General features: G+C 48.2%; 198 protein-coding genes and 5 tRNA genes (2 of these 203 cut by a window edge). 115 read left to right on the top strand and 88 right to left on the bottom strand.

Annotated elements, in window-relative coordinates:
- The 4 genes in view from BP71_RS26800 to BP71_RS26785 are tightly spaced (at most 14 nt apart) and all read left to right on the top strand, a layout consistent with a single transcriptional unit that may run on beyond the window.
- Positions 1-449, top strand: partial view of an alpha-ketoacid dehydrogenase subunit alpha/beta gene (locus BP71_RS26800; RefSeq protein ID WP_496384642.1) — the 3' end only. 1,966 nt of this gene lie to the left of the window's left edge; the window shows 449 of its 2,415 coding nt (coding positions 1,967-2,415); its start codon lies beyond the left edge, outside the window; its stop codon occupies positions 447-449.
- A gap of 4 nt (positions 450-453) precedes the next feature.
- Positions 454-1,029, top strand: coding sequence for a sugar transferase (locus BP71_RS26795; RefSeq protein WP_496384641.1), 576 nt, complete (start codon positions 454-456; stop codon positions 1,027-1,029).
- Positions 1,023-1,613 carry an acetyltransferase gene (locus tag BP71_RS26790; protein ID WP_496384640.1) on the top strand — a complete coding sequence of 197 codons (591 nt, stop codon included), beginning with the start codon at positions 1,023-1,025 and terminating at the stop codon, positions 1,611-1,613. The genes BP71_RS26795 and BP71_RS26790 overlap by 7 nt, the downstream gene beginning before the upstream one ends.
- Before the next feature lie 14 nt (positions 1,614-1,627).
- Complete coding sequence (locus BP71_RS26785) at positions 1,628-2,761, top strand: aminotransferase class I/II-fold pyridoxal phosphate-dependent enzyme (protein ID WP_496384639.1); 1,134 nt, start codon at positions 1,628-1,630, stop codon at positions 2,759-2,761.
- Between the two features lie 94 nt (positions 2,762-2,855).
- Here the strand turns inward: BP71_RS26785 and BP71_RS26780 are convergent, their stop codons facing one another.
- From BP71_RS26780 to BP71_RS26765, 4 genes are all read right to left on the bottom strand, one after another.
- Positions 2,856-3,713, bottom strand: coding sequence for an FKBP-type peptidyl-prolyl cis-trans isomerase (locus BP71_RS26780; RefSeq protein WP_496384638.1), 858 nt, complete (start codon positions 3,711-3,713; stop codon positions 2,856-2,858).
- 67 nt (positions 3,714-3,780) lie between these two features.
- Complete coding sequence (gene nth / locus BP71_RS26775; protein WP_496384637.1) at positions 3,781-4,443, bottom strand: endonuclease III; 663 nt, start codon at positions 4,441-4,443, stop codon at positions 3,781-3,783.
- Between the two features lie 123 nt (positions 4,444-4,566).
- On the bottom strand, positions 4,567-4,815 hold the full coding sequence (locus BP71_RS26770) for a hypothetical protein (protein ID WP_496384636.1): 249 nt from the start codon (positions 4,813-4,815) through the stop codon (positions 4,567-4,569).
- Positions 4,790-5,389: an RNA polymerase sigma factor gene (locus BP71_RS26765; RefSeq protein ID WP_026632052.1), complete on the bottom strand. Its 600-nt coding sequence runs from the start codon at positions 5,387-5,389 to the stop codon at positions 4,790-4,792. The genes BP71_RS26770 and BP71_RS26765 overlap by 26 nt, the downstream gene beginning before the upstream one ends.
- Before the next feature lie 382 nt (positions 5,390-5,771).
- Between BP71_RS26765 and BP71_RS26760 the strand changes: the two genes are divergently transcribed.
- Positions 5,772-6,467, top strand: coding sequence for a YjjG family noncanonical pyrimidine nucleotidase (locus tag BP71_RS26760; protein ID WP_496384635.1), 696 nt, complete (start codon positions 5,772-5,774; stop codon positions 6,465-6,467).
- A gap of 20 nt (positions 6,468-6,487) precedes the next feature.
- Here the strand turns inward: BP71_RS26760 and BP71_RS26755 are convergent, their stop codons facing one another.
- From BP71_RS26755 to BP71_RS26740, 4 genes are read right to left on the bottom strand one after another with little or no spacing between them, the layout of a single operon-like run.
- The gene (locus BP71_RS26755) at positions 6,488-7,381 is read right to left on the bottom strand and encodes a trypsin-like peptidase domain-containing protein (RefSeq protein ID WP_496384634.1); all 894 of its coding nucleotides are present in this window, start codon (positions 7,379-7,381) and stop codon (positions 6,488-6,490) included.
- Between the two features lie 23 nt (positions 7,382-7,404).
- Complete coding sequence (locus tag BP71_RS26750) at positions 7,405-7,947, bottom strand: DUF2911 domain-containing protein (RefSeq protein ID WP_496384633.1); 543 nt, start codon at positions 7,945-7,947, stop codon at positions 7,405-7,407.
- A gap of 3 nt (positions 7,948-7,950) precedes the next feature.
- Positions 7,951-8,613, bottom strand: coding sequence for a type IX secretion system protein PorG (porG, locus tag BP71_RS26745; protein WP_496384632.1), 663 nt, complete (start codon positions 8,611-8,613; stop codon positions 7,951-7,953).
- Positions 8,614-8,661: 48 nt separating this feature from the next.
- Positions 8,662-9,672 (bottom strand): DUF6089 family protein, encoded by a 1,011-nt coding sequence (locus tag BP71_RS26740; RefSeq protein ID WP_496384631.1) that lies wholly within the window; start codon positions 9,670-9,672, stop codon positions 8,662-8,664.
- A gap of 230 nt (positions 9,673-9,902) precedes the next feature.
- Between BP71_RS26740 and BP71_RS26735 the strand changes: the two genes are divergently transcribed.
- From BP71_RS26735 to BP71_RS26725, 3 genes are read left to right on the top strand one after another with little or no spacing between them, the layout of a single operon-like run.
- Positions 9,903-10,529 carry an ABC transporter ATP-binding protein gene (locus BP71_RS26735; RefSeq protein ID WP_496384630.1) on the top strand — a complete coding sequence of 209 codons (627 nt, stop codon included), beginning with the start codon at positions 9,903-9,905 and terminating at the stop codon, positions 10,527-10,529.
- A 31-nt stretch (positions 10,530-10,560) separates the two neighbouring features.
- The gene (locus BP71_RS26730; protein WP_496384629.1) at positions 10,561-11,799 is read left to right on the top strand and encodes an ABC transporter permease; all 1,239 of its coding nucleotides are present in this window, start codon (positions 10,561-10,563) and stop codon (positions 11,797-11,799) included.
- Positions 11,800-11,853: 54 nt separating this feature from the next.
- Entirely contained in the window at positions 11,854-12,306 is a 453-nt protein-coding gene (locus tag BP71_RS26725; protein WP_496384628.1) for a DUF3299 domain-containing protein, read from the top strand.
- On the opposite strand, the gene BP71_RS26720 is transcribed toward BP71_RS26725, so the two are convergent.
- Positions 12,307-13,392 (bottom strand): complex I subunit 1/NuoH family protein, encoded by a 1,086-nt coding sequence (locus BP71_RS26720; protein WP_496384627.1) that lies wholly within the window; start codon positions 13,390-13,392, stop codon positions 12,307-12,309. It abuts the gene before it with no gap.
- A gap of 47 nt (positions 13,393-13,439) precedes the next feature.
- The gene (locus BP71_RS26715) at positions 13,440-14,450 is read right to left on the bottom strand and encodes a gliding motility protein GldB-related protein (RefSeq protein ID WP_496384626.1); all 1,011 of its coding nucleotides are present in this window, start codon (positions 14,448-14,450) and stop codon (positions 13,440-13,442) included.
- A gap of 160 nt (positions 14,451-14,610) precedes the next feature.
- Here BP71_RS26715 and BP71_RS26710 point away from each other — a divergent pair, with 160 nt between their 5' ends.
- Positions 14,611-15,342 carry a Rossmann-fold NAD(P)-binding domain-containing protein gene (locus tag BP71_RS26710; protein ID WP_496384625.1) on the top strand — a complete coding sequence of 244 codons (732 nt, stop codon included), beginning with the start codon at positions 14,611-14,613 and terminating at the stop codon, positions 15,340-15,342.
- Positions 15,343-15,407: 65 nt separating this feature from the next.
- On the opposite strand, the gene BP71_RS26705 is transcribed toward BP71_RS26710, so the two are convergent.
- The 3 genes from BP71_RS26705 to BP71_RS26695 all read right to left on the bottom strand — a co-directional run bounded on the left by BP71_RS26705 (position 15,408) and on the right by BP71_RS26695 (position 18,770).
- Positions 15,408-16,559, bottom strand: a complete 1,152-nt coding sequence (locus tag BP71_RS26705; RefSeq protein WP_496384624.1) for a TlpA family protein disulfide reductase — start codon at positions 16,557-16,559, stop codon at positions 15,408-15,410.
- Positions 16,560-16,589: 30 nt separating this feature from the next.
- Positions 16,590-18,080: an Asp-tRNA(Asn)/Glu-tRNA(Gln) amidotransferase subunit GatB gene (gene gatB / locus BP71_RS26700; protein ID WP_496384623.1), complete on the bottom strand. Its 1,491-nt coding sequence runs from the start codon at positions 18,078-18,080 to the stop codon at positions 16,590-16,592.
- Positions 18,081-18,230: 150 nt separating this feature from the next.
- Positions 18,231-18,770 carry a c-type cytochrome gene (locus BP71_RS26695; protein WP_496384622.1) on the bottom strand — a complete coding sequence of 180 codons (540 nt, stop codon included), beginning with the start codon at positions 18,768-18,770 and terminating at the stop codon, positions 18,231-18,233.
- 273 nt (positions 18,771-19,043) lie between these two features.
- On the opposite strand from BP71_RS26695, the gene rpmG reads away from it, so the two are divergent.
- From rpmG to BP71_RS26665, 6 genes are all read left to right on the top strand, one after another.
- On the top strand, positions 19,044-19,226 hold the full coding sequence (gene rpmG / locus BP71_RS26690; protein WP_019944752.1) for a 50S ribosomal protein L33: 183 nt from the start codon (positions 19,044-19,046) through the stop codon (positions 19,224-19,226).
- A 101-nt stretch (positions 19,227-19,327) separates the two neighbouring features.
- Positions 19,328-19,480 (top strand): DUF4295 domain-containing protein, encoded by a 153-nt coding sequence (locus BP71_RS26685; RefSeq protein WP_138482365.1) that lies wholly within the window; start codon positions 19,328-19,330, stop codon positions 19,478-19,480.
- Positions 19,481-19,638: 158 nt separating this feature from the next.
- The gene (ftsY, locus tag BP71_RS26680) at positions 19,639-20,601 is read left to right on the top strand and encodes a signal recognition particle-docking protein FtsY (RefSeq protein ID WP_496384621.1); all 963 of its coding nucleotides are present in this window, start codon (positions 19,639-19,641) and stop codon (positions 20,599-20,601) included.
- A gap of 100 nt (positions 20,602-20,701) precedes the next feature.
- The gene (locus tag BP71_RS26675) at positions 20,702-21,316 is read left to right on the top strand and encodes a hypothetical protein (protein WP_496384620.1); all 615 of its coding nucleotides are present in this window, start codon (positions 20,702-20,704) and stop codon (positions 21,314-21,316) included.
- Between the two features lie 130 nt (positions 21,317-21,446).
- A complete protein-coding gene (gene rimO / locus BP71_RS26670; RefSeq protein ID WP_496384619.1) occupies positions 21,447-22,757 on the top strand; it encodes a 30S ribosomal protein S12 methylthiotransferase RimO in 1,311 nt (436 codons plus the stop codon).
- Between the two features lie 68 nt (positions 22,758-22,825).
- Positions 22,826-23,302 (top strand): DUF4293 domain-containing protein, encoded by a 477-nt coding sequence (locus BP71_RS26665; protein WP_496384618.1) that lies wholly within the window; start codon positions 22,826-22,828, stop codon positions 23,300-23,302.
- A gap of 36 nt (positions 23,303-23,338) precedes the next feature.
- Here BP71_RS26665 and BP71_RS26660 read toward each other — a convergent pair whose 3' ends face one another.
- Positions 23,339-24,313 (bottom strand): KpsF/GutQ family sugar-phosphate isomerase, encoded by a 975-nt coding sequence (locus BP71_RS26660; protein ID WP_496384617.1) that lies wholly within the window; start codon positions 24,311-24,313, stop codon positions 23,339-23,341.
- 93 nt (positions 24,314-24,406) lie between these two features.
- On the opposite strand from BP71_RS26660, the gene recQ reads away from it, so the two are divergent.
- The 5 genes from recQ (at position 24,407) to lhgO (ending at position 31,831) form a co-directional block, all read left to right on the top strand.
- Complete coding sequence (recQ, locus tag BP71_RS26655) at positions 24,407-26,620, top strand: DNA helicase RecQ (protein ID WP_496384616.1); 2,214 nt, start codon at positions 24,407-24,409, stop codon at positions 26,618-26,620.
- A gap of 50 nt (positions 26,621-26,670) precedes the next feature.
- A complete protein-coding gene (gene purD / locus BP71_RS26650; protein WP_496384615.1) occupies positions 26,671-27,960 on the top strand; it encodes a phosphoribosylamine--glycine ligase in 1,290 nt (429 codons plus the stop codon).
- Positions 27,961-28,078: 118 nt separating this feature from the next.
- Positions 28,079-29,350, top strand: coding sequence for a PSP1 domain-containing protein (locus tag BP71_RS26645; RefSeq protein ID WP_496384614.1), 1,272 nt, complete (start codon positions 28,079-28,081; stop codon positions 29,348-29,350).
- Positions 29,351-29,419: 69 nt separating this feature from the next.
- Positions 29,420-30,613, top strand: coding sequence for an anhydro-N-acetylmuramic acid kinase (locus BP71_RS26640; RefSeq protein ID WP_496384613.1), 1,194 nt, complete (start codon positions 29,420-29,422; stop codon positions 30,611-30,613).
- Positions 30,614-30,631: 18 nt separating this feature from the next.
- Positions 30,632-31,831, top strand: coding sequence for an L-2-hydroxyglutarate oxidase (gene lhgO, locus BP71_RS26635; protein WP_496384612.1), 1,200 nt, complete (start codon positions 30,632-30,634; stop codon positions 31,829-31,831).
- Positions 31,832-32,043: 212 nt separating this feature from the next.
- Here the strand turns inward: lhgO and BP71_RS26630 are convergent, their stop codons facing one another.
- From BP71_RS26630 to BP71_RS26605, 6 genes are all read right to left on the bottom strand, one after another.
- Positions 32,044-33,693: an amino acid permease gene (locus tag BP71_RS26630; protein WP_496384611.1), complete on the bottom strand. Its 1,650-nt coding sequence runs from the start codon at positions 33,691-33,693 to the stop codon at positions 32,044-32,046.
- A gap of 122 nt (positions 33,694-33,815) precedes the next feature.
- On the bottom strand, positions 33,816-36,788 hold the full coding sequence (secDF, locus tag BP71_RS26625; RefSeq protein WP_496384610.1) for a protein translocase subunit SecDF: 2,973 nt from the start codon (positions 36,786-36,788) through the stop codon (positions 33,816-33,818).
- A gap of 143 nt (positions 36,789-36,931) precedes the next feature.
- Positions 36,932-37,315, bottom strand: coding sequence for a hypothetical protein (locus BP71_RS26620; protein WP_496384609.1), 384 nt, complete (start codon positions 37,313-37,315; stop codon positions 36,932-36,934).
- A gap of 200 nt (positions 37,316-37,515) precedes the next feature.
- On the bottom strand, positions 37,516-38,415 hold the full coding sequence (locus BP71_RS26615; protein ID WP_496384608.1) for a hypothetical protein: 900 nt from the start codon (positions 38,413-38,415) through the stop codon (positions 37,516-37,518).
- A gap of 11 nt (positions 38,416-38,426) precedes the next feature.
- Positions 38,427-40,214 carry a type VI secretion system baseplate subunit TssF gene (locus BP71_RS26610; RefSeq protein ID WP_496384607.1) on the bottom strand — a complete coding sequence of 596 codons (1,788 nt, stop codon included), beginning with the start codon at positions 40,212-40,214 and terminating at the stop codon, positions 38,427-38,429.
- Between the two features lies 1 nt (position 40,215).
- Positions 40,216-40,644 (bottom strand): GPW/gp25 family protein, encoded by a 429-nt coding sequence (locus tag BP71_RS26605; protein WP_496384606.1) that lies wholly within the window; start codon positions 40,642-40,644, stop codon positions 40,216-40,218.
- Between the two features lie 78 nt (positions 40,645-40,722).
- Between BP71_RS26605 and BP71_RS26600 the strand changes: the two genes are divergently transcribed.
- Positions 40,723-41,490 (top strand): TssN family type VI secretion system protein, encoded by a 768-nt coding sequence (locus tag BP71_RS26600; protein ID WP_496384605.1) that lies wholly within the window; start codon positions 40,723-40,725, stop codon positions 41,488-41,490.
- A 51-nt stretch (positions 41,491-41,541) separates the two neighbouring features.
- Here BP71_RS26600 and tssD (BP71_RS26595) read toward each other — a convergent pair whose 3' ends face one another.
- The 28 genes from tssD (BP71_RS26595) to BP71_RS26460 form a co-directional block, all read right to left on the bottom strand.
- A complete protein-coding gene (tssD, locus tag BP71_RS26595; protein WP_295925604.1) occupies positions 41,542-41,958 on the bottom strand; it encodes a type VI secretion system tube protein TssD in 417 nt (138 codons plus the stop codon).
- Between the two features lie 43 nt (positions 41,959-42,001).
- Positions 42,002-43,843, bottom strand: a complete 1,842-nt coding sequence (locus BP71_RS26590) for a type VI secretion system Vgr family protein (protein ID WP_496384604.1) — start codon at positions 43,841-43,843, stop codon at positions 42,002-42,004.
- Positions 43,844-44,344 carry a type VI secretion system tube protein TssD gene (tssD, locus tag BP71_RS26585; protein WP_496384603.1) on the bottom strand — a complete coding sequence of 167 codons (501 nt, stop codon included), beginning with the start codon at positions 44,342-44,344 and terminating at the stop codon, positions 43,844-43,846.
- 3 nt (positions 44,345-44,347) lie between these two features.
- Entirely contained in the window at positions 44,348-44,755 is a 408-nt protein-coding gene (gene tssD / locus BP71_RS26580) for a type VI secretion system tube protein TssD (RefSeq protein ID WP_496384602.1), read from the bottom strand.
- A gap of 120 nt (positions 44,756-44,875) precedes the next feature.
- Entirely contained in the window at positions 44,876-46,252 is a 1,377-nt protein-coding gene (locus BP71_RS26575) for a DUF5458 family protein (RefSeq protein WP_496384601.1), read from the bottom strand.
- Between the two features lie 122 nt (positions 46,253-46,374).
- Positions 46,375-46,824 carry a hypothetical protein gene (locus tag BP71_RS26570; protein ID WP_295925614.1) on the bottom strand — a complete coding sequence of 150 codons (450 nt, stop codon included), beginning with the start codon at positions 46,822-46,824 and terminating at the stop codon, positions 46,375-46,377.
- A gap of 34 nt (positions 46,825-46,858) precedes the next feature.
- Positions 46,859-47,158, bottom strand: a complete 300-nt coding sequence (locus BP71_RS26565) for a PAAR domain-containing protein (protein WP_496384600.1) — start codon at positions 47,156-47,158, stop codon at positions 46,859-46,861.
- Between the two features lie 66 nt (positions 47,159-47,224).
- Positions 47,225-48,223: a hypothetical protein gene (locus tag BP71_RS26560; protein WP_496384599.1), complete on the bottom strand. Its 999-nt coding sequence runs from the start codon at positions 48,221-48,223 to the stop codon at positions 47,225-47,227.
- Between the two features lie 16 nt (positions 48,224-48,239).
- Positions 48,240-49,550, bottom strand: coding sequence for an OmpA family protein (locus BP71_RS26555; protein WP_496384598.1), 1,311 nt, complete (start codon positions 49,548-49,550; stop codon positions 48,240-48,242).
- Positions 49,547-50,665: a hypothetical protein gene (locus tag BP71_RS26550; RefSeq protein WP_496384597.1), complete on the bottom strand. Its 1,119-nt coding sequence runs from the start codon at positions 50,663-50,665 to the stop codon at positions 49,547-49,549. The genes BP71_RS26555 and BP71_RS26550 overlap by 4 nt, the downstream gene beginning before the upstream one ends.
- 9 nt (positions 50,666-50,674) lie before the next feature.
- Entirely contained in the window at positions 50,675-51,505 is an 831-nt protein-coding gene (locus BP71_RS26545) for a fibronectin type III domain-containing protein (protein ID WP_496384596.1), read from the bottom strand.
- Positions 51,506-51,549: 44 nt separating this feature from the next.
- Positions 51,550-52,671, bottom strand: a complete 1,122-nt coding sequence (locus BP71_RS26540; RefSeq protein ID WP_496384595.1) for a hypothetical protein — start codon at positions 52,669-52,671, stop codon at positions 51,550-51,552.
- A 69-nt stretch (positions 52,672-52,740) separates the two neighbouring features.
- Positions 52,741-53,580 carry a hypothetical protein gene (locus BP71_RS26535; RefSeq protein WP_496384594.1) on the bottom strand — a complete coding sequence of 280 codons (840 nt, stop codon included), beginning with the start codon at positions 53,578-53,580 and terminating at the stop codon, positions 52,741-52,743.
- A 72-nt stretch (positions 53,581-53,652) separates the two neighbouring features.
- Positions 53,653-54,120, bottom strand: coding sequence for a hypothetical protein (locus BP71_RS26530; protein WP_496384593.1), 468 nt, complete (start codon positions 54,118-54,120; stop codon positions 53,653-53,655).
- A gap of 39 nt (positions 54,121-54,159) precedes the next feature.
- Positions 54,160-56,643, bottom strand: a complete 2,484-nt coding sequence (locus BP71_RS26525; protein WP_496384592.1) for an ATP-dependent Clp protease ATP-binding subunit — start codon at positions 56,641-56,643, stop codon at positions 54,160-54,162.
- A gap of 56 nt (positions 56,644-56,699) precedes the next feature.
- A complete protein-coding gene (locus BP71_RS26520) occupies positions 56,700-57,644 on the bottom strand; it encodes a hypothetical protein (RefSeq protein ID WP_496384591.1) in 945 nt (314 codons plus the stop codon).
- A gap of 45 nt (positions 57,645-57,689) precedes the next feature.
- Positions 57,690-58,853 (bottom strand): hypothetical protein, encoded by a 1,164-nt coding sequence (locus tag BP71_RS26515; protein ID WP_496384590.1) that lies wholly within the window; start codon positions 58,851-58,853, stop codon positions 57,690-57,692.
- A gap of 21 nt (positions 58,854-58,874) precedes the next feature.
- Complete coding sequence (locus BP71_RS26510) at positions 58,875-59,099, bottom strand: response regulator transcription factor (protein ID WP_496384805.1); 225 nt, start codon at positions 59,097-59,099, stop codon at positions 58,875-58,877.
- A 104-nt stretch (positions 59,100-59,203) separates the two neighbouring features.
- Entirely contained in the window at positions 59,204-59,854 is a 651-nt protein-coding gene (locus BP71_RS26505) for a response regulator transcription factor (protein ID WP_496384589.1), read from the bottom strand.
- Between the two features lie 236 nt (positions 59,855-60,090).
- Positions 60,091-61,212, bottom strand: a complete 1,122-nt coding sequence (locus tag BP71_RS26500) for a DmpA family aminopeptidase (protein WP_496384588.1) — start codon at positions 61,210-61,212, stop codon at positions 60,091-60,093.
- A gap of 91 nt (positions 61,213-61,303) precedes the next feature.
- Positions 61,304-62,233: a DUF4249 domain-containing protein gene (locus BP71_RS26495; RefSeq protein WP_496384587.1), complete on the bottom strand. Its 930-nt coding sequence runs from the start codon at positions 62,231-62,233 to the stop codon at positions 61,304-61,306.
- A 44-nt stretch (positions 62,234-62,277) separates the two neighbouring features.
- Positions 62,278-64,641: a TonB-dependent receptor gene (locus BP71_RS26490; protein WP_496384586.1), complete on the bottom strand. Its 2,364-nt coding sequence runs from the start codon at positions 64,639-64,641 to the stop codon at positions 62,278-62,280.
- Between the two features lie 274 nt (positions 64,642-64,915).
- Positions 64,916-65,422, bottom strand: a complete 507-nt coding sequence (gene folK, locus BP71_RS26485) for a 2-amino-4-hydroxy-6-hydroxymethyldihydropteridine diphosphokinase (protein WP_496384585.1) — start codon at positions 65,420-65,422, stop codon at positions 64,916-64,918.
- A 93-nt stretch (positions 65,423-65,515) separates the two neighbouring features.
- Positions 65,516-65,755: a 50S ribosomal protein L28 gene (gene rpmB, locus BP71_RS26480; protein WP_031528537.1), complete on the bottom strand. Its 240-nt coding sequence runs from the start codon at positions 65,753-65,755 to the stop codon at positions 65,516-65,518.
- 93 nt (positions 65,756-65,848) lie between these two features.
- Positions 65,849-66,535 carry a response regulator transcription factor gene (locus BP71_RS26475; protein WP_496384584.1) on the bottom strand — a complete coding sequence of 229 codons (687 nt, stop codon included), beginning with the start codon at positions 66,533-66,535 and terminating at the stop codon, positions 65,849-65,851.
- Positions 66,535-67,785 carry a sensor histidine kinase gene (locus BP71_RS26470; RefSeq protein ID WP_496384583.1) on the bottom strand — a complete coding sequence of 417 codons (1,251 nt, stop codon included), beginning with the start codon at positions 67,783-67,785 and terminating at the stop codon, positions 66,535-66,537. Before BP71_RS26470 ends, BP71_RS26475 begins: the two co-directional genes overlap by 1 nt.
- Positions 67,786-67,889: 104 nt before the next feature.
- Positions 67,890-68,759 (bottom strand): N-acetylglucosamine kinase, encoded by an 870-nt coding sequence (locus BP71_RS26465; protein ID WP_496384582.1) that lies wholly within the window; start codon positions 68,757-68,759, stop codon positions 67,890-67,892.
- 29 nt (positions 68,760-68,788) lie between these two features.
- Positions 68,789-69,034 (bottom strand): cytochrome b5 domain-containing protein, encoded by a 246-nt coding sequence (locus tag BP71_RS26460; RefSeq protein ID WP_496384581.1) that lies wholly within the window; start codon positions 69,032-69,034, stop codon positions 68,789-68,791.
- A 138-nt stretch (positions 69,035-69,172) separates the two neighbouring features.
- Between BP71_RS26460 and BP71_RS26455 the strand changes: the two genes are divergently transcribed.
- The 3 genes from BP71_RS26455 to BP71_RS26445 all read left to right on the top strand — a co-directional run bounded on the left by BP71_RS26455 (position 69,173) and on the right by BP71_RS26445 (position 71,726).
- Positions 69,173-69,628, top strand: a complete 456-nt coding sequence (locus BP71_RS26455; RefSeq protein ID WP_496384580.1) for a hypothetical protein — start codon at positions 69,173-69,175, stop codon at positions 69,626-69,628.
- A 79-nt stretch (positions 69,629-69,707) separates the two neighbouring features.
- Positions 69,708-70,727, top strand: coding sequence for a thiamine-phosphate kinase (thiL, locus tag BP71_RS26450; protein ID WP_496384579.1), 1,020 nt, complete (start codon positions 69,708-69,710; stop codon positions 70,725-70,727).
- Positions 70,728-70,868: 141 nt separating this feature from the next.
- Entirely contained in the window at positions 70,869-71,726 is an 858-nt protein-coding gene (locus tag BP71_RS26445; RefSeq protein ID WP_496384578.1) for a hypothetical protein, read from the top strand.
- Positions 71,727-71,787: 61 nt separating this feature from the next.
- Here BP71_RS26445 and BP71_RS26440 read toward each other — a convergent pair whose 3' ends face one another.
- Positions 71,788-72,618, bottom strand: coding sequence for an aminotransferase class IV (locus BP71_RS26440; protein WP_496384577.1), 831 nt, complete (start codon positions 72,616-72,618; stop codon positions 71,788-71,790).
- A 153-nt stretch (positions 72,619-72,771) separates the two neighbouring features.
- Here BP71_RS26440 and BP71_RS26435 point away from each other — a divergent pair, with 153 nt between their 5' ends.
- Positions 72,772-73,746: a polyprenyl synthetase family protein gene (locus tag BP71_RS26435; protein ID WP_496384576.1), complete on the top strand. Its 975-nt coding sequence runs from the start codon at positions 72,772-72,774 to the stop codon at positions 73,744-73,746.
- 25 nt (positions 73,747-73,771) lie between these two features.
- Positions 73,772-74,392: a rhomboid family intramembrane serine protease gene (locus BP71_RS26430; protein ID WP_496384575.1), complete on the top strand. Its 621-nt coding sequence runs from the start codon at positions 73,772-73,774 to the stop codon at positions 74,390-74,392.
- Here the strand turns inward: BP71_RS26430 and BP71_RS26425 are convergent.
- Both BP71_RS26425 and secA read right to left on the bottom strand, forming a co-directional pair.
- The gene (locus tag BP71_RS26425) at positions 74,384-75,043 is read right to left on the bottom strand and encodes a phosphatidylserine decarboxylase family protein (protein ID WP_496384574.1); all 660 of its coding nucleotides are present in this window, start codon (positions 75,041-75,043) and stop codon (positions 74,384-74,386) included. The genes BP71_RS26430 and BP71_RS26425 overlap by 9 nt on opposite strands.
- A 191-nt stretch (positions 75,044-75,234) precedes the next feature.
- Positions 75,235-78,567, bottom strand: coding sequence for a preprotein translocase subunit SecA (gene secA / locus BP71_RS26420; protein WP_496384573.1), 3,333 nt, complete (start codon positions 78,565-78,567; stop codon positions 75,235-75,237).
- Between the two features lie 364 nt (positions 78,568-78,931).
- Here secA and BP71_RS26415 point away from each other — a divergent pair, with 364 nt between their 5' ends.
- From BP71_RS26415 to bshC, 7 genes are all read left to right on the top strand, one after another.
- Positions 78,932-79,165, top strand: coding sequence for a PspC domain-containing protein (locus tag BP71_RS26415; RefSeq protein WP_496384572.1), 234 nt, complete (start codon positions 78,932-78,934; stop codon positions 79,163-79,165).
- 160 nt (positions 79,166-79,325) lie between these two features.
- Positions 79,326-80,504 (top strand): acetyl-CoA C-acyltransferase, encoded by a 1,179-nt coding sequence (locus BP71_RS26410; protein WP_496384571.1) that lies wholly within the window; start codon positions 79,326-79,328, stop codon positions 80,502-80,504.
- Between the two features lie 105 nt (positions 80,505-80,609).
- Positions 80,610-81,617, top strand: coding sequence for a glycosyltransferase family 2 protein (locus BP71_RS26405; protein WP_496384570.1), 1,008 nt, complete (start codon positions 80,610-80,612; stop codon positions 81,615-81,617).
- The gene (locus tag BP71_RS26400) at positions 81,614-82,729 is read left to right on the top strand and encodes a glycosyltransferase (RefSeq protein WP_496384569.1); all 1,116 of its coding nucleotides are present in this window, start codon (positions 81,614-81,616) and stop codon (positions 82,727-82,729) included. The genes BP71_RS26405 and BP71_RS26400 overlap by 4 nt, the downstream gene beginning before the upstream one ends.
- 1 nt (position 82,730) lies before the next feature.
- Complete coding sequence (locus BP71_RS26395) at positions 82,731-85,622, top strand: putative Ig domain-containing protein (RefSeq protein ID WP_496384568.1); 2,892 nt, start codon at positions 82,731-82,733, stop codon at positions 85,620-85,622.
- Positions 85,623-85,764: 142 nt separating this feature from the next.
- On the top strand, positions 85,765-87,579 hold the full coding sequence (locus BP71_RS26390) for an acyl-CoA dehydrogenase FadE (protein ID WP_496384567.1): 1,815 nt from the start codon (positions 85,765-85,767) through the stop codon (positions 87,577-87,579).
- Between the two features lie 250 nt (positions 87,580-87,829).
- Positions 87,830-89,380, top strand: a complete 1,551-nt coding sequence (gene bshC, locus BP71_RS26385) for a bacillithiol biosynthesis cysteine-adding enzyme BshC (protein ID WP_496384566.1) — start codon at positions 87,830-87,832, stop codon at positions 89,378-89,380.
- Positions 89,381-89,387: 7 nt separating this feature from the next.
- Here bshC and BP71_RS26380 read toward each other — a convergent pair whose 3' ends face one another.
- From BP71_RS26380 to BP71_RS26370, 3 genes are all read right to left on the bottom strand, one after another.
- On the bottom strand, positions 89,388-90,452 hold the full coding sequence (locus tag BP71_RS26380) for a hypothetical protein (protein WP_496384565.1): 1,065 nt from the start codon (positions 90,450-90,452) through the stop codon (positions 89,388-89,390).
- The gene (locus BP71_RS26375; RefSeq protein WP_496384564.1) at positions 90,412-91,020 is read right to left on the bottom strand and encodes a hypothetical protein; all 609 of its coding nucleotides are present in this window, start codon (positions 91,018-91,020) and stop codon (positions 90,412-90,414) included. Before BP71_RS26375 ends, BP71_RS26380 begins: the two co-directional genes overlap by 41 nt.
- A gap of 181 nt (positions 91,021-91,201) precedes the next feature.
- Complete coding sequence (locus BP71_RS26370) at positions 91,202-91,765, bottom strand: RNA polymerase sigma factor (protein ID WP_496384563.1); 564 nt, start codon at positions 91,763-91,765, stop codon at positions 91,202-91,204.
- 196 nt (positions 91,766-91,961) lie between these two features.
- Here BP71_RS26370 and BP71_RS26365 point away from each other — a divergent pair, with 196 nt between their 5' ends.
- Positions 91,962-93,185: a 4-hydroxy-3-methylbut-2-enyl diphosphate reductase gene (locus BP71_RS26365; protein WP_496384562.1), complete on the top strand. Its 1,224-nt coding sequence runs from the start codon at positions 91,962-91,964 to the stop codon at positions 93,183-93,185.
- A 139-nt stretch (positions 93,186-93,324) separates the two neighbouring features.
- Entirely contained in the window at positions 93,325-98,784 is a 5,460-nt protein-coding gene (locus BP71_RS26360) for an alpha-2-macroglobulin family protein (protein ID WP_496384561.1), read from the top strand.
- 4 nt (positions 98,785-98,788) lie between these two features.
- Here the strand turns inward: BP71_RS26360 and BP71_RS26355 are convergent, their stop codons facing one another.
- Positions 98,789-99,529: an MIP/aquaporin family protein gene (locus tag BP71_RS26355; RefSeq protein ID WP_496384560.1), complete on the bottom strand. Its 741-nt coding sequence runs from the start codon at positions 99,527-99,529 to the stop codon at positions 98,789-98,791.
- 153 nt (positions 99,530-99,682) lie between these two features.
- Between BP71_RS26355 and purB the strand changes: the two genes are divergently transcribed.
- Entirely contained in the window at positions 99,683-101,038 is a 1,356-nt protein-coding gene (gene purB / locus BP71_RS26350; RefSeq protein ID WP_496384559.1) for an adenylosuccinate lyase, read from the top strand.
- A gap of 4 nt (positions 101,039-101,042) precedes the next feature.
- Here purB and BP71_RS26345 read toward each other — a convergent pair whose 3' ends face one another.
- The 7 genes from BP71_RS26345 to BP71_RS26315 form a co-directional block, all read right to left on the bottom strand.
- On the bottom strand, positions 101,043-101,306 hold the full coding sequence (locus tag BP71_RS26345; protein ID WP_496384558.1) for a helix-turn-helix transcriptional regulator: 264 nt from the start codon (positions 101,304-101,306) through the stop codon (positions 101,043-101,045).
- 138 nt (positions 101,307-101,444) lie between these two features.
- Positions 101,445-103,997 (bottom strand): adenosylcobalamin-dependent ribonucleoside-diphosphate reductase, encoded by a 2,553-nt coding sequence (locus BP71_RS26340; protein WP_496384557.1) that lies wholly within the window; start codon positions 103,995-103,997, stop codon positions 101,445-101,447.
- Positions 103,998-104,266: 269 nt separating this feature from the next.
- Positions 104,267-105,322: a hemin-degrading factor gene (locus BP71_RS26335; protein WP_496384556.1), complete on the bottom strand. Its 1,056-nt coding sequence runs from the start codon at positions 105,320-105,322 to the stop codon at positions 104,267-104,269.
- Between the two features lie 21 nt (positions 105,323-105,343).
- A complete protein-coding gene (locus BP71_RS26330; RefSeq protein WP_496384555.1) occupies positions 105,344-106,147 on the bottom strand; it encodes a heme ABC transporter ATP-binding protein in 804 nt (267 codons plus the stop codon).
- Complete coding sequence (locus BP71_RS26325) at positions 106,144-107,250, bottom strand: FecCD family ABC transporter permease (protein ID WP_496384554.1); 1,107 nt, start codon at positions 107,248-107,250, stop codon at positions 106,144-106,146. Before BP71_RS26325 ends, BP71_RS26330 begins: the two co-directional genes overlap by 4 nt.
- Before the next feature lie 6 nt (positions 107,251-107,256).
- Complete coding sequence (locus tag BP71_RS26320) at positions 107,257-108,087, bottom strand: heme/hemin ABC transporter substrate-binding protein (RefSeq protein ID WP_496384553.1); 831 nt, start codon at positions 108,085-108,087, stop codon at positions 107,257-107,259.
- 7 nt (positions 108,088-108,094) lie between these two features.
- Positions 108,095-108,442, bottom strand: coding sequence for a DUF6686 family protein (locus BP71_RS26315; RefSeq protein WP_496384552.1), 348 nt, complete (start codon positions 108,440-108,442; stop codon positions 108,095-108,097).
- A 222-nt stretch (positions 108,443-108,664) separates the two neighbouring features.
- Between BP71_RS26315 and dctA the strand changes: the two genes are divergently transcribed.
- The 6 genes from dctA to BP71_RS26285 all read left to right on the top strand — a co-directional run bounded on the left by dctA (position 108,665) and on the right by BP71_RS26285 (position 116,187).
- Positions 108,665-109,936, top strand: coding sequence for a C4-dicarboxylate transporter DctA (dctA, locus tag BP71_RS26310; protein WP_496384551.1), 1,272 nt, complete (start codon positions 108,665-108,667; stop codon positions 109,934-109,936).
- A gap of 249 nt (positions 109,937-110,185) precedes the next feature.
- Positions 110,186-111,919: a M3 family oligoendopeptidase gene (locus BP71_RS26305; RefSeq protein ID WP_496384550.1), complete on the top strand. Its 1,734-nt coding sequence runs from the start codon at positions 110,186-110,188 to the stop codon at positions 111,917-111,919.
- A 77-nt stretch (positions 111,920-111,996) separates the two neighbouring features.
- Positions 111,997-112,251 (top strand): hypothetical protein, encoded by a 255-nt coding sequence (locus tag BP71_RS26300; RefSeq protein WP_496384549.1) that lies wholly within the window; start codon positions 111,997-111,999, stop codon positions 112,249-112,251.
- A 238-nt stretch (positions 112,252-112,489) separates the two neighbouring features.
- Positions 112,490-113,566 (top strand): NAD-dependent epimerase/dehydratase family protein, encoded by a 1,077-nt coding sequence (locus BP71_RS26295; RefSeq protein ID WP_496384548.1) that lies wholly within the window; start codon positions 112,490-112,492, stop codon positions 113,564-113,566.
- A 52-nt stretch (positions 113,567-113,618) separates the two neighbouring features.
- Entirely contained in the window at positions 113,619-114,566 is a 948-nt protein-coding gene (locus tag BP71_RS26290; protein WP_496384547.1) for a glycosyltransferase, read from the top strand.
- 7 nt (positions 114,567-114,573) lie between these two features.
- Entirely contained in the window at positions 114,574-116,187 is a 1,614-nt protein-coding gene (locus tag BP71_RS26285; RefSeq protein WP_496384546.1) for a hypothetical protein, read from the top strand.
- Here BP71_RS26285 and BP71_RS26280 read toward each other — a convergent pair.
- The 4 genes from BP71_RS26280 to BP71_RS26265 all read right to left on the bottom strand — a co-directional run bounded on the left by BP71_RS26280 (position 116,182) and on the right by BP71_RS26265 (position 121,073).
- A complete protein-coding gene (locus BP71_RS26280) occupies positions 116,182-116,625 on the bottom strand; it encodes an RrF2 family transcriptional regulator (RefSeq protein ID WP_496384545.1) in 444 nt (147 codons plus the stop codon). The two genes, BP71_RS26285 and BP71_RS26280, sit on opposite strands and share 6 nt — an antisense overlap.
- Positions 116,626-116,771: 146 nt before the next feature.
- Entirely contained in the window at positions 116,772-119,177 is a 2,406-nt protein-coding gene (locus tag BP71_RS26275; RefSeq protein ID WP_496384544.1) for a 3-hydroxyacyl-CoA dehydrogenase/enoyl-CoA hydratase family protein, read from the bottom strand.
- 38 nt (positions 119,178-119,215) lie between these two features.
- On the bottom strand, positions 119,216-119,683 hold the full coding sequence (locus BP71_RS26270; RefSeq protein WP_496384543.1) for a MarR family winged helix-turn-helix transcriptional regulator: 468 nt from the start codon (positions 119,681-119,683) through the stop codon (positions 119,216-119,218).
- Positions 119,684-119,813: 130 nt separating this feature from the next.
- The gene (locus tag BP71_RS26265) at positions 119,814-121,073 is read right to left on the bottom strand and encodes a TlpA disulfide reductase family protein (RefSeq protein ID WP_496384542.1); all 1,260 of its coding nucleotides are present in this window, start codon (positions 121,071-121,073) and stop codon (positions 119,814-119,816) included.
- A 140-nt stretch (positions 121,074-121,213) separates the two neighbouring features.
- On the opposite strand from BP71_RS26265, the gene rsmH reads away from it, so the two are divergent.
- From rsmH to mraY, 5 genes are all read left to right on the top strand, one after another.
- Complete coding sequence (rsmH, locus tag BP71_RS26260; protein WP_496384541.1) at positions 121,214-122,131, top strand: 16S rRNA (cytosine(1402)-N(4))-methyltransferase RsmH; 918 nt, start codon at positions 121,214-121,216, stop codon at positions 122,129-122,131.
- A 171-nt stretch (positions 122,132-122,302) separates the two neighbouring features.
- Positions 122,303-122,716 (top strand): FtsL-like putative cell division protein, encoded by a 414-nt coding sequence (locus BP71_RS26255; RefSeq protein ID WP_496384540.1) that lies wholly within the window; start codon positions 122,303-122,305, stop codon positions 122,714-122,716.
- 21 nt (positions 122,717-122,737) lie between these two features.
- Positions 122,738-124,882, top strand: coding sequence for a penicillin-binding protein (locus tag BP71_RS26250; RefSeq protein ID WP_496384539.1), 2,145 nt, complete (start codon positions 122,738-122,740; stop codon positions 124,880-124,882).
- 8 nt (positions 124,883-124,890) lie between these two features.
- Positions 124,891-126,372 carry a UDP-N-acetylmuramoyl-L-alanyl-D-glutamate--2,6-diaminopimelate ligase gene (locus BP71_RS26245; protein ID WP_496384538.1) on the top strand — a complete coding sequence of 494 codons (1,482 nt, stop codon included), beginning with the start codon at positions 124,891-124,893 and terminating at the stop codon, positions 126,370-126,372.
- A gap of 71 nt (positions 126,373-126,443) precedes the next feature.
- Positions 126,444-127,658, top strand: a complete 1,215-nt coding sequence (mraY, locus tag BP71_RS26240; protein ID WP_496384537.1) for a phospho-N-acetylmuramoyl-pentapeptide-transferase — start codon at positions 126,444-126,446, stop codon at positions 127,656-127,658.
- A gap of 113 nt (positions 127,659-127,771) precedes the next feature.
- Here mraY and BP71_RS26235 read toward each other — a convergent pair whose 3' ends face one another.
- Positions 127,772-128,056 carry a hypothetical protein gene (locus BP71_RS26235; RefSeq protein WP_496384536.1) on the bottom strand — a complete coding sequence of 95 codons (285 nt, stop codon included), beginning with the start codon at positions 128,054-128,056 and terminating at the stop codon, positions 127,772-127,774.
- A 100-nt stretch (positions 128,057-128,156) separates the two neighbouring features.
- Here BP71_RS26235 and BP71_RS26230 point away from each other — a divergent pair, with 100 nt between their 5' ends.
- Positions 128,157-130,094, top strand: coding sequence for an SGNH/GDSL hydrolase family protein (locus tag BP71_RS26230; protein ID WP_496384535.1), 1,938 nt, complete (start codon positions 128,157-128,159; stop codon positions 130,092-130,094).
- Between the two features lie 240 nt (positions 130,095-130,334).
- Here the strand turns inward: BP71_RS26230 and BP71_RS26225 are convergent, their stop codons facing one another.
- Together BP71_RS26225 and proC are read right to left on the bottom strand one after the other, a co-directional pair.
- The gene (locus BP71_RS26225) at positions 130,335-131,249 is read right to left on the bottom strand and encodes a DUF1338 domain-containing protein (RefSeq protein WP_496384534.1); all 915 of its coding nucleotides are present in this window, start codon (positions 131,247-131,249) and stop codon (positions 130,335-130,337) included.
- A gap of 66 nt (positions 131,250-131,315) precedes the next feature.
- Complete coding sequence (gene proC / locus BP71_RS26220) at positions 131,316-132,119, bottom strand: pyrroline-5-carboxylate reductase (protein ID WP_496384533.1); 804 nt, start codon at positions 132,117-132,119, stop codon at positions 131,316-131,318.
- Positions 132,120-132,435: 316 nt separating this feature from the next.
- Here proC and BP71_RS26215 point away from each other — a divergent pair, with 316 nt between their 5' ends.
- The 5 genes from BP71_RS26215 to BP71_RS26195 all read left to right on the top strand — a co-directional run bounded on the left by BP71_RS26215 (position 132,436) and on the right by BP71_RS26195 (position 141,070).
- Positions 132,436-135,858, top strand: coding sequence for a transglutaminase family protein (locus tag BP71_RS26215; protein ID WP_496384532.1), 3,423 nt, complete (start codon positions 132,436-132,438; stop codon positions 135,856-135,858).
- Positions 135,859-135,903: 45 nt separating this feature from the next.
- Positions 135,904-138,438, top strand: coding sequence for a circularly permuted type 2 ATP-grasp protein (locus tag BP71_RS26210; RefSeq protein WP_496384531.1), 2,535 nt, complete (start codon positions 135,904-135,906; stop codon positions 138,436-138,438).
- Positions 138,428-139,303: a transglutaminase family protein gene (locus BP71_RS26205; RefSeq protein WP_496384530.1), complete on the top strand. Its 876-nt coding sequence runs from the start codon at positions 138,428-138,430 to the stop codon at positions 139,301-139,303. The genes BP71_RS26210 and BP71_RS26205 overlap by 11 nt, the downstream gene beginning before the upstream one ends.
- A 208-nt stretch (positions 139,304-139,511) precedes the next feature.
- Positions 139,512-140,492 (top strand): pyruvate dehydrogenase complex E1 component subunit beta, encoded by a 981-nt coding sequence (locus BP71_RS26200; protein ID WP_496384529.1) that lies wholly within the window; start codon positions 139,512-139,514, stop codon positions 140,490-140,492.
- Positions 140,493-140,686: 194 nt separating this feature from the next.
- Positions 140,687-141,070: a TraR/DksA family transcriptional regulator gene (locus BP71_RS26195; RefSeq protein ID WP_295925818.1), complete on the top strand. Its 384-nt coding sequence runs from the start codon at positions 140,687-140,689 to the stop codon at positions 141,068-141,070.
- Between the two features lie 77 nt (positions 141,071-141,147).
- On the opposite strand, the gene BP71_RS26190 is transcribed toward BP71_RS26195, so the two are convergent.
- Positions 141,148-142,368, bottom strand: coding sequence for a metallophosphoesterase family protein (locus tag BP71_RS26190; RefSeq protein WP_496384528.1), 1,221 nt, complete (start codon positions 142,366-142,368; stop codon positions 141,148-141,150).
- Positions 142,369-142,412: 44 nt separating this feature from the next.
- On the opposite strand from BP71_RS26190, the gene BP71_RS26185 reads away from it, so the two are divergent.
- A complete protein-coding gene (locus BP71_RS26185) occupies positions 142,413-143,246 on the top strand; it encodes a polysaccharide deacetylase family protein (protein WP_496384527.1) in 834 nt (277 codons plus the stop codon).
- Here the strand turns inward: BP71_RS26185 and BP71_RS26180 are convergent, their stop codons facing one another.
- From BP71_RS26180 to BP71_RS26165, 4 genes are all read right to left on the bottom strand, one after another.
- The gene (locus BP71_RS26180) at positions 143,247-144,365 is read right to left on the bottom strand and encodes an acyltransferase family protein (protein ID WP_496384526.1); all 1,119 of its coding nucleotides are present in this window, start codon (positions 144,363-144,365) and stop codon (positions 143,247-143,249) included.
- Between the two features lie 11 nt (positions 144,366-144,376).
- A complete protein-coding gene (locus BP71_RS26175) occupies positions 144,377-144,898 on the bottom strand; it encodes a KdsC family phosphatase (RefSeq protein WP_496384525.1) in 522 nt (173 codons plus the stop codon).
- Positions 144,899-144,962: 64 nt separating this feature from the next.
- Positions 144,963-145,766 carry a Rossmann-like and DUF2520 domain-containing protein gene (locus BP71_RS26170; protein WP_496384524.1) on the bottom strand — a complete coding sequence of 268 codons (804 nt, stop codon included), beginning with the start codon at positions 145,764-145,766 and terminating at the stop codon, positions 144,963-144,965.
- Between the two features lie 54 nt (positions 145,767-145,820).
- On the bottom strand, positions 145,821-146,534 hold the full coding sequence (locus BP71_RS26165; protein ID WP_496384523.1) for a 3-keto-disaccharide hydrolase: 714 nt from the start codon (positions 146,532-146,534) through the stop codon (positions 145,821-145,823).
- 84 nt (positions 146,535-146,618) lie between these two features.
- Here BP71_RS26165 and BP71_RS26160 point away from each other — a divergent pair, with 84 nt between their 5' ends.
- The 15 genes from BP71_RS26160 to ftsZ all read left to right on the top strand — a co-directional run bounded on the left by BP71_RS26160 (position 146,619) and on the right by ftsZ (position 161,214).
- On the top strand, positions 146,619-147,320 hold the full coding sequence (locus BP71_RS26160) for a hypothetical protein (RefSeq protein WP_496384522.1): 702 nt from the start codon (positions 146,619-146,621) through the stop codon (positions 147,318-147,320).
- 124 nt (positions 147,321-147,444) lie between these two features.
- Positions 147,445-147,888 carry a 50S ribosomal protein L13 gene (rplM, locus tag BP71_RS26155; RefSeq protein WP_496384521.1) on the top strand — a complete coding sequence of 148 codons (444 nt, stop codon included), beginning with the start codon at positions 147,445-147,447 and terminating at the stop codon, positions 147,886-147,888.
- Between the two features lie 3 nt (positions 147,889-147,891).
- Positions 147,892-148,278: a 30S ribosomal protein S9 gene (gene rpsI, locus BP71_RS26150; RefSeq protein WP_204658745.1), complete on the top strand. Its 387-nt coding sequence runs from the start codon at positions 147,892-147,894 to the stop codon at positions 148,276-148,278.
- A 140-nt stretch (positions 148,279-148,418) separates the two neighbouring features.
- Positions 148,419-149,237, top strand: coding sequence for a 30S ribosomal protein S2 (gene rpsB / locus BP71_RS26145; protein ID WP_496384520.1), 819 nt, complete (start codon positions 148,419-148,421; stop codon positions 149,235-149,237).
- 182 nt (positions 149,238-149,419) lie between these two features.
- Positions 149,420-150,256, top strand: a complete 837-nt coding sequence (gene tsf / locus BP71_RS26140; protein WP_496384519.1) for a translation elongation factor Ts — start codon at positions 149,420-149,422, stop codon at positions 150,254-150,256.
- A 136-nt stretch (positions 150,257-150,392) separates the two neighbouring features.
- Positions 150,393-150,977, top strand: coding sequence for an RNA polymerase sigma factor (locus tag BP71_RS26135; RefSeq protein WP_496384518.1), 585 nt, complete (start codon positions 150,393-150,395; stop codon positions 150,975-150,977).
- A 109-nt stretch (positions 150,978-151,086) separates the two neighbouring features.
- Positions 151,087-152,019, top strand: coding sequence for a DUF3078 domain-containing protein (locus BP71_RS26130; protein WP_496384517.1), 933 nt, complete (start codon positions 151,087-151,089; stop codon positions 152,017-152,019).
- Positions 152,020-152,044: 25 nt separating this feature from the next.
- Complete coding sequence (mscL, locus tag BP71_RS26125; protein ID WP_496384516.1) at positions 152,045-152,374, top strand: large-conductance mechanosensitive channel protein MscL; 330 nt, start codon at positions 152,045-152,047, stop codon at positions 152,372-152,374.
- Positions 152,375-152,526: 152 nt separating this feature from the next.
- On the top strand, positions 152,527-153,870 hold the full coding sequence (gene murD / locus BP71_RS26120) for a UDP-N-acetylmuramoyl-L-alanine--D-glutamate ligase (RefSeq protein ID WP_496384515.1): 1,344 nt from the start codon (positions 152,527-152,529) through the stop codon (positions 153,868-153,870).
- A gap of 28 nt (positions 153,871-153,898) precedes the next feature.
- A complete protein-coding gene (locus BP71_RS26115; RefSeq protein ID WP_496384514.1) occupies positions 153,899-155,053 on the top strand; it encodes an FtsW/RodA/SpoVE family cell cycle protein in 1,155 nt (384 codons plus the stop codon).
- Positions 155,054-155,056: 3 nt separating this feature from the next.
- Positions 155,057-156,154 carry an undecaprenyldiphospho-muramoylpentapeptide beta-N-acetylglucosaminyltransferase gene (gene murG, locus BP71_RS26110; RefSeq protein WP_496384513.1) on the top strand — a complete coding sequence of 366 codons (1,098 nt, stop codon included), beginning with the start codon at positions 155,057-155,059 and terminating at the stop codon, positions 156,152-156,154.
- 17 nt (positions 156,155-156,171) lie between these two features.
- Positions 156,172-157,575, top strand: coding sequence for a UDP-N-acetylmuramate--L-alanine ligase (murC, locus tag BP71_RS26105; RefSeq protein ID WP_496384804.1), 1,404 nt, complete (start codon positions 156,172-156,174; stop codon positions 157,573-157,575).
- Positions 157,576-157,600: 25 nt separating this feature from the next.
- Positions 157,601-158,377: a cell division protein FtsQ/DivIB gene (locus BP71_RS26100; protein ID WP_496384512.1), complete on the top strand. Its 777-nt coding sequence runs from the start codon at positions 157,601-157,603 to the stop codon at positions 158,375-158,377.
- Between the two features lie 15 nt (positions 158,378-158,392).
- The gene (ftsA, locus tag BP71_RS26095; protein ID WP_496384511.1) at positions 158,393-159,739 is read left to right on the top strand and encodes a cell division protein FtsA; all 1,347 of its coding nucleotides are present in this window, start codon (positions 158,393-158,395) and stop codon (positions 159,737-159,739) included.
- Between the two features lie 35 nt (positions 159,740-159,774).
- Positions 159,775-161,214 (top strand): cell division protein FtsZ, encoded by a 1,440-nt coding sequence (gene ftsZ / locus BP71_RS26090; RefSeq protein ID WP_496384510.1) that lies wholly within the window; start codon positions 159,775-159,777, stop codon positions 161,212-161,214.
- Between the two features lie 42 nt (positions 161,215-161,256).
- On the opposite strand, the gene BP71_RS26085 is transcribed toward ftsZ, so the two are convergent.
- On the bottom strand, positions 161,257-161,799 hold the full coding sequence (locus tag BP71_RS26085) for an NADPH-dependent FMN reductase (RefSeq protein WP_496384509.1): 543 nt from the start codon (positions 161,797-161,799) through the stop codon (positions 161,257-161,259).
- 253 nt (positions 161,800-162,052) lie between these two features.
- On the opposite strand from BP71_RS26085, the gene accD reads away from it, so the two are divergent.
- Positions 162,053-162,895, top strand: a complete 843-nt coding sequence (gene accD / locus BP71_RS26080) for an acetyl-CoA carboxylase, carboxyltransferase subunit beta (protein ID WP_496384508.1) — start codon at positions 162,053-162,055, stop codon at positions 162,893-162,895.
- Between the two features lie 72 nt (positions 162,896-162,967).
- Here the strand turns inward: accD and BP71_RS26075 are convergent, their stop codons facing one another.
- Positions 162,968-163,432 (bottom strand): nuclear transport factor 2 family protein, encoded by a 465-nt coding sequence (locus tag BP71_RS26075; protein WP_496384507.1) that lies wholly within the window; start codon positions 163,430-163,432, stop codon positions 162,968-162,970.
- Between the two features lie 58 nt (positions 163,433-163,490).
- Between BP71_RS26075 and smpB the strand changes: the two genes are divergently transcribed.
- From smpB to BP71_RS25970, 21 genes are all read left to right on the top strand, one after another.
- Positions 163,491-163,949: an SsrA-binding protein SmpB gene (gene smpB, locus BP71_RS26070; protein WP_496384506.1), complete on the top strand. Its 459-nt coding sequence runs from the start codon at positions 163,491-163,493 to the stop codon at positions 163,947-163,949.
- A 148-nt stretch (positions 163,950-164,097) separates the two neighbouring features.
- Positions 164,098-164,607, top strand: a complete 510-nt coding sequence (locus BP71_RS26065) for an HNH endonuclease (protein ID WP_496384505.1) — start codon at positions 164,098-164,100, stop codon at positions 164,605-164,607.
- A 321-nt stretch (positions 164,608-164,928) separates the two neighbouring features.
- A complete protein-coding gene (rpsA, locus tag BP71_RS26060) occupies positions 164,929-166,734 on the top strand; it encodes a 30S ribosomal protein S1 (protein ID WP_496384504.1) in 1,806 nt (601 codons plus the stop codon).
- 84 nt (positions 166,735-166,818) lie between these two features.
- Positions 166,819-166,889 (top strand) — tRNA-Cys (locus BP71_RS26055).
- Positions 166,890-167,183: 294 nt separating this feature from the next.
- Complete coding sequence (locus tag BP71_RS26050; RefSeq protein WP_496384503.1) at positions 167,184-168,455, top strand: c-type cytochrome; 1,272 nt, start codon at positions 167,184-167,186, stop codon at positions 168,453-168,455.
- 46 nt (positions 168,456-168,501) lie between these two features.
- Entirely contained in the window at positions 168,502-171,597 is a 3,096-nt protein-coding gene (locus tag BP71_RS26045) for a TAT-variant-translocated molybdopterin oxidoreductase (protein WP_496384502.1), read from the top strand.
- A 51-nt stretch (positions 171,598-171,648) separates the two neighbouring features.
- Positions 171,649-173,082 (top strand): NrfD/PsrC family molybdoenzyme membrane anchor subunit, encoded by a 1,434-nt coding sequence (gene nrfD, locus BP71_RS26040; protein ID WP_496384501.1) that lies wholly within the window; start codon positions 171,649-171,651, stop codon positions 173,080-173,082.
- A gap of 47 nt (positions 173,083-173,129) precedes the next feature.
- A complete protein-coding gene (locus BP71_RS26035) occupies positions 173,130-173,660 on the top strand; it encodes a DUF3341 domain-containing protein (protein ID WP_496384500.1) in 531 nt (176 codons plus the stop codon).
- On the top strand, positions 173,660-174,283 hold the full coding sequence (locus tag BP71_RS26030) for a c-type cytochrome (protein WP_496384499.1): 624 nt from the start codon (positions 173,660-173,662) through the stop codon (positions 174,281-174,283). Before BP71_RS26035 ends, BP71_RS26030 begins: the two co-directional genes overlap by 1 nt.
- A gap of 34 nt (positions 174,284-174,317) precedes the next feature.
- A complete protein-coding gene (locus BP71_RS26025; protein ID WP_496384498.1) occupies positions 174,318-175,691 on the top strand; it encodes a quinol:cytochrome C oxidoreductase in 1,374 nt (457 codons plus the stop codon).
- A 21-nt stretch (positions 175,692-175,712) separates the two neighbouring features.
- Positions 175,713-176,819 (top strand): cytochrome c oxidase subunit II, encoded by a 1,107-nt coding sequence (locus BP71_RS26020; RefSeq protein WP_496384497.1) that lies wholly within the window; start codon positions 175,713-175,715, stop codon positions 176,817-176,819.
- A gap of 27 nt (positions 176,820-176,846) precedes the next feature.
- Positions 176,847-178,727, top strand: coding sequence for a cytochrome c oxidase subunit I (locus tag BP71_RS26015; protein WP_496384496.1), 1,881 nt, complete (start codon positions 176,847-176,849; stop codon positions 178,725-178,727).
- A complete protein-coding gene (locus BP71_RS26010; protein WP_496384495.1) occupies positions 178,702-179,724 on the top strand; it encodes a COX15/CtaA family protein in 1,023 nt (340 codons plus the stop codon). Before BP71_RS26015 ends, BP71_RS26010 begins: the two co-directional genes overlap by 26 nt.
- 25 nt (positions 179,725-179,749) lie before the next feature.
- Positions 179,750-180,643 carry a heme o synthase gene (gene cyoE, locus BP71_RS26005; protein ID WP_496384494.1) on the top strand — a complete coding sequence of 298 codons (894 nt, stop codon included), beginning with the start codon at positions 179,750-179,752 and terminating at the stop codon, positions 180,641-180,643.
- A 17-nt stretch (positions 180,644-180,660) separates the two neighbouring features.
- On the top strand, positions 180,661-181,248 hold the full coding sequence (locus tag BP71_RS26000) for a cytochrome c oxidase subunit 3 (RefSeq protein WP_496384493.1): 588 nt from the start codon (positions 180,661-180,663) through the stop codon (positions 181,246-181,248).
- Between the two features lie 14 nt (positions 181,249-181,262).
- On the top strand, positions 181,263-182,033 hold the full coding sequence (locus BP71_RS25995; RefSeq protein ID WP_496384492.1) for a cytochrome c oxidase subunit 3: 771 nt from the start codon (positions 181,263-181,265) through the stop codon (positions 182,031-182,033).
- Positions 182,034-182,063: 30 nt separating this feature from the next.
- Complete coding sequence (locus tag BP71_RS25990) at positions 182,064-182,399, top strand: cytochrome C oxidase subunit IV family protein (RefSeq protein ID WP_496384491.1); 336 nt, start codon at positions 182,064-182,066, stop codon at positions 182,397-182,399.
- Positions 182,400-182,408: 9 nt separating this feature from the next.
- Positions 182,409-182,987 (top strand): hypothetical protein, encoded by a 579-nt coding sequence (locus BP71_RS25985; protein ID WP_496384490.1) that lies wholly within the window; start codon positions 182,409-182,411, stop codon positions 182,985-182,987.
- Positions 182,988-182,992: 5 nt separating this feature from the next.
- Positions 182,993-183,532, top strand: coding sequence for a DUF420 domain-containing protein (locus BP71_RS25980; protein ID WP_496384489.1), 540 nt, complete (start codon positions 182,993-182,995; stop codon positions 183,530-183,532).
- The gene (locus tag BP71_RS25975) at positions 183,529-183,810 is read left to right on the top strand and encodes a hypothetical protein (protein ID WP_496384488.1); all 282 of its coding nucleotides are present in this window, start codon (positions 183,529-183,531) and stop codon (positions 183,808-183,810) included. The genes BP71_RS25980 and BP71_RS25975 overlap by 4 nt, the downstream gene beginning before the upstream one ends.
- A 123-nt stretch (positions 183,811-183,933) precedes the next feature.
- Complete coding sequence (locus BP71_RS25970; protein ID WP_496384487.1) at positions 183,934-186,447, top strand: glycosyl hydrolase; 2,514 nt, start codon at positions 183,934-183,936, stop codon at positions 186,445-186,447.
- Positions 186,448-186,451: 4 nt separating this feature from the next.
- Here BP71_RS25970 and murI read toward each other — a convergent pair whose 3' ends face one another.
- Positions 186,452-187,261, bottom strand: a complete 810-nt coding sequence (gene murI, locus BP71_RS25965; RefSeq protein WP_496384486.1) for a glutamate racemase — start codon at positions 187,259-187,261, stop codon at positions 186,452-186,454.
- A gap of 132 nt (positions 187,262-187,393) precedes the next feature.
- Here murI and BP71_RS25960 point away from each other — a divergent pair, with 132 nt between their 5' ends.
- The 22 genes from BP71_RS25960 to BP71_RS25855 all read left to right on the top strand — a co-directional run bounded on the left by BP71_RS25960 (position 187,394) and on the right by BP71_RS25855 (position 210,612).
- On the top strand, positions 187,394-187,984 hold the full coding sequence (locus BP71_RS25960) for an RNA polymerase sigma factor (protein ID WP_496384485.1): 591 nt from the start codon (positions 187,394-187,396) through the stop codon (positions 187,982-187,984).
- Positions 187,965-188,777 carry a hypothetical protein gene (locus tag BP71_RS25955; RefSeq protein ID WP_496384484.1) on the top strand — a complete coding sequence of 271 codons (813 nt, stop codon included), beginning with the start codon at positions 187,965-187,967 and terminating at the stop codon, positions 188,775-188,777. Before BP71_RS25960 ends, BP71_RS25955 begins: the two co-directional genes overlap by 20 nt.
- Positions 188,778-188,788: 11 nt before the next feature.
- Positions 188,789-189,898, top strand: a complete 1,110-nt coding sequence (locus BP71_RS25950; RefSeq protein WP_496384483.1) for a porin family protein — start codon at positions 188,789-188,791, stop codon at positions 189,896-189,898.
- Positions 189,899-190,063: 165 nt separating this feature from the next.
- Positions 190,064-190,146 (top strand) — tRNA-Tyr (locus BP71_RS25945).
- Positions 190,147-190,204: 58 nt separating this feature from the next.
- A tRNA-Gly gene (locus BP71_RS25940) sits at positions 190,205-190,280 on the top strand.
- A gap of 82 nt (positions 190,281-190,362) precedes the next feature.
- Positions 190,363-190,434: transfer RNA gene (locus tag BP71_RS25935), tRNA-Thr, on the top strand.
- Positions 190,435-190,612: 178 nt separating this feature from the next.
- Positions 190,613-191,800, top strand: coding sequence for an elongation factor Tu (gene tuf, locus BP71_RS25930; protein WP_295925938.1), 1,188 nt, complete (start codon positions 190,613-190,615; stop codon positions 191,798-191,800).
- Positions 191,801-191,901: 101 nt separating this feature from the next.
- A tRNA-Trp gene (locus BP71_RS25925) sits at positions 191,902-191,972 on the top strand.
- An 18-nt stretch (positions 191,973-191,990) separates the two neighbouring features.
- A complete protein-coding gene (gene secE / locus BP71_RS25920) occupies positions 191,991-192,182 on the top strand; it encodes a preprotein translocase subunit SecE (protein ID WP_496384482.1) in 192 nt (63 codons plus the stop codon).
- A gap of 36 nt (positions 192,183-192,218) precedes the next feature.
- Positions 192,219-192,773, top strand: coding sequence for a transcription termination/antitermination protein NusG (gene nusG / locus BP71_RS25915; RefSeq protein ID WP_015812908.1), 555 nt, complete (start codon positions 192,219-192,221; stop codon positions 192,771-192,773).
- 76 nt (positions 192,774-192,849) lie between these two features.
- Positions 192,850-193,299 (top strand): 50S ribosomal protein L11, encoded by a 450-nt coding sequence (gene rplK / locus BP71_RS25910; RefSeq protein WP_026631777.1) that lies wholly within the window; start codon positions 192,850-192,852, stop codon positions 193,297-193,299.
- A gap of 36 nt (positions 193,300-193,335) precedes the next feature.
- A complete protein-coding gene (rplA, locus tag BP71_RS25905; protein WP_295925953.1) occupies positions 193,336-194,034 on the top strand; it encodes a 50S ribosomal protein L1 in 699 nt (232 codons plus the stop codon).
- Position 194,035: 1 nt separating this feature from the next.
- The gene (gene rplJ, locus BP71_RS25900; protein ID WP_496384481.1) at positions 194,036-194,566 is read left to right on the top strand and encodes a 50S ribosomal protein L10; all 531 of its coding nucleotides are present in this window, start codon (positions 194,036-194,038) and stop codon (positions 194,564-194,566) included.
- Positions 194,567-194,655: 89 nt separating this feature from the next.
- On the top strand, positions 194,656-195,042 hold the full coding sequence (gene rplL, locus BP71_RS25895; protein ID WP_496384480.1) for a 50S ribosomal protein L7/L12: 387 nt from the start codon (positions 194,656-194,658) through the stop codon (positions 195,040-195,042).
- A 269-nt stretch (positions 195,043-195,311) separates the two neighbouring features.
- The gene (rpoB, locus tag BP71_RS25890; protein ID WP_496384479.1) at positions 195,312-199,178 is read left to right on the top strand and encodes a DNA-directed RNA polymerase subunit beta; all 3,867 of its coding nucleotides are present in this window, start codon (positions 195,312-195,314) and stop codon (positions 199,176-199,178) included.
- Between the two features lie 87 nt (positions 199,179-199,265).
- Entirely contained in the window at positions 199,266-203,588 is a 4,323-nt protein-coding gene (gene rpoC / locus BP71_RS25885) for a DNA-directed RNA polymerase subunit beta' (protein WP_496384478.1), read from the top strand.
- Between the two features lie 138 nt (positions 203,589-203,726).
- Complete coding sequence (locus BP71_RS25880) at positions 203,727-204,050, top strand: DUF3467 domain-containing protein (RefSeq protein WP_295925969.1); 324 nt, start codon at positions 203,727-203,729, stop codon at positions 204,048-204,050.
- Between the two features lie 187 nt (positions 204,051-204,237).
- A complete protein-coding gene (locus BP71_RS25875; RefSeq protein ID WP_295925971.1) occupies positions 204,238-204,699 on the top strand; it encodes a (2Fe-2S)-binding protein in 462 nt (153 codons plus the stop codon).
- A gap of 2 nt (positions 204,700-204,701) precedes the next feature.
- On the top strand, positions 204,702-206,846 hold the full coding sequence (locus BP71_RS25870; RefSeq protein WP_496384477.1) for a xanthine dehydrogenase family protein molybdopterin-binding subunit: 2,145 nt from the start codon (positions 204,702-204,704) through the stop codon (positions 206,844-206,846).
- Between the two features lie 133 nt (positions 206,847-206,979).
- Positions 206,980-207,951, top strand: a complete 972-nt coding sequence (locus tag BP71_RS25865; protein ID WP_496384476.1) for a hypothetical protein — start codon at positions 206,980-206,982, stop codon at positions 207,949-207,951.
- A 55-nt stretch (positions 207,952-208,006) separates the two neighbouring features.
- Positions 208,007-209,947, top strand: coding sequence for a KUP/HAK/KT family potassium transporter (locus BP71_RS25860; RefSeq protein WP_496384475.1), 1,941 nt, complete (start codon positions 208,007-208,009; stop codon positions 209,945-209,947).
- Positions 209,948-210,240: 293 nt separating this feature from the next.
- Entirely contained in the window at positions 210,241-210,612 is a 372-nt protein-coding gene (locus tag BP71_RS25855; protein ID WP_496384474.1) for a hypothetical protein, read from the top strand.
- Positions 210,613-210,720: 108 nt separating this feature from the next.
- On the opposite strand, the gene BP71_RS25850 is transcribed toward BP71_RS25855, so the two are convergent.
- The 8 genes from BP71_RS25850 to BP71_RS25815 all read right to left on the bottom strand — a co-directional run bounded on the left by BP71_RS25850 (position 210,721) and on the right by BP71_RS25815 (position 223,897).
- Entirely contained in the window at positions 210,721-210,972 is a 252-nt protein-coding gene (locus BP71_RS25850; RefSeq protein ID WP_496384473.1) for an immunoglobulin domain-containing protein, read from the bottom strand.
- Positions 210,973-211,454: 482 nt separating this feature from the next.
- Complete coding sequence (locus BP71_RS25845) at positions 211,455-217,343, bottom strand: DUF8693 domain-containing protein (protein WP_496384472.1); 5,889 nt, start codon at positions 217,341-217,343, stop codon at positions 211,455-211,457.
- A gap of 124 nt (positions 217,344-217,467) precedes the next feature.
- The gene (locus BP71_RS25840) at positions 217,468-217,737 is read right to left on the bottom strand and encodes a hypothetical protein (RefSeq protein ID WP_496384471.1); all 270 of its coding nucleotides are present in this window, start codon (positions 217,735-217,737) and stop codon (positions 217,468-217,470) included.
- Between the two features lie 36 nt (positions 217,738-217,773).
- Positions 217,774-218,916, bottom strand: coding sequence for an NAD(P)/FAD-dependent oxidoreductase (locus tag BP71_RS25835; RefSeq protein ID WP_496384470.1), 1,143 nt, complete (start codon positions 218,914-218,916; stop codon positions 217,774-217,776).
- 65 nt (positions 218,917-218,981) lie between these two features.
- Positions 218,982-219,647 (bottom strand): peroxiredoxin, encoded by a 666-nt coding sequence (locus tag BP71_RS25830; RefSeq protein ID WP_496384469.1) that lies wholly within the window; start codon positions 219,645-219,647, stop codon positions 218,982-218,984.
- A 38-nt stretch (positions 219,648-219,685) separates the two neighbouring features.
- Positions 219,686-219,928, bottom strand: a complete 243-nt coding sequence (locus tag BP71_RS25825; RefSeq protein WP_496384468.1) for a hypothetical protein — start codon at positions 219,926-219,928, stop codon at positions 219,686-219,688.
- A 90-nt stretch (positions 219,929-220,018) separates the two neighbouring features.
- Positions 220,019-220,759: a LytR/AlgR family response regulator transcription factor gene (locus BP71_RS25820; RefSeq protein ID WP_496384467.1), complete on the bottom strand. Its 741-nt coding sequence runs from the start codon at positions 220,757-220,759 to the stop codon at positions 220,019-220,021.
- Positions 220,760-220,765: 6 nt separating this feature from the next.
- Positions 220,766-223,897, bottom strand: a complete 3,132-nt coding sequence (locus BP71_RS25815; RefSeq protein ID WP_496384466.1) for a histidine kinase dimerization/phosphoacceptor domain -containing protein — start codon at positions 223,895-223,897, stop codon at positions 220,766-220,768.
- A 500-nt stretch (positions 223,898-224,397) separates the two neighbouring features.
- On the opposite strand from BP71_RS25815, the gene BP71_RS25810 reads away from it, so the two are divergent.
- A complete protein-coding gene (locus BP71_RS25810) occupies positions 224,398-226,962 on the top strand; it encodes a TonB-dependent receptor (RefSeq protein ID WP_496384465.1) in 2,565 nt (854 codons plus the stop codon).
- A 93-nt stretch (positions 226,963-227,055) separates the two neighbouring features.
- Here BP71_RS25810 and BP71_RS25805 read toward each other — a convergent pair whose 3' ends face one another.
- From BP71_RS25805 to BP71_RS25795, 3 genes are all read right to left on the bottom strand, one after another.
- The gene (locus tag BP71_RS25805) at positions 227,056-227,967 is read right to left on the bottom strand and encodes an alpha/beta fold hydrolase (RefSeq protein WP_496384464.1); all 912 of its coding nucleotides are present in this window, start codon (positions 227,965-227,967) and stop codon (positions 227,056-227,058) included.
- 127 nt (positions 227,968-228,094) lie between these two features.
- Positions 228,095-228,661 carry a hypothetical protein gene (locus BP71_RS25800; protein WP_496384463.1) on the bottom strand — a complete coding sequence of 189 codons (567 nt, stop codon included), beginning with the start codon at positions 228,659-228,661 and terminating at the stop codon, positions 228,095-228,097.
- 6 nt (positions 228,662-228,667) lie between these two features.
- A complete protein-coding gene (locus BP71_RS25795; RefSeq protein ID WP_496384462.1) occupies positions 228,668-230,008 on the bottom strand; it encodes a serine hydrolase domain-containing protein in 1,341 nt (446 codons plus the stop codon).
- A gap of 340 nt (positions 230,009-230,348) precedes the next feature.
- Here BP71_RS25795 and BP71_RS25790 point away from each other — a divergent pair, with 340 nt between their 5' ends.
- A protein-coding gene (locus BP71_RS25790; RefSeq protein ID WP_496384461.1) for a helix-turn-helix transcriptional regulator crosses the window boundary here: on the top strand, positions 230,349-230,686 show its 5' portion. Its footprint extends 502 nt past the window's final position; only the first 338 of its 840 coding nucleotides appear in the window; it begins with the start codon at positions 230,349-230,351; its stop codon lies beyond the right edge, outside the window.

Below are 230,686 nucleotides of genomic sequence, written 5' to 3'. Positions count from 1 at the left end.
CTTTGGGGCAACCTGAAATTATTAGAGAAGGAAGTGACCTTACAATCGTTACTTATGGCTCGATGTGTCGTATAGTAATGGAGGCCGCTTCTCAATTGCAGCATTCAGGAATTGACGTCGAAGTAATAGATGTGCAAACATTACTGCCTTTCGATGTCGGCAATAAGATAGTGGAGTCCATTAAAAAGACTAACCGGGTCATTTTTGCAGATGAGGATTTACCCGGGAGCGCGTCAGGTTACATGATGCAGCAGGTTTTGGAGAAACAACAGGCATACCGCTGGCTGGATTCGGCTCCGGTGACCATTTCTGCGAAAGACCATCGCCCGCCATATGGTTCAGACGGTGACTATTTCTCCAAGCCGAATATGGACGACATTTTTGAAACTGTTTACGGAATCATGCGAGAAGCAGCCCCAGATCAATATCCGGAGCTGTTTAACGTATGACTTTATGTATCGGACAAAAGGGAAGAGAATTCTGGACATTTCGATTGCGGCAATGGGGCTGATAGCCTTGTTGCCGTTTTTTGTTGTTTTACCTGTATTGTTATCCGTTCATTTCAAGGGAAATCCATTTTTTGCACAACGCAGGCCCGGATTGAACGGGCGACTTTTTACGATCCTGAAATTCAGGACTATGCGACGCGACAGCCACCCGCTATCGTGGTTTGGAAGTGTGATCCGCCAATCATCGCTTGATGAGCTACCGCAGCTCTGGAATGTACTACGGGGCGATATGAGTATCGTCGGACCGCGGCCGTTATTGGCGGAATATCTTTCGCTTTACACTGCGGAGCAAGGCAAACGGCATATGGTAAAGCCCGGGATGACAGGCCTCGCGCAAATTCATGGACGAAATAATCTGACCTGGGAGGAAAAGTTTATGTATGACCTGCAATATGTACATACGGTTTCTTTAACTCACGATGTATGGATCATTTGGCGGACAGTAACCGGAATGCTGCTTTTCCGTAATGTCGGTTCCGGGTTTGAAACTGCCCGCTTTAAAGGTAACCCGGTATGCTGATTTACGGAGCCGGTGGTCATGCCAAGGTGGTGCTGAGTATTCTTTCGGCATGCGGGGTACGTGTCGGCGGTATTTTTGACGACAATTGGCAAGGTGTAGACTTATCGGGCCATCGTATTCTGGGTGGCTATAACCCGAGACTGATGGCAGCGGAGGATTTGATTATCTCAGTGGGTGATAACTACGATCGTAAGCGACTGGTAGGATTGATAACCCATTCATTTGGCACTGCCATTCACCCGACAGCTATCATTGACCCGTCAGTTCACTTGGGAGTCGGGACGGTGATCGTCCATAACGTGGTAGTTCAGGCAAATTGCTGTATCGGAAACCACGTAATAATCAATACCGGCGCTATTATTGATCATGATTGCAGTCTTGAAGACTTTGTTCATGTAGGGCCGGGCGCTACATTGTGCGGGGGCGTGCGCATTGGTGAATGCACGCTTGTGGGGGCGGGAAGCGTGGTAGCACCGCGAGTGGGCATTGGGAAGGATTGCGTAATAGGAGCCGGAGCAGTGGTGATTCGTAATGTTCCAGATTATGCAAAGGTGGCTGGGAACCCCGCGCGAGTCATTTGTTAAAATCTAAACACACTATGTCGTACAGAATTTACTTATCGCCTCCACATATGAGCGGGCGTGAAATGAAATACATCCAGGATGCTTTTGATAGCAACTGGATAGCACCCGCCGGTCCGAATATCGATGCTTTTGAGGAAGAGTTGTGCCAGTATACAGGAAGCAAGTACGCGCTGGCGGTATCATCGGGGACTGCTGCGCTGCACCTTGCCCTGGTAGTGCTGGGCATTCGAAAAGGTGATATAGTGCTTTGTCAATCGTTAACATTCGTAGCCACTGCGAATCCGATTATGTATGTGGGTGCGACACCTGTGTTTATCGATAGCGAGCCGGTTACCTGGAACATGTGTCCGAATACTTTGGAAGACGCAATTCGTCATTATATACGCATTGGGCGAAAGCCGAGAGCGGTCATCGTAGTTCACTTGTACGGAATGCCGGCCATGCTGGACGAGATCCTGTATTTATGTAAGAAACACGATATACCAATGATCGAAGATGCTGCGGAAGCATTAGGGTCTGAATACCGCGGGCAGCAGGTGGGTACTTTCGGAGACATTGGCGTTATTTCTTTCAACGGAAATAAGATCATAACGACTTCGGGCGGCGGCGCGATTTTGTGCAGTAACGTCAGGTATTTGGATAAAGCTGCTTTCCTTGCCGCGCAAGCGAGAGAACGGGCCAGTTGTTATGAACATGTAGAAGTAGGTTACAACTATCGCATGAGTAATATAAATGCGGGGATCGGGAGAGGACAATTAAAGGTGATAAGGGACAGGATTGAAAGGCGCCGCTCCAATTTTCGGTTTTATCGCAACAAATTGGGCGCGCTGTCAGTTACAGCTTTTCAAATGGAGGTGGAGAAAGCCTTTTCGAATTATTGGCTTACAGCATTTATCCCCCAATCCTCGCCCGATGAAGGAGTAGCTAATCGGATTATTGCTTCTTTGTCAGCAATCGGGATCGAAGCAAGGCCTATATGGAAGCCGATGCATTGTCAACCCTTATATCGGACAGCGGCGCGATTCGGAGGAGTTGTTTCGGAGTATTTATTCACGAATGGCGTTTGCCTGCCGTCCGGATCAAGCCTGACGGAGGCGGATACGAGTGAAATATGTGGGGTGGTGCTGCGGTTGATACAGGAGTACTGATAGCCGGGAACACGCTTAGGAAAAAAGGGCCTTGTGAGCCATCCTGGAATGAATAAGAGGGATAACACGTCGGTCACCCCTCTTTACATTTTTATTATGGCTGGATTTCAACCTCAAATTGAAGAGGTGAATAGGGGAGAATAGAGCCGCTTCCGTTTTTACCATAGCCAAGTACTGACGGGAAAATAATAATCGCTTTTTCGCCGCGGCGCATTTTCCTGATCGCGCGATCAAAACCTTTGATAGCGTTGCTGTTACCAGTAACAAAATTGTAGGTTCCCTCGTCAAATTTGGTGTCGTCCAGCGTCTTGCCTACATATTTGACAGATACGGACTTACCCGGACCGATCGTGTCGCCAGCCACAGTGTTGGTTCTTACGGTAACGATGTTATCTGATGTACGATCCGAAACTGTAAAATTCTTCTTGGTGATGAATTCGTTTATCTGCTGAACTTCTGTACGGGTTTTGATAAATTCGACTTCCATTCTTATCGGTGAATACGCTGGGATATTAACCCGGTCAACATTGCCGGAGGCCAGATAGAAGGGGAGCAATAACGTTGCCTTTTCACCTGTTTTCATTAGAAATATCCCCCGCTCGATCCCCCCCCAGAATACATAACCTTCAACAGGAAATGTAAAATCTTGCTTGGTGTCGGTAACGGAAGAAATTACTTTCGTTCCGTTGAGAAGGTAGCCGGTGTATTTGATGGTGGCGGCATCTCCGGTTTTGGCCCGTTCGCCGTTCGGATTGGAAGTCCGGATCATATAATACAATCCGGAAGAATCCCGGACAGCCTTTGAGCCGAGGCTATCTGTTTTTAAGTAAGCTTGAATAGCAGTTTCATTCTCGGCAATTTTTTCTTCATCCTTATTGTCGGACTTCATGCATCCGGACAAGCCGATGATCATTGTCAGCAACACACACCAAACCAGATTAATACGCTTCATTTTTGAGTAAATTAATGGGACTTTGTGAATTTCAAGGTAGACTCTCCGGATTCCAGATTGGTTGCAATCAGGAATGAAAAACATCGATTTTTACATTTTTTTCAAAGTATTTGCAAAAGGGCGACAATGGGCATTGGAAACATTGCGGATTACGCGCAGTGCACACATAGCGCCCGTGAAGTATCAGCCAATGGTGTGCTTTATGAATCAAATCCCTGGGGATATATTTTACCAGTTCCCGTTCAACAGCCAGGGGCGTTTTGGCAGTGAGTGGTACCAGTCCTAATCGCCTGGACACTCTGAATACATGCGTATCAACTGCCATGGCTGGCATACTGAATATAACCGAAGCAATGACATTTGCTGTCTTGCGACCCACCCCGGGTAATTTCTGGAGCTCTTCGACGGAGGAGGGCACTTCGGAATTGAACTGTTCAACCAGCATCCGCCCCATACCGACGAGATGCTTCGCTTTATTGTTGGGATAGGAGATAGAACGGATATAATGGAACACTTCCTCGGAGTCGGAAGCGGCAAGTGATTCGGCATCCGGGAAGCGTTCAAATAATTTTGGCGTGACCATATTCACCCGCTTGTCAGTGCATTGTGCGGAAAGGATGACGGCTACAAGAAGTTCGTATGGATTGGAGTAGTGTAGTTCAGTTTCGGGTTCGGGGAAATTCTGGATAAAATAGTCCAGGAATTGTTTAAAGCGTTCTTTTTTTTGCATAATAGTCAAATTTCCCTGGGAAGGGAACTCATTCCCGACGCAGAAGATCATCAAAGTCTAAAATAACGTCAATTTCCAGCTACCGGACCGATAGCTGGAAATTAAAAAACCTGCCAACTCGTGTCAGAACAGGAGTGCAGCAGGTCGTCTGGAAGAAAACTGTTTTGAATAAGTAAAAACTTCTGAAATTACTTTCTCCGAAGGTACCCGGACTATCTTATCCATCTGATTCTGGATGTCAAGAGAATCAAGATAAAAGTTCATCAGGTTATCGTCAAGTGCCAGAGCCTCAACAATCTGTTCATTTTCATTCTCAGTTGTTTCGGCATATAAATACCTTACAACATCATCGTAGGTAAAAGTTTTTGTCATACTGTGGGGCACGTTGGTTAAATTGCTTACGCAGGTTTATCAACGCGTAACGCATTCTACCCAATGCCGTATTAATACTCACACCCGTAGCATCTGCAATCTCCTGAAAACTCATGTCCTCATAATGGCGCATGATCAGTACCTGCTTTTGCACATCCGGTAACCGCTGGATCATCTCCCGCAGTTGTTCATGTGTTTCCTGACGAATCTGGATTGACTCAACGGAATCCTCCGAAAAATCCAGCGTATTAAAAACACTGCTCCCATCTTCGAACACTACATTGGGGTAGCGTTTATCGCGTCTGAAATAATCAATGGCGAGGTTGTGTGCGATCCGTATGATCCATGGAAGGAACTTACCTTCGTCGTTATATCTGCCACCTTTAATTGTGTCAACTGCCTTAATAAATGTATCCTGTAATAAGTCTTCAGCTACATACTGGTCTTTGACAATCAAATAAATAGTGGTGTATATTCTCGACTTGTGGCGCTGAACAAGCTTCTCGAAAGCCTTCTCATTGCCCCGGATATACAATGTTACCAACTCACTGTCGCTAACTTGGACTTTCTCCATTTTCCTATTCGATTTAGTTAACGTAGAGCGGTTCGTCGATATTGTTTCTCCTTTCTGGTTTGGTGGAAAATTAGATGTGACTTTTCGGCATTTCGAATTATACGAATCAAAGAAATAGATTTGAACAATAATTTGCAAATGTTTGGGTTTCTTTTTACTGAAAAATTATTTCCCGTTAACAGATGTTAACAACTTGTCTGTGTTTTAAGTGCAAGCCGTTCGTTTTGTCTGTTGCGTAGGGATATTAAAATAAATAATAGAACTTATCGAATAACTTACGAATTGCTTGTCGACATCGATCGATTTCCGTGAGAATGTTTTCACTTTCTTGTCATCGAATCGTAATTTCACTTTTCTTATAAAAATAGAATTTTTTCAAGATATGAAGTACAAGCATATTTTCTTTGATCTGGACCACACACTATGGGATTTTGAAAAAAATTCCTCGGAGTCGTTAGAAGAAATTTTTCATCATCACCAGTTGTCTCGTTATGGCATTGCCTCATTGGAGTCGTTTATCGAGTCTTTTCTGAAAATAAATACGGCATTATGGGATGCTTTCGACCGCGGGCAACTACACCATAGCTATATACGTGAGAACAGATTTAAGATGGTTTTTGAAGAGTTGGGTGCAGAATGTCCCTCTGACCATGCTGAAATAGGAGAATTTTACCTGCGCTCGCTGCCGGACAAAAAGCATTTGCTGGCAGGCGCGCTCGAACTTCTGCATTACACCGCATCTGCGGGCTACGGGATGCATATTATCACCAATGGTTTCAATGAAGTTCAGGCAAAGAAGATTGCCAGCTCCGAGATCGGACACTTTTTTGACCATGTCGTCACTTTCGAAACAGCGAATGCGAAGAAACCGGACAGGAGGATTTTTGAATATGCGTTGGAAATGGCGCAGACCACTCCGGATCAGAGTTTGATGGTAGGTGATAACTGGATCGCCGACATCCTCGGGGCCAAGCAGGTTGGCATGGATACGGTATACCTCAACCCGGCCGGACTTGAATTCGACGAGCGGCCTACGTATGACATCAGACGGTTAGAGGAGCTGATGTTGATCATATAGAGTGAACTCTGTCAGTGGCCTCAAATTGGATCGGCTTCTTCGAACCGGATGCGTTTTTCTCTGAGAAACTGTTTGATCACATCCACATGCACGCATTGGCCAACATTTAGAAACGGATAATTCGAGACTTTTTTTCGATGGCCCTCCGTTATGACTTCCCTGTTGACCTGATCAAAACCCAGGTGAAGGTGCCGCGTGGAACTTTGCATTCCGTAAATGATGCTTTGCTGATCAAAAAGGGGCCCGCCGCTTTGTCCTCTGAGGCCAGGTGTACTCATTTCGATTCCTACGACTTCATTGTTATCGCCAATATGTCGGGTAATGATCCCATCGATCGGAAAGCTGGGCGTTTTGATTCTGCCTTCGGTTGTCCATTCTATGTCCCCGCTATCCTTGTTGTACCGATAATTCGTGAATTCCGGAAAAGGATAGCCGAGCCGGCATAAATATCTCCCCTGTTTGATTAACCGGGAATCTTTGAGAAAGCGGGCGTGCCCCTGATATTGCTTGGATTCGAAGTCCCGGAACTGGATAATGGCCAGATCCTGCGTGGGGTGCAGGTGAATCGTGAGGCCTTTGTGAGACGGGACGCATTGTATGAAATTGAAGAGAATTCGGATCGGACCGTCAGCTGTAATCTTGAATTTGGATTCCAGGAAGTGCTTTTGTGTTTCAAAGCCTGGGTCTTTTTCAAATCGGCGTAATTCGCTCCTGAACTTCAGATAGTTTTCATAAATGCTATTGGCATACAGGATTTGCCTCGCCACATGCCGGCAGGTGACAGCGAACCCGTCTTCATTTACAAAAAATAGTGTCGCGGTACCCGGAACAATGTCGCTTCCGCCATAGTATCGTATTACAAAATGAACCGGACGGGTAAACTGATCTATCTTCTCAATAGCATCAACAAACATAAGGAAATGCGGGCGTAGGTGTGCTAAGGATGGGTGAATGGGACTAACGCCTCTGTCTGATCCCAGCTCAGGACCATGTTGACGCCGTTCGGGATTTCCTCGAAGTAGATTCTAAAAAGTTCCTGTACGGACGGACGGATACGGATCGGAACTTCAACATTCATCAGGTTTCTGCCATCGTTGTATTCAGTACCCCATTGACCGGTTTCAGAATTCAGGATAATTTTCCAGGCGCTTTGGTCGGGTACGGAAAACAATGAATAGGTTCCGGCTTTTACCAGTTTTCCACCCATGAAGACATCCTCACCGATTTCGATCAATGTAGCTTCATTGGCTCCGGTACGCCATACCTTGCCGTAGGGTAGTAATGCTTTGTCCTGCTCCCTGCCAAATATCAACCTGCCCTTTTTGCCGGGCTGACCATACATGACTTTTACTTTGATACCATTCTGACTGGTCTCGGCAACTGCCTCCGGACTGAACGATTTAGTATATTTTCTTACTCCCCAAAAACCTATGAATGCGGCAACTGTCAAGCTAAAAACTATAAGGAGAATTCGTTTCATAGATCAGGGGCAAAAGATTTTATAGAAAGTGTAGCTGACCGAAAGACGAACATAAAAGTAGGTATCTTTTACAGACGGATCGCCTTGCTGGAACTTGTCGGTCGACGTAGGCTCTCCCCCGAGATTATCCAGGTAGTCAGTAAACGTTTTTCTTGTTCCGTATTCCAACCCGATATTCCAGGGGCGACGGATCTGATATTTAATCCCAACCCCATACGGCAACACAATGCCAGAAGTTTTGTAAGCGCTGGTCTGAATGTCAGGATTGAATTTCGAGTATCCCAGTCCTCCAAATACGTATGGACTCCAGTTGACGGCGAAGCGGCGATCCTGGAAATTCAGAAAATTGTATTCAGCGACAGCACTGCCTTCGAAAATAGTAGTTCGGAACGACATGTTCCTGGCTTGCTGAAAAGGATCCTTGCTATGTTGGTCATCGGCCCCGATAACGCCACCTGCCACTTCTGCGCGCAATGACAGGGCCTGGTTTGGGTTGAAACGAAAAAAGAGACTTCCAGCTGGCTTAAAAAAGCGAAACCTGAAAGTCGGAGAAATGTCTCCCCGATAGTTAAATCCGCCGATCCCTGCACCGAGTTCTATTCTTTGCGCACGAAGAGGCGCATTCAGGTTAAAGAGAAAAATACCTGCCCATGTGAAATGAATCAAGTATTTAATGTTCAAATTTTTGCCGGCAGATTTCAACGGGAAGGACGACTATTTAAGTGGCGGACATTTAATCTGCGAAGGCAGCATGTAGTGAATGTGGATCATACCAAACAAATAATTGTCTGTATATGTGGGGCTGTTACCTCTGGCTGTTCCTGGCGCTCCAAATCCGGTGGTGGGCAATGCCGCAAAAGGATCGTTTGTTTCAACGCCATAGTTGGTCTGTAAAAATTTCTTAAGCGATTCGGTGCGGTCAGCTCCTTTTCTTACTGCAATCGGATTGGTTGTTCGGTTCGACATTGCAAGTGCTACGGGATCATCTGCAAATACTGCAGGGTCAGCATAGTTACCATGCGTATCATCCAGGTAATCGGTAAAGGTTTTCCTGAAGCCCAGTTCAGCTGAAATATCGAAGCGTGAATTGATTTTATACCGGATACCTACGCCAACCGGAATCGCAAACTGAACCAGCGAATAGGGTTTTTCATAGCCTTCGTTGCCCTGACCTTCGGTACCCAGTGGCTGCAACTTGATCCAGTCGCCTTTCAAAGAGTCCAGGGCCTTTGGGTTATGGGCTGTAAGGGCAACGCCTGCAAATAGATATGCGCCCAATTGCGGACGACGGTCATAGCTGCGATTGTCGGGAGTGAGTTTGAAAATTCCTTGAATAGAGAATTCTTTCAGGTCGTTCCTGAAATGTAGGTTTCTCGCATAGAAAATACTGGTCTCATGTTTGGAATCCCTGTTCATGATATAGTCATCTCCGGCGATCCTGGCGTAGATAAAGCTGGCGCGGGCGGCAAGTCTGGGCGTAAAGTGGCGTGTATAATTCCCGCCGATACTCCAGCGCATCATTTTGAAGGTGGATGCAAGAGGTCTTCTGTACGGCGCGAAATCACCGTAGTAGTTAGAACTTCCAATCCCAAAACCTGCGGTAGAATAGGGGACAAAGAAACCCCTGCTTTGTGCCTTTACATCCTTAGAATTTAGTAAAAGCGCTAAAATCAAGGTCAGTGCCAATGCCCCGGATATTCTTTTTAAGTCGAAATTTCTACGCATTTTCAGATCGATTTTTTTGCAAAAATAGAATAGTTGTTGGTTTTCTTCAGGATGCAACATCATTTGAACGATTTTACCTATGATTTATTTGTACCGGCCGGACTTTTTAAAACATCGCGCCGCGACACTGCCGCTATCCCCGGTAATGGCCTGTAACCGCGGATTAACAAACGTTTTGACTGGAAAGCCACCAAAACTTCACTATCATTGTGTACCAAAAGCACCAACCCATGATTTCGAGTAAAGGACTTCGGTTTGCCTATTCCCCCCAGAAAAAATTCAACTTTCCCGACTTGCATTGTAATGATAAGGAGACATTGCTTATCCTCGGACAATCAGGAAGAGGGAAAACAACTCTACTTCACCTGCTCGCTTTGCTGCTTAAACCTGAGGCCGGGGAAATTCTGATCGGAGGTAAACCGGTAGCAAATCTACCCCAGACAGATATAACCGCCGCAAGGGCAAAAAATATTGGGATCATCTTTCAGCGCCCGCACTTTGTCAGCTCGCTGTCGGTGATGGAAAATATTCTCCTTTCCAACTATCTGGCCAATCAACAACAGGATAAGCAAAAAGCACGTCAATTGGCAGAGCGACTCGGTTTTGCCGAACATCTTCATAAGAAAACTTCTCAGTTGAGCCAGGGAGAGCAGCAGCGGGTAAGTATAGCGAGGTCGTTGATGAATAACCCGAATGTGATTCTTGCTGACGAGCCGACGTCAAATCTGGATGATGACAATTGTGAGCGTGTAATAACACTTCTGAAAGGCCAGTCGGCATCGATAGGGGCCAGCCTGGTGGTTGTAACCCACGATCAGCGCCTCAAGGATGCTTTCTCCAACCAGGTTTTTCTTTAATCAACCCGGCATTGCTTTAAATACTGACTGAATGAATCTCTTCCATATCAGCTTAGCCAATCTCAAAGAAAAAAAGCTCAATAGCTTTTTGAGTGCCCTGCTCCTGACGCTCGGAATAGGAATGATCTCATTATTGTTCCTGCTGAACAAGCAGCTTGACGAGCAGTTTAAACGGAATTTGAAAGGCATCGATATGGTCGTCGGAGCCAAAGGTAGTCCGTTACAGGTAATCCTCTCGAGTATTTATCAGATCGATGCACCCACGGGCAACATCCCATTGGCGGAAGTGAATGCGTTGAGAAAGAATCCGTTTGTGAAGACCGTTATACCATTATCCATGGGTGATAATTTCCAGGGATTCCGGATTGTAGGCACGACGCCCAAGTATACGGAGCATTTTCAGGCAAAACTGGCGCAGGGACATCTGCATAATGCTTCCATGGAAGTTACGATCGGAAGCAAAGTAGCAAAAGCAACCAATTTGAAAATAGGAGACCTTTTTGCGGGCTCGCATGGCCTGGATTCGAACGGCGAAAAGCATGGTGAAAAGCAATATAAGGTTACCGGAATTTTTGAGCCGAGCGGCACGGTTGTCGATCAACTGATCGTTACCAGGCTTTCAAGCGTGTGGGATATCCATGAACATGGCGACGAAAAGCAGGTACCGGTTATCGAAGAAGTGGAGCATACCGCGAGCCATGTTGATCCTGAACCGGACGAGGAAGGTAAGGATGTCACAAGTGCTTTGATTCAGTTTCGCAACCCAATGGGGCTGATGACAATTCCGCGCCAAATTAATGAAAATACTTCCATGCAGGCGGCATTACCCAGCATTGAGATCAATCGCTTGTTTTCTCTCCTTGGCGTGGGGATCGATACCCTTCGAACACTGGCATTGATCATTATTTCTATTGCAGGTGTCAGCGTTTTCATCTCTCTATATAATTCACTGAAAGAGCGAAAATATGAAATGGCGCTGATGCTTTCCATGGGAGCGACACGCACCCGGCTGTTTTTAATGCTACTGATCGAAGGCTTGTCGCTGGCAGTGATTGGTTTTTTTGCGGGAATTATCGCAAGCAGGATTGGGCTCTGGTTGTTTTCAAAGGCTGCGGAAGAGGACTTTCATTATTCTCTTAAGAAATTTGCACTGCTGAATGAAGAAATTTATCTGTTTGCGGGAGCCCTGGTCATCGGCGCGGTAGCAGCTGCCTTACCTTCTTTGGGTATTTACAGACTCAATATCTCCCGCACATTGGCAGAGGAATGATAATGTGTGTAAATTTGTTGACCCGGTTAAAGCCTTTTTATAAACTGAATCCTCATGAAGTCCTTAAAGATCAGCATATTGCTTTTTTGCGTAGTGTCACTGTTTGCATTTAGGCCGGCAGCGGAACCGGTCAAGCTTACCTGGGAAACCTTGCGGGATGTGACATTTAAGAAGAAATGGTACGCGGAGGAATCCATTTATATGCTCCATCCTACCTTTGGGCCGAGTGTCCAGAAACTCAAAAATCAGCAGGTTTCCATTACGGGTTACATTCTCCCGGTGGATCTCGAAGCAAACCTGTATGTATTGTCGGCATTTCCCTTCAGCGCCTGCTTTTTCTGTGGCGGAGCGGGGCCTGAAACGGTGATGACATTGAATTTCAAGAAAAAAGACGGACGTCAGTTTAAAACCGATGAACGTCTGACTTTTACAGGAACATTGAAATTGAATGCGGATGATATCTACCAGATGAATTACATTCTGGACGGCGCCGAAATAGATAAGTGATCAGACGCCGATCAGCCGCCAGACTCCGGAAATAAAGAAAAGCACCAGGCCAACGGGTGTCAGGACTTTCCAGCCCAAATACATGAGCTGATCTACGCGAAGACGCGGTAGTGTCCAACGAGCCCACATTTGGATCAATATTCCAAAAATGGCTTTTCCCAAAAGCCAGAAAATACCTGTAACGTATCCATACCAGGTGCCGGGTTCACCGGAAGTCCAGTCGGCAAGTTTCAACGGGCCCAAATTCGGAAGAGGGGTATTCCAGCTACCCAGGAACAGAATGGCACCTAGCAGCGACACCAAAAGCATCATTCCATATTCTGAAAGCATGAACAGCGCCCAGCGCATTCCTGAATATTCTGTGTGAAAACCGGCTACGAGCTCAGATTCACCCTCAGGCAAATCGAATGGCGCACGGTTGCATTCGGCCAGAGAAGAGATAAAGAATACGACATAGGCGAGCAGCAGAAATGGATTCCGAACAATATTCCACGAAAGAAAACCTCCCATCGCTGTAACATCGATACCAAAACTTTTCATACCAAACAGATAGATCGTTTCATGGGCATAGATACCCTGCTGGTAGCTGATGAGTTGAAGATCCAGTGTTTGCGTAAGCATTACCACGCAAAGGATAGATAAACCGAGCGGAATCTCATAGGAAACGATCTGAGCCACAGCGCGCATCGCTCCGAACAACGCAAATTTGTTGTTGGAGCCCCATCCGGCCATTAAGAGGCCAATCACGTCCACGGAAACAATCGTGAGCAAAAAGAAAACACCGACCGCTGCTCCGGATCCGGCTAGTTCCGGCGCCAGTGGCACCACTGCGAACCCGGCAAATACCGAAATGAAAATTACGAATGGGGCTATAAGAAACAGACGTCGGTCCGCCGCCTTGGGTACAATATCTTCCTTTTGCAGCAGTTTGAGGAGATCGGCAAAGAGTTGGAGCAACCCCCATTTACCTACTTCCATTGGGCCAAGCCGATCCTGTATAAAAGCAGAAACCTTACGTTCGAGGTATACACCTATCACAACGAAGCCGGGAACCAGGAGCAGGAAAATGATAAGTGTAAAAGGCATTTAAATGCTATCTCAACAATGGTTTCGCGCAAAAGTAGTTAAAAAACTTACTCATCTTCGTCTGCCTGCCCCTTATATCCCGAATCCTGCAAAATTCGACCCGCATTGTCGATGTCCATGAGTTGTACCAACGTGACATCCGAATTCTCTGCCATAAACTTGCTGACGATCCGCCAGCCCAGCCAGCGGGCAATAGCTCCCGGTACCTTTTCGCCGATCTCGGTCGTAAATGGACGTTCTTCTACAAATTTGCGCTTTTTCAGGTCGCTTTTCTCGTAAAGCAGCTTGCTGGCTATGAAGTAGCTCCAGATAGCCTGCTGGCTGTTGTATGTTTTACGCAGATCTTCTCCGGAATAACCGGTAATCAGACTGTCCGGCGTATGAGGCATGATCATTTTTACAAATTCATACCCTTTCCCATAACCGATCATGTCGGAAAGAAGTGTCTGATCGCGCGGGTTGGTCTTGTTGAAACGGTTTGACTCGAAGAAAACAATCGACGGGACGATATAATCCTTTTGATAACGTCGCAGCTGATAATCATATACATTAGGTCGGTAGCGCGCTTCCGGTCCTCCGAAATAGTCGAGCCCGATGATAATGAGCGAATCCGAAATATATAAGTCATCCCCGGTAAAGCCGGTGATCATAAATTGAACTTCAGGTACAACAAAACCCGGATAGTGCTGCTTGATTTGCCTGAATGCATCTGAAAGCGGATTTATGATGCTGGACTTCCGGTCGCCGATGAGCGAATCCAGTTGTCCCCGGAATGCCTGGAGTGCCGGACTTTGTAAAATTCCAAACAATTGTCCGGCAAGTCCGGCGGAGTCTACCGGTGCGTTGGCAAAGTAAACTTTTGAGAGGTAGGGATGCCGGGTCAGAAAATTCCTGACTTCCTCAACTGATTTACATTGAAACAGTTCCTTGTCGAGATCCTTTGCAGTAATTTGCAGCGGCTCATGACTCGTTACAGCTTCCCGCCGATGGTCGGTTTTGCAGGAAAAGAACAGGATCGTGAGGAAAGAAAATGAAAGCAGAGGTCTTAGGTAGATCATTCGATTGAGAAAAAACGGTATGTCAGAGGAAGTTTCAAAATTAGAAAAAAAACGAATAAGCATTCTAGGATGCGGTTGGCTTGGTTTTCCACTAGCTCAACGTTTACAAAGCAGCCCTATTATACGATCGGTAAAAGGTAGTACCACTTCCGGATCGAAGTTGGAAGTATTCGCTCAGGCAGGCATCGAAGGTGCCCTCATCGACCTGCAGTCCGACCCCGATCCTGTGGTCATGGATTCCTTCCTGGACAGCGATGTAGTTGTTGTTGCCATTCCTCCAAGGTTAGGTAAGACAGAACCCGGTTTTTACCTTCAGCAGATCAGGAAAGCTGCGGATGCCCTGGAGCGGTCAGGTGCCTCGGAGGTTATTTTTGTGAGCTCAACGAGTATTTATCCGGATCTCGGCCGCGTAGTAAAAGAAGAGGATATTATAAGGCCTGAGCATTCAGCGTCCCCGGACATGGTGTCCGCGGAAAACATTATTCAGGAGTTGATACCACGGAAGCGAGTGAGTGTTCTGCGACTGAGCGGATTGTTGGGCTACAACCGGATTCCCGGCAAATATGTCAAGGGGCAGAAAAATATGACGACGGGAGCAATTCCGGTCAATTACATTCATCGTGATGATGCGGTAGGAACGCTTGTGGCTATTCTCGAACAAGGAGTAGTGAATGAGACTTTCAATATCGTTGCTCCGTTTCATCCAACTCGCCGGGAGGTTTATGAGGTATCCTGCGCTCAGTTTGGATGGGAGCCTCCTACATTTGCAGACTCAGAGAACCCGGTGAATTTTAAAGTGATCTCAGGCGAGAAATTTAGTCAGACCTATCACTATGACTTTCTCTTTCCCGACCCGCTCCGATTCTATTATCAGCTGGAAGAAAACGCTTAATTCCAAAACAAAAAATCCGCAGGATCAACTCTGCGGATTTTATTATTTATAAACCAAAAAGTGTATTATTGAGCTCCCAGCAGTTCGGTCAGCTTGCTTTCCAGCGCAGCTCCCCGAAGATTTTTTGCAATGATTTTTCCTTCCTTATCCAATAGGAACGTGGCTGGAATCGCATTCACGCCATACGTCTGAGCCACACCCGAGTTCCATTTCTTCAATTCAGAGCCGTGTAGCCATTTGAGTTTGTCTCTTTCAATAGCGGTTTTCCAGGCCTTTTCGTTGTCGTCCAATGAAACACCGTAAATGTCGAAGCCCTTATCTTTAAATTTGTCGTACATCCTTACCACGTTCGGATTTTCCATCCGGCAGGGGCCGCACCACGATGCCCAGAAATCGATGAGGATGTATTTGCCGCGAAGCGACGAAAGGGCAACCGGTTTGCCTTCGGGGCTGTTCAATGTGAAATCCGGAGCTTGCTCACCTACTGCCACTCCGGCAAATCTTTTTACCGAACCTATAAATCCTTTGGCAAGCGTTGGCGTTGGCTCAATTTTGGAATAGTCGTCCGCCAGTTTTTTCAGGACATCGATGTCGTTTTCAGGGCTGAGAAAGTTGTTTGCAGCAAACAGAGCTATGAGAGAGGTGCCCATTTGCGGTATCAGCTCGCGTATGGAACCTACCCGTTCCTGTTCTGCCTTGGCGTAAGCCTGCTGGATCTCCTGTATTTTTTTTGCGTCCTTTTTCTCCTCGGCCACCGCGTATTCCTCGTTCCATTTAGTCACTTTTGCCGCGAATGCCTGCATCAGCTGGTCGACCCTGGCATAGTATTCCATGTTTTTAGAACCGGTAATGGTCACTTTCCCACCATTTCCTTTATCGTCCCGGGTTGTTCCGTCGGCTGTTATATCGAAAGTTTCGCCGCCTTCAACCAGCAATGCGAATTTCTGTCTGTCGGCGATGTTGAGGGTAAAAAAGCTGCCGCGGTCTTTTTCAAGACTTTTGAGTTTAAAGCTGCCGTCTGCGGCCATCTGCGTAGAATCGATTTTGACAGAAGATCCAGTGGCCGTGGATTGCGACAAGATCACCTTTTCCCCTTTGGATCCATTTTTGACCTTCCCGGTCACGATGAATTCCTTCGGTTCAAGCTGGGCCATGACCTGAAAGCTCAATAATGCGATGCTGAAAACCAATGCACTCCGTTTGATAAACTCTTTCATGATCTCCTGTTCTATTTTTCGATGCGTGGATTACAATTTCTGTGCGAGCAATTGGTTGACAAGCTTGGGATCGGCAGCTCCGTTGGATTTTTTCATCACTTCCCCGACAAACAATCCCATGAGTCCTTTTTTACCTTTCCTATATGCTTCAACCTTGTCAGGCATTGCCCTGATTACCTCATCTACAAACGTTTCCAGCTCGCTTGTATTGCTGTTTTGCAGCCAGTTATTTGACGATGCGATGTCCATTGGCTTACGCTCCGGTTCCGCCAGCATAACCGGAAAGATCTTCTGTGCGGCAACCGAATGGCTCACGGATCCTGATTCGTTCAGGTCAATGAGGTCGGCCAGCGCTTGTGCTCCGATCGGAAATCGGAGGATGTCTCCTTCGTGATCATTCAAAAAGGATTTGACGGGGCCCATGAGCCAGTTGGATGCGGCCTTGTAAGCACTGGTCTTAGCGCAAACTTCCTCAAAGTAATGTGCAAGTTCAGGGGTGTCGGTCAGCACGGCAGCGTCGTATGCAGGAATTTCGTATTGGCTTACAAACTTCTCGCGCAATTCGTGCGGCAATGCGGGCATGCTGGCTTTGATGCCCGCCAGCCATTCCTCAGAAACCACCACAGGACTCAGGTCCGGATCAGGAAAATAACGATAATCGTTCATGGTTTCCTTTACACGCATGCCGTAAGTCTGGCCGGCTTCCACATCGAACATCCTGGTTTCCTGCTGAACCTCGTAGCCGCTTTCCAATAATGCAACCTGGCGTTTTTCTTCAAAGCTAATGGCGCGCATCATATTCCGGATCGAATTCATATTCTTGATTTCGACCTTTGTACCATATTCGGCCGCTCCATTTTTGCGGACCGAGACGTTGACATCACATCGCAGCGAACCTTCTTCCATATTGCCGTCACTGATCCCCAGGTATCTGACAAGCCGGCGGATCTCGGTAACGAATGCACCGGTTTCTTCGGCCGACCTGAGATCGGGTTCCGAAACCATTTCCACCAATGGTGTACCGGCCCGGTTATAGTCCAGTAAGGTCGCGGTACTGCTTCCATCGTGCACCGACTTTCCGGCATCTTCTTCCAGGTGGATGTGATGGAAACGGATTACTTTCTCGGTGAACTTGCCTTCGTGCCTGAAGGAAATGGTAACCCCGCCTTGCTCGCAGATCGGTTTTTTGTCCTGGGAGATCTGATAGCCTTTCGGGAGATCGGGATAGAAGTAATTTTTACGGTCAAAAATAGTTTTGCGGCTGATAGAGCACCCGCAGGCAAGGCCCAGGCGGATTGCATACTCTACTGCTTTTTTATTGACTTTCGGTAATGTACCAGGTAATGCAATGGTAAGCGGACCGATATTGGTATTGGGCTCCGTTCCAAAAATATTGAAGTCACGTGTAAAAAGCTTGGATTCGGTCAAAAGCTGACAATGTACTTCCAAGCCGATTACCGTTTCATATTGGGCCAGAAGTTCGTCGGTAATGTCAGAGGGGCGCAATGCGTTTTCAGTCATGTTTATTTACAAATGCTTTCGCAAAGATACAATAACTGACCTAATTGGCACTTTCTTCTGAATTTTCCAGCTTTTTGCCATATAGTCCTGAATCAAAAAACGCCCGGCCGTTTGGCAGCCAGGCGTTTTTTTGAGCTCATTAAAAGTATCTTACAGTGAATTGATCCAGTTGGCGATCACGATAATATCCGCTTTGGGAACGTGGGCAAGCGGTGCCATCGGAGGGTAGCCTGGCCAATGCTCCGGTTTGGGATTATGTACCAGCTCCACGATCTGGTCCGCGGTATATTTTTTCTTAGCTACTTCGGAATACGCAGGCCCGATTACCTTGTCATAAGCCTGATGGCATGCAAAGCAGGCATGTTTGTTTAGCAATGCGGAAACGTCGGCAGGAACCGGTTTGCGCTTCGGTGCTGCCGCAGGGGTAGCTTCGGTCGCCACCGCCGCAGCCGTGGTATCACCGGGTTTCGCAGCAGGTGCAGCAGGAGTTGCCGCTTTTTCCGCCGCCGCTTGTTCCGCCACAACTTTTCTATCGTTCTGAAGCTTCACTAGGGAAGCTTCTTCTCTTGCTTTGCTTCCTGAACCATAATAATGGTCATACTTGTCGCGATCTTCCTTAGACGAGCAACCGATGAAGAAAGAAACTGCCAGGGCCATCAGAGCCAAAGAAGCGCTTTTTTTAAGTGTCATTGTTTTAATTTTTAAGAATTTCCGCCAGATTAAGGTTGCGATGTAAATCGACCACGAAGAAAGCAAGTTTGCGTTAGATTTCCGTCATGCCGGAGCCAGAAATTAGGCTGAATCTGTAAAATCACGAATTTTACTGGCTTGTCCGACAACGGGTTATCGCATAGTGACTTTCATTAAAATACGGAAATTTTCTTGTTTATTTGTCTGTGATTGTTGTGATTAATGCAAAATGTCTTTACTTTTGCACTCCTATTTGTAAAACGATGTAAAGCAATGGCTAAGAAAGGTAATAGAGTACAGGTCATATTGGAATGCACAGAACAGAAAGAAAGCGGTGTTCCAGGCATGTCACGTTATGTGACTACAAAAAATCGGAAGAATACGCCAGGCCGCATGGAATTGAAGAAATTCAATTCTTTCCTGAGACGCTATACAGTCCACAAAGAAATTAAGTAAGTTGGTTTGTTACCCGTTAACTGTCACGTGATCTGAACAATAATGGGTAAGCGCGCAACAGTTAATCATTAACAATATAAACTTCTAACTGATATACAGACATGGCAAAGAAAGTAGTTGCTACCCTGAAAAAAGAAGGCGGTAAATCATTTGCCAAAGTGATTAAGGCCGTGAAGTCTCCTAAAACAGGAGCTTATACCTTCAAAGAAGAAATCGTTCCCCTGGACGGCGTTCAGGGTGCATTGAAAAACTAAGACCGTCTTTGACGGCCCAGTTCGCTCAGACTGACATTTAAACATCGCATTTGTCATCTTGAGCGCAGTCGAAGAGTCCGAGGTTTTGATATTGAGTTATTAAAAGTCCCTTTGTGGGACTTTTTTGTTTTATTTTTGGGCCATAAATGATCAGCACTATGGGTTTATTTGGCTTTTTTTCAAAGGAGAAAAAAGAAACGTTAGACAAGGGCCTCGAAAAGAGTAAGGAAAGCCTGTTTGGCAAGCTTTCACGCGCGATCGTGGGTAAAACAACGATCGACGAGGATGTCCTGGATGAACTGGAAGATATACTGGTAAGCTCCGATGTAGGTGTGGAAACGACCGTCAAGGTCATCAAACGCATCGAAGAGCGAGTTGCCAGAGACAAATATGCGTCGACAGCTGAATTGGATAATATCCTGAGAGAGGAAATTGCCGCGCTGTTAACCGAGAATAAATCGGTTGACATCAGAGACAGCTTCGAAACCGAGCATTTGCCCAAGCCGTACGTGATTATGGTCGTAGGAGTGAACGGGGTTGGAAAAACAACGACTATCGGCAAGCTGGCGCACCAGTTCCACCAGCGGGGTCACAAAGTGGTGCTCGGTGCTGCGGACACCTTTCGTGCTGCGGCCGTTGATCAGCTGAAACTTTGGGGGCAGCGTGTGAATGTACCGGTCATCGACCACGGTATGAACACGGATCCTTCCGCTGTGGCATTCGATGCATTGAAGAAAGGTACAGAAACGGGCGCAGACGTGATTATCATCGACACGGCAGGTCGTTTACATACGAAAGTCAACCTGATGAACGAGCTTTCGAAGATCAAGCGCGTCATGCAAAAGATCATTCCCGATGCGCCACATGAAGTACTGCTCGTGCTGGACGGTAGTACAGGACAGAATGCCGTGATCCAGGCCCGTGAGTTTACGAAGGTGACTGAGATCACTGCATTGGCCATCACCAAACTGGACGGTACCGCAAAAGGCGGCGTTGTGATCGGCATTTCCGACGAATTTAAGATCCCCGTGAAATACATTGGGGTAGGCGAAAAAATGGACGACCTGCAGGTCTTCGACCGCACGGAGTTTGTGGATTCGCTTTTCAAGAAAATAGGATAATGGCCGCCGATCGGCGGATGTAACCATCCGGAGTGTTATTGTTTCGGAGAATATATAAAAGGGTATCTTAGGACAAGATTGTTCTAGGATACCTCTTTTTATGGAAACACTGATTATCTTTTTGGGCGTTTTTCTGCCGGTAGGCTGGGGGATTTGGCGGCTCGTGCGGGTTACCAGAGATACGATAGGTACGAACTCGCCGGTTAAGGTGAAACGGATTTATCAAGCCGGCACATGGGACTTTTTCGTGAACTTTGATACTGTAATATTGGGATTGTTCGGAATTACGGCCCCTTTTTTCCTGAGGAGTGCATTCACCATCCAAGTATCTCCGGAAGATTTTCATCCTTGGGTAGGCAGGCTCATGTTGTTTGCTTTGGGCTGTCTGTTAATAGGGATGAATTTGTTTATCATCTCGATTACCCTTAATCATTGGAAATATGCCGATGGGGTAGTTATAGAAACATTTCCGGATAAGCACGAGCTGGAAATTACTTTTGGCGACAGCAAGCGCAGGTTGAAAGAAGGCGATATTTCACGTGTGCTGGTGACAAGCAACGAAGCCAAAATGCGGATCACCTTCATGACCTATTACCTCACAAATGGCGACCATTTCATTCTTCCCGAGAAAATGCCGGGCGCCTGGGTCATTCAGGAGTATTTTAAAAAAGTACCTACCGAATTCAAACGCAAGCGTTTTCCTTTCATTCAATAGTACACCCTATTCTTTTTTTCACGAACTTTGCACCCCATTTCGCCGTTCATTATCAGTCACTTTGACGGAAACGGTAGTATAAACAATGTAAAGCCGATAGCTGGCAGCCGAATGCCGACAGCTCACTACGATGAAAACCAAAGGAATAGTCAAGAATAAAGTCAATATAGTGACGCTCGGTTGCTCCAAGAATCTTGTGGATTCGGAGGTGCTTTATACGCAGCTCAAAGGCAATGGGTTCGCGGTAGACCACGAATCGAAAAAGGATGATTCACAGATTGTCGTGATCAATACCTGCGGATTTATAGACAATGCGAAGGAGGAGTCAATCAACACCATTCTGCGCTATGCCGACGCCAAGGCGGCTGGTATGGTGGACAAAGTGTATGTAACAGGGTGTCTGTCGCACCGTTACAAGGATGAACTGGCGGTTGAAATACCGACAGTCGACGCCTGGTTTGGTACCAACGAGCTGCCGCGCCTCCTAAAAACGCTCAAAGCAGATTACAAACACGAACTGGTAGGCGAGCGCTTGCTCACAACACCCACGCATTACGCATACCTGAAAATCGCGGAAGGTTGCGATCGTCCGTGCAGCTTCTGCGCGATCCCGCTCATGCGCGGAGGCCATATTTCCCGGCCGGTTGATGAGTTGGTAAAGGAGGCGAAATCACTGGCGAAAAGAGGGACCAAAGAACTGATTCTTATCGCCCAGGACCTGACTTACTACGGACTGGATATTTACAAAAAAAGAAACCTTTCGGATTTGATGCGCCAGCTTTCCGACGTGGAAGGAATCGAATGGATCCGCTTGCAGTATGCGTATCCGGCAGGCTTTCCAATGGATGTTCTGGACGTGATGAATGAGCGCAGCAATATTTGCAAATACCTCGATATGCCATTGCAATCGGGCGCTACGGAAATGCTGAAAAGCATGCGGCGGGGTATTACCCGTGAAAAAACCGAAGCGTTGATCCACTCGATCCGCGACAAAGTGCCCGATATCGCTTTGCGCACGACGCTGATCGTCGGCCACCCCGGGGAAACCGAAGCGCTTTTCGACGAAACTTACGAATTCGTTGAAAAGATGCGGTTTGACCGCCTGGGCGCATTCCAGTACTCGCACGAGGACAATACGCATTCCTTCACCATGGAAGACGACATTCCCGCGGAAGTAAAGCAGGAACGAGCCGATACTATTATGGAATTGCAACAGGGTATTTCTCAAGAACTGAACCAGCATAAGGTCGGAAACACCTACAAGGTTCTCTTCGATCGGAAGGAGGGCGGATATTTCATCGGTCGTACGGAGTACGATTCTCCCGAGGTGGATAACGAAGTACTGGTTCCGGCCAGCCAGTATGTGCGGCTCGGCGATTATGCGCAGGTCAAGATCAACTCGGCGGAGGAGTTCGACCTGTATGGCGAAGTGATTTCCTGATCCGTTTCCGGCGAATGGTTGCATTGCATAAATTTGCCCTTCATTTGAAAAAGAACAATTTAAAAAGCATGTTACAACGTATTCAAACCATCTTCCTGGCAATTTCGATCATCGGAATGGGACTTTTTCTCGCTTTTCCGATATGGAGTAAAGTGGCTGCTGCCGGAGTGCAAAGCGCGGACCTGACGGCGGTCAGGCTGCATCATCAGATCAATGAAGTACAATCCAATGTACAACCGGTATACTACCTTATCGTTCTTGCCTTGCTCGTTGCAGGCGTATCTGCCTACACGATATTCCAGTTCAAAAACCGGGTCCTTCAATCGGCACTTTGTGCAGTGAATTCCATTCTGATGACGGTAATAATGGGCCTTGTGATCTATTTCACCTTCTATCAAACTGCGAAGCTTTTCGATCCGGGTGTACCTGGAAAGTATGATATTGGCTTTTACGGCCTGGTGGGTGCGATGCTGGCCAACGTATTTGCTAACCGCTTTATCCGCAAGGACGAGCGTGAGGTTCAAAAATCCAAGCGTTTCAGATAGCATTTGAGGGGTAGGGCAGGAATCATATTTTCGGCCCTACACCAATCCTTCCCGGAGCAGGTCGTGCAGGTGAACAAAGCCCAGTGCCCGGCCTTCCTCGACCACTACAACCTGGGTAATGCTCTTCGACTGCATAATTTCGAGCGCATTCACCGCATATTCCTCAGGAGAAACCGTAATAGGTGCTTTGGTCATGATATCGCAGGCTTTGAGGTCCAAAAGCCCTGCTGCACCGTAAGTTTTTAGCATTCTCCGTAGGTCACCATCCGTAATGATGCCGGCCATAAGCCCCTGGCTATTGATAACAGCCGTTGCACCAAGCCTTTTAGAAGTCATTTCCAGAATTACTTCCTGCAATGTAGCATTCTCGTCCACCGTCGGCAGCGCATTGTTCGGGTGGATGTCGCAAACTTTCAGATAAAGTCGTTTCCCCAATGAGCCACCCGGATGGTTACGGGCAAAATCGTCGTGTGTGAACCCACGGGCTTCCAGCAGGCAGATGGCTAATGCATCGCCCAGCGCCATCGTTACCGATGTGCTCGTCGTTGGGGCAAGATTCAGCGGATCAGCCTCGGCAGGAGCGTGAGCATGCAATGTCAGAATGCAATTTTTGGCCAGATAAGAGTCCCGGTTGCTGACCATAGCGATCATGGTTACCCCGATCCGTTTTAGAAGGGGAACGAGTACTTTGATCTCAGGCGTATCTCCGCTCCGGGAGATCACCACCACCACGTCGTTGTCCTGAATCATGCCCAAATCGCCATGGATCGCGTCTGCGGCGTGCATAAAAAGCGCAGGTGTACCGGTGGAATTCAGGGTAGCTACGATCTTTTGTCCGACGATGGCGCTCTTACCAACACCGGAGATTACAACCCGTCCTCCGGATTGTAGAATGGTATATACGCATTTTTCAAATTCGTCGTCAATCAATTCAATCAGATTATGCAGCGCCTCTGCTTCTTGACGTAATACTTCTTTTGCTATTGACTGAATATTTTTTATTAATTTCAAATCTGAAACACAGTTTAGAGAGACAAAAAAGTCATTATTTATTTCAAAGCGCAAAGATAGGGAAGTTTGGAATAACCATTTTGTGAACAGAGTATGGTACAGCAGGTTGATAAAGTCGTAGTAGATACGTTGAAAGAAAGGCTCAAAGAAATATTTGGATATAGTCAGTTCCGGGGTGATCAGGAAATTATCATACAAAACATCCTTTTAGGTAAAAATACATTTGTGATCATGCCCACGGGCGCAGGTAAGTCACTCTGCTACCAGCTTCCTGCCCTCGTCAGCGACGGACTGACGATCGTTATTTCTCCGCTGATCGCTCTGATGAAGAACCAGGTTGACCAGCTGACTGCGTTTGGAATCAACGCACAGTTTCTCAATTCTACGCTTACCAAGGCTGAAATGACGCGTGTGAAGAGCGACGCGCTCGATGGCAGCCTTAAACTGCTTTATATCGCGCCCGAATCGCTCACTAAGGAAGATAACCTGGATTTTCTGAAAAAGGTAAAAATCTCCTTTGTCGCGATCGACGAAGCGCACTGTATTTCCGAATGGGGCCATGATTTCAGGCCGGAGTACCGAAGGATTTATGGAATCATAGAAAATATCGGCAGGCTTCCCATTATCGCGCTCACTGCCACAGCTACGCCGAAAGTCCAGCAGGATATCCGCAAAAACCTGCAAATGGAGGAGGCTGAAACTTTTAAATCGTCCTTCAACAGAAAGAACCTTTACTACGAAATCCGGCCGAAAAAGGATGTTAAAAAGCAATTGATCCGGTACATCCGTAATAATAAAGGCAAATCGGGGATCGTGTACTGCCTCAGCAGAAAGACGGTCGAAGAGGTTGCCGAGCTTTTAAATGTCAACGACGTACGTGCATTACCGTACCACGCGGGACTGGACGCAAACACGCGCATGGCCAATCAGGACGCGTTCCTGAATGAAGAGTGCGATGTGATTGTGGCTACGATTGCATTTGGAATGGGTATCGACAAGCCGGACGTACGTTTTGTGATCCACTATGATGTGCCGAAATCACTGGAAGGGTATTATCAGGAAACCGGACGTGCCGGCCGCGATGGTTTGGAAGGCAACTGTCTGATGTTTTACAGCTACGACGATATTCAGAAGCTTGAAAAATTCAACAAAGACAAAACCGTAACCGAACGCGATAATGCACGCCATTTGCTGAACGAAATGGTGGCTTATTCGACATTGGGCGTTTGCCGTCGGCGGCAGCTGCTAAGCTATTTCGGAGAATACCTGGAAAAAGACTGCGGTTTCTGCGACAACTGTAATAAGCCAACGGAGAAGATCAAGGTGCAGGATGATGTTATGCTGATCCTGAAATCGGTCATGCTTACGGAGCAGCGCTTCGACGCGGAACATATTGCTGATTTACTTACCGGAACTGATAATCAGTATGTTAAAAGCTATGAGCATGATCAGTTGGACGTGTCCGGCAAAGGTCTCGAATTGAACGAGTCGCGGGACTACTGGGTCTCGGCGATCCGTCAGCTGGTAATACTCAATTATCTCGAAAAGGACGTCGAAAACTACGGAGTGGTGAGGTTGAGCGAGAAAGGGGCCAACTATCTGAACGATCCTTACCCCGTAACCCTTCAGAAGGACCATAATTTTGATGAGGAAGAAGTAAAAACGGAAGATGAGGATAAGGAGGCCGTGAACGGCAGCGGAGGGGCGCACGCCTATGACGAAGCCCTGCTCGGGATGCTCAAGGCGTTACGCAAGAAGGTAGCGAAAGAGAAGAATCTGCCGCCCTATGTAATTTTCCAGGATCCTTCTCTGGAGGAAATGGCGACTACCTACCCGACAACGCAGCAGGAAATGGCCCAGATCAATGGGGTGGGTATGGGTAAGGTGCAAAAGTTCGGGCGGCAGTTTATCGAGCTTATTTCCCGCTACGTGGAAGAGAACGAGATCGAAACTGCCAAAGACGTCGTCATCAAATCCACGGTCAACAAATCGAAGATCAAGATCTTCATTATCCAGCAGGTCGATCGGAAGGTGAGCCTCGATGAGATCGCCGAAGTAAAAGACCTGCCACTTGCGGATGTGATCGAGGAGGTGGAGCATATCTGTTATTCCGGTACGAAGCTGAATCTGGATTATTACATCAATCAGGTGATCGACCGGGAAAGACAGCAAGATATTTATGATTATTTTATGACATCCGAAACGGACAACATTGCTGCGGCATTGCATGAGTTTGCCGGCGAAGAAGTCAGTGAGGAAGAATTGCGGCTGATGCGTATCAAATTCCTGTCGGAATTGGCCAACTAGGATTTTGCATCGCTTGTCAATGAGTATTTTTTGAATTTTTAAAACCTGTTATGAACATACTTATATTGGGATCGGGCGGAAGAGAACACGCTTTCGCCTGGAAAATAGCCCAAAGCCCTCTTTGCGATACCTTGTTTGTAGCCCCGGGAAATGCGGGAACTGCGGGAGTAGCAACGAACCTATCTATTTCTTACAACGATTTTGACGCCATTGCCAACGCGGTAATCGAAAATAATATCGAACTCGTGATCGTAGGGCCCGAGGAGCCATTGGTGAATGGTGTTGTTGATTATTTCAATGGCCGGGAAGACCTGGCGAAAGTGCGGATCATCGGGCCTGACAAAGCAGGCGCCCAGCTGGAAGGCAGCAAGGATTTCTCGAAGCAATTCATGCAAAAATATGGTATTCCAACCGCCGCTTCGAAGACCTTTACCGCCGATGACCTTGAAATTGGATTGGAATATCTCGAAAACCATTCACTCCCGATTGTCCTTAAAGCTGACGGTCTCGCAGCTGGAAAAGGGGTGATTATCGCGGAGAAGCATGCCGATGCCGAACAGGCGTTCAAGGAAATGCTCCTGGATGGCAAGTTTGGAAAAGCAGGTAACAAAGTCGTGATAGAGCAATTCCTGAAAGGGATAGAATTATCGGTTTTCGTACTTACTGATGGAGAGCACTACAAAATTTTGCCGGAAGCCAAGGACTATAAGCGTATCGGCGAAAATGATACGGGTCTCAATACAGGCGGAATGGGTGCGGTGTCGCCTGTAGTGTTCGCAGATGCCAATTTTATCCGAAAGGTTGAAGAGAAGGTTGTTAAACCGACATTGCATGGCCTTCAGAGCGAAGGCATCAAATATGTGGGCTTTATATTCATCGGCCTGATGAACATCAAAGGAGAGCCTTATGTAATCGAATACAATGTCCGGATGGGCGATCCTGAAACAGAAGTTGTAGTTCCGAGGATTCAGTCCGACTTTGCGATGCTGATGGCAGCAACCGCAAAGGGTACCCTGCAGGACTTTGATCTGCAGATCTCTCCGCAAGTAGCGGTAACGACGGTGGTCGTGTCGGGGGGATACCCGGAGGACTTTGAAAAGGGAAAAGTGATTTCGGGAAGTGAAAAGGTGGAAGACGTGCATGTGTACCATGCCGGCACTACTTTTAATGGAAACGCCGAAGTCGTGACGAACGGAGGTCGGGTGATGGCTTTGACCGGCCTGGCCAACTCTCTCGAAAACGCTGTACATAAATCACAGCGGGCTGCGCAGGTAGTGCAGTATGAAGGGAAATATTTTCGGCACGATATTGGTGTGGATTTGATTCGTTATAACGATTGATGAAGGGGGAGTAACTATGGGATGTGGATCATGTTCATCCGGCGGTTGCGGTACTAATGGTACTGCCGTAGCAGGATGTGGAAGTAAAGGAAACTGCGCGACAGGCGGATGCAATAAAATGAATGTCTTCGATTGGCTGAGTCACATGGACGTGCCGACTGGGCAGCGTTTTGATGTGGTGGAAGTCAAGTTCAAAGGAGGCAGAAAGGAATATTTCCGGAATATCAATCAGCTGGAATTCGTCACCGGCGATTATGTCGTTTGTGAAATGGCTTCCGGCCAGCATATTGGTACTGTATCGTTGCAAGGAGAACTGGTCCGGCTTCAGATGAAGCGGAAGAATGTCCTGATAAACGACGATCTGCACGTGATCTACCGGATTGCCTCAGAAAAGGATCTGGACAAGTTTACCCAGGCAATGGCCCGCGAGATGCCTACGCTTTATCGAACGCGTGAGATTATCCGGGAAATGAAGCTTAACATGAAGCTCTCGGATGTGGAATATCAGTCGGACAATACCAAAACGACATTCTACTATTCATCCGAAGAACGGGTCGATTTCCGGGAGCTGATTAAAATGCTGGCGTCGGAATTCAAGGTCAGGATCGAAATGCGCCAGATCAGCCTGCGTCAGGAGGCGAGCCGTCTCGGCGGATTAGGTTCCTGCGGCCGTGAGCTCTGCTGTTCTACCTGGCTGACCGATTTTAAGAACATTTCGACAGCCGCAGCGCGTTACCAGAACCTCTCATTGAACCCGGCCAAACTTTCGGGGCAATGCGGGCGATTGAAATGCTGCCTGAACTACGAGCTCGAAACATATATCGACGCATTGCGGGATATACCGACGGTAGATGCACCCCTGAAAACCAAGAAAGGGATCGCGACGCTGCAGAAGACGGACATCTTCAAGAAAATCATGTGGTTCGGGTTTGACAAGGACACAAACTGGTATCCTGTGGCTATTGATAAGGTGTTGGAGATCATTGAGTTGAACAAGAAGGATATTATCCCCGAGTCGCTTGAAATCCTGACTCCTGAACCCGAGAAAGGTCTGGATAAGGTGCCCGGCAAGCTTAACAGCGATCTGGAAAACCTGGATAAGAAGTACAGCGACGAACAGAAGAAAAAGAAAAAGAAGAAGAGCCGTTCGGGTAAAAACCGGGGGAATGGTGGCGGAGCTGAAAATAGCAATGCTGAAAACCAGGGTAATAGTAATCCTGGCAGTAATGTCAACGAAGAGCCTAAGAATAAAGGCAACAATTCCAACGAGGGCCCCAGGAACAAGGGAAACAACAGTAACAACGAAGGAAACAGGAATAAGAACAATAATGGCAACAGACGGCCCCAGAAGCCTCCTGGCGGGCCAAAGCCGGAACAGAACAAAGGGTAATATTACTTTCATTGAATACATTCTGGCCAGCTCATCCAAAGGCTGGCCTTTTTTTTAGCAATACGACTTGTGAAAGAACATGTTGAAAAGCTTTACACGCTAAGCCGGAAGCCGTCGCGCAGGATTATCGGTCTTATGTCGGGGACTTCACTCGACGGGCTGGATGTGGCGCTTTGCAATGCAGCAGGCAGCGGACCGGAGACGGTATTGCAAGTAGAACATTTCAAAACTGTTCCTTATCCGGATGGTTTCAGGAATGCGGTGCGCGAGATTTTCGCGAAGAGGCAGATCGATTTTCAACAGCTTTGTTTGCTCAATCCGTTTATTGGGCTCCAGCACGGGCAAATGATTCTCGATTGCCTTACAGTATGGGGTGTTAGCGCGAACGAAATAGACCTGATCGCGAGCCATGGTCAAACCGTTTTTCACGCACCGCAAAAACAGCATGGGCTCCCTGGTTTCCCGAATGCGACCTTACAAATAGGCGACGGAGATCATATTGCGGTGAAAACCGGCATTATTACCCTCAGTGATTTCAGGCAAAAACATATTGCAGCCGGTGGCGAAGGTGCTCCGCTGGCAGTTTACGGCGATTATTTTCTTTTCTCTCAAAAAGGCGAAAACAGGATCTTGCTGAACATGGGCGGCATCGCCAATTTTACATTTTTACCAGGTAACCTGGATGCTGCCGCGGTTTTTACCACAGATACCGGCCCCGGTAACACATTGATCGACGCATTTACACGTCAGTTATTCGAAAAGCCCTTTGATGAAAACGGTGGCTTTGCCGCAAGCGGTGCGGTTGATAGAATGTTACTGAGCGCGTTGAAAGACGCTCCGTTTTTTGCACAATCCTTTCCAAAAACCACCGGCCCTGAGGTATTCAGCGTCGCCTATGTGGAGAATGCGAAGCAAATTGCGGACCGGAATGTAATCGCCCCGGCAGACCTGATCGCCACATTGACGCAGTTCAGTGCGGAAACAATTTCGGAAGCCATCCGCAACGCGATGTCGACCGAAGATTTGTTTGAGGTTTACGCAAGCGGGGGTGGGGCACATAATCCCGTGCTGATGAATGCGATCCGACAACAACTGGGGAGAAATATCCGGGTGATCGATGAGCTGGGCGTGTCGGGCGATGCGAAGGAAGCCGTGTTGTTCGCGGTTTTGGCCAATGAGGCGGTGGCCGGGGAAGGGATATATTTTGGGGAAAAGAAAGGTGTACCCGGTGTATCGATGGGGAAAGTTTCGTTCCCGGGTTAAGTAAAAAGTATTCGATATATGTACGACATTACCATCATAGGCGGCGGCATTGTAGGCCTCGCGACAGCTCTGCGTATCAAGGAGCAAAAGCCTTCGTTAAAAGTTCTTTTGCTTGAAAAAGAGAATGAAGTGGCCAAACACCAGACCGGCCATAACAGCGGCGTGATCCATTCGGGGCTATACTACAAACCGGGCAGCCTGAAAGCGACTAATTGTATCCGTGGCTATCAGATGCTCATCGATTTCTGTGAGAAGGAAGGTGTGGCTTATGATCTGTGCGGAAAAATAGTGGTAGCGACCACCGAAGAGCAGCGTCCCCTGCTGCGTAATCTGTTCGAGCGGGGTAATCAGAATGGTCTGATAAAGAACCGTATGATCACCGAAGGGGAAATCAGGGAGATCGAGCCGCATGTAAAAGGGCTTGAAGGTATCTGGGTCCCTTATACCGGCATTATCGACTACAAAACAGTTTGTGAGAAATATGCGGAATGTCTCCGGAAGCTCGATGGTGAAATCCGTTTTGGCGAAAAGGTAACCGATGTCAGGAACCGCAATACGCATTCGGAAGTGATAATTGCAACCGGAAAGGTATTGGAAACCAGGCTGGTCGTAAACTGTGCCGGCCTATATTCCGACAAGGTTGCGCAACTCACCCAGCCTGAAAACATCAATGTACGCATTATCCCTTTCCGTGGCGAGTACTACAAGATTCGGCCGGAAAAGCATTACCTCGTAAAAAACCTCATTTACCCTGTTCCCGATCCTAATTTCCCTTTCCTGGGCGTGCATTTCACGCGTATGATCGAAGGCGGCATCGAAGCGGGACCCAATGCGGTTTTTGCATTCAAACGGGAAGGTTACAACAAACTGGATATCAATGTGCCGGAATTAATGGAATCGCTGGCCTGGCCTGGCTTCCGTAAAGTGGCTATGAAATACTGGCGTACCGGTATGGGCGAATACTACCGTTCATTCTCCAAGACCGCATTCACCAAAGCATTACAGGGGCTTATTCCGGAAATACAGAGCGACGACCTGATCCCGGGTGGCTCGGGAGTACGCGCGCAGGCGTGTGACCATGACGGAGGGTTGCTCGACGATTTCTCGATCATTGAAAACAATGCGGCAATCAATGTGTGCAATGCACCGTCTCCCGCGGCGACATCGTCGTTATCTATCGGGCAGACCGTTTCGGAGAAAGTGCTTGCCCGGTTTTAACACTGCCTGTCTTTACTGAACGCGTCTTACGAACCGGCCTGTCAAATCCTATATCTTGCAGGAGTCATTATCGCGTTTTTCTGGCTTTCGGAAACTTTGAGAATACGCCACTGAAAATGACACCTGACACCAGCGAAATATCCGGACTTGATACCAATGAAAAAAGCCGCCTCACATGGTATGAGACGGCCTTTTCGTATTTATGATTCCGGTTAGGCCTTTTTGGTCTGTGCCACACCGAAGGTAATCAGGTGGATCGCCGCGAAAATCAGCGAGAAATAATAGATGCCTGTATCCGCTCCGTCGGTTTGCAGATGGTGGAAATAAGCGATAACAGCCAGTAACACAGCCAGAACGAGGCCCACGAGCGCTACCGTTTTGCTGCCCTTGGCAATCGCAGCCGGCAATTTGTTCGAGAGGAAGCTGTTTTTAATTCCATAGAACAAATACACGTCAAATCCGATAATCATCCATACAAATAGACGGATCCAGGTATCCAATGGCAGAAATGCCATCATAAAGAAGCATGTAAAGACCCCGAGGATCGGTACCAGCGGAACCAATGGTGTTTTGAATGCGCGTGGCGCATCCGGCATTTGCTTACGCATAACGATGATGCCAATGCAAACGAGGATAAACGCAAACAGGGTACCGATACTGGTCATTTCACCCACAACACGTGCAGGTACAAACGCAGCAAAAAGACTTACGAAAACCAGGAACATGGTATTGTTTTTAACGGGCGTCTGGAATTTCGGGTGTACTGCCGAGAAAACGCGTGGCAACAATCCGTCCTTGCTCATACTGAAAAACACCCTGCTTTGCCCCAAAAGCATTACCAGGATTACCGAAGCGTAGCCTGCGAGGATCGCTACAATAATTGCACGGTTCAGCCACGGATAGTCGGGGTGAATGGCGCCGCTGGCGTCAGTTGTTCCCATGGATTCTATCGCTACCGCAACCGGCGCGATACCGTCCTGGCCTTTGAAAGCGGAGTAATTCGTAACACCCGTCATTACGTGTGCAAAAAGGATATAAAGGACCGTACAGATCACCAGTGAACCGAGGATCCCGATAGGCATGTCTTTCTTGGGATTTTTGGCTTCCTGTGCAGCAGTACTCACGGCATCAAAACCAATATAGGCAAAGAACACGATCGCGGCGGCACGTATGATCCCGCTGAAACCGTACTCACCGAATTTACCGGTATTTTCGGGGATATAAGGAACGTAGTTGGACTCGTTGATGTACTTCCAGCCCAAAGTAATGAAGATTAATACCACTGCGACTTTCAATCCGACGATCACACCATTCACTGTTGCGCTTTCCTCGGTCCCCTTCATCAATAGCAAGCTCATCAGGACAACGATGAAAATGGCAGGCAGGTTAATAATTCCGCCGTCCCACGGACCGACAGTCAGGGCCGTGGGTAAGTGCACGTCGAAACCCTCGCAAAACTTGACCAGATAGCGACTCCAGCTGATACTTACAGTTGCCGCACCTACTGCATATTCCAATACAAGGTCCCAGCCGATGATCCAGGCGATAAACTCGCCCATAGTGGCATAGGAGTAGGTATAGGCACTACCCGCAACGGGAATCATGGATGCAAATTCAGCATAGCAAAGACCGGCGAATGCACAGCCCAGTGCTGCTACGATAAAGGAGATGGTAATTGCGGGGCCTGCCTGATTGGCGGCGGCTCCCCCTGTAATGGAAAAAAGGCCCGCGCCGATAATGGCACCAATACCCAGCGCCACCAGGCTTCCCGGCCCAAGTGTTCGTTTGAGCTGGTTCCCCTCACCGGTGGATTCCTGCATTAGTTTATCAAGTGGTTTCTTAATCCAGAGTTGACTTGCCATATATTAGGTTCGTTGTTGTAGAATGATGGTCTGATAAAGCTAAAAGAAAATTTGTTAATTATGTATCGATACAAAACAAAAAGAGGGTAAGTGCAAAACTTACCCTCTTTTATTCTTTTATGTTAAGCCTTAACTTTCTTGGTTGCCACCGGTGCTGCAGCATCCGCTACCGCTGGCGTGGGGTCATTCTTCTTTTGACGCTGCAGTAAGTCAACCACGATCGGGGCTGCCACAAACAGAGATGAATAAGTACCGACGATTACACCAAGTAACATACAGAATGTAAATCCGCGGATCACAGCACCGCCAAAGATCATCAGAACGATCAACACGAGAATTACCGAGATACCTGTTACCGCGGTGCGGCTCAATGTACTGTTCAATGCATTGTTGATAACAGTCGAAAGACTTTGGCCACGCGCTTTGTCGTCTGCCAGGTAGTCACGGATACGGTCATAGATTACGACGGTATCGTTCATGGAATAACCGATCATGGTCAGGATCGCACCGATGAACGCCTGGTCGATGTCCAGTGACCAAGGCAACCAGCCATTGAACAGCGAGAAAATCGCCAGGATGATCACCACGTCGTGCGCAAGCGACATGACCGCGCCGTAGGAGAATGCTACCCGTTTGAAACGGATCAGGATATACACGAAGTTGGCAGCCAATGCAAGCAATACCGCGTAAACAGCCGACCACAATGTGTCTTTTGCCATCGTTGGTCCTACCTTGTTGGAACTCACGATTTTACCGGGATTACCACTGATCTTCTTGATACCCTCCATTACTTTTGCTTCCGCACGTTGATCCGCATCAGGAGTCGTTTCTTCGATCAGGTAAGGAGTTGTGATTTTCACCTGATCCTGGCCACCGAAAGTTTTCACTTCCGTGGTAGAGCCGAGTACTTCGTCCATTTTGCCACGGAGATCGTCTGCATCTACATTGTTTTCAAAACGTACTACATAAGAGCGGCCTCCTTTGAAGTCGATACCCAGACCAAACCCTTTGAAGATGAATGAGCCAACCCCGATAGCGATGATGATCGAGGAAATGATGTAGAAACGACGGCGTTGTGACACAAAATCGAAATGGTTGTCCTGGAACCAGTTTTTGGTCAGGGTAGTCGAGAATGCGAATGTCTTACCGTTTTTGATCTTGTTTTCCAGCAAAAGCCTGGTGATGAAAATCGCGCTGAAAAGGGAAGTCAAAAGACCCAATACCAGGGTTGTTGCAAAACCAAGTACCAGACCTGTACCGAATGTATACAGAATAATACCAGTCAGCAGGGTGGTCACGTTGGAGTCGATGATCGCCGTAAGGGAATGCTTGAAACCATCACGGATGGATTGCCCGAACGCTTTACCTGTGGCGAGTTCGGTTTTAATACCCTCGTAGATCAGTACGTTTGCATCCACCGCCATACCAATGGACAGAACGATACCCGCGATACCTGAAAGCGTAAGAACCGCGCCGAGTGACGCCATCACACCGAGCAGGAAGAACAGGTTAATCAATAATGCAATGTCTGCAATCCATCCGGCCTGGTTGTAATAGGCAATCATAAATACCAAGACGATAAGCAGACCTACTGCAGATGACAACAAACCATCCTGAATAGCCTCTGCACCCAGTGAAGAACCCACAACAGCTTCTTCCACGATGTGTGTCGGAGCTGGCAGTTTACCGGCTTTCAATACGTTGGACATATCTTTGGTTTCTTCCACTGTGAAGCTACCGGTGATGCTTGAGTTACCGTTAGGAATTTCCCCCTGTACGGTTGGAGCGGTGTAAACGAGGTTGTCGATGATGATCGCAACCGGGCGGCCCACACTGCGGGCAGTGAGTGAACGCCATTTGCGGGCTCCTTCACCATTCATGCGCATTGTTACTTCAGGGCGTCCACGCTCGTCGTAATCGTGTGTTGCATCCACGATCACATCACCTTCCATTGCAGCTTCACCATTGCTTTTCTTGATGAAGTATAAAGGAAGTATCAATTGGTTGCCACCAGCTTCGGTACCTTTACGGTCCCACATGAAAACGAGGTCAGCCGGGAACAGGGAGCGTACTTCGGGACGGCGCAGGATTTCGCTCGCACGTGCAGTGTCTTTCAGATACACGCCCAGGCCTTGCGGCATTGGAACAAAAAGGCTGGTTAATGCAGCGCTTTGTGCAGCCAAGGCAGCGGAGTCAGATTTCGTAGAGTCAGATTTTTGTTCAAGCTGTGCAGCCAGTCCGCCATCGGTTTTCTTGGTGGTATCCGCAGGAGCTGCAGTCGCATTGGCAGGTTTAGCAGCCGATTTTTCGATTTCAGCCTGTTTGGTCAGATATTTGCCCAGGCCGTCCAATCCGGCAGCCAGTTCGTTGGTCAGGTATACTTCCGCGAATTCGAGTTTTGCAGCTCCGGAAAGCAGACGACGCACACGCTCCGGGTTATCCACACCGGGAAGTTCCACCAAAACGCGGTTCTGGCCTGGAAGACGCTGAATGTTCGGGTTGGTCACGCCGAATTTATCGATACGGGCCTGCGTGATCTGGAAAGCGCGGTCGATAGAGCCGTCGATCTCCGTGTTCAGCATTTTGATTACTTCGGCATCCGAAGAATTGCTGTTGATCTTACCACGGTTTGCGCTGGTAGCGAACACCGAAGCTAGGCTGGTGTTGGGAGCCGCTTCCTTGTACGCCTTCACAAAGCGGTTGATAAAGGAGCTGTTGCTGGCTGACTTATCTTCGCCTGCTTTTTTCAACGCATTCTGGAATGAAGCACTGCGCGCATTGCCACCTGCCATTCCTTTCAGGATGTCGGCAGGAGCTACTTCGAGTACGACGTGCATACCACCCTGAAGGTCAAGACCGAGATTCAGCTCGCGTTCCATTACTTCCTGCAAAGTATGTCCCAGGTATACATCTTCACGCCACAGTGAATCGATGTAATGTTGTTTTTTGGTCATATCCACCTCTCCCTTCGCATCGGTCGCATAGGCCACAGCCTTGCTCTTGATGTTTCTCGACACGAAAGTGAATGAGAGATAGTAGACGCTAATAAGGGCAATCACGATGGTTAACCCTATTATTCCATTCTTATTGCTCATTTTCTTTGAATAAAAAATAATTGAAATTCTTGACTCAGAATAATTAAATACCTGTGAATCAGGTAACAGATGTTGCTTGGCTTTCAGTAAGCTTACTTATGAAATTGCCAGGAGAAGGACACGCTGCGCCCTTCCGGCGCGTACTAAGGAGCGTTGGTGACTATAAACCTGCCAAAAATCCGGTGGAAATAGGAGAACAGGAAAAAGGATTCCCTGAATGCCGTACGCACAACCAGTTCATCGGCGATAAATTGCCAGGTGGGTTGTGGTAAAAAGTAGAAGTAATGGGAGAAATCGAATGAAATCGCGGGTGTAATCACTGCATCCAGTGATAGTGCAGCTACTTTGGGCTGTTGTGCGTCGTCAGACTGGGCCGAACCCTTGGAAAGTTCGTTGCTAACCGCCTTGCCGGTGAATGAACTGTCCGTATTCTTGTGATCAGACCACGACCTGGCCCCTGCTACCATCAATAGCATGACGGCTAGCATTAAGCTGATGGCCTGGTTAATCACTCGTACAGTCTTCACTATCAGATTCGGGATTTCAATTAAACCGCAAATTTTGTTTTAAAAAATTACAAACGCAAACTATTTTCTTGCGGGGTTTCATCATTATTTTGATAATGAATTGTATTTCGTGGTTTTTTCTCTGTAAATCACGTTTTTGCCTGCGACATGTAAGAGAATGATAATCAATAAAACTAAACGGCAACAGCCGTCTGAGGTGACTAAGCTGTCTGGAGCGTGGCATAACCCAGCCTGGCATGAATAGCGTCATCCGCAGCCAGCCAGAGCCCGGAAGAGCCTTGTGGAAGGGTCAGGCATATGTTGAAATCGTATTCCACAGGTAAAAACCAGCCGAGTAGCCAGTTTACCAGAATATCGAAGTCGGTATTGTTGATAAACATATCGAGGGATGCGGGGTCCGGAACCTCTATCTCGATCCGGATATCCGGTAAATAGCTGTCCAGCAACCCGCCCAGTAAAGTGCCTGAGCCAAGCAGTGAGTCTCCGGGCGTCACCATCGAGTCCAGCCGATGTTTAGGCCCGGAGGCAGTATGGATAACGACTGGCAGCCGCAATGCCGCAGAAATGACCTCCGCCGCTGCACTGAGGTCGCCGCGGTGTTCAGAAACCCGCGGCAGGATTGGGAGGAGCTGTACGAATGTGTCGGCATCCATTGTATCGGGTGCCTGCCAGAATTCCCGTAATTCCTGTAGTAGTCCCGAATCCTGGGCGAGTTCCCATGCATTATGTTCCAGCCGGGTCAGCGCGATGAGATTGAAAAAGAATTCCTGTTCCAATGGGAGGAAAAACAGCCTTGATCGTTGTTCTTTTTCCCGTTGGAGGCGGATCTCCTCTATTCTTTTTTTGGTCGTGTTGATATTGTTCGATGAAGGAAGATGGAAAAGTTGCTCCGGCAAATGGTCGTAGATGCCGCTCCGGTTCGATTCTATTACACGTCCGTTGAAATTCCCGATTTCAAGATCATGGGTTCCTGCTATGTCCTGATGGCTGCGACGCTTGAAATCGCCGAGCGGGCGCAGCAGGATTCTGTCGGCAGACAAACCGCTGTCAAGCCAGGAATTGGCGATGAATTCTGCCCTGAGATCGGCTTTTGGTTCCATCTTTTTGATTTTCAGTTCAATGTGACGACTTGTACCGGATACATGCCGGTGGATAGCTTGCTGATTTTCAATTGTAATATTTCGCATTCGCGCGTCCAGTCGGCATTCCTGGCAATTGCACCGGCGGGTGTAAGTCCGATCTGAATGCAACGGACAAATCCCTGTCCGGCCGCTTTGCCGGGCATGAAATGTGGTTTCACCTGGATTTTGCGCAGGCGGTCGCCGAGTTCGGCGCTGCAAAAGGCCCGGATGTCTTCCAGGGTGACAAGCCGGTTTCGCGTAACGACGTTTTTCCTAAGCTCGCGGACATATTCCATTTCGTCGGGTTTTGCTTTTCCGCCGGTGGAGCGCGTGAGTGTCGTGATGTCGGAACCGCTGATGCCCGAGGCCGAGTAGGACTGGAGCTTCGACCCGGCGGGAAGCCCGTTGGCCTGTTCGGCCAGCGTGCTCCAATAGGAAATAAACAGTATATCGGGATTTTTGTCGGCCCTGATGACAAGAAAAGGCTGAGCCGTGGTTTCACCTGCTTTTTTGACACCGAGTTTTTGCTCCACCCGGGCCATGTTCTGGGCAATTTCACGTAGGATGGATGCCAGGAAGTCCTCGCCGATGGCGGTGAAAGCGGTTACTTCATCCCGAAGCAATTCCATGAGCTGGTAGAGGATGGCGCGGGCATCCCGTTTATCAAACCGGCCAATGCCCTGCTGACGGAGCGTGTAAATACGCGGCGTTTCATCGTCTTCCGTATAAAGATTCTTTTCGGACGCGGTGTAAGCCTGATTTTTCTGGTTTACGACCGTATGAACGCCCATGAATGCATCCGCAGTGGGTAACGCAATGCCGTTGAGGCCTGGTTGCAGGCGGTAGGTAATTTTGTTAAGCTGTTTATTTTGAACCGGAAATGCATTCAGTGTCACATGCATCTGCTCAAAGCCTGCCTGAGGGTATGTTGCGGGCCATGTGACCTTTATCCAGACCAGCGGCTTTTTAAGCATTTGCAACGTGCGTGTGTCGAACAAGCCTTCAAATTCGGAAGGATAGGCTTGCATGTTGAGAGTACCTTTATCCCACGGATCGTCACTGGTGATCCTGATGAAGCTGCTATCATATGGCAGTTCCGCGTCGTCGGTTTTTTCGTTTCCCAGGCCAGCTTGCGACGGGATGACGTCGTCGTTTCGGTACCACGAAGTTGCTGGCAGGAATTCCCTGTATTGATATTCCATCGGATCGGCCATCCAGTCGAAATAGAAGCGGAAGCCATTCCAGGATGTAATGCCGGGGTCGGTTTCCAGTCCGATCCACAGGCATTGGTCGGCCCCGGGAACCGGGTTAGCTTTGGCAGTAAATGTCCTTGCGCCTTTTTCAATGGTGTACAGTCCGGAGGGCGACGCATAGTGCACAATGGCCGCGTTGACCAGCGGATAGCGTGCGATGGCAGAAAAATAAACCTCGCTTGTCTCGCCCTTTCGAGGATTCAGGCGCTTGCCTACCAGTTGGTTCTCCGGGTCGATCCATCCGATGGGCTCAACAGGGCGTGCCTGGACGATTGCTGTTGCCGGCTGCGGGCTGTTGTGGCTTTCCGGGGAAAGGATTCCGGCGAGACGTGTCATGAGCCGGAGTTCCGTCTGCTGGATCTCCTGACCTACCTTTTCAAATTCTACCGAACAGGCCTCTGCAAGCAACTTCACCAATGGGTCGAAATGGTCGGTTTGTGATTCATCGATACCCCAGAGTTCGGCGCAGCGCTTGATCAGTCTGCGCGAGATATTTTCTTTGGTATAATTCAATGTTTCCGGCATGTCATTCTATGGATAGCGGTGATATGAAAATGCGTTCAAAAAAGAGGAAAGGTTCATTGGTACGTTTGATGATAGCCTTGATCTCGATGCCCACGCGCTTGCGTACATAGTTGTTGGTTTTGGTTAAAACCTCGAATTCTTCCATTTCGACCCGGATTTTAGGATTGGATAACCTTCGCTCATACAAGCTGACAGCCTCTTCCAGCGATTCCCGGATCAGGTCTTTCCATTTGATCTGGGATAAAACCGCAAAATCATGATCCCACAGCGCACAGCCGTAGCGGTTATCAAAACGGTTCTCGTCGAAATGGGTGACCATCAGGAGATATAAATGCTGATGTATAGCCTCCCTGTCGGCGCATTTGGGATGCATTTGCCCGGCTACGATCCGGTCCAGGGACAGGGGCAGAGAATAGTTTTGATCTTCCATCCGGCGTTTAATAAATTGTGGTTGTATTAATGAAAGTCTGGCTTATTTTTGTCTGATCACCAACTTCCAAGCGTTCCGATGAAGCTTCCTCTTTTTAAAACTGTCACGCAGCGGCTTCAGTTATTATATGCAGTGGTCCTGATCGCCTTGTTGACTTTGGTAGGAAGCCTGGCATTCTGGATTGTCGATTACCGCGACGCTTACCCGATGGCAATGGCCTGTTTCCTGGTGTTGGGGATTCTTCACGTTTACCTGCTTTCCCAGTGGTTTGATTCGCTTTTCGACAACCGGTCGGCCAGGGCGATCGGTTTTACCCTGCTGATTACTTTGGGATCGGCCCTGATTGTTATCTTTCTCTATCATAAGTTATCTCAGGAGCTGACCAAAGGGTTGGGGATGGCTACGGCGCTGGTAGGATTTCTGTTCCCGGTTTTTGTGGCCAGGGTTTACCAGAATTACCTCGAGATCCCGCTGAAAGAATATAAAAAATGGTATTATCCCGTGGGTCAGCCACTGCCTGATATGGACCTGCTCGATCTTTCAAGAGTGCTTGTCATTCAATTTGAGTTTACCAAAACGGCCAGCGAGCCGGCTTTTACTAATTTCAGGGCCAAGGCACCCCATGCAATGCTATTTGGTGAGCTATTCTTTATTTTTCTGAATGACTACAACGACCGTAATCCGGGAAGCCCTGTTGAATACCTAGCGCCCGACGGCACACCTTATGGATGGCTTTTCTATAAAAAACTGCCGTGGTACAGACGTCGCGTTTATATGGACCCGGATCTGACATTTCAAGCTAATCACGTTGTTGATAACGAAACGATTGTAGCCGTCAGGGCTTAGCTTGTTGCTTTTGGCAGTAAAAGGGCGGGGCTTATCCCGCCCTTTTTTACATTACCACCGGTTGGCGTGCGGGGTGCCAAACAGCTTGATTTCCCTGGCCGACAACGTCAGGCCGGTGGTCATTGGCATAGACCCTGTCTCGATGAAGCTCTCCGTGTATTGTACACAGTACACGTCCGTGAGTTCGAGCTCCTTCTGCGTTTGCTCTTCATCTACATTTTTGAAGGTGATCTTGGCTGATGATTTCTTGCCATCCGGATCTACCATCCACTCCCAAAGCCCCTGGCTGTCGCTGGCACTTGAGGAATCGACCTGGATATATACGGTGCCTCCATACACTTTGGAAGAAACACGGCCCTTATCGTCTATAGATTGTGACAAAGCGTAGCTGCACGAGATAACGGCGATTCCGTCGCCCGAAGGGCCGCCGTCCCAGGTAAAGTAAGCGTCAAAACTTGAAGCTGGCATAGTTGTAAGTGTTTAAAAGTGAGATAATTGATTATGGATACATTTAGTTAAGCATAATAGGGGTGCCCTTGATGATCGTGCTGCCGCTGCTTCTGAGTTCGGCGACGCCATCGCCTTCCAGAGTAAGTTGAGCACCTTTGATATTTGCGCTGGCCGTACCTTCTGCCTCCAGTTCGGCTCCGGCTTTGATTTTAGTGTTGACACCGCTTTCAACTTCGATGTTCTGGTCGGCTTTAATCTTGATTTCACTGGCATGCAGGTCAAATTTCCCGCCTGTGCTCACTGTAATGTCCTGGCTGGCTTCAATGGTTAGTTCTTTGGATTTGACTTCGATCAGCCCGTTTTCGACGTGCAGCCTGATCTGACCATCATCTTTGAACGAAAATTCCATGAAAGTGTCCGTCTTGTTCCGATTGCTGATCTGGATTTTGGCATCACCGTCTTTGTCAATGAAGATGAGCATGTTGCCCGACCGGGTGGCTATTACTTTGATATCGTTGTTTTCGGATGTGTACCGGATATCCTCTTCAGGTTTGGGATAAAGGCTGGTCATGACAAAAGGGTTTTCTGCCAGGTTACCCTCATAGCCAATCATCACCATGGCACCTACCTCCGGTACGAAATTGACGCCCCGCCCGGTGGAATTGTGAAGCGTACCCACGCGCATCCATATCGATTCCTGATCCTGCTGCCGGGCCTGACCCCAGAGAAATTTGACCCGCACCCGCCCCAGTTCTTCTTCGTCGTCATTGGCAATAACCTCGGCCTGTTCCGTTTCGCCCAGCGGATTCCGGACGTTGGGGTTATTGGGTGGATGCTGGGCCGATTCCGGCACCGCATTGAAAGAGTTCTGATAACTTCCGGCGGTATTGATTTCATGCCGGATGTGTACGACCCGATACTTACCGAAATTCTCCTCATAAGCCTCTCCACGGTCATTAAGCCTTTGCCCCTTGACGGACAGGACTGTTCCCACGCTGATCGTCGGGGTTTCGCCGGCACCTTTGAAATCGACCATGGAAGTTACCCTGGCTGAGCGCTCCATTTTTGTCAGTTCATCCATTTCGCTCTGCCCGCCCACGATTTCCGGCGCGGGTAGCAAAGAGGTTTGGGCGAACAGCGAGTCCGATTGTTGCAACGTGAATTCGCTGAGAGAGGTCAGGCCATCCACATTCTGTTGGCCAGATTGCCCGGTGAATGCTTCCGGGAGGGTGTAGTTATATCCTTCAAAGCTGAATGCAGCAGGTTGCAGCTTCAGTGCTACATCGAAGTTTTGTAGTCCGTCGACCAGGAAATCTACTTCCTGCGTGTTGCCGCCATTGCCGAGCACGAGTTCGCGTCCGTTGTAGTAAAACCATTCGCAGCAGCGGTCGGCTACCCGGCAAAGAAATTTATAATTACTCTCATTATACTGGGTGAAGGGAACTTGCCTGCCGCCGTTTTCAGGGTTCAGTTGTTTGCGGAGCAGGTTTTGAGGATAAGGCTGCAGAACTGTATTGAAAATGTCCTGTAGGGTCCCGCGCAGGAAGGATCGCCGCTGGACAGAATCTTCGAGCACGAGGGTAGGGCTATATCCTTTTAGTGCAAAGGCACTGCTCATATCACTCAGGCTACGGAGGCGAATTTCGGTCACAATCCCCTGAAAAACGAAGTCGAACGAATCGTCTCCCAAACGGGGGCTGAAAGAAAAGGTGATTTTTTTACCCATTACGGCGCGGTGCGACCGGTTGAAGAAGTGTTCGCCCCGATCTTCCAGTTGATCGAACGGCACCAGCAGTTCGAACCAGTGATGGTTAAAAAGGTCCTGCTCGATCACCAGACCGAGATGCCGGGTGATCTGAGTGCCACCTTCGATTTCAATAGTAGTATTAACCTGCCGTGCCATTCAACTGTTGATTTCAACCTGACCGATCTTGACTTTTTTGGGCAAAAGCACTAATTCATACACCAATGCGAGACTGCTGTCACGCAGGAAATAATCCTTTCCCCGGTGTTGTGGCAAATAACCTTTGGTATCCGGCACATGTGCCAGCCGGTTTCCCCGGATTGTCGATTGCCTGGCCCTGAACGATTCCCGGAACCCAACGCAATACGCATCTTCAAACTCCATTTTGCGCAGCAGCTGCGAGTCGTCGTCGTACTTGAATTCCACTTGTCCGCTGAGCTGCCGGTCATTTTTAAAAGCCCAGTCATACAGTAATGCGAAATCATCGTTCTGTGTGGGACTGACCGTCAGGCGGATGAGCCGTGCTTTGGGGGAGTCCGTAGGGCTCCCGCGTTCGTCCGCGTTGCGGTTGCATCCATATGTCATTTTTTTGACGATGAATTCTTTTCCATCGATCGTCAGATGAGCCTCAACCCCGATCGTCGCGTCCTGGTCTGCCATGTCCTAAAAGTTTTCCAGTTTAGCTTCGTTGATTTCCACGCTGGCGGCCGTTACCGTAATGCAGGTGATAAAGTTCTGAAGGCGGTTCGTGAGCGCCTTGTCCAGATCGTCGGTACCGTCGTCGAACATTTCCACGAACTCGATACACACGGCATCCTTGAAACTCAATGTTTTGAAAGAGCCGTTTTCTCCAAACTGTTCCGCCGTCAGGTCATATTTCTGCGAAGGCTTGTTTGCCCATTCGATCAGAAAGTCATCGAGCACCATTTCCAGCTCCAGGTACAAGTGAGCCCATTGGATCGGGGACGTGATAGACATCGCATCGTCCACCGTCTGATGCAGCTCAAACTGCATGAACAAGACGTTGTATTCATGTTCCCCGTCGATTTTTAGCGTGGTGCTGAATGGCATCTGTTTAATGGCTGAATGATTGAATGACCGATGATTGAATAGCTATTTGATTACGAGTAAGAAATAAGTGGCGTGTCGTTGCATCCCGCTTAATCAATCATGCAGTCATCCAACATTAATTTACTGTTGTGCATACTCCGCGGCCCAGGCGGCAGCGTCGAGGTCGTCGCCTTTCTGGCCGGTGAGGGCGATCATGAAGTTTTTGGCAGGAAAATAAGGCACCATGTGGATATCGAGGTAAACCTTATCCTTCTGGTTTTTGTCCTGTTCAAAACGCATGACGCTGAACTTCTCGATGAGTTTTCCCGGGCCGGTTACGCTGTCCAGGAACTTAATGATCTGTTTTTTCAGATCATTTTTGGTATTATAATCGAAGTTTTCGAATGCCCGCCGGTTGAGGAAATCAATCAGTACTTTCGTGATGTAGTCGAAAACCCGGACAACCGAATAGGTCTGCAAACCCACATTATCGCCATTGAACAGCGTTTTAGCGGAGAATGCCATTACTTTGCTGTATTCATTGACCATCGGGATCAGCCCCATTTTTTCCAGGTCAGCGATTTCCGACTTTTTCAACGGAAAACGCACTCCGTCTACCTCGCTGAGTGTTCCGTGTTTTTTACCAGCGGCTACCTGTGACATCAAAGTTTTATAGACATTACCAGCCAATGCGGTCGATGGCGGAATGTAGAGGTCTTCTTCTTCACCGAGGTCGTCATGTCTGGCCCTGCCTACCAGCCAGTTGCAGGTCATCATCACATTGGATAAATGTGCCGCGCCTCCCGTGAGATTAGCGGATTCGAAAAGCTCCATTACATCCTCAGGAGCGTCGAGGTGCATGAAGTCAGTAACGAGCATTACCTTGTTTTTGTACGCCATCTTTGCCCATTTGTCGACGACCTTGCCGGAGCCGAGGTAACCTGGCACATTGAGAATGGAGTAGTTTTCCCGAAGGTCAAGACGGTCGTATTTGGCGGCCAGCTCTTCTCCTACGGCGTCGATGAAGGTAGTTACGTCCAGGTCCTGCAACTGGTCGGGCGCTGCATTCAGGAAGGAGACGTTCTTGACCTTGTCCTGCTCCGTGTTTTTGAAGAACATCGCTACCGACCGGTAGGATTGTTCCAAAGGCCTGATCTGTTCGACCGCCTTGCCCAGGTTTTCTTTCAGCAGCGCAAATGCGGAATCGGCTTGCTTTTGCCCCATTTCGATCATGTCCGGTACAGTTTCAGCGCTGCCAAGCAGTTCCGACCATAGTTCCAGCCTTTTTTTGAGTTGCTGGCGTTCCTTCTTTTTATCAGCCTCGGTCAGGAATATCTTTTTCCTTGCCTTTTTTTCCGGGTTAATGTTCGCAGCTCCTTCGATGATGGTTTCCACCAGATCGTAACTGCCGTATTTGGCGAGAAGCGGAAGACCGGTTTCGAGTGGTACCGCGACGCGTTCTTTCAGTGCTTCCCGGGCCGGGGTGGCTTCTTCGGTTGTTTTTGTATCGTTAGCCATGATGCAATTTTGAATGATTGAATAAGTGAATGAATAAGTGGCCGAATAGGTGTTCGTTTTTTTGAATGACCTGCCACACTCCAACCGGAGGTATTCAGTCATTTAATCATTAACTCTGAGCGCTACCCAGCTTCCTCTAATTCATTGATCAGCGTTTGAAACACGCCTAGTAATGCGGCCTTGGCTTCGGGTTTTTCCAATGCTGCTTTCAGGATCTTATTCACTTTGAGGTGCCTTACCACCTGTTGATAGGCTTCATTGCGGGCGTCGAGGTCCTGCAGGAATGCACTTTGTGCGATAATTCCCTTCTTTCCGAAGTCCCCGAGATTTTTGAACCGCAGATTTTCATTGATAAAACTGCCATCCGATGTGATGAATTCGACCTCTGCTTCGGGTTGGTAATGGGCGAATACTTCTTCCGTGGTTTTGAGGTCATAAACGATCTCCGGCCGGGGCGACGGATCGCCCGTCAGTTGCGTAGCAAAAAGGGTCCGGTTTTGGGGAATATCAGCAATCCCTTCACTGGATTGATCAATCTTGCGTTCATTACCGCCTATTCCGTAGTTGAACATAGTTGTATATGATTAAGAGTAAATACTGTTGTTACTAACCGATCAAAACTGTGGGGCAACCTGCCACGATGCTACCGCCATGAACGGTACTGTCGCCCATGCGGGCTGCCGGTTTACCGCCAATGAGCACCGTGGTGGAGCCCATTGCAATCGCGTCGGGCGGGCCGGTACACACGCACATATCTCCGGCGCAGGCGGCCGGCTGCCCACCTATGAGTACAGTGGGGGTACCCGGGGGCAGCACGGGACCGCCCACATGCGGTACAGGCGGGGTTCCCGGCGTTACCATCGGGCATACGTGCATATCACCTACTCTTGCTGCTGGCTGGGACATGGTTGCTAGGCTTTCGGCTGTCGGCATTCGGCTTTCAGCGGGGTTGTATTTGATTACTTTGAATTGCTACTTCGCTTTTTTGAAGTCGAAAATCGAGGTGAGTGACACGCCCAGACCTACGGCCATGGCGCCCACCGAAACGTAAATGCCCGGTTTGGCGTAGCTGGTCAAACCTTCGGGATTGTCGATGCGCTTCTTATAGTCCTTGTAATCCTTATTAAGCATGCTGTATGTCACTGCTCCGAACGCGAGCGCTGCCACGCCGGCGCCGAGTTTAATTGCGCCCCATTTGCGGGCATTCTGTATGGCCGCCTGGTTGGGCTTGTTCAGCTCTTTGAATACCCGCTCCCCTTCCTTGGTGTCTTCGGGGGAGGCGACGGGCTTGCGGTCAGAGGCTTTGCTTACGACCGGCTCTTTTTTGCGCTGAAGCGAGTCATAGGTCGCCGACGGTTTCGGACTGACGGGGACCGATTTCGCAATATCCGATGAGTTGAATGCTATGCGGGTGAGATACACGATCCAGTCGTTGCCCGACTTATCCGCTCTCAGTTCCGCGACACGGGTGATGGGTTGATAGGGCGTGTTGTCCTTATTGCTTTTTCCTTTGAATTGCTGTGTGTAGAACACTTTTACAAAGGGATATTTATCCACTTTTACATCAGACACCACGAGGTTCGTGAATTCAATGGTATTGGTTTCTGATTTGGTGTAAAACAGGTCAAAATTGCTGAGGTACTTTTCAATAGGGGTGTCCAGGCCCGGTGCACTGGTTTTGTGCTTCGGATCTATGTCGTCTTCCACGATCACACCGTCGTTGATGAAAATCTGATCATTGCTGGGCATGTAACTGTTCATCATCAGGTAGCGACGCTCGTAGTTGCTCAGGTCTTCATTGGCGATCGCATTGAGCAGATCATTGAGCCCTTTAACCCGCTCGCGCGCCAGCACCCGGATCTCGTCCGCATCCCTGCGGGTGAGTACCTGCGCTTGTGCATGGTGTGTAGTAAACCAAATACCTGCTGCCAACAAGGCCAGCCACAATTTGAAACTTGTAAACTTTTTCATTCCCGTTATCATGTTTTCAATTGCTCTTTTGCTCTAAATCAATGATCTGGACTTCCACGCGCCGGTTCATACGCCGGTTTTCCTCGCTATCGTTGGGACGGACGGGGAACTTGCTTCCGACACCTTCCGCTGCAATCAGCCTTTCCGGAACACCTTTTCCGATCAGGTACCTCGAAATCACCCGGACACGGTATTCGGATAATGTGAGGTTGAGATCGGGATTCCCCACATTGTCGGTATGGCCGGTTATACGCAGGCCTTTGCTTTTGTTTTCAAGGATGTAAGCGGCCACGGAGTCCAGGTAGGTTCTGGATTGCGCGGGCAGTTTGTAGTCGCTCCTCGGAAAATAGAGCGTTTTGTCGGTGACCGTAAACCCTCTCATCACGGGAATGGCGGCTGGTATTGCTGCCGCTGGTGGCCGGTCGGGAATGCGAAGTGTTTTGAAAGTGATTCCTTCTTTCAGCGAAGCCATCGCGGTCACGAATTCCGGTTGGTCGGGTGCGGGAACAATGCCAAATTTGTAGCTTCTGCCCGGGATGAGTTCTGCAAAATAATGCCCCTCATTGACCTTGTTCACCTCTATTTCTGTCTGGCCGTCGGCCCATAGCCTGCATAATGCCCCTGGCCTGGCGTTAAGAATATTAAGGGACAGAATGGTTCGCTGGCGGTTGAGCTTGATCAGGTAAGTTCTGGGTTCCTGGTCTGTCTTGTCCAGAATCAGGTTGCCATTGTAGGACTGGTAACCAGCAGATTTCACTTCGACGGCCACGATGTCTTTTTCCGTGAAGACAATTTCAGCGGTTGGTCGCGATGAAGTCAGTCCGAAACAATCCTTTTTCTGCTTTTGGGTATAGTAAAGACAAATCTCAGCCGAAAGGGGCTGATTCGACATGGCATCCTTTACCTCGATCCGTCTGATAATGGAAGTAACAGCTTTCAGCGAGTCTTTCAACTCAAAGTGCTTTTGTTCTGATTGGGCATAGGGTTCGTCGCTCGTCTGTTTGCCTAACGGCATCATGGTTATCGAAATAAAGAATGTGCCTTCTGTCTTTCCGTCGGTATTGACCGGGATATGCTGCGTCTGGAACTGCGGGGATTCAATCGTCAGTTCAAGTGCATTACATGGCATTTCGACGTTGAAGAGCCCGAGGCTATCCGATTTGCCAAGCCGCTGCTTACCTTGCTCAGTTTTGGCCGAGAGGCTAGCCGCCAGGGGCGACGATCCTGCGATGTCGGTGATCCTGCCGGCCAGAAAACCGCATTGCCCGTAGAGTGAAGTAATTGTTACCTCAAACAGCAGCAGGATGATGTAAAACCGGTTTTTCATTGTCCCTCGTTGGTTTCAATCCCTATATTGCCTAGTAATACCTCCCAGTTAACCGTATCCTTGCCATCGATGGTTTTCTGATACGATTCGAGTTTCACGCGAATGTTCTTTTTCGTAATGTCCCCGTAAGCCACTTTCCCATTGGCAGCATAGCCTTCAAAAACCTGCTGCCCCGCGATGATCCCATAGTAATTTCCGTCGGCTTCCTGTTTAAGCTCGCTCACGTATTTGACTTCATTCCAGGTAATATTGATCTTGGCATAAGGCAGCAATTTCAACCGGTTGAGATATTCCTTCACCGGATATTTCTTGACACCTTTGGCGGAGCTTACCGCCACCGTTGCCTGAGGTTCAAACAGGCTCAGTGCCTGCTGGACTGCTTTGTTTTTCTCTTCCGATTTCTGGGTTTTATCGCCGATTATGCGCAGGTAAGATGTGAATTCATCGACCCGTCGGATTCCTTTTGCACTGTATTCCTTGTACTCGATGTCCGTCAGGAATGGTTTGGTTTGTTCTTTTGGAGCGGGCGGAGGATCCTTTTTTATAGTGGTCTGGTTCTGAGGATTATCCTGCTCTTTTCTTACGATTTCCCTTTCCCTCTTTTCGATTTCTTTGTGTGCTAATGCCAGCAAAGGGGCCACATCCACCACATCCCGAAGAATTTCATGACGACCGTCGCGGTAAATAACTGTCGCGACCTCTTCTTTGTTGATGGATGCAGCATTCCCTTCGGCTGTCAGGTAATTGATCACGTCGTCACTTTCATAGGAAATGTTACCGGTAATTACAGTCAGGGGAACGCTCTTGATGATCAGGTCCTGGCTGACGTTCCTCGGCGGCGCTTTGTAAAACGCCTCGATCTGGGACTGGGCTTTATTAGCGCTTTCGTTGAGTTCGGAAATAACCATAAACTGCCCGCTTGAGGAGAAAACGACCAGAAAGCGCTTCCTGTGATAGATCCTCGGAATGCCGTCGGAAGCGATCCATTCGAGTTTACTATCCATGGCCCGGCTGAGTTTCGCCTGAACAGGATTGCCGTTGTCCAGCCAGATCCGGTCCTGGGCGATTGCCTCGACTGCTAAGAGTACCAGCAGAAATGTATAAAGCTTCATCATAATACACCTTTAGTTATCATAAGCGATCAGGCTCATTGTCATCTCATTACCGGAAATCGTTTCTATCCGCCATTTGCCATATCTGCCTTCGCCGGTTTTGAATGCGATTACCGTATTAGCGGATGCGGCGTTGACCAGGTAAGAAATAGGGGTAGTGCTGTAATCCCCTATGCGCACCAGGTCGAGGTAAGTGAGTTTGCTGTAGTCGGCCACACCCAGGTTTTTGAACTGAATATTGCCGACCGGAGCAATCTCGATCACTGTGCCTCGTCCGGAAATCGAAAACCAGCTCACAGACACGTCTGCTTTTGAATCGCCTGCCGTCACCACGCGCCCTGCATCCAGGTCGTACGGGATTGATCCGTTCGTAGTGGGTATCTTCTCCGAATTGCGTGTGGCTGCAATGGTGGGCAATACAGTCGTTTTGATGTTCAGGATTTCACTGTACGCGATCCCGCCTCCCTCGTTCCGTGCATATAGCGCAATGTAGTATTGCGTGTCCGTCTGGAGTCCGCCCAATTTCTGGTTTTGAATGGAAACAGGAGTCTGATTTGGCTTGTCACCCAGTTTTACGACGTTATTTTTTTCGATGTCCAATGCCGCAGTAGTTCCATAAATCAGGCCATATTCGAGGATCACGCCGCTTTTTTTCTGCTGACGGTCGTTTTTACTGTCGGGATCCTTAATAGTACCGCTCACCGTAACCTCGTTCCGCTTTACATCCACAACTTCCAGTTTTGAGAAGGCAGGCGGGAGCGGATCTACCGGAGTAAACATATTGCATGTCTGCAGATTCACAGCCAGCAACAATACCGAGCTTTTGAACAGCCAATTTTTCATGGGGTTTTCCCTTAGTCGTTTTACCTTACGCACGTATGTATACGTTACTGTTTGTCATAAGTTAGAATGGTTACTTCCATGTCACCGCCATTGGCCGAACCAACCGGACGATCTTCCCCGTGGGCGTCGATGATCATCTTGCCATACCGGCCCTGATTGGTGACGAAAGCGATCACAGTACCATTTGCCAGTTGATTAGCCTTGGTATCCGTGTAGCTGCCGTTAATGAAATTCGTGGACAGGTTAGCGCGGGTAAGGTCGGTATATCTGACCTGGTCAAAGTTCACCTTGCCCAATACTGCAAACCTTGCACCATTCTTGGGATAGATACCGGGTCTATCGTTGTAGGGGTACCACCACATATCGTCGGACCCGTTTTGAGATATCAATTCTCCCAGATCCAGGTCATAAGGGTTGGAGTAGGACATCGTAAAGGATTTTTTGGGGGTAAAGACGGACGGTTCTCCCAAATTGAAGGCTGTCACCGCATCGCTGTAAATGATGCCGCCCAATGTAATGGCAAATGCCCGGGCATAGTAGGTCGTCCCGGCTGCGAGTCCGCTTAGGTTGGCGGTGAAGCTACCTTTTACCGCTTTCTGGCCTATTTCCGACCGGCTGTCCTTCGTGGTAGGTGTGGTATTAGTGGATGAATAGCACACGCCGAAAGAAGTAATGGATGCATTACCCAGCGATAAGATGTTGACCACGACGTCAGCGGACACTTTCGATGTAGTGGTTACTTTTCCAAGCGCCAGTTCACCGAAAACATAATCATCCGTTTTGAATGTAGCGACCGGTCCGTATCCGACACCTCCGCCTTGGTTTCTGGCATAAACACAAACGTAATAGGTCGTCAGTACCGTGAGCCGGGTGATATCCCTTTCAAACTCAAACGGGGTGACAGGATTGTCCTCACCCACCTTGATGACGGTTCCTCCTTCAAGGGTCGGCTGGTTCTGTGTGGCATACACAAAACCATATTCCAGGATTTTGCCGCTTTTTTTCTCTTGTCGGCTATTTTTAGGATCGAGATTGTCGATTTTTCCCCTCACTACTGCACCCGATGTCCAAACTTGCACTACGCTCACCTCGGAGACTGCGGGCGTCAGCGGATCTACCGGAGCGAACATATTGCATGCGCCCAGTAGCAGGGTAAGACCCGTCATGAGAAAAAAACTGATTAACCTTTGCATTGCTTGAATGGCTAGATTCGGCGATTTACATTTTTAATAGGCTCAGGAAGCGGCCGACGTAGCCGGCTGCCAGTCATTGTCCCAGTATTCGATCAGCTGCGGGGTTGCTACCCGTCCGCGGAAAGTGACGGTACTGTCGTAATGCGTCTGTGGGATCAGGTGTGTACGCAGGCGTGTGATCCAGGGCTGTGCGTGCCGGCCTGTCAGCAAACCGCCCATTCCCATCTGATTTTCGCGCTCGTCGAGCGTAACACCGTAATGGGTGTCGCTGTTGCCCGCTCCCCTGACGTGGTCGAGACCCAGGGTATGACCAAATTCGTGGTTGATAGTGGTTTGCAGGAAATCGACGCTATGCATGGCGGCGCCCACCCGGGTTTGACGGTTGTTCCAATGCGATTCGAGATCCAGATGGGTGAAAAGCCCCGACCGGTTTTGCTCTTCTACATAAGAACGGAATGTAGTTTCCCGCGGATGGATGATCCGGAATGTCTGATGGGCCTGGGCCGCGCTTTCAACCAGCTGGATGGATAGGCCGCATTGAATGGTCGCATTATTCGGAGCGGCTGTTCTGCGCGGCACATACCAGGCTTTATTGGGGTCGAGGATAAATCTGTCGCTCCAGTGCCGTTGCACAACCTCCACAAACCTTCTTTTATATGCTTCCCATTCCTGATCCGGCCAGGGTTCCAGATGGAATGTGCCGTACAGATCGTGAAGCGTGCCGTTTCCGGTTGCATAAGTGTCTGGCCGGAAAAACCGGGTGGTTGGCTCCACACGAACCAGGTGGACCTTGAATTGCAACAGCATTCCGAAGGTCGTGTCGTCGATAGGGATGAGGCAGGAGTCCCAGCGCCTTGCGTTTCTGAACAGGTGGATGTGCATAATGTTTCTTTTTGAGGTACGAACCGTTTAAACGGAATACCGGGATGGATAACTGTTTGCCATATGTATGGGTCAGGTGGTCTGTCTGGGCTGAGGCCGGTAATACCACATTTGCCCCGAAACCGTTACGCCTCCGCCTGAAATTGCGCCCGTTTGCAGGTAGAGACGGTTCCTTTGTACATTTCTGCTGCCATTGACATTGCATTCAAAAACATCTACTACGCCGGCACTGACGACCGCCGCTACTATGGCTGTGTGATGCGGACGCGATTCCTCGTTCCAGGATCCGTCGGACCGGTTGAAGCGATAGGTATAGTTCCGGAACTGTATGATGTCGCCGACTTCGAGGCTGCCCATCGCAACGGCATCGCCCCACACATAATTAGCATCGGCGCCGATGCGGCCCATGATCTCCGTGGATGTTCTGGCGCCCGCGTTCTGCAGTGCGCGCTCGGCCAGTGTCCAGCATTCACCGTTACCTACCTGGCTGCCCATGTTTGTTTCGGCAAATTGCGCCACTGTGTTTCCTAATGCACTCATTTTAATATTGGAAGGTGTGGATAGTAAGTTGGAATTACGCTATTCAAGTACTTCTTCTGCCTGGTGTACATCCCAGCAGACTTCCCCGTCGGAACCGGTACTCAGTCCGATCACCGAGTTTTTCGCGACCTCCCCTGAGATGATCATCCTGCTGATGGGGCGCCTTAGTAAGTTTCGGATCACTCCTTTCAATGGCCTGACACCATACCTCGGTGTGAAACCCTGCATCGCGATGCTTTTTCGGGCTTCGGGCGTTATGTTTAAGGTAATGCCCTGTTTTTGAAGCAGATCAGTCAGGCTGCGCAAATGAATGTCGAAGATTTTGACAACATTATCCTCCGAAATAGGCGCAAAAGGGACGATCTCTGTAAGACGCGCCAGGAATTCAGGACGGAAATATTTAGCCATGATCTCCATCAGATCGGATGATTGCGGTGAACCGCCTTTATTGAACTCTTGTACAATGTGTTCCTGGCCGATGTTGGAAGTAAAGAGGATTACTGCATTGGAAAAATCACCTTCCTTGCCCAGCCGGTCATGCAACTTGCCTTCATCCAGGATTTGTAAAAAGAGATCGAAAACCGATGGATGTGCTTTTTCTATTTCGTCAAACAATACAACTGAGTAGGGTTTCTGGCGGATCTTGTTGACCAATAGCCCGCCTTCCTCGTAACCTACATATCCGGGAGGGGCACCGTAAAGCAATGCGGCTGAGTGCTCTTCCTTGAATTCGGACATATCAAAACGGATCAGGAAGGACTCATCGTTGAACAGGAAGTCGGCTAGCGCCTTAGCTATCTCCGTCTTCCCGGTTCCCGTAGGTCCGAGCAGAAAGAAGGAACCGATAGGCTGTCCGGCCTTTATGAGCCCCGAACGGGATTCCAGGATAGCTTCACTCAATGCTTTCACCGCCTGATCCTGTCCTACTACTCTTTTCTTGAGTACTTCGTCGATCCCCAGCAGTTTATCCCTTTCGGAGCTTTGCAGCTTGCCCAGCGGGATACCTGTTTTATGGGAGATGATCGCAGCTATCTCATTTTTACCAATCGAATCCGAACGTTGGGTTGCCAATTGCCGGAGCGCGTCCAGCTTGGCATTGAGTTGTTCGTGAATGCCCTCCGGTGTTTCGAGTTCGGAGTCGCCATTTTTGTCCAGTCTTCCGGTAAGCAGGGGACTGAGGCGGTTGGGGAGTTGCTTCGCAAACCACCGGAGCTCATGGATTCGCTCGCTTTCATCTACGGCCATCAACGCATCGAGATCGGTTTGTAATGTGACGAGTTCGTTTTCGGAAACCTCGTCCATTAGGCGCATTGCCGCCATGGTACGGTCCAGGAGATCGAGTGCTACGTCTGGCAACCGGCGTTCTTTGATGTACCGTTTTGCGAGTTTTACGGCTTCGGCTGTGGCACCCTGGGCTACTTTCAGGCCATGATGTGCTTCGTAAGCGGGGAGCATGTGTTCGATCATGCGGGTGGCTGTTGCCTCGTCGGGTTCTTCTACATGCAGGATTTCGAACCTGCGTGAAAAAGCTTCGTCTTTTTCAATGTATTTCCGGTATTCTTCAGGAGTGGTAGCGCCGATTAACGTGAGTTCGCCCCGTGCCAGTTCCGGTTTGAGTAACTGGGCTACCCCTGCGCCTATCGAACCTTTCGGATCGAGAAGCATGTGAATTTCATCAATGAACAGGATGGCTTTGTCAAACCCTTTTATTTCATTCAAAATGCCTTTCAGGCGTTCTTCTATTTCACCTTTGTAGGACGCTCCGGCAACCAGGGCACCGGTGTCCAGTTCCAGAAGACGCGCGTTATGCAGTAGCTGTGGGACTTTCTTTTCGGCAATGAGTTTGGAAAACCCTTCTACCAATGCCGATTTGCCGACACCGGGCTCTCCGGTCAGAATCATATTAGGCTTACTACGCCTGCCCAGAATTTCCGCCATCTGACGGATTTCCCGGTCACGGCCAATAATGGCGTCGATTTTACCCTCGATAGCTCTTTGGGTCTTATCAGAAGTATATTTTTCAAGGTAGCTGTTGCCGGTTGTGGTTGCTCCTGGTTTGAGAGCAGGTTTGGAGGTGGTAGTGTCGGCATCCCCATTCGACATAGCTGCGGGCTGGGTTTGCATGGCCAATGCCTCCTTCTGGGTGATAGGCAACGATTTCAGCTGGTCAGTTGAGAACCCAACGCCTGGCTTCAGAATGGCCGCCAGTGCGGTCAGCGGATTGGCGTCAACGTTGAGTTGTAATGCAATAAGGTCGGCAAGTTCCAAAACGGCTGTGGCCGGGTTATCGGGGGAAGGTATCTCAGGTACCCGCACCGATTTGGGGCTTTCTTCCAGGCGGACCTCAGCCCAGTCGCGGAGATAAGGCAGATCCTTGCCGGCCATCAGAAGCTCCGACGCGAGCCCCACGTCATTGTGCAGTAAGCCCATCAGCAAATGGGCCGGTCCATACCGTTCCTGACGGTATTCGCGCGCCAGCGACTGTGCGATCGTAATCGCGTATCTGAGAGCTTCGGTTTGCATGGGATGGATAAATAGGGATGGAATATTTCAGTCAGCTGGTGGGAATGGGATGGTTTCTATGGCTGATTTTTCTGTAAAGCAAGCAGCCTTTCCATTGTTTTGGCCTTCATTTCCTTATTGGCGGTAGATACCTGCAATCCGTCGAATATTTGCTTGGCCTGATCATAGTAGACTTTCCGGTCATTTTTTCTGAGATTACCCTGCGTCAACAGCTGGTAGTAACCTTCCGCTTCTGAATACCTGAGCCACTCCCGATAGGTAACAGCGGTGCCGCTTCTGGCTGCGAGGCATTCATCCAGCTGCCGCTGAATCGCTGCCACATCGCTGCTACCGGATTTGGATGTCCGGCAGTTGTCCAGGTCACGCTGGAGGGTAGCGAGTTTTGCCTGTAGTTCTTTGTCGGCACCTCCGCCCCCGCCACCCCCCCCACCCCCGCCGCCACTCGCGGCGGCGGCGAGAAGCTGCCGTTCCATGCCTTTAATTTCCAGATCTTTCATATTGATCTGATTCCTTAAGTCATTCACCACCTGCATATCGATGCCCTTACTATCCAGTGTGCGCCGGAGCTCACCGATCGTCTGGCGGTAGGTGACCAGTGCCTCTGTGAGTTTGGCGATACCGGTCGACAATCTCTTGTTCTGCTCATGGACCGCGCTGGCGGCCAGGTTATTGAAATGGCTCATAATACTATTGATCCGGCTTTCGATATCAACCAATTGCGTTCGGGCGGTTGCCTTAGCCATTTCGTCGGTTGCACTGCTGTACTGCCCGTCCAATTGAATCAGTTTCCGGGAAATCTGGCTGAGCGTATCGGTGTCGACCAACATGGGTTTTTGCTCTTCCACGATCTCCCTGTACCGTTTCGCCTCCGAAGCCGCCACGGAGCCGGGCACACGCATCAGTAGGAACACGCCTGCGATCGGGAACGTGAGAGAGAGCACATACATGCCTACGAACCTTCCGATCGCTGATTTCCGCTGATTTTTATTGACTGGTTCCATTGCTTTTGCTGGTATGCTCGTGGGCTCTGGGCTTCAAGCCCAGGGTTAAAGGGGACTCCATCGGGATTTTGCTTTTTCGGGCTGAACGGGCGGTTCGTGAACCGGACTTTCTATGATGAATACCTGTTGTCCTTTGCGTTTGCCTATGAATTCGAGTTGACTTAATTTCAGGAACAGCGTCGTCCACATGTTGTAAAAGCCATCGATCGTTCGCAGACAGGGCAGTGCTTCGTTGTGATCGTAGGTTACCTGGATAACCGATAACAGCTGCTTTTCGATACTACCCGGCGAATCGTCAGCCCATTCGCCCAAATACCCCAGCAATTCTTCCTTTTCCCGGTCTGTCAGACACTCCATTGCAACACGGATACTTTGGGCAACCTGAATCATGGTCACGACCATGTTGATCGGTGGTTCAAAGAGAATAAGTCTTTGAAACCCGATATTCACCATTGTCAACACGCTGACCAACCTTTCCACCAGCATCTGCACACTGTCGGACAAGGTGTTCTTCTGGCTTTTTGTTTTGATTTTTTGCAAGATCCTGAAGGAATATAACTCGATGTCGTTCAGACAGCTGATCCATTTTCCATGCCATTCCCGCAATCCTTTGTGACTCCTCACGGAGCGGCAGGCAGGAATGAAGTCATGCATTACCCGTAATTCAGAATTACTATATCCGAGTTTGCCGATCACCAACCCCGGCCCGTTCCACTGAGCCGTGTTAAACACTTCCGAAGGTACCAGGTTGATCCGGTACGAAGGGAGGGTGTAAGGATGCCGGATCGGGACCTCTGATTCGGAAGGAGTTCCTACCTGCAGCCTCTCGAACAATCCCACACTGATAACGATATATATTTCGATATTTTGTATCATTGGCAGCCGGTACTGTTCCAGAATGCCTGCCAGGGATGTGTCCAGTCTCAATGCATCTGCTGCTTCTACTTCTATCAAACTTCCGTCAGGTGCAATACCGTGGCAGCAATCCACCTGAATCCGGATCTGATGCCCTGCATCTCCCAGGACCTGCATTACCAGCGAATCGGCGGAATCCCCGGGGAGCAGCAGCCCGTAGCTCAGCGGCGTCAGTAGCGCGGCCTGTGCCCGACGCAGCTGGTCGGTATGATAATGGTCTGTCTCGATAAAGTGCTGCCGTGAGATCTTCATCCCATCCACCCAGTTCACAGCCATGCGGCGGATATCAGTCATACCAATCAGGAATTACGAGTGTTACATTTTCATGGCTGCTTTTACCAGCCCTATCACCGAGCGTACACCAAATTTTCTGAACAAACTTCTGCGGTAAGCCTCGACCGTCGAAAGACTCACCTGGAGCCTTTCGGCGATCTCTTTGGAGCTCATTTCGTCCATGATCAATTCCAGGATTTCCTTTTCGCGCTTTGTCAGTTCCATAATTAAAACACTTAGACAAAGGTGTTCCGGTGGACGCGCTATTTCAATCGGCAGATACCCTGAATTTTATGGATTTTTACCCTGATTTTACTAGTGGTTTTGAGGGGATGTTCTAAGGGTTTCCCACGATGCAAAACGTGGAAAAGCTACACTACGCCCATTCGGACGGCTATTTTCGTGAGACCTACCGAGTTTTTCACCCCCAGTTTCTGAAACAGGTTGCGGCGATGTGTTTCGACGGTTTTGTCGCTGATGCAAAGCTCGCTGGCAATGCGGTTGGTTGAATATTCACTGGCAACGAGCCTCAGGATTTCTACTTCTCTTTTACTCAGAAAATCCCTGGTGGAGGGAATCGGCTCCTGCATGTATTTTTCCATCGACGATTCGGCCAGTTTTATCATAACCTCCTGGCCGTAATATACTTTTCCTTCCGAAACGGAGCGGATAGCACGTTCCCATTCATCGAGTTCGGCCTCAAAAACAATGTAGCCGCTTACGCCGGAACGTACCACTTCCCTGACCGAGTCGGCCGATGGGCTTGGTGCGAGGAGCAGAAATTTTAGTTTTGGGTAAAGCTTACGGATTTTCAGAATTTGATCGGCCGTTTTTTCGGCGTGATGTGCAAATACAACTACGATATCTATTTCTCTCAGGTATGGTAACTGGGTGATTTGCTCAAGACTATTGCATTTACCAACCAGCTCAATGTAAGACCTTCTTCTCAGCCATTCTGCAACCGCCTCGCATTCCAGGGGGTGGGGGTGAACGAGACACGCGTGTGTAGTAGAATGTTCCATACTTGTCGGGGTTGAGTACTTGAATTTACGCTCCAAAATTAATCTACCTTGGTAGGTCCCGTCAATACGGTAAAGTACAGGAAAAGCCAGGTAAGATTACCTGGTTTCATAATATGTTGAAAATTAGCCATTTCTGGTAAAAAACCTAACTAATTGTTTGCATTACTTCAAATATAAGGGAAGCCCGTAGGGGTTTACACTGACCTTTTACCGTATACGTCGAACTATTTCTTTCGTCATTCTTTGACGCGGCCGTATTTGCGCATGATTTCCATCACTTTGTCTTTGGGAAGCTCCTCCACGCGGTGTCCCTGGGTACCCTCGGAAGTCCGGGCCATAAAAAGTGAATTGATGATCGCTTCTTCCGTTGCTTCTATTGCAGCCATGAAGAGGGGTGAGACATAATCGTTATGCAGGAAGCCGGAGCTGAAAACCGGCTCTGCCGTTTCGTGCAGTACTTTGTTGGCGGTGGAAAATGCAATGACATAGTCGCCGCTACCGTTGGCCGCGATGCCGCCCGTTTGCGCCATACCCAGCATGGCGCGCTTCGCGAGTCTTTTCAGGTTCCTGGCATCCAAGGGGGCGTCGGTTGCGAGTACCATCATGCAGGAACCGTCCGAGGACTTGTCCAGTGATTCCTTAAATGCATATTTGCCCAACTCCTGGCCGACCGGTACTCCGTCTACTTTCAGAACACCGCCAAAGTTGGTTTGTACCAGGACGCCGATCGTATATCCTCCTAATTTTTCAGGCAATTTGCGGGAGGCTGTGCCGATACCGCCTTTCCATCCAAAGCAGACCGTACCCGTGCCTGCGCCGACGTTCCCTTCCGTTACAGGGCCGCCCTCTGCCTGGGCCAGCGCATTGAGTACATGTTCTTTCCGCACATGTCTTCCCCGGATATCGTTGAGATAACCATCGTTCGTTTCCCCTGCCACCGGGTTCACCGATCTCACATTTTCGTTGCCTTTCAGCGCCAAAGTCCAGTCGATGATCGCGTCGGCGGCGGTAGGAACGCTCAATGTATTGGTCAAAACGATCGGAGATTCGATGGTACCGAGCTCTTCTACCTGTGAATAGCCGGTCATTTTTCCAAAACCATTACCGATGTACATGGCTGCCTGCACTTTTTGCTGAAAAAGATTGCCTTCGTGCGGGAGGATGGCGGTTACGCCCGTGCGCACATCAGCACCTTCCGTAAGCGTTATCTGCCCTACCCTAACACCTGCCACATCGGTAATGGCATTTAATGTACCTGTTGGCAGTACGCCGATCCTGATACCCATTTCGCAGGGGCGTTTCTGGGCGGCAAGCGACAGTGGCACGAGCAGCAATAAGGAGAGTACTTCTTTCTTCATGATCCGGCCTGATTCAGGATGAAATATAACAAAAAATCCACTGGGAACCGTGGTTCACCAGTGGATGCGTCTGTAGTTGAAGTGTAATCTTTTAATCGTTGTCCGGACGGGCTTTCTCCGGATCGATGATCGTTTCTTTCCGGCTAACCGCAGAGGCGCTGAAGAAACCGAGGGCTTTGGGACCTTTGGGATCGGAATTGATGACGTTGGATCTTACATTGGCAATCGGTGTGGCGAATAGCCCTCCATTTGCGCCTTGCTCGCTAACCTGTTTCAGGAACTCGAAGGCTTCGTAGGTGACACTATGCAATTCGACGCCTATTTCGGCTCCCGCCGAATACAGGGAATCTGTGGTAATTGATTCGCGTAGCGGCAAGATGAATATCAGTCCGTCGGAGGGTGCGCCGGCTCCAAATGCAGCGTCGTAGGCAATGGAAATGTTAACGGCCTTGTCGACTACCGCTTTGCCGCGAATAACGGGTTTGATCCAGTAAGTATCGCCGACACCCTCGATATCACGTGCATAAAATGACGCCACAAAGCCTTCCCGGGGGCCTTTATCCGGCTCGAAAGGCCATTTTTCGTGTCTGTAAACGACAGAATCCACGGTTGGAACGCGTTTTAGTTCGGATTTGGCGGTGAACGTGTCGGTACCATTTACGACTTTCAGCGAATAAGTACGGCCTACGTGGCCCAGTGTATCGGCTGTAGTTTTGCCCCAGGTATATTTGCCGTCGCCGTCCGGGTCTTCGAATTTGTATATTTTCCCTTTATCGTCAGTTACAGTCACTTCCGCCCCTAACACCGGTTTGGGTGCGGTGTTGTTGAAGTAAGCTTGCGACCACGATAATGTAATGGCTTGCTCGCCTGGCTGGTTGGTGAGCCAACCGTCCACCACGAGTTGGGAAGGGCCATTGGCGGTGTCGAGGTTGATCACGTCCTCGCAGCTTGTGAGCGACATCAACGCAACCGCGAACAGTACAGGGGATTTTAGATATTTTAATGTATTAAGCTTTTTCATCATTGCTGTTTTTCAGGCTCTGTATTGATTTCCGTTGGTTGATGTCAGAATTTGAAGTTGTAGGTGACGGAAGGAATGAAGTTTCCGATCACTGAATAACGTACAGCTTCTGCTTTAAGCGGGTTGTCCTCGTTGATGCGCGTGTATACCGAGAACGGATTGCGACGGTTGTACACATTGTAAACCGAGAATACCCATTCGCCTTCACCCACTCGGAACAGCTTTTTCTTCGCTTTCAATGTTGCCGCCAAATCCAGACGGTGGTAGGCCGGAATGCGGCTGTTGTTGCGCAGTCCATTGTAATTGTTCCCGATTGTAATACCGCCAACAGTGTAGCGGTTAGTAGGGAATGTCGCCGGCGTGCCGCTCTGGATCGTAAAGTTTGAAGAAAGCGATAGCCGCTTGGTCAATTCGTAAATGGCTACCGCGGTAATGTTGTGCGGCTTGTCGAAGCGGGCAGGGAACCAGTCGTCATTATTTATAGATTCTACCAAACGTTCTGTTCTTGACAGCGTGTAACTTACCCAGCCCGTAAGCCGGCCCTTATTTTTCTTTACATAAAACTCTGCTCCATAAGCCCGACCTTTGCCAAACAGCAGGTCACCAGCGAAATATTCATTCAGCAACAGATCCGAAGCGGGCACATAGTCGATCTGGTTATACATTTTTTTGTAATACAACTCCACCGAAGCCTCGTAAGTGTTATCACTGAAGTTCTGGAACCAGCCTAATGCAACCTGGTCCGCCTTTTCAGGCTTGATATTGATCCCACTCAATGTCCATACGTCCAAAGGCGAGCTTGCAGCCGTGTTGGATAGCAAATGCAGGTATTGCGACGTGCGGTTGTAGCTGGCTTTGATGGACGCATTGCTGGTGATACCGATATTCAATGCAGCTCGCGGTTCAAGGTTGCCATAGCTTTTGATCACATCACCTCTTTTGTATTCCGTGCCCGGGAAGACCGGCTCTTTGCGCGCGCCTTTCTCCGTTCCGGCATATTCATATTCTGTTGCTGGACCCAAGCTACGGAAGTAGGAGTATCTCACACCATATTGCAATGAAATGCGGTCGCCAAATTTTAGTTCATTGCCAGCATATATTGCCGATTCGTCGGCATAGCGCGGTTCGAGGCTGATGTCTGTCATCTCACCTTCCGAAATTGCGGTCGCTTTACCGGGCCGTGTATCATAATATATGTACTGGCCTCCGAACGTCAACTGATTGTTTGGATTGATATAATAGGTAAAATCGGGCTTAATGCTGGTGCTGATGATCTTGGATTTCCAGTCGAATTTATCTTTGGCGTCGGGCTTGTTCTGGTTCTGGCCCAGATTATAATCGTAATTGCTGTAATAGCCCGTCAGGTTCATGAACAGCTTGTTCGAGAAAATGTGGTTCCAGCGGGCGGTTGCTGTTTTATTTCCCCAGCCGAAGCCAAAATCACCGCCGCCGAATACATCCTTTCCAAAGTAACCCGATGCGTAGAATGTATCTTTGTTGCCCAGTTGATAGTTGACTTTCGCGGTCAGGTCATAGAAATAGAATTTCGAATCTTTCAGATCAGAATTCAGGAAAGGCTTGGCGAGGATATCGATGTAAGACCGGCGGCCCGCCACAATGAATGATCCTTTTCCTTTGGCAAATGGCTGCTCGTAGGTAAGCCGGGAGAAAATAGAGCCGATACCTCCGTTGATCTCGCGTTTCTTGGCATTACCTTCCTTCATTCTTACGTCCAGAATGGATGAGATCCTTCCACCGTATTGCGAAGGAATACCACCTTTGATCAGTTTCACATCCTTCACGGCATCAGGGTTGAAAACAGAGAAGAAGCCGAAAAGGTGGGATGAGTTGTAAACCGGGGCTTCGTCGAGGAGAACAAGATTTTGGGAAACGTCGCCGCCCCTTACGTTGAAGCCCGACGCACCTTCTCCGACCGTTGTAACCCCGGGAAGCAATTGAATACTGCGGATCAGATCGACTTCCCCCAGCAATGCGGGCATTTTCCGGATGGTTTTCATTTCCACCTTGTTCACCGACATTTCAATGCTGCGGACGTTCTCGTCCTCTTTTTTCGTCGAAATGGTCACCTCCGCAAGCTGGCTGCTTTCATCCGACATCTCGATGCTGATTGTCTTGTCCGCGTCGAGCACCAGCTCTCTTGTTACTTTCTGGTAACCGATATAGGTAAATACCAGCGTGTAGTTGCCATCGGGGAGGGTCAGTGAATAGAATCCGTAGGGGTTTGTAACGACCCCGGTTTCGGCCTCACGTACATACACGGAAACGCCGATCAGTCCCTCCCCGTTCGATTGGTCTTTTACGTAACCGCTTACGGTGTGCCGGTTCTGGGCGAGTGCCGGCAGGCTTATCAAGGCTAATAGAAGGCAATTGAGTATTTTGTTTTTCATGGGCTTTATTTGCATTTACTATAAACTGGTTTATCCTGTTGCGGTCGGTCGGAAAACAGACTGTCTGATCAGGCAGACGATCAAATTGAATTTTTCCTTTCTTACCTGACAACTCAATTTGGTTTTACCCCCTTGCATTTCGTAAAAAATATTTCGACAGCGGTTTGATCACCCGGTAAAACAAGTGTTATTCAATGTGATTTGACAGGAAAAAGTGATGAACTAATGAAAAAGCGTAATAAATGGCCGGGTACAGAAAGTGAACCTATGAAAATCAAATAGTACTATTCTGTGAAATTTTTGATACTTCGCTATTGTCCGTGCATTGGACCAGGAGTTGTTCTGAAGTTTTCTGCAAAAGTGGGTGGATGAAATCGGGCGCTATCTCGGTGAGGGGGGTGAGTACAAAACGACGGTCTTGAATACGGGGGTGGGGTAATGTGAGCCGGGCACTGTCGATAATCATATCGCCAAAATAAAGGATATCGATATCGATGATCCGCGCACCCCAGCGCTCATAGCGAATGCGTCCGAGCTCGTGTTCAATATTAAGCACGACCCTCAGAAGTTCTTCGGGCAGCAGCTGCGTTTTGATTTGCAGCACCTGGTTCAGAAATGCGGGTTGATCCGTCAAACCCCATGGAGCGGTTTCGTAGACGGCCGATTGGGAAACGATCGTACCTGCTTGCGCTGCAATGTACCGGCGGGCGGCTGCCAGCACCTGGAACCGGTCTCCCAGATTGGAGCCCAGCAAGAGATAAACGTGATCGGCTGTTTCCATGGACGTCTTGTTAACCTGTGGTAAGCCTACGAAAAAAAGGACTTCCCGATCGGAGGAAAGTCCTTTTCCAATAAATTCGTAAAATTCCTTTTATTAGAACGTAAGTGTTCCTTTGTCGTATGCTTTCTGTATAGTTGCTTCGATACCGTTTTTGTTGATGGTACGAAGAGCAGATGTTGCTACTTTCAACGTAACCCACTCTCCTGATGAAGGAAGGAAGAAACGTTTCTTCTGCAAATTCGGGAAGAATTTACGTTTTGTTTTATTGTTAGCGTGGGAAACGTTATTTCCAACGCGAGTTCTTTTACCTGTAATTTGACAAACCTTAGCCATGACCTTACAATTTTTCCAAATGAGGGTGCAAAGATGCGTAATTAATTTTTTTTGAGCAAGTAACGGCAAAAGAAATTTTCAAAAAGCTGCATTTTACCATCGCATCCGGAAACCGACACCGTGGACATTATCGATGCGGATATCGGGATCTCCCGACAGATATTTCCTTAATCTCGAAATAAAGACATCGAGGCTCCGGCCCATAAAATAGTCGTCATCACCCCATATTGCTTTCAGAAGCTCGTCCCTGCGTATGACCTGATCCGTACGGTCCGCCATGTATTTCAATACTTCCGCTTCACGAAATGTAAGGCTTTGGGAAGTCCCATTCAGCGTTAATGTAAGTTTTTGAAAATCAAATGTATACTTGCCGATTTGTACATTTCCGGGTTTGGGCGCAAGCGGCAGGTCGGATTTGCTGCGGCGGAGGAACACGTCGATTCTTAGTTTCAGCTCTTCGATACTGAAAGGTTTGGTAACATAATCGTCGGCGCCCAGGCGCAGTCCTTTGATTTTATCCTCCTGCAGTGAGCGGGCGGTGAGGAAAAGGATCGGTACCTGGCTGTCGGCACTCCGGATCTTTTCGGCCAGTGTAAAGCCATCCATGCGGGGAAGCATGATATCGAGCACGCAAATGTCGAAATGCTCCTTGCCAAAAAAATCGAGTGCTTCGGCACCATCCGTGGCGTGTACTACTTCAAAATCATATTCTTCCAGGTTATCCTTGGTTGCAAATGCGAGATTGGGGTCGTCTTCTACATACAGGATTCTCTTTTTCATCAAGCGTGTTTCTGCGGGATAGTGATTTTAAATGTACTGCCTTTGCCCAGTTGACTTTCCAGCTGAAGGTGCCAGCGATGGGCGCGCACGATTTGTTTTACGTAGCTGAGCCCGATCCCGAATCCTTTCACATTATGAACGTCGCCATAGGGAATGCGGAAAAATTGGTTAAATATTTTTTTCTGATATTCCGGCGCAATCCCAATGCCCTGGTCGCGGACAGCTATAACGAGGTTTTTGCCTTTATTATATGTTTCAATCACAACATCCGGGACGTCGTCAGAGTATTTCAGAGCATTGTCGATGAGATTGCTAATCATACACCGGAGGTGAAATGGATCTGCGTCGATCCCATTTTGTGTTGAATTACAACGGAACTGTATTTTGTCTTCGTACGGTAGCAGAATGGACTGGATCATCTCCCGGGCGTCCAGTTGTTCCTTTTGGAGGCTCAATGCATCCCGCTCCGCTTTGGCCATCGAAAGCACCATCTCTACCTGTCCCTGCAACCGAAGGATTTCATCCTGCACGATTTGCACGTAACGTTTGTGGCGCTTGGGCTGGGTAACGATGTTGTCGGAATTGAGTACGTCGGCGGCAATCCGGATGGTGGAAATGGGCGTTTGCAACTCGTGTGTCATGTTGTTGACAAAATCGCGCTGTACTTCCGAAAGCTGTTTTTGCCGCAATATGACGAACAATGCGTAAGCAAAAAAAGAAACTGCGACCAGCACCAGCACCGACGACCATATCGCTCCATTAATGCTTCCTGCGAAATAGGTCTCCTGTTCGGGAAAGCGGACGCCGAAGTAGTAGGGGTACTTGTCTGTTTTAATCCAGTTTGAAGTCTTCGTAGGGATTTTGGCATTGTTCTTGGTACTCAGCGACATACCATAGCGGATGCGGTTGGTCGTACAGTCATAGATCCCGATCTCGAAATCGGCAATGAGATTGTGCTTCTGGAAACTATCCTTGATAAAGTGTTCCAGCATTTCCGGTTGGGTAGTTGCATTGGTATTGACCAGGAAATATTCGGGGGACAGTTGCTCAACGGGATTACTCGTTTGCATCACCCCGCAAACGGTGGCCAGTTTCCCGGCTACATCCTGCAATGCGATATGCGCATTCTGGTTGAACTGGCGGTGCCTGAGCTCCAGAGCCTGTTTAACCCAGAAAATCTGTGTGATCACCACACCGATAATGAGGAGTGCAGAAAAAACGGTCAGGGATTGAATGGTGCGTCTTGACATAACAAACTCGATATGACCATTAAATATAAGGTCATTCGTTCAATTAAACAGGCTAATGAGATTTAACATAGCGGGTTGAGGCCTGTTTAACATTTTATTAACTTTTATATTTCGAAGTCAGCCAGATGGTACCGGATAAGGCCCTCGAGTGGCGATTTCAGAATCTGGCCCTGTTGTAATCCGTTTGCCTCCAATACTATGTGGAGTATATCCTGGTAGTAATAGGCGATGGAGCCTGTAAAATGGACAGGATACCGGCCGGCGTTTTCATGCTTTAATATATATTTCTTTACAAATAAGCCGAATGCATTGATCAGCAGTTCTCTGATAAAGATATGCGATTTGTTTTCCGCAATAAATTTTGAAAAAGATGCGAAATACCGGTTAGGGTAAGGCTTTTTATAAGCATGATCCAGGACAATCAACCGGTTAATCTCTGGATATTGGTTCGCAAAACTTTCGTGCAGGTCTTGCGGCAGCTCATTCTGAAGGTAATGCACAACCAAGGTTTTGCCCAGATAGGAGCCGCTTCCCTCGTCGCCCAGCCAGAAACCCAGCGAGCCTATGGAGCGTGTAATGCGACGGCCGTCAAAAAATGCATTGTTGGCGCCGGTACCCAGAATGCACGCAAGGCCTGGCTCATGGCCGCATAATCCGCGGGCAGCGCCGAGCATATCGGATGCTACTTCTTCCACGGTTGCAGAAGGAAAGCATTGTTTGAGGGCATTGGTTACCGGAAGACTGGATTTTTCGTCCGCACAACCCGCACCGTAGAAGAAAATTTTATCGACAGGACCGCTAAGTCCCGAAACCAGCTGACTTTGTAAGACAGGGACGATTTCCTCGGTAGTCTGGTAAAAAGGGTTAATGCCTGCTGATTGCAGCAGTTGGCGCTCACCTGATTGTGTTTCGATGAACGCCCAGTCAGTTTTGGTGGAACCGCTGTCGGCGATCAGAAAATGTGGGGAAGGCATGTAAGAATTTTTCGATCCTGAAATTATTTTTACTTGGATTGCTCGGGCAACAGGAGCTTTCCGACGATGCTGAAGCGTTCGAACACCCGTTCGGTGTGCGGGGCGTCGCCGAGCTCCTTGGTGAGATCCTGGCCAGCCCAGTGCTCATAGTGATGTCCGTTGCGCCAAAGCCGTGAAGTGCTCACATCGTAGATTTTTCCTTTGTAGGCGCACCATATTTCTTCACGGTCCTGTCCGTTGCGAAGAGCCAGTTGTGCCCTGGTATATTCTTTCATTGCATTGTTTTAGCGCGCAAGTTAACGATAAGGGTGTTCCGTTAGAAAATTAAAAAATGATCTGTCATGAATATTTTGATTATAAGACTAAAAAGTAAGAACTTGGCGTTTTGAAAAGACATTCACGAAAAATAAAATATGAAAAAAAGTTACGCTCTTCTTTGGTGCTCATTCATGATTTTAGGATTGATAGCATTTAGCTGCAAGAAGGATCCGAAGCCAGTTTCTGAAAGAATTGCAAAAGCGTGGACCGTGGAATCGGTAAAACACAACGGTGTCGTTGTGTACACCAGAGGAGGATCCAACAACCAGGCTGCCGGCTATTCCGGCTTCAGGCTTACTTTGACGAATGCAGGCGGTGCGAAAACTTCCTCTCTGACTGAGTTGGATGGCAGGACATTTGCCGGAAATTGGGATGTGGAAGGAGACACCAAACTGATGCTGACAGCGCTTAATCCTGCACCCACCGGAACCGGGGGAACTATCGGATACACGATCAACCTGCTGGAAGATTCCAAGCTGATCATTACACTTCTGGAAGGAAGCAAGAAGACCGGCGGTACGATTAACGAATATACACTGACAAATCCCTAAGCGGGAGTTCAACAGGATATCCAGAGCGAAGCCATTTCCAATCCGGGAATGGCTTCGCTTTTTTGTCTAATTTTGCAGGATGGAAACAAGAACTGAAATCAGCAGCCTGGGGGAATTCGGGCTGATCCAAAGAATAAATAAAGGAATCAGAACCACGTTGCCTGATACTGTAAGAGGTATCGGTGACGACGCGGCTGTTATAGATATGGGAGAGGAGTTTGGGCTGCTTTCCTCCGATATGTTGCTGGAAGGTGTCCATTTCGATCTGACATTCTTTCCGCTGAAACACCTCGGATACAAATTGATTGCCGTCAATGTCTCCGATATCGCAGCCATGAACGGTATTCCACGTCAGGTGACGGTGAACATCGCATTGAGTAACCGCTTCTCTGTGGAAGCGGTGGATGAGCTCTATGAAGGAATGAAAACGGCCTGCAAGGACTTTAATGTAGATCTGGTAGGTGGCGACACCACTTCCTCACGATCGGGCCTCATTATTTCAGTAAGCGTTTTCGGGAAGGTGAAGAAGGAAAAGGTGGTGTACCGGAACACTGCCAAGCCGAATGACCTGCTTTGTGTGACCGGAGATCTCGGTGGTGCTTATATGGGCCTGCAATTGCTGGAAAGGGAAAAGCAGGTCTTCCTCGCTAATCCTAATATGCAGCCGGAGCTGGACGGGAAAGACTACGTCATTCAGCGGCAACTTCGCCCGGAGGCGAGAATGGATGTAATTTACGAGCTTGACGAGGCTGGGGTTGTACCCACTTCCATGATCGACGTCTCGGATGGTCTCGCGTCGGACCTGCTACATATATGCGCCCAATCGGGCGTGGGAGCGGTTGTTTTCGAGGAGCGGTTGCCTATCGACGAGCAGACTTATCTGGCGGCATCCGAGCTGAATATCGGGGCGGCCACGGCCGCGCTAAACGGAGGCGAAGATTACGAGCTGCTTTTCACTGTTTCGCAATCGGCCTACGAGCTGATCAAAAATAACCCAAAGATTACCTTTATCGGGTATATAACCGACAAAAAAGGGGAAGTGGAATTACATACCAAGGGGGATTCCCGCATTCCGCTAACTGCCCAGGGATGGAGTTAGAAAGTTGTTTTTACTAATCATATCAAAGCGTAACCTGACGGGTTATGCTTTTTTGTTTTCAGGGAACCACGCAACCATCGGAAAGTTTTGGTCGTAATCGAGACAAATCAATTCATCTCTAAACAATCATAATTAAATCCGATGAAAATCTTTTCAACTTCCCGAATGCTGGTTGTGCTGGGATTGCTAATGGCTGTCAGCCTGTCCTGTTCAGACGACGATGACGATCCGACCCCCATACCGGTTTCCAACGATGTTCAATTGAAAGACAATGCGACGCTGGGTAAGATCCTGACTGACAAGGACGGCAAAACACTTTACTTTTTTTCCAAGGATGCAGCGGGGACATCGGCTTGCTCAGGCGGATGTGTAACGAACTGGCCAATCTACTCTGCGGGTGACCTTGCTGCCATTAAGCTGGATACAGGCCTCGATAAGGCCGACTTCGGCACTATTACCCGGGCAGACGGCACAACTCAGACGACTTACAAGGGCTGGCCGCTTTATAAATATAAAGACGATGCTGTTGCCGGGGATGTGAAAGGGGAGAACGTAGGCACAATCTGGTTCGTTGCGAAAACCGATTATTCCATTATGGTTGCCAGCGCCCAGCTTGTGGGCAATGACGGGAAGTCCTATAAGTCGGATTATACAGAAGGGACAGGCGAAACGCAATTCTTCGTGGATGGTATGGGAAGGACCTTGTATGCCTTTGCGAACGACAAAAACAATAAGAACAACTTCACAAAAGCCGACTTTTCAAATGACAATGTCTGGCCGATCTACACCGCGGACCTGAAATCACTGCCTTCGACCGTCGATAAGACGTTGTTCAGCACTATTGATGTTTTTGGGAAAAAACAGGTGACCTATAAAGGTTGGCCGCTGTACTATTTCGGGCTGGATGGTGCGACTAGGGGAGCTACCAAAGGGGTGAGCGTGCCGAAACCTGGCATCTGGCCTATCGTGAATAAGAATTCACCAAATGCGCCTAACTAAATAAGTGCTTATTACAAGGTAGTTGAAAGTGGCTTTCCCCCCGGGAAAGCCACTTTTTGTTTTATCTGGCCCAGTTTGCAACAACCTCTTCAAAAAGCTGTTGCAGCAGCAGCGTACGTTTTCCTGCAACGCCGTTTCCGACCGGTTGCTCGCCGATCTGTACAACAGGCATGACCCATTTAGTGGTGCTGGTCGTAAACACTTCGTCTGCGGTGATCACCTCTTTGTAGGTAACGGGCCGGACTTCTACGTCGAAATGACCTTTGGCGAGCTCGATCACCACCCGGCGGGTAACACCGTTCAGGATGTTCCGGTCGGAAGTAATGAGTTTGTCGCCCTGAAAAATGAATATATTACTGCGGGTGAGTTCGCTTACTTCGCCATTGTAATGGAAGAGCAGGTCGGCCGCCTGCTGGCGTTTCAGCTCATCGGCCATCAGCACCATATGGACGTAATTTGTTGTTTTGACCTCAGGCAAGTCCCGTACATATTCATATGGAAGCACCTTAATGCCCTGGAGACGACCGGCCGGATTATCCTGCGGAAGCGGCTCGGTGCGGATCAGTAAATTGGGCTGTACCACATGCACGCTGTCGGGCGCATAACCGCCGGTGAGTACGAACCGGAATGCAACCTCCTTTTCTCCCGACATGGAATGCAAATCGGCGAGTACCTTTTCTATCTCGCTTTGTGATACGGGCAACGGCAGTTTGAGCAGCCTGGCTGAATTTTCGAACCGCTGCCAGTAATCGTCCCATCGAAACGGGACGCCATTGTAGGTCCTGAAATAATCGAACAAACCAAAACCACGAAGTAATGCCAGATCATTGGTTCGGAAAACCGGATCGTCGATCCCGATGATGTCACCGTTAAAATATTGGTAAAAAGGCATGAAGAACAGTTTTTATTAATCGCGATAAAGATATTGATAAACACCAGGCAAATACTGCTTTTGTAAATGTAAATGCCAATTTTTAGGCTTTATCTTTGCGGTTCTTACATCACCGTCAGGCCTGAAACCGTGCCTGCGAACATGACGCTTCGAATGATTGAACCCACTGCATTACTTGATAAGCTCCAGATTGAATTTGACCGGCATTCTTACGGAGATGCTCCCGCAGAGCTCTATGAACCCATCACTTACATTATGTCCCTGGGAGGCAAACGTTTCCGCCCGTTACTGACTTTGCTTGCCGCTTCGATTTTTGATGAAAACCTGGAAAAGGCAATGAAACCGGCGATGGCGGTTGAAGTTTTCCACAATTTCACACTGATGCACGACGACATTATGGACCGGGCACCGTTGCGCAGGGGTAAGCCTACTGTGCACGAGCAGTGGAATGCGAATACTGCTATTCTTTCGGGCGATGTGATGCTGATCAGGGCCTACGACTTGCTGCTGGACGTGCCGAAAGAAAAATTGAGGAAAGTGCTGAGCCGGTTTAACCAGACCGCGGCGGAAGTTTGCGAAGGACAGCAGCTCGATATGAATTTCGAGACCCGCTGGGATGTCGCGGAGGAAGAGTACATCGGGATGATCCGGCTGAAAACTTCAGTGTTGCTGGGTTTTGCCCTCGAACTGGGCGGGATCATTGCGGGTGCGGATGAGGAGACAGTTGGTCTGTTATACGCGGCGGGTGAAAATATGGGTATTGGTTTTCAGCTCAAAGACGATTTGCTGGATGTGTATGGCGATCCTGCGAAGTTTGGTAAGCAGGTCGGAGGAGATATTATTGCAAACAAAAAAACCTTTTTGTTGATAGAAGCTTTGACAAAAGCCGACGGAGCATTGAAAGCGGAACTCGACCATTGGATCGGGCTCGAAACTTTCGACCATACGGAAAAAGTAAATGCTGTGCGGAATATCTATGATGATCTGGATATCCGGTCTTTTACCGAACATAAAATAAATGAATATTTTTCGCGGGGAATAGCTAGTTTACAGCAACTGCGGACGGATAGTGTTCAGAAGAAAGTGCTTTTGCAGTTTGTGGAGCAGCTGGTGGCGCGGGAAAAATAATATCTTTTAACAAACAACCAATTTTATGTCGATTACCCTCATTCTGGTCATCATCACTTCGGGGATCAGCTACTATGCTTTGAACAATTACAGTTTAATGGATAAGCTGATCCTCAATCCTTATCGCGTAACGCAGCGTAATGAATACTACCGGTTTGTGACCTCCGGATTTGTACATGCCGATTTTGGCCACCTGATCTTCAATATGCTTAGTTTATGGTTTGTGGGAGAGGGTATCGAGCGTTTGTTCGCAATGCTTTTCGGTTCGAGCGGCACTTTCTATTACTTGCTCCTTTACATTATCGGCATCATTGTTTCGGATATCCCAACCTTCCTGAAACACAGGAAGAATTCGAAATACAATTCTTTGGGAGCTTCGGGGGGTGTTTCCGCTGTACTCTTTGCCGCAATCCTGTATGCACCGCTGATGCAGATATGTCTTTATTTTTTCATATGCATGCCGGGATTCATTTTCGGACTGCTTTTCCTGGGTTATTCGTTTTATGAAGCAAAAAGGGGCACCAGTTATGTGAACCACAGCGCCCACATGTATGGTGCGATCTTTGGAATGGTGTTTATGGCGGTTGTATACCCAGGCTCGGTTCCTTTGTTTTTCGAGCAGATCCTGAGCTGGCGGTTATTTTAACGTAGCTAGAACGGTTACACTGCCCACTGTTTTGTCTTGAAGATTTACCTTAATTTCGGCGTCCAGGGGGATGAAAATATCTACTCTGGACCCGAATTTGATGAAGCCCATTTCGGTGCTTTGTTCCACCCTATCACCTTCTTTCACATACCAGCGTATACGTCGGGCTGCTGCACCCGCTATCTGGCGGAATAGGATGTCGATACCCGCAATGGTGCGGATCACGACCGTAGTACGCTCGTTTTCCGTACTGGATTTGGGATGCCATGCTACGAGGTAGAGGCCGGGATGATATTTGAAGTACTGAACCACACCACTAATCGGATTCCAGTTGACGTGTACGTTCAAAGGGGACATGAAAATGCTGATCTGGCGCCGGGGACCTTTGAAATATTCGTTCTCGACAACTTCCTCGATCACTACCACCTTTCCGTCACAGGGCGCGACGATTTCGCGGTCGCTTTTGTGTACAATGCGTTTGGGGACACGAAAAAACTGAACGACCAACAGAAAAACAATAATGCTGCCGATCAGCACGATCCGGGGAATCCAATAGCCGTCGGGAAGGAGATAATTGATACCTAAATTGATAACGATCAGTATAATGGCCGTCACAGCCATGATGGTATACCCCTCTCTGTGCAGTTTCATGCAGGTTTATTTTTGTTAATGATGGTCTTTGAAATGCAAATATCGCATAAATCCTGATTCGCCGGTCATGAAAAACCCTGCCAGTTGGGGCAGGGCTGTATTTTTTGTCGACGGTCGTGGAGATTAATTATTTCTCACTACACTTATGATAATCCCCGACTAATTAGGGTCAGGACTGACTCGTCACGCTGTTATTCAATTACCACGCAGTCGCCGTTTTTAACTTCGTGCTCTACCTTTTTGAACTTCACATCCCGCAGAATGCGCCCATCGCGGTATTGCACCGAAACTTTCTGATTGCGGTCCGCAATTTTAATCGTGCGTACCGGTTGGGACTTAGGGCCTGATTCTTCTCCCACAAAACTATCACCTTCCACGTCGAAATCTTCTTCGCGGTTGGTATGGAGTTCAGGAGTAGGGGCCGGACGGCGAACCTGCTGCTGAACGGCTGTCGCGGGAGCAGCCTCTTCCTGTGGGATATCCGCTTTCATGAGGAAAGAGATCATGTCAAAGTTAACTTTGCTCAGGAAGCGCTTAAATAGCTCCACAGACTCGAATTTATAAATCAGCAATGGATCTTTTTGCTCGAATACCGCATTCTGAACCGACTGTTTCAGGTCATCCATCTCACGCAAATGCTCTTTCCATTCCTGGTCGATCAAAGAAAGTACGATGGCTTTTTCCATTTCACGGGTGATTTCTTTGCCCTCGCTTTCAATGGCTTTCTGCAAACCTACCACAACACCGGTCTGACGGAGCCCGTCGCTGAACGGGATCATGATTTCGGAGATCATCGCACCGCGTTCCGCATGGATGGAACGCAATACCGGCAATGCCTTTCCGGAGATGCCATTGTTTTTATCCTGATATTGTTGCTCAGCTGCTTCGTAAAGTTTCTGAGTCCGTTCCGTAGGTTTCAGTGAAGCATATTCAATTTCACTGTAAGGAACTTCCATTCCCAGGGTTGTGATTGTAGCGAGTTCAAGCTCGGCATATGTTCCAGCGGTATTGACGATTTCATCACACACATCAAACAATGTATTAGCGATATCTACCGCAAGACGGTCTCCGAACAATGCATTGCGACGTCGTGTATAAATTGCATCGCGTTGATAGTTCATCACGTCGTCATACTCCAGAAGGCGTTTACGCATGCCGAAGTTGTTTTCCTCTACTTTCTTCTGAGCTCTTTCGATCGACTTGGTGATCATGCTGCTCTGAATCACTTCGCCTTCTTCGAGGCCCATACGGTCCATTACCTTCGCCATTCTGTCGGAACCGAAAAGGCGCATCAGACTATCTTCCAATGACACGAAAAACTGAGAAGAACCCGGGTCACCCTGACGTCCCGAACGACCGCGGAGCTGGCGGTCGACGCGGCGGCTTTCGTGCCTTTCCGTACCGATGATCGCCAGACCGCCCGCTTGTTTAGATTCGGGGGTGAGCTTAATATCCGTACCACGACCTGCCATGTTGGTGGCGATGGTTACTGTGCCTGGCTTACCTGCTTCCGCAACGACTTCCGCTTCGCGCTGGTGTTGTTTTGCATTCAACACCTGGTGCTGGATTTTGCGGAGGGTCAGCATGCGGCTGATGATCTCAGAGTTTTCAACCGAAGTGGTACCCACGAGTACCGGCCTTCCTGCTTCAACCAATTCGACGATCTCGTCCGTTACAGCGTTGTATTTCTCCCGAACGGAGCGATAGACTTTATCTTCCTGGTCTTTACGGACGATCCCTCTGTTGGTCGGGATCGTAACAACGTCCAGTTTATAAATTTCCCAGAATTCACCTGCTTCCGTCTCAGCTGTACCGGTCATACCGGCCAGCTTGTGGTACATCCGGAAGTAGTTTTGGAGGGTAACAGTCGCGTAAGTCTGTGTCGCATCTTCAACCCGGACGTTTTCCTTTGCCTCGATCGCCTGATGCAAGCCATCGGAATAGCGGCGACCTTCCATGATACGACCGGTCTGCTCATCCACGATTTTGACTTTACCGTCCATGATCACGTATTCGACATCTTTTTCAAACAGCGTGAATGCTTTTAATAGCTGGTTGACTGTGTGGATACGCGCCGTTTTAACGGAATAGTCACGGATCAGTGCTTCTTTCTGGATTACCCGGTCATGCTCAGTAAGTGAAGCGTCTTTTTCGATTGCGTCGAGATCTACCGCAATGTCGGGGAGGATAAAGAAATTGGTCTCTTCGGATTCTCCTGTAAGGAAATCGATCCCTTTTTCAGTGAGTTCGATACTGTTGTGGCGCTCGTCGATGGTAAAATAGAGCGGCGCATCCGCCATAGGCATCAACTTTTGATTTTCAGCGAGGTAAATCGACTCTGATTCCTGCATCATCGCCTTGATACCGGGTTCGCTGAGATATTTGATGAGTGGCTTGTATTTGGGCATACCACGATGTGCGCGGAATAGTGCCAGGCCACCCTCTTTTTTATCTCCGGCGGTAATTTTCTTTTTTGCATCGTTCAGAAAGTCCATTGCCAGGCGCTTCTGGGCTTCAACGATCCGGGAAACGCGAGGTTTCAGTTCCAAAAATTCCTGTTCGTCGCCACGGGGTACGGGGCCACTGATGATCAATGGCGTTCGCGCGTCGTCGATCAAAACGGAATCGACCTCATCGACCATTGCAAAGTGGTGTTTACGCTGAACCAGCTCTTCCGGAGTGCGTGACATATTGTCACGCAGGTAGTCAAAGCCGAATTCGTTGTTGGTTCCGTAAGTAAGATCCGCCTTGTATGCGTTCCGGCGTGCGATTGTGTTAGGTTGGTGACGGTCGATACAGTCAACACTCATTCCATGGAATTCAAAAAGAGGTGCGTTCCATTCGGCATCACGTTTGGCCAGGTAGTCGTTTACGGTTACGATGTGAACACCCTGACCTGCCAATGCATTGAGAAAGGAGGGAAGGGTTGCGACCAGCGTTTTACCCTCACCAGTTGCCATTTCGGATATCTTACCCTGGTGCAGTACCACACCGCCGATCAGCTGCACATCGTAGTGGATCATGTTCCATTTGATAGGCTGGCCGATCACGTCCCAGGTTGTATTCCAATATGCTTTATCGCCACTAATGGTCACATTCGACTTTCTGGTGGAAACTTCGCGGTCAAAATCGTTGGCGGTTACTTCCAGTTTATCGTTTTCAGTGAAACGGCGGGCGGTATCCTTGACGATCGCGAATGCTTTCGGAAGAATATCGAGCAGTACCTTTTCAAGTTCTTTATTTCGGTCCAGTTCCAGCGCGTCAATTTTCTTGAATATCGCTTCCTTGCTGTCCACATTAGGCTCGTCGGCAGCCTGCTGTCTCAATGCTCCGATTTGATCGTCGATGGATTGAAGTTGATCAGCAATATGTTGTTTCAGACTCGCGGACTGTGCCCGGAGTTCGTCGTTCGACAGCGAGGCAAGTAACGCATATTCGGCACTGACTTTATCAACGTACGGGGTCAGTTCCTTCAAATCCCGTTCTGATTTTGTGCCAAATAGCTTGGAAAATATTTTAAACATGATTGTGATGTATGTTTTTAAACCGGTTTTTTCTTTAAAAAATATTGAGCCTGCCACAAACCGGATGCCAGATTGTCAGCAAAACTGTTTGTTATAGTCCCAAAGGTAATTCATTGCCAATAGTATTACGCAACATCTACCATAATCCTAATGCATATCTAATCTTTTTCCTGCACTTGTTTCGCTTTCACGCGGACCGTCGGTAACGCTGAATTATAGTGATCTAAATCTGGCTGACCCGACGTTGCCAATCATTGAAAATAACCCATGCTAACACGCTAAGACCGTTTGTACACAAATGAATTCACTACTTGGCAATGCATAGTACCTTTGAAACATCAAAACGAAATAAACAGATATAGCCATGAACCACAATAGATTATTCCGCAATACCAGCAACAAGATGATCGGCGGTGTAGCCTCCGGACTTGCAGATTACTTCGAGATCGACGTGACGATTATCCGGGTCCTTTTGGTACTCGCCGTTTTTATACCTGTCACTTTCCCTGTAATCCTGTTTTATATCATCCTTTGGATCGTCATGCCCGATGCCGCAAAGCGACCCAAACAGCTGGAAGGAGGGCATATTCCTTCCTAGAAATTAATTCTCCATCAGCAAAGACTTGGTAATTGCAAACCGTCGGAAAACAAACTCCGGCGGTTTGTTGTTTTATGATTAATTTCTATTTTTACAATGGTATGCAGGCATACTATTCTCTGGCCTGCTTTCATCCACTGATTTCAAACACTACTCAAATATGAATGCATACATTGTGGCGGGTTATCGAAGTGCGGTAGGGAAGGCGCCGAGAGGTGGTTTCCGGTTCACGCGTCCCGATGATCTCGGTGCGACGGTGATCAAACACCTGTTGGAACAGTTGCCCGCTTTGGATCCGGCGAGAGTCGACGACGTGATTGTAGGGAATGCGGTGCCTGAGGCGGAGCAAGGTATGCAGATGGGACGGTATGTTGCTTTGCTTTCATTGCCGAAGAATGTTTCGGGTATTACTATTAACCGGTATTGTGGCTCGGGTGTGGAGGCGATTGCGATGGCATCGGCCAAAATTCACGCAGGCATGGCTGAATGTATTATCGCCGGAGGAACCGAATCTATGTCGCTGGTGCCGACAATGGGCTGGAAAACAGCATTGAACTATGAGATAGCCCATACCAACCCTGATTACTATTTAAGTATGGGCCTGACGGCCGAACAGGTTGCCACGGATTTTCATATCAGCAGGGAAAAGCAGGATGAATTTTCTTTTCAGTCGCACCAAAAAGCGCTGAGAGCACAGAAGGAAGGCTGGTTTGCAGATGGCATTGTGCCTGTTACCGTGAAAGAAACTTATTTCGACGCAGCTTCGGGAAAGAAAAAGACAAAAGAAACCGTCATCAGTAAAGATGAGGGCCCCCGAGCCGACACCACGGTTGAGGCGTTGAATAAACTGAAACCGGTTTTCGCGGCGGGTGGATCTGTAACGGCAGGGAACTCCTCCCAAACTTCGGACGGTGCAGCATTTGTAATGGTGATGTCCGAAAGGATGGTGAATGAGTTGGGATTGAAACCGATTGCCCGGATGATGTCGTACGCGACCGCAGGTGTAGATCCGCGTATTATGGGTATAGGGCCGGTGGCTGCTGTTCCGCTCGCATTGAAACAGGCTGGTTTGAAATTGGCTGACATAGAGCAGATAGAGTTAAATGAAGCTTTTGCAGCCCAATCTCTGGCTGTCATCCAGGAACTGGGCATCGACCCGGAAATTGTCAACCCCAATGGCGGTGCGATAGCATTGGGCCATGCATTGGGTTCTACTGGTGCCAGACTTTCGGTCCAACTCTTCAATGAAATGAAGCGCCGGAGCCAGAAATATGGTATGGTAACTGCATGCGTGGGCGGCGGGCAGGGGGTCGCGGGTATTTACGAACGGCTTTATTAGGCCGTAGGCTAACAATCGATGCTAATTTGAGTGTCTCCCCGGAAGTGTTAACCATCTTCCGGGGAGATTCTTTATTTTTGCCCGTCTAACATGCACGTTTTTTTCATGGATGTATCCATTGTTATCATTAATTACAGGACCCCTCAACTAATCATTAATTGCTTAAATTCTATCTATCGATACACGTCCGGAGTTACTTTTGAGGTCATTGTAGTAGATAATGATCCGGAGAATGGTGGCGGGGCGTCGGTTAGGGAAGTGTATCCCGAAGTACGTTGGATTGACATGGAGTACAATGCGGGTTTCGGAATTGCTAATAACCGGGGAATGGAAATAGCGCAGGGAAAGTATTTTCTGTTGCTGAATGCAGACACGCTGGTTACAGATAATGTGATCCGACGGTGCTTTGACCGGATGAACGAGCGTCAGGACATCGTGGCATGCGGTGCATTGCAATACTATCCGGACGGCACGCCAATGCCATTCTATAGAAGTTTCAATGAGTTCAGGAGGACTTTTTTTATTCTTCCGCCCAGCGGCCTAATAGACAAGCTGATCCATCAACTTTATCCGGAACCGGCTTATGACGATCCCGACCAGTATGATTGGCTGGTGGGCGCATTTATGTTTGTCAGAAAGGAGGGTTTTGTGAAAACCGGTGGTTTCAGTAAAGACTTCTTTATGTACGGAGAAGATGTAGAATGGTCGGGGCGCCTTGGGCGGTTGGGCAAGCTATGTTATTTTCAGGATTGCACATTTGTACATCTGGAAAATAATAATCCGTTTCGCAGGACGAATATTTCCTGGATCAACCGGTTTAGTACGCAAATGCAGATATCCAATTTTCTATGGGTGCGGAAGCAATACGGGGTTGCTCAATATCTGCTGCTGATTTTGCATTACCTTTTCATGGTACCTGTGGTGTATGTATGGAAAATGCTTCTCAATCTAATAAAAAGCGGGAACCCCTTTTCCGAACTTCGTACACAGCATATATATGTTAGAAAGACCCGCGTTTTATTAAAATATTTCTGGAAAACGCTGTTCCTGAAAAAGGGTTTGTATAAAATCAAACCACAGGAGAACATCGATCTCTTAACTGCCTCTGCATGAACAGTAACAAAAAAAGAATCCTCTTTTTTACACCCTATGCCACACGAACAGGATCGGAGATGATGCTGTTGTACATTCTGAAAAAAATAGATCGCTCACGTTTCGACGTTGGAATCGTAAGTTTTGCAAACGGGGAACTGCTGGCTGAATTTCCGGAGGATATCCCGGTTCATATTGCTCCTCGAAAATTCAACACGATTCAAAAAATTTCCTTTCATCTGGGTGTGAACCCCACGCTCCGGCACCTGCGCAAGCTTGCCCGTGATTTTAAAGCGGATTTCTGGTATGTGAATACAACAATGATACCTGAGACCATCGTGGTGGCGAAGGAATTCTCGATCAAAGTGATCACGCACTTTCACGAAATGCCGCTGACCTATGCTTACCTGAGCGCACCGGATTTCAAAAGTATCGTAGATTACTCACACCTGCTGATCGGATGCTCGCAAACTACCTGTGACTCATTGAAACATGCAGGGGGAAAAAATGTAGGATTGCTTTACTCCTTTATCGATCCGTCACTGGTAAAAAAGGATGATAACCGTGCAGCGGAGATCCGGCAAAAACTGGGAATTCCGCCGGATGCGTTTGTTTGGGTGCTTTCGGGCATGACCTCTGAACGAAAAGGTTTCGATATGCTGCCCGACATCGCTGAGGAATTGAATGATCCCAACGTTCATCTGGTGTGGGTAGGTGCAGCAATCGACGATGGACTGGTGTATTATACCGAACAGCGTTGTGCCGACAATACATCTGCTACGAAAATTCATTTGACGGGTAAGCAAAAAGAAGATTATTATAATTACCTTAATATGGGAAATGGTTTTCTGCTAACCTCCCGGCAAGACCCTTTTCCATTGGTGATGATCGAATCCGCGTTGCTGGGTAAGCCCATCGTTTCTTTTCCTTCCGGAGGTGTTTCAGAGTTTGTCCAGGATGGAATGGGCGTCGTTACGGACGATCTGAGTGTCAAACAGATGGTGCGTGCAATGCGGTCGATTATGAGCGGAGAAATAATAACCGACAGTGCGAAAAGCATTACGGTCGCAAGCCGGTTCAATGTGGAAAATGGATATAATGAATGGATCGAATTAATTGACAGAAATCAATAATATGCTCAATTCTACGTACGAGTTCAGATGGTTGGCCCGGGTATTTTTTTCGCTGACCTGCCTGACGGTGGTTTGGAACCCGGTTTCGGGGCAAAGTCAACAGCGGACATTGGAATTAGACACCCAGCGCTACATGGCGCTGATGCTCCTGAATCTTACTAATCCCGATGATATTGGTCCTGAACCGGACCTGATCCGGTCGGCTAAGCAGTTTGGACTCAACGCCGTCTACATAACTATTCCCTGGGATAAGGTCTATTTCAATTCTCCCACCGAAAAGCCGCAATGGGCTAAGTACGACGATCAGATCAAGATTGCGACAGATCTCGGAATGAAGGTGGCATTACGCGTCCACCTCGGCAGGCACAGCACGCGCATTAAAGGCTTTTGGGAAGTTTCCGATAGCCAGTTTAGCCATTCCAACAAGCCCTTGCTCAGCGGTTACCAGGACACGTCCTTCGGTTTTGACAACCAACCCATTGTCGACAAGGGTGTTGCCTTTGTTAAAGAAGTGGTGACGCGGTACAAACATTTACAGACTGAAAAAAAGCTGTTGTATGTATCAGTGACCAATACGGGAACCCAGGAGGGCGAGTATCCGGGAGGGCTTATCGTCGACGGGAAGGAAGATGCCGCAGTTTATGATTATTCGCCGTCGATGGTGAAAGGATTTAAAGAGTTTGTAAAGCAGCATTATAAAAAGATCGAGCGGATCAACTTTTTATGGGGTATGACCTTCAAGTCGTTCGACGAAGCCAACCCACCTGCTACATCCTGGGAGCCTAACCTTTCCTTTCGGCAGCGATATGGCAAGGATTGGTACATTTACAGACATCTCGTATTCAAGAAGTATGTGGAGCAAATGGTCACCGCAATCAAGTCGGTCGACCCGAACATTAAATACGTCTCCGATTACGGTTCTGTGTTCGATTCACAATCTGCTACACGGGGTACACTGGGTTTTCTGGACCTGAATGAAAAGACCGACGGGATCAAAGTCAATGACAATCTGGCTACACACGATCACCGCTGGTCGGTAGATATTTTGAAAAGTGATGCCCCTCCGGGATTTGTGATCTGTAATGAGCTCTTTGTCAGCTCTTACCTCGATAACAATGCACACATGAAGCAGATCAATGAGAACTTCGAGCATGGCGCCAATGTGGTTGCGGTGGTTGTGTCGCAGAAAGAGCAGATGGCCCGTGCAGAAGGGTTCCTCAGGCAAGGAGCAGCCACCTGGCTCACCCAGCCGATGAAGCCGATTGTCTATGCGGATTCAGTGAGTTACCGACTCTCGGCGGCCACCGAAAAGGGGGGGGCGCAGGGCGTGATTTACGATGAATGGGCCAGGCGCGCTTATGCGGATCCTGCACGCCCGAGGCCGGTGCGCATTCACCTGGTGGAAGATTTGCTGTCTCCGAGCTATTGGGATGATGCGTCTAACTATGCGCCGTATGTATTCAGACCGGTGCCGATGCAGATCATTCCTGTGAATAAGGATTTTAACTATAAACTTCCCATCGACACATTTTCGGATGTAGACGGCACCGTGGTAAGAGTCGAAGTAGGCGCATTGCCTTCGTGGCTGCGCTATGAAGGAGGCTTCCTGCGAGGCAGGCCAACGGCACTAGGTGATTTCCGGATTCAGGTGAAGGGAATTGATGATGAAGGTGGTTCCGCGGAAGCATTCTTTACGATTCGGGTCGATACGAGAGAGAATGCCAACAAGCCGCCTACCGTAGACAGTAATTTCTCGAATCAGATGGTGGCAATCGATAAGGCTTTTACATTCGCTATCCCTAAAACTGCCTTTACGGATCCGGATGGAGATATTACGAAGGTCGAGGCCAGCGAGCTTCCGTCGTGGCTTAAATTCTCGAACGGAGTTTTGAGTGGTACGCCTAACAAATTAGGCGACTACCGCATTATCCTTAAAGCCTACGACGATCTGAATGCATTTGTGGAGACCTATTTTACGATCAAGGTCGTAGAGCCTCAGTTTCTCAATGCACCGCCTTTTGCGACCAGTACGCTGCCGGTCAAATACGCACAGATCAACATGCCTTTCAACTACATTTTGCCGACAAATATCTTTGGAGACCCTGATGGATACATTTCTTCGATCTCGGTGCAAAATCGTCCTTCCTGGCTCAATTTTGCATTGAACGTCTTTTCAGGAACGCCAACCGAGGAGGGGGAGTACCGGCTCATTATCCGGGCGTATGACAATGCAGGAGCTTATGTAGAGATTCCGCTCGTTCTGTTGGTTCAGATTCCCGAAATACGTTTTGAGCTCGTACAGGCAGGTAGCAAGGTTGACCAACGGGTTATCCGGAAACTATCCGGCGACGACGTTATTCCGTATGACTCCTTGCCGCCGTTGCTGAACATGTACGCCTATGGCAACTTTGAATATGACAAGGTTTCGTTCGATTTGAATGGTCCCTATCGTAAAAAGTCCACAACATCGATCTTTCCCTATGCATTGTATGGAGATGCGTCCGGTTTTGCTCCGTACGTTGGGCGCTACACCCTCACGGTCACGGCATTCAAAGAGGATTCAGCTGTGGTGACGAACTCGATCGAATTTGGGATTTCAGATGGTGATAAAGCCAATATTGCCAAGAATATGGACGATTGGGCATTTTATCCTAACCCTGCCGAGAGCATTGTCAATATCAAGCTGCCTGAGTACGAGCCCGGAGACAGTTTGAGTTATGAAATTATTTCTGTTAGCGGCAAGCGGATGCCGATTCCCAATAGCGTGGTGAAGGTTTCGGATGGCCTTGCCAATTTTGATCTGGACGCCATAGGGCTCTCATCAGGGATCTATTTTATCCGTGTTGAAAATAACGGCGCCTTTCTGAAGCAATTCAAGATACTTAAAAAGTAGGCTGGTCGCGTGTTGTCACGCACCAGCCTACTTTTTTAATAATAGTATGCTTGCATAATAATTCCTATAAATTATATTTGCATAGCTTGTGATAGTATGCTTGCATACTTTACAATCGTTCCTGATTAACCCGCATTCAGATATGTCCGTTGCAGCAATAAACCAAACGTCCATCAAAGGGGGCGAATTTCTTATTAAAGAAACCCTCGCCAGCCAGATTTTTATTCCGGAAGAGTTTAATGAAGAGCAGCGTATGATCGCTGATACCTGCCGCGACTTCCTCGCCAAAGAGGTATGGCCTCACCTGGATGAGATCGATCAGGCTAAAAGTCCCGCAATGATCGCCGGGCTTATGGATAAGGCGGGTGAGCTTGGATTATTGGGAACTGTTGTGCCGGAGGAATATGGAGGTTTTGGAATGAATTTCAATACTTCCATGCTGGTGGCGGAGGCTACCGGGGCCGGAAACTCATTTTCGGTCGCGCTTTCCGCACACACAGGTATCGGGACCTTGCCCATTCTGTATTACGGCAACGAATCTCAAAAAGGTACATATTTACCCAAGCTGGCTTCCGGTGAATGGAAAGCAGCATATTGTCTGACGGAACCGGATTCCGGGTCTGACGCTAACTCCGGCAAAACGAAGGCGAAGCTGTCGGAGGATGGTCGGCATTATGTGATCAACGGGCAAAAAATGTGGATTACCAATGGTGGTTTCGCAGATGTCTTCATTGTTTTTGCCAAAGTGGAGGAGAATGGGCAGACGGACAAGAACCTGACTGCTTTTATCATCGAGAAGTCTTTTGGCGGGATCACGATGAATGAGCCCGAGCATAAAATGGGTATCAAAGGCTCTGACACGCGTCAATTGTTTTTCAACGATTGTCTCGTACCGGTTGAAAACATGCTTTCGGAAAGAGGCAATGGATTTAAAATTGCCGTTAATATTCTCAACATCGGAAGAATTAAACTCGCCGCTGCGGCTCTCGGTGGTGCGAAGCGCGTGGCTGTCCAGGCGATTCAATACGCTAACGAGCGGAAGCAGTTCGGTACAGCGATTGCCGGTTTCGGGGCGATTAAGCACAAACTGGCCGAAATGGCAGTCGGAATGTTTGCTACGGAGTCGGCGGCCTATCGCGTGGGCCAAAATATCGATGATCTGATCCTGGCATTTAAGGAACAGGGGTTACCTGATTCGGATGCTAAACTGAAAGCATTGGAAGAATTCGCCATCGAATGCGCGATCATGAAGGTGCATGGCTCCGAGGTCCTCGATTTTGTGGTTGACGAAGGAGTTCAGATTTATGGCGGAATGGGGTTCTCTGCCGACGCGCCGATGGATCGGGCTTATCGTGACAGCCGTATCAACCGGATTTTTGAAGGGACCAACGAGATTAACCGGCTTCTGGTTGTAGATATGCTCCTCAAACGTACCATGAAAGGTCAGCTTGACCTGATGGGGCCGGCTACGGCGGTCGGCAAGGAAATCCTGTCGATTCCGGATTTTAGCGCGGACGAGGAGGAAGTATTTTTCGCAGCCGAAAAGAAGGTGATCAAAAATCTCAAAAAAGCCGCGTTGATGGTTGCAGGTGCTGCGGTTCAAAAGTTTATGATGAAACTTTCCGACGAGCAGGAAATCATCATGAATGTGGCGGATATGATAATCGAAATATATGTAGCCGAGTCGGTATTACTGAGAGTCGAGAAAAGTGTAGGCCTGGAAAGTGCAGGTGTTCATGCTTTGAAGAAAGATATGGCATTGGTATACCTGAACCGTGCGGTGGAACGTGTGAGCCAGGCAGGGCGGGCCGCTATTACCAGCTTTGCCGAAGGCGACGACTTGAATGTGATGCTGATGGGGCTGAAACGGTTTACGAAGACCGCTCCCACGAACCTCAAAGAAGCGCGCCGTAGGATCGCCGACGAGCTGATCGCGAAAAATGATTATGTCTTTTAGAAATTATAAAATATCTCAGGTAACTTACCTGCACAACTGAAAACCAAAATGTATCCATTGAAAGCCGTATCTGACTCAGGTGCGGCTTTTTTGTAACTTGGCAAAAGGTTTTTTATTCTATCTCAAATTGCGCAATTTTGGGAAACCAAAATCGGCCCCTTTCTCGTTAAGTCTAAGGTTTCTTTTTTGATTCAAAATCGCAAAAATACTTACGTTGGATTCTCTACTAGCTACTGAAAAGCCACCTTTCATGATATTGCATTCCGTGGATCTGCGTACCACTGGCCAGTTTCCTGCATTATTACTTGACTATCTGGATCAGAAACCGACGCTGGAATCTTTCTATGGTACTTTTCCAACGCTGGAAAATGCCGAGAAAGTAATTTTGAATAAAAAGGGCTTTGATCAGGAGAAAAGAAGTACGCTTGTCGGGGTGCTGGAAAAGCAGTACCGCGGTTTGCCTTCCCTACCTGATTTTTCAGTATTACTGCACGAGAACACATTCACAGTAACAACCGGTCATCAGCTGAATATTTTTACCGGTCCGCTGTACATTATTTATAAGATCGTTACGATCATCAAACTTGCGGAAGCGTTAAAAGCAAAATACCCGGATTGCAATTTCGTGCCCATTTACTGGATGGCAACGGAAGATCATGATTTTGAGGAAATTGCATCGTTTCATCTGTTCGGGCAGACGCACAAATGGACTGGCGAGCACAAAGGCGCAGTGGGAAGACTCAATCCAAAGGAGCTGTCCGGTATTCTGAAACAATTGCCTGACAAGCCGTTGCTGTTTACGAAAGCCTATCTGGAAAACAATACACTGGCCGACGCGGTGCGATGTTACATGCACGAATTGTTCGGGCACTGCGGCCTGATTAGTCTGGACGCTGATCATGCGGATCTTAAACGCGAATTTCTTCCCGTTATCAGGGAGGAACTGCAAACCTCCATTTCGGAGAAGCTTGTTACCGACACTACTTCCCGACTGAATGCGCTGGGCTATCACACGCCCCTGCATGCGCGCGAAATCAATTTTTTCTATCTGGATGATAACCTGCGTGAGCGGATCACGCGCGAAGGGGATACTTTCAGGGTATTGAATACAGATTTCTCGTTTACTGAGGAAGAAATTCTGGTACTGGCGGAGCAACATCCCGAACGTTTCAGTCCCAATGTGATCCTGCGGCCATTGTATGAAGAGGTTATTTTACCGAATATTGCGTATATAGGAGGACCGTCAGAGGTGCCGTACTGGATGCAGTTGAAGGCTGTATTTGATCATTTTGGTGTTCCCTATCCTATGCTGATGCCGCGCAATTTTGCGCTCTACATAAACGGTCATCAATATAAGAAGGCCCAAAAGTTAAAGATTAACTATAAGGATCTGTTCCTGGACGAGATTGCTTTACGTAAGACGTTTATCGAACGCAATACGGAGCATGTCCTCAATCTGACCGATCAAAAGGATGCATTCAATGTGATTTTCGATGAGATTCTGGCTAAGGCAACAGAAGTGGATCAAACCATGCATGGGGCTGTAAAGGCGGAACAGACGCGGCTGCTCAATTCATTGAAACACCTTGAAAAAAGGATTATCCGTGCGGAAGAGCGGAATCACGAGTCGGAAATTGAGCAATTACTGACCCTTAAAAACAAACTGTTCCCGAACGGAATCGCCCAGGAACGGTATGATAATTTATTGAATTTCTACATCAACGACCCTCAGTTCATTCAGAAGCTGTACAATGCCTTTGATCCGCTGGATTTCAGGTATAATGTGCTGTTGGAAGAATAAAGAATCTTTAATCTTTCAGTTTGACGTCGCCAAAACGGGAGTTGATTGTGATCTTTGTTCCTGATCCGGTTCCAATTTTACCCTGGTATTGTCGCATCTTATCGTGCCGACCGTCTTTTTCCGGCTGCATTGAAAAATTTACATTAGTTGCGGGGTAACTGAAATTACCGTACGTTACCGTCACATTGAACTGGTTAGCCTCCGCAGGCAATATAACTGAAGAGTAGGCAGCCTGTATATCGACATTCTGCGCAGAATTGGTCAGTTCGTCAATTTTGAAATTGCCGGAGTAGTTCAGCTTGATTTTCCCAGTACCTCGGATAGTGCCGATTTTTGCACCGGAATAGTCGATATCAGCGTCCAGGTTAATAACATCGCCGATGTTGAGGTCTCCGAACTTGTTGTTCAACCATATTTTTTTTGCCTGATCGAGTTTGAGGTTTGAGTATTGAAATTCCAGTTTTCCTCCATCCATTTTCCCGATTTTGGCGCTTCCATATCGAACGTCGATCACATTATCCGCGTTGTCAAGGACATTAGCCATGAAGCTCCCGTATTTCGAATCCACGATCAGCGGTGCATGGAAAGCGGGAATGTCGGTATTGCCAAACTTGTTGCGAACGGTAAGCGCATTTTCCTTAGGCATATAGATCGTATAATCGATCTGGATGAAATTTTTGTCGCCTTTCCGGTTATTCCAGCTATTGTTGCCAAACTGGCTCCGGTCAATCCGTGTAGTGAGGCTGATCGCATTTTTGACGCGCCTTTCATCGATATTAACAGCGCTGAGGTATTCCGAAGCACGTGAGTCAGAGGGAGCATTGGCCGTAATCACAATTTCAATTTTGATCTCTTCCTTAGCCCATAGATTCACTTTTACGAGGCCAAACTGGTTGTCAACTTCAAGTGCATCACTCTTTTTGACGTCAAAAATCTTTACAATATTCCTTCTTTTTTCTACCAACCCGTTTTGTTCGGACTCGTCGGGATGGAGGGCTGCGCTGGCTACCTGTGGCAGTATCAAAACCGCACTAAATAACAGGAGCGTCGCTATTTTCTTTATCGTTGTCATTTTTCACTTTGTTAATACGTTGCAAAATTTCCAGTTGTTGATTCAGGAGATCAACTTGCCATTGTAGGTTCTGGACCATAGCTTCCAGCAAAGCTTCCTGGTTAGGGGCGTTCGATAAGTTGGAACGCAAGTTTTTGTAACTCGTTTCCAGACTTTCCAAATCAGCAGAGAAATCCTTGTACAGCTCGGGGTTGTTCCGGGCAAGTTTGATGATCTCGTCCCTTTTTTGGTCTATTGCAACATTGTATTGATTGAATTCGCGGGCGTAGGCGGGGACTTTCAGGGCCACATTAGGGTCACGGGTAATGCCATACTCGTTATTGAGGTAAACCAAAAATCCGATTCCCAGCGCCAGGAAAACCCCAGCGGCAATTCGCCAATCGAAATACGGATTATTCAGCCGCCTTATTTTTTTTTTCGATTTTTCGGATACTATCGGAATCTCATTATGTAGTTGGCTCTCAATTTGACTCCACAAAGAATCCTGCGGTAAGAAAGTATCAAATCCATCCCTGTTATCTCGCACAAACCGCTCCAATCGATCCTTTTTATCAGAAGAATTTTTCATAGATTAATTAACTTGTCAAGTGTAAATAATAGTCTCAAATCCGTAATAGTTTAAGGGTTCAATATCTTATACTCGCTTTGCAAATTCTGTCATCGTTGGTCAGAGATTGTCAAGAGTTGTCAATTTGATGTTTCTCTCCATGACCATACCTGACCATTTCCTGATGCTTCTGACCGTTCTGTTAACGTACCAGCATCTCAGTCAATTTACGCTTTGCCCGCATATATTGAGTTCGGGACGTGGTTTCGCTGATCCCCAGCACCTCTCCGATTTCTTCGTGGTCGTAGCCTTCGAAAAGATAAAGGCTGAGCACCACCCGGTAACCGTCCGGCAATTTTTGTACCGCATTCCGTACCCTTTCTATTTCAAGCGTGGTGTCGCTCTCATCCAGTCCGAAAGAATCCTCATTACGGTCACTCTGTTCCAGTGTTTCCTGGAATTCGTTAATTTCTACCCACTTCACCTTCCTGCTCCGCATATGGTTGATCGCCTTGTTGACCACAATTTGCTTCAACCATGCCCCAAAGGTTGACTGCTGCCGGAACTGATGCAGATTCGTGAATGCATCCACAAATGCCTCCTGTAACGCATCCTCAGCCTCTCCAATATGGTTTAATATCCGCATGCAGATGTTGAACATGGCTTTGGAGTAATGTTTGTAAAGTTCGTATTGCGCTTTGCGCTCTCCGAGTTTACAACGCTCCACCAGTTCGACGTGCCGGTCGGGGTAGATTTGTGTTTTCAAGCAGAAGGTTTATATTTTGAACGTTCTGAATCAAAGACAACGCTTTCAACTACATGTTGCATTCATTAAAAAAATATTTTCAAAATGAGATGGCCGAACAATGTCGAAACCGGCGTTGTTGTAAAGTGAGGCCGCGTATCTTTGTAACTGGAAACGTTTTGGCCTGTTGCTACGGGCAATCTACCGATTTTAGTAAATGAAAACATTCAATATCCCCGATTTTTACCGGAGCCGTATTATCACGCCGATCAAGGAGTTCCGTCGTAAGAATGACAAGTTGAAAAGGGATTATTCGCCTACCGTGCTTGATTTCGGACCTGTGCAATTTCTGATTGCGCGGCACTTCGGCTTCTGTTACGGAGTCGAGAATGCGATTGATATTGCATATAAAGCCATTGCCGAAAATCCGGGCAAACGCATTTTTCTGCTGAGCGAGATGATCCATAATCCGGATGTAAACCGGGATTTAATGGAACGCGGCGTCCAATTTATCATGGATACGAAAGGAAATCAGCTGATCGGCTGGGACCACTTAACCAAAGAGGACATTGTCATTGTTCCCGCCTTCGGGACGACCATAGAAAACCAAAAAAAACTGTCCGAGCTGGGGGTGAATGCATATGTATATGATACAACTTGTCCCTTTGTAGAGAAGGTATGGAATCGGGCAGCGCAGATCGGAGAGAAGAACTATACGATTATCGTCCATGGAAAACCTAATCACGAAGAAACAAGGGCAACTTTTTCGCACAGCAAGGAGAATGCTCCGACCATCGTGGTGGAGGATATGAAGCAGGCGCAATTGCTGGCGTCGTACATGACCGGTGAGAAGCCGGCTTTACAGTTTTTTGAGGATTTCAAAAATCAGTATTCGACAGGATTCGATCCGGAGCGGGATTTGCAGCGAATAGGGGTAGTCAATCAGACGACCATGCTGGCTTCGGACACCCAGGGCATAGCCGATTACCTCAAAAATGTGATGATCCGGCATTATGAGCTTCGCCCCGAGCAGGTAGAAGATCGTTTTGCCAACACACGCGATACATTATGCTATGCCACTAACGACAACCAGGACGCCACTTATGCATTGCTGACCCATGAAGCTGATCTGGTAATCGTGGCGGGAGGTTACAACAGTTCCAATACTTCCCATTTGGTCGAGCTATGCGAGCAGAAATTTCCTACTTACTTTATTGAATCAGTCAATAAGATCCTGGACCGGCATTTGATCCGTCATTTCGATCTGCATAAAAAAGGAGAAATCGTGACGGAAAACTATTTGCCCGAAAAATCTCCCGTACGCATTATGCTTACATGCGGCGCCTCCTGCCCGGACGCGGTGGTGGAGGGAATTCTGGTCAGGGTGCTGTCATTTTTTGAAGGTGCGAAGCCTATTGAAGAAATAATGCAGACGTTTTGAGGAAGCAGTTACCGTAAAATCTCAAAGAAGCACCGTTGAATCATTTGAAAGTGGTTATTTAAAGCGAATTAACTTATATAAGCTAATTTAGACGTATGATTTTGATCCTAAAATCATACGTTTTTATATCTTCTTTCCTATGAAAAAGACTTCCATCCTTTGTTCTTTTTGCCTCCTTCTGTTCGTCTGGTTTTTTAATAGCTGCTCTTCATTCAATGAAATCCGCATCGCGGGGACCAACTTTACCGAGGAGGTTGGGCAGTCGCAGAATCTGGTTTTTACATTTAACAAAGACTTAGTTTCGGCAGATGCGCTCAACAGTTGGGATTCGACGCAATACGTACAGTTTGAACCGGCAGTTCGTGGGAAATTTAAATGGACTGCGCCCAACGAACTCGTGTTTTCACCGGTAGCGGGTTTTGGCGCCGCTACATCTTACAGAGCGCAACTTACCGACCTGGTCACTGCAAGGGCAGGGAGCGATAAGAAATTAAAAGTTTCCAAAGACCCCATTGGTTTTCACACGCCGTACCTGCAATTGGTTGAGTCGGAAAGCTGGTGGACGTTATCCCAGGAAACAGGACGTCAGGAAGCAAGGTTACGATTGGTTTTTAATTACCCGGTCAATAGCCAGAACGTGGCTGAGAAACTGAAAATCATGTCAGGGACGCAGTCGCTGGATTACAGGATACTGCCTTCCCAGAACGAGACATCTGTCGTGGTTGCTTTTTCAAATGCGGGTAAGGCAGATAACAATGAAACGCCGGTCAATGTGACACTTGACAAGGGTGTGAAAGTCCAGAACACCTCGTATAGCAGCCAGGAGGCTTTGGCCAGGATGGTCAGCATCCCTTCTCCTTTGCATCTGGAAGTAGTCGATATCAAAACAGGGTTTGAAAATAACACTGGCTACGCGCGGATCATTACGACCCAGGAGCTCGATAAGGAAAGCATTGCGAACAGCTTTTCCGTTAACCCGGAGGCGTCGGTAGAAACGGAGCCGACCGAGAATGGATTTATTCTTCGGGGCGCATTCAATGAGACGGATACATATGTATTGCAATTGAACAAAACCCTGAAAGGCATCCTCGGGCAGGCTTTGGAGGAAGAAGCTTCAAGGGACCTGTTTTTTGGCAAGATGCCTGCGGCTATCTCGTTTGCAAACAAAAAGGGACTTTATTTATCGAGCAAAAGTTCAAGAAATATTGGTGTTCAGATCGTCAATGTCCCCAAAGTACAGGTCCGCATTTCCAAGCTGTATGCTAACAATATCCTGCATTACATACATAACAACCGTTGGAATGACTACGCATACATAGGTGACGACTGGCAACCGACCGGCAATTTCAATTACAGTGACGACCGTGAAAGTCATTTAAGCGATGTGATTGTAAATAAGGTTGTAGAGACCCAAAACCTCTCAAAAAGCAAGGGTGTATCGGCGCTCAACATCGCATTGCCCGACGATAATAAGCGTCAGGGCGTATATCTGGTAGCGGTAAATTCGGAGGAAGAAGCTTATCTCGGAGCCACCAAGCTGGTATCTATTTCAGATATCGGGCTGATCGCCAAACAAGGAAAAGACGAGATCTGGGTTTTTGCCAATTCCATCAAAACCAATGAACCCATTAGCGACCTGGAGTTAACGCTCGTGAGCTCGAACAACCAAAACGTTTTTACATTCAAAACCGATGGTGACGGCATTGCCCACGTCGACAATCTGAGTGAAAAAGCGCCCGGATTTAAGATTGCGATGATTACGGCCAGTTCGGAAGAAGATTTCAACTACCTGTTGCTGGAAGACACGCAGGTGCTGACGTCGAGATTCGATGTGGAAGGACTGCGGGATAATGCTTCGGGTTACCAGGTTTTTATTTACGGTCAGCGGGATATTTACCGTCCTGGCGAAACCATGCATTTCAACACTGTACTACGGACTCAGGATTGGAAAACCGCGGGCAAGGTTCCGCTGAAATTGCGGCTGCTGACGCCGAACGGCCGGGAGTTCAGGACCTGGCGCAAGATAACCAACGAACAAGGGGCCATTGAAACGGAAATTCCACTGGATGCGGGTGTGTTGACAGGAACCTATATCCTGGAAGTTTACAATGGCAATGAAGTTCTGCTCGGATCGCAGGCAGTTAGCGTGGAAGAGTTCATGCCCGACAGAATCAAAGTTGATCTCAGTGGAGCAGTAAAGGATTATGTATCAGGACAAAAGGTGTCATTGATTGCCACTGCAACGAACCTGTTCGGCCCGCCTGCCAGTAACCGGAACTATGAAATGGACTTCCAACTTCAGAGAAAAGGGTTTTCAGCAAAGGCTTTCCCGGAATACACGTTTAATATACCAGCCGAAACTACTTTTGAACGTGATAGTCGGCAAGGGACTACCAATGAGCAGGGACAAGCCTCCGAGCATTTTACATTGTTATCAGGTTTGCAGGACATCGGCGTGCTGGAAGGGAAAATTTACGTCACGGTTTTTGATGAAAACGGCCGGCCCGTTAACCGGCTGCAACGTTTCGATGTGTACACGCAACCGGTGTTTTACGGCATACGGCTGCCCGACTCTTATGTGGGAACCAATGCGCCGGTTCCGGTAGAAATCGTGGGAGTTAATAAAAATGGAGCATTGCAGGGTGGGGCATCAGCGAGTATTGAAGTAGTTCGTCTGGAATATCAGACGGTGGTCGAAAAAAAATACGACCGGCTCCAGTATACGTCCAGGAAAAATGAAAAGCTGGTTTATTCCAATAAACTCAATCTGTCGGGTGGAAAAGGCACATTCCGCTATGTTCCGACCGTTTCAGGCGAATACGAAGTGCGGGTAAAGCGACCGGGTGCAGCGCACTATACACTCGCCAATTTTTACGCATATGGATATGGCTATACCCAGTACTCGTCATTCGAAGTAAGCAATGAAGGACGGGTGCTGATGGAAACCGACAAGGAACGGTACAAAACAGGTGAATCGGCAAAGGTGCTATTTAAAACACCTTTTGACGGCCGCTTGCTGGTGACGGTAGAGCGCAACAACGTACTCGAACAGCATATTCTGAACACAGAAAAGAAAGCGGCGGAACTTACATTCAAGATCAGCGAAGCACATTTGCCCAATGTGTTTGTGACTGCAACGCTGATCAGGCCGCTGGATGCTTCGGATATGCCTTTGACGGTAGCCCACGGGTTTACCCCGATTGTTGTAGAAGATCCCGATAGGAAACTACCGGTCAGCATCGTAGTGGTCGAGAAGTCGAGGTCCAAGATGAAACAGCAGATCAGGATCAAAACGGAACCGAATGCGGAGATCACATTAGCGGTGGTAGATGAAGGGATATTACAAATTAAAAACTCTCAAACTCCTGATATTCACGGGCATTTTTATCAAAGACGGGCATTGGAAGTTACCAGCCATGACTTGTACGCTCAGCTTTTCCCGGAATTGACCATTTCCGGTACTTCAACTTCAGGTGGTGACGGTTATGATCTGGAAAGAAGGATCAACCCGCTCAGCAACGGACGAACCGAGCTCGTATCCTTCTGGAGCGGGCATTTGAAAGCGAATGGAAGCGGTGACGTTACTTTCGATGTAAATATTCCGCAATTCAGCGGGGATCTGCGGATTATGGCTGTGGCTTACAAAGACAATGCCTTTGGCTCTGCGACGAAAAATATGAAAGTGGCTGATCCTATCGTGATCAGTGCCGGTTTACCGCGTTTCCTGAGCCCGGGCGATGAGCTGGTTTTGCCTGTCAACATCAGTAATACGGAGAATAAGGCAACCACAGCATCGGTGTCTGTACAATTGGCAGGTCCGCTCGCTGCCGGGGCGGCGCCTTTGGTTCAAAATATAACTATCCCGGCTGGTAAGGAAACAAGGGCTGTTTTTGCGGTGAAAGCATTGACGGCAATAGGAGTAGGCAAGGTGACGGTGAAAGTGAATGCATTTAAAGAAACATTCATGAATCAAACTGAAATCTCAGTCCGCCCCGCGTCTCCGTTGCTCAAAACCAGCACTTCCGGGCTGATAGCGGGTGAAAAGCAGGGAGTGATCGACCTCGGTTCGTCGTTTATTCCTGCGACTAGCAGCAGTCAGATGATATTGAGCCGTTCTCCGCTGGTGCAGGGAGGAGGAAAAGCGCTATCTACATTGTTGGGTTATCCTTATGGCTGTTTGGAACAAACGATATCGAAAGCGTTCCCGCAGATCTATTTTGCCGACCTGACCAAGGCCATGGCCGCACCGGTTTACACTGTGAAGAGTACGGAAAGTGATTTCAATCCAATGACTAATGTGCAGCAGGCGATCAGGAAGGTAGAATCCCAGCAACTTTTCAACGGAGGAATGGGCATGTGGCCCGGGGCACAACTGGAAGATTGGTGGGCGACCGCTTATGCCGTCCATTTTCTTGAAGAGGCGCGCAGGGCAGGCTTTGAAGTAGATGCCAAAACGTTGAGCCGCGCGGTAGAATACCTCACCTCAGAAACAGGCAGAACTGCAAATCGTGAAGTAGTTACCGCGAGCACAAGCAATGGACTCGCCTACGAAGGCCAGCCGACCGGAACGCAGACGCGGAAAACCGTTGCGCGCAGGGAAGCAATTTATTCATTGTACGTACTGGCGTTGAATGGACATCCGAATCGCGCTTCCATGAATTATTATAAGCAGAATCCACATTTGCTGACACTCGATTCTCAGTATCTGCTTGCAGGCGCATTTCAACTGGCGGGAGATTCGAGGAGTTTTAATGCATTGCTTCCCAAGAAATACATAGTTGAGAGTACAGGGCAATATTTTGACCATAGCTATTCATCTCCGCTTCGGAATATGTCTTTGGTTTTAAATACACTGCTGGAATCGGAGCCCTCGAACCTCCAAATTCCTGTAATGGCGCGCCAGCTTTCCAAGGCCATTCAATCCGCTTCCTACCTGAATACCCAGGAAGCCGCTTTTGCGGTTCTTGCATTGGGTAAGCTGGCCAAAAAGACATCCGGCTCTATTGTAACCGCTTCGGTATCCGCCAACGGCAAATCACTTGGGCAGTTCTCAGGTAAGGAGCTCAAAATTGCAAAAGGCATTGTGAATCAGAAAGTGTTGGTGAAAACCCAAGGCAAGGGAGATTTATATTGGTTTGCCCAAACCGAAGGAATGTCTGCCACCGGGACCTACACCGAAGAAGATCAGGGCATCAGTATTCGCAGAGAGTTTTTAACGCGCAATGGCAGCCCGGTTCAGACTTTCCACCAGAATGATCTCGTAGTAGTGAAGCTTACGCTCACCAGCACCAATGGACTGCCGGTCGACGACATTGTAATCACGGACTTGTTGCCCGCGGGCTTCGAAATCGAAAATCCTCGTATCACAGAGCCGCGTGACATGCCGTGGATCACGAATGCGGCTGTTCCCCGTTACTACGATGTCCGGGATGACCGCATTCATTTCTTCACAGTTGCGGAAGGGCGCCCGAGCACATTTTACTACCAGGCCCGAATTGTGGCAAAAGGGACCTTTACCGTAGGACCTGCCGCCGCAGACGCCATGTATCAAGGCGAATACCGGAGTTATTCAGGCGGACGTAAGATTACCGTCGAATAACTTGTCAGAAAGAAAAACCACGCAGAATCAATCCGCCGATGATGGCTCCCGCAATGGGGGCCGCCACGGGGATCCAGCCATAACCCCAGTCGGAGCTTCCCTTGTTGGGAATAGGCAGAATAGCATGCGCCAGCCTGGGGCCGAGATCACGCACAGGGTTGATGGCATAGCCGGTAGTGCCGCCCAGCGATAAACCGATGCTCCACACTAGCATACCCACGAGGTAAGGTGCAACACCGGAAGGAATACCGCCTTTTTCGGGATCGGAAGTCCCGGCATAGCCAATAGCTACGATGCCGACAATAAGAATGATGGTGGCAATGAACTCACTCACAAAATTAGCCCCGGTGTTTTGGATAGCTGGACCGGTGGCGAAGCAGGCCAGTTTGGAGTTCCCATCTTCGGTTGCTTTCCAATGCGGCAGGTATTGAAGCCACACGAGCACAGCGCCCAGAAAAGCGCCTATCAGTTGCGCCGGAATGTAGCTTGCCAGTAGATGGTAGTCATCCTGGAGTACAGCGAAACCCACGGTTACCGCGGGATTGAGATGTGCCGCAGCACTTCCGAACGCGTTCGCGGTAAAAACCCCGAACATCACTGCAAATCCCCATCCGGCTGTGATTACGATCCAGCCAGCGCCTTCGCCTTTAGTTTTTTTCAATACGACATTGGCGACCACGCCGTTGCCTAACAAAATTAGGACCATGGTTCCGACGAGTTCTCCGATAAATGGGGAAGGCTGCATGAGGTTTTATAATCAAGGTGAATGGACGAATATGCGAATAGTTTTATAATTTCTATTTCCAATGCTAAAAAGAATTTTTCGTTCCTGTTTTACCATTTTAGGACGATGAATTCTGCTAACTTTGCCTGATAATCAATTTTTGTATTGAAAATCATGTCATTAAATCAGCTTACGGCCATCTCTCCGGTTGATGGTCGTTATTACAAACAAGTATCTGAACTTTCGGCCTATTTCTCGGAATACGCCCTGATTTATTACCGGGTGTATGTGGAAATAGAATATTTTATAGCACTCTGCGAAATTCCCCTTCCCCAGTTATCCGAATTTGACAAGAAAAAGTACGCATCGCTGCGTAAGATCTATGAAGATTTCAGCGAGGCGGATGCATTGCATATAAAAGACATCGAAAAGGTGACCAACCACGATGTCAAGGCCGTAGAATACTTTATCAAAGAGCAGTTCGAGAAACTCGAAATTGAGTCTTATCAGGAATTCATCCACTTCGGCCTTACTTCCCAGGATATTAACAACACGGCCATTCCGCTATCGCTGAAAGATGCGATGGAGCGCCAGGTTAAACCGTTGTTCCGCCAGGTTCTTTTCGTATTGAAAAGGATGTCGATCGAATGGAAAAATGTGCCGATGCTGGCTTTCACGCACGGGCAGCCCGCGTCGCCCACACGTGTGGGTAAGGAGTTCCTGGTTTTTGTGGAGCGGCTGGAGCGTCAGTTGGAAATGCTCGACAAGATCCCGCATTCTGCGAAATTCGGAGGTGCTACGGGTAATTTTAATGCACACCACGTCGCATATCCGAAGCAGGACTGGATGGCGTTCGGCCATCATTTTGTAGAAGGGTTAGGCCTGAAAAGAAGCCGCCATACGACGCAGATCGAGCACTATGACAACCTTGCCGCGACTTTCGACTGTCTGAAACGACTCAACACGATCCTGACCGACCTTAACCGGGATATGTGGACGTACATTTCAATGGGTTATTTCAAACAAAAGATCAAGGCGGGAGAAGTGGGCTCGTCGGCGATGCCGCATAAGGTGAACCCGATCGATTTTGAAAATTCAGAGGGCAACCTGGGCCTTGCATCCGCATTATTCGAGCATTTTGCCTCCAAACTCCCCGTTTCCCGTTTGCAACGCGACCTCACTGATTCGACCGTCCTTCGCAATATCGGGGTACCGATCGCGCATTTGGCTATCGCCTTAAACTCGCTCCTGAAAGGGCTGGGTAAAGTCGAATTAAACGGCGAGGTGCTAAAAGCAGAATTGGAAGAAAACTGGGCCGTTGTTTCGGAAGCGATCCAGACCATTCTTCGCCGTGAAAGCTATCCAAAACCATACGAGGCTTTGAAAGAGCTGACCCGCACCAATGAAAAAATAACACACGATTCGATCTCGCGCTTTATCGAAACACTCGACGTGCCGGAAAAGATACGTGAAGAGCTCCGCGCATTGACTCCTTTTAACTACCTGGGAGTCGTGGAAGAGACATTTTAATCGATCAGGTACTTTCCAGGTCTTCGGGCCTGGAAAGACCGGTCCCTAATTCCTCCCTGATTTTTTCCTGCCATTCTCCTGGCAAAATGTCAATCAAACGCATGTTGCAAACTATTGCTATCCGGCAATAGTGGGTCAGTTGCACATTTCGGCCACTCTCCCATTTGTGGTAAGCAACCTGTGATACGCCCAGCAATGCGGACATCTGTCGTTGTGTAAGTGAATTTTCCGTTCGATAACGGATCAGAATTTCTGAAATAAGCATCATGTCGGTTTAAAGCAGTCTTGGGTGGATCTTTGCTTTGAACCGGGAGGAGTAGCGAAGGAGGTTGAGTGGGAAGATTAATGAGTGAATGATTGAATAGGACGTTTATTCGATCATTCACTCATTCAAAATTGAATTACGTTACCCGCATTTCGAGGAGCCGCAATCTTTGCAGGTAAGGCAGCCTTCCTGATATAGCAGATTGGTGGAACCGCAGTTCTGGCATTTCTGCTTGGCGGCCTCGGTTCCGTCCGGAATGTAGCGTTTCAGGGCCCGGGCAACACCGGCTTTCCAGGTATTAATAGCTTCGTCGAGTTGCAGGCTGCTGATGAGGTCTACCACTTTTTCAATCGGCATTCCATGACGTAAAGTGCTGGAAATCAATTTGGCGTAATTCCAGTATTCCGGGTTGAACTTATAGGACAATCCTTCGATGGTCGTCTTATAGCCACGGGTGTTCTTGTATTGAAAATCGTAACGGGAGCTGCCGTCGGCTTCACGGTTTTTGATAATGAAACCTTCATTTACCCATCTTGGCAGCAAAATACCGTCTTCATCATCCGCAAAGCCGGTAAAAATCTCGTATGGCTGGCCGTCGATGATACCGATGAATGCAATCCATTTATCTTTTTTATTCTGAAAGCGTACCACGTCGGCTTCCAGCGTATGAGGCCGTTCGGTTGGGAAAGGAGTGGGTGCGCCCGGAGCGGACGCTTCTTCTTTCTCTGTATTGGCGATCAAGACCCCTGAGCGCGAGCCGTCGCGGTAAACCGTCACTCCCTTGCAACCTGCTTTCCAGGCTTCCATGTAGCATTCACCGACGAGCTCTTCGGTCACGTCGTTGGGCATATTGATGGTCACGCTGATCGAGTGATCGACCCATTGCTGGATCGCTCCCTGCATTTTTACCTTTTTAAGATAATCCACATCATTGGAAGTGGACTTATAATAAGGGGATTTTTTAACCAGCTCATCCAGATCCTTTTGTGAATAATTTTTGCTGGTGTCCATTCCATTCACCTCCATCCATTCCTTGAACCGGTGGTGGAAAACCACGTATTCTTCCCACGAATCCCCTACTTCGTCCACAAAGTCCACGCGAACGTCCTTGTCGTTCGGGTTCACTTTTCTTCTTCTTTTGTAAACAGGCAGGAAAACAGGCTCGATCCCGGAAGTCGTTTGCGACATCAGGCTGGTAGTGCCCGTAGGTGCAATGGTTAACAATGCAATGTTCCGGCGGCCGTATTCCAGCATTTCGTAGTAGAGCTGGGCGTCGGCGTCTTTCAACCGGAGAATGAAGGGGTTGTTTTGCTCTCTCTCAGAATCGAAGATCGTGAACGGACCTCTTTCCTTGGCAGTATGCACCGATCCGCGGTAAGCTTCCAGCGCGACGGTTTTATGGATTTCCACTGCGAACTCATTGCCCTCGTCACTGCCATACCGGAGTCCTAATGCTGCCAGCATATCGCCTTCTGCGGTGATGCCGATACCCGTTCTGCGGCCTTCTTTGGCCTTTGTCTGGATATTGAGCCACAAATTGCGTTCGACCGCCTTTACTTCGTCTTCTTCCGGATCTTCGTCGATTTTTTGCAGGATAGCATCCACTTTTTCCAGTTCAAGATCGATGATATCATCCATCATGCGCTGAGCCGCCGCAATATGTTTTTTGAAAAGCTCCCAATTAAATTTAGCCTGCGGTGTGAATGGGTTCTCGACGTAGGAGAAAAGATTAATCGCAAGCAACCGGCATGAATCATATGCGCAGAGGGGAATTTCACCGCACGGATTCGTTGAAATGGTTTGATAACCCAGGTCGGCATAGCAGTCGGGCACCGATTCCCGGATGATAGTATCCCAAAACAAAATCCCGGGCTCAGCCGATCTCCACGCATTATGCACGATTTTTTTCCAGAGTGCAGTGGCATCAATGTCCTTGATGTGCGTCGGGGCGGTACTCTTAATCGGATACTGTTGACGATAGCTACTGCCAGAGCTGACGGCTTTCATGAATTCATCATCGATACGTACCGATACATTGGCGCCGGTTACTTTGCCTTGTTCCATCTTGGCATCGATAAAATCCTCGGAATCGGGATGTTTGATCGCCACGGAAAGCATCAATGCACCCCGTCGCCCATCCTGTGCCACCTCACGGGTGGAGTTGGAGAAGCGTTCCATGAAAGGGACAATTCCGGTTGAGGTCAGCGCCGAGTTCTTTACGGGGGAGCCTTTGGGGCGGATGTGAGATAGGTCGTGACCTACGCCTCCCCGGCGTTTCATGAGCTGTACCTGCTCCTGGTCGATTTTCATGATGCCTCCGTAAGAGTCCGACTCCCCTTTGTTCCCGATTACAAAGCAGTTGGAGAGCGATGCGATCTGGTACGGGTTACCGATGCCCGTCATAGGGCTTCCCTGCGGGATGATGTATCTGAAGTCCTTGATCAGGTCAAAGATTTCATCCTCGCTCATCGGATTAGGGTAGCGTTGCTCGATGCGGGCGATTTCGTAGGCGATACGCCTGTGCATATCGTCAGGCGTGGCTTCGTAAATAGCTCCGAAAGAATCTTTCAATGCATATTTATTGACCCAGACACGTGCGGCAAGGTCGTCGCCTTTGAAATATTCCAATGAGGCTTGAAAAGCTTCGTCAGTAGTATAGGTACGTTCTGATTGTGAAGATTTTATAGATTCCATTAGCTGGCGTCAGTGAAGTTTTGTTCGTTTTGTATAATCAAATGTAAATATTTTGGAGGGTTTTTTGAAATTAAAATTTGTAAAAGTTTACCAAACAATATTGTAAAATACTTGTATATTAATGTGTTATAATTAAATGAAATAAAAAATGTTAGCAAATTTATTTTGAATTGTTTTTTTACTTACAGATAATTGTTAACAAAAAAAAACCGGCTCATGATGAAGCCGGCAATTTTTAATTACTATGGCGAAATTTTATCTTTTCAGGACTACTCCTCGTTGATTTTAATGACGTGCTGATCAATTAAAGCGGGCCACGCAGCGAGCTCGGGAATTCCTGGTTTGCGTTTTCCGAAAAACTGGTTGAACATGACTCCATCTTTGTCGATCAGTTCGATGCCCGTAACGATCCCGTCATCGGTCGGCTTTCTGACAACCCAGGCTTCGTCGATGGCGTCCTCTCGCAAATGCAGATTAAATTCCGGGTCCATGATGTTCAGCCAGGGTCCCATTACAAATATCTTTTTAATCGGGCCGGTATGGATCTGAATGCAGTTTGGGTTGGAGACGAATACCATAATCGGCAGTTCAGTGTCCGACACTGCGTCAAAAACCAGTTTCATGCTTTCCGGCTTAATGCGGTACGCATAGCCTTCGGGAGCATGGTGTAATGCCTGTTTCCGGGATAGTTTGTACTTGCGGAGCAATGTAAAAAAGTCGTGTGTGTCTTTCAGGGCAAGCCACTCCGCCTGAAATGCCGCCTTGTCGATGTCCAGGGGTCCGTCGGATTCGCCGGCTTTTACCACTTTTTCGCTGACAAACAGATTAACATCCTGTTCCACGGACAGGTATTTGGTTACCAATGTGTCATAAGCCTGCTTATTGCTCTTTTCGGTCAGATATATTTTGTGGGCCGCTTCTCCGAAACTATTGAAGAACTGCAGACTGAAACGGTCATTTTCCGACACTGCGAAACCAAATTTCCAGTCGCCCAGGAACAGCCGGAGATCGATATCCTCGCCGAGTACCAGCCCGACGTGGTTGTTAAAGGATATTTTTTCGTAAACGCCCTTGCGTTCGTGCACGACGTGATCATTGCGCGTAAGTGCCATCACATGGCCCAGAGAGCCCATTTCCTTGATAAGCTCTCTGAAATCGCCGCTCAGCAGCTGTACATTCTCTCCCAATCCTGTGGCCAGTAGTTCTGCTTCCGAGGTGTTGAGAGCTTTCGCCGCGTCACGAATGCGTGTTTTCGGGTTGGCCAGGTTAAACTCTGCCCAGCGTTCTTTCAATTCAGTTCTGTCCGGTGAAAGGGTTGACTTCATGTCTTGCTATTATTTAATAGTTTATAAATCAGGAGTATTGTATGAAACAGGAGCCATGTTCGGCACAATGACCGGATACGGCATGGGGCCGGACTGGATAATCTGCACCGGCAAGCCAAAAGCTTCATGGATAGATCGTTCGGTCAGTACCGCCTCGGGTGAGCCGGTTGCCCGCATTTGACCGTCTTTCAGCATCAGTACTGAATCGGCATATTGAAGAGCCTGGTTCAGGTCGTGGATGACGGCAACGACTGCGAAGCCTCTGCCACTGAGTTCCCTCGCCAGTTGGAACGTCTCATATTGATGCAGCAAATCCATTCCGGTAGTAGGCTCGTCGAGCAGCAGGAGGCCGTTTTCGATTTCCCACACCTGCGCCAATGCGCGGGCCAGTTGGACGCGTTGCTGCTCACCACCGGATAGCGTTGGGTATGAACGTTTTTTCAAATGCCCTATACCGACTTTTCTCAGGCAAAGATCCACAATGGCCAGGTCGCGCTGGGTGGGGTCGGTGTCGTAAAACGGATAGCGGCCCATGAGAACGATCTCCTGAACTGTGAATGAAAGGGAGATGGCGTTCTGTTGGGAGAGGACGGCCCGTTTTTTTGCCAATTCTTTGAGTTTATATTTTCTTAATTCTCTCCCATGGAAGCATACCGAACCCGAAGTCGCCGCCAGTTCTGCTGAAAGGAGTTTGATCAGCGTCGATTTTCCAGCGCCATTTGCGCCGACGATCGCCCAGAACTCTCCTGGATGGACTGAGAAGCTCACCTGGTCGAGTAACTTACGTCCCCGTACCTCAAATCCGGCATTTTGCACCTGTATCATAGTCGCTTCCGTTTTTGTTCCCAGAGAATGTAAATGAAGAACGGCGTGCCCAGTAATGCTGTAAGAATGCCGATCGGCAGCTCGGAAGGAGCAACGATGGTTCTGGAAATGGTATCGGCAAGAGTGAGTACGATGGCCCCGCCCAGTGCAGAGCCGATCAGTAATGTCCGGTGATTGGGCCCGAATATTGTGCGTATAATGTGAGGAACCACCAGTCCCACGAAACCGATCGTTCCAGCAACTGCCACAGACGCGCCCACGCCCATAGTGGCAAGGATAATGACTTTTTGTTTCAGTGCCTTCATATTTACACCGAGTCCGGCGGCCTGGCTCTCGCCCAGCACCAGGAGATTCAATGCTTTTGAAAGATAAGGCATGAAGAGTACAGAGATCGCCACAAATGGGGCAACAGCCATGACAGATGTCCAGTTGGCCCCTCCGAGGCTGCCCAGGTTCCAGAATGTAATGCTGCGAAGCTGGGCATCGTCGGCGAGGTAGGTCATAAGGCCGGTCATGGCCCCTACGAACGCATTGATAGCGATTCCGCAAAGGAGCAATGTGGTAACGCCGCCTTCTCCGGTAACTTTGGAAAGCTGATAAACCAGGAACGTGGTAGCCGCGGCGCCCAGGAAGGCCACAAAAGAAATGCTGTACGTGCCGGCAAGCTCGTGCAGCATTCCGAAATATTTAACGTTGAGCATCATGACAAAGACTGCAAACAGCGAGGCGCCGGATGTGACCCCGATCAATGTGGAATCGGCGATTGGGTTGCGGAAAAGCCCCTGCAGCGATGCGCCCGCAATGCCCAGGCCAGCGCCGATCAGTACGGCCAGGCATACCCGGGGCAGGCGGATGATCCAGAAAACGATCGATTTTTGTTCATCCACATTAATTTCAGCGATCAGCCCCAGCTTGTAGGCGATAATATTGGACAGTTCTCCAAGAGAAATGGGCAAAGCTCCTGTGCAGGCAGAAAATATAACGGAGGCCAGAAGAGCTGCTCCCAGTATTCCCGCCATTTTACCTGTTGAAGATGGCAAAATGTGATGTTGGGCAGACCTTTCGTTTCTGATTTCCTGCTTGTTGACCGTTTCTGCCAGCATTGTTCTTTATTTTACTTTTTGAGAAAGTTCAAGAGCGGCCTTGCCTAGCCTGGGGCCAAAGCCGGTCAACAGCTGACCGTCCATCGACACGACCTTTTTATTCCTTCCTGCATTAGTATTCCCAATGCCCGGGACCCGGAGCAAACCCTCCATTCCTTCCAGGCTTTCGAGTCCGCTGGAAAACAGAACCAGTACGTCCGGGTTCGCGATAACGAGAGATTCGGCGGTCAGTGGTTTGAAATCATTGAAGCCGCTGACAGCGTTTTTGTGTCCGGCCAAAGCAAAGATTTTGTCCAGCGACGTTCCCATGCCCGAGACCATGAGCGTTCCCGTTCCGCGCGCATATATGAAGAGTAATTTCTTGGAGATCGCCGGTGAGGGAATTTTCGCAAGATCGGCCTGTAACGACCTGACCATTTTTTCGGCCTGAGGCTTGGCGTTGAAATAGGCACCTACGTCCCGGATGAGTCTGATAGCTCCTTCCTCCGAATATTCATGTTTGAATGCGACCACCTTTTTTCCACTGCTGTTCAGTTGCTTCACCACAGCTGGCGAAAGCATGCTTTGGTCGGTGTAAACGATCACGTCGGGATTCAGGGTGAGAATACCTTCGGCTGCAATGCTTCGGTTGTGACCGATTTTCGGGAGCTTTTCCAGCGAGGTGGGGAAAGTACTGGTGACATCCACACCGACTATCTGTTTTTCGAGACCGAGTCCTACTAAAATTTCGCTCAGCGTTCCGTTTGCGGATACGATCCGTAGCGCCTGGGTGGCACAGGCAATCCCGCCGCCCGAAAGGAAGAGAAAAAAGAAAAGGGCAAATCTTGTTAACTGCATTGAATACTTATTTTTTGTCCGCGAATATCTTGTCCACTTCCAGTACCAAAAGTGCTTCCTGAAACAACCCTCTGATTTCTTCCAGCTCTTCATTGTCAAATGAAAGCATGAAATTCGGAATGGGTGATGGTAGCAGATGGGTTTTGCCATGGGGTAATTCCTCCCCCAGGCTATGGATATGGTATGGATCGTGAAGCACCGATTGAAACCCCCTCAGGCCATCTTCCGTAAATACAAAGAGTACATTACCATAGGCAAAATTAAAGTGGGTGCAGCAGTTGCATTGCCCGATATAGCCTTTCAGGGTGTGGCTCAAAATCCGTAATGAGTTGTATGAATGCGAATCGTTCTGCATAGCCTGCTAATGATCAAGTAAAAAATACCTTCCTGAATTTCGCCGTTCTCCATTTGTAAGGGGCAAATATAATTTATTAATTTAGACCAAGTATAAATAGTTGATAAAAAATTACGCTATTCATTCAGAAAACCTCTCTCAGACTTTTTATTATTGTATATTGAAAGCTTACCCAACTATCTCTGGGAGAACTCCTATACTAACTACCTCTTTCCTATACCATTGAAAAAGCTTCTTACCAATCTGACCTTCTGGGTCCTTACCGCCATCACCTGTGGAGCATTGCTAGGTCATTACTTCCCTGATGAGGCGGTGAAGATGAAATGGCTGGGCGACGGGTTCATTTCAGTCGTCAAAGTGTTCATCAATCCGATCATCTTTCTGACCATCACGCTGGGCATTGTGGGCATGGGCGACCTGAAAAAGGTCGGTAAGGTAGGGGCCAAGGCGCTGCTGTATTTCGAGGTTGTAACGACACTTGCATTGGTGGTCGGGATCATTGTGGCGAATATCATCCGTCCGGGAGTTGGTGTGGTGACGGATTCGCTCGAAAAGGGCGATATATCCAAATTTGCCGGCAAAAGCCATGATTTTAGCTGGATGCAGTTTTTTCTGGATAATGTCACACTGCAGGTTTTGCTATTCTCACTTGTGCTGGGATCTGTCCTGAGTAAGTACGGCGGAAAGCAGCGCATTATTGACGGACTTAATTTTTGTTCCAAGTACGTTTTCCGTGCATTGCACCTGGTCATGATTTTTGCGCCGATCGGTGCATTCGGGGGAATGGCGTTCACGATCGGGAAGTATGGTATTGATACCTTGCTGCCACTCGCGAAACTAATGGGAACGGTGTATGCGACGATGGCTGTTTTTATCTTCGGGATACTCGGATTGATTTTGCGGACTTACAAGATCAGTCTGTGGCGTTACCTGAAATACATCCGGGAGGAGTTGCTGATCGTGCTGGGAACGTCGTCTTCCGAAGCAGGTTTGCCTTCGCTCATGGCCAAGCTGGAGCGAATGGGTTGTTCCAAACCGGTGGTGGGGTTGGTGGTGCCGGCAGGCTACTCATTCAACCTGGACGGGACAACGATCTATCTCTCAATGGCTACCATCTTTCTGGCACAGGTGTTCAATGTACATCTGAATATCGGTCAGATATTCTCGCTGATCGGGATATTGATGGTTACTTCCAAAGGTGCGGCAGGAGTCACCGGAAGCGGGTTTGTAGTACTGGCCTCTACACTGACGGCCATTAAGGTGATCCCTGTCGAGGGGCTCGCATTGCTGTTGGGCGTAGACCGTTTTATGTCCGAAGCGCGTGCTATCACGAATTTCATCGGTAATGGCGTGGCGACTATATGGCTTGCCAACAACGAAAAGGAGTTTGATCGCAGTAAAATGGAATATGCATTCAATAACATTCAGGAAACGGAAAACGTGGTCACCGATAACCTGACGGATGTCACGCAGCCGGAGCGGACAAAGTTGTAGCGATTGAATTTTTAATAGTTTTCGGAAGTTATCTTTCAGTGACTTGAACTATGAAGTATCAGGATTTCACAACACCCTACCCCGGTTAATGCCTCGGAAGCCTGTGGTGAGGGACGCCCGGCTGACGGCAGAGCTCAGCCTTCGCAAGCTGGGTGAATAAATCCGTTCCAGGTCTTTTCTTTGATGATGGCCATTATTTTAGAGTATTTCCCGCTTAAATTTGAATTTCAACATTGCAGTTTTGTTTATATGACCAATCAGGAAACACTTCATATACCTAGCCGGTCCCGGAGACCATTTATCGGAGAGGAATTTGATCTGAAGAAATGGGACGATGTGCAGCCATTCTTCGAAAATCTTAAAAACAGGGAAATTAAATCCGTCGAGGATCTTCGTCAATGGTTTTCGGACCGCAGCGAAATAGAATCCTATCTGTCTGAAAATTTTGCCTGGCGTTACATCCGTCAGACTTGCGACACAGCCAATACAGGCCTTATCAATGCATTGCAGTTCTTTATCACTGAAATCCAGCCTAAGCTGGCGGAGTATGGTAACGCGCTGGACAAAAAAGTGGTCGATAACCCGTTTCTGACCGCGCTGACCGAACCTGGTTTTGCGATTACATTGCGCGGAATGAAAAAAGCAATCGAGATTTTCAGGGAGGAGAATATTCCGGTGATTACGGAAATGCAGACCGAAGAGCGCAAATACGGTGCTATCGCCGGGGCAATGACCGTGACGCTCGACGGGGAGGAAATGACGTTGCAGCGTGCTGCCGATCGTCTGCAGTCGATCGACCGGAGTGTACGTGAAGAGGCATGGAGGGCCATCAGCGGTAGGCGTTATGAGGATTACGGAAAACTGGATGATCTTTTGAACCAGCTGGTCAGGCTTCGCGACACGGTAGGACGCAATGCAGGTTTTGCGAATTACCGCGATTACATGTTTGCAGCCATGGGCCGGTTCGACTACACACCCGAGGACTGCTTCAATTTTCATGGCTCAGTGAAGAAGGCCGTCGTACCTATTCTGAACGAAATGGCAGCGGAACGGAAAGCGGCACTGCAAGTGGAGCAGCTGCGTCCGTGGGACACCAAGGTGGATCCGAAAGGTTTGCCGCCATTGAAACCTTTTGAAACCGGTGAAGAGTTGCTGGATAAAACGATCCGCTGTTTTTCGCGCCTCGATCCGTTCCTGGGAGACTGTCTGCGTATCATGAAAACCATGAAACACCTGGATCTGGAATCAAGGAAAGGTAAAGCTCCGGGCGGTTATAACTATCCGCTGGATGAGATCGGGGTTCCGTTCATCTTCATGAATGCGACTTCAAACCTCCGGGATATGGTCACACTCCTACACGAAGGCGGGCACGCCGTGCATTCGCTCGTTACGCGGAACCTTGCATTGAACTCGTTCAAGCATACACCATCGGAGGTAGCCGAATTGGCGTCCATGTCCATGGAGTTGATCACGATGGATTTCTGGGACGAATTCTTTGAAAATGAGGAGGATCTGAAACGCGCGAAGATCACACACCTCGAGTCGATCATCGAAACGCTTCCCTGGGTCGCTACGGTAGACAAATTCCAGCATTGGATGTATGAAAATCCGCAGCATACGCCGGAGCAGCGCACAGAGGCCTGGACCCGCATTTATGAAGAGTTTACGGACACGGTCATGGATTGGTCGGGATTGGAAAATTTCAAAAAGTACCTGTGGCAACGTCAGTTGCATATCTACGAAGTCCCGTTCTATTACATCGAATACGGTATCGCGCAGCTGGGTGCGATCGGAGTGTGGAAAAATTACCGTCAGAACCCGGCAAGCGGACTGAAAGGATACCTGGATGCGTTGAAATTGGGCTATACCGCTACCATTGGAGAAATTTATCAGGCAGCCCACATTCCATTTGATTTTTCAGAGCAGCATATCGCCGAATTGATGCAGTTTGTTCGGGACGAACTGACGGAATTAAAAAAATGATATTTCAGTAACCCACAATTTGGTGGTTATGAAATTGGCGGTTATTTTTGCGCACAATACTATGAACGATCAAAGAAATGAAATTCAATAAAATAGTTGCTTTTGTTGCGTGTCTGGCTCTTCTTTCTTCCTGTGAATACCAAAAGTTTAATCAGAAGGATCAGAAAGACTTGAATGTTGGTAACGAGTGGGTTTACGGAGTAAGTCCTGATTCCCTTCCGCGCCAGATGTCATTCAAATATGACGCAAAACCTGAGCTGGATGCTCGTGTGAACGATATCCGTGCCAAGTTGTACGGTGGTAAGATTCCAAGCTCACTGGTTAAAGAATAGTAGCCATTCATTGAGAAAATATATGAGATATCCCCACAAAATGGGGATATCTTTTTTTTGACGCTGATTTTTCCGATTGAACAATTTCAATACAGCCTAATGCGTATTATCCCTTTGGCTTGCTTCCATTGAGTAACTGAAGTTGTGACAATTGAACATTTTTAATTTACTTTACGTATTCGAGGCAGGTTGAATCCAAATTTTTAGAAAAGAACAAGCAATTAAAAGTATTCTAAACATGAACATAGCTTTGGTAACCGGCTCTGCCGGACTGATTGGAAGTGAATCGGTTGCTTTTTTGGCTGACAAGTTTGATCTGGTCATTGGTGTTGATAATAACCTTCGGCAATATTTCTTCGGAGCCGATGGAAATACGGAATGGAACCGTAACAGGATCGAGGACGCTTATGGCAACTACAAGCATTATTCTGCAGATATACGGGAAGTAAGCCAGCTTGAACCTATTTTCAAGGAATACGGAACGGACATAAAGATGATCGTCCACGCAGCCGCGCAGCCAAGCCATGACTGGGCCGCCCGTGAGCCATTCACCGATTTCAGCGTAAATGCTACAGGAACATTGAATATGCTGGAAATGACCCGTCTGCATGCGCCTGAGGCCGTATTCATTTTTACATCGACTAATAAAGTCTACGGGGATAATCCAAACTACCTTCCATTGGTGGAACTCGAGACACGCTGGGAAATCGACGAGAACCACCCTTATTTTGTGAATGGAATCGACGAAAACCACAGTATCGATCATACGAAACACTCGATTTTTGGCGCTTCAAAGGTAGCCGCTGATATCATGGTGCAGGAGTATGGCCGGTATTTCGGCATGAAGACGGCTGTTTTCCGCGGAGGGTGCCTTACAGGGCCTAATCACTCCGGTGCGCAGCTCCACGGCTTCCTGGCTTATCTTATGAAATGTGCAATTACCGGAACACACTACACTATTTTCGGTTATAAGGGCAAACAAGTCCGCGACAACATTCACAGCCATGACCTGGTAAACATGTTCTGGCACTTTTACCAAAACCCACGCCCGGGTGAGGTGTACAACGCCGGTGGAGGCCGTTTTGCGAACTGTTCTATGCTGGAAGCCATTGCATTGTGTGAGCAGATCACCGGAAACAAACTTTCTTATTCTTACTCAGAAACCAACCGGATCGGAGACCATATCTGGTATGTGAGCGACCTCTCTAAATTCAAGTCGCACTATCCGGACTGGAATTGGGAATATGGACTGGTTGAGACACTGACCCAGATCCATGACGGAATTTCTTCCCGACTGGGAGTAAAAACGGTTTAAGTCATTCAGAGCCTCCGGAAAAACCCTTCCGGAGGCATCTTAACTCTCTCCCATGCCTGAAAATTTCGTCATTATTATTCCCCAATTCAATGACTGGGAGGCACTGAATCTGCTGATACAGAAGATAAATGCGGATTTAAATACTCCGATCCTTCAAAATACCACATTGCTCATTGTTGACGACTGCTCGTCCCGGGCGAGGACTCAGCCATTTGCTTCTTTCGGGGGGAAAGAACTGAAAGTAGTACGGTTGTACCGCAACCTCGGTCACCAGAAGGCCATTGCCATTGGTCTTTCGTATGCAGCGGAGCATATGAAAGCCGATAAGGTGATCGTAATGGATGCCGATGGCGAAGACGCGCCCGGGGATATCAACAAACTGGCCGCCCGATCCATTGAGGAGCCGGATAAGATTATTTTCGCTGAAAGGAACAAACGAACCGAAGGCTTGCTGTTCAAGTCATTCTACATTATTTATAAATATGTATTCAAGCTGCTGACCGGTAAAGTAATTACGTTCGGTAATTTTAGCCTGGTTCCGCAAAGCCGCTTGCAAAATCTCGTACGCGTTTCCGAGATCTGGAACAATTATCCCGGTGGCGTTATTAAATCACGGATACCGTACGATTCAGTGCTCACGAACCGTGCCAAAAGACTGGCAGGTGAAAGCAAGATGAATTTCGTGTCGCTTGTCTTGCACGGTTTGAGTGCTATTTCGGTCATGGTGGACACTACCGCCGTGCGTATCCTGATTTTCTCATTATTCATGTCGGGAGTTGCGATCGCATTCATTTTCTTTATTCTCTTCCTGAAACTGATCGGGAATGCGACACCGGGCTGGGCTTCTACATTGGGCAGCACGCTGATGATCCTGATGCTGCAGTCGTTTCTGATTTCGTTGTTTCTGGTGTTCATGGTGCTGCAGTACCGGTCTCAGCAGCATTTTATCCCGGCCGTTCATTACCGCGACTTTGTCGAAAAGGTAGAGTCGTTTAGCTAATCTGAGCATGATCAGTTTTGACAATTCACCGACCGTCTATTGGTTGATAGGCTATACATTAGCCTGTTTTGTCATTTTTGCCGCCTATTGCAAACCATTTTCATCCAGAGTTTATCTGATCGCTGGATCGCTGCTATTAGTCGCGATGCGTTTACCGGTGATAGTATTCAACCGGGAGCTCAACGTGGACGAGAGCCAGATGCTTAGCCATGCCATTACGCTCCTGCAAGACCCTGTATACTGGCGTTCTGTCGACGGGACGACGATTGGTCCGCTGGACAATTACCTGTTGACTGTTCCCGGGCTCCTAGGTTTTCAAATTGATTATATAGCCGGTCGCGCGATGGGCCTGCTGTGTGTGGCTGGTGCGTGGCTTTTGTTGTTTTCGGCTATCAAAAACTGGTTCGGAGAAACCACGGCACGCTGGGTTTCGGTCTTGCCGCTTTTTTTTCTGGCATTCACACAGGAAGTCGACTTCGTCCATTATTCGAGCGAGCAACTTCCCGTTTTTCTATTGGCGTTGTGCCTGTGGCTGCTTTCGCGGCTCGATCCTCAGATTACCTCGTCGAAGGCTGAGTTATATTTTCTCGGTTTTGTGGCGGGCGCCGTTCCCTTTGCGAAACTTCAGGCAGTACCGTTAGCAATCGTATTGGTTTTAGATGCGGCCTGGATTTGCTACCAGCAGTTCCGGCAGAGCAGGGACCCGCGTGGTGCATTGGCATTGGTTCTGGGGGGGCTTTCAGTACCAGTCCTTTTTTTAGTATTTACGATCAGCTTTCACGTTTTCAAAGATTTGATCGACTTTTATATTCTGGGTAATGCGATATATGCCGGGGGGAGTGGTTTTCTGAACATTCCATCTCAGTTTTCCAGGATTTTCCTCCTCACTCCCGATTTTCAACTTTTTACGTTGGTATTGATCGTCCCGATGCTAAATGGGCTGGTCCGGATCTTACGCTTCGCCGTGCCCGGGAAGAAAGACATGGGGCTTCCGCTTAGCATTCTCGCGTTGGTTATGGTAAGTGTTTTTGCTGTCACAAAGTCGGGGAACGATTTTATACATTACCTAAACTTCTGCATTATTCCGTGGACGTTGCTAGCCGCATATGGATTGTCCGGCCTGGGGAAGTGGTCGCTGGCATTTCCCGTAGCGTTGCTGGCGTGGTTCCTGGGGAACGATGCATTGCATTTTGTGAAGGAGCGGCAGTTAAATAGTTTTAACTCGGTAGAAGCTACGAAACTCCGGCAAAGCCCGGTGGTCAGGGAAATCCGGAAAAGGAGCCGTAAGGGTGACTATATGGTCGTCTGGGGATGGCAGTGCGGTTACTATGTCGAGGCACAATTGGCGGAGGGAACTGCCGAGAACCATTCCGAGCGCTCTATTTTTGAACATCCCATGCGCGAGATCTACCGGAACCGTTACATGTCGGATCTGGAAAGAACCAAGCCTGCATTTATACTGGATGCGGTGGGAAAAAATAGCGTCTGGGTGCAGGACAAAAAAACTCAGGGTATCGAAAGTTACCCTGAGTTAAATCAATATATCCGTAATCATTATGTCTTAGCCGGTGACTTCGACGATGTTCGTCTGTTCATCCGCAGAGAGCGCGCAGGTTTATGACAGGATATCTGGCGATGCGGCATTTTCAGCCTGTAATAAATCGTTCAGAGTTGTCTTGTCAAGTACTGCCAGGTTAGCGTCGCGCCATCTTTCGAGCACGGTGCGCAGACTGCATGTTTCTTCGTCCTTGCAGTCATCGCATTTGCCGTAGAAAAACATGGAAACGCAGAGCGCAGGTGCAATAGGCCCATCGATGATCCTTAGTACTTTGGAAAAATTGACTTCTCCCGGCGGTACCCGCAACAGGTAGCCACCGCCTTTTCCTTTTTGGCTCTGCAATACGCCGTTGTTCCGGAGATCAAGCAGGATTGCTTCCAGGAATTTCTTCGGAATTTTCTCTTTTTCAGCAATATAAGAGATCAATACCGGGCCTTTTCCGTATTGTTCCGCCAAAACTTTCAGGGCTTTCAGCGCGTATTTAGCTTTTTTTGAAATCATTGTTGATCAAATGGACTTTTGGGGTCAGCAAGCGTAAAGATGTACCGGTTTTGGGGAATATTTGCGTTGAAAAGTTCTAAATTTCGAATTTTCCAACAAATATCCTATCCAACAGAACATAAATTGGGTAAACAATAATTCCCTTATCAGTTTCGCGGTGGTTTTCCGCCGTTGAGCAGCCCCTGCATTCTTTCCAATGTCTTCTTCTCTCCGCAAAGGGACAAGAATGCTTCGCGTTCCAGGTCGATCAGATATTGCTCTGTCACCTGCTGCGGGTAGCTGAGGTCCCCTCCGTTGATCACATACGCAAGTTTACCGGCGATTTTCGCGTCGTGGTCGGTAATGTAATTAGCCAGGCGCATTTGTGTAATACCCGCCATAAAAAGCGCAATACCGGTTTTACCCTGTACTTTAATATCGTTCCGGTGCTTAGGTTGGGTATAGCCGTTTTCCGCGAGGTCAATGGCCGCCTGTTTGGCCTCGGCAATGAGTCTTGAACGGTTGAGCACAATCTGGTCCTTTTCCTGGAGATAGTTCATTTCTCTGGCTTCCTGGGCGGAAGTCGATACTTTGGCTTGTGCGATGTTCATGAATGCATTCTGGAGAATATTCAACTCGGGGTCACCGGTCTGGTAAAGATCCGAGCAACGGAGCGCCATTTCCTTGGTTCCACCACCTGCCGGTATCAGCCCCACGCCAAATTCTACTAACCCTATATAAGTCTCGGCATGTGCCACGACCTTGTCGGCGTGCAGGGTAAGTTCACAGCCGCCCCCGAGTGCGAGCGTATGCGGGGCCACTACGACCGGGATGGACGAGTAACGCGCGCGCATCATCGTTTGCTGGAATTGCGCGATGACCATATTGATCTCGTCGAATTCCTGTTCGATCGCAAACATAAAAAGCATCGCCAGGTTTGCTCCGGCTGAAAATGCTTCATTGGCTTCATTTCCGATCACCAGCCCGCGGAAATCTTTTTCTGCCATGCTGATGCTTTTCTGAATGCCTTCGATGACCTCTGCACCCATGGTATTCATTTTAGACTTGAATTCCAGGTTCAGGATACCGTCGCCGATGTCGTACAGATTCGCCCCTGCATTTTTCCAGACGATATTGTCCGAAAGATTACTCAGCAGGATAAAGCTGTCCTGACCCGGGACCTTTTGATAGGATTTAGAAGGGATGTCATAATAGAACCGCTTGCCTTTTTCCACTTTGTAGAAAGACTCGTTACCGGTGGAAAGCATCTCATAGACCCACGTTGCCGGTTTGAGATCAAGCGATTCCATGATTGCCAGCATATCCCTCACGCCGATAGCATCCCAGGTTTCAAAAAGTCCGTATTGCCAGCCAAAGCCTGCGGAAATGGCCTGATCTATGCGAAATATCTCATCTGAGATTTCTGGAATGCGAAAAGTGGCGTACCGGAAAATGTCTGCGAATGTCTTTCTGTAAAATTCACCTGCCTTGTCTTTCCCGGCAAGGAGAACAGCAAAGCGTTTGGAAACCTCACCAATGGCCTTAGTGCCTTCCAGCGTCTCGAACTTTACTTTGCCCGAAGGGACGTATTCAAGTGATTTGAAGTCGAGTGCCAGGATGACGGACTTACCTTTTTCGTCTTTAACTTTTTTATAAAAACCTTGCCCGGTTTTGTCGCCCAGCCACCTGTTTTCAAAAAGCTTTTGCATAATTCCGGGAAGAACAAATGCGTCGCGCGATTCGTCCTTTCCTTCGCCGGACGCATAGAGGTTGTTTGCGACATGAACGGTCGTGTCGAGACCGACCACATCCGACAGACGGTATGTTCCTGATTTAGGTCTGCCGGCCACAGGACCGGTCAGCTTATCTACTTCATCGACGGAGAGTCCCATTTCTTCGGCTACGCGTATGGTCTGGATCAAGGCGTAAATACCAAGCCGATTGGCAATGAATCCGGGCGTATCCTTGCACAACACGGTTGTTTTGCCCAGGAACAGCTCTCCATAATGCATGAGGAAGTCGATAACGCTTTGATCCGTTTTGGCGGTAGGGATGATTTCCAGCAGGCGGAGGTAGCGTGGCGGATTGAAGAAGTGCGTGCCGCAAAAGTTTTTCCTGAAATCGTCGCTCCGACCTTCTGCCATCAGGTGAATGGGAATGCCTGAGGTGTTGGAGGTAATCAGAGATCCCGGCTTGCGGAGCGCATCTACTTTTTCATAAAGACTTCTTTTAATATCAAGTCGCTCCACCACCACCTCGATGACCCAGTCGTAATGCTTGATGTCGGGCAGGTTATCCTCAAAATTGCCGAGTTTGATCCGGGAGGCAAATGCGGCGCTGTAGAGTGACGCCGGTGTTGCTTTGAGCGTTTGCTGAAAAGATTCGGTGACGATCCGGTTGCGGAATGCCGGGTGGTCGGTCGTCACGCCTTTTGCCTTTTCCGCATCCGAAAGGTCTTTCGGGACGATGTCCAGCATCAGGACTTCCACACCTATATTGGCAAAGTGGCACGCAATACGCGAGCCCATAATGCCGGAACCAAGAACGGCTACTTTACGAATGGAACGATTCATGTTACTCAGGTTGGTTTTCAGGATTTGGGTTGATGAGATTATGCCAGATCGTCTGCGACTTCTCCTGCCTTTAGTTTCTGATTTTCCTCTTCAACCAGCTTGTTTATGTCTTTGATCACGTCGAAAAATACGACCAGTTTGTCCAATGGTATTTTATCCCTGATCATGGTATTGAAAGAAATCACGCCTTCGCGGGCCAGTTCCCGCTTTTCTTTTCCGAGCTCGGTGAGTACGATCCGGACAAAGCGTTTATCGTTTTTGCTGACTTCCCGACGAATTAATCCTTTTTCTTCCAGGGTTTTGAGCATTCGCACCAGGCTGCGCGGCTCCATTCCCAGGAGAGGTGCTATCTTGGTGGCTGGTGTGCCGTTTTCGATATCGATGTTTAGCAGAACATAGCCCATAGCCATGGTTGTATCAAAACGGGCGGCATAGGCATTGTACATTCTGGATATGGAATGCCAGGCCCATTTGATCTGGAAATCAATTGTTTTTTCCTTACGCATCGTTTCAAAAAGCTATTGGTATCAGTTGTGCCCTCTTCACAAATGTAAGCAAAGTGATCATTATTATGCAAGCATACTAATTTGACACCAATAAAAAACACACCGCCTAACCGCCAGCGGCGTGTTCCTACTATTTTTCGCTGATGAGCTTGTCCATTAAGCTATTGAAATCGGCCACGAATTCATCATAGTACTTGCCTGTGCCGGGGCCGGAGAAACCCGTATGGATTTCCCGGACCTTCCCATGCTTGTCTATGAAAATGGTGGTAGGGTAAGACATTACCTTGTTGAGCATTGGCAAAGCCTTGGCAGTTGCGGCGTCGTTATTGGTTCCCGCCAGAACGATAGGGTATTCGATCCCCAGGCGTGTTATCATCCGGGCGATCTTGGGGTTTGAAATTTCAGGTTTGTCGGAACGTTCGAAAGCAAGGCCAATCACCTCTACACCACGATTTTTGTTCTTTTTGTACCACGGAGCCAGGTAGTTGGTTTCATCCATACAATTAGGGCACCACGAGCCCAGGATCTGGATGATGACCGGTTTGCCGGCAAAACGCGGGTCTTTCAACGACCAGGTTTTGCCTTTGGCGTCGGGAAACTCGAAATCCACGCTTTCGAAGCCCGGTTTCAGAAATGTGAGCTTGGTGGCGTCCGGCAATTTAGCCTGAGGATCGGGTTTGGCCGTCCAGGTTTTATACACCTTTACGCCCGACCACATACCGCCGTTCAAAGAGCCGTCCTGCTGAATGGCCGCTTTGAAAAGCATGGCATTGGAGCCATCGAATGTGGATAAAAAGAGGCTGTCTCCATTGACGCTTCCCGTCAGAAAGCGGTAATCGCCCGTAGGCGTCAGAAAAGAGCCCTCCACGTCGGTTCCGTGTTGTGTGAAGCTGCCGACTGAGACGGTCACATCGCCGGTAGTCTGGTTTTTAAAGGTCGTTGCCCATTTGCCGGTCACATTCCTGGAACTTCTGGCTTCGCCTTTTTCGAAAAACTTATAGTTCTCGCCCTGTTCGGCTTCGAACGGAAGCGAGCCCGCCACAACGCCATTGGCCAGGCGATAATAGGTTCCCTTCAGTTTATCGCCTTCGGGTTTGGCGACTATTCGGGAGTCAAAAAGCTGCATGGGGATCACCAGCGAATCATTCTGGAAATAGGTGCTGTCCATTCTCAGCTTTTCGGCCCCGTTAATGATATGGACCGTGTAGGTTTTGCCATCAGGATTTTGGGCAATATCCAGGATCAAAGGCAGTTTATGGGCCTCACGGCTCAAAGTGGCACGCCATATGCCGGTCTTGACAGGAGGTTCGTCTGGATTTGCTGAGATGGCTGGAAAGCCGGCTATTGTATATAAAAATGAAAATATGACAATCGAAAACAGGAGTTTCATACACAGTGGATTAGTGCTCTAAAAGGAGTGTGGTGCCAAAATTAATTCCCTTCCAGTGCGCAATTCCTACGCCTGAAAATCGCTAAGTTTGTAACTGCCTGTCGGCGGAAAATAGTTCCTCAGTACATTGCTTTTAACAAATGGATTCAGAAAGTACCTATCACGTTCCGGTCATGTTACACGAATGCCTAGAAGGCCTTCAAATTCAACCTGATGGCGTGTACGTGGATGTCACTTTTGGTGGAGGAGGCCACTCACGGGCCATCCTGGAAAGGCTCACAACGGGCAGGTTGCTGGTGTTCGACCAGGACCCGGATGCAGTCGCCAACGCGGCCGAATGGAAAGACGATAGCCGTTTTACATTCATCGCTGCCAATTTCAGGCATTTGAAACGATATCTCAAATTACACAAAGCCGAGAAGGTACATGGTATCCTGGCGGATCTGGGAGTATCTTCTCATCAGATCAACACACCGGAGCGTGGTTTTTCGACCCGGTTCGACGCGGACCTGGACATGCGGATGAACCCGGGCATCGAAAAGACGGCCGGCGAAGTGTTGAAAACGCGCTCGGCCGGGGAACTGCAGAGGATTCTCGGCATGTACGGCGAAGTGACCAATGCCCGTACCGCAGCGGAAGCGATTATTACCGCCCGATACAATTCATCCATCGAAACCGTTAATGATCTGAAAAGTATCCTCATGCGCTATGCGCCCAAGCACCGTGAGAATAAGTATTTCGCACAGGTGTTCCAGGCGTTGCGGATCGAGGTCAATGATGAGTTAAGTGTTTTGGAGGAGTTCCTTGCACAAACGCCCGAGGTGCTCGCACCTGGAGGCAGGCTGGTGGTGATGTCGTATCACTCGCTGGAAGACCGTTTGGTGAAAAATTACATTCAGAAAGGGAAGTTTTACGGAGAAGTTGAAAAAGACTTTTATGGGAACGAGATCAAGCCGCTGAAAAGCGTGACGCGTAAACCCATTGAAGCTAGCGTGGAAGAAGTTGCCGTGAATCCCAGGGCCAGAAGTGCCAAGTTGCGGATCGCGGAAAAGGTGTAATAGTACCGACTTTCTGTGAATGGTCAGGTATTGTCACTTATAGCCATTGATAGTGGGAGAGAATATCTACAACAAATGGCTCCTCCTGACTGTCAATCAAATGACTTCCGGCAATAAATGACTCCACCTGACCAAGCGCAACCGACCAAATACATAATGTACCGTTGAAACATGGCCGAGAACAAGAAAAGACCAAAACCGATACCCTCAAAACCACCCAAAAGGAAGCGGGAATACCACCTGTTTAACTGGTTGAACCGGTTTCTGCCGTTGGACAAGGTCTTTGGAGAGAAATTGCCTGGTCAGGAAGAGCGCCTGCCGGTCAAATACTTTTATTATTTCGGTTGGGTTATCATCCTGCTGGTCGCCTACGAGAGGATTGGTTTTCAATCGGAGGACTATGTGCGGAAAAGCATTAAGTTAAAAAAAGAGGTTGATGACCTGAAAGCAGAATATACTTCCATTCACGCTGAATACGAGCGGGCTGGTAAGCAGTCGGTGGTCGTGGAAAAAGTACAGGCTGAGGGTTTGGTCGAAAACCTGATCCCTCCGAAGAAGATCATTTTAAAAGAAGACGAAGAATAGGCCAGTTTGTCTCAACGCCCCATGAAAAACGAAATCGAAAGCGGTCAGAATAATAAGAAAGCGCTGATCAACCGGGCCCGCACCGTAGGCTGGTTGCTGTTTCTGCTGGCGATTATGGTTTTCATCAAGCTGATCCGGGTGCAGTATTATGATACTTTCAAGGGTAAAACCTGGGCAGAATACTCTGAAAAAAACGACCTAAAGCTGGATACCATTCCGGCCATGCGCGGGAATATCTATGCCAGTGATAACAGCCTGCTGGCGACTTCGCTGCCTTACTATTTTGTGGGATTTGATACCAAAGTCCCTGATTCAGCCTACTTCTATAATCACATCGATGAACTGGCAGGCTTGCTGGCCAAGAATTTCGGTGAGAATACGGCAGAGGGTTACAAAAGTAAGATCATGCGCTATCGGGTCAGTAAAAGCAAACGGTACCTGCGCCTCAAAGTCAAGGAAATCACCCATTTGGAACGTGAACGGATCAAGCAATGGCCGTTTTTTGCCAAAGACCGAAAAGGTGGCGGGGGGAAATTTGAGACGATCTACAAACGTTACAAACCGTTCAGCCCGATGGCCGACCGGACTATCGGAGGTACCGATCCCAAAAGCGGACGCGGGTACATTGGGCTGGAAGCCAGTTTTGACAAACAACTGGAAGGGAAGCCCGGCATTGGCTGGATAGAGAAAGTCGAAGGAGGGTTGAAAATTCCGGTAGGTGACGCGTTCAATGTACAGCCGGAAGCGGGGCGCGACATATACACCACCCTGGATATGAACTACCAGGAAAGAACCGAGATCGCATTGCGCAGGAAGCTGATGGAAATGGACGCAGACTTCGGTTCTGTTGTGATCATGGAAGTGGCAACGGGCGAGATCAAAGCAATGGCTAACCTCACCAAACGGGGGCCCGGCAAGTATGAAGAGGTATTTAACTATGCACTGGCGGGGAGCAACGATCCCGGTTCGACTTTCAAGCTCGCAACCATGATGGCGTTGCTGGAAGAGACGAACATGAACCCGGACCAGGTAACGGTGAATACCGGCACAGGAGCCATGAAATTCCGTAACCACACGATCCGTGACGCACATCGCGGAGGATTCGGAACGATTACGGCATCGCAGGTATTGGAAAAGTCATCCAACATCGGTATTGTCCTGTTAATGCAGCGATATTTTGCCTCCAAACCTGATAAGTACCTGCAATATCTCAAACAATTTCATCTGACACAGCCGACCGGTATCCATATGAAGGGTGAAAAACCTCCTTTGATACGCGACCGGAAATCGAAGCATTGGAGTAACTATTCCTTGTATTTTATGGCGCATGGCTACGAAATGCAGATGACACCATTGCAGACACTGGCTTTTTATAATGCAGTCGCCAACAATGGCTATTGGGTAAGGCCCATGATCGTCAGGGAAATCCGGAATGCTGAGGAAATTGAAGACAAAATTCCTCCTTACGTAGAGGAAAAGCCTATATGCTCGCCCGAAACGATCCGTAAACTGAAAAAGATGCTGGAAGGAGTTGTAAACAGCGGTCTGGCGAAGCACATCAAGAGCGATCTGTACGAGATTGCGGGAAAAACGGGCACCGCCCGCAAGCTGATCGATGGCGTTTACACCGAAGGAAAGAACTATACCTCGTTTGCAGGTTATTTCCCTGCCGACAAGCCTAAATATAGCTGCATCGTCATTATCGACAACCCTAAGAGCAGCGGCGCGGATTATACCCGATATGCCGGCAGCGTAGCAGCACCGGTTTTCAAGGAAGTAGCCGACAGGATTTACGCCTATGACGTCGCCATTCAGAAACCGGTGAAAGACTCGCTGCCTGAAAAATCGGAAGATGTGAAATGGGCGGGCTCTGTGGAAGACCTCAGCGTCATTAGCAAAACTCTGAATATGACACCCGTTACGGGCGAAGGACCGTATGCAGCGGCCTCTCTTTACAAAAAGGGTAAAACCAAATGGGCCTCACGGGAAATAGATTCACGTGACATACCGAACCTGCAGGGCATGTCTATGCGGGATGCCCTTTACATTATGGAAAATAAAGGTTTTCGGGTGACTTTCAAGGGGGCCGGAAAAGTGGTGGAGCAATCGCTGCCGCCGGGCATCAATAAAAGTGGGGCAAAAACAATCCTATTAACGTTACAGTAGTTCCTTTCATGGAAAACAATCAGGAAAAAAGCCTGGGCAGCTTGCTCGGGGAAGTAAAAGGAGCCGTGCTGCACGGTAACGCGGATGTAATTATCAAAAACATCATCCTGGATTCAAGAAAAGTTTTACCCGGAAGTCTCTTCGTAGCGCTGCGCGGAACACAGACAGACGGGCACCAGTTTATCAATACAGCCACCGGGCTTGGAGCAAGTGCAATCCTGTGCGAAACCTTGCCGGAGCAGGTAGAAGAGGGTGTTACCTACATTCAGGTGGAGGACTCCGCCGTGGCAATGGGTTTGGTGGCAGCGGCATTTTACGGTCAGCCTTCGCGGAAGGTCAAGCTGGTTGGCGTGACAGGTACCAATGGGAAAACATCGGTAGCAACCTTCCTTTTTCAACTTTTCAGGGCGCTGGGCTATCGTTGCGGATTGCTGTCGACAGTTCAGAACCAGATTGAAGATGCAATTATTCCTTCCACACACACCACACCCGACGCGGTAGCGCTGAATGCCCTGCTTGCCCAAATGGCTGCGAGTAATTGCAGCCATGTTTTTATGGAGGTCAGCTCCCATTCGGTAGCCCAGCATCGCATTACAGGCCTGCATTTCGCGGGCGGGATTTTCACCAACATCACGCACGACCATCTCGACTTTCACAAGACATTTGACAACTATATCAAGGCCAAAAAAGGCTTTTTTGACGCCTTGCCCAAGACCGCGTTCGCACTGGTGAACGTGGACGACCGCCGAGGAGCGGTGATGGTACAAAACACCAAGGCGCGTATCGAAACTTACTCTTTGCAGACTTTGGCCACATTCAAAGGCAAGATTATCTCGGATACGCTCGCAGGTATGCACATGGAAATCAACCAGCAGGAGGTTTGGTTCCGGGTCATAGGGAGATTTAATGCATATAACCTGCTGTCGGTATACGGGGCAGCCGTGCTTTTGGGCGAGCAGGAGGAAGCGGTATTGACCGAACTTTCTAATCTCAAAAGCCCTCCGGGAAGATTTGAACAATTCCATTCAGCGGATCAAATCGTGGGGATCGTGGATTACGCGCATACACCCGACGCATTGGAAAATGTGCTCGAAACCATTACCCATTTGCGGAACGGGAATGAGCAGGTCATCACTATTGTAGGTTGTGGCGGCAACCGGGACGCTGAAAAACGGCCCAAAATGGCCGCGATCGCCTGCCAGTACAGCAACCGGGTAATTCTGACATCGGATAACCCTCGCTATGAGGAACCGATGGATATTCTCGATCAAATGCAGAAGGGCATCCCGCCACTGGATTTTAAAAAGACGACGGTCATAGCAGACCGGCGTGAAGCGATTTTCAAGGCCGGGGAGGAAGCACAGGCGGGAGACATCATCCTGATCGCGGGTAAAGGGCATGAAAATTACCAGGAGATAAAGGGCGTCAAACATCATTTTGACGATAAGGAGGTGTTGTTGGAAGTGTTTGCAAACAGGGCAGCTAATTAAAAGTGACCTTGCTTTTGGCGTAGTCTATTAAAAAAACCAATTTTGCAGCCGTCATCCCAATAAGCTTCTTCATGCTCTATTATCTCTTCGATTATTTAGACAAACACTTCAACATTCCCGGGGCCGGGGTATTTCAGTACATTTCGTTCCGGGCACTCGGCGCGACGGTGCTATCCCTGTTTATCGCTGCGACCTACGGAAAGTCTATCATTAATCTGCTCAGGAGAAAGCAAATGGGGGAGTCGATCCGGGATCTCGGGCTGGCTGGGCAACTTGAAAAAGCCGGGACTCCTACCATGGGAGGCTTCATTATTCTGGCGTCGCTGCTGATCCCGGTGTTGCTGTTTGCGAAACTGAGCAATGTATATATCGTATTGCTCATCATCACGGCATTATGGACAGGCGGGATCGGGTTTCTGGATGATTATCTTAAAAAATTCAGGAACAATAAGGACGGTTTGCACGGCCGCTTCAAGATCGTGGGGCAGGTAGGTTTGGGATTGATCGTAGGAATCACCCTTTCTTTCAATAATAATGTTAAAATACGCGTTTACGACCAGCCGCTGCTGAGCTCTAATCTCGGTGAGGTCCAGCGGTATCGCGATATTATCCACCCGACTGTCACGACGATCCCTTTCATCAAAAACAATGAATTCGATTACAGGACATTGCTCTTCGGGTGGTTACCTGAGGAATATACCTGGGTCATTTACACTATCGTGGCAATCATTATTATTACTGCCATTTCAAACGGAGCCAACATTACCGACGGTATCGACGGACTGGCGGCTGGTGTTTCGGGGATTATTGCGCTCACACTCGGCGTACTGGCGTATTTATCGGGTAACACCAAGTTCTCGCAATACCTGAACATCATGTACATTCCCAATTCGGGAGAGCTGGTGATATTCTGCGCGGCCTTCATTGGGGCCTGCGTCGGGTTTTTATGGTATAATGCGTACCCCGCCCAGGTTTTTATGGGCGATACGGGTAGTTTAATGCTCGGCGGCGTTATCGCCGTAGTAGCGCTGGCAATCCGGAAAGAATGGCTTATCCCGATCATGTGCGGGATTTTCATAGCTGAGAACGCGTCGGTGATCATGCAGGTCAGCTATTTTAAATATACCAAAAGAAAATATGGGGAAGGGCGAAGGATATTCCTCATGTCGCCCCTGCATCATCATTACCAGAAAAAAGGCATTCATGAGGCCAAGATCGTGACCCGTTTCTGGATCGTTGGAATTATATTGGCCATTTTGACGCTGGCTACTTTGAAACTTCGGTAGAAGGGAGGGCCGGGAGAAGGGAAGAAAAGGAGAAGACATATATCAGATTCAATCAAAAGCCCCGGGCGTTGCGGCCTGGGGCTTTTGATTGATTTTTAGTCTGTTGATGGTATTTAACTATTCAGCTCAAGTAACATTTCTTCGGTGATCTTATTCTTTTCCTTGAAGTCGGCGAGGGTTTCCGTGAAAGTGGACTGAAGGTTTTCCACGTTCTGGAGATTTTTATAGACACCATCGTAAATCTCGTTCAGCGATTTGTCGAGATTCTGGACATTGACATTCATATTTTCCGTTTCGATCTGTCCAATCTTCTTGATCACGGCAGTTTCGCTATTCTTCAAATCCTCGATCTCGCGGAGAATTTTCTCCATCGTCTTAAACTTTTCGATCTTATCCATAAGTCTTTACAAGATTGTTTTCAAAGCACTTAGTTAAAATATCATACCAAAGCAGGAAGCGCCTGCGGTAAAACCAGTCGTTTTATTCCTTTTGATCCCTATGAAAACGAAAAGCTTCGCATGGCACTGGCTGGTGCTCTTCCTGTTGTCAGCCACTTGTATTTCAGCTCAAACGGCCGAAAAAACGAGTTACTGGAAAGGATTTGAAAAAGTGGAATTTACTTTTCAGGGCCGCAATGCCTGGTATGTAAAACCCCAAAAAGCAATAGATGGTAATCCCTGGGTGTGGCGTGCACATTTCCCCACCTGGCACACCGACATGGACAGTATCCTGCTCTCGCGCGGGTTTCATATCGCTTATGTAAACACCAACGACATGTTTGCGCATCCCAAGGCCATGCAGGTGTGGGACGGATTTTACGATTACCTTGTTCAGGAAAAGCATTTCGCATCGAAAGTGGCGCTGGAAGGGGTGAGTCGCGGCGGCTTGTATGTATACGGATGGGCGAAACGGAATCCCAACAAGGTGAGCTGCATTTATGCCGAAGCGCCGGTATGTGATCCCAAAAGCTGGCCTGGTGGCAAGGGTAAGGGCAAAGGCTCGCCCAAGGATTGGGAGGCCTGGCTGAAAATCTTTGACATGACCGAAGAGCAAGCCGCCAGTTTCACTGACATTCCATTGAACGACCTTGCCGGACTGGCTTCGTTCAAGGTGCCGATTATTCATGTCGTCGGATTGAAAGACGAGCATGCGCCTGTCGCTGAAAATACTGATCTGCTGGTTAAGAATTACCTCGCATTGGGCGGACCTGTGAGCGTGTACCCGATGACGGGCGGCGAGCAGACGCTCGAAGGCCATCACTTCCCGATCGAACACCCGGAGTTTTTTGCCAATTTCATCGAGCAGAATAGTGTGCCTGTCCAAAAACCGTTGCCGCACAAGTCTTACATTACCTTAAACAGAGGATTAGGTAATGCATTTGAAAAATTCAATACGACAAGAACGGGCGTTGTAGCATTCCTGGGGGGCTCCATTACCCATAACCCCGGCTGGCGTGACAAAACATCGCAATATCTGCGTGAACATTTCCCTGACACTGAATTCACATTCATCGCCGCGGGCATTCCCTCCCTGGGGAGCACGCCGCATTCGATGCGTTTCAGCAGCGATGTACTTGCCAAAGGCGTGCCTGACCTGCTTTTCGTGGAAGCAGCGGTGAACGACCGGGGCAATGGTTTTAATGAAAAAGCGCAGATCAGGGCTTTGGATGGCATTTTGCAACAAATGTACGCGGCTAATCCCAAAGCAAACGTGGTGATGATGGCTTTCGCGGAGCCGAAAAAGAATGATGATTATGAGCAGGGTAAGGAACCCGTAGAAGTAGGTGTCCACGAACGAGTAGCAAAACATTATGGCGCTGTTTACATTAACCTTGCAAAAGAAGTTTACGACCGAATCAAGGCCGGGGAATTTACCTGGAAATATGACTTCAAGGACCTGCACCCGTCGCCTTACGGCCAGGAAGTATATGCTCAGACCATCAAGGAAATGCTGAAAATGGAATTCCCCGCGACTGGCGACATCAAGCTGCCTATGCCCATGGACCGTTTCACCTACGATAAAGGCAGCTACCACAAGCTCGAAGAAGCCAAAAACCTGAAAGGCTTCGTCATAGATCCTGACTGGAAACCCAAAGTAAAATTCCAGACGCGACCTGGCTTCGTAAACGTTCCGATGCTGATTGGCGAAGCCGGCGGATCTTCGCTGGATTTTGAATTCAAAGGTCGTGGCGTTGGCGTTGCCATCATTTCGGGACCGGACGCAGGTAAGATCACTTATACCATAGACGGAAAGAAACCCCAGACGCTCGATACCTACACACCTTGGAGCAACCAGCTGCATTTACCCTGGTATCTGATGCTGGGTGATGAACTCCCATCGGGAAAACATAAGTTGCACTTGACTATTTCTAGCGAGAAAAATGAGAAGAGTGACGGGAATGCACTGAGGATTGTGCATTTTCTGGTTAATGAGTAGCGACTTTCTGCCAGTGGGATTTTTAATAACTTGGTGAAAATAACACACTGATGACTAAAGGAGATTTAAAAACTAGCCTGCATGCTGTAATAGACGGGATCGATGATCCGTCGGTGTTAGAAGTACATCTTTTTCTATTATCACAAGAGCTTAAATCTCAGGAAGACTTCCGGGACACTCTTGATAACCAAACCAAAGCCGCAATCGAGGAAGGCATAGCAGATGCTGATGCTTTATTAATTAACCCCGCGACGTCTGCGCTGTATAAGTACTCTCAAAAATCTTATCCGCATTCCCTGCTTCAAAACCATCGCGGCGGTGCTTTCTTTGGATTTCATTCGCCGGAATATTCAGAAATTCAGGTAGTACTTTCCGCTCTGCAAACTCCACGTACGAGCCGGAAATGCGCAGTTTTTCACCATTGGCAAACTCCGCATCCAGCATTTCGGCCACGGTAGCACTTTGGAGCAAGCCCTTGTCGGGACTTATCTTTATTTTCCCGCCTGAGGTATTGAGTTTAATACCATGTTTTTCAAGAAACTCATTGAACCGGGCGACAGTATTGTAGCCGTCGGGCAGGTTGTGGACACTGATGGTAAAATGGTTGAGGTAATAGCGGTTGTAAATCACCCATGCGGCGTATTCGCTTTCTTTGAGCAATGACTGATAGTCGGCTACTGTGGGAGTTCGCCACAATGGCTGGTGTAGAAACGCATCCACGGCTTCGCCATTGTCAAGATCGAGGGAGTCGACCGGGTCGGCAGTGACTTCGTCGGTGTAGCTGTGGATAATGCGCCGGCTGTCTTCGGAGAGGTCGTTTACGCGGAGCTCGCTCACGAAAATGCGTGGGTCTGATTCCCTTGACGGGCTGTACCACCAGGCATCGAGCTTTTTACCTTCGAAAAAATAATGGTCGCGCTTCTCGTAGCCATAATGCAGGAATATCTTCTCGAACGACTGCACGCCCAATTGCGGAACGCCCATCGTCCGGAACGCAATATGGTCGTTTTCGATGTCGCCGGTGTCTTTGACGATGCCTTCACGCACCATCGCGTCGAGGATAATGCCCACGTCCGGCACGCGTTCCTTGTACCGGCGCATGAGGCCGTTCAGGACAATGTCGAGTGTAGCTAATCTGCTGGCTGACGTTCCCATAATCGCAAAGTTTGATAATGTGAAGTGTTGTTCCGCGCAGAACATGATCGCCTGCGCGGGAGATTTTTATCCTTTCGACAATTCCGTCGAGCGCACCTGCGCCGCGAAAATGCCTTTTTCAAGCGTTTTATCAAGTTCACCGGCTTCGAACTGGCGCAATGCAGCCTCCGTAGTTCCTCCTTTGGAAGCTACGGCTTTGATCAGGTCGTCGAGCGATTTATCGGCGGTGTTGATCAGGTGATAAGAGCCCAGCATGGTTTGCTTCACGAGCAATGCCGCTACCGATTCTTCAAAGCCCATTTGTTTACCTGCCTCGATCATCGCTTTGACCACATAAAAAAAGTAAGCAGGCCCGCTGCCGCTCAATGCCGTCACCGCATTCAGCTGATCTTCGTCTTCGAGAAACACTGAACGACCGGTCGCATTGATGAGGTTTTCTATTTTACGCAATTGATGAATATCCACTTCTGGCGACGCAGAGTATGCCGTAATGCCCATTCCGAGCATTGCGGGGGTATTAGGCATCGCGCGGATGACAGCCTTATGGTCCAGTGCATTCTGAATGCCTTCAATGGTCACACCGGCCATGATCGATAACACGACCTGGTTGGGCTTGATGACCTCTTTGAGTGCTCCCGCGACAGAAAGGAAGTCCTGCGGCTTCACGGAAAGGATGATGAGGTCGTACTCGCCGATCTGCGGGCCGATAACGCCTGTGATGACGCCGGGCTGGAAGCTGGTCAGGCTGTCCATGCGGTCGGTGCTCTTTTCAACCAGTAAAAAGTCCTGGTTTTTGACGAGGTCAAATTTCAGGAAGGCGCGGGCGAAGGCCATTCCCATGTTCCCGCAGCCGATTATAGCAATTTTCATTTTTGGACTAAACTAATGGTATCGTAAGGATTTTAGCGAATTACGTAACTTTTAAGGAATTATCAGTCCTGGGGCGGGAGCTGAATAATTAAATGATGAATGAAAGTTCGTTCAGGCATGTTCTTTCCGGGATGTGTTTACTTTCACGCAGGAATCTGTCGGATAGGGATGATGTGACTTTTTTCTTGGAAAATAAAATTCCGTTTTGACCATTTGTCGGAATGATATATTTTGAAAAATAAGCTTAATGCATTTGTTTAGACTATCATATTTTCCTGATTGCCAAATTATCTAATTATATTGTAATACTCCTATTATGGCTATAAAAGTTGCTATTTCGCACAAAACAAGATATAAGTTCGACCGGAGTGTTTCATTATCTCCCCATATTTTCAGGTTGCGTCCCGCCCCGCATTCCCGCACGCCAATAGAAGGTTATTCCCTAAAAATTGCCCCGGAGAATCATTTTATAAACTGGCAGCAGGATCCATTCGGAAACTATCAGGCGCGGGTCGTTTTCCCGGAAAAGGCTACCGAACTGAGCATTGAAGTGGAAGTGATCGCTAAAATGCAGGTAATCAATCCGTTTGATTTTTTTGTGGAGGATTATGCGGATAAATACCCGTTCGCGTACGAGCATACCCTCGAAAAAGAGCTGGGCCCATACCTCGAACCACGGGAAGCGGGTCCGAAACTCATGGATTTTATCGGGGGATTGAAGATCGACCGTGATATTAAAACCGTCGACTTCCTGGTTTATCTCAATCAGGAGCTTTACAAGGCTATCCAATATAATATCAGGATGGAAGCCGGGGTTCAGACTTGTGAGCAAACGCTCACGATCCAGAGCGGTTCCTGTCGTGACTCGGCATGGCTGTTGGTGCAGGTACTGCGGCATCTGGGCATTGCCGCCCGGTTTGTATCGGGTTATCTGGTGCAGCTTACTTCGGATATCAAGTCGCTCGACGGCCCGTCCGGGCCTGAGGAGGACTTTACCGATCTGCACGCGTGGACAGAAGCCTATGTGCCCGGCGCAGGTTGGATCGGGTTGGACCCGACATCCGGGCTGTTTGCCAGTGAAGGGCATATTCCACTCTGTTGCACACCCGACTACGCAAGCGCTGCACCGGTTACAGGTGCTACCGACATCGCCGAAGTTACTTTCGAATTTGACAACAAGGTTTTTCGCATCCATGAAGACCCGCGCGTAACCAAACCCTATTCAGAAGAACAATGGGCATCGGTGATGCAGGTAGGTTATGATGTGGAAAAAGATTTGCAGGAAGGTGATGTCCGGCTCACGATGGGCGGAGAACCGACCTTTATATCAATCGACGATTTTGAATCGGCCGAATGGAACACGGCCGCAGATGGCGCATTGAAACGGCAACTGGCATACGATCTTTCGCTAAGGTTGAAAAACCGGTTTGCACACGGTGGCCTGCTGCATTTCGGACAGGGTAAATGGTATCCGGGAGAGCTTTTCCCACGCTGGCAGTATGCATTGTACTGGCGGAACGACGGCATTCCGATGTGGAAGAACGATAACCTCATTGCCAAGGAAGGACAGACGGACTTTACTTTCCGCGACGCCGAACTTTTTGCCACAGAGCTCACCAGATACCTCGGAATCGATACCAACAATATTACCCCAGCTTATGAAGACCCCATTTACTGGGCGATGGAAGAAGGGAAGCTGCCTGTGAATGTCGACCCGTTAAAAGTGAACCTGAAAGATTCGATCGAGCGCAGGACTTTAGCGAGGCTGCTCGAAAAAGGGTTGAACAATCCGGCTGGCTTTGTGTTGCCGCTGACGTGGGAAGAACGTGGAAAGCACTGGGCGAGCACCGCCTGGCAATTCAGGCGGAACAACTGTTTCCTGGTTCCGGGGAATTCGGCATTGGGTTACCGTCTCCCGCTGACTTCATTGCCGGAAGTGGCGAAAGAGCGGCGGGCGCAACCTGTCGAGCGCAGTCCGTTCGAAGACCTACCTGCTTTGGCCGACTATCAGCCCATCGTTCAGGCACGGTACGGATCGGTGGCGCCGACTTACGAATTGCCGCATAACCAGCAACCTGTGGAAGATGAGGAGAAAGAGAAAATGCAGGAAGATGAAGTTCAGAACAACTTGCTGTTTGATGTACCGGTGATCAAAACGGCGCTTTGCGTGGAGGAGCGGGATGGCATCATTTACATTTTCCTGCCGCCAACGGATTATCTTGAGCATTATCTGGACCTGATGGCGTCCATTGAAGCAACAGCGGAAAAGCTGAAAATGCCCGTCAGGATAGAAGGCTATCCAACGCCTTCGGATTACCGTGTCCAAAAATTGATCGTGACCCCCGATCCGGGCGTGATCGAAGTCAATATACATCCGGCCAAAAACTGGCAGGAACTGGTGGACAATGTCAGCGCATTGTACGAGGAGGCATTCTTCTCACGGCTGGGGACCGATAAATTCATGGTGGACGGCCGCCATACCGGCACCGGCGGAGGTAACCACGTTACCATTGGTGGTGCCAAGCCCGCCGACAGTCCGATTTTGCGCCGCCCCGATCTGTTGCGGAGCCTGCTCACTTACTGGCAGCATCATCCGGCATTGAGCTACCTGTTTGCAGGGCCGTTTATCGGGCCCACCAGCCAGGCACCACGAATCGATGAAGGGCGCGACGAACGACTTTATGAAGTAGAGATCGCATTCGACCAGATTCCGGAGCACGGCGAAGTCCCGTTCTGGATGGTGGACCGCATTTTCCGTAACCTGCTGGTTGACATTACCGGCAATACGCACAGGTCGGAGTTTTGTATGGATAAGCTTTATTCCCCTGACTCTTCGACCGGGCGGTTGGGAATTCTGGAATTCCGGGCATTCGATATGCCACCTCATAAGCATATGAACCTCGTCCAGACGTTACTGGTGCGGGCGCTCATTGCGAAATTCTGGAAGGAACCCTATAAGCACAAGTTGATCCGCTGGGGCACCGAACTACACGATCGCTTCCTGTTGCCGCATTTTGCATACCTGGATATGGTAGATGTGGTGAACGACCTGAAAGCCGCGGGGTATAACTTCGATATTTCATGGTTCGACCCGTTCTTTGAATTCCGTTTCCCGCATTATGGCGGCATTACCGTCGACAATATCCAGCTGGAACTCCGCCTGGGTATTGAGCCTTGGCATGTTTTGGGAGAGGAATTGTCCAATGCAGGAACCGCACGTTTTGTCGATTCTTCGCTGGAAAGATTGCAGGTCAAAGTGAGTGGTTTTGTAGAAGGGCGACATATTCTGGTCTGCAACGGCTGCCGTGTGCCGCTCCGTAGTGCCGGTATCAAAGGAGAATATGTCTCGGGAATTCGCTATAAAGCGTGGAACCCGCCGTCGGCATTGCACCCTACGATCGGCGCGGACGCCCCGCTGGTCTTTGATATTGTCGATACCTGGAATAACCGTATATTGGGCGGTTGCACCTATTTCGTTTCACATCCCGGTGGGCGCAGTTTCGACACCTATCCAGTCAATAGTTTTGAGGCCGAATCACGCAAGATAAGTCTGTTCCAGGGATTCGGGCACACTCCTTCGGCTACCCGCGAAGTGCCGATCATGGAAAAAACCACATCGGGTGTTTCCCGGTTTGTAGCCGAAACGAAAAAGGAAATGAAGGGCGACACACCCATTGAACTGATCAATCCGGAGTATCCCAATACACTGGATTTACGTAAATACTGGAAATCGAAATAGATTTGCAGCATAACCCTGTTTTGAAATATGCTTACCGAGGCTTCCGTGAATCTGCTACAATCTTATCAACACAGCCTGACTTCCTACGATGAGGTGCTGGATACAAACGGAAAATTGAAGCCGCACTGGCAGGCACTTTTCAATACGCTGGAAAAATTGGGTATCGGAGAACTTAATAATCGTAACCAGGAGATTATAAGCAAGTTGCGCGAGAATGGGGTTACTTATAATGTATACGGAAGCCCCGATGGCATGAACCGTCCCTGGCAGCTCGACCCTATTCCTTTCTTGATCGAGCAGAAGGAATGGAATGGCATCGCCAAGGGATTGCAGCAAAGGGCAGTGCTACTCGATCTGATCTTAAAAGATCTTTATGGGCCGCGTAACCTGGTCAGAGACGCGGTGATTCCCGCTGAGCTGGTATTTGAAAATTCCGGCTTCTTCCGTCCCTGTATCGATGTGAAGCTCCCCGGCCCGACGCAACTGACATTGTTCGCGGCGGATATGGCCCGTGGGCCCGACGGGCAGATGTGGGTCGTGGACAACCGGACGCAGGCGCCTTCGGGATCGGGATATACGCTCGAAAACAGGATCGTGATGAGCAAGCTGCTGCCCGAGCTTGCCGATGGGATGTACGTGAGCAAGCTCTCTCCGTTTTTCAACAGCATTCAAAACACCGTACTAAGGCTTTCCGATAAAAACAGGGATGCTCCTAACATTGTTTACCTTACCCCCGGACCAGGCAATGAGGCCTATTTTGAACATGCTTACCTCGCTTCCTATCTCGGTTATACGCTCGCGCAGGGTGATGACCTGCTGGTCCGTAACGGTAGTGTGTGGCTGAAATCCATTGACGGACTGCAAAAGGTGGACGTGATTATCCGCCGGATAGACGACGATTGGTGCGACCCCCTGGAATTGAGGGAAGATTCGCGGCTTGGCGTACCAGGCTTATTGCAGGCCATCCGTCTGGGTAATGTGCAGGTATTGAATCCGCCGGGTTCAAGTGTGGTGGAAAGTCACGCATTCCTGGCATTTATGGAGAATATATGTCAGTATTTCCTGGGCGAGAAGCTCATTATGCCCAATGTAGCCACTTGGTGGTGCGGGCATCAGAAAGAACTGACTTACGTGCTCGATAATATTGATGAACTCATCATCAAAAAAGCGAACCGCAAGTCGAAATTCAGCTCGATTTACGGACGTCTGCAAACGGAGGCACAGAAAGCGGAACTGAAAAGAATGATTTCTCAACGGCCGCATGAGTTTATTGCGCAGCAGGAGGTAAGTCTTTCGACTACGCCGTCGCTTATCAATGGTGCCATTGAACCGAGGTATGCTGCATTGCGGGCATTTATGGTGGCCGACGAAAATGGCTACCATGTTATGCAGGGTGGGCTTACAAGGAGCTCGGCTGTGAAGGACCGGTTTGTGATTTCCAACCAGCAGGGAGGTTTTTCGAAGGACACCTGGATTGTTTCGGACAAATCGGAGGAGCCACAGGAACGGATCGTGCTCAATACACCGGCGGCGGTGAACAAACATGTTTCTTTGCCGAGCCGGAGTGCCGAAAACCTGTTTTGGGTGGGGCGCTATTGCGAACGTGCTATGGCGGTGATCAAATTCATGAATATCACGATTAATGTCCTGAATCTCGACCGCAACTTCGGTGGGTCAGCCAAACAGGAACATATCAAGGTCCTTTTACAATCACTTACGCATGTTTCGGCCACTTATCCGGGTTTTCTGGACGGGGACGAAAAGCTGAATGATCCATATAAAGAAATAGCCATATTGATTTCAGATCCGTACCGTCCGGGTTCGGTGGCTTCCAATATCGGATTGTTCCTGAATGCGGTAGGAGCAGTGCGGAATCAGTGGGAGCTTGAAATCTGGCGTATTGTGGACCTGATCGATAATGGTTATCATGAATTACGGAATGTGTCGCATATGAACAATGCCAACATCCAGCGTACATTGGATGGCCTGTTCAACAATATGTTTACATTTCTCGGCGTGATCGCCGAAAGCATGCCGCGCGACAATAGCTTTCTGTTGCTGGAAACCGGCAAACTGATCGAACGGATTCTTTCGCGGATCAGCGTAATCCAATCCAATTTTGGAGTAAGCCGTGCGCCTGCAGTGGAAAACGAGTTGATCGAAGCCACGCTGATTAATCAGCATATGCTGGTCAATTATCGGCAGATCTACAAGTCACATTTAAGTGTGGAGACTATGCTGGATATGATTTTGCTGGAAGCAAGGCTGCCTTATTCACTGACTTACATGCTCGACGAGCTTCGGAAGAATCTGAGCGAATTGCCAGCCACTACCCGAGGGGAGCGGTTGAATGAGGCCGAAAAACTTGCATTGAGGGCTACGACTCTCATCAAACTCTCCAATATCCAGGAGTTGAGCAAATGCAATGCGGATAACGAACGGGAAGAGCTTTTCGGCCTGCTCGCAGAAGTAGCCCAACTGTTGAGTTCGGTATCCACCTACCTGACCAACCAGTATTTCAGCCATGCCTTGATACACCACTCTTTTGAACCCATGGACTACGATACGGATGAAGTATAAGCTGATCCATAAAACCGTGTACAAGTATGCAGAGGCCGTGAATAACTATCATAGCCTTGTATGTCTCACTCCGCGTACCATGCCAGACCAGCTCTGTCTGGGTTTTAACATAAAGATCACTCCTGAACCGGCTCAAATCAGCGAAAGGGTCGATTTTTATGGGAATACCATACACTATTTTTCCCTGCACTCCCCGCATAAGACTTTGACCGTGCTCACGACGGGTATCGTGGAGCGGCTGACCGAAAGTACGGGATCGTTGTTCATTCCGTCGTCAGTAAGCTGTGCAGAGGCCAGGCAACGGCTGACAGGGGACAGGTCTTTGAAAATTGCATTGCTGGAATACATATTGCCCAGTCCGCTTGTCAAATGGGATGCGGATGTCAGGGCTTTCGCGGGTGACTGTTTTCGTGACGACCTGCCTTTGTATGACTGCATTACAAGGCTTTGCCGGAAAATTTACAACGAGTTTGACTTTGTACCTGATTTCACAACGGTTAATACGCCGATCAGGGAGGTGTTGGCTACAAAAAAAGGGGTCTGTCAGGACTTCTCTCATTTGGCGATTGCCTGTATCCGCAGTTTCGGATTTGCGGCGCGGTATGTCAGCGGTTATCTGGAAACGCTTCCACCGCCTGGTAAACCTAAGTTACAGGGTTCGGATGCCTCACATGCATGGATATCGGTTTTCATTCCGGATTACGGCTGGTGCGATTTTGATCCGACCAACAATATTGTTCCTGGTGAGCGCCATATTGTGACTGCCTGGGGACGTGATTATAGCGATGTGCCGCCGCTGAAAGGGATTATATTCAGTTACGGGAAACACACACTTTCGGTCGAAGTAGATGTCATTCCTATGTAACGCCGGATCAGGCCGCATTTGCGATGTTTTTTAACAGAATGGTTCTCTGAAAGAATTTGAGAATTGGCCGTGTTTCTCTAATTTTACCAGATCAATTTGAAATAAGTATACAAAACCTCTTTTAATGTAACCGCGCAGGTCGGGTCTGTTTCAGATGAAAGGATTTTGCGATGGTTTCTTCTAAGAATTAATAATTATCAGAATACGAATGAAAGAATTAGCATTCAGAGATGCCATTCGCGACGCTATGTCGGAAGAGATGCGCCTTGACAAGAGTATTTTTTTGATGGGGGAAGAGGTTGCGGAATACAACGGTGCTTATAAAGCGAGTCAGGGAATGTTGGACGAGTTCGGTCCCGACCGCGTCATCGATACACCTATCGCAGAACTTGGCTTTGCCGGGATTGCAGTAGGCGCAGCAGGAAATGGCCTCCGCCCGATCGTCGAGTTCATGACGTTCAATTTTTCGCTGGTAGCGATCGATCAGATCATCAACAGTGCAGCCAAAATTCTTTCGATGTCCGGTGGTCAGTACGGCTGCCCTATCGTATTCCGCGGACCCACCGGAAACGCGGGACAGCTGGGAGCACAGCACTCACAGAACTTTGAGAACTGGTTTGCCAATACGCCCGGTTTGAAAGTTGTCATTCCTTCTAATCCCTACGATGCAAAAGGTCTTCTGAAATCATCGATCCGCGACAATAACCCTGTGATTTTCATGGAGTCGGAAGTGATGTACGGGGACAAGATGCAAGTGCCGGAGGAAGAATACCTGATCCCTCTGGGTAAGGCCGATATCAAGCGCAAGGGTAAGGACGTTACGATTGTTTCTTTCGGTAAAATGATTCCGCGGGTGGTGATGCCGGCTGCATTGCAGCTTGAAAAAGAAGGTATCGATGTGGAGGTGATTGATTTGAGAACCGTGCGCCCGATCGACTATCCGGCCGTAATCGAATCTGTGAAAAAGACAAACCGTTGTGTGGTGGTAGAAGAAGCATGGCCACTGGCTTCTATTTCTTCGGAGATCGCTTATCACATTCAGCGCAATGCGTTTGACTACATGGATGCGCCGGTGATTCGCGTGACTTCCCGCGATGTGCCTCTGCCATACGCGCCGACACTGATCGAAGAGATCCTGCCGAGCGTCAAGCGAACTGTAGACGCCGTCAAATCGGTGCTTTATAAATAAGACTCAGAGATTTTTCAACAAAGCCATTACCGCCTCAGGTTTTGGCTTTGTTCCGTTATACTCCCTGGTATCAGTGTTAGTAAGTTTCTCATTTGAAAGTGGTTATTAATTAAATACTATTCCGAAATAGGCAGAATACTAGTACTTTTGTGCTCGAAACGCTCCTTGATGTAGACTAACAAATCAATTCAGATATGCAAGAAGAACGAACAAGATATTCAGAGGAAGAACTTAGGGAGTTTGAAGAGCTGATTCGCGGCAAACTGGAAGCGACCCGGAGTGAGCTGGATTACATCAAAACAGGGTTGAGTAAAAAAAATGACAGCGGCACGGATATCACATCCGGTGCGGCCAAGTTGGTGGAAGATGGGGCGGATGCCAGTGAGCGGGAAAACTTGAGCCAATTGGCAGCGCGTCTCCAGAAATATTCGGTGCAGCTTGAAAATGCATTGATCCGCATTAAGAATGGTACTTACGGCGTCTGTATCGATACAGGCAAACTGATCCCGAAAGAGCGCCTGCGCATTGTTCCGCATACACAACAGACGATCGAGGCGAAGCTTAGAAGAGCGAGCTGACATTCCAAAAGCAAATAAAGCGCAGGACAGGCTATTCCATAAGGGGTAGCCTGTTTTGTTTACGCGCCCGCTGCCCGCTACTCCCCTTCCTGGCCCAAAACTTCGCGAAAAATTTCCATCAGTCCTTCGGACGGTTCCTGGCCTTTGTTTTTGGATTTGAAATACTCCTGAAACAACTTCTCTATGCTAAGCGAAAGGTTCACTTCGGATGAAGTATCGGCAACTTCGCTCTTTTTAATCTGCGGGATGATCTGGATTATACCAGAATGCGCCTCCATTAGCCGCTTTTTATCCGAGGCTTCGAGGTAGTTATCGGAAATAATGGTGAGTTCAATCAAATCTTCCTGATGTTCTGCAAGCCATTCGATCGCCTCGTCGATGCTATGGAATGGCTTACGACGGAGTTTTTTGCCTTTCAAGAGCTCGATTGGCTTGTAACCAACGAGTTTACCGGCTTCGGCTTCGATCAGAACAACATATTTCGTTTGGTTGGCTTCCGAAAAGCTGTAAGCCAACGGACTGCTGGAATACACGGATGGCGCCGGAAGCTTATCCACCTGATGGAAACGGTGTAAATGGCCTAATGCAATGTAATGGACCTGCTGCGGGAAGTTTTCAGTGTAAATAGCTTGCGCACCGCCAATATGGAGGATCGGGCGTTCATCGTCCGGCTCTTCCGGCATGGGACCGCCTTTTTGCATGACAAATAAATGCGTTGCGAGCAGATTGAAGCCACGGTCGTCGAGGTATTGGTCAGCGAGTTGCTGCCAATGCTGTTGCAAATGAATGCGTAATGCCTCCTCCGACTCTTCCACGCCCAGGAATGTCTTCAGGCGTTGTTCGTTCGCGTAAGGCGTGTGGAGGACGCGCAGGGGAAAATTGCAGTTCGGTAAATTGATTTCCAGGAATCCGGGAGCGGTGCGTATGACATCGACCTTTCCCTGCGTGCAGAACGGTTTTACTTCAGTATTCGGGAAACCGACGAAGAGAATGCCGCAAACTTTAGCTAATGCATCCGGTACCTGAATTCGCTCCGGAGAGTCGTGGTTGCCGGCAATAGCGATCACCGCGCGTGTGCCATTGGCGGAAAGGCGGTGTAATGTGCTGTACAGGAGTTCGGTCGCCTCAGAAGATGGGTTGAAGTTATCAAACAGATCCCCGGCAATGACGATAGCGTCCACGTGCTCCCGCTCCGCGATTTCGCAGATCTCTTCCAGTACAAGGCGTTGTTCGTCGAGGCGGGAGAAGTTATCGAGCTTTTTGCCAATATGCCAGTCGGCGGTGTGCAGTATTTTCATCGGTGTGGTTAATTTAGCGAAAATAACATATCATCTCCGAAGTTTTGAAATACCTCGCGACCCGTTTGAGATTCCAATCCGGCATTTTTGTAATGCTCCTGGCCGTGATCGCCACAGGTCTGCCGGGCTGCGGGCCGCAATCCGGCAAACCGGGAGCAGGCGGCATTGCGCTTTCGTTTGATGATCATTTTATCAAAGAATGGTACGAGCTCAGGCCCCTATTTCAGAAATACAATGCGAAAGCGACATTCTTCATCACTTGTCCGGATAGTTTGAATGCAGAAGAGGTTGCGATGCTGAAACAGTTGGAAAAGGAAGGGCACGAGATCGGCTTTCATGGAACTGTTCATGCTAAATCCACTGAATTAATGGCTGCCGGCGGACCGAAAGGATACATTGAAACCGAACTTGAACCGGGAATGCGGCATATGGCAGCGGCGGGATTTAAACCTACTTCCTATGCGCACCCGGGAGGAAATCACAACGACCGCGTCGATTCCGTGTTGCTGGCGAAAGGGTTTACGATTTTGCGCGATGTGGCTATCGCGAGAAGGAAATTCAAGAATGTTCAGCTATATGCCTTGCCGCCGCGATGGATGAGCTGGATTTATTATCCATTCCAAAGGGAGCAAAAAGTGGATGCATTGATGATCGATTACGACGAGGTGACGGAGGAGGAGATTGCTGAGGCTATTCGGGAAGCTCGTGAAAGTGGCACTGCGCTGATGGTTTTTGGGCATGCGCCCCTTTACCAAAAAGATGCAATTAGAAAAGGAGAATACGGGTTTGACGTGGCATTCCTGGCGAGTATCTTAGCCGAGGCCCGCAGGCAGAAATTAAAATTCTACCGGATGTCCGAACTGCCTAAGGTAAAATAGCTAGCGGCCGAACTTCCGGTCCTTATATGCAAGCAGTGGTTTTTCAATATAGTTGTAAGAAAAAGTAGCCACTGCCATCGAGCCTATAAAACTCAGCACATAAAGAACAACCTGATAAACAGGTCCTTCCCAATTTGGAGCATACATGGCCAGAAGATTGACAATCACTACAATCACCGCCACATGGTACAGGTAAAGCCCGTAGGAAATCTTGCCCAGATGGTCCATTACCGGATTGCCCAGTTTAACAATTGTATCGGGATTGCAAGAGACATTCAGTACAAAGAATGCGAAGAACAATGCATATACCTCCAGAAACCCAAAGAAATGCACACCTGAAAAGAACAATGCGATCAGGATCGTGTAGGCGATAATTTGAATGTCTTTCCTGAAAACGAAGTTCAGGATCTGTGTTTTGTCCTTGTAAACCAGCCACGCGCAAAAACCTCCTAATGCCATCGTCTGAATACGGAACTGCCCCAGGAAAGTGGTAATCATCGATTCGCGCGTTTCTACCGACGGATCAACCATTTCAAGTCCCAGGTAGAGGAGCCCCGCCGTTAGTAAAAGGAAGAATATCACGATCGGAATGCGTTTTTTGGGATATTTGATCAGCCAGGGCCAGAGGTAGTAAAACTGCTCTTCTACGCCGATAGACCACGTTTGTGCACACCAATACGGCAGGTCATAGAGGACAAATGCGTAGTTGGGCAAGATCAACAGCAGCAATGTAAGCCGTTCTGGGAGGTCAACCGTCAGTTTTTCTTCAATCCCCGGATAATCGAAAACAGGGATATGTGGGAAAACGAAGAAGGATAATCCGATGATCAGAAAGTAGATCGGCCAAATGCGGAACACACGCCGCAGGTAGAACTTTTTGGCATCGACATCGCCGAACCGGCCTCGTTCTTCAAGCAGCAAATAGGTGATGAGAAACCCGCTCAATACAAAAAACAGCCCCACGCCAAGCCTGCCTGCGTGCTGGATAATGGGCATATCATACACATTGGCGATGCCCAGGGCATGCTTGGCCTGTTCGAGGTGATGAAATACCACCAGCGATGCTGCAATGGCACGGATACCGTTCAGATTTGGGAAATAGCGCTTTTTCTTGTCCACCACCAAGTTTTTTATTCAAACCAGGCCATCCATTTCCCTTGCACTTTCATCACCTGCTCGATCAGGTCGCGAACGGCGCCACGGCCTCCGTTTTTTGGGGAGATGTAGTCGGCTATGGCCAGAATTTCGTCGGCGGAGTCGGCAGGGCAGGCACCCATGATATTCGTACGCATGACCTCGTAATCGGGAAGGTCGTCACCCATGAATACGATTTCTTCTTCGGAAAGGCCGGTTTCGGCCAGGTACTTTTTGAAAACAGGCAACTTGCCATCTGGCGAGGTTCCTATGAAGATATCAGTGACTCCGAGGTATTCGAGTCGTTTCCTTACGCCCACCTGGCTTTGCGCAGAGATAATGGCGACGCGGTAGCCCATTTTGATCGCACGGTTGATGCCATAGCCATCCCGTACATTGAATATGCGGGGTTGCTCGCCTGTTTCGAGGGCGATGACGCTGCCGTCGGTCATAACGCCGTCGATGTCAAAAATAAAGGTGGTAATGCGGTTGAAACGTTCCGTTAGAGTCGAATTCATGAATAGCCGAATTGTGAATCCTGCAAATATAGCCTAACTTTTTTCGGGACGGTACGGCTTCTTATTATTTTGAAATATAGAGATTGCGGATCTTGTCGGTCAGCAGGCGATATATTTCGGTATAGTCCTCGTTCGTTTCCTGAAGGTATTCCAGGTGGCGTGCGGTGGTTTTCCAATCGCCGCGCCGTGCCGGGCCGGTCTGCCCGATCGACGGATCATCGGAAAGCATGGCTTTGTAAATAGTCGTTTGAATGAGCGGCTTCAGGAGATCGAAGTTGAGTTGTTCGCGTTCCACCAGATCGTGGGCGATGGTGAGCATGTAATTGGTAAAATTGCTCGCGAAAACGGCGGCTACATGGAGGATAAAACGTTCATCGGAATCCATCCGCGTCACATTGTCACTGATGCTGGAAGCCAGTTGCATGAGTTTTGCCTCGATCAGCTCGTTCCTCGACTCGATACAGAATGGAAGCTCTTTATAGTCCATTTCAACATCTTTCGTGAATGTCTGCAAGGGATAAAACACGCCCGTGTGAACATATACGTCGCTGTAAATTTCGACAAGCTTCTGAAATTCAGCGAGCGAGCGGGTACCTGATGTGTGTACCAGTATGACACCCTCAGGGAGTACGACTCTCTCGATTATGCTTTCGATAGCATCGTCGGTGACGGCGATAACGATTACTTCGGCCTCGCTTTCGGCAAAATTGAGGTCAGGCTGGATATTGGTGTCATAGAGGGAGGAAGCCAGCTGACGTGCTTTTTGTGTGTCACGGCTGTATACTTCGCAAATCCAGTGACCGGCGTCTTCAAACGCCTGTGCAAGATGCCAGGCCACATTTCCAGAGCCAATGAAAGAGATTTTCATGCCGAACAGATTGAAATCATTACCAAGATATTGGTAGAAAGGCAACTTCCCAAATCAATGCACTATTGGCGCTACCTGCTCCGGCGTGGTGATACCAGAGGGCAGCTCCATAATGCGCATGTTCCGGAAATGAATTTCAGCACCCTCGGCTTCGAGACAGATGTATCCTTTCTTTCGTTCCGAGGCCCGCAACCCATTGACGAACTTACCGTTCACGGACAGTTTTACAGTGCCGTCGACTGCGACAACCACATACTTGTTCCATTCGCCTTTTCCTTTGCAGCGCTTTTCGAGCGATTTGCTGCGAATGCCGCGCGGATTATCGGGAATGGCCGTCATACCCATGGTCGGGAAGAGTTCGCCGTGGACGTAGTCATCTGTTGCGTTGTGTTGCGGGGCATAGTCCAGTTCGAGCATTTGCACTTCTATTGCTTTGGTTAAAGGATCATGTTCCTGCGGAGTTCCCTCGCTCCAAATAAACACGCCTGAGTTGCCGCCAGCCTCCATGTGTTTCCATTCGACTTCGAGGACAAAGTTCTCATACTGCCGGTCGGAGCGCATCACGCCAATCGGCTTTCCAGAGCAGATGAGTGTGCCGTTTTTAACCTTCCAGGTTTCTTTGGAAGTGTTCACGTCCACCCAGCCGTCGAGATTTTTACCATTGAACAATGGAACGAAGGATAAATGATCGGTGCCTTGAGCTAATGCCTGGCCGCTGGTGAGGATGATCAGGAACAATATTACACGTTCCGGAAGTTGCTTGGACAATTTCTTGAGGGGATCAGCTATTATTGTAAAAAATAGAAGGTTCATAGAACTGTTAAATAAATCCATGGTCCAAATGATTCAGTCATGAGAATTTTAAAAGTACTGGTTGTCATTTTATTACTGAAAACCACTTTTGCACACGCACAGCAAATTTCCCCGATCAGCGCCGGCTTTGATGTCGGATCCGGTTTCGGGAGGAGCTCCTGGGCTCCCTCTATTGCCTACCATGAAGAGGTAGGTTCGCAGCAATTTCCATGGCTGAGGCTCGGATTGGGTTTTCGCGCGTGGGGGTATTATGCTGGGAGGAAAAACCTTGAAAGCAAACGTGTTGCGGGCGTTAAGGATATACTGGAATACAGGAACATATCCGTCAACGGTCTGAGTTTTATGGCAGGTTTGAATCTGACATTCTGGAAATTTGACATTGGAGTCAATACAGACCTGATCGGCCTGACCTACGGAACCAAACGCCATGGTTTCTACGAAAAAAACACGCAGACACCGGGAACCGGAGCGCCGCATTACAACCAGTGGCTGTCCACCAAGCCTACGGTATTTAATGCACTGCCGCTCGCGTTTCACAAGAATACCGGACAATCGGAAGCTTATGTCCGCTTTCGGGCTTCGAGGGAGCTGGGTGTCAAGGTGGGGTACCTCTACGGAAGAACTACTTACACAACCCGCAGTGTGGACGGTTTGAATGTTTACCTCGATAACAACCAGCGACATGTGACTACTGTTTACGGATTGCCGTACGTTGCATTGGCCTTCGCAATCGGGGAATGACAATGAATTTCATAAACATACTTGTAATTCAATTTGTTAAACTCTATATTTGCACTCCCATTTTGCGATGGACTGTCTTGTTACAGTGTAAATTATTGAAAATCAATTTAATTTTTTGTTAATCGTGGATACGTTAAGCTACAAAACCATCTCGGCGAACAAAAACACAGTAAACAAGGAGTGGGTTGTTGTGGATGCTGAAAATGCAATTCTTGGTCGTCTGGCCAGTGAGGTTGCAAAGATTATCAGAGGCAAACACAAGGCAAGCTACACTCCTCATGTGGATTGTGGAGATAACGTAATTGTTATCAACGCCGATAAGATCAAGTTGACAGGTAAGAAGATGTCGGACAAGGTTTATGTTCGTCACACAGGTTACCCGGGAGGTCAACGTTTTCAAACTCCTCGTGAGTTGCTCGAAAAACACCCTGAGCGTGTGATCGAGAAAGCCGTAAAAGGTATGCTTCCAAAAAACCGTTTGGGACGTCGTTTATTTACAAATCTGTTTGTTTACGCTGCTGCCGAACATCCGCACAGCGCTCAGCAACCAAAGCAAATCCAGTTGTAATTCATGGAAGTGATCAACACAATAGGTAGAAGAAAAACAGCCGTGGCCCGTATTTATATGGTTCCCGGTAAAGGAGATATCAAAGTAAACGGCCGCGATTACAAAGAGTATTTTCCATTTGAAGTACACCAGATCGTTCTTCAGCAGCCTTTCGCTACGATCAGCGGAGGAAATGGTTATGACATCAAAGTAAACGTAAGAGGCGGTGGAATTTCAGGTCAGGCGGAAGCAATCCGTATGGCTGTTTCACGTGCACTGGTTGAATACAATGCTGAGTTCCGCGGACCATTGAAGAAAGAAGGATTCCTTACCCGCGACCCACGTATGGTTGAGCGTAAGAAATACGGACGTGCTAAGGCTCGCAGAAGATTCCAGTTCTCGAAACGTTAACAGTTCAAAGTTCATGAGTCAGGAGTTAGTCTACTTTTTACTCATAAACTTTAGACTCCCAAAGTCCAGACGTCGCTTATCGTGCCCGATGCTTCGTGCTGCGTAACAAGTCTAAAAAATATTTTTAATCAAATTTGGCAATGGCACAAATAGAATATAAAGAACTATTGGATGCAGGTGTCCACTTTGGTCACCTTACCCGCAAGTGGGATCCACGGATGGCTCCATATATCTTCATGGAGAAGAACGGGATCCACATCATTGACCTGAACAAAACTTTGAGCTGCATCAACGAAGCGGAAGCTGCGCTGAAACAGATCGTTCGTTCAGGACGTAAGATCATGTTTGTTGCTACTAAAAAACAAGCTCAGGAAATCGTAACAGAAGAGGCAAAACGCCTTAAAATGCCTTACGTTACTGACCGCTGGTTGGGTGGTATGCTGACAAACTTTGGCACAATTCGCAAGTCTTTGAAGAAAATGCAGACTCTGGAGAAGATGCTGAAAGACGAAGCCACGGTTAACAATATCGCGAAGAGAGAACGCCTGATGCTTACCCGTGAAAAGGATAAACTGGAAAGAGTACTAGGTGGTGTAGCAGACCTTACTCGCCTTCCGGCAGCCCTTTTCATCGTTGATGTAAAACGCGAGCACATTGCGGTTGCAGAAGCAAAAAGATTGAACATCCCTATTTTTGCGATCTGCGATACCAACTCTAACCCTGAATTGGTTGACTTCCCTATCCCAAGTAATGACGATGCTTACAAAGCGATTTCGTTGATTACCCTGGCAATCGGAAAGGCTATCGAGGAAGGTTTGATGGAACGCAAACAAGATAAAGACGATCAGCGCCTGGTGGAAGAGGAAGAAGCGAAACGTTTGGCTGACAAAGGTGAAGAGGCAGCTCCTCGCGCCGAAGTAGCCGCGGAAGCGGAGGTTGCTGAAAGTGACGAAGAGTAATAAGGGCAATATGGTTTAGTTTCGCAACTTGCCATAGCTGAATAATAGAGTAGCCCATAGCCTCTTGCTATGGGCTACATTTTTTTAAAATTCATTGAGATTGCATTCTTTAACCATTTCATAATCCCCGGTTAAAGGATCATTCGGCGCAAAACATTAATACATAATATTTTATCAAGATCATGGCAATTACCGCACAAGATGTAAACAAACTCCGCCAGATGACCGGCGCGGGCATGATGGATTGTAAAAAAGCCCTGCAGGAAGCGGATGGCGATTTCGACAAAGCCGTTGATATTCTCCGTAAACAAGGACAAAAAGTAGCTGCTAAGCGTGCTGACAATGCTGTATCAGAAGGAACTGTTCTGATCAATATCAGCGCAGACGGTACTAACGGTAAATTGGTAGCGCTTGCTTGCGAAACCGAGCCTGTTTCCAATGTAGAAGACTTCAAAAACCTTGCGCAGGCTATCCTTGACAAAGCGGTAGCGGATAACATCGCGGACAAAGACGCCCTTTTGGCTGCAACTTTGGCAGATGGCCGTCCGGTAAGCGAGAATATCGTTGACCTGGTTGGTAAACTGGGTGAAAAACTTGAAATCGTTTCTTACGAGAATATTACAGCGGATCAGGTTGTACCTTACATCCACTCAAACGGTAAATTGGGTGTGTTGGTAGCGTTCGCAGGCGTAAACGGTTCGGATGTTACTGAACTGGGCAAAGACGTAGCGATGCAGATCGCTGCGATGAAGCCGATAGCACTCGATAAGGACGGAGTGGATTCAGCAACTGTTGAGCGTGAGATCGAAGTTGGAAAAGAGCAGGCAAGAGCGGAAGGCAAACCAGAAGCGATGCTTGAGAAAATTGCGCAGGGCAAGCTTCAGAAGTTCTACAAAGACAGTACTTTGCTGAACCAGGAATTCGTGAAGGATTCTTCATTGACTATCCGTCAGCTGCTTGAAAAAACTGCGAAAGGATTGACTGTATCGTCATTCAAACGTGTATCGATCGGCGGATAAGCCCGTTCATTCACAAAATATATTGACAACGCCTGGTATCTAATTTGTATACCAGGCGTTGTTTTTTCATATTTACAGAACTTTAAATGCAATTTAATTTCAGACACACGCTATCGGCGGCATTTCATCAGGCAGAATGGTTGAAATACGAACCAACAATTGCTCAGAACAGTATTCGACAGACGAAGAACTAGTTCGGCTTTTTATCGAATCAAAGGACAATCGTCACTTTCAGAAGCTTTATGAAAGGTATGCCCTGAAGGTGTATCAAAAATGTCTTTCCCTCACCAGGGACGCTACCCGTGCAGAAGACATCACCCATGATGTTTTTCTGAAACTCATCTCCAAGATGAACACGTTTAAAAAGGGTGCCAAATTCTCCACCTGGCTATTTTCCATCACGCACAATCATTGCATGGATCTCGTGCGTATCAGCAAGAGAAAGATTGTAATCGTTTACGAGGGAGGTGTCGATCTGAAAGACGAAATGAATCTTCATGCCGCTCTGGATGAAGAAATTGACCTCAAAAACTTTAAGGCTGCATTAGATAAATTAACCGTCGAAGAGAAGGCTATGATTTATCTGAAATATCTCGATGATCGCAGTATTCGTGACATTGCTCGCTTGTTCCAAACAACTGAAAGTTCCGTGAAAATGCGCTTGATGAGATCTCGTCAAAAGTTGCGTAAAAAATATCTTGAAGCTTTCCGAAATGGTTAAAAATTTTTTAAAAGGTTTGGAAATTGTTTTACTTTAACCGCTATCTCCTCAATCTAAGATCTTATCATGATGGAAACTTAAATAATCTGATCCACTAAATACATTGAAAATGAGCGTAAAACTTCACAACGTATCCTTAATTGCTTTTACTTTACTCGCACTACTGACCATCCCGGCTTATTCTCAAAACAAAGTCGACCTTTCCAATTCAATTAACGCCGCACGCCTCAAATCGGCTAACGACACTGCCTGGCATAAAATTGAATTTGGGGCTAATCTTAACCAGGGATCTTTCAGTTCGAACTGGACAGGCGGAGGTGTTAACTCCGTCGCATTGGGAGTTTTCCTGAATGCTTTGAGCGAGAAAAAGGTTGGAAAAAACTCCTGGCGCAATGACTTTCAGGGGCAGTATGGTATCGTAAGGAACAAAGGTCAGCAGAGCCGCAAAAATGTGGATCGGATCTTCTTCGATACAAAGTATAACCGGGAGCTTAGTCCCAAATGGAGCCTCTTTGCAAATCTTAACTTCCTTTCGCAGTTCGGATCGGGCTATGAGTATTCTTCGAACCCGGATTCTATGAATGTCAAGAAAAAAGTTTCAGGTATTTTGTCGCCGGCTTACGTTACAGAGGCGATTGGTATCGAATACCGTCCTGTTCCTTACTTTTTCATTGACCTGGCGCCTGGGGCATTGCGGCAAACCATTGTTGTCGACAAAGATCTGTATGTGAACACACCCGACCAGAAAAACTATGGCGTGCCTATTGGTAAACGGGTGCGTACGGAAGCAGCGCTGATTCAGCTGGTGGCCAATTTCGATAAGGACATTGCGAAAGACGTGAACCTGAAATTCAGATATCTGATGTTTTCGAGCTTCAAACACCCCTTGAATATAGATAACCGCCTGGACGCCCAGCTGACAGCAAAAATCAATAAGTATGTCAACGTCAACCTGGGAGCCATTGTGGTTTATGACGAAGACCAGAGCAACAAGATTCAGTTTGCCCAGGCCCTCAGTATAGGATTTTTATTTGCTTTTTAATCCGTTCAACTAACCTCAACTTGTTATGCTCAAGGAATTCAAAACGTTTATTGCGCAGGGGAACGTACTGGACCTCGCTGTCGGTGTGGTCATTGGTGCTGCATTTGGAAAAATTACGACCTCGCTGGTGGAAGATATTATTAACCCGATTCTAGGCTTGCTCATTGGTGGAGTGGACTTTACACAACTTAAGATAGTGCTTAAAGAAGCTGTCGGCGAAACGCCGGAAGTAGCTATCAAGTATGGCAATTTCATTCAGACATTGATCCAGTTCCTGCTGATCGCATGGGTGATCTTCCTGATCGTTAAAGTGGCAAACCGGTTGAGGCTGTCGGAGTCGATTAAGAAAGAGTAGAACTAGTTCCCCGATATTGAAATAGCAAAAAGAGGCATTTTTCCCGTGCCTCTTTTTTTATACATGTATTGGGAGAGCATTAAAAAAAGTTTTCATCAAAAGATTTACCTTCGTGGTCATTGCGGGCTGTTCAACGTTTAAATCTATTTCTTGTGCAAAAAAAGGTAACTATTCTGGGTGGCGGAGAAAGCGGTGTGGGAGCCGCCATTCTCGCAAAATCCAAGGGGTTTCAAGTTTTCTTATCGGATAAGGGCCTATTGCATCAGAAGTACAGCGACATTCTGAACAATGAAGGTATTCCCTTCGAACAGGGGCAACATTCGGAAGAGAAGATCCTGGAAAGTCACCTGGTCGTGAAAAGCCCCGGAATCCCGGACAAAACTCCTCTGATCGTCGCATTAAAAGAAAAAGGAGTGCCGGTCATTTCGGAAATCGAGTTCGCTTCGCGGTATACCAACGCAAAACTGATTGCAATCACGGGAAGCAACGGCAAAACGACTACGACGCTTCTTACGTATCATCTGCTTAAAAATGCCGGGCTGAACGTAGGTTTGGCGGGTAATATCGGTGACAGCTTTGCATGGCAGGTTGCCAAAAAGCAGTTCGATTACTATGTGCTGGAGATAAGCAGTTTTCAGCTAGACAATATTGTTGATTTCCATCCCTATATTTCACTTCTGCTCAACATTACGCCGGACCATCTGGACCGCTATGGATACGATTTTCAGAACTATGTTGATTCCAAATTCAATATCATCCGGAACCAGCAAGCCGGCGACTATCTGATTTACTACAAAGAAAGTGAAGTGATCAGCAGAGAACTCGGCAAGAGAACCCCGGGCGTTACACGGGTGGAAGTTTCGCTTGAAAACGAGCTAACGTTCGGATCCTATCTGGAAAACGGCAAACTGGTCTCGCACATCAATGGAAGGGATTTTGAAGAGGACTTTGGCGGATTACCGATCAAAGGGCCGCATAATGCGATCAATGCCATGGCTGCGATCTCCGTGGCCCAGCTGTTGGGCATCAGCGCAGAAAAGATCAGCGAAGGCCTCAGGTCTTTCAGCAATGCCCCGCACAGGCTTGAACAGGTAGAGGTGATTGAAGGCGTTACCTATGTCAACGATTCAAAAGCAACCAATGTAGATTCCGTCTTCTACGCGCTGGGCAGTTTCGATCAGCCCGTGATACTGATCGCCGGCGGTGTCGATAAAGGCAACGACTATTCCCAAATAGAAGACCTGGTACGGAAGAAAGTGAAGGGGCTGATCGTTCTTGGAAAAAGCTACGAGAAACTTCAGGACTATTTTTCCGGCAAGGTTCCGCAGATTTATACTACCCAGGACGTTCAGGATGCCGTCAACAAGGGACGGGAATGGGGCGTGCCGGGAGATGTCGTTTTGTTATCACCCGCATGTGCGAGTTTTGATCTTTTTCAGAACTACGAAGACCGGGGAGATCAATTTAAAGCTGCTGTCAGAAATCTCATCCAATAAGTAATCCAATCATTAGCCGGTAAACGATATGGATTTCCTCCAAAAGACAAGGGAAGATACCCAGGCATGGTTCAGCAAAAACCTGAAAGGCGATCCCTGGATATGGGGCATATGCATCATCATGCTATTATGGAGTATAGTAGTGGTGTATAGTGCCAGCGTGAAGGACGCCTACAGCCAGATGGACGGGAACACGGAGTACTATCTTTACAAACATGCATTGTTGTGTATACTGTCGTTGATGGTCATGTATTTTGTCCATCGTGTTCCGTATATCAAGTTTGTATACGTAACGAGACTGGCCGTGTGGAGTTCTATCCTGCTGTTGATTTTTACCATGTTTTTCGGAACATCTGTGAACGATGCGGCCCGCTGGATCGAAATTCCTGTGATCGGGCAGCGCTTCCAGCCCTCGGAATGGGCGAAGGTCGCACTGGTTGCCCACTTGTCGCTGATCCTGGCAAGGCATATCAAAGGCGGCTGGAACACCCGCGAGTTGTTTATGGAGCCACTGGCATTGGTGGGAGTGGTTTGCGGGTTAATTTTTGTCAGCAATGTCTCCACGGCGGTAATGCTCGCGGGAATATGCTTTTTATTAATGTTCGTAGGTAAAGTTCCATTACACTATCTGGCATTTACAGCATTAGGACTTGTTTTCTTCGCAACCATCGCCATTTTACTTAATTCGACGCAACGATCGGGAACTGCGCAAAGCAGGATTTCCACCTTCTTTGATAAGGATGTGGTTGTTTACCAGTCGCAGCAATCGTACATGGCCATGGCGCGTGGCGGGCTTTATGGAGAAGGTGTTTCCAAAAGCCGGCAACGACGTTTTTTGCCGGAGCCGCAGAAAGACTTCATTTTCGCCGTGGCAGTGGAAGAATATGGTACGTTGGGTGGAACCGCGCTGATCGTTCTCTATCTTATACTTTTGTACCGGGGTCTGAAAGCCATTGAGGCGACCAAGAGACCTTTTGGCGGATTGCTTTCGGCGGGGCTTACTTTCATAGTGGTAAGCCAGGCGTTTTCGGCTATGGCGGTTACCGTGGGCTTGGTTCCTGTGACCGGGCAGACGCTGCCATTTTTCAGTCAGGGAGGAACATCCCTGCTATTTACCGGGATCGCAATGGGGATGATTCTCAGCGTCAGCCGGGGTGAAATTGTGGAGGAAAAGCGTATCTAAATCATGGCAAAACGAATTATCATCAGCGGCGGCGGCACCGGCGGCCATATTTATCCGGCGATTGCCATTGCCAACGCGTTACAGCATCGCGAGCCAGATATCCAAATCCTTTTTGTGGGGGCGTTGGGCAAAATGGAGATGGAGAAGGTGCCCAGGGCAGGCTACGAAATCGTGGGACTGCCTATCGCGGGAATCAAGAGGAGTCTTTCCATTGAAAATCTTGCACTTCCTTTCAAGATGTTAAAAAGCCTTTTAAAGGCCAGGAAGGTCATCAACGACTTCAAACCCGATGTAGCTGTGGGTGTGGGAGGTTTTGCCAGCGGGCCGCTGCTTATGATGGCGTCAATGGCGGGCATCCCGACGTTGATCCAGGAGCAAAACTCCTATGCAGGCATTACCAACAAGTTTCTTGCCAAAAGGGCAACCAGAATATGTGTGGCCTACCCCGGTATGGAGGTTTTTTTCCCAAAAGAAAAGATAACACTGCTGGGGAACCCAGTACGAAGCGATATTACTTATGTGCATCTGAAACGAAGCGCTGCTCTTGAGCATTTCGGACTAAGCGATGCGCCAAAGACTTTGTTTGTGATGGGAGGTAGCCTGGGAGCGAGGTCTATCAATGAAAGCATTGGCGCAGGCCTCAACAAATTGGTCGAGGCAGGATATCAGGTGCTTTGGCAAACCGGGAAAAACGATATCGATAAGGCAACCGCGCTGATCGATGAGCTTGGTACGGACAAAGTGAGAGCATTTGATTTTATCTACACGATGGATCTTGCGTACGCAGTCGCGGATGTGGTGGTATCACGCGCTGGCGCGTTGTCTGTTTCCGAGCTTTGCCTTGCCGGGAAGCCGGCTATTCTCGTCCCGTTTCCTTATGCTTCGGAGGACCATCAGACCAAAAACGCCATGAACCTGGTCGAAAGCAATGCAGCGATTATTGTGAAAGATTCGGAAGCACGTGAGAAACTGGTGGATTGTGCACTGGATTTGCTTGAAATGGCGCCAAGACAAAAAGAATTGCAAACCAATATCCATAAGCTGGCCCGGCCCACAGCCGCAGATGATATTGCCGCGGAAGTTTTGAAATTGATTAAATAACCTGAGAATTGAATATGATGTCATCGTCTGTGACAAACTGGAAATATATCTACTTTGTAGGAATCGGCGGAATCGGAATGAGCGCACTGGCCCGGTGGTTCAAAGCCAATGGCTTTGAGGTGGCCGGATATGACAAGACTATGACCACACTTGTCGAAAAACTTATAGAAGAAGGTATTCCTGTAACCCTTGAAGATGAAGTTGCGTCCATCCCTGCGCCCTTTATTGCGGACCCTCAGCAGACACTCGTAATTTATACACCTGCGGTTCCGGTGCAGCATAAGCAGATGAATTATTTCCGGGATCAAAATTTTCTGATCCTGAAACGTTCGCAGGTGCTGGGCATTCTGACCAAAAACCTGAGGACGATCGGAGTGGCCGGAACGCATGGAAAAACCACAACATCTTCGCTTGTTGCACACATTCTCCGTCATGCGCATGTGAACAGTACTGCGTTCCTGGGGGGGATTACACAGAACTATGGTACCAACCTGTTGCTGAATGAACCTACCGACAAGCTGGAAGAAGTATTTTGCGTAGTGGAGGCCGATGAGTTTGACCGGTCTTTTCTGACGCTGTTCCCTGAAATTGCCATTGTTACCTCAACGGACGCTGATCACCTGGACATTTACGGCAAGCACGAAGCCGTGCTCGAATCATTCAGGGATTATGTAAGTCAAATCGATGAAAATGGAGCGTTGTTTATGAGAGAAGGGCTCGAATTGGCTTCCAGTACCAAGGCGAAGGTCTTTACTTACGGTTTGAATGACGGGCTTTACCATTCGGCCAATATCCGCATTGAAAATGCACGCTTTGTTTTTGACCTGATCTACCCGGGTGGAATGATCGAGGGCATTGCTATGAAGATCCCCGGCTACCACAACATCGAAAATTCAATTGCAGCCAGTGCAGTCGCATTGTATATCGGTGTCGCTCCGGGGGAAATCAAAGAGGCTTTGGAAAGCTACGGTGGTGTGAAACGGCGTTTCGAATACCAGGTGGAGGAGGAAGGGAATGTGTATATCGACGACTACGCGCACCATCCTGCCGAAATTGAGGCTTTCCTGTCGTCGGTCAGAGGACTTTACCCCGGCAGGCACATTACAGCGATTTTCCAGCCTCACCTTTTTACACGTACACGTGATTTTGCAGATGGTTTTGCTGAAAGTTTGTCGCTCGCCGACCGGCTATTATTACTGGATATTTATCCTGCGAGGGAACTCCCGATCGAAGGTGTTACCTCCTCGATGGTATTGAAAAATGTATCCGCCGCAGATAAACAACTTGTTGCAAAAGAAGAAGTTTTGCAGGTTTTGAAAGAATTAAATACGGATATTGTGGTTACAATCGGGGCGGGAGATATCGATACTTTGGTGGCTCCTATCCGTAATTTGCTGCAAAATCCAGTTGCGAATAATTAGTCGAAGCATTTTTAATATTACTAAGATGTTACGTAAATTTGACTATTCATGGCTTTTGTTGAAACGTAGTTTGTGGCTGATTTTGCCCGTTGCAGGTATTGCTATGGCGGAAAGCAAACTGGGTCAACAGCGTTGTACAAATCTCGTAATATCGATTCAGGGCGATTCAGGGACACGTTTTCTGAATCAAATGGACGTACAAATGCTGCTGACGGAGAATGGCGGCGATCCGCTGATCGGGAGCAGGCTGAAAGATGTGCCCCTAAACGATCTGGAAAATCGGGTCAGACGGAATAAACTTATCAAGAAATGTCAGGTTTTTCGTGACCTTAGAGGTAATATAGTAGTAGAAGTGGAGCAGGAAAAGCCGTTGGCGCGCTGGATCAATACTTCGGATAATGGGGAAATGCGGAATACATCGGGATACTATATCAACCATGAGGGCGTTTTTTTTCCTCTATCAGAAAGTTATTCAGCAAGAACGTTACTGGTTTCCGGGCCGTATTTCAACGAACCCAAAAAGCTGAGGTCCGAAAAGGGCGCTCAGGTTTTGGAGTTACTACGGTTTTTGAACACGGATCCGTTCTGGAAAGCACAAGTAACGCAACTGAATGCGGACAAGGACGGGGAAATATATCTGATGACATTACTGGGCGACCAGCGGATCGAATTGGGGAGGGCAGAGGATTTTCAGGCCAAGTTCAAGAAGCTGCATACCTTTTACAGCAAGGTATTGAGCAATGACTGGGGCAGATATAAAAGAATTAGTGTTAAGTTTCAAGATCAAATAGTTTGTGAATAATAATTCACCATCAGCATGGCACACGATAAGATTGTAGTTGGGGTAGATATTGGCAGTACAAAAATTGCGGTGATCGCTGCGCAAGGTGCAGGGAACCGTAAGAACAATATCGAGATTTTGGGCTTCAGTGAAGTCCCTGTGCCGGCAGGAGCAGTAGTGAATGGCTCGGTGGAAAATATAAAGCAGGTAGGCAGCGCTATTAAGGAAGCACTTGCCGAAGCGTCGTCACGCTCTGATCTCGATATTGGAGTTGTCAATGTAAGCTTTGGCGGAACGCATGTAAAAGTCAGCGCACAGAGCGACGGGGTGATCAGACCCTCGGCATCATCGGGAGAAGAAGTAACCCAGCGGGATGTAGACCAGCTGGTGGATGATATGTACCGTGCCAAGATCGAGCCGAATTTCGATGTGCTGCACGTGCTGCCCATGGATTTCATAGTGGATAATTCAACAGGCGTGCGGGAACCCGTGGGCCGGACAGGGATTAAGCTGGGAGGGAATTTTCTGGTGATATCGGCTAATAACCAATCGATCCTTCGTACCAAGAAAAGCCTTGCGGATGCGGATCAGGCCCTTAAATGCGATAAGCTCGTTTTAGGTTCACTGGCGACAAGCCTTGCCGTGCTTACCGACAATGAAATAAAGGCTGGAATCGCGATGGTAGATATCGGGGACCATACAACCGACCTGATCATCTATCATGATCGCATCATACGTCATATTGCATCGTTCCCGATAGGTGGGCGGCACATCACGGGTGATTTGGCTATCGGATGTGGAATTCAGTTCGAAAATGCCGAACAGCTCAAAAAAGAACATGGTGTAGCCGTGTCGGCGGATATTCCGCTGAATGTCGAAATCCTGATTAACTTCCTCGCAGGCAGAGCGCCAAAACAAGTGCTTAAGAAGAATGTTGCCTTGATTATCGAAGAACGTTTGAAGGAAATCGCTGCAATGGTGTGCGCGGAGATTATGAAGTCAGGCTATCTCGATAAACTGATCGGTGGAATTGTACTCACAGGTGGGTCTGCGAATATTGATGAAATCGAAGTGCTTTTTGAAAAGGTTACCGGCATGTCGGTACGTGTGGGCTATCCCGAGAATCTGGAACGGACCGCGAAAGCCGACGCAGTAAGCAATTCATCGTTCAGCACAGCGATAGGTTTGGCGTGGGTAGGATTAAAATCGATTGATCCGCGCGTGAAGTCTGTCTGCAAGCCGGCAACAGCATTTAACACGGGCAATGTCGCCCAGAAAGAACCGGTTAAAGAGACAAAGGAGCAACCGAAGCGAAATGGAACGTTTTGGGATAATATTAACAGCATTATTGGTAAAAAGGACGATAGTCTCGGAGACTATTAACCCGAAATCACACGAACTCAACCCCGGAGAAAATTATGAACAATAGCTTGTTGCACGCATTAGACCAGGACTATATAGTGAACGAAATCATCAAAGACCAGCCAAACGGAGAAGGCAACGGTGAGCCGGCTATCATCAAGGTGATCGGTGTCGGCGGTGGCGGCAGCAATGCTGTTAACTATATGTTTGAGAAAAAGATCAAAGATGTAGAGTTTGCGGTTTGTAATACAGATAGACAAGCGCTTGCCAATAGTCCTGTCCCGGTCAAAATACAGCTCGGCGCCACGTTGACCCAGGGGCTGGGGGCTGGTACCGATGCAACGAAAGGAAAGGAAGCGGCACTCGAGACGATCGAGGAAATCAAAGGCCTTCTGGGAGGCTCGACGCAAATGGTGTTCATCACCGCCGGTATGGGTGGTGGAACAGGAACCGGGGCTGCACCGGTAATTGCCCAGCTTGCCAAAGAAATGGGTAAGCTGACGGTCGCAGTTGTAACTGCGCCTTACACCTGGGAAGGGCTTGATAAAAAGGAACAGGCACTTGAAGGGATAGAGCAATTGAAAGAATACAGCGATACAGTTCTTGTGGTTTTAAACGATAAGCTGGAAGAATTGTATGAGGACATGACCCTAACGCAGGCATTTGCGGAAGCTGACGGTATCTTGCTGAATGCGGTGAAGAGTATTTCCGAGATCATTACCACCAACGGCAATATCAACACCGACTTCAAGGATGTGGAGAAAGTGTTGAAAAGTGCGGGACAATCGGTTATGGGAACTTCGGAATCGACCGGAGCTGACCGTGCACAGAACGCCATCAAGGAAGCATTGGATTCTCCTCTTTTGAATGACCGTGATATCCGCGGCGCGAAGCGGATTCTGGTGACGCTGGCTACCAGTAAGAAGAAAGAGGCAACGATGAAGGAGCAGCGTGAGATTTGGCAATACGTGCTTTCTCAGGTTGGAGGCGAAGCACGGATGTTCAAACTGGGTACCATTACAGACGATTCATTGGGAGATAAACTGCGTGTAACGATTGTTGCTGCGGGTTTTGACAGTATTGAATCTCCAATTCCGGGAATCCAGCTCAAAACGAACCAGAAGGGTAGCGCAGAGATTGTCGTTGAGGACAAAAAAATAGAAGAGGTGATCGCACCTGTGGAAATCGAAGAGGAAGAACTGGTGCTGACGGGCGAAGTTCAGGACAATACTCCTACCGCTTCGATAGATCTTGTTATGGAAAGCAATGTGTCGGATGGTTTTGAACCTATCAACATTTCCCTGACAGAGATTGAACCGCACGACGACTGGACCGACGAGGACGCTTTGAAAATGGAAATGATGATCAAGTCGTTCCGCGACGGATTAGTTAAATATGCGGATCTGGAAGGACCGGCTTTCCGGAGAAGCCGTGTCGAGCTATGGAAGCGGCCGGCGATCCCGGCGAGTGAAATGGAACAACATTGGTTGAAATAAGAAAAGGGAGCGGATAGCTCCCTTTTTCGTTGTGGCGGGGGACTAAAAGTGGATGATCTGCCCTGCCTGAATTTCCAGCAACTCCTTATACAATGCATTGGATATGACATTGTCGCTATAGTGCGAGCGGATTTGTCCCAGCTTTACCCGAAGCGCCAATGTATTCATCCCCAGGTAGCTGAATACATCGTTCAGGTGGCTCAATGCAATGGCAGCACCTTGCATATTGGAAGAAAGCCCCACCAATGCGGCTTTCTTGTTTGAAAAACTGTTAGGATAAGGAAGACCGTCGATAAATGCTTTCAAAACACCTGGATAGGAGCCATTGTATTCAGGGACGATAAAAACGAATTTGTCGGTCTTCTCAAGTAGTGATTTCAGATTGTTGAATGCCTCGTTTTTTCCGGCATTTTCATACAAAGCAGACACTGTGAAGTCATGAGGAAGATTGACAAGATCCAGAATGATGCTTGGCGCATGCAGTTGTTGTAGGATGGACTGGTAATATTCGGCGATTTTTCTGGACATTGAATTGGGACGATTGGTCCCAACGATAATCACTATGGGTGATGCAGATGTATTCATTTGAAAACCATGAGTGAGCAGCTAATGAAGCTGATCCGGTTGTTGTTAGTTGTCATAGGTAACAAATAATGGATAAAATTGTTCGGATGAACCCATTACGGTTTACAAAACTAACAGGCAATCGCCCATGATGCCAGGCCGGTTTTCATGATACACAACAATTATTGTTATATTTGAGCCCGTTATTCATCGTGAAATTTCATTAATAGCCTTATCGTCAGGTTATTATATGTAAATCAACCCACATAAAAATATGTCCTGGTTTATTCGGAAAGAAAAAGGTATCAATACACCGACAGAAATGAAGCGCGAGGCGCCGGACGGTTTATGGTATCAATGCCCTAATTGCAAAAAAATTACACCGACCAGGGAACATAAGCAAAATGCTTTCACCTGTCCGCATTGTAACTATCACGAAAAAGTCGGCTCGGACGTATATTTCAACCTGCTTTTTGACGATAATGAATTCATAGAGCTTGATGCCAACCTGATTTCAGGCGACCCATTGCAATTCGTGGACACGAAGGCTTATCCGGATAGGATCAAGTCGACTATGAAGAAAACGGGATTGAAAGATGCGGTACGCACGGGTCACGGTAAAATGAATGACTTGGATATCGTCATTGCCTGTATGGATTTCAGCTTTATCGGTGGTTCAATGGGATCTGTTGTGGGGGAGAAAATCGCCCGTGCGATCTCGTACTCGCTTGAAAAAAAGATTCCGTTCCTCATGATTTCGAAATCGGGAGGCGCACGGATGATGGAGGCAGGCTTTTCACTGATGCAAATGGCTAAGACTTCGGCCCGCCTGGCGCAGCTGTCGGAGGCTAAGGTGCCGTATATTTCGCTGCTAACCGATCCTACGACGGGTGGTGTAACTGCATCTTATGCAATGCTGGGGGATTTCAATATTTCAGAACCCGAAGCATTGATCGGATTTGCAGGGCCGCGGGTTATTCGTGAAACGATTGGCAAGGACCTGCCAAAAGGTTTTCAAAGTGCAGAATTTGTTTTGGAACACGGCTTCCTGGACTTTATCGTCGACCGTAAAGATTTGAAAGATAAATTGACCAGTCTGCTTACAATGCTGAAATAGGTAACCATATTTAGCAAAGCGGCCCGTCAGGTTATCTGGCGGGCCGCTTTGCTATTATATCGGGATTGTCTGTCAGGGGCATGCGTCTTTTCTCCGTGTGTCGGTAATATCATTGATCTTCCAGCCCGAGCCTGTTTTGATGAGATTGAAAACATTGACACCACAATGAGAGAACTTGTCGCCGAGATAAAACTTGTATGGTGCCCACATAACGGCCATTGGTCCGTCAATGGAAACTTTGACGTCGTAAATACGCTCGTCCCATTTGTCGTTATGCGGCGTACCCACGGCTTTCACGAAGCCGTCAACGCTGCCTTTGTGGGTAACTATGGAGTCGGCCGCGTTTTTTGAAATAGAGGTCAATGTACTTGCTTTCATAAATACGCTTCTGACGGCCGTCGAATCGCCATTGCGCATACCGTCGAAGAGCCGGTCGACGACCTGCCGGGCGGCATTATTCTCGGATTGTGCGTGTACCGCATTCAGTGACGAATTGATGAGCAGGAGAAGTAGCAGGAAATGGCTAATACGTTTCATTGGTATAGTTTTAACAAAACCTTAATTTTGAACCCCTTTGCAAATTCGGGGAATCGATATGTCGGAAAAAATAGTTAAAAAAGTAGATATAAAGAACAGACGGGCCTCGTTCGAGTACTTCTTTCTGGAAGAGTTCACGACCGGTATGGTACTTACAGGCACCGAAATCAAGTCGATCAGGCAGGGAAAGGTCAATTTTCAGGATGCCTACTGCCTTTTTATGGATGGTGAACTATTTATTCGCAGCCTGCACATTTCCCCTTATACTGAGGGGACCCATTATAATCACGATCCAATGCGTGATCGTAAATTATTGATAACCAAGCGGGAGCGTAGAAAGCTGACTGAGGGGTTGAAGGACCAGGGACTTACGATTATACCTGTCCGGTTATTTACAAGCGACAGAGGACTGGCCAAGCTGCATATTGCTTTGGCGAAAGGTAAGAAGCTTTATGACAAACGCGACAGCATCAAGGAACGAGATGTCAAACGGGAAACCGACCGCGCAGGTTACTGACGTTGAACATCGCCAAATTATGTAAAAAGTGCTAATGCGGTGATACTCGGGGTGTTTGGCGGAAGTTTTTTAACAATTTTAGAAAATACCGGATCATTTTTTCTGGTGAAATATTCTTATATTGTGGGAATTAACTACCGCAGGGCTCATGGGTAAAGTACTGGTTCTGAATCAAGATTATAGCGCATTAAGTGTTTGTACAGTTCCGAAGGCGTTTTTGCTGGTTTATATGAACAAAGCTGAAATGTTGGCTGAATCCCCAAAGCAGCATCTCAGAACGGTCAACGACAGGTTTCCCATGCCTGTTGTCATTCGTCTTCACCGCTACATTCATATACCGTACAGAGGAGTAGTCATGACAAGGCAGAATCTCTTTAAGCGGGACGGGAACCGATGTCAATATTGCGGGACACACGATAATCTGACATTGGACCATGTAATCCCGAAATCAAGGGGAGGGAAAACTACATGGGATAATCTGGCCACCGCCTGTAAAAGATGCAATTCCCGCAAAGGAGACCATACGCCGGAAGAGGTTGACATGCCGTTAAAGCAGCGCCCTTTCCGGCCTTCTTTTTTAATGTTCATCCGTGATTTTTCAGGATTGGCGGATGACGAATGGCTCCCCTACCTGGGCTCGAAGGAGCGGGCCCGCTAACTGGCGATTTTAATGCCAGGTATTGTGAGAACTGCCGGGTATTGTCAGTTTCAGTCGGAATTCGATGCCCTCAGCCCAGATCTTCTCCATATAGCTCATCGGACTATCTTTGACAATTCTTGACACACCTGACTAATCCTGACCATTTTGCGGCCAAACGTGCCTTAAACTCCCATTGTTATAATTAAATCGCCCAACCGTTCGGAAATTGTTTTCGAATCGCGTAATTTTGCGTCCTAATTTTCTAAAAAATACTTGTTAAACTAATTTTCAGCTATTTAGCTCGGCAGCTGATGTACCAAAGAGCGATTATTCCTATTTATGTCTAAGGAAAAACAAATTCAAACACTTCCCGATTTTGATTGGGATAAAGCATCAGACAAAGGTTTCGGAACAGGTTATTCATCTGCTGACCGTGACCGTCTGGAACAAATGTATGAAACTACCATTTCTCCTGTTCAGGAAAAAGAAGTAGTAAAAGGTGTTGTAGTAGGTATTACTGACCGCGAGGTGATCCTTAACATCGGTTTCAAATCTGATGGTATCGTTTCATCCAATGAATTCCGCGACCTGCCAGGTTTGAAAATCGGCGATGAAGTGGAAGTGTACGTGGAGAACCAGGAGGACGCACAAGGTCAGCTTGTTCTTTCGCGCAAAAAAGCAAAAGTAATTACTGCATGGGATAACATCCAGAAATCATTCGACGAGGATGTTGTGATCGATGCAAATGTGAAGAGAAGAACCAAAGGAGGGCTTATCGTTGATATTTTTGGTATTGAAGCGTTCTTGCCAGGTTCACAAATCGATGTGAAGCCTATCCGTGATTTCGATGTTTTCGTCGGAAAGCGTATGGAGGTGAAAGTGGTGAAGATCAACTATGCAAATGATAACGTAGTTGTATCGCACAAAATCCTGATCGAAAAAGACCTTGAAGCACAACGTCAGCAAATTCTGAATAACCTTGAGAAAGGTCAGGTACTGGAAGGTGTGATCAAAAACATGACCAACTTCGGTGTGTTCATCGACTTGGGTGGTGTTGACGGTCTGCTGCACATTACTGATATTTCATGGGGTCGTATCAACCACCCGTCTGACCTGCTTTCGTTGGATCAGAAGCTTAACGTAGTTGTTCTCGATTTCGATGAAGAGAAAAAACGTATCTCTCTTGGCTTGAAACAACTGCAGTCTCACCCATGGGATTCTCTGGCAGATGAAATTCAGGTTGGATCGAAAGTGACCGGTCGCATTGTAAATGTGGCTGATTACGGTGCTTTCCTTGAAATCAAACCAGGTGTAGAAGGTCTTATCCACGTTTCTGAAATGTCATGGTCACAACACCTGCGTAATCCTCAGGAGTTTATGAACGTAAATGACGAGATCAGCGCGGTAGTATTGACTTTGGATCGTCAGGAGCGCAAAATGTCTCTTGGCATCAAACAATTGACCGAAGATCCCTGGACTCAAGGTTCATTGAAAGAGAAATATGCGATCGGTACCCGTCATAAAGGTGTAGTTCGTAACCTGACCAACTTCGGCCTCTTCATCGAGCTGGAAGAAGGTATCGACGGTCTGGTACACGTATCGGATCTTTCCTGGACGAAGAAAATCAAACATCCTTCAGACTTCGTGAAAGTTAACGACGAGCTGGAAGTAGTGGTTCTGGAACTGGATGCAGACAATCGCCGCCTGGCCCTGGGTCATAAGCAGCTTGAAGAAAACCCATGGGATACTTTCGAGACCATCTTCGAGGTAGGATCGGTACACAAAAGTACTATCGTAGCAAAAGGTGATAAATTCGCTACGCTCGAACTTCCCTACGGAATCGAAGGTGTTGCTTCTATCAAAAACCTTGCTAAAGAAGACGGAACGTTTGCTGAGGTAGGTGAGAGCCTTGACTTCACTGTTCTTGAATTCCTGAAAGACGAGAAGAAAATCGTTCTGACGCACTCTAAAGTGAAAGCGGTACCTGCTGAGGAAAGAAAGGAAGAAAAACCTAAGGCTTCAAAAAGCGCACCTGCTACTGAAACAGTGAATAAAGAAGTTGAGAAATCTACTTTCGGAGATCTTAGCGTTCTGTCAGCCTTGAAAGAGCAGTTTGAAGAAAGCGAAAAGAAAGGAAAAAAGTAAAATAAAGTGCGGAGTAGAAGTTTTTTTTAATACTTTTGCACCCGGATTAGCTGTCAACCTCGTGTAGGCAGCTAATTCAAAATTGGTTCCGTGGCCGAGTGGCTAGGCAGAGGTCTGCAAAACCTCGTACAGCGGTTCGAATCCGCTCGGAACCTCCCCTGAAATTGTAGCGTTTTTACCTGGGTTAAGCGCACAATAAAATGCCTGAAAAATACCATTTGGAATAAGCTTTTTAGACAAGCTCCAAATGGTATTTTTTTTGCTAGTCACTTGAAAATCAAGCATTAGTATTTTTGTAACCTATGTTAAATTAATCAAACAAATTAGACAAATTATAAATAACAGGGTGGGGTAAAATATCCCTTAAATACTTTTGTGGATAAAAAATCGTGAGCTAGTTTTGTCTGTTGAAGAATAATGAATAGTTGATTATGAATATACCATTCCGAATGGACGCTAAGTTTTGTTCCTTCTTTAATTACTCAAAAACCTTTCTGGCCATCGCAATAGCGATCTTACTCAGTGTCCCGACTTTAGTGTCTGCTCAGGATAGCACCGCTACTGCCGCTGCACCGGCCGGTGGCGGAGATGCCGCAAAAGGTGAAACGATCTTCAAAAATAACTGTGCACAGTGTCACGCAGTTACTGACGAACGTGTAGTTGGTCCGGGTTTGAAGGGTGCAAGTTCCCGTCATGATTTTGCATGGCTTTCCAAGTGGGTCCGGAATTCACAGGCTGTAATTGCTTCCGGTGATCCGTACGCTGTCAAAATTTACAATGAGTACTCAAAAGCTCAGATGACAAGCTTCCCTAATTTGTCAGACGATGACATTAAGGGGATCTTCGCATATATAGACAAGGCGGCTACTGCTGCACCTGCTGCTACTGCCGCCGCCGGGGGCGCTACCGCCGCGGCTTCGGGAGATGCGAAGGGCAGCGGTCCTTCCGATTTGTTTGTAATTGTTCTGGTGGCACTGGTTATTGTAATGGTACTGGTGTTAGGGGTGTTGCTGGTGATCGTCTCACTTCTTTCGAAGGCGGTTAAAGGTGAAACTGCAGACGTTGATCATGCTGATTCTGGTAAGGGATTTGGGGATCTGTTTAAAAGGCTCACCGTTGATCCGGCAATCAGGTCGGCAACACTGTGGATCTTTGTATTGCTCGTTCTTAAGGCTACAATTGATGGTGCGTTCCATGTTGGTGTTCAGCAAGGATATGCTCCTAAGCAACCTATATCATTCTCCCACAAACTGCATGCAGGCGAATATAAAATCGACTGTAACTACTGTCACACCGGTGTGAATCGTGGAAAATCGGCACACATACCTTCTGCAAATATCTGTATGAACTGCCACGGTGTGATTAAGAAGGAATCTCCTGAAATTCAAAAGATTTATACTTCCATTGAGAACAATCAGCCTATTGAATGGGTGCGTGTTCACAACCTGCCAGACCTGGCTTACTTCAATCACGCACAACACGTGAACGTAGGTGGGCTGGAATGTCAGAATTGCCACGGAGAAGTGGAGAAAATGGAAGTAATACAGCAACGTTCCTCATTGACGATGGGATGGTGTATCGATTGTCACCGTAAGACGGATGTAAATACGAAAGACAATCAGTACTACGATAAGCTGGTACAGTTGCACGCTTCTGAAAGCAAAGAGGCTTTGAAAGTAGCGGATATTGGTGGTTTGGAATGTTCTAAATGCCACTATTAATCAAAGAAATTAATACCGGATACAACTCATTGTATTGAATAGTTTTATGGAAAATTCTAATAAAAGATACTGGCGGGGACTTGAAGAGCTGAGGAATGATGAGAAGTTTGTAAAGGATGCAAGTTCAGAGTTCCCTACTGCACCGACTGAAAGTCAGTATGAAAGTCTGGTAGATGGCGTCGGTAGCCATCGCCGCGATTTCCTTAAAGTTTTGGGCTTCGGAATGGCAGCGGTATCCCTGGCTGCTTGCGAAACTCCGGTAAAAAAGGCAATCCCATACGTTAACAAGCCCGAAGGCGAATTTCCTACAATATCTAACTGGTACGCGTCCACTTATGCAGAAGGTGGAGACTACGCGAGCATTTTGGTCAAAACCCGAGAAGGGCGGCCTATTAAAATAGAAAGCAATTCCCTTTCAAAAGTATCTTATGGTGTAAGTTCACGCGCTCATGCTTCCCTTCTTGGGTTGTATGATAACGAAAAATTGAAAGGGCCTAAAAAAGGAGAAGATACAAAAATAAGCTGGGAGTCTGTCGATAAGGAAATCGCAGATCAGCTTGGGCAGATCGCTGCTAAGGGCGGAGCAATTCGCATCCTCACTTCGACAATATTAAGCCCGTCGACCAAGGCGGTTATTGCAGATTTTACAGCTAAGTACCCAACGACAACTCATGTTGTTTACGATGCCAATTCATCATACGCGCTTGTAAAAGCTAATGAGCTGTCATTCGGAAAGGCTGTTATCCCTTCGTACGATTTCAGCAAAGCGAAAGTGGTCGTTGGCATTGACGGCGATTTTCTCGGAACATGGCTTGCCCCTGATACATTCTCGAAACAGTTTGCCGACACCCGTCGTGTAAGCAGCGATAAAGAGGGTAAAAAAGAAATGTCCCGTCTGTATCAGTTCGAGTCTACCCTTTCACTGACGGGCTCCAATGCTGATTACCGGACTGCGGTGAAACCTTCACAGATTGGTCTGGTGGCAGCTGCACTATATAATAAGGTAGCAGCGAAACTGGGCGGTACGCCTGTTGCAACAGCGACAATCAGCGTTCCTAATCTGGACAAGGCAGCAGCGGATCTCGTTGCGGCGAAGGGACAGGCGTTGGTTGTGTCCGCGATAAATGACCCTTCGGTACAGGTAGTAGTGAATGCATTGAACAGTTTGCTCGGAAGCTACGGCTCGACAATCAATCTGGACAAGCCTGCATATTACCGCCAAGGTAATGATATTGCTGCCAACCAGTTGATCGACGAAATCAAAGGGGGCAAAGTTTCAGCATTGATTTTATGGGGTGCTAACCCGGTTTATGATCACCCCCGTGGTGCCGAACTGGTGGCTGCATTGCCGCAGGTTTCATTGAGTGTATCTTTCAATGACCGCGCTGATGAAACGTCCTCACTTTTCAAATACATTCTTCCTGCATCGCATTACCTCGAATCATGGGGAGATGCCGAACCGGTTGCAGGGTCATATAGCTTGATGCAGCCTGCAATCAGCTTGATTTTCAGTACTCGTCAGGCACAGTCGAGCCTTTTGAAATGGGCAGGATTGTCGACTGATTTTCACGAGTATGTAAAGGCATATTGGAGAAAGAATATCTATCCGCAAGCTGGTGGTGGAGACTTCGAGAAGTTTTGGATCAAGTCGTTGCACGATGGTGTTTTGGAAGTAGCTTCTGCGGCAACTGGCGCAGGTGCTGCCTTCTCCGGAAATCTGGCTGCTGCTGCTGCCGGTATCGCCAAAAGATACAAAGCATCTTCATCGGGACTTGAACTTGCGATCTTCGAAAATGTAGGTTTGGGTACGGGCGCTTCCGCCAACAATCCCTGGTTGCAGGAATTGCCTGATCCTATTACAAAAGCTTGCTGGGATAATCATGCCGGCATCTCTCAAAAAACGGCGACAGAACTCGGCCTTGCGCAGGGTGATGTTGTGAAGGTAGATGCAAAAGGTAAATCGGTAGAATTGCCGGTGATCATTCAGCCAGGGCTAGCGCAGGGTACCGTGGCGATCACGATCGGTTATGGTCGTGAGAAAGCAGGTAAGTCTGCTAACGGTGTTGGTAAAAACGTTTATCCGTTTGCGACATTCACCGACGGCTTCCTGAACTTCAACCCGGGTGAAGTAACCTTGTCGAAAACAGGTAGCACTCGTGAGATCGCTCAAACACAGACGCATAATACAGTGATGAACCGTAAATCGGTTCTTCAGGAAACAGTTCTGGCTCACTTCCAGAAAGATCCGATGGCCGGGCGTTTTGTTCCGAAAATCCAGACTTCAGAAGGCGAGGTTGACGCTACCGACCTGTCACTCTGGAACGGACATAAATATAAGAACCACTCATGGGGTATGGTGATCGACCTGAACACCTGCTTTGGTTGTGGTTCCTGTGTGGTAAGCTGCCAGAATGAGAACAACATTCCTGTTGTAGGTCGTCAGGAAATTATCAACGCCCGTGAAATGCACTGGCTGCGTATCGACCGCTATTACAGCAGCGACGCAGATGTAGAGGATTTGAGAGGATTGGAAGTTGCTTCTGAAAATCCGGAGGTTACATTCCAACCAATGCTTTGCCAGCACTGTAACAATGCACCTTGCGAAACTGTATGTCCGGTATTGGCAACAACCCACAGCTCTGAGGGCTTGAACCAAATGGCTTACAACCGTTGCGTAGGTACAAGATATTGCGCAAACAACTGCCCATATAAAGTACGTCGTTTCAACTGGTTCAAATATTTCGATAACGACAACTTCGATTACGCATTCAACAATGACCTAGGTAAAATGGTCATTAACCCTGATGTGACAGTACGTTCGAGAGGGGTTATCGAGAAATGCTCGATGTGTGTTCACAGAATCCAGGAAGCTAAGCTGACTGCGAAAAAAGAAAGAAGACGCATTGTTGACGGTGAAGTGAACGTAGCTTGTGCTTCTTCCTGCCCGACAGACGCGATCACTTTTGGAGACATGAACGATCCTGAAAGCCGGATTTCGAAATTGCTTGAAGTAGAAAGAGAAGGACGTGCGTTCCACATGCTGGAAGAAATCAACGTTCGTCCGCAAATCTCTTACCTCACCAAGGTCCGTAACAAGGATGCCGCTGCTGCTGCCAAAGAGGTTGAGAAAGAGCACGCTTAATATCAGAATTTAGAATTATTGACGATCCAATCATTATAAATAAATAGTAGTATGCATGTTACTTCACCTGTAAGAGAACCGCTGATTCAAGGTGGGAAAACGTACGCGGACGTAACGGAAGACATATGCCGCCACGTGGAGGCGACTCCAACGAAAGAATGGAAGATCGCTTTCGGACTTTCGCTGATCGTTCTGGCATATGGATCTGTGTGTCTCGCATGGACCTGGTGGGAAGGCCTCGGAGTTTGGGGTTTGAATAAGACAGTAGGTTGGGCCTGGGACATTACCAACTTCGTATGGTGGGTAGGTATCGGTCACGCGGGAACGCTGATCTCCGCGATCCTTCTGTTATTCCGCCAGAAATGGAGAACTTCCATCAACCGTGCGGCGGAAGCGATGACGATCTTCGCCGTTATCTGTGCAGCTTCTTTTATTTTGATGCACATGGGTCGTCCCTGGATGGCTTACTGGGCTCTTCCATTACCTAACGCGTTCGGTTCACTTTGGGTTAACTTCAACTCTCCTTTAGTTTGGGACGTATTTGCGATCAGTACTTATTTCTCCGTGTCATTGGTATTCTGGTACATCGGTTTGATTCCTGACCTTGCTACCATCCGCGACCGCGCTACGAGCAAAGTTTCGAAATTTATGTACGGAACATTTGCAATGGGCTGGGACGGTTCAGCAAAAACCTGGGCTCGTTACGAATACATTTCATTGATCCTTGCAGGTCTTTCTACGCCACTTGTACTTTCGGTACACACCATTGTAAGTATGGACTTTGCTACCTCGGTCATTCCGGGATGGCACACGACGATTTTCCCTCCGTACTTCGTTGCGGGTGCGATTTTCTCGGGGTTCGCGATGGTACAAAACCTGATGCTGATCACAAGGGTTGTTTACAAACTCGAAGACTATATCACCCTCGAACATATCGAGACGATGAACAAGGTAATTACGCTTACCGGTTCGGTAGTAGGTGTGGCTTACATTACCGAGTTCTTTATTGCATGGTACGGCGGTGTTGAATATGAATACTACGCATTCTTCAACCGTATGACCGGTCCTTACTGGTGGGCATACTGGGCGATGATGACCTGTAACGTAATCTCTCCACAGTTGTTCTGGTCTAGAAAACTGCGTCGCAGCATAACCTTTACATTCTTCATCTCTGTGGTGGTTAACATCGGTATGTGGTTCGAGCGTTTCGTAATTATCGTGACTTCTCTTCACCGCGATTATATTCCATCGAGCTGGGCAATGTTCTCTCCGACGATGTTTGATATTGGTGACTACATCTTCTCATTCGGCTTGTTCTTCACATTGTTCCTGTTGTTCTCGAAATACCTGCCGGTAGTAAACATGGCTGAGGTTAAGGCAGTGTTGCGGTCTACGTCCGCACATCTTCCTGCTAAGATCGCCGGAGTTGCGAAGGTCAGACAGAGAGGAACGGCTGAGCCAGTTTACAACAAGGATCAGGAATAAAAGCATTGCGTAAAAGCGAATTATAGAGATTATAATAAGTTAATAGTATGGCAGAATTATCTGGTAAATATTTAGTCGGAGTTTATGACGATGACGATACCGTCCTTCACGCGGTTCCCAAGTTGAGAAAGGCCGGTGTGAAAATTAAAGAAGTATATTCCCCATTCCCTATCCACGGGTTGGACGAAGCACTAGGACATCCAAGAACGCGTATCGGTATCGCTGCCTTTATGTTTGGGGTGACAGGATGCTGCTGCGTGCTGACGCTCATGATCTGGACAATGGGATATGACTGGCCGATGATCATCGGTGGTAAAGATCCGATCTCGATTCCTAATTATATCCCCATTACATTCGAAGGAACAGTACTTTTTACTGCATTCGGCATGGTGGCTACCTTTTTGATTTCGAATGGACTCGGACCCGGTACCCATTTTCACCCACGGTTCGATGTTCGTGCGACTGACAACAAGTTCATCATGGCGATCGAAATGAGCAGAAACTCGATGACCGAAGACGAAATATCGAGAGCATTGAAGGACAGCGGAGCGGAGGAAGTCAACATTAAGCAATTTTAATGGAGTTTAAAGCGATGAAAATCAAGAGTTTATATAGATATCTATTGGTTGCTGCCGTAATGCTTACTGCTGTTGCTGGTTGTAAAAAGGATCCTAACGATCCCGGGAAGGAGTATGCACCAAACATGTACCTGCCCGTAGGTTACGAGCCATACAAACAGGAGAAGGCCAACCCTATCAACCCGCAGGGTCTTACCATGCGTTTGCCTGTGGCGGGTACTGTCGCGAGACGTAACTATCGCACGAGCTTTGGTGAGTCGGATTCAGCAGTGGTTGATCTGATGGTTTATAACATTCCTGCCGACAGCATTGAAATTGCGGAAAGAGTACTTAAAAACCCTGTTCCTCTGAACGAAAAAACGCTGGCAGAAGGAAAGGTAATGTATGACAGATATTGCCAGCACTGCCACGGTGCAACCGGCGCCGGTGACGGAAAAGTGGGAGCGATGTACAAGGGTGTTCCCAATTACGCAAGCGACGCCTACAAAAACCTGAATGAGGGACATATTTTCCATGTCATCACACACGGCAAAGCCCGCATGTGGCCGCACGGATCGCAGATCAACCCGGAAGAACGCTGGAAGATTGTACACTATGTACAGAAATTGCAGAAAGGGGCTTAAGTACAATTTTGACAACAGAGAAATAATTTAAATAATGGCATCAGCACATTCGATTCCTTCTATTGAAGAACGGTTTGAATTTACATCGGGAGCTAAGAGAAGTTTGCTCATTGGTGGCGGTGTAGGACTGGCTCTTGTACTATTAGGAGCATACCTTGCAGCCAATGGCGGTGGTGGTCACGAAGTGGCTGCGCACGGGGCAGAGCACGCTGCGGCGGCAGGCCATGCGGCTGCTGAACATGGGGCAGCTGCTGCTCATGGTTCAGACGCGCACGGCGCCGTGGCCGAGGGCGGTCATCATGCAAAAAGCTGGGTTGCGCGCATCTGGGCTAACCTTTGGGTAAATGGTGTATACTTTACAGGGATGTCCGTAATCGGGATGTTCTTCCTTTCTTATAACTACCTCGCGCAAGCTGGCTGGTCGGCAGTATTCAAAAGAGTACCCGAAGCGCTGCCTGCGTTTCTGCCTGTAACCGGTGCTGTAATGATCATCACATTTCTTTTGGGTGGACATGATTTGTTTCACTGGACACACAAAGGCTTGTTTGAAGTAGGTGGTTCGGAATACGATAAGATCATCGCCGGTAAACAGGGGTATTTGAATACACCTTTCTTCCTGGCCCGTCTGGTAATTTATTTTGTTGTATGGTACTATATGTGGAGGGTTATCCGTAACCTTTCATTGCAGGAAGACGAAATCGGTGGGACCGAATTCTACGAAAAATCCATCCGTATCGGAACCGCGTTCCTGGTGGTATTTGGTGTTACATCTTCAACTTCTGCATGGGATTTTGTAATGTCAATCGATACGCACTGGTTCAGCACCATGTTCGGTTGGTATACTTTGGCTAGCTGGCACGTATCTGGCCTGGCTGTAATCACGCTGACGGTCGTATTGCTTCGTGAAAGAGGTTATTTAAGAGCTGTTAATTCCAGCCACCTTCGTGACCTTGGCAAGTTTATATTTGCATTCAGCATTTTCTGGACTTACGTATGGTTCGCACAATTCCTTTTAATTTATTATGCCAACCTTCCCGAAGAAACGATCTATTTCATCGAGCGTTTCAGAGGACACGGCGGATATTTCAAGGCACCGTTCTTTATCAATTTGTTCCTGAACTTTTTCTTCCCATTCCTGGTGCTGATGACCCGCGATGCGAAGTACACGCACTCGATTTTAAAAGTGGCATGTTGGAGCGTAATCATCGGACATTATATCGATTTCTACACGAACATTATGCCTGGAACCGTTGGTGCAAGCGCTGAGCTTGGTCCGTTGGAGTGGGGCTTCTTCCTGATCTTTATTTGCGGGTTTGCGTATACAATTGCAACCCAATTGACTAAGGCAAATCTGATCCCGAGAAATCACCCGATGTTGGAGGAATCACTGCATCACGATATCGCCTAATTGCAAAACCAGTAAATCATCATGTATATTATTATCGCATTAGTTGCTCTTGTATTTATTGTTCTTACCGGGATCGTAATATCCAGGCTGCAGGGCGTTCTTAAGAGTATCAATAAAACTGATTCCGGTGAATTTATAACGACTGGTAATAAATTCAATGGTGCCATGTTTATCGTGATATTGTTGGTAGGTGCTGTTGCTATTACATGGTCCTATCTGCATGCCCGCGAATTTTTCCTTCCTGAGGCGTCTTCGGTTCACGGAAGAAGGACCGACGATCTGTTTTGGTTCTCAATGGGAATTCTGACAATCCCGTTCATTTTTGTGAATTTCCTCCTATTCTTCTTTGCATGGAAGTATCAGCACAAGAAAGAGCATAGAGCGACTTTTTATCCGGAAAATCATAAGCTTGAATTGATCTGGACGATTGTTCCAGCTGTGGTGATGGCCCTTTTGGTATTCACAGGCTGGAAAGCATGGTCTGACATTACCTCTGAGGCTCCGAGGGATGCGGAAGTGATCGAAATTACGGGTAAGCAGTTCAACTGGATCGTGCGTTATGGTGGTGTGGATAATAACAAACTGGGGGACTACAACTACAAATTGATCGACTCTCAGAATGAAGTGGGTATTGACCTGTCGGACGAGAATTCTTTCGATGACTTCACCAACCCCAGTGAAATGCACATTCCGGTAGGACGTCCTGTCTTGCTGAAAATACGTGCCAGGGATGTATTGCATAGTGTTTTTATTCCTCACATGAGGGTAAAAATGGATGCGGTGCCTGGTATGCCCACGAAGTTCTGGTTCGTACCGGATAAGACAACCGCTGACATGCGTGCCGAAACCGGAAACCCGAAGTTTGACTATGAAATAGCTTGTACCGAGGTTTGCGGACAAGGTCACTTTTCAATGAAAATAAGATTGATCGTAGAAGACGAGGCAAGCTACAAGAAGTGGTGTGCTGAGCAGGCTACTTTTCTTGGGACCTATCCGGAATATCTTGCAAAAGTACCAGAGAATCTGAAGGCGAAGGCGATGAAATATGTGCCAGCAGAGGCTGCGAGCCCTGCCGACAGCTCAGCAACATCTGCAGGTGGAGCTGGTGCAAGTACTAGTCTACGATAATTATTAATTAAAATACGATAAAAGTATATGTCAGCTATTGAAGGATTGGAAACAGCTCACCACGCAGACGAGCATGAACACCACCACGAGGCACAAAACTTTTGGCAGAAATATATATTTTGTGAAGATCACAAGGTAATTGCCAAACAGTACCTGATAACGGGTATTCTGTGGGCTGTGATCGGGATTACGATGTCAGTAATCTTCCGTATTCAGCTCGGGCTACCTGATTCAAACCTTTCGTGGTTGAAGCCCGTATTGGGAGGATGGATTAGCGATTCGGGTAAATTGGATCCTAACTTTTACCTCGCGCTGGTGACAATGCATGGTACCATCATGGTATTCTTTGTATTGACGGCCGGTTTGAGCGGGACATTCAGTAATTTCCTTATTCCTCTGCAGATCGGTGCACGCGATATGGCATCCGGTTTCATGAATATGCTTTCGTACTGGTTCTTCTTCCTGGCCAGCGTAATCATGTTTGCATCGCTGTTCCTGCAACAAGGCCCTGCCGCAGGTGGATGGGTGATTTACCCTCCATTGAGTGCGTTACCACAGGCTCACCCCGGTTCGGGAATGGGTATGACGCTTTGGCTGGCAAGTATGGCACTCTTTATCGTATCGCAGTTGCTTGGTGGTATCAATTATATCACGACGGTAATCAACTTGCGTACAAGAGGTATGTCTTTCGATCGTCTGCCTCTGACAATCTGGTCATTCCTGATCACTGCGGTATTGGGTCTGATCTCGTTCCCTGTTCTGTTGTCATCAGTATTGTTGCTGATCTTCGACCGTCACTTCGGAACAAGTTTTTATCTGTCGGATATTTATATCAATGGTGAAGCACTTCCGAACGTAGGTGGTAGCCCTATCTTGTTCCAACACTTGTTCTGGTTCCTTGGACACCCAGAGGTATACATCGTATTGCTCCCGGCATTGGGGATCACTTCTGAGGTAATTGCCACTAACTCCAGAAAGCCGATCTTCGGTTACCGCGCGATGATCGCATCTATGCTTGGTATTGCATTCCTCGCATTTATCGTGTGGGCTCACCACATGTTCGTGACGGGTATGAATCCATTCCTGGGATCGGTCTTCATGTTCCTGACTTTGATCATTGCGGTTCCTTCGGCGGTCAAAGGCTTTAACTATATCACTACTTTGTGGAGAGGGAATATCGTGTTCACACCCGGTATGCTTTTCTCGATCGGTTTGGTTTCCCTATTCGTGTCAGGAGGTTTGACAGGTATTATTCTTGGTAACAGCGCATTGGATATCCAGTTGCATGATACGTACTTCGTTGTGGCTCACTTTCACCTTGTAATGGGGGCTGCGTCTGCATTCGGCTTATTTGCCGGGGTTTACCACTGGTTCCCTAAGATGTTCGGTCGTATGATGAGCACTTCATTGGGACAGGTACACTTCTGGTTGACGTTTATAGGAATATACCTGGTATTCATCCCTATGCACTACGTGGGTATCGCAGGTTTCCCACGTCGCTACTACCAGTTCACCAGCTACGACTTTACACATAAGTTTATGGATATGAACATGTTTATCTCCGTTGCGGCGATATTCACATTCCTTGCACAGTTCATATTCCTGTGGAACTTCTTTTACAGCATTTTCAAAGGCAGAAGAGCTCCTCAGAATCCATGGCATTCCAATACGCTCGAATGGACTGCACCTATCATACCTGGTCATGGTAACTGGGAGGGAGAGCTGCCCGCAGTATATCGCTGGTCATACGATTATAGCAAACCGGGAGCGAAGGAAGATTTTATTCCTCAGAATATCCCGTATTCTCAAACACCGGAGTCGAACTTCCCTCATGAGAATGAGTTGATCGCCATCGAGAAGGTGATTGAGTCACAAAATTTCAATGACCAGTTCAAAGCACATCATTGACCTTAAAGCCAATCGCCGCTTCCGGCGATTGGCTTTAAATACGCTCATTACGCTCTATTTTTTAATTGTGGCGGGTGGGGTGGTAAGAAGTACCGGGTCTGGAATGGGATGTCCCGACTGGCCCAAATGTTTTGGAAGATGGGTTCCTCCGACCGAAGCATCTCAGTTGCCTGCAAACTATAAGGAGATTTACGGTGCAAAGCTGAAAGGAGAGGTAGAATTCAATCCGGCGAAGACTTGGACGGAATACGTCAACAGGCTTTTGGGAGCTTTTACGGGTGTAATGATTTTCCTGACACTTTTGGCGTCTGTACCCTTTCTGAAATCCGGAAATAAGCAAATATTTTTTTTAAGCCTGGCTGCTTTTTTATTGACAGGCTTTCAGGGGTGGCTTGGGGCAAAAGTAGTGTCATTCGAACTGCACCCCGTGGTGGTAACATTACACATGTTACTGGCAATAGTGATAGTCTTTATTTTGCTTTATGTTTTTACATGGGCAGGGTATGTGGACAAAGTGCTGACTTTACGCGAGGGGAGTGAAAAAGTGCTGAATGGGATCGGAATCCTGGTGATGGCCTTGTCGTTATTTCAAATCCTCCTGGGGACACAGGTACGCGAGGCAATGGATTTAGTGATTATTAAACTGGGGTATGGCGCCAGGTCGCAGTGGATTGAGCAGTTGGGAGCCAATTTTTATATACATCGTTCTTTTTCGTTGGTGGTTTTTGCGATCAACGTGTTTTGGATCAATAAAGTGATCAAATCCGGGAATAAGGGCACTGTGGCGGGTAAAATAGCCAACGCATGTCTCTGGATCCTGGTAGCTGAGATTTTCACAGGAGTTCTGATGGCTTACTTCGGAGTTCCGCCATATGCTCAGCCGCTTCATCTCACACTAGCGATTTTGTTAATCGGACTGCAATTCATTGTGTGGCTTGTAGTGAATGGGAAGAAGTACTTAAAGTATAGAGGAGTTGCTGTAAAGGCAAACAGCTAATTAAGAATTTTCAATTTCTGTAAGAATGATTTCAGTAGAGGAAAGTGTAAGCGGGGTTGCGAAGATCAGAGAGAGATTAGGAGTTTTATTCGAATTACTAAAGTTCCGGTTGGCGTCATTGATCGCATTTTCCGGAGCTATGGGATATTGCCTGGGGGCAAAAGATGTAAGAGCAGCCGATATGGTGCTTTTTATCCTCGCGTCGATCGGTATTACGGGAGCTGCCAACATCATTAATCAGATTCTGGAAAAAGATCTGGACAAGAAAATGAAAAGGACCGCTTCCAGGCCCCTGCCAAGTGGCCGTATCACAGTCGAGCAGGCAGCAACTTGGGCGGTTATCCTGGGAGTTTCGTCGTTGGCAATATTCGTCACAACGTTTAACCTCGCTACCGGTCTAATTTCACTGCTTTCATTGGTGCTGTATGGCTTCGTTTACACGCCTCTCAAGAAAGTAGGTCCGATAGCCGTATTTGTTGGCGCTTTTCCGGGGGCGTTTCCCCCGATGATCGGGTGGGTTGCGGCGACAAACCATTTCGGACTTGAACCTGGGATTCTGTTTGCGATTCAGTTTTTCTGGCAGTTCCCCCACTTTTGGGCCATTGCCTGGGTATTGGATGAGGATTATAAGCGTGCAGGATTTAAGCTGTTACCCGCAAATGGCTTAAAGGATTCCGACACGACATTGCAGATCATGATCTATACATTGTTTCTGCTGCCAATCGGCTGGTTGCCGTATGAGTTGGGGATGACCGGCATTAGTTCGGCATTCATAGCAACGATTTTCGGTGTGTTGTTTCTTGCACAGACGTTTCACTTGATGCGTACTTGCACAGATAAGACCGCAAAACAGCTGATGTTCGGATCGTTTATCTATCTTCCGATTGTACAGATCGCGTTCCTGTTGGATAAATTGTGATAAAGAAAAAGTGAGAAATGGACAACGTTCAGCAATATAAAGTAGAAAAGGGGCCGCAGGCGACTCTTGCGATGGACCCCAAGAAGTTTATCCTTTGGTTGTTCCTCGTGACGATCATCATGCTTTTTGCTTCGCAAAGCAGCGCATACCTCGTTCGGAGAGCAGAAGGAAACTGGCTTGAATTTGAGATGCCGCGGATATTCTGGTTCAGTAGTGTGGTATTGCTCCTGAGTAGCGGGGCTATGCAGTGGGCCTATTTTGCGGCAAAAAAAGATCAGTTCAAACAATTGAAAATAGCAATTTCTATTACTTTTGTACTTGGCCTGGCATTTCTTTGGATGCAGTTTGAGGGCTGGAGGGAGCTGGTGGCGATGAACGTATATTTTGTTGGAAACCCTTCAGGATCATTCTTTTACGTGTTTACCGGGCTACACGGTTTCCACATCATTACGGGGCTCATCGTTTTGCTTTTTGCATTAGTTGCTGCCTTCAAGTTAAATGTACACGCTAAAAATCTGAGAAGAATTCAAATCTGTGCTACTTATTGGCACTTTTTAGACATACTCTGGTTATATCTTTTTGTTTTTTTATTGACTTTTAATTAATAATTATTTTATCAATGGCTGCAAATGTAACAACACCTGGCGCGGTAGAACCCAAAATGTGGTTGGGGGGTATTGAGCCAATGAAAGCAAGTTACGGGAAACTGATGATGTGGTTCTTCCTCATCTCCGATACCTTTACTTTCTCTGCCCTGCTGGTGGCGTATGGTACAGCCCGGTTTAGTTTCCCTGCATTCTCCGGAAATCACGAAGACTTTACATTCTCCAATATGTATTGGCCGGTACCTGAAAGGGTATATGAGGCGGTTCCCTTCCTGCATGGTGTTTCGCTTCCACTGGTGTTTGTAGGTATTATGACATTCATTTTGATTGCAAGTAGCGTAACTATGGTACTTGCAGTAGAGGCCGGTCACCGCATGGACCGCGCGAATGTTGAAAAATATATGCTTTGGACAATCCTGGGTGGTTTCACTTTCCTTGGTTGCCAGGCTTGGGAATGGTCTCACTTTATCCATGGAACAGACACTGGTTCGGTAATGAAAGTGATCGAAAACGGTACTTGGGTAGAAAAGACTATTTTTGGAGCTAACCTCACAGAGAATCAATACGGCCCTCCGGCGTTTGCGGATTTCTTTTTCTTTATTACAGGCTTCCACGGAACACACGTATTCAGCGGTGTCATCCTAAACATACTGATCTTCTTCCGCTCTGCGACAGGTTTCTACGATAAGAGAGGGAGTTACGAAATGGTTGAAAAAGTAGGTCTTTACTGGCACTTTGTGGATTTGGTTTGGGTGTTTGTATTTACATTCTTCTACCTGGTTTAAATTATCGGACAATATTAAAATTGAAGTAAAATGGCGGAAGTACATCATCACCACGTACACAACCAGGATCCCGAAGCAGGAGCAGAGCAACGCAAAGCGATTTGGAAAACATTCTGGATTCTGTTGTTAATCACGGCAGGGGAATTTGTGATAGCTTTTACCGTGCCTCACGGAACATTAAAAGTGTCAGTATTCATCGTGATGACGATCGTGAAAGCGTTCTACATCGTAGGCGAATTTATGCACTTGAAACATGAAACAAAGTCATTGATCTGGTCGATACTCGTGCCGGTGATATTTGTAGCCTGGTTGATCCTGGCCCTTCTTCTCGAAGGCCATGCAATTTTCGAAGCGATTTTTCACTAAGAAGTACTGATGAAGAAATTTCCCAAAGCCGGGTTACTAATTGTCACATTGGTAATTCCGGCTTTGATTTTTGTGTTATTGAAGCTGTTCGCAACGAACCATTACGACTTGCCTTATTACCTGCCTGCGCGTAATGCGGCCGGAGAAACAGTGGTACAGAACGGTGATACGGTATTCAGCAAAGCTGCGGAGCGTTGCGTAACGCTGAGACCGGTGAAGTTCGACAATGCGCTGACAGTAATCCATCCGTTGCAAGATGATTGTGATGAAGGCTGCCAGAAAGCAGTCGATGAGTTAAAGCGGGTGTTGGCTCTTAAGGAAAGCATTCCGGAACTTGAAATACTGACCATCACCAGTCGGAGCCAGGGAACTTTGAAATTGGAATGGAGGACTTTGAATATGGCTCACGAAACGGTCATCGGCTGTTTGAACGAAGGAAAGCAGGGCATTGCAGCGAATGACCTGATACTAGTGGATGGGTCGGGTTTTGTAAGAGGTTTTTATAAGGCCGGCGATACTGAGGAAACGGACCGCCTGATGGCCGAAATCAAGATCCTCGATTATGAGAAGAAGAATAAAGTGAATTAGAGCGTATGGCGACATTAGCATTAGAGAAGAAACCAAAATACGAACGTATTATTAATATTCTGGCGATAGTTATTCCTGTGGCCGTAGCAATGCTGCTGGGGATACGTCAGAAAATCGAACTGGGTGCCTGGACGAAAGTATTGCCGCATGTCATAGGCGTGATTAATTCGGCGACAGCTGTGTTGCTGCTGCTGGGATTCTACTTCGTAAAGCAAAAGAACTTAAATGGACACAGGCAGGCAATGACTGGCGCGTTCGCGCTGGGAGCTGTTTTCCTGGTTTGTTACATCTTGTATCACATTTCAAATGAGTCGACGCCTTACGGCGGAACGGGCCTTTTAAGGCCTATTTATTACTTTTTGCTGATCACCCACATCCTGCTTTCCATCGGAGTGGTCTGGTTTGTGTTGAGGGCGGTGTATTTTGGTTATACTAATCAGATTGCACGGCACAGGAAGGCGGTAAAATGGGCATTACCCATCTGGTTATATGTCAGTATCACCGGTGTGATCGTTTATCTCATGATTAGTCCCTATTATGTATGAAGAAATTTTTGGCAATATCCGGTTTGATGATCCTGCTCGTGATGAGCAGCGCTGACACCTTTGCACAATGCGCCATGTGCCGCGGCTCCGTGGAAAGCTCCATGGGCAATGGCAGGAACAATGTTGGCGTCGGTTTGAATACTGGTATCATGTTCCTGTTTGTAATGCCTTATCTGCTAGTTGGTATAATTGGTTACCTCTGGTACCGCAACAGTAAAAGGGCGCAGCAGGATCGTGAATTTGTGATGGCACGAGTAAAGCAGGCTTACAATAACTAGCAGGAGCTTTTAAGATAGTGTAGGGCGAAATCAGAAATGGTTTCGCCTTTTTACTTGAAAATAAGTGCCGGTAAGGGCGTAGAAAATGTATCGGCAGGCTTTATTCAAAAATGATTTTCTGATATGCGCCGACTACTGCTATTCTTCCTAATGCTTTGCGACTTTGCTGCCAACGCGCAAAACATTTCCACTGCCAAACCTTGGACTTACTGGTGGTGGATGGGAAGTGCGGTTACGAAAGAGGATATAACAGCCCAGCTCGAAACTTTCAGTAAATCAGGGTTGGGCGGGGTGCATATTATTCCAATCTATGGTGTAAAGGGGTTTGAATCGCGGGCTATTTCGTTTCTCGGATTACAGTGGTTGGATGTAATGCGGCACACAGTGAAAGAAGGAAAGCGCCTTTGCCTGGGAGTGGATATGACCACAGGTACGGGATGGCCATTCGGAGGGCCGAACGTGACGGCTGAAATCGCGGCCCAGAGCATGATGATCGCAAATGGAAAGCTGATTGTTAAACCTACCGGCCAGAAGGTAAAGCGACCGGCTCCGGGCGGAGAAGGTTTTGTACTCGATCCGTTCAATTTGAATGGAATGGCTAAATATCTTATGCGCTTCGATTCGGCATTCTCGAATACGCAATACTTGCCGCGCTCGATGTATAATGATTCATATGAGGCTTATGGTGCCAACTGGACAGCTGACTTCGCGGCACAATTTAAAACCCGACGGGGATATGAACTGGCGGATCGGCTGGGGTTACTGACCGATTCGACAGACTATGCAGATGCAGCTTTGGTTCGGATGGATTATCACCAAACACTCTCGGAACTGTTGCTGGAACGCTATGCTGAGCCCTGGACTAAATGGAGTCGTGATCATGGCTTTCTGACGCGCTATCAGGCGCACGGCTCACCGGGCAATCTTTTGGATTTGTATGAGAAAGCGGATATCCCCGAAACGGAATCGTTCGGCACAAGCCGTTTCAATATTCCGGGTTTGCGGATCGACCCTGATTACTCCATCGACCAGTTTGGCACGCCCAACCCGCTGGCTATGAAATTTGCCTCTTCAGCGGCGAATATCTCCGGCAAGAAACTCGTGAGTTCGGAGACGGGAACGTGGCTAGCCAATCATTTCAAGGTTTCCCTATCGCAAATCAAACCGCAGATCGACGAACTTTTCACGGCGGGAATCAATCATATATTTTATCACGGGACCACCTACTCTCCCGAGAAAGAGGCCTACCCGGGCTGGTTGTTTTACGCGTCGACGAACTTTGGCAAAACTTCCCATTTTGCCGAGCATTTTCCGTTGCTAAACCATTACGTGGAGTGGTGTCAGAAGCTTTTGCAGGATAGCAAACCTGATAACGATGTGCTCGTATACTTCCCGATTCACGATTTGTGGGCTACCCGTACGAAATCAGCCGGGGGCGTCCACTTGCTGGAAGTACATCATGTTGATCGCTGGTTGCTGGATTTGCCATTCGGAAAATTGTCTGAATGGCTTTGGAAGGAAGGCTACGCATTTGACTTTGTTTCGGATTTGCAATTAAAGAAGTTTACAGTCAACGCTGACGGTAGGCTGGCAGGGAATGCTGTTTATAAAACATTGCTGATCCCATCCACAACCTATTTGCCTGAGGAGACTTTGAAGGAACTTCAACGGCTCGCGGCCGCTGGCGCCAGGATTATATTTGAAAAAAGGCTACCCAGCCAGACAACCGGCTATTTTGACCATGCTAATCGTCAAAACGCGTTTACTGAAAGTCTGAGCCGGTTGCAAATGGCAAAAAATGTAAAAGTTTCCACGGAACTTCATACGGACCTGGCGGTGAATGGTGTCGTTCGTGAAGAGCTCTCGCAAAAAGGGTTGACATTCATCCGTAAGCGGAACGCCAGAGGAATGGTACTGTATTTTGTTGCAAACCTGGGAAATACATTTGAAGAAGGCTGGGTAAAAATGGGGAAGGGCGAACTGGTTTCCTTAGATAGGCCGCTGCATAGAGAATCCCTTATGCATGCCCGGGAGGCAAACGGAGCATACGAAGTTTTTCTGAGGCTGCCGCCTGGGGAATCTTGCTTTTTACAGACTTCCGGTGATGGAGCGGAGCTGCCTTTTGCAGAAGACAGGAAAAGGCGGTTTGACATCAAAGGTGATTGGCAACTTTCGTTTGTAGAGGGTAAACCGTCTTTGCCTGCGCCTGCGAAATTGACCGATTTGAAATCGTGGACGACGCTGTCCGATTCCGCAGCCTATTTCTCGGGCAAGGCGCGATACCGCGTTACGTTTGACGTGCCGACCGCGGTTCGCAGAGGAGAACGCGCTATCCTGGATTTGGGCGATGTGCGCGAAGTGGCAAGCGTTAAATTGAACGGCAAAGATTTGGGCACAGCCTGGCATATTCCATTTCAGCTTTACGCAGGCCACGCATTGAAAGCAAAAGGTAATGTCCTGGAAATCGAAGTTACCAATCTTTCGGCCAATTACATGCGGCTACGCGACCAGCAGCAACCCGACTGGAAGAAATTTTACGACATTAATATCGTAGACATAACCTATAAAAAATTCGATGCGAGCCGTTGGACACCGATGCCTTCCGGATTACTGGGGCCGGTGAAGCTGATTTACTAACGCATTATTCCCACAAAGGATAGTGTTCGAGCTGGATCTGCCGACCGAAAAATATATTGGTGGATTGCTCAAACGATAAGGTATAATCCGAAACATAGAATTGACGCCTGCCTTCGCCCTTTTCATTAATGAGGTAATGCTGTTCCAACCAGGCTTTCAGCGAACGCGCGACGATTTCCGAGGTGTCGAGCGTTTCAATGGCGTCACCATAGAATTTGCGGATCTGGGTTTTAATCAATGGATAATGTGTGCAGCCCAGTATCAATGCTTCAATGCCATTCAGCGAAGGGTCGGACAAATAGTTGGCAATCACGCTTTCACTGATGTTATTGTCAAAGAAACCTTCTTCAATCATTGGCGCCAGCAGCGGCGTGGCAAGGGACTTTAAATGAATGTTCCGGTCGAGCGCATCCACCTTCTTCTTATATACATTCGAAAGAACCGTCGCCTTGGTGCCGATCAGGCCGATCGTTTTTCCTTCGTAATGCTCTTTTACATAATCTACCACCGGATCGATCACATTGAGGACTTTCGCCTTGCTTCCCACGTACTCCCGCACGAGCTCATACGCAGCCGCCGATGCAGAGTTGCACGCGATCAGAATAAGCTTACAGTTCTGCTGCAACAGCATATTGCAGATTTTGATTGAATAAGCCTGAATAGCAGCGGTGGATTTGTCGCCATATGGTAAATGCGCCGTGTCGCCGAAATAAATGGTGTTTTCCTGAGGAAGAAGCTTAGTTACAGCACTAGCGACGGTCATACCGCCGATTCCGCTGTCAAAAATTCCGATAGGCGCAGAGGAGTCGAGCATTGGGGAGGAAGTCCTTTTAATGGTCAAAGAATGATATTCGCATCAAAGCTAAAAAAATATCAAAAAACTTTGGGGCTACGTGCAACCTCTGCGTGAGGATTGCGCATCTTGCTGTCGAAACCACCAGTTAGAATGGGTCGAATTTTAGCACTATTTAGCCAGGAAGCGCAGCTGATTAAAGCCCTTAGGAACGAGGATCCGAAGGCGCAACGGCAGCTTTATGACAAATACAGCAATCGGATGCTGGCTTTGTGCTTCCGTTACGTATGTGATGAAATGGCTGCAGAAGATGTGATGGTGGAAGGTTTTTTGAAAGTGTTTGAAAAAATAGGTCAGTTCAATAGCGAAGGAAGTTTTGAGGGATGGGTGAGGAGAATAATGGTGAATGAAGCACTGGGCTATCTTAGAAAACAAAAGCGGATATTGGAAGACAATCTGTCCGATGAGGCTAACAGTATCCCCGATTACACGCACGCCGATCAGCATCTTGAAACCCAGGAGTTGATGAATCTGATCGAGACATTGCCGGTTGGTTACCGGACAGTTTTTAACCTGTATGCGATCGAAGGTTACGCACACATTGAAATCGCCCAAATGCTGGGTATTACTGAAAGCACATCGAAATCACAATTACATCGTGCCAGGGCCTTACTGCAGAAAATGGTTGGAGAATGGCAGAATGATTATAAAAAAAAAGCAGACTATGAAAAAGCATCCTGTTGATGATCTTTTCAAGCGGAAACTGGAAGGGCTGGAAAGGGCGCCCTCCGCAGACGCGTGGCTTAAAATTCAGGAGAGGCAGCCCACACGACGCCGTTCGGCTGTGTGGGGTTGGTATGCTGCTGCCGGTGTAGCGGCGGCGGCAATGGGAGGATACCTGGTTTGGCAAAATCAACAGGTTACCGCACCCGGCTCAATCAATGTACACCAAACGGTGGCAACAGCAAAGCCGGCGCAGACTGATTCGGTTATTTCACCCGTAGTAAAAGTAGATAAGCCGGTTGAACGGATTGCCGCAGTTGAAGAGGGTGGCAATGCATTGAAGCAGAAGAAAAAAGATTTGAAGCTGATTGCGAAGCTACCCGAAGTGAAAAAGGCGCCGGTTACCGAGCCGAAGCCTGTTTGGAATGTCCCGGTTGTCGCGATCGTTGAAAAAACACCCGTTCCGGTGAATGCTATTCAACCAGAACCTGAAAATATTCCTGTTGTGCAGGATATGAAGACTTTACCTGATGAGCCAGCTGTTAGTCAGGTGAACAAGCCGGAAGCGGAACCGACAAGAACGATTGTCGTGGCTGTGGAGACCGGTCCCAATGAAGCGGATAACAAACCACGCAGCTCCCGGTTTTCGCGGGTTTTCCGCCAGCTCAAAAATGCAAGAGCAGGTGAGAAAGTCGATTGGGATGAAGTGGGTTTTAATCCAAAAAACCTTGTAGCGCGTGTAGACGACCGCCTGCGTGGCAAGGATGAAAAAAGTTTAGAAAAAGATCACCCTAAGGAAAAGACAAAACTGTAATCTATTGTGCCATGAAAAGTAAAATATATGCAATGGCGATGCTGGCACTGCTGGTGGCCATCGGCGCACACGCGGGCTCATTCAAATCCAATGATGAGTTTGCGGATAAAGACTCGATCATCGTGACATTCGGGGATAAAACGAGGCTTATTATTTATGGAGAGAACCGAACGGAGCTGGAAAAGATCATGAAGTACGACCTTAATGCACTTTTGAAAGACCTTAAAGTAAGATTGGACAGTACACAGGCCGATACCACGTTTTTGCGGGAAGAATTTAACGGAAACAAATACCTGAAGAATCCCGACCAGGCAGCTGAAAAGGATTACGTCCGTATCGGGCTTCGTGGCATCCACATCAAGGACGGAGATACGAGGGTTTCAATAGATGGAAAAGGCGTCGAAGTGAAGGAAGACGAGGAGGTGGTAGCTTCGGATTCAACCTACCGGCGCATAGGCAAGCGCTTTCACAGGAAGTCCTCCTGGGGCGGATCGAGCCCGCGGAAAGGATTCAACGTAGCATTCGGGTTGAATACTTACGGAACTAATGAAACGACACCCGGTTTCAATAAGACAGACTATGACCTCAAACCATTCGGTTCGCGCTTTGTCAGTCTGGGTTATGTCGCCAGCGCGAATGTGATCCGCGGGGAGGGGACCAAGCTGCACCTGGATTTCGGGATCGATTTTTCCTGGTACAACATGATGTACGACGGAAATAATACAATAGCAAAAACGGATGATGGCGTGGAGTTTAAGGACGTGGAGAACGACCAGGGTCAAAAAGTGGAGGTCAGGAAATCGAAGCTAGTCGTGCCATACGTGAATTTATCGATCATGCCGACATTGAGCTTTTCAAGGTCGTTCATATCTTACATCAGTGCGGGCGTTTATGGCGGTTATCGTCTGGGCAGCTACACGAAGGTCCGGAAGGTGGGAACAAAGGACGTCGACCATGATAGAAAGAATTTTTATATCGAAGACCTGCGCTACGGTTTGGCGGCTGAAATAGGCATACGTAACTTCCCTGACTTCTTTGTGAACTATGATCTGAACAATCTTTACGAAGCGAATCGTGGACCTTCTGTGCGGATGCTGAGTTTTGGTGTGAGATTGTTTTAATCCCGGAAAAGTGCCCATACGGCCTGGAATCGTCGATTTTGATTCCGGGTCGTATTTTTTTTCAAATTTTTTCAAAAAGAATTTGAGAATTTAAGAAATGGGTATAATTTTGCGACTCCAAAAAGTGAAACAAACGGTTTTCACGCTTGTGTTGAAATGTTGTCTGGGGGTGTACCAGAGTGGCCAAATGGGGCAGACTGTAAATCTGCTGGTGTATGCCTACGGTGGTTCGAATCCATCCGCCCCCACAGTTGAAACCTTGAAAAAGTCCTGTAATACCAGTTCAGGAAATAGGTCAAAACAAATGCGGAAGTAGCTCAGCTGGTAGAGCGATAGCCTTCCAAGCTATAGGTCGCGAGTTCGAACCTCGTCTTCCGCTCCATTAGAAGCATCATCGAAGCGATTAGCGAAAACATTCACTTGATACTTTTTCGCTAATCGCTTTTTGGTTCTAGTAAACTTTTGCTTTTGTAGCTCAGGGGTAGAGCACTTCCTTGGTAAGGAAGAGGTCAGGGGTTCAAATCCCCTCAAAAGCTCGAAAAATTTTTGAGCAGTTTGTTCACAGTGAAGCTCAGGAAGCAGGTTTTTTGCCTGTATTGATTTTGATCCTAATCTGGTTACGTTTGCGGTGTTTGATTGCAGGAGGCTGATAGGGGTCAATCATTAGTGTATAATAAATTCGTAATAACTTTAAATTTTAAGCGTACTTAAGTCATGGCAAAAGAGACGTTTGACCGCTCGAAACCCCACGTAAATATTGGTACTATCGGGCACGTTGACCACGGTAAAACTACCCTTACTGCTGCTATCACAACTGTGTTGGCGAAAAAGGGTCTAGCAGTACTACGTGATTTCTCATCAATTGATAATGCTCCTGAAGAGAAGGAACGTGGTATCACAATTAATACATCACACGTAGAGTACGCGACAGCAAACCGTCACTATGCACACGTTGACTGTCCAGGTCACGCGGATTATGTGAAGAACATGGTTACTGGTGCTGCTCAGATGGACGGAGCTATCATTGTAGTTGCTGCAACTGATGGTCCTATGCCACAAACTCGTGAGCACATCCTTTTGGCTCGTCAGGTGGGTGTTCCTCAACTTGTAGTATTCATGAACAAAGTGGATATGGTTGATGATCCGGAACTTCTTGAACTTGTTGAAATGGAAATCCGCGAGCTTTTGAGCTTCTACGATTACGATGGAGACAACATTCCAGTTATCCAAGGTTCTGCTTTGGGTGGATTGAATGGCGAAGAAAAATGGGTTAAGACAATCGAAGAATTGATGGATGCTGTTGATAGCTACATTCCAATTCCTCCACGTATGACTGATCTTCCTTTCTTGATGCCTGTTGAAGACGTATTCTCGATCACTGGTCGTGGTACTGTTGCAACTGGTCGTATCGAAAGAGGTGTGATCAACTCTGGTGATCCTGTTGATATCCTTGGTATGGGCGCAGAAGGTCTTAAATCAACCGTAACTGGTGTTGAGATGTTCCGTAAAATCCTTGACCGTGGTGAAGCCGGTGACAACGTAGGTCTTCTTCTTCGTGGTATCAACAAAGAAGATATCCGTCGCGGAATGGTAATTTGCAAGCCAGGTTCAGTAAAACCTCACGCTGCATTCAAAGGTGAAGTTTACGTTCTTTCGAAAGAAGAAGGTGGTCGTCACACACCATTCTTTAACAAATACCGCCCTCAATTTTACTTCCGTACCACGGACGTAACTGGCGAAATTACCCTTCCAGCAGGTGTTGAAATGGTAATGCCAGGTGATAATATCACAATTGATGTGAAATTGATCAACAAGATCGCTATGGAAAAAGGTCTTCGTTTCGCGATTCGTGAAGGTGGACGTACCGTAGGTGCTGGTCAGGTAACTGAAATTGTTGACTAATCAGAATTTCAATATTAAAACAAGTGCATTTCTTTTGAAATGCACTTGTTTTTTGTAAATAAATCGTATCTTTGCAGCCCCGAAAGGGTATTGCACGATAAACGGGTGTAGTTCAAGGGTAGAATAGCGGTCTCCAAAACCGTTGATGGGAGTTCGAATCTCTCCACCCGTGCTTAAAAGAAAAGGAAAAATGGAAAGATTTACTTCATTTTTGAAAGCGTCCTGGGAGGAAATCACCCAGCATGTAACATGGCCGCCTTTCAGCGAACTTCAGGCTAATACTACATTGGTACTGGTTGGGTCGCTCATTTTTGCCTTTGTAGTAGGTGTAATGGATTTCGTCTTCGAAAACGCACTGAAACTGTTTTATCAGTCCTTCTAAGGCTATCTTTATTGTAGAGGCAATCCCCTGAATGGTATGAGTAGTCTAAATTGGTTTGTATTAAGAGCAGTGTCCGGACAGGAGAAGAAGATCAAGTCCTACATTGAAAATGAAATAACACGTCAGAAGCTGAACGAGTTTGTGCCGCAGATCCTGATCCCTTCGGAGAAGATTTATGAAATGCGTAACGGGAAGAAACGTGTTAGGGAAAAGAACTTTTTTCCCGGATATATAATCATTTCGGCTGACCTCTCCAAAGGTGAGGTTTTACACATTATTACCAGCATTCCCGGTGTAATTGGTTTCCTCGGTAACGCCGAAGGGAATTCTAAGGTGCCTGTCCCTCTTCGTCAATCCGAGATCAACAGGATTTTGGGTAAAGTGGATGAAGCAGAGCAGCACGAAGAAGCACCAAGCATGTCTTTCATCAAGGGAGAAACTGTAAAGGTGGTAGATGGTCCGTTCAGCGGATTCATTGGTCTGGTGGAAGAAGTATTCGATGAGAAGAAAAAACTCAATGTAGTTGTAAAAATATTCGGGCGTAATACACCCGTGGAACTCAGTTACGCACAAGTAGAAAAGGATAGTTGAGCGAATAACGGGCAGGGTAAGCTTCCACTTGCATGTGAGCCGTTAAGCGATTGATGAACCGACAAATTCCAAAACAATGGCAAAAGAAATAGGTGGATACGTCAAACTACAGGTAAAAGGTGGCCAAGCCAATCCTTCACCTCCGATTGGTCCTGCATTAGGATCGAAGGGTTTGAATATCATGGAGTTTTGCAAGCAATTCAATGGCCGTACCCAGGATAAAATGGGTGTGGTATTGCCGGTAGTTATTACATACTATAAGGATAAGTCTTTTGACTTTGTCATTAAGACCCCCCCGGCCGCGATTCTGCTTCTGGAAGCATCAAAAGTAAAGACCGGTTCGGCTCAGCCAAACCGTTTGAAAGTAGGTTCGGTATCATGGGATCAGGTTCGTACGATCGCTGAGACAAAAATGCCGGATTTGAACTGCTTTACGATTGACTCTGCTATGAAAATGATTGCGGGAACGGCTCGTAGTATGGGTATTACCGTAGCAGGCAAAGCCCCGTGGGAAGAAAACAACTGAGCGTAGATTAATCATTACGCCAAAGAAACAAAGAACATGGGAAAATTGACCAAAAAGCAAAAAGAAGCGCTTTCGAAATTCGACGCAAATCAAGTTTACTCTCTGGAGGCAGCTGCGGACGTTCTCAAAACGATTTCTTATACCAAGTTTGATGCTTCCGTAGATATCGACGTTCGTCTGGGCGTTGATCCTCGCAAAGCTGATCAAATGGTGCGTGGCGTGGTAACATTGCCGCACGGAACCGGAAAAGAAGTTCGTGTATTGGTTTTATGTACTCCCGATAAGGAGGCAGAAGCGAAAGAAGCAGGAGCAGATTATGTTGGTCTTGACGAGTATATCACTAAGATAGAGCAAGGCTGGACAGATATCGACGTAATTATCACGATGCCAAGTGTAATGGCAAAAGTGGGTAGGCTTGGTAAGGTTTTGGGACCTCGCGGTCTGATGCCAAACCCTAAGTCGGGAACCGTAACTCCGGATGTAGCGAAAGCTGTAAAAGAAGTTAAAGCAGGTAAGATCGATTTCAAAGTTGATAAGACAGGGATCATCCATACCAGCGTAGGTAAAGTTTCTTTCGGAACTGACCAGCTTGCACAGAACGCTCAGGAAGTTATCAATACCTTGGTCCGCCTGAAACCATCTTCGGCAAAAGGTACTTACGTGAAAAGCATTCACTTGTCAAGCACGATGAGCCCGGGTGTTGTTATTGATAAAAACACGATTCCAGGATTATAATATGACTAGGGAAGAGAAAGCAGTAATTATAGACGAGTTAAGTCAAAAATTCGCTAGCACTCCATACTTCTATATTACCAGCGCAAGCGGCATGTCCGTAGGTGAAGTAAATGCCCTTAGAGGCCTTTGCTTCGAGCGTGGTATCGAGTATCGTGTTGTGAAGAATACATTGATTAAAAAAGCGCTTGAAACTTTAGATACGGACTATTCTTCTTTCGACGAAGTGTTGAAAGGATTTTCCGGAGTAATGTTTCACCCGGAGTCAGGTAAAGTACCTGCACAATTGATTAAGGAATTCAAAAAGAAAACAGGTAGTGACAAGCTCAAATTTAAAGGAGCTTCTGTTGATACGGCCGTTTTTGTTGGAGAAAGCCAACTGGATGTTCTGATTTCTCTGAAATCGAAACAAGAACTGATCGGTGAAGTAATCGGATTGTTGCAATCACCTGCCAAAAATGTTATCGGCGCTCTTACAAGCGGCGGACAGAATCTGGCTGGTATCCTCAAAACTTTATCTGAGAAAGAAGACTAATTAAATAGCCAGGTTTAGCTCTCCGGGTTGATAATAAATAGAGCTTTTTTAAATCATCTTATTGTATAATCAAAAAAATCTAAATAAAAATGGCAGATTTGAAAGCTTTCGCAGAACAGCTTGTTAACCTAACGGTTAAAGAAGTGAACGAATTGGCTACAATTCTTAAAGACGAGTACGGTATTGAGCCTGCAGCTGCTGGTGCGGTAGTGGTAGCAGGTCCTGCTGCTGGTGGTGGTGCTGATGCTCCTGCGGTTGAAGAAAAAACATCTTTCGATGTAATCTTGAAATCAGCTGGCGCAGGTAAACTTGCAGTTGTGAAGCTGGTTAAAGATCTTACTGGTCTTGGCCTGAAAGAAGCGAAAGAACTGGTTGACGGCGCTCCAAAACCTGTAAAAGAAGGTGTTGCGAAAGACGAAGCAGAAGCTTTGAAAAAGCAACTTGAAGAAGCAGGTGCAGAGGTTGAAGTGAAGTAATTTGCTCAACAGCACAGCGAAATAAATTCTAAGGAATAGGCCTGGCAACCGTCAGGTCTTTTCCTATTTTGCGTAAATGCCAAACGAAAAGTATTTTTCTGACGTTTGGAATAGAGGTAGTTGTCAAGACGTCCCGGTACTGCCAATCCCTTCCGATTAATTTGCCCGAAACACTTCTTTACTCGTAGGAAAGAAGAACAGGGGTGATAATCTTTCTTCTACGAGGCATAGATTAGGTTTAAAACTGCTAACCCAAATCACACATAGCCTTGGCTACAATTAATTCAAAAACACCTAGAAAGAACTTCTCGAGGATTAATCAAATTATCGATTATCCGGATCTTTTAGGAATCCAGGTACAATCGTTCCGTGATTTCTTTAGTCTGGATACATCGGTAGAAGATCGTTCCGGAGAAGGATTGTACAAAGTTTTCGCTGAAAACTTCCCGATTGCGGATTCACGTGAAAATTTTGTCCTTGAATTCATCGACTATCTGCTCGAACCGCCAAAGTATTCGGTAGATGAATCTATCGATCGTGGTCTGACTTACGCAGTACCACTGAAGGCCAAGCTGCGTTTGATCTGTAATGATGCAGATCATGAAGAATTTGAAACCATTGAGCAGGAAGTATTCCTGGGGAACATCCCCTATATGACCGAGAGGGGGTCATTTGTAATCAATGGTGCTGAGCGCGTAATTGTTTCTCAGCTTCACCGTTCACCAGGTGTGTTCTTCTCTATGAGCAAGCACACCAACGGATCCAAATTATATTCGGCCAGGATCATTCCATTCAAAGGTTCCTGGATCGAGTTCTCGACAGACGTGAATAACGTGATGTACGCGTACATCGACCGTAAAAAGAAATTCCCGGTAACTACCCTGTTGAGAGCGATTGGTTTTGGTTCTGATAAGGATATTCTTGACTTGTTCGGACTATCTGAGGAAATCAGCGCAACACCAACCAACCTGAAAAAGGCAGTAGGACGTCGTCTGGCTGCGCGGGTACTTCGTACATGGACAGAGGACTTTGTGGACGAAGACACCGGTGAGGTAGTTTCTATCCAGCGTAACGAAGTTTTGCTGGAACGTGACTCGTCAATCTCTGCGGATGATATTGATGTGATCCTGGATTCAGGACAGAAGTCGATCATCCTTCATAAAGAAGATATGAACGTAGCGGATTATAATATCATTTATAATACGCTTCAAAAAGATAGCTCAAACTCTGATAAGGAAGCTGTTGAGCAGATTTACCGCCAGTTGCGTAACGCAGAGGCGCCGGATGAGCAAACTGCACGTGATGTGATCCAGAGCTTGTTCTTCTCTGATAAACGTTATGACCTGGGTGATGTTGGCCGTTACCGTATCAACAAGAAATTGGGATCGGATACCAGCCTCGACGTTCGCGTCCTGACAACGGGCGACATCGTTTCCATCGTGAAATACCTGATCGGTCTGATCAATGCGAAAGCGGTGGTCGATGATATCGACCACTTGTCAAACCGTCGTGTACGTACGGTTGGCGAGCAGCTTTATGCTCAGTTCGGCGTAGGTCTTGCCCGTATGGCGCGTACGATTAAGGAGCGTATGAACGTACGTGACAACGAAGACTTCAAGCCAGTTGACCTGATCAATGCAAGAACGTTGTCGTCAGTAATCAACTCGTTCTTCGGTACCAACCAGCTTTCTCAGTTCATGGACCAAACGAACCCATTGGCCGAGATTACGCACAAGCGTCGTATGTCGGCATTGGGACCAGGTGGTCTTTCCCGTGAAAGAGCAGGTTTCGAGGTTCGTGACGTTCACTACACGCACTATGGTCGTCTTTGTACCATTGAAACACCTGAAGGTCCGAACATCGGTTTGATCTCGTCACTTTGCGTATTCGCGAAAGTGAACGGTATGGGCTTCATCGAAACACCCTACCGTGTGATCGATAGCGCAGGTAAGCTGACCAACGAGCTGATCTACATGACGGCGGAAGAAGAAGATTCCAAATACATCGCACAAGCGAATGCTTCTGTTGATAAGGAAGGAAACTTTACCGTTGAAAAAATCAAAACGCGTTTCGAAGGTGACTTCCCGATGGTGGATCCTTCGCAGGCGTCATATATGGACGTTGCTGCGAACCAGATCGTATCGGTAGCGGCTTCGCTGATTCCGTTCCTTGAACATGATGATGCGAACCGTGCCTTGATGGGATCTAACATGCAGCGCCAGGGTGTGCCTTTGTTGCGTCCACAGGCTCCTATCGTAGGAACTGGTCTGGAACGCCGCGTGGCAATGGACTCCCGTGCATTGGTAGTTGCAGAAGGTGACGGCGAAATCGAATTCGTGGATGCGAAGAAGATCGTTGTGAAATACGACCGTACCGATGAAGATCGCCTCGTGAGCTTTATTGACGACAGCGTTTCTTACGACCTCGTTAAGTTCCGTCGTACCAACCAGGATACCTGCCTTAACCTTCAACCAATGGTTCTGAAAGGCCAGAAGGTGAAGAAAGGTGAGCCACTTTGCCAGGGTTATGGTACAGAAGGTGGTGAATTGGCATTGGGCCGTAACCTTTTGGTTGCATTCATGCCTTGGCAGGGATACAACTTCGAGGATGCGATCGTAATCTCTGAGAAAGTAGTACGCGACGATATCTTTACTTCGATTCACATCGAAGAATTTGAACTCGAAGTGCGTGATACCAAACGCGGAGAAGAAGAATTGACCGCTGAGATCCCGAACGTAAGCGAGGAAACTGTTAAGAACCTCGACGAAAACGGTATCGTACAAGTAGGTACAGAAGTAAAAGAAGGTGATATCCTGATCGGTAAGATCACTCCAAAAGGAGAATCTGATCCTACTCCGGAAGAAAAACTGCTTCGTGCGATCTTCGGTGATAAAGCTGGTGATGTGAAGGATGCTTCCAAAAAAGCACCGCCATCGATGAAAGGTGTGGTAATCGATACCAAACTGTTCTCCCGCCCGACCAAAGAAGAGCGTGCAAAACACAAAGACGAGCTTCGTCTGTTGATGAAAAAATACAGCCGTGACCTGACTGCATTGCGCGGTCGTGTGATCGACAAGCTGGTAACATTGACCGACGGCAAAACCAGCTCAGGCGTGAAGCACAAATTCGGTGACGAACTGATCAGCAAAGGAATGAAGTTCAACGTGAGAAACATCTCCGAGAACCTGTTCCCTGCCAACAACCCGTACCGTGACGAAAGCCAGTATGCAGTTCCCGAAGAGGTTAACCTCATTGGAGATGTTCTGACAGACTCATGGAGCGAGGACAGCGACGTAAACCGTCAGGTTTCATTGGTGTTGAAAAACTACCTGAATGCCCGCAGCGAAGTAATGGGCCGCTTCAAACGCGATCGTTTCGCATTGGAAGTAGGTGATGAACTGCCTGCTGGTATCGTGAAACTGGCGAAAGTATATATCGCCAAGAAACGTAAACTGAAAGTAGGGGATAAAATGGCGGGTCGCCACGGTAACAAAGGGGTTGTAGCCCGTATCGTTCGTGACGAAGATATGCCATTCCTGGAAGACGGAACGCCGGTTAACATCGTGTTGAACCCACTTGGGGTACCTTCCCGTATGAACATCGGTCAGATTTACGAAACTATCCTAGCATGGGCTGGTCTGAAACTAGGCCGCCGTTACGCAACACCGATCTTTGACGGTGCTACGGAAGCGGAAGTTGCTGCCGAGTTGAAAGAAGCAGGTCTGCCGGATTGGGGACGTACTTATCTGTACAATGGTTTGACTGGTGAGCAGTTCGACCAGCCGGTAACAGTCGGTCTGATGTACATGATGAAACTGGGCCACTTGGTTGACGATAAAATGCACGCGCGTTCTATCGGGCCATACTCGCTTATTACACAGCAACCGCTGGGTGGTAAAGCGCAGTTCGGTGGACAGCGTTTCGGTGAGATGGAAGTGTGGGCGCTTGAAGCGTTCGGTGCATCGCACATTCTTCAGGAGATCCTTACTGTGAAATCCGATGATGTGGTGGGCCGTGCCAAAGCGTATGAAGCGATCGTGAAAGGTGAAAACCTTCCGAAACCAAATATCCCAGAGTCATTCAACGTACTCGTTCACGAACTTCGTGGACTAGCATTGGAGATTACACTGGACTAATTTTTAGTCGTAAGCGGCGCATTGTAAAATGCGCCGCTTAGAAATGCAATCATTTAGTTTCGACTAACAGACAAACGACTCTTTATTATGTCTTTCAAAAAGAATAAAAAATTAAACAGCGACTTTTCCAGAATGACGATCAGTCTGGCGTCACCGGAGTCTATCCTAGAAAGCTCCTTCGGTGAAGTAACCCAGCCTGAAACCATCAACTACCGGACCTACAAGCCGGAGATGGGTGGTCTGTTCTGCGAGCGCATTTTCGGTCCTGTAAAAGACTGGGAATGTCACTGCGGGAAATACAAGCGCATCCGTTATAAAGGAATTATCTGCGACCGTTGCGGTGTAGAGGTAACCGAGAAAAAGGTTCGCCGCGAGCGCATGGGGCACATTGAATTGGTGGTTCCTGTTGCACATATCTGGTACTTCCGCAGCTTGCCGAACAAAATCGGTTACCTGCTGGGTCTTTCTACCAAGAAACTCGATCAGATCATTTATTACGAACGGTACGCGGTTGTTCAGCCAGGTATCAAAGAAGAGGATGGCGTTAGCTATCTCGACTTCCTGACAGAAGATGAATACCTCGATATCATCGATAAACTCCCACGCGAGAACCAGTTGCTACCTGACACGGATCCCAATAAATTCATCGCGAAAATGGGTGCCGATGCATTGGAAATGCTGTTGAGCCGTATTAAGCTCGACGAACTTTCTTATGAGCTCCGTCACCAGGCTGCTACCGACACTTCTCAGCAACGTAAAGCGGAAGCTTTGAAACGTCTGAAAGTGGTAGAAGCATTCCGTGATGCGAATACCCGTATCGAAAACCGCCCTGAATGGATGGTGATCAAAATGGTACCGGTTATTCCACCAGAATTGCGTCCGCTTGTACCTCTGGATGGTGGTCGTTTTGCGACTTCGGATTTGAACGACCTTTACCGTCGTGTAATTATCCGTAACAACCGTCTGAAACGTCTGATCGAAATCAAGGCACCTGAGGTGATCTTGCGTAACGAAAAACGGATGTTGCAGGAAGCGGTTGACTCGCTTTTCGATAACAGCCGTAAAGTGAATGCGGTACGTTCAGAAGGTAACCGTGCATTGAAATCACTTTCAGATATGCTGAAAGGAAAGCAAGGCCGTTTCCGTCAAAACTTGTTGGGTAAGCGTGTCGACTATTCTGGTCGTTCGGTTATCGTGGTAGGTCCTGAGCTGAAACTGCACGAATGCGGTTTGCCAAAAGATATGGCGGCAGAGCTATTCAAGCCGTTCATTATCCGTAAGCTGATCGAGCGCGGAATCGTTAAAACTGTAAAATCAGCGAAGAAGATCGTAGACCGCAAGGATCCTGTGATCTGGGATATTCTCGAAAACGTATTGAAAGGTCACCCGGTATTGCTTAACCGTGCTCCGACACTTCACCGTTTGGGTATCCAGGCATTCCAGCCTAAACTGATCGAAGGTAAGGCGATCCAGCTTCACCCATTGGTTTGTACGGCATTCAACGCCGACTTTGACGGTGACCAGATGGCGGTACACGTACCACTGGGTCAGGAAGCCGTTTTGGAAGCTTCCATGTTGATGCTTTCTTCACATAACATCCTTAACCCTGCCAACGGTGCGCCGATCACGGTACCATCTCAGGACATGGTTTTAGGTCTGTATTATGTAACAAAAGGTCGCGTAAGCACCCCTGAATATCCGATTATCGGCGAAGGCAAGATCTTCTACGGTCCTGATGAGGTTATCATCGCGATCAACGAAGGCAAGCTTTCGAAACATGCCAATATCAAATGCCGTCTGCGAGTACGTAACGACGACGCGACATTTGAAACCAAATTGGTAGATACAGTAGCCGGACGTATCCTGTTTAACCAGGCTGTTCCCGAGGAAGTTGGTTATATCAACGAATTGTTGACCAAGAAAAAACTTCAGCAGATTATCGGTTTGGTATTCAAGCAGGCTGGTGTGGCGCGTACTGCGCAATTCCTTGATGAAATCAAAGAACTTGGTTTCCAGATGGCCTTCAGAGGCGGTTTGTCGATGGGATTGAACGACGTAATGGTTCCAAGTGAAAAAGAAAAACTCATTGAGCAAGCGAAAGCGGACGTAGAAAACGTCTGGAACAACTATCTGATGGGTTTGATCACGGAGAACGAGCGTTACAACCAGGTGATCGATATTTGGACGCGCGTTAACTCACGCATTACAGAGACATTGATGAAGCAACTGGAAACAGACCAGGGCGGATTCAACTCTATTTATATGATGATGCACTCCGGAGCACGCGGTTCCCGCGAGCAGATCCGTCAGCTGGGTGGAATGAGGGGTCTTATGGCCAAACCTCAGAAAAACATCGCTGGTGGTGCGGGTGAAATCATCGAGAACCCGATCCTTTCCAACTTTAAGGAAGGTCTCGACGTTCTGGAATACTTTATCTCTACCCACGGTGCGCGTAAAGGTTTGGCCGATACAGCGTTGAAAACTGCGGATGCGGGTTACCTGACCCGTCGTTTGCACGACGTTGCACAAGACGTGGTAGTAGTGGAAGAAGACTGCGGCTCGCTCCGTGGTATCGCGATCTCAGCATTGAAAGACAATGAGGATATCGTAGAACCATTGTCAGAGCGTATTCTTGGGCGCGTAAGTGTTCATGATGTATTTGATCCTTTGTCGAACGAAATGATCCTTGCATCAGGCCAGGAAATCACCGAGGAAATTGCTGCTTACATTGATGAAACCAGCATTGAAACCGTTGAAATCCGTTCGGTACTGACTTGCGAAACCCGTGACGGTGTTTGCGCGAAATGCTATGGCCGCAGCTTGGCTTCGGCGTATATGGTAAATATCGGTGAGGCTGTGGGTGTAATTGCATCGCAGTCAATCGGTGAGCCGGGTACGCAGTTGACACTTCGTACGTTCCACGTCGGTGGTACCGCATCCAACATCTCTGTTGAAGCGAATATCAAAGCTAAATTCGACGGGGTGATTGGTTTTGAAGATCTTCGTCTGGTACAGTCTGTTAATTCAGAGGGTGACGAGGTAACCGTAGTAATGGGCCGCTCAGGAGAAGTTAAGATTACAAATCCTGAAACGGGGCAACTGCTGATCTCGAACAACGTACCTTATGGTGCACACCTTTTGGTAAAAGATGGCGACAAGGTTTTCAAAGGACAAGAACTTTGTACATGGGATCCATATCACGCAGTAATCCTTTCGGAATTCACGGGAGTAGTTTCTTTCGATGCAATTGAAGAAGGTATTACATTCCGTGAAGAGTTTGATGAGCAAACAGGCTTCCAGGAGTCGGTGATCATTGAAACACGTGATAAAACCAAAAACCCGGCTATTGTGGTAAAAGGTAAGTCAACGCTGTTGAAAGATCAGACAGAAAAAGGTTATAACCTTCCAGTAGGTGCCCGTTTGGTTGTAAAAGCGGGAACGAACATCAAAGCTGGTCAGCCGCTGGCGAAAATCCCTCGTGTGGTGGGTAAAACCCGCGATATCACGGGAGGTCTGCCACGTGTGACCGAATTGTTCGAAGCACGTAACCCGTCTAACCCTGCAACGGTTTCTGAAATTGACGGTGTGGTATCTTACGGTGGCGTTAAACGCGGTAACCGTGAAATCCATATCGAATCGAAAGACGGAACACAGCGTCGTTATATGGTGGCGCTTTCGAAACACATCCTCGTTCAGGACGGTGACTTCGTAAGAGCCGGTGACCCGCTTTCGGATGGTGCGATCACACCTGCGGATATCCTTTCGATCAAAGGACCGACCGCTGTTCAGGAATACCTGGTGAACGAAATTCAGGAAGTATACCGTCTGCAAGGTGTGAAGATCAACGATAAGCACATCGAATGTATCGTACGCCAGATGATGCAGAAAGTAGAGATCCTGGATGCAGGTGATACCAACTTCCTCGAAATGCAGGCTGTTGACCGTGTCGTATTCCGCGAAGAAAACGACAAGATCCTCGATATGAAAGTGGTTGAAGACGCTGGTAGCTCCGATACGCTGAAACCGGGTATGATCGTTTCGGTACGTCGTCTGCGTGATGAAAATTCAAGCTTGAAACGTCGTGACCTGAAATTGGTGACAGCACGTGATGCGCAGGCTGCGGTTGCAAAACCAACGTTGATGGGTATCACACAAGCTTCTTTGGGTACTGAAAGCTTTGTTTCTGCGGCTTCATTCCAGGAAACTACCAAAGTATTGAGCGAAGCAGCTGTTCGTGGAAAACGCGATGAACTGAAAGGCTTGAAGGAAAACGTGATCGTAGGTCACCTGATCCCTGCCGGTACAGGTATGCGTCAATACGAAAACCTGATCGTCGGATCGAAAGAAGAATTCGATGCGCTTTCCGATTCTCGCGAGAGACAATCACGCAAGAAGAAAGAGTTGGCATAGTCCGATTGAATATAAGTAAGCAAAAGCCGGCCTGCATTAGTGGGACCGGCTTTTTGCTTTTTCAAGCCCGGTATTTTTAGTAATTTCCCCATTAAAAGCAAATTCCCGATCAAGAGGGTAGCTATTCAAAAATCAACAATGGAAAATAAGGAAAACGAACAACAGATTAATGTGGAACTGTCGGAGGAAATGGCGGAAGGGGTATATTCCAACCTGGCCATGATAGCCCATTCCAATAGTGAATTTATTCTTGACTTTATCCGCCTTATGCCCGGCGTTCCCCGCGCGAAGGTAAAAGCCCGGATAATTGTAACGCCGGAGCACGCGAAACGCCTGGTGGCTGCCCTGCGGGACAACATCCAGAAATATGAAGACCAGTATGGACCCATTCCCAATTCTCAGGATAACGAACCTACTTTCAATTTCCCGATCAGTTTCGGTGGTCCGGGTGGGGAGGCCTGATTTGAAGTCATATTGCTCATAATCATTTACTTTGAAAATAAGTAGTTTAGACTTTCATTGATTCTTTGTAACTTGGATAGAAGATCCATAGACTAACGAAAGATTGTCGGATCTTTGAACCTTCCGTTGAAACCGGCCAATCCTGCCGGTCGTCCGATCGAGTTTTACTAGACCCCAATATTTCACCATGGCATTGTTCAAGCTCACAATCAACAACCGTGCGTACAGCGCGGACGTGGAGAACGACACTCCACTCCTCTGGGTACTCAGGGACAACCTGGGCCTGGTTGGCACCAAGTATGGATGCGGTATCGCGCAATGCGGTGCCTGCACTGTTCATCTGGACGGTAAGGCTGTTCGCTCTTGCGTATTGCCCGTTTCAGCAGTAGGTAAGGCAAAAGTGACCACCATTGAAGGACTGTCTGAAAAAGGCGATCACCCGGTTCAAAAGGCGTGGGACGAAGTGGATGTGGCACAATGTGGTTACTGTCAGGCTGGCCAGATCATGACGGCCGCAGCTTTTCTCAAGGAAAAGCCCAAGCCCTCGGAAGAAGAGATCGTTTCAGCGATGAGCGGGAATATCTGCCGTTGCGGAACCTATCACCGGATCCGCGAAGCCGTTAAAGTTGCAGCCACTAAAACAAACTGACCATGAAGACATTAAATGAGACATCGCGTCGGGACTTCATGAAGATCGCGGCTGCGGCCAGCGGCGGTTTATTCCTGGGCTTCAACTGGTCCGACTCGACGGCGGCACCGGTGGTGGTGGATGCGAAACAGATTGCAGCCGGTTCGGTCAAATTCAATAGCTATTTGTCGATCGGCGCGGATAATGTTATTACCATTGTTTCCCCCAATCCGGAAATCGGGCAAGGCATTAAGACTGCATTTCCGATGGTCGTGGCCGAGGAGCTCGATGCCGACTGGAAACTGGTCAAAACGGTGCAAGGTAATTTGGACAATAATCAGTTCGAACGCCAGGTTACGGGCGGTAGCGGTGCTGTTCCACACTCGTGGGAACGCTTGCGCAAGGCTGGTGCCACGGCCCGTCATTTGCTGATTGAAGCAGCCGCGGTGAAATGGAGCGTACCTGCTTCGGAAATTACCACTGCTGACAATAAACTGATTCATAAGGCATCAGGCAAATCAGCGACGTATGGAGAATTGGCGGAAGCAGCAGGTAAGCTCACAGCGCCCAAAGACATTAAATTAAAAGACGAAAAGACATTCAAGCTGATCGGTCAATCAGTCAGGAATGTTGATAACAAGAATATTGCCACAGGTAAGCCGCTTTTTGGCCTGGATTTTTATCGTGAAGGAATGCTTTTCGCGATCATCCAGCGGCCAAAAGCGTTTGGATTGAAACTAAAATCCGTAGACTCGGCCGCAGCGAAGGGCATGCCAGGCATTGTTGACGTCGTTACTTTCGAAAATAGCGTCGCAGTGGTTGGTAAATCGACCTGGCAATGTAAAAAGGCCCGGGAGGCTTTAAAAATTGAATACGAGAAAGCGGCCGATCTGGAAAGCTCGGAAGATCATAACCGCATTTTTTCTAACCTGATGGACCGTGGCGAAGCAACTGTTCGCCGCAAGAATGGCGATGTAGATGCTGCATTCAAGAGCGCTGCGAAGGTGATTAAGGCGGAATATCAGTGTCCTTTCCTGCCGCACAGCCCTCTGGAACCGATGAACTTCTTTGCTCATGTACGCGAGGATGGCGTGGAACTCGTAGGCCCTACGCAAACACCCGATCGGGCACGTGGGGAAGCGGCAAAAATAACCGGTCTTCCTCCGGAAAAAATCACCGTCGAAATCACCCGCCAGGGAGGCGGTTTTGGACGACGGCTTTCTGCTGATTTTGCTATCGAGGCAGTCCACGTGTCCAAACTCGTGAAAGCGCCGGTAAAAGTAATTTGGACGCGGGAGGATGATATGACAGGAGGAACATACCGTCCGGCCGTACGTTATCGCTTCGAGGCTGCATTAGACAAAAACGGTGAGATGATTGGTTATAAATTGAGAGGAGTCGGCATCAACTCTGGCAATCCCACCCGGGAGGACAACTTTCCGTCCGGCTCTGTGGACAACCTCCTGATTGATTCCGTAGAACATAAGTCCGCGATTACAACAGGTCCCTGGCGTGCGCCTATTACCAACTTCCTGGCCTATGCCGAACAGTCGTTTATTGACGAAGTGGCAGAAGCGGCAGGTAAAGATCCGGTTGAGTTCAGACTGGCACTTTTGGAAAAGGCCAAAAAATCACCTGCTGGCGAAGTGAAATATGATGTCGACCGTATGATCGCTGTCATTAAACTGGCGGCTGAAAAAAGCAATTGGGGCAAGAAGAAAGGGGTTCATCAGGGTTTCAGCGTTTATTTCTCTCACCGGTCATATGTGGCGCAGGTAGGGGAGGTGGTCGTGGTAAAAGGCAAACCTACCCTGAAAAACATCATTGCAGCTGTCGATTGCGGCATTGTGATCAACAAGAGCGGTTCCTTGCAACAGGTACGCGGCGGGGTCGTGGATGGTGTCGGTCATGCGATGTTTGGTAACATGACATTCAAAGGTGGCACGCCGGACCAGAGCAATTTCAACGGGTTCAGACTGATTCGCATGAACGAGATACCGGAGGTAGACGTCCATTTCGTCGATAACGGCATTTCGCCTACCGGTCTGGGGGAGCCTGCGTTGCCTCCCGCCGGCGGAGCAGTCGCCAACGCATTTTATAAGGCGACAAAACAGCGTTTGCGAAATCAGCCTTTTATCAATGAAGAGGCGTTTAAAGGCATTTCGTAAGCATTTAATATAGTAAACGTGAGACAGTAAGGTGAAAATGTGATACCACATTTTTATCTTACTGTTTTTATTTAAAGAGGCTGGGGGCAGAAAATGCCCGGTTAATTTTTTTCCTAAACCATTGACATAAAAAATGAAAAAGATCACAGCATTGTTTTCCGCATTAATATGCATCGGCATCACTGCCTTCACGATTGCCGAATTTCCGGAAACTGAAATTTCCAATGGGGTAATCACAGCGAAGTTGTATTTACCTGACGCGAATGAGGGGTATTACCGCGGCGTCCGGTTTGATTGGGCGGGCGTGGTACCCAGTCTTGAATACAAGGGCCATAGTTATTTTGGTGTATGGAATCAGGCTCCGTACGATCCCAAATTGCACGACGCGATCATGGGGCCGGTCGAGGAATTCACACCGCTGAATTTTGATGACGCAAAACCGGGAGAGCAGTTTGTGAAAATCGGTGTCGGCGTGTTGACCAAACCGGACGACAAAAAGTATTCATTCGCGACAAATTACGAGGTTAAAAATTCCGGTAAATGGTCGGTAACCAAGGGTAAGGATCAGGTTGCATTTACGCATGCACTGAAAGATGAAACCGGATATGGCTACAATTATCATAAAACATTGAAGCTGGTGAAAGGCAAGCCGCAGCTCGTTTTGGAACACACATTAAAAAACACCGGCTCGAAGCCTATTGCCGCCAGCACTTACAACCATAACTTTTTCATGATCGACAACGAGCCGTCCAATGAAAATATCCGCATCGTATTTCCTTTCGAAGTGAAAGGCGAGGGCAAAGGCTTTGGCTCGATTATCAATGCAAACGGCAAAGCGCTGACCTATTCAAGGGCGGTTGCCAAGGGCGATCAGGTTTTCAGCGCGGGCCTTCAGGGCTTTGGTCCTATGGCAAAAGACTACGATATCCGCATTGAGAATACCAAAACAAAAGCGGGGGTCAGGATTACCTGTGATCAGCCATTGGAAAAGCTGGTTTACTGGGCCTGTCCGACTACCTCCTGCCCCGAACCCTACATCAAGATCGCCGCTCAACCGGGTCAGGAGATCAAATGGAAGGTTACTTATGAGTTTTATACCTTTTAGCGTGTAGCAGGTGCGGATTTTCCTAAATTCGCACCGCATTTCAACAAACTGGTCAATGGGTTCGCATAAACATCTGGACAAGGCATCGGCTGCCGGTCTTTTGGTCGCATTAGGGATTATTTACGGAGATATCGGAACATCTCCATTGTACGTAATGCAGGCCATTATTGGCACTCATAAAATTACGGATGACGTCGTTTACGGTGCCGTGTCGTGCATTTTCTGGACCCTCACACTGCAGACTACCATTAAATACGTCACACTCATTCTCCGAGCTGACAACAAAGGGGAAGGCGGGATACTCGCATTATTTGCCCTCGTCCGCAGGCGTGCAGCCTGGCTTACGGTACCGGCCATCATTGGTGCCAGTACTTTGCTGGCCGACGGCATCATTACCCCGCCTATTTCGGTTTCGTCGGCGGTAGAAGGTCTGCGGATACTCTATCCGGATATTCAGACCATTCCTATTGTTGTCGGTATCCTGACGCTGCTTTTTATCATACAGGTATTCGGGACAACCATCGTGGGCCGTGCATTCGGCCCGGTGATGATGATCTGGTTCCTGATGCTCGCGGTCCTGGGTATTGCGCAGGTGATCGGCCATCCAGAAATCATGAAATCCCTGAGCCCCTATTATGCCTATCAGCTCCTGGCCCATCATCCGGGCGGCTTTTGGCTATTGGGCGCAGTGTTCCTTTGTACCACGGGCGCAGAAGCGCTGTACAGCGACCTCGGGCACTGCGGGCGGGGGAATATCCGCATCAGTTGGATTTTTGTGAAAATATGCCTGATCCTCAATTATTTCGGGCAAGGCGCTTGGTTGATCGTCCATTCCGGTGATTTGTTGAATGGCAGAAAGCCATTCTATGAAATCATGCCCGATTGGTGGTTGCTGCCGGGTATCGGCATCGCCACGATGGCCGCCATTATCGCCAGTCAGGCGCTGATCAGCGGTTCGTTCACATTGATATCCGAGGCGATCCGGCTCAATTTCTGGCCAAAAGTACGGCTAGTTTATCCCAGCGACCAGAAAGGGCAATTATATGTGCCGAGCGTAAACTGGCTGCTATGGGCGGGATGTGTGGGGATTGTGCTTTATTTCAAAGAATCTTCACACATGGAAGCAGCGTACGGCCTCGCCATCACGCTGACGATGATCATGACGACGATCCTGATGTCAGTCTATCTGTATGTCAAACGTGTCAGCAAATGGATTCTGGCTGTATTTGTTATCATCTATCTCGCTATCGAAGGTTCGTTCCTGGCTGCCAACCTATTGAAATTCACGCATGGTGGCTGGGTGTCCCTGCTGCTGGCTATGGTAATCGGCCTGGTTATCACAGTTTGGCTCAGAGCATATTACATTAAGATGCGGTTGACGGAATTCGAAAACCTCGAAAAGTATATCGGGCCTTTGCGCGAGCTGAGTAATGACATCAGCATACCCAAATACTCGACGCATTTGATATTCATGTCCAATGCGTCGAGGGAAAACGAGATCGAGAATAAGATCATATATTCAATCTTCTACAAAAGGCCGAAGCGTGCGGACATTTATTGGTTTGTGCATGTAGAAACTACCGATGAGCCCTACACCATGGATTACCATGTGAATATCATGGCGGAAGACGATGTGATCAAGGTTACATTCCGTTTGGGTTTCCGAATCGAACAGCGCATCAACCTCTTTTTCCGGAAAGTGGTGGAAGATCTGGTACTCAACAAGGAAGTGGATATTACCAGTCGCTATGAATCTTTGAACCGACAGAATATTACCGGTGATTTCCGGTTTATCGTGCTCGAGCGTTACCTTGCCCTGGAGAACAACCTGCCGTTCATGGAAGAATTGATCATGAAAGTTTATTTTGGGATCAAAAGTATTACAACCTCAGAGGACAAATGGTTTGGGCTCGACAGTAGCTCGGTCAAAGTGGAAAAGGTGCCGCTTGTACTTACTCCTAGCCAGAAAATCCGAATGAAACGGGTATATAGCTAATTTCACAATAGAAATACTTCGCATGAGAAATTGCATCGCTCAAAACCGCGATTTCAAATAGCCCATGTCCACTTTGGGTATTAGCCTACGCAGTTTGTGGACAATTGAATTGGATCAATAAGGTGAAATCTTGCTGGAATAATGTGTTTTGGCGTTACACGACCGCTCGGCAGTGTAAATGGCGGTTATTAAATCTGTGTTTTTCAGCAACTTATCGTGGCTTGTACTGGTATGCTTTTGGTGTATAAGTGGAATTCATTTGTAAACAATTGCTCATTAAACCAGTTTTGACCATGAAATATCTCGCATGTACAGTGGCAGTTCTTCTGGGGATTACAGGAGCATTGGCGCAGACGCCGGTTACGCCCGAGCCATCGGTGCCGCAGACAGTACCAAAAGAAAACCCGATCCCGACCACTGTGCCGGAAACGAAGCCTGAATTTAATGCCCCTCAAACACCGGCGCGACCAGCGCAGATACCATCTGAGGATACACTCATTAAAGGACAGAAAAGTTCAGGGGCGGTGATTCACGATACATTAATCCCGTCTGATGATAAAAGGAAACAACGTGCTGAAAGAAGAAAAAACCGGAAAGGCACCGCAGAAACGAGCGATACGACATCTAACAATTCGTCTGCCGACCCGACAAGGAAGCCCGAGTGAACATTAACAACGGAACTTAAAGTAAAAGCCCGGAGGAGAGTCCGGGCTTTTGGTTATAGCGTCGTGAAGAAATGCGTAAAGGGCTTGAATGTAATGGAGGCAGAAGGGTCAGATTACCTTAGTGGTATAAACTGCCGGTTCGAGGTCATCTTCCCAAAAAGGTTGGGTAATCACGGCCTTGTTTTCATTGATCCACGTGCACCATACTTTGCCACTGAAAACCCGCCTGGCGGTGGGGCGGGTCACCACGCCGTTAGAATGATTCGTTGCTTCGACAATCTGGTATTCGTCAACCTGCATGAGCTGGTTGCCGTCTTTTGCTCTTACCCAATCGCCCTTCATAAACTTAAAAGTATCCATTGGTCTTGAAGTTATTTTTTCATGGATACCGGAGTTTCAAATCTTATGCCATGATTTATACAATTTCAAGTGCCGGCCGGGCCAAGGAAATCCTATCGAATTAACTGGTAGAAATATTTCAACAAGTTTTGGAAATTGACCGACCCGGGAGCCACTGGTTCCGGAAGGAAAGTGGTGGAATGGAAGATTGCCCCTTTCAGTATTTTGAGGGTTAATATGCTCAGGATAATGAGCGATGTGACCGATAGATTTTGGAGGAGAATTTTTACTGTTGTTGGCCTTTTCTTTTCCATTTGCGAAACTGATAATGACTATGCAAAGGTCGCAGTCCAAAAGCGCGCATGGAAATTCAATTTGGTTATGATTGATAACCAGAAGTTATAATTAAGGCCATGGTCGAATACACGATGTTAAGTGAGTGGCGTTTTACCGGGAAGCGGGCTTTGATCACCGCCCGTGGTAAAACGCCACGTTAAACTGTACTACATCAGGGGTAGTTTCCTGTGGATGGTGCCGCGGCTGGTCTGTACCTGCACTACGAAGATACCGGCAGGTACTCCGGATAAATCGACGGTAGGAGTCCTTGATACCGCTACTACCCGGCCTGAAAGGCTGAAAACAGTAATCTGTTCAATCGTTTCATCCGTTTTGACGTATGCTTGCCGGGCGGCATCTGCCCATACGATCAGGCTTTTATCCTGGTTTTCGTATTGTACCGCCTGAACGCGGGAATGTTCGGTGGTCCCGTTGAAATCCGTCTGGCGGAGGCGGTAGTAGCTGAGACCCGGCCTTGGGTTTTCATCCCTGAAAGCATAATCCTTGATTTGCGAGGTAGTGGCATGTCCATCCACAAAACCAATATCCTCCCATTGGAGTCCATTCGAGCTGCGTTCGATATAAAATCCCGCATTGTCGGTTTCTGAAACCGTGCGCCATTGCAATTGTATCGCCGGACCGGCCGCACGTGCTGTGAACGCAACTAAATGGACGGGCATAGCAGGCGAATAGAGCAGCTTTACACTCACAGGCGAGTAAATGACGAACCAATTTTGAGGCAGGCCGGAAACGGAGCTGAACTCACCCGATACCGATGTGGCGGTGAGGATCGTTACTTCGTCACCTTCGACCGGGGTAAAATTGACGGACACCAGCAGTGTTCCTCCCAATGTGGCTGTTCCCGTCACCGCTACCTGGTCGAAATTTATGCCTGCCGTACCTGTTCCGTTTACCTCCATATCCATAATACTGCCACTGAAATCCTGGCTATCAGAGAAAGCCAGCTGACCGGGAGAGTAGCCTGGCGACAATGTTCCGCCCGCATGCGTAAAAGCCGACGCGGCGATCTGCCCTTTGGCCTTGAAAGTGCCATCGGTGTTATTGTTGAAACGGCCGGTTCCTTGCTGCATGAGCAGGTTTGCTATCGCGCTGACGCCACCGATTGTGACCTTCCCTGCATTGTTAAATGTGTTATTTTCCAGGAAAATGCCTTCGCCGGCATTGTCAACCCTGATATTTCCACCTGCATGATTCGCGAATGCCGTCTGGTTACGGATACCATAAGCTCCAACCCCTGCTACCGAGCCGATGGTGATGGCTGCGGCATTGGTAAATGTCCCATTGAAATTGCGAAGCGCTGCCAGCGTTGTCCGGTCGATGCGGATATCGCCGCCCGCATCGTTTTTGAACCCACTTTCATTGAAAATACCATGAACACCTACGTTGGCATTAGCGCCGATGGTAATGGCACCGCCGTTGGTGAATGTACCTTTGAACTGGTAGATTCCCGTATCGGTGGCCCGGTCGATCCGGATGTGACCACCTGCTTTGTTCACCAGAAACGACTGGTTCTGAATTCCGTAAGTCCCCGTGCTTCCCACCGATCCGATCGTCAGGTTTGCTTCATTCGTGACCGTACCGTTGAAAACTCGAAGCCCGGCGAGCGACGTGCGATCGATTTTGATGTTTCCTCCCGCATTGTTATAGAAAACCGACTCATTGAAGATGCCGTGAACACCTGCGTTGGCAGTGGCCCCGATCGTGATGTCGGCCGCGTTCGTGAAGGTGCCTTTCAACTGATAGATCCCGGTATCAGTCGTTTGGTCGATCCGTATATCTCCGCCGGTATTATTGTTGAAGGTCTTCTGGTTGGAGATGCCATACTTGCCTGCTCCTGCGCCCCCGCCTATCGTGATCCTGGATTCATTGTTAAAAGTATCCCCGAGATGTACGATAGCGATACTGCTGGAACGGTCAATGGAGATCTTTCCGCCGGCAGTATTTGAGAAATTTCCCAAGTCGGCTGTTTCGATCCCGTAAAGTCCGACAGCAGCCGATGCCCCGATGGTGATGTCGGCCTCATTGCTGAAAGCAGATTTGGTGAAAATAGCCGCCTCAGTGGTATTGTCGATTTTAATGTTACCACCAGCATTGTTGTTGAATGGCCCTTTTGTATCGATACCATACTTGCCAACGGAGGCCAATGCCCCGATTGTAATGCCCGATATGTTGGTAAAAGTAAAGGCATTATCGATGGCTGTCATGTTCGTTCTGTCAATGCTGATCGTGCCACCTGTATTATTTAAAAAGGTGGCTTGTAACCTCATTCCATAGTCTCCTCCCGAAACCGCTTCTCCAATGACGATTGTGCCTAAATTGTTGAATGCCCCGCCCTCATGCCGAAGCCCGGTCGGAAGTACTGATGCGGGGCCGCTGACACGGTCGATCCGGATTACGGCACCACTATTATTACTAAAATTACCGCTGACAAACAGTCCAAACCTTCCCACCGATTCCGTACCGCCGATCGTGATCGTCCCATCGTTGACGGCTGTCCCGCTTGATTCGATCCCCTGGTTGCCTGTGCGATCTATGGATACCGATCCTGTGTTTATGAAAGTGGCGTTCGCATTACGCAATCCGGTTGTACCCGGTTTGCTCACAGCGCCTAGAATAATGCTTCCATCGTTAGTCAGTGTGTCGGCTCCGATATTAATGCCAAAGTTGGCGACATTGTCAATCCTCAGGGTTGCGGCGGCTTTGTTAACGAAAGCCCCCCACGCGTCCAGCCCGGTCGCGCCGGTCGCGGCGGCCGATCCGATCGTGATATCGGCCGCATTGGTGAAGGTGTCTTTATCATGGTAGATGGCGATCTTGCTGGTGTTGTCCACATGGATGTTCCCGCCGTCATGGTTGTCAAACTTGCCCATGTTATAGATACCATTTGCTCCTGCACTCGCCGCAGCACCGATGGTAATGGCTGCGGCGTTGGTGAATGTCGCGTGTACAGACTTTGCTTCGTCAAGATTGTTCATTAGTGCCCTGGCCGAGGAACGGTCGATATTGATATTTCCACCGGTATTGTTGTTAAAAACCGCGTCGTTCCAGATTCCATGCAATCCCACGGGGCTGTTGCCTCCGATCGCGATGTTTGCATTGTTGGTAAATGTGCCTGCCGCGTTGAAAAGACCGGTATCCGAAGTGCTGTCGATGCGGATATCTGCGCCTGCCAGGTTATTGAAAATCCCCCGGTTTACGATAGCGTAACTTCCCACACCACCGTCGGAGCCCAGAATGAGCTGGCCGTTATTGCTCACGGTACCACTGTTATTCAAAGCCGCTGTGAAATTGAAAGGCGCCGTGTATGTACTGAATCCGTTGATTGTGAGTTTCCCCCCTGAACTAATGGACAGGGATCCCTCCGCCTCTATACGTACGGCATAAGCAATTACGTTTTGGCCGTTACCTATCACTGGATCATGGGTGGATACATCCGGGATGACTGCTTCGGTATAAATATCCGGTACACCAGGCGACCAGTTGGCTGCATTATTCCAGTCCGAACTTACATTGCCCGTCCAGGTGGTGTGATCCGATACGAATTTATATGTGAATGGCACGATGAACACGCAAGAGCCTCCTACGGGAGTGATTTTGGCGTACAGGGAGTGATCGCCGATACCCAGTGACAGGTCTGGAACAAAGTTATCGGGAGCCGTGAAAGTTCCTGCCGATTGCGTCGCTTCGCTGTCTTTGAATATGCCGCTGATGGTTCCTGAGAAGCCACTGCCCAGACTGAAAATAGGTGCGGACTTGTCGTGAACGATCACCTGATTGTTGGTGACGGCGCCGGTAATGCTGCCGTATTTTAGTGTCCCGTCGTTTGCAAACATGCCTTCATTGGTCAGGGCATTGATAATGTGGGCGAAGCCGTTATTGGTCATTGTTTTGGATAAATCATTTTTCAGATCACCGCTCAATACCACGATCTTCGCACAACTTCCGTTGGTGAAGTCGCCCGCATTCAGTAAACCAAAATCGGCTGTAAGGGCTGCCGTTCCCAGCGTAAGTACACCGTTGTTCTGCACAGTACCCGCATTGTAAAAGACAGTTGCTGCGCCGGAGAGGATCTTCGTATTGTGGACGGTCAGGCCGGCTGTGGATGCGATCGTAAGGGTAGCACCCGCTTGCACCTCTATGGTTTTGGCGTGCGCAGCTATTCCGGGGCCGATCACCGGCGCGTTTGCCGCAGCGGGAATGACTACTTCGTTGTTTTGTGTAGGTACGCTCGCAGGCGACCAGTTGCAGGGCGTATTCCAGTCGGTGTCCGTCAACCCCGTCCATGTGAGTGGGGTTGTGACATTGGTAGCGGGCACACAGGTAGCACTGCCTTCCCCGGCTATCGTAAAGGTATAAGGGTCTGCATTTGAGTCGTCGCTGGCAATGCTTACAACCGCAGTTTTTGCACCTACTGAACTGGGGTCAAAAGTAATTTCGAACTGGCTTGTTCCTCCGGCGGCTATTGTCGCCGCAGGCTGACTTGTGATCGTAAAATCAGAAGAACCACTCAGGCTCACTATTGGCGTGCCGGTTAGCGTGAGGGCTTCGTTTCCCTTATTTTCTATCGTAAAACTGCGTGCGGCATTGCCGATAAGCGTGAGAACCGGGCCAAAGTCAGTGAAGTTATAATCGACGGGATTGCTGTCGCCATTGGCTATATTGTTGCCGTTACCTTTCACATTGATGTCGGGTCCCGGTGCGGTATATGTGTATGTAAACGGAACAATGTAGCTGCACGCGGCGCTTTGGGGCGTTATCCTGGCATACAGCGTGTGGCTTCCGTCGGCCAGGCCCTCCGGCACGAACTGATTGGGCGCTGTGAAAGTCCCGGCCGATTGCGTCGCTCCTGCATCCGTAAAAATTCCGTTGACGGTTCCTGAAAAACTGTCTCCATAGGCAAAAATTGTCGCAGGAGCATCTCTGACGACCAGAGAATGGTTGAGGTACGGTTCCGTGAAAGATCCATATTTTAAAACGCCATTGTTCGTAAATGAGCCATGGTTGGCCAGATTGTTCTTTACCTGCACAAGTCCGGCGTTGATAATCGTCTTCGAAGCCGAATTGGAAAGGTTACCGGCGAGGACAAGCAACTTACCGCATTCGTTGATGGTCATCGGAGCGTCATTTTGCACGCCATTAGGTCCAACACCTGCGACTGCACCGATCGTAACCTGACCGCTGTTGATGAAGGAACCGGATGCATGGTACAGTCCTGCTTGTGCTGAACGATCGATGTTGATATTACCGCCACCCGCGTTGTCGAAGTTGCCGAGGTTTTCGAGTCCAAAATTGCCTATACCGATCGTCGCGCCGATCGTAATGCCTCCGGCGTTATTAAAGGTCGCGGTTCCCGCACCGGCGGGGTTGAAGTTATTCATCAGGCCGATGAGCGTCGTTTGGTCGATCTGGATCGTTCCCGCGCCATTGTTTTGAAAAGTGCCATCGTTCCAGATACCGTGCTGACCGAAACCGGTTCCGTTGCCGATCGTGATGCTACCGTCATTGGTGAAAGTGCCTGAAGCATTATAAATTCCGGTATTAGCCCAGCGATTGATCTCAATGGATCCGCCGGTATTATTGTTAAATGTCTGTTGATTGACTAATCCGTGTATTCCCACACTGGATGTCGAACCAAGTACGATGCTTCCGCTGTTCGTAATCTCCCCCAGGTTGTTCAGGGCTGCTGTGAAAGCGGCGGGTGATGCGAAAGAAGCCGATCCATTGATCGTCAGGCTGCCCGATGCCTGAATCGTAAGCGAGCCGGCTGCCTCTACCAGTACCGATTTGGCCACTGCTGCGGTCGTGCCGGATATGACCGGATCATTCGGGCCATTGGCGATCGTGACGCTGACGTTGGCGTCCGGTACACCTGCCGACCAGTTGGCTGCATTGTTCCAGTCTGTATCAGTGCTGCCATTCCATTGAGTCTGCGCCAATGCCCCTGACATCGTTATCAGCAGCACAGGCAAAGCCATGATCAGCTGCCGCAACGCAGTCTTCCTGATGATCGCGGAAGCAAGTATAGTTCTTGTCATTTCAATATATTTTTTAAACAGGAATGTACCAGGCTGACGCATTGCGCTGCGGGCCTGGTACTTATTTCATGTATCTGATTATCAGATATAATTCAAATATTAACGTTGAGTAAATTTTATGCAGTCACTCCTCCGCATACTGCATCACGTCCTCCACCCGGAATTTCACCAGTTCGACGATCTGCGCCTGCGGTCTCATCAGCGGTGGAATGGCTTGGAGCACCTGCTCCTTATTATCGAAATCGTAGATGAACCACATCTTGTGGACGCCGTCCTTGCATCCCCAATGCGCCTTTGAAATGATGTGCGATCCGGAACTTAAAAACACGTTGATCACGTGCATGCAATCCGAAACCTTTTCAGAATGAGGTATTTCAACCAGATAAGTAGGCATATTTTTGAAGTTTACAGGTTTAAGATTTTTCCCGGTTTACAAACCAAACCAGCGGCTTACCCGGCTGGTACCGAAATGCTCCTTGTCGATGGCGAGATCCACCGAAGCCGTGGTATACCGCCCGGCGGGGACAGGCCCCGAAAAGAAGTCGACACTGACCTGTCCCACACGCCCTTCACCAAACTCGATATAGCAGACGCCATTGCCTTTGTAAGATTCAGGCTCTTCCCCGCGCTCGAAATCTGCGATGATCGAAGCTGCCGCTACTTTGGCCGCCCCTTCCGCAAACACACCCGCCTTGGGTGTGCCTACGCTATTCACATCTCCGATCGCGTACACGCCTGGGTATTTTGTTTTCAAATTGGTTTTAGAAACCGGGACCCAACCATTCTCGGTCATGCCACTTTCCTCCACCACCCCGGGAACGCGGTGTTTGGGGATACCCAGAAAAAGATCGAACGGTATTTCTTCACCATCGTCGAGTATGGCGAGCTTCCTGGAAGGGTTGATGCTCCTGACCACATGTTTCGGGATGAAACGGATGCCGCGTTTTGCGAAGGCGTCGAGGAGCGCCACAGAGGTATCGGGAGAAGGTGGAATGGGTACGCCAAACGGCATTACGATACTGATCTTACAATCCTGCCGGATGCCACGTTTCAGCAGGTAGTCATGCATGAGCAATGCGGCCTCGCTTGGTGCGGGCGGGCATTTGAACGGAGCCGAGCATACGCCCACGATCACGTGTCCTCCGGAGAATCCGGGGATTACTTTGTGCAGGCGTTCGGCTCCGGCAAAGGAGTAGAATTCGTTTCCACCCTCCGCCAAACCCGGTGTGGCGGCCACGTCATAATCGGCACCCAGTGCTACAACCAGAACGTCGGCCTCATACGCCGTACCACTTTTCGTACCGACGCGCTTTGCAACCGGATCGATTTGTGTTACCGTGTCCTGTATGAACCTGACGCCCGGTTTCACGATATTTTTATAGTAAACCCTTACCTGTTCGGCGGTTTTCTGGCCAAACATGACGTCGAACTTGGAGAAGCCAAAGTAGAACGAATCACTTTTATCGATCAATGTGAGATCGAGGTGCTCACCGATCCTTTCAGAAAGCACGGTGCTAAGTTCGAGGCCCCCGAAGCCCGCACCGAGTACTACCACCCGTAATTTTGCTGCCATATGCTATGGTTGCTTTTTCTGTTTCATGAGCAGAGAGACGGCCGGAGACCGACCGTCCGCTTCTCCTAGTTTTTACCTGGCTGCGGAACAATACGCAGGTATGGTTTGAGCGTTTTCCAGCCTTCCGGATACTTTTCCTTTGCCTCTGCATCGGATACCGCCGGAACGATGATCACATCATGGCCATCCTGCCAGTTCACAGGCGTCGCCACTTTATGTTCGGCTGTAAGTTGCATGGAATCCAGTACGCGGAGTATTTCATGGAAATTACGTCCGGTGGTCATGGGGTAGGTGAGGTTCAGTTTAATCTTCTTGTCGGGTCCTACTATGAAAACAGAGCGTACGGTCTGGTTAGTAGCCGCCGTTCTGCCTTCGGAGGTACCTGCCTCCTCTGCCGGGAGCATGTCATAGAGTTTTGCAATGGCGAGGTTGGGATCGCCGATCATGGGATAGTTCACAGCGTGTCCCTGTGTTTCCTCGATGTCTTTTTCCCATCTTAAATGGCTTTCTACGGGATCTACACTCAGACCTATCACTTTACAATTCCTTTGCCGGAACTCCGGTGCGAGTTTAGCCATGTAGCCAAGCTCTGTCGTGCAAACGGGCGTAAAGTCCTTGGGATGTGAAAAAAGGATCGCCCAGCCTTCGCCGATCCATTCATGGAATTGGATAGGGCCCTGGGTCGTATCGGCTTGGAAATCGGGAGCGATGTCGTTTAATCTTAAACTCATGGTATTGAGAGGTTATTGGTTTTGAAGCAGACAAATAGTCAGATATCGAAGAATACAAACCGCTTTTTACAGGTTTCGCATTCGTAGGTTGCAGGCTTGATCGTCCCCAGCGAAATCAGTTTCGCGAGTTGTCCGGCTAAAGATTTCTTATTGGAAATGATCAGGTTTCCCCCGCAGGCGGTGCAGCGGATTCCAAGAACGGTTCGTTTAATAATGATTTTGTCCAGGTCAAGCAATCCCATAGCACTGGTAAATCTGGCTTTGAATGAGCGTACGGCCAAAAAATAGGGATGAACGTGCCTGAAAAGGGACGAATGGCAGGAACTTTGGGAATGGGGGCTGGCAGGAAAAGGTAGTACCGGCAGCGGAGATCAGGAGTGTTTTATGCCCAATGCACTAAAAAGCGCTTCGCGGTAAGATTTGCCGATCGGGATTCTGGCACCCTGGAGCGCAAGCTCGGCGGGGAAAATGTCATCGATGAGGTTGATGTTTATGGAAAAGCGCCTATGGACCCGGATGAATCTGTTCGGCTCCAGTTGCTCCATAAAATCGTTGATGGTGGAGCGGACCATCACTTTTTTTTGAGATGTCAGATGAAGGAGAATATAATTAGCTTCACTCTCGAGGTAAAGCAACTCATCCAGGAGTATTTTCCTGAAAATATAGCCGTCCTTCACAAACATGAAATTTTTGGTGTGATAGGAAGCGGCTTTTTCTGACCTGGGACTGCTTTGATTGCCCGTGAAATTATGGAAGGCGATTTCAATGGCGGCATACAATTCCTCCTTGGTGAAGGGTTTTACGATGTAGGCATGCGGTTTCAACTTTTTAGCACGGTCGATCGTTTCAATATCGCTGTTGGCGGTGAGAAAGATAAATGGAAGGTTGTACGATTCGTTCAGTTTTTCAGCTACATCGAAACCATCTTTCCGGCCAGCCAGCTGAATGTCCAGTAACACCAGGTCCGGCTTCTCGCTCTCGATGATCTCGATGGCTTCGGTGTAGTTGATGGCCGGGCCGCAATGCGAATAACCCAGTTCATCTAGCGTACTCAATATCGTCCGGGCAATAACAAGTTCGTCTTCTACAACTCCAATTTTCAGAAATGCCATGAGATGTTAGTCTTGGTTCTTACGCACGTCGCGGTTGGTAAAGTTAATGGTAAACTTAGCTCCATTTTCGGTTACATACTGAACTTTTCCCCCGATTTGCCTGCTCAGATCGCTAACCAGCTGTAAACCGAGGGTATTGGCTTTGCTAAGATCGAAATCGGACGGTAACCCGGGACCATTGTCAGCGTATGATAACCTGTATCTGCCATCTTCTGTCGAAATGATCTCAATGGCGATCTCTCCGGTTGGAACGTTGGCGAATGCATATTTGAATGAATTTGAAAGCAATTCATTTAAAATCAACCCCAGCGGTACAGCGGAATCGATATCCAGGAGCAGATCGGGAACGTCGATCGTTAAGGTTACGACCTTTTGTTTTTGAAATACGCTCTGAACTTGTCTGCAAAGGTCGTTGACAAACAATTTAAGGTCGATGGTGCTGAGGTTTTCGAACTGGTAGAGATTCTGGTGGATCAATGCGATACTCCTGACCCGGTTACGGCCTTCCTGTAATGCCTCTCTGGCCGTTTCATCGGTCAGGGTTTTGCTTTGTAATTCAAGCAGGCCGGATATTACCTGCAGGTTGTTTTTCACGCGGTGGTGGATTTCTTTCATCAACACATCCTTTTCTAGCAGCAGGGCCGATTGTTCGGTGAGCGACTGTTTGAGCTGCACAGTCCGTTCATTTACAGTTTCTTCCAACTTCTTTTTATCCCTGGCCAGCTGTTTGAGCCTTAACCGGATGATCAGGTAAACACCAAGAAGAAACAGGCAGGCGACGGCCAGGATGAACCACCATTGCAGGTAAACGGGTTTCAGGACGGCCAATGGGATGCTGAGTTCACGCCGATTCCATGCGCCTTCCCGGTTTTGAGCCTTGATGCGCAACGTGAAGTCACCATAAGGCAACCCGCTGATACGGACGGAATTTTCATTGATATAATTCCAGTTTTTGTCGAGTCCTTCAATTTTATAGGCATACCGGTGGCTTTCATCCTTGGTGAAATCCAGTAGCTGGAAGTCGAGCGTAAAGAACTTGTCATCGGGTTCCAGCACGATCCGGGGATTCCGCAATAGTTCGCTGGTTTTGTTGATCAGCTCGTTTTGCGAGCCGACAAACTGGTTGAATGCGATGATTCGCAAGGGTACCTCCGAGCCGGTGACGTCATTCCTGAAATCACGGGGATTAAGTGCATTGACACCATTCAACCCGCCAAAAAACAGCCGGCCGTCGGCAGCCCTGAACGAGGAGGTGCGGTTGAATTCATTGTGAGAAATGCCATCGATTGTTGTATAGGTATTAACTGAGAAGTTATTCCGGTTAAAACGGATCAGGCCGTAATCCGAACTGATCCAGAGGTTTCCGAATTCGTCCGGCTCGATGCGGTAAAGGATGTCGGATGGAAGACCGGCCGTGATGTTGAACTGGCTGGCCGCGTTAGTTTCAGGATCCCAGCGGTAAAGTCCTTCCCCGTTGGTGGCCAGCCAGAATACACCACCGGGGTCCTGGTATGCATCCAGCAGGCTAAGCCCGTCTACAAAAGGGGACCGAAGTTTGGTCATGGCCAGGCCGTGACCGGTTTGGGAAGCGGGCTGGCGGGCGAGTTTGTAAAGGCCATTCTCCGCCACCGCCCATACGATACCGCTTCTGTCGGTAAAAAACCGGTAGACGAATTTAGCCACTGGTGTGGTTGCCGAAGCCATCGGCAGCGAATCGAACCGATTGGTACTGGCATTGAAAATCGAAAAGCCGGTAGACCTGCCCAGGAGCAGAATGCTGTCGTTTAATGAATGCATCGACCATATTTCAGAGCCATAACCTCCGGGAATTTTTATGGCCTTGTTTTTCACCTCATCATACACCGAGAGGCCATAGCCGCCGGTATACAACCGGGACCGGTGCCTCACCAGCGCGTAGTTGATGAAGTCGTTCCGGTTCGCCCGGATCTGCCCTTTTTCCTGGTCGAATGTGTGCGTCCATATGTTTGCGATCACCTTTCCGTTCCGGTCGGCGTAGATGCCCCGGGCCTGGCTGTTGGGTTCGATGGATTGCTGGCTGATGGAAAAGTAGGGATTGAACCGGTTTTTCCTGAGTCTCAGCTGGATCACGCCCAGCGAGGTACACGCCCAAAGGTTGCCAAGCGAATCCGGGAAGAGCCGGTATATAAACAGGTTCTCGAACCCTTTCAACTCCGACTTATCAATCACCTTTACGAATGCTTTGCTATTCCAAAGGTAAAGTGCATCGGAAGGAATGTACAGCATAGACGCCAGGCCGTCGGCTGAGGGGCAAACCTGGAACCAATATTTTCCTGTTATCTGGTCCAGGCTGTACTTTGCGAGTTCTGTTGCGGGCAAAAGCTTGCCGGAAGCAGTCAGCTTATCTACCACGAATTCCTCGGTATTGGTAGCTGTGTTATAGGTGATCAGCAGCTCATTCTGGTCGGTAAAGCCGATGGGCAGTGACCGCAATACCGCATGTTGCTGAAAAGCGACCACAGTATCGCTGGTGACGAGATATTGTTTTTTCTGATTGTTCAGTTTCAGCAAAGCTTTTCCCTGCATGAAACTGGACACGGCGCCGGTAGACCGATGGTCAAGCGAGGAATCTACGGTATCCCAGGTTTTCATTTCGCAACGCAGCCTGAAACCGCGTTTGGAAGAATATTTCCAGAACCGGAAAGGAAAGGCCGTCAGGAAACTGACTTCGCCGGTGCCGTCATTGGCGATCCAGTATACATCCCGCTCTTTGAAAGGCATGTCGGGAAAGGCCGCAGAGAGTGTTTTTACCTCTTGTGTGACTGTGTTCATGACATCCACCTTTCCATTGGTTGTAAGCTGAAACCCCGTGCTGCCGTATTCGATGAAGAGATTGTCGGCATCATCCCTGGCCAGCTGCACGACTTTATTGTCCTGAAGTTTATTGCGCTGACGGGTAAAAAGCAGCGTGTTGTTGCCGTCAAAGCGGTTTAAGCCATTTCGTGTACCAAACCAGAGAAAACCGGAAGAGTCCTGCAGACCACAGAACACCTCATGGGAGGCAAGCCCGTTTTCGACGGAAAATAAGCGCTTGGTGATAGTGTATCCGGAGTTCGAACGAGTCGGATCACTCTGGCCCGCCATTGTGTGTGCACTCATTATCAAAGCTGTAAACACGAGGCAGCGGATCAGCAGGGAAGCATTGCGTAATCTTGGCGGCAGGCAGGAACGGGTCATTTGCAACGGGAAGAAACGCGCTATTGTTCGATGAAAATCAACAAGTAACATCCATTTTGGATTTCGACACGGAACGGGGATCCAATAATAGTTGAATCAGCAATAATACATAAAGTAGCAGCAAATCAATGCAGGACAGGCAGATAAAGGCAAAATCTGCGAAGGGAGCGCGGGGAATATATTTGAAATTTTATACTCTATAAAATCTATATACTTTATAAAATTTATATATTTACCGCCAGGAACTATAAACCCGGCTAAATGAAATCAATTATCCTCCTTAAAATACCCGGTTGTTGGTGGTGCACAGCTTTTAACAGGTCTGCCATTCGAATGAACAAAGCAGGTCCTGCAGGAGCCGGAAGGATCATCTTTTGACTCAGCCCCATCACTAACAAATTGCAATCGTCAAATTCAATAGCATGAAACAATTTTTAAAGTCAGCCATCTTACTCACCGTAATTCTCTTTCCCTTCCTTTTATCAGCACAGGACAATGCGACCACCAATGCAACGATTTCCGGGAAAGTGCTGGACGCTGCCACCAATGAACCGCTGATAGGCGCAACCGTTTCGATTAAGGGCACTACCAATGGTGCTTCTACTGACACCAACGGGGAATTCAGCCTCATTACAGCACAAAAATTGCCCTTCACCCTGATCGTGTCCTACATAGGATATGTGAAACAGGAGGTTCTGATCAGCGGCAGCGGGGCCGAAATCAAGCTTGTATCCAATAACACGCAGCTGGATGATGTCGTGATTTCATCGCGCCGTCGCCAGGAGTCTGCCCAGGAGGTTCCGATCCCCATTTCGGTAATCGGAGGTACGAGGGCGGAAGACGCCGGTGCCTTTAATGTGAACCGTCTCAAAGAGTTGGTGCCTACAGTGCAGTTGTATGCTTCGAATGCACGGAATACGACGCTGAACATTCGCGGTTTGGGTTCCACCTATGGATTGACCAACGACGGCGTTGACCCGGGTGTGGGCTTTTACGTGGATGGTGTTTACTACGCACGGGCAGCGGCCACAGCCCTCGATTTCATTGACATCGAACGCGTGGAGGTACTGCGTGGGCCACAAGGGACACTTTTTGGTAAAAATACAACGGCGGGAGCCTTCAATGTGACGACGCGGGCTGCCAGCTTTGCGCCGGGTGCCAACTTCGAGCTGAGCTATGGCAACCTGGGCTTTATCCAGGCAAAAGCCTCGGTGACCGGACCATTGAGCAAAAAGCTGGCTGCGCGTGTTTCTTTTACGGGCACGCAGCGCAACGGCACGTTTTTCAATGTTCATACGCAATTGCCGATCAACGATATCAATAACATCGGGGTAAGAGGGCAGCTCCTTTTCACTCCAAACGATAATGTAAGCATTACCGTGATCGGGGACGTATCCGATCAGAAACCGACGGGCTATGGATGGCCTGTGGCCGGAGTTGTGACCACGAAAAGGGCCGCATACAGGCAGTTCAATGCGATTATCACAGATTTGAATTATACCCTTCCTTATAACAGCGCCTTTGAACGCAAGCTGGACCTGGATACCCCTTCCAAAGCTGATAACCAGCTGGGCGGTGTGTCGGTTAATGCCGACATCAAAATAGGCAGGGGAACGCTTACCGCCACTTCGGCCTGGCGTTATTGGAAATGGGTGCCATTGAATGACCGGGATTATATCGGATTACCTGTATTTACGATCTCTTCAGGGAACTCCAAACATGACCAATGGTCTCAGGAAATCCGTTATTCAGGAAAAATATTGCCCAGATTGAGCGGCGTGGTGGGTGTGTTCGGCCTTTGGCAAGATCTGACTTCGGACCCGGTACAAACCGAAGAGGCAGGTTCGGCACAATGGCGTTTTGCCCAGAGCTCGACAAGCGCATTGTGGAAAACGCCCGGATTATTCGACAATTTTGGTATCCGGACCACCAACGAAATTAAAAGCACCAGTTTGGCGGTGTTCGGACAGGCCGACTGGGCGGTTACAGACAAGATACATGTTTTGCCTGGCTTGAGATATAACTATGATAAAAAGGTAGTGGACTACAGCAGGGTGACCTATGGTGGATTGCAAACCACTGACGCGGCATTGCTCGCGTTGAAAAATGGCGTGTATACCAACCAGGCTTTTAACACCGATTATGCCAAAGGGAATTTCTCGGGCCAGCTGTCTGTACAGTACAGAGCCACGGCGAACTTCAACGCCTATGCAACCTACTCGATTGGCTACAAGCCGATTGGTGTTAATGTGGGCGGTCTGCCGACAGCGAATGGTCAGATTCTGCTTGACCTGGCCAATGTGAAACCTGAATACGTGGACCACAAGGAGTTCGGGGTAAAAACGAAGCCATCGGGCAACTCGGTGTTGAACCTGACTTTGTACCGTTCAGACATCAAAGATTATCAAACGCAAGTGCAAACTCCGGAGCCGGGTGTGAACCGGGGGTATTTGGCCAACGCCGAAAAAGTGCGCGTACAGGGAGTCGAACTGGATGGTAATGTCCGCTTTAAACACCTCACCCTGAACGCGGCTGTGGCATATACTGATGGTAAATATGTAAGCTTTGTCAACGCGCCTGTGCCCCTGGAGGAAGTTGGAGGAACTCAGGCATTCAAGGACGTGTCGGGCGGACGACTGCCGGGAATCTCCAAATGGTCGGGTTCTGTGGGCGGAGAGGTAGTTGCGAAAGGCAGCTTCATCGGTCTTAAAGGAAACTATTTCCTGGGTATAGATGAATTTTTGCGATCGGAATTCTCATCAAGTCCGTCTCCTTCGGAATATCTCAATATCGAAGGCTATGGACTTACCAACGGAAGATTGGGTTTCCGGGCCTCGAACGGGCTTACGTTCTTTGTGTGGGGTAGAAATGTCTTTAATAAGAATTACTACGAGCAATTATTGGCCGCACCGGGAAGCGCGGGGCAATATGCAGGGATAGTGGGAGATCAGCGTACCTATGGCGTGACGGTTAGATTTACGTACTGATCGGATATTTGTAGCAGCTAATAGCTTTACAGTTAATCAGGGTTCATTAAGACAGTAGCGGGCCCGACTCGTTACTGTCTTTTTTATGGCTCATCACCGATTAGAAGCAGCCTGTTTTCCCAGGCTTTCCAACATCGCTTCCACCGCGTTTACAATCGCTCTGGGATTGTCTCTGTGCAGATAGTGGGCGCTACCGGAAAGGTAGATCAATGTACCACCTCTTGCGGATGAATCGATGAACTTTCTCCATCGGTCGATATTGACCTGAGTGCGGACCTCAAAGAATTTAGGGTGATCATAGTCGGTGCTCCTGCGTTCGGGTGGTACTTCGAACTTCCCCCCGACAAGAAAGCATAGCGGCGCGTCGGGGATCGGCAAGCTGCTTATTTCTGCAAAGTCCGTTTTTCTCAAATTAGTCAGCACTTGTCCCTCACTCCACGGACCAAAACGGACAGAGTCGATTCGGGAAGGTTTGTAGAGGCGGTCATACAGCATTTCGTCGATACGCTTTTCCGGAACGCCCAGTTTCCGGAAGATGTCGTTCCAATTTTCTTTGGTTTCGGTGAAATCCGCCGGGTCTAGGAACACCATACCGGCCACATCGCCAGGATAATAACCGCCAAAGCCGCGTACGTAAAGACCTCCCATAGAATGTCCCACCAGTATGTATGGCGGTGCTATTTGCAAATTGGCCAGGATCGCTTTTAAGTTCTGAGCCACCACCTGAATTGTCGACATCGCGAATACTTTCTCCGACTTGTCGACACCGGCGCGGTCGTAGGCAAAAACCGGTACGCGCTCTGACAGTTGCCCCAGCACGGTGTCCCACGTATTGAGCCCCATGCCGAGTCCGTTCTCAAAAACAACCACCGGCACGCCTGCTTTCCTGTTTTCCAGGCCTTTGTAAAAAACATGGAATTGCTGTCCGTTAACAGCGACCATCCTGTCTTGTGCAAAAGCTGTAATCGCGAATTGCAAGAATAGTAATGTCAGACTTATTTTCATCTTACCCGGATTGAAATGGCACTCCTCATTGTCTCTCCGACTGGCAAGGAGAGCTTTTAGTTTTGGCAATATTCAATATAAGTCTGATTTTGCCGGTTAAATACTTATTGCCGAAAAGATACAACGTTCAGGTTGACCCTTTCGGCTTGGCACGCCGGGCGTCAAATGCTGCGCGTTGAAATAACAATGCTGATCCGACGAACAGGACGGCGAAGAAAGCATGAAGACAGAACACGGCCAGGAAACCGTTGGCAAACGCGGGCGTTCCGATGGCCCATGCAATCACAGGCACCAGCGCTATCGCGAATGCCGACGCAAGCAGCGCGCGTGACATTCCCTGAGCTTCCAGCCGTGCGATGAGGGCACCGGTAAACCCGACAAGAATCACCCCGAAATACATCATATTGGCGGGATTATCTCCAAGAATGCCCCCCACGGCGGCATTCATCCAGACGAGGACCAGCACCGCTGCAAGTGCCGCGCCGACCGCGAAACGGTATGCCCAGTTGCTCATTTTCTTCTTCACTACCAGTTGATACGCAAGACCAGCCCCGCCGATTAATAGAATTAGGGCCAACACAAAAGCACCTGGTTTCCAATGCCAGATGGCAAGAAGCGTCAGCAACAGGGGTATCAGCACGATCTGTGCGATGACGGCGATCGTGGCGGCGAGACTTTTTCCAATGTTTTGCATAGCTGGTTATTTTTCTTTCGTGAAAATTCTTTCTCCATTACGCCGTTTGACGGTCATCCGGTTGCTGGCAGCGTCGAATTCGACGACTACCGCCCCTTCAATTGGAAATTTATCCTCAGCCATTGCTTCGAGCGGGGCAGCGGACTGTGCGCCCGGCGGCTGAAAGAAAAGCGTTGTGCCGTTTCTGGTAATCGTAAATTTCACAGGCGCTTCGGAGCTCGAATATACCCCGACGTATTTGTCCAGCACTTCCGGGCTGACCGTTATGGATTCGAAAGCAGGTATTTGAAACGGCCTATTAAAGTAAATGTCGGCAACGCCGTCTACAATATCGCGGACCGGGTAAACCTTCGCGTTTGTGGTGTAGGCGATTGCGAGTTTTTCTTCCGGCAGGTAAGCCAGCCACGCGCCATAGTTGTCGCCACCGCCGGTGTGCCCGTAAAAGGTCTTTCCGGCGAAATCGAATGGTTCGATTCCTAAGCCATCCCCGTCCCTGATCGCTTTTATCTGATCGAGGCTTTCTTCCGACACGATCTTTCCTTCGAACAGTGCCCGGATGAATTTGGCCATATCGTTCGGCGTCGAAATAATGGCTCCGGCGCTGAAAAGGATACTGGGATGTGTTTCGGCTACCGGTTTCCATTCTCCGCCCAGGTTCAGATAGGTAAGCGCTTCGTTTTTACTTACGTCGATATTCCCGGTCGCGGTGTAGGTATCGTTGAGTCCGATTTTCGAAGTGATCCTTTCCGAGAGGGCTTGTGCGTAGGGTTTCCCGGTTAATTTTTCAATGATAAGACCCAGAAGCAAATAACCGGAATTGCTGTAAGCATGTTTTGTACCTGGCTCGAAATCGGGTGTGCCTTTGGCGATCAGCGCAAGCATTTCATCGTGTGTTATTGCGTCTGTCGAAGGAGAGCGACGCAAGTTCCTGTCTAACACGGAATCATGGATACCGCTGCGATGCGCAAGTATTTGGGCGATCGTAATCCTGCCGGCATTCGGGACTTGCGGGAAGAATTTGTCGAGGTTGTCGGTTAACTTCAGTTTTCTTTCCTCGATGAGTTGAAAGACCAATGCGGCGGTAAACATTTTTGTGATCGACCCGATCCGGTACCTGCTCGCTGCGGTTAACGGTTTCTTCTCCGTGCCGTTGATCTGGCCGTAACCGATAGAACGGTTGTAAATAACGTTGCCATCCCGGGAAACAACCAGACTTCCCATTGCCTTATTCTTTTCGGCAAGCCGGTCAAAAAATTGATCCAGTTTCGCCTTGTCCGGCGTTTGGGCGTGTCCGGCAGCTGATAACCCCAGTTTCAGAACAATGGAGATCAGTATTTTTGTTTTCATAGTTGTGACGAGTTTAAGTGTGACTATTCACTTTGCATTTTAAAGTAAATAAAAAGTACTTTGAAATACAAAGTGAATGATTGAAAATATATGCCTGAGCGAGCATTCTTCAATTTTGCCTTGTTCTGAGGATTTGCGTGTCACTCATGTTAACTCATCCATTGCGCTGATCGATTCCGGTTGAGCGGTGGCTTGTGATTCCCAGTGGGCGATGAGAATTTATTTTGAACTCTTGCTGACATAGGGTTGTCATGGTGGGCACTAGCTTTGGGAAAAATCCATGCCCCGGGCAACGGATTGTTTAGTAACGATTGCCCGAGGCGGTACAGATCGAAATAATATGCAAGCTGACATCCAGATCCTGCACAACTCCGACCTTTGTTCCATTCATAATTTCCTGTGCAATTGCCATGAGCGAACTGTGTCAGGAATAGAGTATCAGGAACAATTTGCATTCGCGTATGTCAGACGGGGAAATTTTCAGTTTAAGGCTTATCGGAATGAGCTGGATGTGCATCACGGATTATTCCTGCTTTGCAAGCCGGGCTATGAATACCGCGTGGGGCATGTGCATAATATGCCTGATCAATGCACTATTTTCTACCTGCCATCAGAAAAATTGAAGCTCTTAATGCCTCAAGGCGGAGCGTTCTCATGGTTTTTCGATAACCCGGATAT

The organism is Dyadobacter ginsengisoli DSM 21015, assembly GCF_059568735.1.
Note: the sequence above shows the minus strand (reverse complement) of the source record. Positions and strands in the feature narration are given on the sequence as shown.

What these genes read in the sequence shown, in the direction of transcription:
- BP71_RS26795 (WP_496384641.1), top strand. Translation starts at nt 454, where the DNA reads ATGTATCGGACAAAAGGGAAGAGAATTCTGGACATTTCGATTGCGGCA.
- BP71_RS26790 (WP_496384640.1), top strand. Translation starts at nt 1,023, where the DNA reads ATGCTGATTTACGGAGCCGGTGGTCATGCCAAGGTGGTGCTGAGTATT.
- BP71_RS26785 (WP_496384639.1), top strand. Translation starts at nt 1,628, where the DNA reads ATGTCGTACAGAATTTACTTATCGCCTCCACATATGAGCGGGCGTGAA.
- BP71_RS26780 (WP_496384638.1), bottom strand. Translation starts at nt 3,713, where the DNA reads ATGAAGCGTATTAATCTGGTTTGGTGTGTGTTGCTGACAATGATCATC.
- nth (WP_496384637.1), bottom strand. Translation starts at nt 4,443, where the DNA reads ATGCAAAAAAAAGAACGCTTTAAACAATTCCTGGACTATTTTATCCAG.
- BP71_RS26770 (WP_496384636.1), bottom strand. Translation starts at nt 4,815, where the DNA reads ATGACAAAAACTTTTACCTACGATGATGTTGTAAGGTATTTATATGCC.
- BP71_RS26765 (WP_026632052.1), bottom strand. Translation starts at nt 5,389, where the DNA reads ATGGAGAAAGTCCAAGTTAGCGACAGTGAGTTGGTAACATTGTATATC.
- BP71_RS26760 (WP_496384635.1), top strand. Translation starts at nt 5,772, where the DNA reads ATGAAGTACAAGCATATTTTCTTTGATCTGGACCACACACTATGGGAT.
- BP71_RS26755 (WP_496384634.1), bottom strand. Translation starts at nt 7,381, where the DNA reads ATGTTTGTTGATGCTATTGAGAAGATAGATCAGTTTACCCGTCCGGTT.
- BP71_RS26750 (WP_496384633.1), bottom strand. Translation starts at nt 7,947, where the DNA reads ATGAAACGAATTCTCCTTATAGTTTTTAGCTTGACAGTTGCCGCATTC.
- BP71_RS26740 (WP_496384631.1), bottom strand. Translation starts at nt 9,672, where the DNA reads ATGCGTAGAAATTTCGACTTAAAAAGAATATCCGGGGCATTGGCACTG.
- BP71_RS26735 (WP_496384630.1), top strand. Translation starts at nt 9,903, where the DNA reads ATGATTTCGAGTAAAGGACTTCGGTTTGCCTATTCCCCCCAGAAAAAA.
- BP71_RS26730 (WP_496384629.1), top strand. Translation starts at nt 10,561, where the DNA reads ATGAATCTCTTCCATATCAGCTTAGCCAATCTCAAAGAAAAAAAGCTC.
- BP71_RS26725 (WP_496384628.1), top strand. Translation starts at nt 11,854, where the DNA reads ATGAAGTCCTTAAAGATCAGCATATTGCTTTTTTGCGTAGTGTCACTG.
- BP71_RS26720 (WP_496384627.1), bottom strand. Translation starts at nt 13,392, where the DNA reads ATGCCTTTTACACTTATCATTTTCCTGCTCCTGGTTCCCGGCTTCGTT.
- BP71_RS26715 (WP_496384626.1), bottom strand. Translation starts at nt 14,450, where the DNA reads ATGATCTACCTAAGACCTCTGCTTTCATTTTCTTTCCTCACGATCCTG.
- BP71_RS26705 (WP_496384624.1), bottom strand. Translation starts at nt 16,559, where the DNA reads ATGAAAGAGTTTATCAAACGGAGTGCATTGGTTTTCAGCATCGCATTA.
- gatB (WP_496384623.1), bottom strand. Translation starts at nt 18,080, where the DNA reads ATGACTGAAAACGCATTGCGCCCCTCTGACATTACCGACGAACTTCTG.
- BP71_RS26695 (WP_496384622.1), bottom strand. Translation starts at nt 18,770, where the DNA reads ATGACACTTAAAAAAAGCGCTTCTTTGGCTCTGATGGCCCTGGCAGTT.
- rpmG (WP_019944752.1), top strand. Translation starts at nt 19,044, where the DNA reads ATGGCTAAGAAAGGTAATAGAGTACAGGTCATATTGGAATGCACAGAA.
- BP71_RS26685 (WP_138482365.1), top strand. Translation starts at nt 19,328, where the DNA reads ATGGCAAAGAAAGTAGTTGCTACCCTGAAAAAAGAAGGCGGTAAATCA.
- ftsY (WP_496384621.1), top strand. Translation starts at nt 19,639, where the DNA reads ATGGGTTTATTTGGCTTTTTTTCAAAGGAGAAAAAAGAAACGTTAGAC.
- BP71_RS26675 (WP_496384620.1), top strand. Translation starts at nt 20,702, where the DNA reads ATGGAAACACTGATTATCTTTTTGGGCGTTTTTCTGCCGGTAGGCTGG.
- rimO (WP_496384619.1), top strand. Translation starts at nt 21,447, where the DNA reads ATGAAAACCAAAGGAATAGTCAAGAATAAAGTCAATATAGTGACGCTC.
- BP71_RS26665 (WP_496384618.1), top strand. Translation starts at nt 22,826, where the DNA reads ATGTTACAACGTATTCAAACCATCTTCCTGGCAATTTCGATCATCGGA.
- recQ (WP_496384616.1), top strand. Translation starts at nt 24,407, where the DNA reads ATGGTACAGCAGGTTGATAAAGTCGTAGTAGATACGTTGAAAGAAAGG.
- purD (WP_496384615.1), top strand. Translation starts at nt 26,671, where the DNA reads ATGAACATACTTATATTGGGATCGGGCGGAAGAGAACACGCTTTCGCC.
- BP71_RS26645 (WP_496384614.1), top strand. Translation starts at nt 28,079, where the DNA reads ATGAATGTCTTCGATTGGCTGAGTCACATGGACGTGCCGACTGGGCAG.
- lhgO (WP_496384612.1), top strand. Translation starts at nt 30,632, where the DNA reads ATGTACGACATTACCATCATAGGCGGCGGCATTGTAGGCCTCGCGACA.
- BP71_RS26630 (WP_496384611.1), bottom strand. Translation starts at nt 33,693, where the DNA reads ATGGCAAGTCAACTCTGGATTAAGAAACCACTTGATAAACTAATGCAG.
- secDF (WP_496384610.1), bottom strand. Translation starts at nt 36,788, where the DNA reads ATGAGCAATAAGAATGGAATAATAGGGTTAACCATCGTGATTGCCCTT.
- BP71_RS26615 (WP_496384608.1), bottom strand. Translation starts at nt 38,415, where the DNA reads ATGGAACCAAAAGCCGATCTCAGGGCAGAATTCATCGCCAATTCCTGG.
- BP71_RS26610 (WP_496384607.1), bottom strand. Translation starts at nt 40,214, where the DNA reads ATGCCGGAAACATTGAATTATACCAAAGAAAATATCTCGCGCAGACTG.
- BP71_RS26605 (WP_496384606.1), bottom strand. Translation starts at nt 40,644, where the DNA reads ATGGAAGATCAAAACTATTCTCTGCCCCTGTCCCTGGACCGGATCGTA.
- BP71_RS26600 (WP_496384605.1), top strand. Translation starts at nt 40,723, where the DNA reads ATGAAGCTTCCTCTTTTTAAAACTGTCACGCAGCGGCTTCAGTTATTA.
- tssD (WP_295925604.1), bottom strand. Translation starts at nt 41,958, where the DNA reads ATGCCAGCTTCAAGTTTTGACGCTTACTTTACCTGGGACGGCGGCCCT.
- BP71_RS26590 (WP_496384604.1), bottom strand. Translation starts at nt 43,843, where the DNA reads ATGGCACGGCAGGTTAATACTACTATTGAAATCGAAGGTGGCACTCAG.
- tssD (WP_496384603.1), bottom strand. Translation starts at nt 44,344, where the DNA reads ATGGCAGACCAGGACGCGACGATCGGGGTTGAGGCTCATCTGACGATC.
- tssD (WP_496384602.1), bottom strand. Translation starts at nt 44,755, where the DNA reads ATGCCATTCAGCACCACGCTAAAAATCGACGGGGAACATGAATACAAC.
- BP71_RS26575 (WP_496384601.1), bottom strand. Translation starts at nt 46,252, where the DNA reads ATGGCTAACGATACAAAAACAACCGAAGAAGCCACCCCGGCCCGGGAA.
- BP71_RS26570 (WP_295925614.1), bottom strand. Translation starts at nt 46,824, where the DNA reads ATGTTCAACTACGGAATAGGCGGTAATGAACGCAAGATTGATCAATCC.
- BP71_RS26565 (WP_496384600.1), bottom strand. Translation starts at nt 47,158, where the DNA reads ATGTCCCAGCCAGCAGCAAGAGTAGGTGATATGCACGTATGCCCGATG.
- BP71_RS26560 (WP_496384599.1), bottom strand. Translation starts at nt 48,223, where the DNA reads ATGAAAAAGTTTACAAGTTTCAAATTGTGGCTGGCCTTGTTGGCAGCA.
- BP71_RS26555 (WP_496384598.1), bottom strand. Translation starts at nt 49,550, where the DNA reads ATGAAAAACCGGTTTTACATCATCCTGCTGCTGTTTGAGGTAACAATT.
- BP71_RS26550 (WP_496384597.1), bottom strand. Translation starts at nt 50,665, where the DNA reads ATGATGAAGCTTTATACATTTCTGCTGGTACTCTTAGCAGTCGAGGCA.
- BP71_RS26545 (WP_496384596.1), bottom strand. Translation starts at nt 51,505, where the DNA reads ATGAAAAATTGGCTGTTCAAAAGCTCGGTATTGTTGCTGGCTGTGAAT.
- BP71_RS26540 (WP_496384595.1), bottom strand. Translation starts at nt 52,671, where the DNA reads ATGACGGGTCTTACCCTGCTACTGGGCGCATGCAATATGTTCGCTCCG.
- BP71_RS26535 (WP_496384594.1), bottom strand. Translation starts at nt 53,580, where the DNA reads ATGCACATCCACCTGTTCAGAAACGCAAGGCGCTGGGACTCCTGCCTC.
- BP71_RS26530 (WP_496384593.1), bottom strand. Translation starts at nt 54,120, where the DNA reads ATGAGTGCATTAGGAAACACAGTGGCGCAATTTGCCGAAACAAACATG.
- BP71_RS26525 (WP_496384592.1), bottom strand. Translation starts at nt 56,643, where the DNA reads ATGCAAACCGAAGCTCTCAGATACGCGATTACGATCGCACAGTCGCTG.
- BP71_RS26520 (WP_496384591.1), bottom strand. Translation starts at nt 57,644, where the DNA reads ATGGAACCAGTCAATAAAAATCAGCGGAAATCAGCGATCGGAAGGTTC.
- BP71_RS26515 (WP_496384590.1), bottom strand. Translation starts at nt 58,853, where the DNA reads ATGACTGATATCCGCCGCATGGCTGTGAACTGGGTGGATGGGATGAAG.
- BP71_RS26505 (WP_496384589.1), bottom strand. Translation starts at nt 59,854, where the DNA reads ATGGAACATTCTACTACACACGCGTGTCTCGTTCACCCCCACCCCCTG.
- BP71_RS26500 (WP_496384588.1), bottom strand. Translation starts at nt 61,212, where the DNA reads ATGAAGAAAGAAGTACTCTCCTTATTGCTGCTCGTGCCACTGTCGCTT.
- BP71_RS26495 (WP_496384587.1), bottom strand. Translation starts at nt 62,233, where the DNA reads ATGAAAAAGCTTAATACATTAAAATATCTAAAATCCCCTGTACTGTTC.
- BP71_RS26490 (WP_496384586.1), bottom strand. Translation starts at nt 64,641, where the DNA reads ATGAAAAACAAAATACTCAATTGCCTTCTATTAGCCTTGATAAGCCTG.
- folK (WP_496384585.1), bottom strand. Translation starts at nt 65,422, where the DNA reads ATGGAAACAGCCGATCACGTTTATCTCTTGCTGGGCTCCAATCTGGGA.
- rpmB (WP_031528537.1), bottom strand. Translation starts at nt 65,755, where the DNA reads ATGGCTAAGGTTTGTCAAATTACAGGTAAAAGAACTCGCGTTGGAAAT.
- BP71_RS26475 (WP_496384584.1), bottom strand. Translation starts at nt 66,535, where the DNA reads ATGAAAAAGAGAATCCTGTATGTAGAAGACGACCCCAATCTCGCATTT.
- BP71_RS26470 (WP_496384583.1), bottom strand. Translation starts at nt 67,785, where the DNA reads ATGTCAAGACGCACCATTCAATCCCTGACCGTTTTTTCTGCACTCCTC.
- BP71_RS26465 (WP_496384582.1), bottom strand. Translation starts at nt 68,759, where the DNA reads ATGCCTTCCCCACATTTTCTGATCGCCGACAGCGGTTCCACCAAAACT.
- BP71_RS26460 (WP_496384581.1), bottom strand. Translation starts at nt 69,034, where the DNA reads ATGAAAGAATATACCAGGGCACAACTGGCTCTTCGCAACGGACAGGAC.
- BP71_RS26455 (WP_496384580.1), top strand. Translation starts at nt 69,173, where the DNA reads ATGAAAAAAAGTTACGCTCTTCTTTGGTGCTCATTCATGATTTTAGGA.
- thiL (WP_496384579.1), top strand. Translation starts at nt 69,708, where the DNA reads ATGGAAACAAGAACTGAAATCAGCAGCCTGGGGGAATTCGGGCTGATC.
- BP71_RS26445 (WP_496384578.1), top strand. Translation starts at nt 70,869, where the DNA reads ATGAAAATCTTTTCAACTTCCCGAATGCTGGTTGTGCTGGGATTGCTA.
- BP71_RS26440 (WP_496384577.1), bottom strand. Translation starts at nt 72,618, where the DNA reads ATGCCTTTTTACCAATATTTTAACGGTGACATCATCGGGATCGACGAT.
- BP71_RS26435 (WP_496384576.1), top strand. Translation starts at nt 72,772, where the DNA reads ATGATTGAACCCACTGCATTACTTGATAAGCTCCAGATTGAATTTGAC.
- BP71_RS26430 (WP_496384575.1), top strand. Translation starts at nt 73,772, where the DNA reads ATGTCGATTACCCTCATTCTGGTCATCATCACTTCGGGGATCAGCTAC.
- BP71_RS26425 (WP_496384574.1), bottom strand. Translation starts at nt 75,043, where the DNA reads ATGAAACTGCACAGAGAGGGGTATACCATCATGGCTGTGACGGCCATT.
- secA (WP_496384573.1), bottom strand. Translation starts at nt 78,567, where the DNA reads ATGTTTAAAATATTTTCCAAGCTATTTGGCACAAAATCAGAACGGGAT.
- BP71_RS26415 (WP_496384572.1), top strand. Translation starts at nt 78,932, where the DNA reads ATGAACCACAATAGATTATTCCGCAATACCAGCAACAAGATGATCGGC.
- BP71_RS26410 (WP_496384571.1), top strand. Translation starts at nt 79,326, where the DNA reads ATGAATGCATACATTGTGGCGGGTTATCGAAGTGCGGTAGGGAAGGCG.
- BP71_RS26405 (WP_496384570.1), top strand. Translation starts at nt 80,610, where the DNA reads ATGGATGTATCCATTGTTATCATTAATTACAGGACCCCTCAACTAATC.
- BP71_RS26400 (WP_496384569.1), top strand. Translation starts at nt 81,614, where the DNA reads ATGAACAGTAACAAAAAAAGAATCCTCTTTTTTACACCCTATGCCACA.
- BP71_RS26395 (WP_496384568.1), top strand. Translation starts at nt 82,731, where the DNA reads ATGCTCAATTCTACGTACGAGTTCAGATGGTTGGCCCGGGTATTTTTT.
- BP71_RS26390 (WP_496384567.1), top strand. Translation starts at nt 85,765, where the DNA reads ATGTCCGTTGCAGCAATAAACCAAACGTCCATCAAAGGGGGCGAATTT.
- bshC (WP_496384566.1), top strand. Translation starts at nt 87,830, where the DNA reads ATGATATTGCATTCCGTGGATCTGCGTACCACTGGCCAGTTTCCTGCA.
- BP71_RS26380 (WP_496384565.1), bottom strand. Translation starts at nt 90,452, where the DNA reads ATGACAACGATAAAGAAAATAGCGACGCTCCTGTTATTTAGTGCGGTT.
- BP71_RS26375 (WP_496384564.1), bottom strand. Translation starts at nt 91,020, where the DNA reads ATGAAAAATTCTTCTGATAAAAAGGATCGATTGGAGCGGTTTGTGCGA.
- BP71_RS26365 (WP_496384562.1), top strand. Translation starts at nt 91,962, where the DNA reads ATGAAAACATTCAATATCCCCGATTTTTACCGGAGCCGTATTATCACG.
- BP71_RS26360 (WP_496384561.1), top strand. Translation starts at nt 93,325, where the DNA reads ATGAAAAAGACTTCCATCCTTTGTTCTTTTTGCCTCCTTCTGTTCGTC.
- BP71_RS26355 (WP_496384560.1), bottom strand. Translation starts at nt 99,529, where the DNA reads ATGCAGCCTTCCCCATTTATCGGAGAACTCGTCGGAACCATGGTCCTA.
- purB (WP_496384559.1), top strand. Translation starts at nt 99,683, where the DNA reads ATGTCATTAAATCAGCTTACGGCCATCTCTCCGGTTGATGGTCGTTAT.
- BP71_RS26345 (WP_496384558.1), bottom strand. Translation starts at nt 101,306, where the DNA reads ATGATGCTTATTTCAGAAATTCTGATCCGTTATCGAACGGAAAATTCA.
- BP71_RS26340 (WP_496384557.1), bottom strand. Translation starts at nt 103,997, where the DNA reads ATGGAATCTATAAAATCTTCACAATCAGAACGTACCTATACTACTGAC.
- BP71_RS26335 (WP_496384556.1), bottom strand. Translation starts at nt 105,322, where the DNA reads ATGAAGTCAACCCTTTCACCGGACAGAACTGAATTGAAAGAACGCTGG.
- BP71_RS26330 (WP_496384555.1), bottom strand. Translation starts at nt 106,147, where the DNA reads ATGATACAGGTGCAAAATGCCGGATTTGAGGTACGGGGACGTAAGTTA.
- BP71_RS26325 (WP_496384554.1), bottom strand. Translation starts at nt 107,250, where the DNA reads ATGCTGGCAGAAACGGTCAACAAGCAGGAAATCAGAAACGAAAGGTCT.
- BP71_RS26320 (WP_496384553.1), bottom strand. Translation starts at nt 108,087, where the DNA reads ATGCAGTTAACAAGATTTGCCCTTTTCTTTTTTCTCTTCCTTTCGGGC.
- BP71_RS26315 (WP_496384552.1), bottom strand. Translation starts at nt 108,442, where the DNA reads ATGCAGAACGATTCGCATTCATACAACTCATTACGGATTTTGAGCCAC.
- BP71_RS26305 (WP_496384550.1), top strand. Translation starts at nt 110,186, where the DNA reads ATGACCAATCAGGAAACACTTCATATACCTAGCCGGTCCCGGAGACCA.
- BP71_RS26300 (WP_496384549.1), top strand. Translation starts at nt 111,997, where the DNA reads ATGAAATTCAATAAAATAGTTGCTTTTGTTGCGTGTCTGGCTCTTCTT.
- BP71_RS26295 (WP_496384548.1), top strand. Translation starts at nt 112,490, where the DNA reads ATGAACATAGCTTTGGTAACCGGCTCTGCCGGACTGATTGGAAGTGAA.
- BP71_RS26290 (WP_496384547.1), top strand. Translation starts at nt 113,619, where the DNA reads ATGCCTGAAAATTTCGTCATTATTATTCCCCAATTCAATGACTGGGAG.
- BP71_RS26285 (WP_496384546.1), top strand. Translation starts at nt 114,574, where the DNA reads ATGATCAGTTTTGACAATTCACCGACCGTCTATTGGTTGATAGGCTAT.
- BP71_RS26280 (WP_496384545.1), bottom strand. Translation starts at nt 116,625, where the DNA reads ATGATTTCAAAAAAAGCTAAATACGCGCTGAAAGCCCTGAAAGTTTTG.
- BP71_RS26275 (WP_496384544.1), bottom strand. Translation starts at nt 119,177, where the DNA reads ATGAATCGTTCCATTCGTAAAGTAGCCGTTCTTGGTTCCGGCATTATG.
- BP71_RS26270 (WP_496384543.1), bottom strand. Translation starts at nt 119,683, where the DNA reads ATGCGTAAGGAAAAAACAATTGATTTCCAGATCAAATGGGCCTGGCAT.
- BP71_RS26265 (WP_496384542.1), bottom strand. Translation starts at nt 121,073, where the DNA reads ATGAAACTCCTGTTTTCGATTGTCATATTTTCATTTTTATATACAATA.
- rsmH (WP_496384541.1), top strand. Translation starts at nt 121,214, where the DNA reads ATGGATTCAGAAAGTACCTATCACGTTCCGGTCATGTTACACGAATGC.
- BP71_RS26255 (WP_496384540.1), top strand. Translation starts at nt 122,303, where the DNA reads ATGGCCGAGAACAAGAAAAGACCAAAACCGATACCCTCAAAACCACCC.
- BP71_RS26250 (WP_496384539.1), top strand. Translation starts at nt 122,738, where the DNA reads ATGAAAAACGAAATCGAAAGCGGTCAGAATAATAAGAAAGCGCTGATC.
- BP71_RS26245 (WP_496384538.1), top strand. Translation starts at nt 124,891, where the DNA reads ATGGAAAACAATCAGGAAAAAAGCCTGGGCAGCTTGCTCGGGGAAGTA.
- mraY (WP_496384537.1), top strand. Translation starts at nt 126,444, where the DNA reads ATGCTCTATTATCTCTTCGATTATTTAGACAAACACTTCAACATTCCC.
- BP71_RS26235 (WP_496384536.1), bottom strand. Translation starts at nt 128,056, where the DNA reads ATGGATAAGATCGAAAAGTTTAAGACGATGGAGAAAATTCTCCGCGAG.
- BP71_RS26230 (WP_496384535.1), top strand. Translation starts at nt 128,157, where the DNA reads ATGAAAACGAAAAGCTTCGCATGGCACTGGCTGGTGCTCTTCCTGTTG.
- BP71_RS26225 (WP_496384534.1), bottom strand. Translation starts at nt 131,249, where the DNA reads ATGGGAACGTCAGCCAGCAGATTAGCTACACTCGACATTGTCCTGAAC.
- proC (WP_496384533.1), bottom strand. Translation starts at nt 132,119, where the DNA reads ATGAAAATTGCTATAATCGGCTGCGGGAACATGGGAATGGCCTTCGCC.
- BP71_RS26215 (WP_496384532.1), top strand. Translation starts at nt 132,436, where the DNA reads ATGGCTATAAAAGTTGCTATTTCGCACAAAACAAGATATAAGTTCGAC.
- BP71_RS26205 (WP_496384530.1), top strand. Translation starts at nt 138,428, where the DNA reads ATGAAGTATAAGCTGATCCATAAAACCGTGTACAAGTATGCAGAGGCC.
- BP71_RS26200 (WP_496384529.1), top strand. Translation starts at nt 139,512, where the DNA reads ATGAAAGAATTAGCATTCAGAGATGCCATTCGCGACGCTATGTCGGAA.
- BP71_RS26195 (WP_295925818.1), top strand. Translation starts at nt 140,687, where the DNA reads ATGCAAGAAGAACGAACAAGATATTCAGAGGAAGAACTTAGGGAGTTT.
- BP71_RS26190 (WP_496384528.1), bottom strand. Translation starts at nt 142,368, where the DNA reads ATGAAAATACTGCACACCGCCGACTGGCATATTGGCAAAAAGCTCGAT.
- BP71_RS26175 (WP_496384525.1), bottom strand. Translation starts at nt 144,898, where the DNA reads ATGAATTCGACTCTAACGGAACGTTTCAACCGCATTACCACCTTTATT.
- BP71_RS26170 (WP_496384524.1), bottom strand. Translation starts at nt 145,766, where the DNA reads ATGAAAATCTCTTTCATTGGCTCTGGAAATGTGGCCTGGCATCTTGCA.
- BP71_RS26160 (WP_496384522.1), top strand. Translation starts at nt 146,619, where the DNA reads ATGAGAATTTTAAAAGTACTGGTTGTCATTTTATTACTGAAAACCACT.
- rpsI (WP_204658745.1), top strand. Translation starts at nt 147,892, where the DNA reads ATGGAAGTGATCAACACAATAGGTAGAAGAAAAACAGCCGTGGCCCGT.
- rpsB (WP_496384520.1), top strand. Translation starts at nt 148,419, where the DNA reads ATGGCACAAATAGAATATAAAGAACTATTGGATGCAGGTGTCCACTTT.
- tsf (WP_496384519.1), top strand. Translation starts at nt 149,420, where the DNA reads ATGGCAATTACCGCACAAGATGTAAACAAACTCCGCCAGATGACCGGC.
- BP71_RS26135 (WP_496384518.1), top strand. Translation starts at nt 150,393, where the DNA reads ATGGTTGAAATACGAACCAACAATTGCTCAGAACAGTATTCGACAGAC.
- BP71_RS26130 (WP_496384517.1), top strand. Translation starts at nt 151,087, where the DNA reads ATGAGCGTAAAACTTCACAACGTATCCTTAATTGCTTTTACTTTACTC.
- mscL (WP_496384516.1), top strand. Translation starts at nt 152,045, where the DNA reads ATGCTCAAGGAATTCAAAACGTTTATTGCGCAGGGGAACGTACTGGAC.
- BP71_RS26115 (WP_496384514.1), top strand. Translation starts at nt 153,899, where the DNA reads ATGGATTTCCTCCAAAAGACAAGGGAAGATACCCAGGCATGGTTCAGC.
- murG (WP_496384513.1), top strand. Translation starts at nt 155,057, where the DNA reads ATGGCAAAACGAATTATCATCAGCGGCGGCGGCACCGGCGGCCATATT.
- murC (WP_496384804.1), top strand. Translation starts at nt 156,172, where the DNA reads ATGTCATCGTCTGTGACAAACTGGAAATATATCTACTTTGTAGGAATC.
- BP71_RS26100 (WP_496384512.1), top strand. Translation starts at nt 157,601, where the DNA reads ATGTTACGTAAATTTGACTATTCATGGCTTTTGTTGAAACGTAGTTTG.
- ftsA (WP_496384511.1), top strand. Translation starts at nt 158,393, where the DNA reads ATGGCACACGATAAGATTGTAGTTGGGGTAGATATTGGCAGTACAAAA.
- ftsZ (WP_496384510.1), top strand. Translation starts at nt 159,775, where the DNA reads ATGAACAATAGCTTGTTGCACGCATTAGACCAGGACTATATAGTGAAC.
- BP71_RS26085 (WP_496384509.1), bottom strand. Translation starts at nt 161,799, where the DNA reads ATGAATACATCTGCATCACCCATAGTGATTATCGTTGGGACCAATCGT.
- accD (WP_496384508.1), top strand. Translation starts at nt 162,053, where the DNA reads ATGTCCTGGTTTATTCGGAAAGAAAAAGGTATCAATACACCGACAGAA.
- BP71_RS26075 (WP_496384507.1), bottom strand. Translation starts at nt 163,432, where the DNA reads ATGAAACGTATTAGCCATTTCCTGCTACTTCTCCTGCTCATCAATTCG.
- smpB (WP_496384506.1), top strand. Translation starts at nt 163,491, where the DNA reads ATGTCGGAAAAAATAGTTAAAAAAGTAGATATAAAGAACAGACGGGCC.
- BP71_RS26065 (WP_496384505.1), top strand. Translation starts at nt 164,098, where the DNA reads ATGGGTAAAGTACTGGTTCTGAATCAAGATTATAGCGCATTAAGTGTT.
- rpsA (WP_496384504.1), top strand. Translation starts at nt 164,929, where the DNA reads ATGTCTAAGGAAAAACAAATTCAAACACTTCCCGATTTTGATTGGGAT.
- BP71_RS26050 (WP_496384503.1), top strand. Translation starts at nt 167,184, where the DNA reads ATGGACGCTAAGTTTTGTTCCTTCTTTAATTACTCAAAAACCTTTCTG.
- BP71_RS26045 (WP_496384502.1), top strand. Translation starts at nt 168,502, where the DNA reads ATGGAAAATTCTAATAAAAGATACTGGCGGGGACTTGAAGAGCTGAGG.
- nrfD (WP_496384501.1), top strand. Translation starts at nt 171,649, where the DNA reads ATGCATGTTACTTCACCTGTAAGAGAACCGCTGATTCAAGGTGGGAAA.
- BP71_RS26035 (WP_496384500.1), top strand. Translation starts at nt 173,130, where the DNA reads ATGGCAGAATTATCTGGTAAATATTTAGTCGGAGTTTATGACGATGAC.
- BP71_RS26030 (WP_496384499.1), top strand. Translation starts at nt 173,660, where the DNA reads ATGGAGTTTAAAGCGATGAAAATCAAGAGTTTATATAGATATCTATTG.
- BP71_RS26025 (WP_496384498.1), top strand. Translation starts at nt 174,318, where the DNA reads ATGGCATCAGCACATTCGATTCCTTCTATTGAAGAACGGTTTGAATTT.
- BP71_RS26020 (WP_496384497.1), top strand. Translation starts at nt 175,713, where the DNA reads ATGTATATTATTATCGCATTAGTTGCTCTTGTATTTATTGTTCTTACC.
- BP71_RS26015 (WP_496384496.1), top strand. Translation starts at nt 176,847, where the DNA reads ATGTCAGCTATTGAAGGATTGGAAACAGCTCACCACGCAGACGAGCAT.
- BP71_RS26010 (WP_496384495.1), top strand. Translation starts at nt 178,702, where the DNA reads ATGACCAGTTCAAAGCACATCATTGACCTTAAAGCCAATCGCCGCTTC.
- cyoE (WP_496384494.1), top strand. Translation starts at nt 179,750, where the DNA reads ATGATTTCAGTAGAGGAAAGTGTAAGCGGGGTTGCGAAGATCAGAGAG.
- BP71_RS26000 (WP_496384493.1), top strand. Translation starts at nt 180,661, where the DNA reads ATGGACAACGTTCAGCAATATAAAGTAGAAAAGGGGCCGCAGGCGACT.
- BP71_RS25995 (WP_496384492.1), top strand. Translation starts at nt 181,263, where the DNA reads ATGGCTGCAAATGTAACAACACCTGGCGCGGTAGAACCCAAAATGTGG.
- BP71_RS25990 (WP_496384491.1), top strand. Translation starts at nt 182,064, where the DNA reads ATGGCGGAAGTACATCATCACCACGTACACAACCAGGATCCCGAAGCA.
- BP71_RS25985 (WP_496384490.1), top strand. Translation starts at nt 182,409, where the DNA reads ATGAAGAAATTTCCCAAAGCCGGGTTACTAATTGTCACATTGGTAATT.
- BP71_RS25980 (WP_496384489.1), top strand. Translation starts at nt 182,993, where the DNA reads ATGGCGACATTAGCATTAGAGAAGAAACCAAAATACGAACGTATTATT.
- BP71_RS25975 (WP_496384488.1), top strand. Translation starts at nt 183,529, where the DNA reads ATGAAGAAATTTTTGGCAATATCCGGTTTGATGATCCTGCTCGTGATG.
- BP71_RS25970 (WP_496384487.1), top strand. Translation starts at nt 183,934, where the DNA reads ATGCGCCGACTACTGCTATTCTTCCTAATGCTTTGCGACTTTGCTGCC.
- murI (WP_496384486.1), bottom strand. Translation starts at nt 187,261, where the DNA reads ATGCTCGACTCCTCTGCGCCTATCGGAATTTTTGACAGCGGAATCGGC.
- BP71_RS25960 (WP_496384485.1), top strand. Translation starts at nt 187,394, where the DNA reads ATGGGTCGAATTTTAGCACTATTTAGCCAGGAAGCGCAGCTGATTAAA.
- BP71_RS25955 (WP_496384484.1), top strand. Translation starts at nt 187,965, where the DNA reads ATGAAAAAGCATCCTGTTGATGATCTTTTCAAGCGGAAACTGGAAGGG.
- BP71_RS25950 (WP_496384483.1), top strand. Translation starts at nt 188,789, where the DNA reads ATGAAAAGTAAAATATATGCAATGGCGATGCTGGCACTGCTGGTGGCC.
- tuf (WP_295925938.1), top strand. Translation starts at nt 190,613, where the DNA reads ATGGCAAAAGAGACGTTTGACCGCTCGAAACCCCACGTAAATATTGGT.
- secE (WP_496384482.1), top strand. Translation starts at nt 191,991, where the DNA reads ATGGAAAGATTTACTTCATTTTTGAAAGCGTCCTGGGAGGAAATCACC.
- nusG (WP_015812908.1), top strand. Translation starts at nt 192,219, where the DNA reads ATGAGTAGTCTAAATTGGTTTGTATTAAGAGCAGTGTCCGGACAGGAG.
- rplK (WP_026631777.1), top strand. Translation starts at nt 192,850, where the DNA reads ATGGCAAAAGAAATAGGTGGATACGTCAAACTACAGGTAAAAGGTGGC.
- rplA (WP_295925953.1), top strand. Translation starts at nt 193,336, where the DNA reads ATGGGAAAATTGACCAAAAAGCAAAAAGAAGCGCTTTCGAAATTCGAC.
- rplJ (WP_496384481.1), top strand. Translation starts at nt 194,036, where the DNA reads ATGACTAGGGAAGAGAAAGCAGTAATTATAGACGAGTTAAGTCAAAAA.
- rplL (WP_496384480.1), top strand. Translation starts at nt 194,656, where the DNA reads ATGGCAGATTTGAAAGCTTTCGCAGAACAGCTTGTTAACCTAACGGTT.
- rpoC (WP_496384478.1), top strand. Translation starts at nt 199,266, where the DNA reads ATGTCTTTCAAAAAGAATAAAAAATTAAACAGCGACTTTTCCAGAATG.
- BP71_RS25880 (WP_295925969.1), top strand. Translation starts at nt 203,727, where the DNA reads ATGGAAAATAAGGAAAACGAACAACAGATTAATGTGGAACTGTCGGAG.
- BP71_RS25875 (WP_295925971.1), top strand. Translation starts at nt 204,238, where the DNA reads ATGGCATTGTTCAAGCTCACAATCAACAACCGTGCGTACAGCGCGGAC.
- BP71_RS25870 (WP_496384477.1), top strand. Translation starts at nt 204,702, where the DNA reads ATGAAGACATTAAATGAGACATCGCGTCGGGACTTCATGAAGATCGCG.
- BP71_RS25865 (WP_496384476.1), top strand. Translation starts at nt 206,980, where the DNA reads ATGAAAAAGATCACAGCATTGTTTTCCGCATTAATATGCATCGGCATC.
- BP71_RS25860 (WP_496384475.1), top strand. Translation starts at nt 208,007, where the DNA reads ATGGGTTCGCATAAACATCTGGACAAGGCATCGGCTGCCGGTCTTTTG.
- BP71_RS25855 (WP_496384474.1), top strand. Translation starts at nt 210,241, where the DNA reads ATGAAATATCTCGCATGTACAGTGGCAGTTCTTCTGGGGATTACAGGA.
- BP71_RS25850 (WP_496384473.1), bottom strand. Translation starts at nt 210,972, where the DNA reads ATGGATACTTTTAAGTTTATGAAGGGCGATTGGGTAAGAGCAAAAGAC.
- BP71_RS25845 (WP_496384472.1), bottom strand. Translation starts at nt 217,343, where the DNA reads ATGACAAGAACTATACTTGCTTCCGCGATCATCAGGAAGACTGCGTTG.
- BP71_RS25840 (WP_496384471.1), bottom strand. Translation starts at nt 217,737, where the DNA reads ATGCCTACTTATCTGGTTGAAATACCTCATTCTGAAAAGGTTTCGGAT.
- BP71_RS25835 (WP_496384470.1), bottom strand. Translation starts at nt 218,916, where the DNA reads ATGGCAGCAAAATTACGGGTGGTAGTACTCGGTGCGGGCTTCGGGGGC.
- BP71_RS25830 (WP_496384469.1), bottom strand. Translation starts at nt 219,647, where the DNA reads ATGAGTTTAAGATTAAACGACATCGCTCCCGATTTCCAAGCCGATACG.
- BP71_RS25820 (WP_496384467.1), bottom strand. Translation starts at nt 220,759, where the DNA reads ATGGCATTTCTGAAAATTGGAGTTGTAGAAGACGAACTTGTTATTGCC.
- BP71_RS25815 (WP_496384466.1), bottom strand. Translation starts at nt 223,897, where the DNA reads ATGAGTGCACACACAATGGCGGGCCAGAGTGATCCGACTCGTTCGAAC.
- BP71_RS25810 (WP_496384465.1), top strand. Translation starts at nt 224,398, where the DNA reads ATGAAACAATTTTTAAAGTCAGCCATCTTACTCACCGTAATTCTCTTT.
- BP71_RS25805 (WP_496384464.1), bottom strand. Translation starts at nt 227,967, where the DNA reads ATGAAAATAAGTCTGACATTACTATTCTTGCAATTCGCGATTACAGCT.
- BP71_RS25800 (WP_496384463.1), bottom strand. Translation starts at nt 228,661, where the DNA reads ATGCAAAACATTGGAAAAAGTCTCGCCGCCACGATCGCCGTCATCGCA.
- BP71_RS25795 (WP_496384462.1), bottom strand. Translation starts at nt 230,008, where the DNA reads ATGAAAACAAAAATACTGATCTCCATTGTTCTGAAACTGGGGTTATCA.